This is a genomic window from Flavihumibacter stibioxidans, assembly GCF_014332695.1.
Taxonomy (GTDB): domain Bacteria; phylum Bacteroidota; class Bacteroidia; order Chitinophagales; family Chitinophagaceae; genus Flavihumibacter; species Flavihumibacter stibioxidans.
The window spans coordinates 1-230,686 of sequence record NZ_MBUA01000029.1 but is presented as its reverse complement, the minus strand read 5'-3'; the positions used below and the strand labels follow the sequence as shown (position 1 = coordinate 230,686).

Sequence of the window (230,686 nt, the reverse complement as noted above, 5' to 3'; positions counted from 1 at the left end):
TATATTGGCGACAGCCTCGGTCTGGCACAGCAGGCCGAAAAGACCACTGCCGATATGATTGTTTTTGCCGGCGTTCATTTTATGGCAGAAACCGCCAAAATTTTAAATCCAACCAAAAAAGTATTGTTGCCTGATCTTAAGGCAGGATGTTCCCTGGCTGATTCTGCACCAGCTGATCTTTTCAGCGCTTTTAAAAAGCAGCATCCGGATCATATCGTCATTTCCTATATCAACTGCAGCGCAGAGATCAAGGCACTGAGTGATATCATCTGCACCAGCGGTAATGCGGAAAAGATTATTGAAAGTGTACCGGTGGATCAACCCATCATCTTTGCTCCGGATAAGAATCTGGGTGCGTTCCTGAATAAGAAGACCGGTCGTAACATGGTCCTATGGAATGGGGCCTGCATGGTTCATGAAATTTTCAGCCTGGAGAAGATCACCAGGCTGAAGGTTCGGCACCCCAATGCAAAATTGATTGCACACCCCGAGTGCGAAGACCCATTGTTGCGCATTGCGGACTTCATAGGGAGCACCACACAGCTGCTTAAGTATACCCAGCAGGATAATGCAAATGAGTACATTGTTGCGACGGAAACGGGCATTTTACACCAGATGCAAAAAGCCAGTCCGGAAAAAACTTTCATTCCCGCTCCCCCGGACAACAGTTGCGCCTGTAATGATTGTCCACACATGAAACTCAATACACTGGAAAAGCTTTATCTCTGCATGAAATATGAAAAACCGGAGATACTGATGGACGAGAACCTGAGACTTGCAGCCAAAAAGCCTATTGACAGAATGCTGGAGATCAGCAGGGCTGCAGGACTGGTGGGTTAATGAAGGAATTAACAAATGGTGTGGGTAATTTAAGTTAGCTTCGCCGTTCTTGACATCGCTCCTGCTGGTCCGAAGTATCGGTTCGTTTTGGTTGGTTCGTTTGTAAGGCGGGTAAAGTAACATCCTCAAATGTTAGCCTTACCGTTTTTATCATTTTAATTTTTTTGTATTGAATTTTTCGCAATTAGCGGTAACAGAACCCGTATTGAGGGCTCTTGCCGATGTTGGTTATACTAATCCAACACCCATCCAGGAAAAAGCTATTCCTGTTGTTTTACACAGAAAAGATTTATTGGCTTGTGCCCAGACTGGTACAGGCAAAACAGCGGGATTTGCTATTCCGGTTTTACAGCTTTTGCAGGAGGATCTTGCCAAAGTAAAAAGGTTCAGGGGTATCCAGGTTCTCGTACTGACGCCAACGAGGGAACTGGCGATCCAGGTGGAAGAAAGTTTCCGGGATTATGGTAAGTACCTTGGTTTCAGGAGTCTTTGCATTTTTGGTGGAGTATCCCAGGTTCCCCAGGTACAGGCACTGGAAAAAGGTGTTGATATCCTGATAGCCACTCCCGGAAGATTGCTTGACCTTGTGGGTCAGGGATTACTTTCGTTTAATGATCTGCGTTATTTCATCCTGGATGAAGCGGATCGTATGCTGGACATGGGTTTTGTGCATGATGTAAAGCGGATCCTGAAATTGATTCCTAAAGAAAGACAATCACTGTTTTTCTCTGCCACCATGCCGGATGAGATCCGCCAGCTGGCAGATACAATCCTTAAACATCCTGTCAGCATAGCGGTTACTCCTGTGTCTTCAACAGCTGAGTTGATTCACCAGGAATTGTATTTCGTGGATAAGGATGAAAAGAAATTCCTGCTCCTTGATATGTTGAATAATGGCAGGATAGATACGGTGCTGGTGTTTACCCGGACTAAATACGGCGCGGATAAGGTTGCCAAGTTTCTCCTGAAAGCTGGTATCAGTGCTGCAGCTATTCACGGTGATAAATCACAGGGTGCCAGGCAGCAGGCATTGAACAATTTTAAGGTTGGAAAAATCAGGGTACTGGTGGCTACAGATATTGCTGCACGCGGTATTGATATTGATTCCCTTGCATGGGTGATCAATTTTGAAATTCCCAATGTGGCTGAAACCTATGTGCACAGGATCGGTAGAACGGGACGTGCCGGTGCCGATGGTACCGCGATTTCTTTTTGTGACAGGGAGGAAAGGGCGTACATCCGTGACATTGAAAAATTGATTGGAAAGAAAATTCCTGTCAGCCGTTCTGAAAAGAGCCTGGCATAATTAATAAAATCTAAAGGCTAAGATATTTTAAATATTTAAAATATGTTAGCCTTTTTTTTATCTGCCCATATACACCATTAAGATCTGTACATCACTGGGATTGATGCCGCTGATCCTGCTGGCCTGGCCCAATGTACGGGGTTGAATTCTTTTTAATTTTTCCCTTGCTTCATTACTGATTGCGGCAACTTTTGTATAGTCAAAGCTAGTCGGGATTTCCAGGGTTTCCATCTGGTTCATTCTTTCCACCAGGTCTTTTTCCTTTTCTATATATACGTCGTATTTCAGTTGTACTTCTGCCTGCTCGAGTATTTCTGTGGTGAAGGGTGAAAGTGCTGCTGCGAATCCGGGAATACCAGCGCTCATATCCTTCAGGTTTATATTGGGGCGCAGTAGTATCTGGGCAGCTTTTTGTTTTTGCAGGATAGGCGCTGAATTTTTTGATTCCAGGAATCCATTGGTTGGGCCTGGTTCAAGCGAGAGTTCCTGTAACAGTTTTTTTACTATTTCTGTTCCTTCTTTTTTGGCCAGTACTTTTTCCAGTCTGTCCTGTTTAGCCAGCCCTATCTGATAACTTTTTTCTGTCAGGCGCAGGTCTGCATTATCCTGGCGGAGCAGGGTTCTGAATTCCGCCCTGCTGGTAAACATGCGATAGGGTTCTTCGGTACCCTTGCTGATCAGGTCATCGATCAGTACGCCGATATAGGCATCGCTTCTTTTCAGGATAAAAGGCTCCAACTCTTTTACTTTAAGGTGCGCATTGATACCAGCCATTAAACCCTGGCAGGCTGCTTCCTCATAACCGGTTGTTCCGTTTATTTGTCCCGCAAAAAATAGGTTCTGTATCAATTTAGTTTCCAAAGAATAAGTCAACTGTGTTGGCGGAAAATAATCGTACTCAATGGCATAACCCGGACGGAACATTTTGGCGTTCTCGAACCCGGGTATTGAAACCAGTGCCTTGTATTGAACATCCTCCGGCAGGGAAGTTGAAAATCCGTTAACATAGATCTCCACTGTATTCCATCCTTCGGGTTCTACGAAAATCTGGTGGCGTTCCCTGTCGGCAAAGCGATTGATCTTATCCTCGATACTGGGGCAATAACGGGGACCAACACCTTCGATCCTTCCCGTGTACATAGGACTACGGTCGAATCCTGTTTTCAGTAATTCATGGGTGGCCGAATTGGTATAGGTAATATGGCAACTCCTTTGCTGTTCCGGCCGTATGGTTTCTATACCCATATAACTGAAACCCACAATGGTTTCATCACCGGGTTGCTCTTCCATTTTGGAATAATCCAGGCTTCTTCCGTCTATTCTGGGTGGGGTACCGGTTTTCAGACGATCCGCCTCAAAGCCAAGGGAAACCAGTTGCTCTGTAATACCTGTCGCAGCTTTCTCTGCTACCCTGCCACCACCGAATGTTTTTTCACCAATATGAATGATACCGTTCAGGAAAGTCCCACTTGTAACCACCACCGCCCTGGCACTGATCTCGTGTCCAAGTCCCGTAACAACACCCCTTGCCCTGCCATCCTTAATAATCAAACCCTTTACCATATCCTGGTAAAAATCCACATTGGGAGTTTGTTCCAGCATTTCCCGCCAGGTACTTGCAAAAAGCATGCGATCACTTTGTGCACGCGGACTCCACATGGCAGGTCCCTTTGAAAGGTTCAACATCCGGAATTGGATCATACTTTTATCGGTCACAATGCCAGAATAACCCCCGAGGGCATCAATCTCTCTAACAATCTGTCCCTTTGCTATACCACCCATTGCCGGGTTACAACTCATCTGGGCGATGGTTTGCATATTCATGGTCACCAACAAGACCTTGCTACCCATATTAGCTGCAGCTGCTGCTGCCTCACAACCCGCATGTCCTGCCCCAACCACTATAACATCATAAACTGGAAACATTCAAAAGATTTAGTGTACAAAAGTACAGGTTGTTGGGGAGACTGAATGTTCCACGTGGAACAGATGGTTTTTCTGTAGCCTGGTTTTACATAGCTTAAGTCCAGGAATAAGAACCAGTAAGCAACAGGAGGGTGAGAAAGGAGTCATGTTGAATGAGAGATATTAGAACCACTATTTTCCTCTGGGATGATACCAAAACTGAATATACTTATCCTGCACCTTTTACTGCCAGCACTTAGCTTTTATTCCTTAATAATGAACATGCCGAATAGTCTGTTGGCTCTTATGCTGGAGGTTCAATTTGGAATCCTGAATTTATGGAGCCTATGGGAGAATATGCTTGGATCTTATAGGGACAGGTTTTTGTAAAGGATGGGCTGAGGGGTATTGAGGAATATATCCTTAAGTTGTAGCCAGACAGTATGGCTGTTTTAAGCTATTGTGGTGAGATGATACTGTGCTAATAGGCGGGAAATACTTTTTTCTGCAATCATAATTGGTTCCTACAATAGCCCGGCTGATCTTTCCCTGTTTTACACGCATGCCTATTCCATGCTACCCAGACAACGAATTTCAGGGATCTTTTAACCCTGTGGATTTCCTTTGTTCCACGTGGAACATTAAAAATACATGTCCAGGTATTTGTTCTCCATTTTCCTCATGAGAATCTCCTCTTCCTGTGTTTTATCACCATAACCGCAGAGGTGAAGCGCACCGTGGAAGATCACCCGGTGCAATTCGCGGGTAAAGCTTTCCTCGTGGTTATTGGCATTGTCCCTTACCCGGTCAATACTGATATAGATTTCCCCTGTGGTGGCTTGTCCGGGTTCTGAAAGGTCGAACGTGATGATATCAGTATAATAATCGTGGTTCAGGTAGTTACGGTTGATCTCAAGCAGGTATTCATCGCTGCAGAAGATAAAATTAAGTGAGTCCAGGGCTTTCTTTTCCTTTTTAAAGAGCTGTTGGATAAAGGATTTACACTGGTTCCGGTTCTGGAAGCTGAATCCTTTCAGCAGGTAATGGAACTGAATATTATCGGTAGCTTTGCTCATCATTTCCAAAATTCGTAAAACAATTTCAATGGCGGAGCATAGTTTTGAAGCAGTTATGATGAAACGTTTATCAGATATAGGGGTTGGGCACACGGTTGTGATCAAGAGCTTTGAGAACAATGATATTTTCCTGAAGCTAATGGAAATGGGATGTGTTCCCGGTGAAAAGGTAAGGGTGGAACAGAAAGCCCCGCTTGGTGATCCCATCGCGATATCGGTATCGGGCTATAACCTGAGCCTTAGGCTGGATGAAGCCCGTAATATTTTTGTAGAAGAGGTCTCCTGACCTCTTTTTTTGTGTCTTCAGACAGGTAAGCTAAATTGGCGGCATGAAAATCGGACTCTATTTCGGCTCCTTTAATCCCATTCATACCGGTCACTGTATCATCGCCCACCACATGGCTACGCATACAGACCTTCAGCAGGTGTGGCTGGTGGTTTCGCCTCAAAACCCTTTCAAACCGGCTGCGGCCCTGCTCAACGAGTACCACCGCCTGCACCTGGTGAAGACAGCCATTGAAGGAGTTAGCTGCTTAAAAGCCAGTGATATAGAATTCCACCTCCCCCGCCCTTCCTATACCATCGATACCCTAACCTACCTGGAGGAAAAATTTCCCCAGCACGAGTTTGCCGTGATCATGGGCAGCGATGGACTGCAAAACCTTCATAAATGGAAGAATGCGGACAAACTGGTAACCAGCCATGATTTTTATGTTTATCCCCGCCCGGGTTTTGATATCAGTACCAAACTACCGGCCCGGATCCAGGTGGTAAAAGCACCGATGCTGGACATCTCCGCCACAGAAATCCGGAAACTGGTTCGGGAAGGAAAAGACATTCATTTCCTGGTGCCCGATGGGGTACGCCTTGAAATTGAGAAAAACGGGTATTACCGCTAAGTTTTCATCCACACTTAATCAATTATGTACCGGATTTTCATTGCCCTGGTCCTTGCACTCATCCTTTGCCAGTCCCTGCCTGCCCAGAAAACAGACCGTAAACTGCAAAAACAGGTGGAAGCACTGGTGCAGGGCTTCGGGGGAGTCGCCGGAATTTATATTAAACACCTGCCCTCCGGAAAAACAGCCTCAGTTCAGGCAGATACCCTCTTTCCCACCGCATCCATGGTTAAAATCCCGATTCTCATCGGTATCATGGATAAAGATATCAAAAGGCGAACTGCAATACCACCAGAACCTGTAATACCGCGATTCCCTGCTTTATCCAGGTGAGGATTTACTCGGATCATTCAGGGATTCCGCCAATATCCAACTGGCCAAGGTTATAATGCTGATGATGACCACCAGTGATAATACCGCCAGTTTGTGGCTGCAACTGCTGGCAGGTACAGGAACCAGGATCAACGAGCTGCTGGACAGCCTTGGATTTATCTCCACCCGGGTTAATTCACGCACAGCGGGCAGGCAGGAAAACTGGAAGCTTTACGGCTGGGGACAAACCACACCAAGAGAAATGGTTGCCATCATGGAACGCTTATACCACCGGCGTTTGCTGGGAAAAAGCCAGGATGAACTGATGCTCCGGCTGATGGGTCGCAACTACTGGAATGAAGAAGCTTTGTCACAAATTCCACCTGAAATTTTTGTTGCGTCAAAAAATGGCGCAGTCGATGCTTCCAGAAGTGAAACCATGCTGGTTATGGCTCCCAATGGTCCCTATATAGTATCCGTCATCACTAAAAACCAGAAAGATACCAGCTGGAACAGCGGCAATGAAGGCTGGGTCCTTTCCCGCAAATTATCGCGCCTGCTGTGGAACCATTTTGAACCCCGCTCCACCTGGAAACCGGTTTTGGACCTGAAAGGCAATCCGGAAGAAAAGCGGAATGATTGATATGTAAATATTATATTATGTGTGAGTGGGTAATGATATACCCCGCAAATTCTTATATAATTCCATTGCATAGGAATCTGTCATGCCGGAAATAAAATCGATCACCGACAGCGCTTTATCATATGGACTGCCATCATCCGTACCGAACTGTGCCGGTAACAGTTTCAGCACCTTTTTCTCGCGGTGCGATGGCGACTGGTGCAATACAGCCGGAATAAAGGATTGCAGCAGGGCACTCATCACTTCATATCCGGCCAGCTCAATCTTCACCACAGTTTCATGGTTGTAGATCTTTTTGACCGTCACCTTGTTGATGGCTTCCAAAGCCGCCAGGGATGCAGGTTCAATCCCATCAATTAATGATCGGTTATACATTCCTGTTAGTATTTCGTTCCGGTTGCTGATGAATACTTCCACACAGCTCAGCGCCAGGAAATTGATGCACTTGGCGCGCAGATAGGCCAGTTGTTCGCGGGTATCGCCCTCCAGTTCTTTCAGCGTGGAATGTATCCGTTCCTTGTTTTCCCTTGCAGAACTTCCGAGTAATTCCAGGAACATCCCGATGGCAGTATCGCTGTCAATAATTCCCAGTCGGTGGGCATCCTCCCAGTCAATCACCCGGTAACAGATATCATCTGCCGCTTCCACCAGGAATACAAAGGGATGCCGGTGGTAAACCAGTGGCTCCAGGGATTGTGGCTGCATACCCAATACCTGCGCCACTTCCATAAAACTTTCCTTTTCCGTCTGGAAAAAGCCATATTTCTTGCAGTGAAGCAGCTTCGGATCAGTGGCCAGCGATTCGCAGGGATATTTGGCAATGGAGGCCAGGGTGGTATAGGTTAGCTGGTAACCGCCTTTCTGCCGGTTGGCATAGGGATGGGTCAGGATCCGGAAAGCATTGGCGTTGCCTTCAAAATGGGTGATATCCTGCCATTCGGCCGCCGAAAAATGTTGCTGCAGGGGCTGGCCATCTAACAGGCTGCCACCATTCTGGATAAAATAGGCAGAAATGGCCGCTTCACCCGAATGCCCGAAGGAAGGGTTGCCGATATCGTGCGCCAGGCAGGCTGCTGCCACCACACTGGATAAGTCGGCCGTATAGAAATGCTTTCCCGCCTCATTCAATTCCGTTCCCAATACTTCCACCAGCTTCTCTCCCACCAGTTTTCCCAGGCTGCGTCCCACACTGGCTACCTCCAGCGAATGGGTCAGGCGGTTGTGCACCAGGATCGGTCCGGGTAAGGGAAATACCTGGGTCTTGTCCTGCAGCCTCCTGAAGGCTGCTGAAAAAATCAGGCGATCGAAATCGCGCTCATAAGGCGTGCGCGGCTGGGCAGATATATAACCCTGTCCGAACCTTCCATGTGAAAAGCAATTGTTCCAGTGCATCATGTTGCAAAGTTAGTCCTCCGCATCTTCAAAATAATATCCCCGATCCATTCGCCAAGGGTATTTAATCAATAAGTTTGAAGGAGATTATGAATCACCTTACCTATTCTCCCCCGCTGCATATTTACCGCGCTTCGGCTGGTTCCGGTAAGACCTTTTTACTGGCGTCCGAATACCTCTGCCTTTTATTTGAATCGCCGCAGAAATACCGCGAGATTCTGGCCGTTACCTTTACCAATAAGGCTACGGAGGAAATGAAACACCGCATACTCGGTGAATTGCTTCGACTGGCAAAAGGTGAAAAGACCGATTACGGAGAGATCATTGAAGACAGGTTCCCGGCTCTGAAGGATGGAAACAGGCTGGCCACGCAGGCAGATACCATTTACCGGACTATCCTGCATGACTATGCGAAATTTTCTGTCAGTACCATTGATAGTTTTGTACAGCAGGTCATCCGCTCCTTTGCCTATGAGATAGGACTGGATGCGGGGTATGAACTGCAGCTCAACCAGGATATCGTTAAACAGGAACTGACCGACCGTTTGTTTGAACTGCTCCAGACAAATGATGAACTGCTCGAATGGATCAAGTCCATTGCTTTGGAAAGGATTGAAACCGGACAGAGCTGGGACTTCAGGGATGAACTGCTGAAATTCTCCGGGGAGATCTTCCAGGAAAGGTTTGCGCGCTTTGAGAACAATATGCGCAACCTGGATAATCCAACCACGGCCTTCCAGGTGCTGAAAAAGAAATTGCAGGACCAGGCAGCTGAACTGGAAAAACCAATGCTGGCATGGGCTGAGGAGGCCAATAATATTCTTCAGCAAAGTGGTTTGCAGCAGGATGACTTTTCCCATGGTAAGGGAGGTTTCATTAATTATTTCAATAAAATCCGCGATAAGAATTTTGCTCCGGGAGCACGTGTGCTGGCGGCACTGGATAACCCCGACAAATGGACATCCACCAAAGCCGATGCAGACACCAAATCAAAAGTGAAGGATATTTACCCACGCATCAACGAACTGCTGAATAAATGCGTGGACCTCTACCGCGAAAAAAATACGGAGTACCAGACGGCCCGTGCGGTTTTGCAGAAACTTAATAACCTGAGCCTTCTGCGCATACTCGCGGAACAGCTGGCCGGTTACCGCCGCGATAACAATGTGCTGCTGATTTCCGACACCCAGCAGTTGCTGCGCGAACTGGTGAAAGACAACGATGCACCTTTTATCTATGAAAAGATAGGCAACCGCTACCAGCACTTTCTGCTCGATGAATTTCAGGACACCAGTACTTTTCAGTGGGATAATTTCCGGCCAATGGTTGAACAATCCGTTTCAACCGGACAGTTCAGCCTGGTGGTGGGCGATGTAAAACAGTCTATTTACCGCTGGAGGAATGGTGACTGGCGGCTTCTCCAGCAACAGGTAAAAGCCGATATTGGTACGCATAATGTCAAAGAAGACAGCCTGCAGGAAAACTACCGCAGTCGCGCCAACATCATCCAGTTCAATAATTATCTTTTTCACCGGGCCCCCGAATTGCTGCAGGATCATTTCAACGCAGAGATGGGAACGGTGGAAGATGCCGCCATCCTGGCCAGGCTTCATGGCAACGATTATTTTGATATTATCCGGAAAGCCTATGCAGATGCATCACAACAAATGCCTGCTTCCTGTAAGCCCGGGGGCATCGTAGACTTCCGCTTCTTCCCCAAAGAAGACTCGCAAAAATCATCATCCTGGAAACCAGCAGCCGAAGCCTGGTTGTGCGATCTGATAGACCAGCTGATCTGTGATAAAAAATTCCAGCCCGAACAGATCACCCTGCTGACACGTAATAACAGTGATGCCCGTAAACTGATCAGCCTCCTGCTGCAACACCAGCAGCGTCCGGATGCCCGCACGCGTTATGGTCTGCTTTCCACGGATGCCCTGCTGATCAATGCTTCCCCCGCCATACAGTTGCTGATAGCGGCCCTGCGTTACCTCATCAATGAAAAGGATGAACTGTCGAGGGCGGAACTGGTTCAGGCCAATGCCATCAGGCTCGGACTGGATATCAACAAACCCGACTGGTACCGCAACTCGGCCACCCACGCGCTTTCACAATTGCCTGAAGCCTTCCGCACCAGGAAAAAATACCTCCTTCAAACTGCTTTGTATGAATGCGTGGAAGAACTGATCACTATCTTTTCACTGGATGAGTATATTAACGAGCAGGCATATACGCTGGCATTCCGCGACCTGGTGAACAACTTCAGTTCAAAGGGCAAACCAGATATCCGGGAGTTTCTCCAATGGTGGACGGAAGAAGGCAGCCAGAAAGCCCTGCCCCTTTCCTCCGCCGATAATGCCATCCAGGTAATGACCATCCATAAATCGAAAGGCCTGGCCTTCGATGTGGTGATCATCCCATATGCCGACTGGAAACTGGTGAGTGACAAAGGCATGATCTGGTGCAACTGGGAACCAGATGAATCGGGCATTGAAGTTGTTCCTGTGGAACTGAATAAAAACCTTGCCCATACAGGATTTGCCTATGATTATTTTGAGGAACAGCTGATGAGCCGCATGGATGCATTGAATATGCTGTATGTAGCACTTACCCGTACCCGTCAGGCCATGTACCTGCTCGCACCGCAGCCCGCGGAAAAGAAAGATGCCGATAATGGTATGTCAACCATCGGCGACCTTATTTACCAGGCAGTGAAACAAACTCCGGTTGACTTACCCTCAGGTATAACCGATTTTTCCGCTGTATTCGAATCGGGGGTCCTCCTGGTGGATGGGGCGGTGCAGGGTGGTGAATCCGGAAATAAAAACAAGGACCTGCTTAAGATCAGTACCCAACTGACCAACGCAGCATTACTGAAGGATTTGCGCGAACCGTCCGGGGGTGAACTGATATTACGACTGGCAGAGAACGACCAGCAGAAGGTCGGCCAGCTGGCGCACCTGCTTCTATCAAGGATCAAAAACATAACGGAACTGGACCAGGAACTGGCGAAAATGCAATTGGAAGGACAAATAACCCACCAGCACCTCGAGACAGTGAAAGATAGTGTGAGCAGGGCTTTGCAGCATGAACAACTGTCTGCATGGTTTGGGGCAGACTATAAAGCCGTAAATGAAAAGTCCATCCTGCTTCCCGGTGGTTCGGTCAGAAGACCCGATAAAGTGTTAATGGCAGATGACGAAACCATCCTGCTTGATTTTAAATTCACACAGGAAGCATCCGTTTCGCATGGTAAACAATTGCAACAGTACCAGGACCTGCTGGTACAGATGGGTTACCCCGCTGTGAGGTCATTCGTGTATTACGGATACAATCATTCGCTGGTACCACTGGCACAACTGGCTTCCAAACAAGGGGATTTATTCGGTTAATGATCAACGATATCAAGACATGTTTTTACAAGAAGTAGCAGAGAGCCTGTATAAAAAGTATGGAAATGAGCTGTCTAACCTGGCACTGGTTTTTCCGAATAAAAGGCCTTCGGTATTTTTCCGGCAGCACCTGGGTGCACTGATAACGAAACCGATCTGGAGCCCCGACCTCTTCACCATCCATGAATTTATCCAGTTGTCCGGCAACAGGCTGTCAGCTGACCGCCTCTACCTGTCCTTTCTCCTCTATGAAGCATATAGTGAAGTGATGCTGCAGGGTGGCGAAACCAATATTTCCACCTATGAAAGATTTTATTCACTTGGTGAGATCCTGCTCAACGACTTCACCGAACTGGAATCCAATGCAGTGGCCATTGCTGATGTGTACACCAATATGGCCGACCTGGCAGCCATTGAACAGGGATTCGATTACCTGACCGAAGAGCAGAAGGATTTTCTGACACGATTCTGGAATAACTTTTCTGTGGAAAGACTCAGCCTGCAGAAAGAAAAATTCCTGCAGCTCTGGCAAAAACTTCCGGCCATATTTGAGCGCTTCAGGGTTTTGCTGGAAGACAAAAACCTGACCACCACCGGCATCCTGTACCGTAACCTTGTAAACGACACACAGGACAATGCCGGTTTCATGGATTACTATGATAAAGTGGTGTTCATCGGGTTCAATGCATTGAACCGCGCCGAACTCCAGCTCTTTACACGTTGGAAAGAAAGCGGCAGGGCTATTTTCTATTTCGACACAGACCACCATTATATCGATGACCCATTACAGGAGGCCGGATTGTTCCTGAGAAGAAATATCGCCCTCTTTGGAAATGAACTCGAAACCGGAAATGCCATCAATCGTTCCGATCGCCCCATCCATATTATCTCGGCAGAAGGAAATGCTGCACAGGTAAGGGTTCTGCCCGAATTACTGAAAGATATCCCGGCTGTAATGGAGCACCCCGAAAAAGTAGCGGTATTCCTGGCGGATGAAAACCAGTTGATGCCGGTATTGCATGCCATGCCTTCTGACCTGCCTTATGTGAACATCACCATGGGATATGGCCTGGCACAGTCGCCCGTATTTTCCCTGGTGCAAACCATTGTGAGGGTGCAGGAATCACTTGCCAGGCATGGCGGCAAAAGGATTTATTACCAGCCCCTGCTGCAGTTATTGCAACATCCCTACCTGTATGAAGTCACTGATGCCATCCGCCTGGCGACAGAGATCAATGAGAAAAGCATTGTTTCCATACCCGCTGAAAAATGGGCGTCCATTGAAGAAAAAAGACTGAAGATGATTCTTCGGCCTTTGGAAAAACCAATTGAGCTGATTCAAATGATCCGGCATGTATTGGAACACCAGGCCACCGAATCAACAGAAAGCGTGGTGGGAACCCTGGAAGCCCAGCTGCTTACTGCAACCTATTACCAGTTAAACCGCCTGGAAGACCTGCTCCTCCAATTCGATCATCCGCTCAGCCTCTCTTTTATCGGTGAAATACTGATCAGCGTATTGCGTTCCCTTTCCGTACCCCTGGAAGGTGAACCGCTGAGAGGCTTGCAGGTAATGGGTTTGCTGGAAAGCCGCGGACTTGATTTCGAACATATCATACTGCTTAATGTGAATGAAGGGGTGCTTCCCAAAAAAGCCGTGGCGCCTACTTTTATTCCCGACAGTATCCGGCGTGCCTATGGACTGAGTGTGATGGAAAACCAGGATGCCATCTTTGCTTATGTTTTTTATCGCCTCCTGCAAAAGGCAGAATCGGTGTATTGCCTGTACAACAATACCATCGATGATAAATCAACCGGGGAGCAGAGCCGTTTCCTGACACAACTTGAATATGAAACCGCCATCCCCATCATCAGGAAATCGGTACAGTTACAGGTAAATCCACAGGCTAAACCGGCCATCACCATTGAAAAGGATGAGGCCATCCTGCAAAACCTGCGCGTCTACCTTGGACAACCACTCACCCCCTCCGCCATCAATAACTTTATAGATTGCCGCTTGAAATTTTATTTCCAGCATGTGCAGAAGATCCGCGAGCCCGAATCCTTCCAGGATGAAATCGATGCCAGGATGCTGGGAAATATCCTTCACCGGGCCATTGAATATTTATACCTCTGCGTGGCTGAAACAAAATCGGGTGAGCAGGAAATATTACCAGCTGATATCGACCTGATGGCCGGGAAAACTGAATGGGCAATCGGCCAGGCTTTTGGCCAGGAACTGGCAGGAGACCGCAACCATGAAGTGGAATTCACCGGAACCTATAAGGTGATTGCCGAAGTGATCCGTTTGTATGTGCAGGAGATCCTGAAGCAGGATAAGGCTTACACACCTTTCCGCATAGTATACATGGAAGGCAGGCTGAAGCAGTTTTTCCCGGTTATGGTTGGGGGGGAAGAATGGCGGGTCCTGCTGGGTGGAACCATCGACCGGGTGGACCTGAAAAATGGCGTTTACCGGATCATCGATTACAAGACAGGCCGCGATAAAAAAGATATCCGGTCGGTGGATGCGCTTTTTGACCGGAACAGTTCGGACCGGAACAAGGCGGCACTGCAAACAATCATATATACCTATGTGATGCAACAGCAGGTCGGGATAAATAAACCCGTCAACGCTGGTCTGTATGATGTGCGTAATATGCGCCGTGAAGGTGAAAAATTTGACTGGCGCTTCCGGGAGCAGTCAGCCAATGGTAATGGGGTGGACCATCATCGGATGAATGAGATCATAACCGAAACAGTTGAGCGGCTAAGACCGGTGATCGAAGAAATTTTTGACAGGCGCGTGCCATTTGACCAGACGGATAAAATTGAAAAGTGCGAATATTGCTCCTTCCGGGTCTTGTGCGGGCGCTGAGTTTATTTCCGGCACTGTTCATAATTATTGAATATTTTAGAACATGCTTTTATTCCGGCATATTCCTTTCCTGAGGGCTGTTTTATTACACAGCCTTACTGCTTTTGGCGGACCCCAGGGGCATTTCGGAATGATGCTGAAAACCTTCGTCAGGCAACGAAAAGATGTCTCCCAGGAGGAATTGCTCGACTACAACGCCTTTTGTAATATGCTGCCCGGTGCATCCTCCACGCAGGTGCTGACCTTGATAGGATATAAGCGGGGCGGTCTTCCGCTTGCCGTCATGACCCTGCTCATCTGGATACTTCCTGCTTCATTGCTGATGGGCGCCCTTTCATTCCTGTTGCGTTATTTCAACAACAGGGAAATGCAGCACCAGGTATTCATGTATATCGCCCCTATGACCATCGGTTTTCTCGCATATGCGTCAATGGTAGCATTTAAAATGGCCGTACACAATACCATTACCAGGGTGATCATGGTGGCGAGTGCAGCCCTGAGTTTTACCTTTTTCAAAATTCCCTGGATGATTCCCCTGCTCATCGTAGTAGGCGGTTTTGTGACCAACCTGAGCGACCGACGCATTCCGCAGGGAGAAGAAAAACCAAAGAAGATCAAATGGGCCAATATCTGGCTGTTTGTTTTTATTTTCCTGGCCGCGGGTATCTTATCCGAACAGGCGCGTAAGAACGACTGGGCCAATCGCAGGCCCATCAACCTTTTTGAGAACACCTATCGTTTTGGAAGCATTGTATTTGGAGGTGGACAGGTACTGGTGGCAATGATGTACGAACAGTTTGTGGTTCGTCCCGAATCGGAGAAGGTGATGCAGAAAAACCCTAATGTGGTAAGAATAGACAGGGATGCGTTTTATACCGGGGCGGGTATGGTCAGAGCTATACCGGGACCGGTTTTTTCGATCTCAACTTATATGGGTGGCATCGCCATGAGTGACAGGGGAACGGGTTGGCAGGTGACGGGCTGTATTATAGGGACCGTTGCCATTTTTTTACCCAGTGCCCTGATGGTGCTTTTCTTCTTCCCGGTCTGGAACAACCTGAAAAAATATGCCATTGTTTTCCGTGCTTTGGAAGGGATCAATGCCACAGTGGTAGGGTTCCTCGTGGCTTCGACACTCTACATGCTGAAAGACATCCCACTCACAGAATGGACCGATCATGGTATTATGAACTTTGTGGTCATTGCCGGTACCTGGCTGACCCTTACCTATACAAAAGTTCCTTCACCGCTGATTGTGGTAATCTGCCTTGGGTTGGGAGTCCTGTAGGTTTTAACAGGCCGGCCGGCAGCACAAAAAAATGCCCCTTCTGAAAAGAAGGGGCCACACCCAAAAAACCAACCCCCTTGTTTGAGGGAAGTATGTAGAATCACTTCCCCTCAGCAACCCATTTTTTCAAAATCTCTGCGAAACGCTGCGCATCTGAATTCTCTGGTTGCAAGGCCAGTATTTTTTCAAACCAACCCAGTGCGGTAGTGTAGTCTTTTTTTACGTTGGCTTCATAGGCACCAAGGTAACCATAGGCCTGGATCAGCAGGCTCTTGTTTTTCTCTTTGTCAGCCTCCGCGATCTCCGCAACCTTTTGGTAATCTGCAATGGCCAGCCCCTGCTCCATGGTGGTATCTATCTGGGCACGGCTCCTGGCACGCCAGTAGAAGCCATACACCTGGTCGGGATATTTCGAAGTGTACAACCCAAAAACACTATCGGCTGCCGGGAACTCAGCTGCTGCGTAATGTGCAAGTCCCCAGTTGTAGATATCAAGATTACTGGGATCTTCCTTTGCCTGGTAGATCTTGCCCAGCCAGTAGGCCTCACCACTCCGGTTTTTATTCTTCTTCTGCAACTGTGCAGCCTGCTGCATATATTCCAGCCTGTATTTGGCTACCGTGTCTTTTGCCACCGCCTGTTCCCATGCAAGTATGGCAAGAGAATCCTGGTTCATTTTTGAGAGCAGTTTCGCCTTCAGGTCAAAGTCTTTAGCAACAATATTGCTGTCAACCTCTTTCGCGAAATAAGTGTTCAGGAAATCAAATGCCCTGGTGGAATCACCACTGCCATCATAACTGTAAGCAAGCAGTTTGTAGAGCCTGGGCTTTGCCTTATCCCCTTCCTGTTCAAGGATGGCATTGGCACCACTGATCGCTTCCGGATATTTTCCAGAAGCATATGCCAGGTCGGTTTTCATATACTGGTGTTCAATGGAAGGATCGGTATGGGTGATATAGAGGTCAAGGTATTCCTTCGCTTTGTTTACATCCCTGAAATAGTAGTAATAGTACAATTCATAATAAGCTGCTGCATATTTCGGATCGCTTTCAATGGCCTGGTTGAAATATTTGATGAACATATCGGTATTCTGCTGGGTCATATAAATTTTTCCCAGTTTATAGGCCGCTTCAGCGAATTTTTCATTCAGGATCAGCGCTTCCATATAGGACTTTGCCGCTTCACTGCCCTGTACCAGTTTGCGGTGCGCATCGCCGATTAAGGTAATGGTTTCCGCATCACGTTTTTTCTCTTTGATTTCTGCCAGTACAGCCAGTGCATAGCTGGCATCGCCGCCGGTATTTTCGACCTGTGCCCTGGCAATGGCTTTCAGCACTTCTAAATCTTTCTTTTTAGTTTCTTTCAGTGCTGCTTCGAATTGCGCACGGGCTTCCGTTAATTTGTTTTCAGACAACAGTATACTTCCATAGGCCACCCTGTTTAACGGGTGCGCCGAAACAATACTGCCTTCATTCGGATCCAGCAATGATTTGGCCTTGGCCACATTGTCGGTTTCCAGGTAAACCTCCGTGAGCCAGTAATAGGCTTCCTTCTCTTCATTGTTTTGCTGGATGACCTGCTGCAATACCTGTTCTGCACTCTGCAGCCGGTCATAATAAAGGTGTTGCTTTGCTTCTTCGATGGTCTGTCCCATGGCGGAAGCGGCCATTACGGTTAATCCTGCTGCTAAAAATTTTCTCATCGTTATATAGGTTTTGAATTACACTGCCATCACGGGTATGCGTGAGGCTGAAAATAAAAAGCGTGAAAAAATATTGTTTAACATCCCGGGCAATTCTGTCTCCCTGCCTGGTTGTACTACGATCAGGTCGGCGTTTACTTTTTCCGCGAACTGCAGGGTGGTGCCGGCAATATTATTTCCGGACATCGGGTGGCATTCAATTCGCAAATTGGTGTTGTCGCGCAGGAGCTGGTAAGCTTTGTACAGGTATGGATTTTCGGTTTCACTTTGCTGCACACTCTCTTCCTGCAATGATACCAGGTGGATACTTGCATTATGGTAACGTGCCAGATAGGCGGCGAACATGATTTTACGAAGGGGCAATACATTGGTTATCGGCAATACTATATTCCGGATGTGGTGAATATTTCCAGCAGCAGGAAGATTAAGTACCGGGCACTTGATCTTCCGGGCCAGCCGGTTGATATTGATGCGGTTCAACAACTTGCTCCAGGCAAAACGACGATACTGCATCAGGATTACCATATCAATATCATGTCGCAGGGTAAAATCCCGAACTTCTTTTTCCACCCCACCTTCCGTACAATGACTGTAAAGCAGGCGGCCTTTATCCATCATCGGGATAAACTGGCTTTGCCAGCTCATGAGTTTGTTTGTGGCTTCCGCTTTAAGATCTGATTTTATCGGAATAAAATGTGGTGCATCCACCAATGACGGCCATACCGATGGTTTTACCACATGGAGCAGGTGAACATCACACTTCAATTCATTGGCCAGCGGAATAATATTATTTAATACCAGTCTGCTTGTCTCGGAGAAATCCACCACTACCAGAATTTGTTTCAATAAATGTTCCATGGCTAAGTTTTAATTGGCGTATTGCAACATGTCTGAAAAGGAGGGTTGATTGATTTCCTTGTCCGCTGCAAAACGCAACAGTTCATTGGTGGTGCAGAATGCCACTCCAACGCCTGCCTGTTCCAGGATGCAACGGTCATTTTCTCCATCCGCCACTGCAATGGTGTTTTCAAATGGTATTTCATATCTTTTTGAAAGATGCCGCAATGCATTTGTTTTGCAGAAGGGGTGGCTGCAACTGCTTTCTTCGGTATGGTAGAAATAGGAAGGAATGCGCACTTCACCTGTGGCTTTTCCCTCAAAATATTCAAGCTGGTTCGAGAGTGAAAAATCTGCACCGATCATATTTTTCACATAATTGGTTACCAAGTGATAACTGTCGCTCACAATGCCCACAATATAGCCTCGTTCTTTCAGCGTTTTAACAACGGCACCAATGTCTTCGATCATCGGAATTTCTTCAGCTGTTTCCAGTAGTTCATCCATGCTGATGCCATGCAGTAATAGTGATACCCTTTTGATGAAAGTGGCTGAGTCTTTTTCGTGAAGCCGAAGATTATCAAGCTCCTGCCTGAACCCGAATTTATTGGCGCAGGCTTCAATGAAAGAGCCTTTCAGAATGGTGTGATCCATATCGAACACCACCATCTTGCGCATTTGTGTCACCTGGTCTTCCATCACTGCTTTCATTTCAGTGGAAATAAGATTCACCAGCTCGAGCTCATTAAGGTTCACCAGCTCATTTTTATGGCGCAGGGCTTTGATGATGATGGCGCGAGTCACCTCCCTGCTCATCTTTCCAAGCTCATGCCAGGGCTTACTCTTATTTTCAATATGCCCGATGCAGACTTCCATGATCCGGGCGCGCATCAGAAACATATCGATCAGTATACCAATGTCAACACCGTAATCACCGAAGAATTCAATTCTCTGGAAAAACTTTTTCCTGCCGGCAATCATTCCACTCAGGGGTTGGGAAAAATGCGCCAGTCCGGGGTAAAAGATACCCAGTAAGGGTTTGGCCACCAGCTCTGTAACGCGGCCTGCATTGCGTGAAAATGTCGCTTTCACAAAATCAGCCTCATTGTTGAGCATGGGTTCCGTCAACATTTGGATGGTGCCTGCCGGGTAAGGATCGATGTCTCCGTCCAGAAATACCAGGCAATCATTTTTTGCCGCCTGGATCCCATCCTTCATGGAAATGCCCTTTCCCCTGACTGCACTGCTAACCACTTCTGCGCCTGCACGGGTGGCAACTTTTACGGTATCATCCGCGGACTGGTCATCCACCACAATCACCTGTGATACCATGGGTTGCTCCAGGCAATAGCGAACAACATTGCCAATAGTTCCGGCCTCATTCAACACCGGGATGATTACTGTTACCATATTGACAAAATTTGATTTAATCAAATATGGTATGCACTTATTAAGACCCGATTAAAGGGCAATTAAAACCAAATTAAAAGGCTGGATGGAAGGAGGCAATGATTAGTTGCCGCACGGGACTTACTGTGTTGAACCTGAAGAAGGCAGGGTGATCCGGAACAGGGTGCCCTGCACAGGACCAGACTTTACCTCTATATGTCCCTTGTGCAGGCCGATGATCCTTTTTGCCAGGGCCAGCCCCAGCCCGAATCCTTTCTGGTGTGAGTTTACCGGGCTGCGGTAAAAAGGCTGGAAAATGTGTTCAACCTCTTCCTGTGCAATGACATCCCCCTGGTTTAACACATCTACGATCAATTCATTTTCGGTGAAACGAAGGGCGACCTTGCTGGTATGGTCCGGCGAGTATTTACAGCCATTTTCCACAATATTACTGATGGCGCTGTATAGGAGGTCCGCATTTCCGAAAACCAGGCAGCGGCTTTCATCTTCCGGCAGTTCATCAAAATTCAGTTGCACCTGGTAATCAGGTGAGAGCTTCTGCACCGCGCCGGTTATCTTCAGCAGCACTTCATCAAGTCTGACTTCATGCAGCTCAATGCTGCCCTGGTGGCCTGTTTTGGCGATTTCAAGCAGGCTTTTGGTGAGCTGTCTCATTTGCTGCACATCTTCCTGTATGGACAAAAGTACTTTGCGGTATTCTTCCTCCGACCGGTTTTTATGCAAGGTCACTTCAAGCTGCGAGGAGATGGATGTCAGCGGGGTGCTCAATTCATGCGATGCGTTGGAGATGAAACGACGCTGGATGGTGAAGGATTCCTGGATCCTGTTCAGAAGATCGTTAAATGTGTTGGCCAGCTGGAACAGTTCATCCTGGCCGCTGCCGGCATCGATGCGGTGGGAAAGATTGTGGGATGAAATATTATTTACCTCTTCAATAATGGATGAAATGGGTTTGACCAGTTGTTTTGAAAACAGGTATCCCACCAGCATGGCAAGGGCCATGCCGCCCAGCAGGCTGGTGGCCAGGATCTTTTCCAGTTCATTCATCCACTGGTGACCGTCGGAATCATATGCTGTAATTACAATGATGAAAGGCAGGCGGCTGCCTTTTTCATAATGACCGACAGCATCGCGTCGACCGATTTTAAAGTACAGTTCTTTTTGCCGGATGATCTCATCGATGGTCGCTTCGTCCAGCTGGAAATCATCCGCTTCGCTGGAATTGAATTTGTAGAGCTGTGTTTTGCCAACAGAAAAGATCTGGATTGATTTGTTACTGTAAAATCGGGCATTGCTGGCATCAATGCGTTTCAGTAATGCCTGGCTGGTATCGCCCAGGATATTGAATAATTGTGCTGCATTGTGGGCGCGGCCGGATAAACGCTGTTTGAAAACCGCTTTGCGCTGGATGCTGGAGAGATAATAGACCGAATAGGCGGTCAGCAGCAGCAGCGCTGTTACCAGTACTGTGAATAGCAGTGTTATTTTAGTGCGGATTGTCACATCAGCTGTTTTCTTTCAGCACATAACCCATGCCTACCTGGGTATGGATCAACTTCATGTCATAATCCCGGTCGATCTTCTTGCGAAGAAAATTTACATACACATCAATTACATTGGTGCCGGTATCAAAATCAATATCCCACACATTCAATGCAATATCGGCCCTTGATACCACCCGGTTCTTGTTCCTGATCATATACTCCAGCAGCTGGAATTCCTTTGCGGTCAACTGGATGGGGTTACCGGCCCTTGAAACCTCCTTGCTGTCCAGGTTCATCACCAGGTCGTTCACCCTGAGACTTTTTCCCATCGGCGCCTGGAGCTGCACTCTTTTCAACAAAGCCCTGATTCTTACCACCAGTTCAGCAAAGTCGAATGGCTTTACAATATAATCATCGGCACCCGTTTCGAATCCTTCTATTTTATCCTCCGTACTACTCAGTGCCGTAAGCAGTAATACCGGTACCTGCTGGTTTACCCCACGGATATGTTTGAGCAGTTCATAGCCATTCATTCCGGGCAGGTTGATATCTGCGATCACAAGATCATAGGACTGGTTGTCAAACATCTCCCTGCCGGCATTTCCATCATATGCGAGATCAACCTCGTACTGAAGTTCTTCCAGTCCCTTTTTGAGGGTTTCGGCAATTTTCTTCTCATCTTCTACCAACAGAATACTGATATCATGCATGACACTTATGCGGTGGTTCACCTGTAAAATTAAGCCTAATGGCCGGTTGTAGCGGGCGGGAACTATTAGAAAACGATTAAAAAGGCTTTAATGCTGATTCTTTATAAATGGGAATTCAGTTTCCGTACAAATCGCCCTGGTTGGCGAGGGCTTCCCTGTATTTTTCAAAAATGGCGGTTCTCGAAATAAAACCCATGAATCTTTTTTCCTCATCCAGCACCGGCAGGTACCAACTTTGAGTGATATCCATTTTTTCCATAACCTTTTTCATGGATTCATTTGGCTGTATGGTTGCCGGGGCTTTTTTGACAAGTGTCCCGATAAATATTTTGGTATGGTCACCGGGGTCAAACAGTCGTTTTTTGATATCATTCAATTCGATGATCCCACCAAATCGGTTATCCTTATCTGTTACGACAAAAATATTGCGGTTGGTGCTTTTGATGATGGCCACGAGGTCTGCCAGGGTGTTATCGATCCCGATGCTGTCATATTCCACCTGCAGGAAATCCCGTGCCTGCAGTTGATTGAGGATATTGTCCTCCTTTCTGTGGGTGAAAATTCGGCCTTCTGCGGCGAGCTGTTTAGTTTCCATGGAATAGGGTTCAAAATGCTTCACGATAAAAAAGGAAATGGCCGACACGATCATTAATGGAATGAACAATTCATATCCATTGGTAATCTCTGCGATGAGGAAGATGGCCGTAAGCGGGCTATACATTACACCACTCAGCACACCTGCCATTCCTACCAGGCTGAAATTGCCTTCCGGAAGGCGCAGCCATCCCGATGTGTTGGCAAGCCTTGAGATGAAAAATCCCAGGTAGGCACCTACGAAAAGCGAGGGAGCAAAATTTCCACCATTACCTCCTCCGCCGAGTGTAATCCCCGCAGCCACCGGCTTTAAAAGGATGATCGCTGCCGCGAACAGCAGCAATCCCCACCGGTTGAACCAGTCCCTTGCAATGAAATCCTCCAGGATGCGCTGCGGATCTCCATTGGCAAGAATGGAAATGGTATCATAACCTTCGCCATACAGGGGCGGGAAAAGAAAGAGCAACACTACCAGCAGCAACCCCGCGAAAAGGGCCCTGGTATAGCGATGCGGACTCAGCCGGTGCATTATATGTTCGGTGTTCTTGAACAGCCGGGCATAATAAAGGGAAACAAATCCGGCAGCAAAGCCCAGCAGAATATAAAAGGGAACATTATGGTAATCAAAGGCCTCCCGCAGGCGGAAATTAAACAGGATGGATTCCTTCAAAATTATACGGGAGCAAAGCGCGCCGGTTACAGCAGCGATCATCAGCGGAATAAAATAGGATACAATGGTTTCGGTGAGCAATATTTCAATGGCAAAGATTACTCCGGCAATGGGCGCATTAAAAACGGCGGCTATACCCGCAGCCGCACCGCAGGCAAGCAACAGGCTCCTTTCACGGTATTCCATCCCATGGATGCGGGCTGTATTTGAACCAATAGCTGAACCTGTTGCCACAATAGGCGCTTCCAATCCTGCAGAGCCCCCAAGTCCCACGGTTACAGCACTGGTAAGAATATGTTTGTAACTATCTGATAAAGGGATAAAAGAACTTCTTCCGGCGATGCTCCTGAGCACCATGCCCACCCCTTTTTCCAGTTGGCCATGAAAAAATTTGTGCACCAGAAACACTACCAGCAGCAGACCCAGCGTGGGAAAGAACAGGTAGGTGTATTCTCCCTTTCCAGGCCGGCGGATCCATTCCTGTAAAAAATGCACCAGGGTTTTAAGCAGCACAGCGGCGAGGCCGGCAATTAATCCGGTGATAACCGCGGCATACATCATGAACTGCAGCCTGTTCAGCCGCTGCCTGAAATAAACCAGCACTTCCTGGTATAACTGAACGGGCCTTTTCATGCTTTCTGTTTTAGTTAAAGTGATGCCAGCCTCTCAACTGCCTGTTCGAGTGTTTCGTTCTTCTTGGCAAAACAAAACCTGAGTAATTTCTGGTCTGCCCCATCCTGGTAAAAGGCTGAAACCGGAATGGTGGCCACGCCGGCCTCCCTGGTGAGGCGGATGGCAAAATCACTGTCCCGCTCATCCGAGATTTTTTCATATCCCGCACAGATAAAATAACTTCCGGAAGATGTCCTGAGGCTGAATCCTGTATGACGCATCAGCTCTATAAACCTGTCCCGCTTTTCCTGCAGGAAAACCCCCAGCTGCAGGTATTCCTCCCTGTCCTTCAGGAATTCGGTTATCCCTACCTGTGAGGGTGTGTGACAACTGAAACAGTTGAACTGGTGCACCTTCCTGAATTCCTTCGTCAGTGCGGCCGGCGCAATGCAATAACCGAGTTTCCAACCGGTGCAATGATAAACCTTGCCAAAGGAAAAACATACAAAACTCCTTTCCAGCAGGTCGGGGTAGCGCAGCATGGAATGGTGGACTTTGCCATCGAAAATCAGGTGCTCATATACTTCATCACTGATGATGAATATATCCTGCCGGCTAATGAGTTTCCTGAGTTCCGTAATATCGCTTTCCCCAAGCACGGCTCCGGTGGGATTATGCGGTGAATTGAGGATAATGGCCTTGGTGCGGGGACTAACAGCCGCATGCACTGCCGGCCAGTTGACCGAAAAATCATGGCCGTTCAATGGGACCAGGACCGGTATGGCGCCATTCACTTCAATATTGGGCACATAACTGTCGTAAGCCGGTTCCAGAACAATTACTTCATCACCTGGTGATAGTATGGTGGTTAATGCAGTATAAATCGCATAAGTGCCACCGGGAGTAATGGTGATCTCCGTGTCGGGATGCAGGCTGGCACCGTAAAGGCTTGCGGCCTTTTCTGCAAGGGCCTCGCGAAGGGGCAGCCATCCCGGCATGGGCGCGTACTGGTTAAAATCCTGCTGCATGGCTTTTGTAACCGCCTCAACCAGTTTGCCGTTCATGGGAAAATCAGGAAAACCCTGTCCCAGGTTAACAGCCTTGTATTCGGTTGCCAATCCGCTCATGGTGGTAAATATGGTGGTGCCCACCCTGGGGAGTTTAGATCGTAATATCTGCATGGGGCCAAAGATAGGGCACAAAAAAAATAGAGTCCCGTGAAGGACTCTATGTAAGGACCACCCTAAAACCTGCATGAAGAAGCAGTTTACAACCTGTTGGTCACAGATTGCGGGTTGAAGTTAGTTATAGCCGGCTACCCGCACAGGGTAGCATACAGAGTTTGTGTGGTAAAAACTAATCCTGCAGGACTTTTGTGTTCTCCCGGTAGTCGGAAGGGCTGATACCCACCTGGTGACGGAAAAACTTGGCAAAGTTGGAATTATCCTTGAAATGCAGGTAGTACGCCACTTCAGCCACGGTCATATCAGTGTTTTTCAGGAGCGACTGTGCTTCCAGCACCAGTCTTTCCCTTACCAGTTGTGCTGCGGTTTTTCCAGTCTGTTGTTTCAGCAGGTTGCTCAGGTAGGTGGGATGCAAATGAAGTTCATTGGCCACATATTTCAGTGACAGAGCCCTGTCCATATTGCCCTTGTTCAGCTCGATGAAATAATTGTTCAATGAGTTCAGGAAATTATTCAGCGTGGTATCCCTGTTCGAGTTAACCTGCCCTTCATCAAGGCTGAAGGATGCCTTGCAGTCATAGAGGAAAATATTGAGGTAATGAAACAACATTTTCATTTTCTCAGGGTGGTCACTGCGCAACAGGTAATACATTTTCTCGAGCTGCACTTTCAGGTTGTCATGTGTGGGTCCATCTGCGTTCACCATCGCACCGTTCTCCGTATGGAAAAACCTGAATTCCCGGAAGAGGTATTCGCCCTGGGGGTACTGAAAAATAAATTCGGGTGTAAAGAACATGATATAGCCCGTCCAATCCTTCACATTCTGGTATTGGCGGATATGCCAGGGTGAGGTGAAATAGACCTGTCCGGCACCCACTTCATATTCTTCATTGGAAATGCCCAGCTTGAAATTGCCGCCGGTTACAAGTCCCACCACAAAGGCATTCAATCTGAAAGGATTACCCGAAGCCCCCTGGAGCAGTCCGGGTATTTCCTCAAATTTCAGGATATCAAAATATGGCGAGCTTGGTTCCAGCGCACTTGTGTCCCGAAAGGATTCGATCAGGTTTTCGTAATAAGCGACCTGCTTCTGCATGAGTATAGTTTTTCAATATAAGGTTCAAATGGCAAGTGAAATCGGGCAAGTGAAATCAGGCGGATAAAATAGCGGTTGCTTCGATTTCCACCAGGTAATCCGGCGAAATCAGGGCACTCACCTCCACCATTGTGGTACAGGGCTTAATGCTGGAAAAAAAATCACCATGCGCCCTGCCGTATTCTTCCCAGCGGCTGATGTCGGTGACGAATAACCTGGTTCTTACCACGTCTTTAATGCTGCCGCCGGCCTGCTGCAGCACCCGGGAAATTTTTTCCAGGATATACTTCGTTTGGGCATAGGCATCATCTATACCCACTACTTCATTTTTTTCGTTGATGGCTACGGTTCCGGTAACCTCAATGATATTGCCGACTTTTACCGCGCGACTGTAACCTACAATATCTTCCCAGGGTGCTCCTGATGCATAATTATATCTGGTCATAAAATGAAGTCTTTGGTAATTTTGCAATGTTACTGGTAAAAATAAAATACCCCATGTTAAATTCATGGGGCATTCTTTTAATTTGGATAAACGGTAAGGCCGGATTACAGATATTTCTCACCTTTTTTGCGCTTCACCTCGGCAACATATTCCTTGATTTCCTGTTCCTTGGATTTCTGGCAGATTAATAATACGTCTTTTGTGTCCACCACGATAAAATCATCCAGCCCCTGCAGCAATACCAGCTTGTCATTGGGCACATGCACCATGCATTTGGTTGCATCGATTACCACCACATTGTTCCCGGCTACGGCGTTTTCCAGATAATCCTTGTCAAAGTTTTCATAGGCGCTGTTCCAGGTTCCCAGATCGCTCCATCCGAAAGAGGATGGGATCACGTACACATTATTGGCCTTTTCCATGATGCCGAAGTCAATGGAAATATTAGTGCACTGCGGGTAGATGGCTTCAATGGCTTCCTTCTCACCCGCTGTATTGAACTTCTCCTTTTCTGCAGCGAACACCTCATGCATTTCGGGCAGGAAATGTTCAAATGCCTGGATGATATTCTTTACCTGCCAGACAAAGATGCCCGCGTTCCATAAAAATTCCCCACTTGCCACGAAGGTCTTCGCGAGGTCGAGGTTGGGTTTTTCGGTAAAGGTCTTCACCTTGAACACATTGTCCGTAACTGCATGCTGTTCAAACTGGATATAGCCATACCCGGTATTGGGATGGGTGGGTTTAATGCCCAGTGTAATGAAGGCATTGTGCTTGTTCACGAAGCTGAGTGCTTCGAGGCATACCTTTTTGAATGCGATGGTATCAAGAATAAGGTGGTCCGATGGCGCCACGATCAGGGAAGCCAGCGGGTCCTGCTGCATCAGCTTGAAGGAGATATAGGCAATACAGGGCGCGGTATTTTTGCGGGATGGCTCACCGAGGATGTTGGCAACCGGCAGGTCGGGAAGCTGTTCGGCCACGATGCCGGCGTATTCATCTGATGTGACTACGAAAATATTTTCCTTCGGGATAAAGTCGGCATAGCGCTCGTAGGTCCACTGGATAAGGGTTTTACCCGTATTCAGGATGTCGAGGAACTGTTTCGGGTAATTGGTACGGCTCATTGGCCAGAAGCGGCTTCCGATGCCGCCGGCCATAATAGCCACATAGTGATGTTTATTCATTAGATAAGCCCTTCTTTTATTAAGTCGTGCAAATGCAGCACGCCAAGGTATTGATTATCGGGAGCAATGACCACCAGCTGGGTGATGTCATGTGTACGTAAGAGTTCGAGTGCGTCGATGGCAAGTTCATCCGGTCCGATATGCTTCGGGTTACGGGTCATGATATCGGCGGCCTGTATGGACTGCAGGTTGCTTTCTTTTTCCAGCATACGGCGCAGGTCGCCATCGGTTATTACGCCCAGTACGCGCTGTTGGTCATCCACCACGGCGGTTACCCCCAGCCTGCTGCCGGAAATGGAAATGATGATTTCCTTGAGCCGGGCATCCGGACCAATGGACGGCCGCTGGTTGTGTACGTAGAGGTCCCGCACCCGCAGGTAGAGCCGCTTGCCCAGGTTGCCGCCCGGGTGAAACTTGGCGAAATCCTGCCCGTTGAATCCGCTCAGCTCCATCAGGCAAACAGCAAGGGTATCGCCCATGACCATTTGCGCAGTGGTACTGCTGGTGGGCGCCAGGTTATTGGGACAGGCTTCTTTCGACACCGTGGTGTTCAGGACGATATCCGATTGTTTTGCCAGGAAGGACTGGTCGTTTCCAACCATGCCAATCAGTGTATTGCCGAAATTGCGGATCAGGGGAACCAGGACTTTGATCTCCGGACTTTCACCACTCTTGCTGATGATCATCACTACATCTGAATCCTGTACCATGCCCAGGTCGCCATGGATGGCATCGGCGGCATGCATATAGAGCGCGGGTGTTCCGGTGGAATTGAGGGTGGCTACGATCTTCTGCGCCACGATGGCGCTTTTTCCGATGCCGCTGACCACCAGCCTTCCCTTGCTGTCGTACACTGCCTGCACCGCCTTTACAAAGTCTTCGTTCAGGAAGGCCTGTAATCCGGCTACCGAAGCAGTTTCCAGCTCAATGGTACGCCTGGCGATAGATTGTATTTGATCTGCATTCATATTAGGCGGCACAAAAATAGGAGATTTGACCTAACGCCGGGAGGCTAACCGGAAAAGCTCAAGTTGCAGTTTTATTAACAATTCCCGAAGCTTTTCCCCCTTATTTTTTGGTAATTTCGCGATCCCACTCAAATAAGTAGCGTATCCGCTGCTTCTTTTTTGGTAACTTATGAGCGTTCTGCACTAAGTGAGATTGAAAACAACAGAGCATGGCAACAACATCAAGATCCCGGAAAACCACCGCAGCAAAACCGGAAACTGAAAAGAGCGCTGCACCTAAAAAGGCTAAAACCAAAGTAAAAACTGCCAGTCCGGCCTTAGAAAACGGCTCTTTAACAGAAGCCCTCCAGGAACATTTTGGATTCAATAAGTTCAAGGGACAGCAGGAGAAGATCATCGAAACCCTGATGTCCGGTAAAGATACTTTCGTGATCATGCCCACCGGCGGCGGCAAAAGCCTTTGCTACCAGTTGCCGGCTATGATGCTGCCCGGGGTAGCCATCATCGTATCGCCACTGATCGCCCTGATGAAAAACCAGGTTGACCTGGTTCGCGGCTACAGCAGCAAGGACGATGTGGCGCATTTCCTCAACTCCACGCTCACTAAAAAAGAGATCCGCGAGGTACATGACGACCTGCTGAAAGGAAGCACCAAGATGTTGTACGTGGCGCCGGAAACCCTCACCAAGGCCGAGAACCTCGAATTTTTCAGCGACCTGAATATATCCTTTTTCGCAGTGGATGAAGCCCACTGTATCTCCGAGTGGGGGCATGATTTCCGCCCCGAATACCGCCGCCTGCGCGAAATGATGGACCAGATCAATGAACAGGTTCCCGTGATTGCCCTAACGGCCACGGCTACCCCTAAAGTGCAGAGCGATATCGTGAAGAACCTGGGACTGCGTGATCCGGAGATCTTCATCTCCTCCTTTAACCGCAGCAATCTCTACTACGAGATCCAGCCCAAGATTCGCAAGGACCAGACCATCAAGAGCATTGTAAAATATATTGTTCAGAATAAGGGCAAGAGTGGAATCATTTATACCCTCAACCGCAAGACCACCGAGGAACTGGCCGATGTGCTGGTAGCCAATGGCATCAAGGCGGTGGCCTACCATGCCGGACTCGATTCCAAACTGCGGGCCGAGCGACAGGATAAGTTCCTGAACGAAGATACCCAGGTGATTGTGGCCACCATCGCCTTCGGCATGGGCATCGACAAGCCCGATGTGCGTTTCGTAATCCACTACAATATTCCCAAGAGTATCGAAAACTATTACCAGGAAACCGGCCGCGCGGGTCGCGACGGACTGGAGGGCAACTGTATCCTGTACTATTCGCACAAGGACGTGGCCAAGCTCGAGCACCTGATGCGCGACAAGCCCCTGAGCGAGCGCGAAGTGGGCGCCCAGCTCATCAATGAAACCGTGGCCTACGCCGAAAGCGGGGTATGCCGCAGGAAGATCCTGCTGAGTTATTTTGGTGAGAACTGGACCGTGGAAAACTGCGGCAACTGCGATAACTGCAGGCATCCTAAAGAGCAGGTGGAAGCAAAGGAGAATGCCGTGAAAGTGCTGAAACTGGTAAAGGCCCTGGACGAACGTTTTGCCACCGACTATACGGTGAATATCATCATAGGTCGACTGACCCCGCAGATCCAGATGTACCGCCACAATGGTCTGGACTCTTTTGGCATCGGCAAGGACCAGCCCGACCATTATTGGAGTTCGCTGGTTCGGCAGTTGTTACTGGCGGGATACCTCTCCAAGGATATTGAAGAGTATGGCGTGCTGAAACTCACCAAAGCGGGTGAGGCCTTTATGAAAAAGCCGAAGAGCTTCAAGATCGTAATGAACAACCTGTTTGAGGAAGCCAATGAAGACGACGAGGAAGGCACCGAAACAGGAGGTGGAGCGGCCGCTACGGATGAGAAGCTGTTTGAAATGTTAAAGGAACTCCGCCAGAAAGAGGCGAAGAAAAAAGGCCTGCCGCCTTTTGTGATCTTCCTGGAGACATCCCTGCAGGATATGGCCACTTTGTATCCGACCACGGTTGCGGAGCTGGACAAATGCCAGGGTGTGAGCAAGGGCAAGGCGATGCGGTATGGCAAGCCCTTTGTGGAGCTGATTGCGCGATATGTGGAGGAAAATAATATCGAGAAGCCCGATGAATTTGTGATGAAAAGTGTGGTGAACAAGAGCGGGCTGAAAGTATATATCATCCAGCAGACCGATAAGCGGATTCCGCTGGAGACCATTGCGAAGAACAAGGAACTGCGGCTGGATACCCTGCTGGAGGAGATGGAGACCATCGCCGCCAGCGGCACCAAGCTGAATCTCGATTATGCCATTGATGAAATGCTGGATGAATACGACCAGGAGGAGATCCTTGAGTATTTCAAGGGATGCGAAACCTCTTCATTGCAGGTAGCCCAGGAAGAGATGGCCGACAGCAACTACACCTGGGAGCAGCTCAAGATCATGCGCATCAAGTTCCTCGGTCAATACGGGATGTAACTCATCCTTCACCCGTCGGGTGCTTGACCCCACCCGTCGGGTGCTACCCGACGGGAGTCGGACCCTTCACCCGTCGGGTGCCACCCGACGGGTGAACCAACGCCAAGAAAAAAATGTTGATAAACTTGGGATATTTGTTGAAATCCCCCTATTTTTGCGTCCCGATTGAGAGATAATGGCCGCTGGTCCCGTTAAAAATCAGCCCTCCAGAATCACAGCAATCAGAAAGGTGCGGTAGCTCAGTTGGTAGAGCAAAGGACTGAAAATCCTTGTGTCGCCGGTTCGATTCCGGCCCACACCACAGTTAAAATGAAGCAGTTACGGAGTAAAATCTGTAACTGCTTTTTCTTTGGGACAAAAAGTTTATAATCTTAAATAATGAGCCGAATAATTTAATTATTCGGCTCATTATTTTACTATATTTGAGCCAATTAACCGATCCATTCGGCTCATGACTCCATATAATTGGCAGCAGCCAGACTGGCCCTTGTTTAGCTACTCCCTTCAGGGAGTGGAGGACGCGTTACTCACCTTTTCGGAAAAGGTGGGGCGGGTTTCTGGCATCATTGAGGCATTGCCAGAAGACACGAGGCAAGATGTTATAGTGGATATCATTCTGGCAGAAGCTATTAAAACTTCGGAGATCGAAGGTGAATTTCCAAACCGGAAAGACGTTCTTTCCTCAATCAGAAAGAACCTGGGTCTTCATACAGCTTCAGAGCATATAAAAGATAAATCTGCCCTTGGTCTTGGCGAATTGATGATTGACGTGCGAAATACATTTGAAAAAGCACTGACAGAAGAAAAGCTCTTTGAATGGCATAGAATGCTGATGGGCCAAAGCAAGCGCATAGAAGTGGGTCAATGGCGAACCCACGAAGATCCTATGCAAGTGATCTCGGGTGCCATAGGCAAAGAAAAAATTCATTTTGAAGCGCCGCCTTCATCGCAAGTCCCAACGGAAATGGAAAAATTCATTGATTGGTTTAATGCAACTGCGCCAGGGGGGGCAAATGAAATAAAAAGAGCACCTGTAAGAGCTGCATTGGCGCACCTTTATTTTGAATCTATACACCCATTTGAAGATGGTAATGGAAGAATTGGACGTGCGGTTGCAGAGAAGGCTCTGTCACAAACGATTGGAAGGCCGGTTGTGTTAAGTCTGTCCAGAACTATTGAAGCCCCAAAGGAGCTATATTATAAATCACTTGAGAATGCCCAGCGATCAAATGAGGTCACCCCATGGGTGGAATACTTTGTTTCTGCAACACTGGAAGCCCAGATAGAAGCCGAAACACAAATAGATTTTACGCTTAAGAAAACTCGTTTTTTTGATCGTTTTAAGAGTCAGTTGAACGAGCGGCAGCTAATTGTGATAAAGCGAATGCTTGAAGAAGGGCCAAATGGCTTTGTAGGCGGGATGAATGCCAGGAAGTATATAAGCTTAACCAAAACCTCCAAGGCCACGGCAACAAGGGACATGCAGCATCTGCTGGAAATAAGTGCTTTTGTGCTGGCTGGAAAGGCAGGGGGCCGCAGTACCAGCTACAATGTGAACTTGTAAATGGTAAAGCCATTTGAAAACAATTATTCAAAACTGAAAATCCGTCTCATGTCATCTAAAAACCGCCGTGAATTTTTACAGCAAGGCCTTGCCGCAACCGCTATGCTTTCATTGCCTTCTTTATTGAATGCCCGGCCTGCAGGAACCAATGAAAAAAGGAAAATTGTTTGCGTGGGCGGCCATCCCGATGATCCGGAGAGTGGTTGTGGTGGCACACTTGCCAAACTGGCAAAGGCAGGTCATAGCATTACGATTATATATCTGACTACAGGTGAAGCCGGCATTCCCGGTAAAAGCCATGCCGAAGCCGCTGCCATAAGAAAACAGGAAGCAATCAATGCTTGTAAAATACTAAATGCAAAACCTGTGTTTGCCGGACAGGTAGATGGAAATACGATGGTGAACAATGAATGGTTAAACAAGTTGCAGGCATTGATTAACCATGAATCTCCCGATATTGTTTTTACCCACTGGCCGGTTGATTCACACAAAGACCACCAATGCGCCGGTTTATTGACTATTCAAACATGGGTGCGCGCAGAGAAAAAATTCTTATTGTACTTTTTCGAAGTGTGCACGGGCGAACAGACCATGATCTTTCATCCCACAGATTATGTTGACATCAGTGATACACAGGAACAAAAAAAGAAAGCCATATACTGCCATACCAGCCAGGATCCGCCTGGAATCTACAATTGCGGCCATGCCGATATGGAAATGTTCAGGGGAAGGGAACTGGGCGTAAAAGCGGCAGAAGGATTTGTGAAAATGAACGGGAGTTCGCAGGGAGGCTTCAGCATTTAAAATACAGCGCTTTCACCGGCAGATTTTTAAACGCAAGGCCACGGTTTTCCCTAAGGAGTTCCGCCGCTCCTCTCCCGTACCCCGGCACTCCAACAACTTTATTTCAACTCCCTGATCTTCAGGTTCCTGAAACTTACGCCCCTGGCCCAATCCTGCAAGGCCAGCCGGCCACTGGTCGATTTACCAAAGGCCGGAAACTTGCCCAAACTGCTGGCAGCCACCAGCTCCTTCCACCGCGAACTGTTGATGTCTTCCTCCGCACTAACCACACCATTCAGCCAAAAGGTAATCTTCCCGTTCTGCTGTACGATGCGGCCTTCGTTCCATTCAGTATAGGGCCTGGGACTTGCATTGTTTTTCAGGGGAACCATTCCGTACAGGCATCCAGCCTGGCGAAGGGAATCGTTTTTGTTGTGGTCCGTAACATTGGCATTGTCGAGCAACTGGTATTCCGGTCCGGTGGCCCAGGCTGTCTTGTAAGCAGTATCTTCCTGTACATTGATAAATACCCCGCTGTTGCCGGCCCGGGAAATCTTCCAGTCGAACTTAAAATCAAAATCCGTATAAGATTTATCACTCACCAGGTCACCCCGACTGCCTTCTTCCACTTCCGGATCGCAAACCAGCGCCCCGTCTTTCACCACCCATACCGATGGAACCGCCCCTTCATTGTACACATGCCAGCCTTTGGTGCTTTCCCCATCAAACAGTAATTCCCACCCCTGCTCTTCCTCCGCTTCGGTCAGGGTGTTTGGTCCTGATTTTTTTTCCGCACAGGATATGAGAATCGATGAAACAAATAATGTTACACAAACTAACACCAGATGACGGCTCCTGAGCATGGAGAATTGTTTTTATTAGTTGGTTATTTCAATTTACTTTCCATCCATTCCAGATTGCTTTGCTGGGTCTTCAGCACCATCCGGGGTTCACCCGGTCCGTGTGGCTGGCGGGGTAATACCAGCAGCCTTACAGGCACATTCCTTCTCTTCAATGCATTGTAGAACATAACGGAATTGCTCAGGGGTACCCGCTGGTCGGCTTCGCCATGTTGCAGCAATACCGGGGTTTTTACATGCTGCACATAATGCAACGGTGAATATTTATCATAGAGATCCCAGTTGTTCCAGGGATCACCCTTGAAATAAGATGGCAGCAATCCGGCCACGTCATCCGTAAGGTTCTGGTGTGCGAGGTCCACCACCGGTGCCCCGATGGATGCGGCTTTGAAGCGGTTGGTATGTCCTACAATCCAGCTGCTCATGAATCCGCCATAACTCCAGCCCATCACACCCAGCATATTCTCATCAGTAATGCCCATCTTAATAACGGCATCCACCCCGTTCATCAGGTCAATATAATCCTTGCCTCCCCAGTCGGCCCGGTTGGCCTGGCGGAATGCAGTGCCATAAGCGGTAGATCCCCGAGGGTTGGGGCGCAGCACGGCAAAACCATTTTCACTGAAACTGGCAATGGGATAAATGCCCTGGTTGCCTGCGATACAGGTTTGTGAAAACACGCCGGCCGGACCGCCATGGATGTTCAGGAGCAAGGGAACTTTTTGCCCGGACTGGTAGTTTACCGGATAGGTTAACAGTCCCTCGATTTCCATGCCATCAGCTCCCTTCCATTTGATCAGCTCCGTTTTTCCCAGGGGTTTCCCTGCGTGTGCCGCCTGTATATTGGTCACTTTTACCGGCCTGTAAGCAGCAAGTTCACTGACATAGAGTTCAGGCAGACTGGATGGATTCTGCAACAGAAAAGAAAGATGCGTTTTTCCGGCATTCAGTCCCGGCATACTGATGAAATTCTTTTCGCCCCTGCTCCATTCAGAAATTGATTTACCATCGGTTGATAATACATAGATGGATGACAGGGTACGGTTGGCTTCAGACCATAGAATATTTTTACCATCGGCCGTCCAGCCCAGTATGGAACCATCTTCATTGGGTGTGGATTTTAACCGCTGGGTTTTGCTATCAGCAAATGAATACACCACCGCAAACCTGGATCCCGCCCAGTCGTGCGGGTTTTCGGTGGAATGGTAACAGAGCTGTTTGCCATCCGGACTAAACAGCGGGCTGCTCTCCCCCGCGGGGGTATTGGCAATGATTTTAATATCGCCGGACTGGATATTGATCATGGCAATATCACTGTAGATGATATCATTTACCTTGGTTGTTTTGCCATAACTGTAAGCAATAGCCGAACCGTCCTGGTTCCAGTCAAAGGCAATCACATTGATATTGTCTTTGGTCAGCACTTTCTGAACATATTTGCCGCTGCTGTCTTTCTGGTTCAGCGAAACCATGGCCAGTCGGTTCTGCCTGGGGCTTTCGTCCATGAAATACCAGTCGTCTTTTGCCTTTTTGTTTTTTTCCTCCGCCTCCGTTGCGATATCCGGCGTCAGGTAGGCGATCATCTTTCCATCATTGCTCCAACTGAAGGAGGACACAGAGCCCTTTACATCTGTAATCTTTTCCGCCTCGCCCCCGGCAACCGGCAGAATGTAGAGATTGCTTTTACCATCGCGGGCAGACACAAAAGCGATGGAACGGCTGTCGGGGCTCCACTGTGGGTTATTGCTGCTTTTTTCGTTACGGGTGAGCTGCACAGGGTTGCTGCCATCAATGGAACTCATCCAGACCTGGTTCACATACTCGCTGCGGTCTGCAGCAAGCACGGCCTCCCGGAGGGTATAAACGATTTTTTTCCCATCAGGAGAAACCTCCGCGGAAGAAATGTTTGTTAGCGTCAGCATTTGCCGGGGGCTCCAGTTTTTCTGTGCGCTTAGGAATCCGGGAAGCAAAAGGACCAGCCCGATCAGGATTGATTTCATGGCAGTGTTTTTTAGGTCTTTAAATCTACACATAATCAAGATAAGTTCTGTTTGGTTGAACAGGATCAACCTGCCAGAATTTTCGGGAAGGTAAACAGCTTTGGTTATCTTGGTCTCTATGAAAACATTGCGCCGGTTACTGTTTAGTGGTGTCCTGCTGCCCACCATGCTTTTTGCCCAGGACAAGCTGCCTGTTACTTCCGGGAGTCCGGTTGTATTCGCCCATATAACAGACATACATATCGGGGTGGGAACCGCAGAGGAGGATCTGGAAAGAACCGTGTATGATATCAATACCAATGACACCATAGAATTTGTGATCATCACCGGTGATATAACGGAGTTCGGCAACAAGGGGGAAATAGAACTGGCGAAAAAGATTCTGGACCGGTTAAACAAGCCATGGTACATTGTTCCGGGGAATCACGACACCAAATGGAGTGAAAGCGGCTGTAATGATTTCAACAAAATTTTCGGTGGCGATACTTTCAGTTTTCAGCACAAAGGCACCTGGTTCCTGGGCACCAATTCGGGACCGAATATGCGGATGGGACCCGGGCAGACACCACGCGAAAACATCGTGTGGCTGGAGCAGCAACTGAAAACCATTGGTAAGGATGCACCCATCGTTTACGTGAACCACTATCCGCAGGACCCCGGACTCAACAACTGGTATGTGGTGCTGGATATGTTGCGTGGTTACAATGTAAAACTCTTTATGTGCGGACATGGGCATTCCAACAAGTTGCTGGACATCGAAGGGGTGACAGGAATCATGGGAAGGTCAAACTTACGTGCACGGGATTCCATCGGCGGATACAATATCGTGACCATCGGGAACGGAAAGATCAGCTATCGGGAGAAGAAACCAACCATGGCCTCGCAAGCACCCTGGTATAGCGGCAACTGGGATCCGGCCTCCCGCCCCGCCTGGAATACCGCCGTGACCCGGCCTGATTTCAGGGTCAACGACAGCTTTCCTTCGGTACGGGTGAAATGGATGAACCAGGAATCTGCCGATCTGGGCGGGGGTATGGCGATGGATGGCAAAATGACCTATTATGCCGATGGCGCAGGAACGATCAGTGCAGTGAACAATAAATCAGGCAAAAAACACTGGACGCACAAGGCCAACAGTAAAATATATTCCACCCCGGTGATTCATGGCAAACTGCTCTGGGTTGCCCTGGCCTCCGGAACCATTATAGCCCTGGATAAAAAGACCGGCCTGCCGAAGGATTCCCTCAATACCAACGGCGCCCTGGTGAGTACCCCGGCTATCCACGGTGATACCCTTTTTGTGGCGGGGTCAGATGGCCATAGCAGGGCCTGGCACCTGGGACAACGCAGGCTCATCTGGGATTTTGACAGCGTAAATAATTTTGTAGAGACGAGGCCCCTGGTGAAAGATGGCTTCCTGTATTTCGGTTCCTGGGGCAACGAATTTTATGCGCTTGAAACAGCCACCGGAAAGCTGGCCTGGAAATGGGGCAATGGCAGCAAAAGCCGCATGCTGGCCCCGGCCGCCGTGTGGCCTGAAATCGCCGCCGGCAAACTGTTTATTGTGGCTCCCGACCGTTTTATGACTGCCCTTGATCCTGCAACCGGCCGCGAAATCTGGCGCCACCAGGATAAAACCCATTGGGTGCGCGAATCCATGGGTATCAGTCGCGACAGCAGCCTGGTTTTCGTAAAAACCACGCAGGGAAGGGTTCTGGCCATCGATGCCGCTTCGGAATCCCGCCGGGTCCGTTGGCAGGCACCTGTGGCCGAAGGATTTGAAATTGCACCCACGCCGATCGTTGAATATAATAACGTTGTTTTTGTTCCCTTCCATAGTGGACTGGTTGTGGCCCTGGATAAAAATACCGGTGCCCTGATCTGGAAAAGAAAACTGACCAATTGCCTGGTGACCTCCCTGCTGCCTGCGGGAAAGAATAAACTCCTGGCCTCCACGATGGATGGCCTGGTGGCTATGCTGGAATGGTGAGTGCCTCCTATTTTCCCTTGCCCAGGAAATCAATCAAGGCCACCGTCATCACCTTCACGGCACCGGGTATTGCCAGTTCATAATCCGGCGCAAAACGGGCTGAATGGAGTGATGGCAGTTCCACCTGGCCTTTGTCAGCTTTTGATTTTCGGTCAGGCGACACCGTTCCCGCCCACATGATATAGGAAGGAATGCGGCTTTCCGTCTGCCCGTACACGCCAAAATCCTCGCCAATCATGATGGGTGGCACCATCGCAACAGACCCTTCCCCCAGCGTTTTTGTCAGCGTATTCCGAAGACGGGCTCCCAGCGCCGGGTCATTGTACACAGAAGGGATGGACATATCCAGCAGGTCATACAGGGGCAAACGATCTTCGGGTAAACCGGCTCCGCGGGCCATCTGGTCGCCGATGGTTTTAAGGCGGTCGAGGATCAGTTGCCGGGATGCCTGGCTGAAAGAACGGATGGTAAGTTTCAGCACTACCTGGTCGGGTATGATATTACCCACCGTGCCTCCATTAATGGCCCCAACGGTGATGACTGCACGATCATTGGAAGAGAGGTTACGGCTGACGATCGACTGGATGGCCACCACATACTGAGATGCCAGCAATACCGGGTCAATGGCTTTCTCCGGCGCCGCCCCATGCCCGCCTTTTCCCCGGATGGTAATATTCATCATGTCCACCGCAGCCATGGAATAACCATCGCAGAACCCGGCCTGGCCGGCAGGCAGCTCCGCATGGTCATGAAAGGCAAGCTGTATATCCGGCTTCGGTACCCGTTGGAAGTTCGGCGCTGCAATGACAGCTTTGGCACCCTGGGCGGTTTCCTCGGCCGACTGGGCGAGGAATACCAGTGTGCCCGACCACTGTTTCCGCAGGGTTGCCATCATACTGGCAGTACCCATCCAACTGCTCATGTGGATATCATGCCCACAGGCATGCATAGCCGAAGTGGTGCTGGCAAAGGGAAGTCCTGTTTTCTCCTCCAGCGGTAGCCCGTCCATATCAGTCCTGTATAACAAAACCGGACCTTTTCCATTTTTCAGGATGGCAGCAAAACTGTGCAGTCCCAGCGAATCAACGATCTCAAATCCCATAGCCCGCATTTCCTGTTTCAGGAAACCGGCGGTGTTGATTTCTTTGGTGCTGACCTCGGGGGAAGCATGCAGTTTTTTGTACCAGTTTGTATATTGGGTTTGCTGTCCCGCCAGTTCCTTTTCAACCAGTTGCAGCACCGGCTGTGCAGATACAGTTACCGGCAATAAAATGCCCAGGACATAGAAGGCAAGGGTAATTGCCGGAAGAAAGAGGGAGTTGGGAAGCTTTTGCTTTCGGATCATCTGTCGGAGGTTTTGCGATACTTAAAGTTATGGGTTGCACAATTGCCATACCTGCAATTTGACTGCCATACCCACAAATTGAACTAATTTATCAGGCAAATCTGGTTATGAAAAGATTAATGCTGCTTTTTTCGCTGGCAATCATTGCGCTTGCCTCCTGCCATCCGGGCAGCCATCCCGCTGAAACAAAAGCTACGGTTATTTATAAAAATGCGCGGATCTGGACAGGGGACAGCAGTTTGCCGGAGGCCACCAGCATGGCCATCCGCGACAGCATCATCCTCTATGTGGGTGACAATGCCGATTCCTTAAGTGGTGAACAGACGGAAGTGATCGATGCAGGCGGACAACTCATCGTGCCCGGGTTTATCGACAACCACACCCATTTTCTGAGTGGCGGTTACCAGCTCGCATCGGTGAACCTGAGGAATGCCAAAAGCAGGGAGGAGTTTGTGTCAATTTTAAAAACCTATGCTGGCAGTTTAACAGATGACCGCTGGATCATGGGCGGAGATTGGGATCATGAAGCGATGGGTGGCAGCCTTCCCATCAAAGAATGGGTTGACAGTGTAACCGGCACCCGGCCTCTTTTTGTATCGCGCTACGATGGCCATATGGCATTGGCCAATTCTGAAGCCCTTAAACGCGCGGGCATTGATAAGCATACCAAAAGTCCGGCTGGCGGCGAAATTGTCCGCGATCCCAAAACGGGTGAACCAACAGGCGTGCTGAAAGACGCGGCCATGGACCTCGTATATGCGAAAATTCCTGCGAACAGTGCGGCCCAGCTCAACGAGATGCTGCAACGGGCAACCACACACGCACTTATGAACGGGGTAACGCAGGTACATGATGTAGGAAGTTATGGCGGGTGGACAGACCTTGAAACGTTTACCCGGGCCCGTAAGAACAATACGCTGAATGTTCGGGTGTATTCGATGGTTCCGGTAAGCAGCTGGGCTAAAATGGCAGCTTACGTGAAAGACAGTGGCAGGGGGGATGACCTGCTTCGATGGGGAGCCCTCAAAGGATTCGTGGATGGTTCTTTGGGCAGCACCACCGCCTGGTTTTACCAGCCCTACCTCGACCAGCCCAATACCAGGGGCCTGTTGATTGCAGACACCAGTGAGTTGAGCCAGCAGATCCTGGCAGCTGATTCGGCAGGATTGCAGGTGGCCATCCATGCCATCGGCGACCGGGCAAACGACTGGCTGCTGGATGTTTTTGAAGAAGCGCATAGGCGTAGGGGTAATACCGCCAGCCGTTTCCGGATTGAACACGCGCAACACCTGAGTGCCGCCGCCATCGGGCGTTTCGCTGCACTGAACGTAATCCCTTCCATGCAGCCCTATCACGCCATAGATGACGGCAGGTGGGCGGCGAGGCGACTGGAAGATGATCGCCTGAAGCGCACTTATGCTTTCAAATCATTGCTGGATGCGGGTGCGCGGCTAACCTTCGGATCCGACTGGACGGTAGGACCACTTACCCCACTGGAAGGTATATACGCTGCGGTAACGCGCCAGACCCTGGATGGTGCTGACCCCGACGGCTGGTACCCGGAACAGAAAATTACCGTGGAACAAGCCCTTCGCTGTTATACGGTGAACAATGCCTACGCGGGTTACCAGGAAAACAAAACCGGCAAACTGAAGGCCGGAATGCTGGCAGATTTCGTGGTGCTGTCAGAAGACCTGTTCAACATAGCACCGGAGAAAATCAGGGAGGTGAAAGTAACGCGAACGATCCTGAACGGAAAATTAGTGTACGAAAACGGGAAGCCCGTGCACTGAAAATTTGGTTATTTTGTTCCTTAATAAAAATCCGGCATCATGTTAACAGCCTTATCCTATCACCAGAAGGTGAAAGACCATTTCAGGCAACAATCGAAGACCTGGGATTTTTTCAATGTACCGCAACAGAAAAATGAGCAATTGCAGGAATTCAAAACTGAATTGCTGAAAAATTCCTACAAGTTTGATCCGGCTACAGAGCCAGCCCTGTATGAAAAAATCAATCAGGCAAAGGAAAAACTGGAGCTGCACCATTTACCTGTAACCGTTTACCAGTCGCAGTTTACAGATGAGCTCAATGCCGGCATCGTTTATCTCTACAATGAAGCGCATATTGTTTTCAGCGGTCCCGTATTAAAGTTGCTGGATGAGGATGAGCTGCTGGCTGTGCTGGCGCATGAACTGACACATATCAAACTGTATGGCATGCTCAACGGTGAGCTCGAGGTAGCAGACAGGATCATTACCTCCATTGCCAATAATCACCAGAGCGATCCGGCTTATTATGAAACAGCACGCCTGTTTCGTTTGTACACCGAAGTTTTCTGTGACCGAGGTGCCTGCCAGGTGACCGGCACCATTGATCCGGTCATCACTTCTCTTGTAAAAATTTCTACCGGCCTGGAGAAAGTAAATGCGACCAGTTATCTCAAACAGGCGGATGAGATCTTTTCCAATGAGAAGGAATTAAGGACCGGCGGGCTCTCTCATCCGGAAAATTTTATTCGCGCCAAGGCCATCCAGCTCTGGCAGGAAAAAGGGGAAGCCGCTGAGGAAGACATCATGCGCATGATGGAAGGCTTAAGCCACCTTGACCAGCTGGATATTTTCCGGCAACAGGAACTCTCCGCACTCACCCGTAAGCTGCTGCAATTGTTCCTTAAACCAAAATGGTTTCGCACCGGTTTGGTGAGCAGTCAGGCCCGGCAATATTTTGCTGATTTTTCCTGGGATGAATCTGCGTTGCTCGAGAGCAGCCTGGTGGAGCAACTGATGAAGGAGCATGCAAGCATAAAAGAATATTTCGCTTATGTACTGCTCGATTTCGTGCTGGTGGACCCTGCACTTGAAGAAATCCCTTCAGGATGGGCTTACCAGTTCGCTGAAGAGATCGGCATCCGGCCGGCATTCGATGCCATCATCAAAAAAGAATTGCAACTGAGCGATAAGAAATTTTCACAACAAAGGCAGAAGTCGCTGAATGCTTACTACAAGGTGAAGGAAAATGACAGCGAACAGATCTATCAATAAAAGAACCGGTTATCCAAATGGAATCGCAAAAAATAACATTCCGGGATTTCCTGGAAACAGCTTTTGATAATGGTGTGTATGCTACCGATGATGTGATCGCTTTCGTGATGCCATTGTTCCGCGAGGTACTGGGAATTCATGAAGCATCACTGGTTGCCCCTTTCGAAAAAGAGGATGCATTGTTTATTATCGGCCATCAACTCGATATTGACGAGGGACTTGCACTCAGGCCGTCTGCTGCAAAGGATAAATTAGCCCGTCTATTTGCCGAAAGACAATCGAAACAATTTGAAGTGGTTGGAAAAAGGCGGGTCGAAACGCAGGTGGAGGATGGTTATGTAAAAAGCGAAGAACTGCTGGTGCACCTGAACCCGAATGAACCCCTCTCTTATCCAGCATATATTCCCGGGTATAACTGTTACGAACAGATGCTGGGACACCATGATGAACAAACAGATATATTTTGCCTGGGACTTGTACTGGGCAGTATGGCACTGGGATTGAATCTTTATGACGAACACGACCTGCAACATTTTGCACAGTATCGCAGTAACCCGGTATATTATAACGATCGCATTCATCCGACCATCAGCACCCTGATCACTGAGATGACGGAACTGGACCGCCACAAACGCAACGCGGACCTGTATGATATCATCCATCGCCTGGAACATTACCGCGATTATGATCCGGAAAAACAGACTGACCTCAGCAGTGTAGCCGGCTGGATCAACAAGGACCTGAAAGAAAGAAGTCAGTTCATTTTAAACAAACTGCGCAACCGGCTCTTTGATAACAGTCGCCGCAACCGCCTGCTTTATTACAAGCCCAACATGCGCTTTGTAAACCTCACGGTAAGCAGTGTGCCCATGGTTTTACACTACCAGAGTATAAAGCCTGAACTGTTATTTACCTGGAACAAGGAGATCAGTTCAAAAGTGGCAGGCATGAAAGAGATGGTGCTCAACAAATATCTGAGGTTTGAAGACCATGCCTATCTGCCATCCTCCCTGGACAAGATCAGGGTGGAAAGCCAGCGCGATATGCAGGAATATGGTTTCAGCCAGTTGAAGCTGGTCATCGCTTTCCTGAACTGGCATAACCTGAAGGAAGATAAGTATGAAAGAATCCAGAGTCCGCTGTTGCTGGTACCGGTGGAATTGAAAAAAACAAGGCGCCTGAAAGAAGATCATTATGTGATGCGCGTGCTCGACAATGAAGCCGAGGTTAACCCGGTGCTTGCAAACCAGCTACGCGAATTGTATGGCATTAAACTGCCTGATTTTATCGACCTGGAAGAAATGACCCTCGACAGGTTCTGCCAGTTATTGAAATCCCAGATTGATGCGGCAAACCAAGGCATCCAACTGCAGTTCATTGATAAGCCAAAAATAAAACTGGTGCATAGTGTGGCCAAACAAACGGTCACGAATTTTAAAAGGCGACTGCGTAAAAGCGGAGGGGTTGATAGCTATAAAAATATATCCTACAGCTACCAGCAGGATCAGTATAAACCACTTGGACTGGAGCTTTTCCGGCAGCGAATCGAACACAGGGCAAGCATGCTGGAATACCTGGTGAATGAGGACATCAAACCATCCTCGAATCAACTGACCGGCACCCCACAAAAGGAAAGGCAGTTGTTTGAGATGACAGAAACAGAAAGCAATCCATATAGCTGGGACTTTGACGTTTGCAATATTGTGCTCGGCAATTTCAATTACAAGAAGATGAGCCTGGTGCGCGATTACAACCAGGTCATTGATAATAATATTGAACATTCCGTCTTTGAGGCTTTGTTCAGCAACCAGCCAAAGCAGTTGAAAGAATATTCCTTTAACCTCAACCAGGCGGCCGACTGGCACCATGTGATCACTGCTGATCCTACGCAGACAAAAGCCATCCTGCAAAGCCGTACGGGTGAAAGCTATATCATCCAGGGACCTCCGGGAACGGGCAAGAGCCAGACCATCACCAACCTGGTGGCTGATTTTGTGGCGCGGGGCAGGAATGTTCTGTTCGTATGTGAAAAGCGTGCCGCGCTGGATGTGGTATTTCATCGCCTCAAACAAAATTCACTGGATGAATTGTGTTGTTATATCCACGACAGCCAGGGCGATAAAAGGGAATTCATCCGCAACCTGAAAGCCACATACGAGGATTTTTCCCGCAACAGGATGGACCTGAAAGCCATTGAATCAAAGCGCCGGGAACTGCTGCAAAAAATGGAGCAGCAGCTTGAAGTACTTCAAACATTTCATGAGGGTAATAAATCGGTTCCGGAAGCTGCCGGCATGCAGGTGCGGCAACTGATAGACCGGGTGATTGAACTGAAGCCTCACATCACTCCCTTAAAACCATTACAGCAGGAACTGGTTCCTGGTTACCATGAATGGTTGCAGTTCGGGGAAACGATCGGCCGACTGGGGAAAGCCATGGAAGAAGCAGGACTGGAGGGAACCTATGCGGAACAGTCCATCAGTAAACTAAAGGATTCCGTTTTCACGGCCGAACAGCCCCTGACCCTGCTCGACAGTTTGTTGAACCGCACGAAAAACCTGCTGCAGGAAATCATCACAGTAACCAGCGAATGCAATATTGCCCCTGAACACAGGGAATATCTGTACCAGGTGAAGAACCTTGTACAGGATGCGGTATTGCTGGAGCCGCTTGCCGAACACGATAACCTGGCATTGGTGAACCCGCTGAATGCCGAAGCGAAAGCATTTGAGAAGAAGGTCGGGAATTTCAGGAAACTCAGGAAGGAGAAAGAGCAGGCCGAACAGCAGAATACAAACTGGCGGGATAAATTTTCCGAACAGGATACGCTGAATGCGATACCGATAGCAGAAAAAAATGAAGGGTCCTTTTTCAGTTTCCTGAACGGATCCTGGCGACGCCTGAAAAAGCAATTGCAATCCTCTTATGATTTTGCCGGCCACCAGGTGAAACCCTCTTACAGCAGCATCCTGACGAACCTGAAACAGGAATTTGATCTCATCAAAAACCTGGCGGATACAAAAGAAAAGCTGCAACAGGAATACCGGCTGGATAATATTGAAACAACATCCCTTGCCATAGATGTGCTGCGGAACAAGAAAGGCGACAGGGAAATTGATTACCTGCTGGCGCACCCCGAAGCCAACAGCATCGTAAACCGCCTGTATAAACTGAACAATTCGCTCCACCAGCTGGAGCTGCAGTTACAGCAATGCCTATGCGAACATGACGGACAGCCACTTGCGGCGATTGAAGATGACCTGGAGAATATCGCGATGAATGCAGAAAGCCTGCAGGATCTGCTTCCTGCACTGAGACAATACGCAGCACTTCCTGACAAGGTTAAACTGTTTATGCGCAGCTTACCACTCACGCCGGTGCAGGCAGAAGCTTCCATGGCTCACACCACCCTGCAGCATTTTTACCAGCAGCATAAATCATTTGCGGGTACAGATGTAGCAGCCATTGAACAGGCAGTGGACAACGTGCAGCGGTTGTACAGGCAATTGTTGAAATTGAATGCCGACATGATCCGCGCATCGATCCGGCAGCGTTTTCTGCATCATGTGGAACTCAGCAATACAGCGCCGGGACAGTTAAATGCAGAACAGAAACTATTCAAGAAAAACTATAACGAAGGCCGCAGGATACTGGAGAATGAATTTGGTAAGAGCATGCGGTACAAGAGTATCCATGAACTGAGTGCGAAGGAAAGCGGCATGGTATTAAAAGACCTGAAACCAGTTTGGCTGATGAGTCCGCTTAGTGTGAGCGACAGTCTGCCACTGGACACTTCCTTCTTTGATGTAGTGATTTTTGATGAGGCCAGCCAGATAACCCTGGAAGAGGGTATCCCGGCATTGTACCGTTCTGCCCAGACCATTATTGTGGGCGATGACAAGCAGATGCCACCTACCAATTTCTTTGCGGCAAGGGCAGAAGATCCTGATGACCTGGAAACATTTGATACCGATGATGATGAACTGCTAAGTGCCGATGCTGACAGCCTGCTGGTCCAGGGAACCAGGAAACTTTCGGGCACCATGCTGAGCTGGCATTATCGCAGTCGCTATGAAACCCTGATCAGTTACAGCAATCACGCGTTTTACGATGCAGGCCTGCTCACCATTCCGGATAAGACCATCCATCACAGGGAGAAAGTGCATATCAATGCCGGTTCCCCGGAGGATGCCATCCAGTTTGCTGATTTTCTTTACGACCGTAGCATCAGTTTTCATTTCCAGTTTCACGGTGTGTATGAGAAAAGGAGTAACCAGCAGGAGGCGGAATACATCGCCCAACTGGTGCGGGTTTTGTTGAAACGGAAAGTGAAAGAAAGCATCGGCATTGTGGCTTTCAGCCAGGAACAGCAGCATGTTATTGAAGACGCGCTGACAACTTTGGCGGATACAGACAGGGATTTTGAACAGTTGCTGGAGGAAGCGTATAACCGTACCGAGGATGACCAGTTTGTGGGACTCATCATCAAGAACCTGGAGAATATCCAGGGTGATGAAAGGGATATCATCATCATGAGTGTATGCTACGGATATGATTCCAGGAAAAAGATGCTGATGAATTTTGGTCCCATTAATAAGAAGGGGGGTGAAAAGCGTTTGAACGTGATATTTAGTCGCGCTAAAAAACACATGGCTGTGATCAGCAGTATTCACCATTCGGACATAACCAACGAGTACAATGAAGGCGCGAATTATTTCAGGCGCTTTTTACAATATGCCGAAAATGTAAGCAGTGGTAATATGAAAACGGCCAGGCTCATACTGGATGGCTTGATTGTGAACCGAAATGTTGCGGAGGCCAGGAGCCAGGGAAGTATCGTTGCCCGGCAGATCCGGCAGGAACTTGAGAAACAGGGTTACGAAGTGGCAGAACAGGTGGGACAGTCGGGTTTCAGGTGTTCCCTGGCAGTGCGGGCAGCGCAGGAAGACGAGGAATATACCCTGGGTATATTGGTGGATGATGGCCGCCATTATGAAAATACCAACCTGGTAGAGCAGTATTACCAGCGGCCGGCCATCCTGCAATCATTTGGCTGGCGGTGGATACAGGTTTTTGCCAAGGACTGGCTTGAAAATTCCAGCAGGGAAATGGTACGGATAGAAAAGGTGTTGAAGGAAGAACCGGTACCACTGCAGGAAATGGATGGAAATGATGCGGGCATAGATATCGATTCCTCTGGCGTAAACAGAGCTGCCAATGTTGCTGCTGTTACTGGCTCAGATGATGGTACGGGCCCTGCCGGACCGTTTTCGGCAGGTGAGGATGAAAGGCCTGCAGCCGCAGCAGTAGGCCTCCCGGGATTTGAGGACATCCGCTTTGAACGATACCTTTTTACCGAAGCAGGAAGCAATAAATTCTGGGAAGTAGGCGCCCGTGATAACAAGCTGGTGGTGCGGTATGGAAAAGTTGGCAACAAGGGCCAGACCCTGGTGAAGACCTTTCCCGATCAGTCAAAAGCATTGGTGGAAAAAGAAAAAATGACCAGGGAAAAAACTGCAAAAGGATATGTAAAAGAGAAATAAGCACGAATTATTCAATTCATACATCCATTTGAACCATCCAACCATATCTTCCGGTAATAGTGGTGGGTCATTCCGAAATTAGTACATCCCGGATGACTAAACATTTTGTATGAAGAAGATAATGCTACTGCTGGCGCTGGCTGTTTCGCAATATAGTATTGCGCAGGATAATACGGACAGCACACAGGTCAGGAAATTCACTGTGGCCGAACTACAGCGTGACCTTGATTCGCTGTATGGCATCATCTCGGCCAACCATCCCGATTTATACCGCTTTGCTGACCGCTATGAAACAGGCATGGCATGGGAAGAAGCGAAAGCAACAATTACTCATCCCATGACGCGATGGGAGTTTATTGGCGTGGTTGCCCCACTGGTAAATATGTTCCGTGACGGTCATACCAATTTATCCTTTGATTTCGAAAGCGAGGAGGTAAATGCACTAGTGGCGCGCAAGGGAAGACTTTTCCCATTCAGGGTCAGGGTGCAGATGGGTGAAGTATGGTTACTGGAAAACTGGACGGGGAAACAAACTGAGCTAAAGAACAAGCAACTGGTAAGCATCAATGAGGTGCCGGTCGGAAAATTGCTGGAACAATTGATACCGGTTACCGCCGGTGATTATGATGATAACATTGAAGCCAATCTATCCAGGCTTTTCTCTTTTATGCTCTGGTCTGTTTATGGCTGGGAAGATAGTTTTCAGGTAAGCATTGCCGATAGTAAGGGAAAATTATTTTCTGTTGGCATGGAGGGGCTGCCAATCCAGGATTGGTTTAATATCCAGTTTCCAAAAAAGGACTGGAGCATGCAGGTCTATGAAAAGCAGGGGTTGGCGGTGATTGAATGCCGGAGTTACCGTAATGAAAAGCAGGCGAAGGCTTTTATAGATTCAGCGTTTGCGGAAATTGCAGCGAAAAAGATCCGTCACCTGGCATTTGATATCCGCCGCAATGGCGGTGGCAATTCAGTCATTGGTGATTACTTTCTCTCCTATATCACGAGGAAGCCATATACTGATGTGGTGGGAAAAACCATCAGTGATGGCAGTCTGCTGAACAGGTTTAAACAAGGCTCCTGGGTGAATAATATGCTGGTGCGTTACCGCGAAGAAGGGATTCGGGAGGGTAAATACCTGACCCGGGATTTTTCTGTTCACGAGCCCGATTCAGTCCGTTTCCCCGGGAACCATTTTGACGGTAAATTTTACCTGCTTACCAGTCCGGCTACCTATTCTTCGGCGCATATGACTGCGCTGGCGGTGAAGTGTTACCAGATCGGGACCATCCTGGGTGAACCCACCGGGGAAAGGATCAACCTGACCGGCGAATCCATCGGGTTTGAATTACCTAATACCAAACTTCATGGTTACTGTGCAACTGCGGTCTATAAAGCGGCTTGCGGCAACCCTGATCAGCCTGGCGTGCAGCCGGATATCAGCATACCTTTTGATAGGAAGGCAGCCTCCGTGGGGAAAGACCCGGTGAAGGATTACTTAATGGAAAAGATTGCCAGAAAACCATGAAGAATACCAGTACCTCAAAAGTTGCCATCATCGGCGGAACTACATTTGACCACATCGTTTATCTTCCCTCGCTGCCGGCACCTGTGCCACAAACCATCCACCAGGCGCCATTCCGTGAAGCAGTTGGTTCAACGGGTTCCGGCAAGGCGCTGGCCCTGACGAAACTAGGGGTTCCGAATACCCTGTATTCCGTAGTGGGCGACGATTCCTATGGCAGGCAAATCAGTGAATACCTGCATGCGCAGGGGGTAACAGCCCTGCTTGACAAAGATCCGGCAGGAACGGAAAGGCATATCAATATCATGGACGCAAGCGGTGGGCGCACATCCATTTTCGTTACCCAATCTTCTGAAATCATTGCGCACAATATACCAGCCATAAAGGAACAATTGGGGCAAGCAGATGTGATTGTTCTCAATATCATTGGTTATTGCCGGCACCTGATTCCGATGGTAAGTGAACAGGATAAGCCGGTCTGGACAGACCTGCACGACTATGATGGGACCAATATATACCATCAAGATTTTATCAACGCCGCACAATTCATTCATTTAAGCTCAGACAACCTGCCGGACTATCGCGCCACCATGCAATCCCTGATGGCCAGGGGAAAGGAACTGGTGATATGTACCCACGGTAAAGCTGGTGCCACACTACTTACGAGGCAGGGCGATTGGTACGAACAAGCTGCGTTGGAAGGCCTTCTCATTGAAGACAGCAACGGTGCGGGGGACTGTTTTTTTTCCGGTTTTCTGTATGGTTACCTGAATGGGAAAAGCCACCAGGAATGCCTCCGTTATGGAGCCATCTGTGGTGGCTATGCAGTTACTTCACCTTCACTGGTGTATGAAGGATTGTCGCCGGAGTTATTAACCGGCTAGTTAACCTGTTCGGCTTTATACCCTGCTTCCTGAACTGCTTTGATGATCAGTTCGGGGGTAATGTTTTCAGTGCTGGTTATGGTCAGCAGTTTCTCCGGCACATTGGTGTCTACCTCCCAGTTTTCCGCACCTGCAGTATCATTTAAGAAAGGGGTGGCTTTTGATACACAGCCACTGCATTTGATGTTTGTTTTAAATTTCAGTATTTCCATTTTTTATTGTTATTTAATTTATAAGGATTGATTTTACTGGTGCAATTTGTATCCCATTTTCTCAATGTCTTTTACCACCAACACACAGTGCAGGAAGTCATGCTGTTTTTTTTCAATGATTGTTTTTCCATAACGGTCAACTTAATGATACAAAATTACTTCGCAACAGGGTCCCGCCTGTTATAGATTAAAGAGCGTTGGTTATATAATTTTAAGATAAAGCTCCCGCATCTATTGATATCTCCCCACCCAAAGGATGGCTCTGGCAGAGCAGGATATATCCATTGTTAACATCCTCTTCTTTTAAGGAGTAGTTCTGCTTCATGTGAACCGAACCCGATAATAGTTTTCCGATACAAATGCCACAGGTGCCGGTCTTGCAGGAATATGGAACCGGAATCCTCTCTTTCAGTGCAGCTTCCAGAATTGTGTTGCCCGGATTTACCTCCAGTAAATTTGTTTGTTCATAAAAATGAAATAATACTTCCTGCGGAGTTGAGGGTAAATTAATAGCAGTTGTCCGAAGCGCCGGCGGCTGGAAATATTCCCTCCGGACCCGTGATGGTGGTATTCCCAGTGCAGCAAGGCTCTCCTCTGCCAGCAGGATCAATCCAGCCGGTCCGCATAAAAAATAATCTGCTTTTCTCATGTCTTCCTGTTCATGCATCCGGATCAGTTTCTTCAAGACCAGTGGGGAAATTCTGCTGTCCAGAAAGTATTTACAGCCCGGTATTGTCTCCCTGTTCCGCTTAGAGAAACAATGCCAAATACTCAGCCTCTGTGAATAAACTTGTTCCATGTAGTTGAGGGCTTTCATGAAAATGCTTTCTTCCGGATTTCTGCTGGCATAGATCAGCATGATCTTTGCGTCACTGGTTTTGAGATAGTATTTCAGCATGGAGTACAGCGGCGTAATTCCACTGCCACCGGCAATCAGGACTATCGGTTGCCGGCATTCAGAAGAGGCAAAAAAATGGCCATGCGGACCCTCTGCCCGCCAATCCGAAATTTCTTCCGCATGGCTCACTATATAGTTGCTCATTATGCCATCGGCCACTCTTTTAACTGTTATGGCTGGTTTTTCGTCCTTATCTGGTGCACTGCTTAAAGAATAGGCACGGGTTACAGGTTCGTTATTGATCAGCAACGTGATATTGATGTACTGGCCTGCCAGGTAGTGAATAGGCTGCCTGTTGGTATCAAAAACCACGGTGACAGTATCGGCAGCTTCTTTATAAACAGCTGCAGTTTTCCAATGATAGGATGAAGGCATTTTTATGCTTTGGGTTGTTTAATCCAGATGGCAGCAACCAGTATACCAAGACCACTGATGGCTGCGGCTGCTTTAAAGGCGGACCTGAATCCATGGTTCAATGCGACCAGTTCATTTTCACCTGCGGTCATGCCGGATTTTGTGGTGGCTGCGGCAAGAACCACCATTATTGCCAATCCAATGGCTGAGCCGATCTGGTAGCTGGTATTGGCAATGCCTGAAGCAAGTCCTGTTTCTTCTGCTTTTGCACCGGATATGGCAGCCATGGTGCCGGGAATATAGGCGAGTGACATGCCTAGTGCACCCAGTATGGAGGCCGGCAATACATTTACCAGGAAGCTGCCTTCAGTCGGTACAGTACTGAAGACCAGAAGTGAAACCGATAAAGAGGCCAGTCCTGCCAACAGGTTCTTCTTATACCCGAATTTGCCGATTAGTTTACCGGTTAGGCCAACCATTACGATCATTATGGTCATAGTCATGGGCAGAAGTGCCAGTCCGCTGTTGAATGCATTGAATTGCAGAATCTGCTGCAGATATAGATTCAGGAAAAACCAGAGTGGGATCCAGGCTGCAGCTAATAGTCCCGTCACCATATTGCCTGCGGATAAATTCGGCGCCCTGAAAATTGAAAGCGGCAGTATTGGTGATGCTGCGGTTTTTTGCAGCCGTATGAATGAAATAAATAACAATGCCGACAGCACTAGCAGTCCTATGGTTTTCAGTGATTGCCATCCGGCGGATTCTGCAGACAGGATGGCATATACCAACAGGATGAGTGCACTGGTTGCCAACAGGGCTCCGGTCCAGTTGATGGTTCCGCTTGATTTCCTGCCAGGTAATAAATAGTTCCTGCAAAGCGAAAGCACCAGCAGCCCAATCGGGATATTAATAAGGAAAACCCATCGCCAGTCAAGCCACTCGGTAATTACACCACCCAGGAATACCCCGGCAGAGCCTCCTGCTGCGGCAGAAGCACCCCAGAAACCAAATGCTTTTCCCAACTCTTTGGGATCTGAGAATGTGCCCATCAATAATGTCATTGCTGCAGGAGCAATCAATGCTGAGCCCATCCCTTGTAATGCCCTTGCAGCATTCAGGACTTCCGGTGTCCAGGCAGCACCTGCCAGCAATGAGGCGGCCGATAAAATGCCAAATCCCCACATGAAAATTTTCCTTGCCCCGAAAAGGTCAGACAACCTGCCGCCTAACAGTAACAGGCCACCGAATAAAATGACATATGCATTGAATATCCATTGCAACCCGCTTTGACTGTATCCAAGGTCTGCCTTGATGGCGGGAAGTGCTACTCCTATTATTGAAGTATCCATGATGACCATAAACTGCGCTGTGCATAGTAATGCAAGTGCCATCCACCTCTTTTCATAAAATGATCCTGAATAATTTGTTATTGCATCCATATGATTTGGTTTTTTACGAAACTAATTCCATCTGCTGGGTGCACTCTTACACTTTCGCAGTGAACATGTATATAATTTATTGCAGGGCTAAAGTCCCCGTGGCTTTTTTCATTTGCAATTCCGTCAGGCGGATCTGGTAAATGGCCTGTACCCGGTTCAGCCTGGCCTTTGTCAGTGCGAGCTCTGCATCAGATAATTCAAGCCTGCTTCCCAGTCCATGGGTGTACCTGTCATGCATCATATTGTAGTTGATCTGTGCGGCTTCCACATTCTGATCCTGGATTACAAGTTGACGCCAGGACTCTCCAAGGTTGGCATTTGCAGCGTGAACTTCAGTACCAATCGTGGATTTGAGATCAGCCAGGGTCTTTTCTGATTGCCCGATTGAAATCATGGCCTGGCGATCCTGATATTTTTGCCGGCCCCCATTGTAAATAGGAATGGACAGACGAAGTCCTGCAAAGGATGTTCTGGGAATACGGTAATCCCAGATTTTAAGGTTGTCTGCCTGGCCCTGCAACTGGTATTGAGCTATTGCCCATAATTGCGGTTTGTAATTTGCCCTTGCTGCTTGTTGCTGTTCCCGTTTCTGCTCTACCTGAAGTTCAGCGGCTATTATATCTTTTCGGTTATTCATTGCTGTGAACAATAATGAATCCGGATGTGTAATAACGATATGGTCAATTTGGTTTTCAAGCGTATCATTCAATACAATCTTAATACTGTCATCTATTCCCATGAGTTGCTTCAATTGCAGCTTCAGGACTTCCGTATTATTTTGAAGGGATGAAATTGCTGACACCAGGTTTTGGATCGCGATATAGTTGGCCAGGGTATCTGTTTTCAGACTTTTCCCCTGAAGAAACAATGACCTCGAATCAGCCAGGGCTTTCTCATTTCTTTTCATGCTTTGCCGGAGCAATGCAAGTTGTTCACCGTTCAGCAAAATTGCCAAATAGACCTGCGAGACATTCATAGCGAGCTGCTCTTCCACCTGTTTTGTTTGCTGTCTTCCAATTTCTTCCTGAATCCCGGCATCGAGGATGCTGCTTTTTATTACAGGGTTTAACAATGGATAGGCAGCACTGATCACACCCTCAAAGGAATGCCTGCCGCCATACCTTACATCATTGAGCTTTATATCCTGGTTTTCATTCCTGAGATAAATCACAGGACGTTCAGTATTCAGTGTATATCCACCATACACATTAACCGTTGGTAATAGCAGGCTCTTTTTTTCTCTTACTGTGATGGCAGAACGCTGGTTTTCCATCGCTTGTATTTGTAATTGTCTGTTACCGGTTGCAGCCTGTTGCAGAGCATCTTTCAGGCTGAGTGTTTTTTCCTGGGCCAGTACCTTCATACTGGTCAATATGTTGAGCAGCAGCAGGCTGCCGAGTATGATTTTTTTCATTAAAAATGATTTAGGTTTAAGCGATTTCAGATTCTGGAAGAGGATCTTCTCCTATCACCTGTTTTTTCCTGGCCGACGACAGATAGGTATACACGGCCGGAATAATAAACAGGGTAAGTATGCCCGCGAAGATGAGTCCGCCGGCAATTACAATTCCCAATGATTGCCTGCTGTTATGGGTCATGGCAATGGGAAGTGCTCCAAAGATCATCGCCAGGGAGGTCATCAGGATTGGCCTGAAACGTTGGGTAGCTGCCTGGATGGCCGCTTCAAACCGGTTCATGCCGCTATCTTTCAGCTGATTGGCAAATTCTACGATCAGGATTCCGTTTTTAGTGATGAGCCCCACCAATGTAATGATACCGATCTGGCTGAATACATTCAGGCTTTGACCAAACCAATGCAGGCTTAACAAGGCACCGGTAACTGCCATGGGAACGGTAAGCATAATGATTAATGGATCTCGTAAACTTTCAAATTGTGCAGCCAGGATCATATAGATCAGCAGCAAGGCCAGGATGAGGGTGAAATTGATATTGCCCTGGCTTTCCTGAAAGTCACGTGATTGTCCGGCCAGCGTCGTTTTAAACTGTTCTCCCAATACTTCTTTTTTGATTCGTTCCATTTCCTTTATTCCCTCGGCCAGGCTGATACCCGGTGCCAACCCGGCGGATACAGTGGCTGATGAATATTGGTCATAGCGATAGATTGCGGCCGGACTGATTCCTTCCTCAATAGTAACCAGGTTGTCAATTGAGATCATGCTTCCGTTTGCAGAATGCACATACAACGAACGCAGGTCACTCAGATCGTTGCGTCTGTTTCTTTCCACCTGGCCAATCACTTCGTATTGACGGTCGTTGCGCAGGAAATAACCATAACGTTGTCCCGAAAAGGATAGTTGCAGGGCCCTTGCCACTTCCTGGATGGAAACCCCCATCATCGCTGCTTTTTTCCGGTCGATATTGATCTTTAATTCAGGTTTGTTGATCTTAAGGTCAGCATCCGCGAACATCAGTTTAGGACTCTGCCTGACAGCCATCAGGAATTTTGGCAATACGGAAGCAATACTGTCAAGTGATGGTGTCTGTAATACATATTGAACCGGCATCCCGCCTCCATACCTGGTTCCGATGGTGGGAGGCATATATGGGAATAGGAGTATGTTCCTGAAATTGCCGGATGCCATTCCAAACTGGTTGTATAGATCCTGCACGCTAGCTTTCCTTTCTTTTGGGTCTTTGAGATAGATGGATTGCACTGCGAAATTGGTAGGTGCCGGTGCGGGTATAAATGAAATGGCCACCATGGAATAGGTTTGATATAGACCATCTGTAGAATCATTTACATATTTACCAACCTCAAGCATATTCTGTTTCATCTTGTCGAAAGAAACGCCTTCCGGGGCAATAGCGATCAGGCTCAGGTTGGATCGGTCTTCCACTGGCGCCAGTTCCGAGGGTAGTTTTTTGCCGAGGGTATAAATAAGTCCGGCTGTCAACAACAGGAATACCCATGCGAGCCATCGGCGTTTCATAAAGATGGTCAACCATTGTGTATATCCATTGTTCAGTTTGATGAAAAATGGTTCCGTGTTGCGGTAAAGCCAGTTAGGTTTGTGTTGCTTTTTAAGAAGGAAGGCACTCAGCATGGGCGACAGGGTCAATGCCACAAATGCGGAAACCATAACTGAGCCGGATACCACAATGGCGAATTCTTTGAAGAGTTGGCCACTGATTCCCCCCATGAAAATTATTGGCATCAATACTGCCGCCAGGGTGATGGTGGTTGAAATCACTGCAAAATAGATTTCCTTCGATCCGGCTAAGGCTGCCTGGATCGGCGACATGCCTTCTTCCACCTTTTTGTAAATATTCTCCAGTACTACAATGGCATCATCTACCACAAGCCCTATTGCCAGTACAAGCCCAAGTAGCGTGAGTACATTGATGGAGAACCCGGCGATAAACATGATAAAGAATGCGGATAAAATTGAAACGGGGATAGCCAGCACGGGAATGATGGTGGACCGCCAGTCTCGCAGGAACAGGAAGATGATGATTACGACAAGTCCAAATGCAATGAACAGCGTTTCTTCCACTTCCCTGATGGATTCGCGTACGGGTTTGGTATAATCAAATCCAACAATCAGCCGGTATTCCTTTGGTATTTCTTTTTTCAGTTGCTCCAGACGTTCATAAAACTTATCCACCACTTCAATGGCATTGGCACCACGCTGGACCTGAATAGCTACACCCACACCGGTAACATTGGCTCCACTGGTTTCATTGATAATGGCATTGCGCTCATTCAGTTCACCCAGTTCTGCAAAACCGATATCCTTCAATCGGATAATGGCTGTACCATTTTGGCGGATGATCATATCATTAAAGTCTTCAGCGGATGTAAGCCGGCCGATGGTACGTACACTCAGTTCGTTATTGTTTCCTTCAATCCGGCCCGAAGGCAGATCAATATTTTCGCGGGAAAGTGCTGACCGGATATCTTCAGGCGTGAGCTTATATGCCGCCAGTTTCACGGGATCAAAACGAAGCCGCATGGCATACTTGTGTTCTCCGACGATGGCTACCCGTTGGATTCCCGGTATGGATTGCATCCTGTCCTTGATCACTGTGGAAGCGAGGTGACTTACTTCCTTAATATCCCTTGTATCGCTTTCCACTTCCAGGAAAGCAACCAGGTTGTCGGGAGAGGAGGCTTTTTCAACAATGGGAGGATCAACATCTGCCGGCAACTGGTTCTTTGACTTGGCCACTTTATCCCGCACATCATTCAGGGCATCTTCCAGGTCAATATCGCGGTTGAACTCCACTGACACAACACTTACCTGTTCCCTTGATTCGGAAGAAATGGTTCGTACTCCGTTGGCTTCAGCAATGGATTCTTCCAGGGGTTTGGTGATCCTCGAAGCAATCACATCCGGACTTGCTCCGGGATAAAAGGTTACAATAGAAATAACAGGTGCTTCGGTCATTGGAAATTCACGAACCCCCAGGTACTTCCAACCAACCAATCCGGCAATAACTATAAGCGCGGAAAATACTGCGGCCAATACCGGCTTTTTTATACTAATAGATGGTAAACTCATTTTGGAATATTTTATGGGATCATTTTTTTGAAACGATTGCTACCGGTATACCTTCCGAGGCCCGGAGCAGGTTGGATACCATTACAGTGTCACCATGCTCCAGCCCGGCAGTGATGGTTGCTTCCTTTTCATTTCTATTACCTACGGTAACGGGCCGCATGGTAGCAGTCCCGTTTTTTACAATAAATACCATGTATCCCGAAACGCCGGGAATCAGTGACTCAGTTGGCAGCAAAATGCCACTTTCATTTCCGGAGCTTACAGTGAATAGAATCTTTACAGACATACCTGGCTTAAGTAATCCATTGCCATTTTCTGCAAGGGCAATGAGTTCAATATTGCGGTTGTCCGGATTAACCCCCGCTTCAGTGGCCACGATTTTAGCTGTCCATTCTTCTTTGCCATGATCGGTCTTAAAACGGATGCTGTTCCCCGGGCGTGCAGCGGCCAGGTGCTTCTCGGGAACAGCGAAACTGATTTTTACAGTTGCCTGGTCCTGTAAGGTGACCATTGGCATACCCGGACTCACCAGGGTTCCCGGATGAACTTTAGAAATTCCGATCCGGCCGCTAAACGGGGCCCGTATAAAGGTCTTTGACAGTTCAACCTCAAGGGCCTGCAATCCGGCTTCCATTGACTGAAGTTTGGTACTGGCAATATCGTATTCCTCCTGCCTGACGGTTTCAGTTTGCAGCAATGCATGTAACCTCCTTTCATTGATACTCGCCAGGTTCAGCTCAGCCTGTAGCTGGCGGATCTTTGCCCTGATGTCTGCATCATCCAGCTTATAAAGTAGCTGGCCCTTTTGAACATAACTGCCATCAGTAAACGATACCTCGTTTATTTTTTTGGTCAGCTCGCTCATCACTTCCACTTCGCGTTCCGGCAGGATAGTGCCGGCAATCAGTTCAGACTGGTTGAGTAAATTGGCTTCTGCGATTATTACATCCACCGGCAGATTTGCCGGGATCTGTGTGCTGGTAGTTTTTTCAATTTTTGATGCAGCGTCTGTGCTTCCGCAGGAAAGGAGCAGGCTTGCAGGAATGACTGCTATTAATAACGGCCTGAATTTTCTGATAAAGGTTTGCATGTTGTATTTGTTTTAATGCTGGGAATGATGCACAAAACTAGTCTCGCTTCAGGGCAGGTCTTTTATACAATGGCAGGAGATATGTATAGAATTTTACCGGTACAAAACTGATGCAGTTGACAGTTACTGGTAATGATCAGGTAAACGACTGTAAGAATAAAGGAGTGCTGGCAGTGATGATGGCACGCATTGTTGGCTTGATAGCAAGCATGTCTGACATGAAGTATGATGACCAGTTTTTTCAATATTTCAATCGGCAGTTTAGCTCCCGACAATATTTAATGAGTCGGGAGCAATTTTGCCACTTGATCATAGGAATAAATATCCTTGGGAAGGGTAATTTCTACTTTGTCTGCTTATAACTTGGATATCTTCAGTCTCAGGCTGTTTCCTACCACACTAACGGAACTCATAGCCATGGCCGCACCAGCAATCATTGGATCCAGCAGGAAGCCATTGATGGGGTACAATATTCCTGCTGCCACAGGTATTCCGATCAGGTTGTAAATAAAGGCCCAGAAAAGATTCTGGCGGATTGCTGTCACAGTTTTGCCGGACAGTTTCAATGCTTTTGGAATACTGTTCAGGTCTGAACTGATCAGGGTCATTTTGGCAACATCCATGGCAATATCAGAACCCTTACCCATGGCAATGCTTACATCAGCTTCCGCCAGCGCATGACTGTCATTGATACCATCTCCCACCATGGCAACTACCTTACCCTGCTGTTGTAGTTTTTTAATAAAGTCCGCCTTTCCACCGGGCATCACTTCTGCTTCAAAATACTTTATACCAACCTCTCCTGCAATAGTCGCTGCGGTCTGCCGGTTATCTCCAGTTAACATATATACATCTATACCTGAATGCTGTAATGTCCTTATCGCAGCCGCTGAACCAGGCTTCACTTTATCAGAAATCGAAATAATGGCCACTACACTGCTGTCTTCCGCAAAGGCTACCACCGTATTGGCCTCTAGTTGCAGGAGGCTGATCAACTCCAGCTGTTCGGCTGAAGGAATGATATTTTTTTCCTTGAGCAGCCTGGTATTTCCTATCAGGTAATCATGTCCGTTAGCCCTGGCCGTAATGCCCATTCCGGTAATACTGTGGATGTTTTCAATGACAGTGGGTCTGATCTTTTCTTTTTCCAGGTATTTTACCACTGCTTCTGCCAGCGGATGTTCGGAAGCACTTTCAATGGCCATTAAAATACTTTTCAAGGCCGCAGTATCTATATCATGGCTGAACATTATATTATTTACGGCAGGTTTTCCTTCTGTAATCGTTCCTGTTTTATCCAATACCACAGCGTTTACCTTATGCGCCAGTTCGAGGCTTTCTGCATCCCTGATCAGTATATTGTTCTCTGCGCCCTTGCCGACACCCACCATAATGGCAGTAGGCGTGGCCAGGCCTAACGCACAGGGACAAGCGATGACCAATACTGTAACAGCGGTTAAAAGAGCATGCGTGAAAGCGTTGTCTCCACCCAGCAGCATCCAGCAGACAAAAGTCAGGATGGCAATCCCAATTACCACCGGAACAAATACGCCTGCGATTTTATCCACCAGTTTCTGGACAGGCGCCTTGCTGCCCTGCGCTTCCTGTACCATTTTAATGATCTGGGCCAGTATAGTATCGGCACCCACTTTTTCTGCCCTGAACCGCAGGCTTCCTTTCTGGTTGATGGTGCCGGCAAAGACCTTGTCGCCGGATTGTTTCAATACCGGTATCGGCTCCCCGCTGATCATACTTTCATCCACATAGGACTCACCTGATGTAACCTGGCCATCCACCGGAATTTTTTCCCCTGGTTTCACCAGCAGGACAAAATTGACTTTTACCTGCTGCACCGGCATCTCCACCAGTTGATCATCTTCCAGTACTATGGTTACCGTTTTGGGTTGTAATCCCATCAGTTTCTTAAGTGCAGAAGAGGTATTGGATTTTGCTTTCTCCTCCAGGAGTTTACCAAGAGAAATAAAGGCAATAACAACTGCAGCTGCTTCAAAATAGACATGGGCATGTAATCCCCTTGCGTGCCAGAATTCCGGGAAAATCGTATTAAACGCGCTGAACAGCCATGCCACGCCGGTACTGAGCGCCACCAATGTGTCCATATTGGCCTTCCTGTGACCTGCCTGTTTCCATGCATTGATAAAAAAGCTGCGGCCAAAATAAAACACGACCGGTGTGGCAAGGACCATCATGATCCAATTACCATATGGCAGGTCCATAAAGAACATCCCGATAATTACAATTGGCAGCGAAAGTGCCGCAGACCAGATGGTTCTTTTTTTGACTGCTTCATAATGTTTTTGCCGGGAAGCTTCTCTTACTTCCTCCTGGTTTTCTTTTTCGATGACAAGATCGTAGCCGATAGACCGGATTGTTTCCTGAAAGGCCAGTGGATTAGTGATGGTCGGATCGTAATTTACCCAGGCGCTCTGGTTGGCAAAGTTGACGCCCGCGTCTTCCACCCCCTCGACAGATTTCAACATTGATTCAACACTAACAGCACAGGCTGCACAGGTCATTTCCAGTACAGGAAAACTTTCCCTGGTATATTTTGCCACCCCGGTCTTTTTAACCTTTGTGATTGTTTGTTCCGAAGACATGGTAATGCGTTTATGGATGATTTAATTTTTCTTTTTCCGGGACAAGAAAAAGGATGGATTTAATCCGGTTTGCGATTTGAACTGGCTGGATAAATGTGCCACGCTGCTGAATCCCAACCGGAAAGAAATACCGGAAAGCGTTTCATCGCTGTACATCATCAACTCCCTGGCTTTTTCAACCCTGTATTGAATGATGTATTTTTCCAGGGTTTGATTTTCCAGGGAGGAAAATACAGCGCTGATGGCACCAAAGTCTCTCTGCAATTCCTTCTCCACCAGGTCAGAAAACCTGAACTTATAAGGGAAGTCAAACTGGCCGGAGTAGACAATAGCAACCAGGCCTTTCACGGCAGCCGCTATTTTGAGTTTTTTGTCTTCAACCAGTGAAAAGCCCAGCGGCTCCAGTTGTTCTCTGATGAGTTGCAGGTCAACCTGTTTATCACCCGTATCTACTGTTACTTCACCGAGGTGGATGGCTTTTATTTCAAGGTCGATCGACCGGAATTTTGACCGGATGGTATTGATGCACCGCTGACAGGCCATCCCTTTGATTATGATACGATGTTGAACTTGCATATGGATGTTGGTTTATCCATTGCAAAGTTCAGGACGCCGCTGTTCCCGAATGTTATATTATCAGTAAGATGCTTTATATAATTTCCGCCTATACCTGGTCCAGGGGCTTGCGTTTGTTTTCCTTCAGTTGTTTGAAGTGGGAAGGAGTGAGACCGGTTATTTTTTTGAATTGCTGGGACAGGTGTTGCACACTGCTGTATCCCAGGTTATAGGCTATTTCACTAAGGTTGAGTTCGTCATACATCAACAATTCTTTCGCCCTTTCAATGCGTTGCAGGATAACATATTTTTCAATTGTAATCCCTTCAATTGAGGAGAAGAGGGATGAAAGATAATGATAGTCCATGTTCAGTTTTTCCGACAACAGCACGGAAAGTTTGGTTACCAGTTCAACCTGTTCACTGCCATGGATCAACTGAATGATGGTGCTTTTTATTTTAGTAACGATGGCCGATTTTTTATCATCCACCAGCTCAAAGCCCAAATCTCCCAGGTTCTTTTTCAGTGTCTGCAGTTGATCGGAGGAAGGAACAACCGAAAGCTCCACTTCACCCAATTGGATGTTTTTGTAAGGGAGATGCAATGCCTCCATTTGTTGCCTCACCACCATCAGGCATCGGTCACAAACCATATTTTTTATAAATAGCTGCATTTGATCAATACATAAAGCTAGCTAATTTAGAGCCAAGGTGTCTGACATGTTGTAAGGCGTCTGACGTTTGTGTCCGGTGGATTCAGTAATCCTAAACGTCAGACGCCTTACAACATGTCAGACACATGGAGGCACATACCTATCGAAGATTCTTGATTGCGGCTTCCAGCACTTCATCACGGCCCTGCCGAATGCCGGCGATGCTGCGGCGTACCGTTATGTCCGGCCGGATACCTTTGCCCACAAATTCCTCTCCATTGGGCATCACATCCCGTTTGGTGCACACAAATCCGATGCCGCCTCCGGGCAGATTGTAACCCAATGGCTGGCCCGTACTGCCCCCGGTGGCTTCCCCATATATTTTTCCCCTGCCGGTTCCTTTAAATGCGCCGGTGAAATCTTCCGCCGCCGAATAGGTTGATGGTCCGGTTAATACCGCAACAGGCCGGGTATAGGTTTTGTTTTTATAGGGCTTCCAGTCAGAGCGTTCCAGATTTAATTGAATGGGATTGTCATTCCATGCCCGGTTACTTGGACGGTAGCTGCGCAGTATACTGATGTTGGTTAAAAAGGGTTTATCCACCAGGCAGCCAATAATCTCATGACCATTATTGCTGCTTCCGCCCCCATTCATGCGGAGATCAATGATCAATGCTTTTGTCTGGCTGATTTGGGAAAACAGGCTGTCAAACATTTGAACGGTGCGCTCACTGGCAAAATTATCAATCTGCAGGTAGCCAATATTTCCGTCCAGTATTTTGAAACTAACAGGATTATTGTTCATAGTCCATCTTTGCCTGTGATAGGATTTTGTTAGTGACTGGTTCTTTTCAGTCCTGAATTCGAATTGTACTGCAGAACCTGTTTTTCCTTTTGTCAATTCGTAAGTGTAAATCCTTGCGATACTATCCTGGGCGGTTGAAAAATGCAAAACCGGGCTAATATTTTTCTGAATATATTCCGTCACCGGTATGCCATCGATTTTTTCGAGTATCCATCCTGGTTTGGCGGTATTGTAAGGTGCCTTGTTTTCCAAAATTTCTGTGAGAACCACCTGGTTGTCGATCCATGCAAAGCGAAAGGGTACCACGGCATTGTATTCGAAGAAATAAGCAGGTGGTTCCATCACGCGGGAGTGTCCATCGCGCAGGTGCTGGTTAAACTGCTTAAGTACCCCGTAATATTCCCTGATCTCCCTGGTGGCTAATACTTTTGGAATGAATGACCGGTACATACTGTCCCAGTTTAGCGAGGGAACCAGGTCGAAATTCGCAAAATTGAATTTGGCCTCATACCATACTTTACTGAGTCCCTCCAGCTTTTCTTCCATGGACAGGTCCTTTACCCGCAGGCTTGTATCGAACCGGAAGGTTCCGTAGAGTACATTATTGAATTGGTTGTAGTGAGTCGAATCGAAAATCTGTTGAGAGATGCCGGTATAGCAGGAAAACATCAGTGTTGCGGCAAACAATAGTCTTTTCATATCAATGAATTATATATGTTGGATGAAGGTAGATATCTGTTGATAGAACCAGAGCGGATCTTCCTGGAAGGGAGCATGTCCTCCTTCGTATATAGATCTCCGTGCGTTTGGAAATTTCCAGGACAAATGATGTTTTGGTCCGATTGCCCAATCGCGACTACCAGAAATAATCAGTACAGGAATTTTTATATGGGGTGTGATGACAGTAAAGTCCTGTCTATAATCCGTGATGAAAAGTGCGCGCGAAGCGAAATCCCGGTTCCAGTTACCAATGGAGGCGCTGACCGCGTTGCTGAGCTCAAGGTCATTTTGTGAACGGAACATCATTTTGTAGGAAAGTTGTTTTTTGCCCAGTGCTTCATGAACCTTTGAGAATTGCCCCATCATGTCGTGGATATTTCCAAAGAAGCTGGTGCTGTCCTTAATTCCCAGGATGTCCAGTCCGGCTGCAATCTGGTTTTGTATAGATGTTTCCAGGTGGAGGGTGGCATTCACCAGTATCAGTGCGCTAACACTATTCGGGTAATGGTAAGCGTAAGGAGTGATCATCAGTCCCGCAAAAGAATGACCCATCACCATCCATTGGCTGATGTTCAGGAAAGCCCTCAATTCTTCCATATCCTTTTCGAATCGGGAAAGAGAATAATCCTGGTTGGCGGCAGAACCGGAACGGCCGCTTCCCCGCTGGTCAAAATAAATCATTTTCATTTCCTGCTCCAGTAGGGCGGAAGCAGCCACTGCCTCAAAATATTTGCTGGTAGAACCGGGGCCACCATGCACAAACAGGCAGGGTTTCCCCTTTCCTGCTATCCTCACGAAAAGTTGAACACTATCCGAGGTGCGAAAATAGAAACTGCTGTCCTGCCCCCTGGTTACCAAGGCAAGTATAAATGTAACCATCAGCGCGAATATTTTTTTCATGGTTGGTTATTTTAGGCAAATGGACGACTTATCGGGCCTTGTTTAAAATCTCTCAGGACGAATGCCGGAAATAAGTGGACGAGCCATCCTTTTGGCGAGCCAGACACTTATGGGTATCAGTGCCAGCAGAAAGAGTAAGTAGAGATAAATTCCCGGGATAATGTTGTAACCGGTTTTTGTTTGCATAACACTATTGGTGGTATGATAGACGATGTTCCCTGCCCAATGGATTCCCGCAGTAAGCCAGATATTCCCGGTTTTAACCATCGCAATGGCCAGGAAAACGCCGGTGATAAACAGGTATAACCATACAGTTGGTCCGTCATCAAGGCGATAGATATGGTTCAGCACATAAATTGAGGCGGAAAAAAAGACTATGAAACCCGCTGGTGCAATTCCTTTGAGGTGCCGGTAGAGATAACCTCTCGTCAGGATGTCTTCTGAAAGCGAGGAAAAGAAACTGCCGGAAAAATAGAGAAGAAATTGCGGAACGAAATCCCGGAAAACAGGTATGGATTCAATTCTTTCGAAATCCAGCAGGAGACTGGTGAGAAAATAGAGCGTATACCAACAGGTGCCTGCAAGGAGGCCTGTTCCAAAATTACGGAACGCGGTAAAATTTTTGGTCATGCCCCATGCTGCAAGCCCGGAAAATCCCTGCCATCTTGCAATTAAATACGACAGCAGAAAAAACAATAGCTGAAATCCAAGGAAGCCGAAACTATTGTTCCGGAAAAGTATCATGTATTCCGCTGCATGATAGGCAACGAAGAGAAGAATAAAGCCGGCCCATACCCGGGCATTCGTGTTGGTGCTCATTCCATTTAGGTTGTTGCTTCAAATTGAGCACAAAAGGCAATGAGCTTCAATTCTATTTGGATGAATGCCTGTTTTTGTCAGCCCAATAACCCCAGGCAACCAGCAGCCATTGGGAAAATCCCACATAAGCGATAGGTTTCACATCTGTAGGTGGTGGCCCGAAAATATTCATCAGGTGTATCACCACCAGAAAAACGACCAGAGACCAGAAGGCATATATTCCGGTTTTGTTGGAGGCCCTGGTGGCATTGGTGTAGAGGAATACGCCGGCACCGAACAATAACAATTCAAGCACCAGGGCAAGGTATTTGTATTGCCAGATTCCCAGGCCGGTTTTGTGATCATTGAAGGGTGATATGGGTAGGTCGGGAATATGAACCAGCCAATCAAGTATCCAATGGCTAAGGACCAATAAGGCAATAATCAGTGCGGTTTTAAGGTTTTTTCGAAACAGGAAATGCAGGATCCCGATCAGCGCAGACCAACCAATGACCATCAGCAAACTATGCGAAATGGGGTAATGGGAAAAATTCAGCGGAATGGGATTGGAGCCATCGGTGGATAGCTCCACCGACTCTGTACCTGTCAGCAGCAATGCCGGCCAGAGCAGGTCAAGCCATTGTGCAGCAAAAAACAAAGTACCCAGGGAGGGCCTGTTATCAATTTTTTTTGCTGCAAATGCAGCAGCGAAGTGTCCTATAAACATATTGTATTATTTTCCTAGCCATTCTTTAAAAGGGGTAATCTTATCCAGGCTCACCATTACCTCTTCTTTCATTTCTGGTATGAGGTCAAGCTTGATCCTGCCTTTTGGAAATACATGGATGTTCTGGATAGCCGATAGCCTTACCATCATCTGGCGGTTGATCCTGAAAAACTCTTTCGGGTTCAGCATCATTACCAGTTTATCAAGACTGTAATCTATGGGCATCCGAATATTGTCTGCTGTTACCAGAAAAGTGAGTTTATCGGCACTGAAAAAGTAATTGATTTCATCTGTTTCAAAGGCCTTTAATTTGGAACCGATGGAGACCATAAAACGCTCCTTGTACCCATTTTCCTTCTGGTGTATAGACCTGAGCAACTGATCAATGGATCCTGATTTATTCTGGGCGTGTACCCTTTTGTATTTGTCAATGGCGCGGGCAAGTTCATCATAGTTGACGGGTTTCATCAGGTAGTCCACACTGTTAACTTTGAAGGCCTGGACCATATATTCGTCGTATGCGGTGGTGAAGATCACGGGCAGGTCAAGATTGATCTTTTCAAAAATACTGAAACTCTGGCCGTCTTCGAGATGGATATCCATGAATATGAGGGCTGGATCCGGATTGGTTTTGAACCATTCCACGGATTCGGAAACAGAGGGCAATATGGCCTGTATTTCGATTTCCGGGTCATATTTTTTCAACATGGCCTGAAGGCGGTTTGCAGTAAGTTGCTCGTCTTCAATGATAACGACTTTCATAGTTATGATTGTTTACTTTTCAACAATGGAACACCTACCCTGAAGGCAGTGCTGTCCTCCCATACGACCACCTTATGGTCGGTCAGGTATGATACTCTTTTCTTGATATTATCCAGACCGATGCCTGTAGAATCAACAGTTTCCTCTCTCCTGTTCCTGTTGTTTACAACCAGAATCATTTCTTCAGAAACCATGATCCTGATGACCAGCGGGCGAGCTGCAGACATTTTATTGTGCTTCACAGCATTCTCAACCAGCAGTTGCAGGGTGAATGGTGGAAGCAGCCAGTCCAGCATTTCCGAACCGATTTGTTTTTCCAGAATTATTTTCTTTTCAAAACGTATTTGCAGCAGGTAATAAAAAGCATCCAGGAAATCAAGCTCATCCTTCAGTGTAACAAGGTCTGTATTTTTTTGTTCCAGTATATAGCGATAGGCTTTCGACAATTGGATGATAAAACGTTCTGAAGTTTCCGGACTCAAATGCACAAGAGAAGACAGCACGCTCAGACTGTTGAAAAGGAAGTGGGGGTTCACCTGGCTTTTCAATGCCTGCAGACGAACCTGTGCGTATTCTTTCTGCAATTTTTCGGCCTGTTTTGATTTGTCCAGCATCACCTGGTAAAGGGTCATTGAACTAATGAGGGAGTAGATAAAAAAGCTGCCGGCCATATTAACGGTGATAAACATCCGGTAATCTATCGCTTCGTTTTCAGCGCTCAACTGGTACATATCATCGCGTACCAATAAATGTATGGTATGCAGCACCCAGAAACTTAAAACCATTATTAAAGCCAGTTCCAGCGGATATCGCCACCAGCGTATGATTACAGGCGGCAACCATTGATTGACCAGTGTAATGATTCCATATACCATTGAAGCGATGGTAAATTCTATGGCAAAGGTGAGGAATATGTCGATTGTCAGCGGTAGTAGCTGGACATTATTGTTGATCCAGGCAAAAATAGAGGTGTACAAAATGCTGATCACCATAATCAGTAATACGGCAAATTTGAAAACAGGTAATTTCCCGGTCCTTATATTTCCTTTATCAATCATTTTTTTGAAGAAATGGAATGCTGATTAACTGTTGAAGGGTATTTTCATCCCGTGAGATGGTTATTTTCTTATTCATTTGCCGGTAGTTGTTCAGCAAGCTGTTGAGCTGTTCCTGAAGGTGCATGTTTGGCAGGCTTTTCGGCTGATAACTATGTCTGATCTGCAGGGCTGAATTATTCACGTTGATATTGATCAGCAGTGGTTTTGCTGAGGACATTGTATTGCTGCCGATCAGGTATTCCATTATGATCAACAGTGTGTGTGGCAGTAAATAAAGTCCGTCTTCCTGCTGGTGAAGTTCTTTGATAATCCTTACTTTATTACCATAGCGTTGTTCAACCAGGAAGTAAAAATTTTCCAGGAACTCCAGTTCCTGGGCAAGTCCCACAAATTCCTTTTCCCGCTGGTCGAGCAGGTATCGGTAGGTGCGGGAAAGTTTTTCAATAAATTTTTCCGCCATGTCAGCATCTGCATAAACCAGCGAACTAAGGGCACTCAGGCTGTTAAAAAGGAAATGCGGGTTGAGTTGGTTCTTGAATAATTCGAACTGAGTTTGGGCAAACTCTTTCTGCATTCTCAATAATTCGAGTTGTTTTTGCTGCAGGTTGTAAAACAACCTGAAACCTGTAATCAGTCCATACATTACCACAACCAGGGTCTGCGTGATTACCAGCAGGTTTATCAGTTTATTTTCCAGTGCTTCTGTATCAGCTTCCGGGACTACCACAAGTTTAATAAACAGGAAATGAAAAAATTTATTGATCAGAAGGGAGCCCGATACAATGATAAGCAGCTCATAAACATAACGAGATATAGTGAAATTCCTGTTGAGGTATATCTTGTCAAAAAAGAGTATTGCGTAGTAAACGAAGTACATTACCGAAAGGTTCTGCACCAGGATAAGTATACCCTCGCGTAATAAAGCGGATATGCTGAAGGTTGCAAAAAAGGACCCTGTGTTGACATAGGATACCAGGCAGAGCAACAACAGGAAAAGCATGATGCCTCCCAGGATCAGCCATCCGTGTATATATCGTATAATCGTTACCGATGTGGTCAGTTTCTGCATCCTCCTTGCATTAGTGTTCAGGTACTTTGGGGAAATTTTATACAATTTCCATGGATATTCCCGAATCGCTGAAAGGAAATTGCCGGATGACGAAAATCGACCGATGAATGGCGATGCATCAGGGGCTTTTGCTAACTGTATTTATTTCCGAACTGCCCGGAATTTCACCAATAAGCTGCGCACCGTAACAACCCGCCGGGGTCTGGTAACCTGGTTTAAATTGTTCCGCCAGCACTTTTTTGGCGATCAGCAGACTGCTGTGGGCGGTAAGTGAATACCCATTCATGCAGGACATCCTTGCGGAAATTGTTTCGCCTTTGGGGTTAGACACTTCTCCCCAGACCATACTGCTGCTTCGGTTAAGCATTTCAGTTGATGGACCGGCCGGTTGCCGGTTGATATAGTTTTGTACCATTTTCCTGGCCCAACGGGTTTTCAGCACCGGGTTGAGCAATCCCTGTAATTTCAGTAGTCGGTGTATCCCTGGTTTTATTGCTGTATAAGCAATGATATTCGGGATACCGGTGGTATGGAAAGCGGTTGCTACGTCACCCCAGGGAATGCTCATAACGAAGCGTTTCCCTTTGCCAAAATCAACCCATCGGTGATAGGCGCCCAGCGGGCTGCGGATAATTTTACCCTTACTGCGGATGGCTCCGCCCTCACCCAGGGATTGGGCCATGGTGGTGGCTGTACCGTGTGAAATGGCCCCGCCTATATTGGCAAATGCCAGGGCGAGATGGGTGGCATCCGGCATAAGCGTTTTCAGGTGCTGTGCCATACAATCGGTGGGAACCACATCAAATCCTACTCCGGGCATCAGCATGATCCCCGCAGCCCGGGCTTCTTTTCCAAGCTGCGCGGCCATTTCAAACACCCCGATTTCACCGGTGATGTCGAGATAGTGGACTTTGTTGCGGATACAGGCTTCCATCATCGGGCGGGCAGTAATGGAAAAAGGTCCTGCTGCATGTATCACTACATCAACATCTTTAAGCAGCACATCCATTGTTGCCTGGTCTTCCAGTCCGCCTATCCTGTACGGGAGCGAATAAGATTCGGCAAGGGATCTTATGGCAATGGCATTTCGACCGGCAAGGATTGGTTTAATCCGCTGCTGCACCGAAAGTTCGAGGATTAATTTTCCGGTGTATCCATTGGCGCCATATAATAACAGGGTTCCCGACATAATGGAAAGATACAACCCGCAGGTATTTTTCGTAACTTAATCCTGCTCCGTATAAAAAAACAGTTTATGAAAAAGAAGAACACCAATTGCCTGAAGTATGCTATCTGGATCGATCAGCAAAAAGCGATAATAGCCTGTATGAATGAGGAAGGAGACATTAGCACCGATACGCTGGAATCGGGCATTGAAACGCACGTGCGCTTTGAAGGGGAAACCTCCAGTAAAAGCAGGTTGTTTGGCGCAACGCTGAACAAGGAAAAGCAAGCCCAGAATAAGTTGAACCAGCAGCGGAAAGCCTTTTTGAAAGGGGTGGTAGCGCAACTCAAAAAAGTTGATTCCGTGGTGATCATGGGACCCGCGGATACCAAATATGAACTTCACAAGGAAATGGAAAAGAAAAAAGCGCTGGCTGTGGCCAGGGTTGAAATGAAGTCTGCCGACAAGATGAAACTGCACGAGATTAAGGCGGTATTGAAACCGGAGGGACCGGTGAGGTCAGCGCCCCGTAAGCCTCGCAGTTAAAATGTTTTCAATTTTTTTGATTACCAGGAAACCCTCTTCCGGCAGGCGCAGGTAGCCATAGTCATAACAGCAGTGACATACCTGTCCATCCGCACTGGTAAATGCCTGGGTGAAATATTTGAACTGAAAGCCCATCTGCAGCAGGATGTCTTTTGAGATGCAGGTTTCACTGCCTGCCTGTTGCATTACTGTTGCCAGGATGCGCCGGTTACGGATCAGTGTACGGTTGATATTTCTGACTAGGTTGTATTCGCCCTCCTGGCGCTGATTGTTAAATGCATTGCGGCAATTGTCATCGCAGTATTTTTTATCTGCCCTGCCCCTGATCGGTTGCTCGCACCAAAGGCATTTCCGGTTGTCTGTTTGTCTGGCCATATTTTTTATCACAAAATATTTTCTCTGCCTGGCTTCCGCAACCGTTTTTACACGGTTATTTCCGGTTACAAATGTTTCGCATCCGGCTATTGGATTATGATTGCCGGATATTTGTACTGTTCACCTGGCGCCGGGTGAACACCTAATAAACATTTATCATTCCGGCCTGCAGTTGCCGGCTAAAAAAGAACACCATGAATGAGAGTAAGAACAAAGTGCTGTTGGTAGGATTCCTGGGTGCGGATCCGGAAGTAAAAGAAACGGCCACCGGCCGAAGGGTGGCCAGGTTTTCTGTTGCGACCAATGAAAATTATCAGAACAGCCAGGGGGAGAAAGTAACGGAAACGCAGTGGCACCACCTGGTTGCCTGGGGCCGGCTGGCTGACAAAGCGGAACAGGAACTGCGGAAGGGCAATGAAGTGTCGGTTGAGGGTAAACTCGTTTACCGCAGTTATGTTGACAAGGAAGGCGTTAAAAAATTTGCCACTGAGATCAATGTGCTGGAACTGGTGGTCCTGAACAGCCGTACAAAAACAGAAGCATGAAAAACCGGCAGGCGTGCCGGTAAATCCGGATACGCTGGCATGCCTGCTATTATCATTAGTTTTACGGCAGATTATGCAAACAGATCATTCGAACAGATATTTTGAACTGGCCAGTCGCTATGTTCAGCATACTGGCAGGCATATATTCCTGACAGGTAAGGCTGGTACGGGTAAAACGACTTTTCTTAAATACATCCGGGAACATTGCTCCAAAAAAATGGCGGTGGTTGCGCCTACGGGTGTTGCCGCTATCAATGCGGGCGGTGTTACCGTGCATACTTTTTTCCAGTTGCCGCTGGGTGCATTTGTTCCGACCGGACAGATTCCTGAAAGTGGTGATCAACTGTTTAATAATCGCCAGACACTGCTTCGGAACCTTCGTCTTTCCCAGCCTAAAAGGATTTTGATGCGGGAGCTGGAATTACTGGTGGTGGATGAAGTGAGCATGCTTCGTGCTGATATGCTCGATGCAATGGATGTCGTACTACGCCATGTCAGGAGAAAACCATCCCTGCCATTTGGCGGTGTGCAGGTTTTATTTATTGGTGATCTGTTCCAACTGCCGCCGGTGGTTTCGGACCGCGAATGGAATTTTTTGAAAGAGCATTATAAAAGTCCCTTCTTTTTTGAAGCCCATGTCCTGAAGCAGGCCGCACCGGTTTTCCTGGAGCTGAAAAAGATCTACCGGCAGAATGAAGAAACTTTCATCAACTTGTTGAACAAAGTGCGCAATAACCAGATGGAAGCGGCTGACCTGGAGGCATTGAACCGGCATTACCAACCAGATTTTCAACCTGATAATTCAGCACAATTCATTACCCTGACCACCCATAATTCCAGGGCAGATAATATAAACCAGAAAGCTCTGGAAAGACTGCCTGCACCGGCTTTTCGTTTCCCGGCTGAGATTTCCGGCGACTTTTCCGAAAAGGCATTTCCCGCTGATGAGGAACTGGTTTTGAAAGAGGGCGCGCAGGTTATGTTCATCAAGAACGATAAAGGTGAGGAAAGAAGATATTATAATGGTCGCATTGGCACGGTTCACTCCATTACCGAAGAGGCCATCATGATCAGCTTTGTGGACCAGGAAGAATTGCTGGAACTGGAGAAGGAGACCTGGCGGAATATCAGGTATCAATATAACCGTGCCAAAGATAAAATTGAAGAAGAAGAACTGGGAACCTTCTCGCAGTATCCTATCAGGCTGGCCTGGGCAATTACGATACATAAAAGCCAGGGACTGACCTTTGACAAAGCCATTATTGACGCCGGCGCTGCTTTTGCACCTGGTCAGGTTTATGTTGCCCTTAGCCGGCTGACAAATATGGATGGACTGGTTTTGAAATCCAGGATTGGTTCTGCTGCTATTCAGACGGATCAAAGAGTGCATTTTTTTGCCTCGGATGAAAAACCTTTTGAATTACTGGAAGAAGAACTGGCTTTGGCGGAACAGGATTTTATCGGTACTTCCCTGCTCCAGTCCTTCAACCTTGACCCCCTGATGGAATTAGCCGAACAATGGCTGCTGGAATCGGATAAAAGAAATATCGGGGCTAAGCTGGAGGCCATGGAATGGGCCAGGACTTTCCGCGATAAAGTTGCCGGATTGATTCCAGTTGCGATAAAAACAACCGCTCACCTGGCAGCACAATTACAGCAGGTAGAAAGTAACGGTTATGATTACCTTGATTCAAGAACTGCCGCCGCTGCAAACTATTTTGCAACAGCTATTGAAGGATTTCTTGTTTCATTGCAGGCGCATAAAGAGGAAATGCGGAAGCAACCCAGGGTTACCAAATACCTGCGTGAACTGGCTGAAATAGAGTCCTTTCTTGAGTTGCGGCTTGCTTCAATCCGCAGATCATCCCACCTGACATCTGCAATGGCTTCCGGCGCTGCTGCCTCCCGCCTGCTGGAAATGATTACCGAGAAACCAACTGCAGCCGTGAAGGATATTCCTGCCAGCGAAGGGGATGCACAGTCGGCAAAAGATAAGGAGCCTGGAAAAGATGCAGCAAAAAAGGGTCATCGGACTAAAGGTGAACCACGGGTAAAGGGTGAGTCCCAGAGAACCAGTCTTGAGTTTTACCGGCAGGGGAAATCCATTGAGGCAATTGCATTGGAAAGGAACCTGGCAGTTTCCACCATTATGAGCCATTTGATCCAATTTGTTGGTAACGGCGACCTTGCCCTGATAGACCTTGTTCCTGCCGAAAAAGTGACTGTGATCCGCAAGGCGATTGTTGAAACCGGTTCAGAACAATTGGGCCCTGTGAAGGAATTCCTGGGTGAGGGATATTCCTTTGATGAGATCAGGGCTGTTGTTGCCTACCTGCGATATCACCGCGATTTAAAGGAAAAAGCCGGAGAAGCATCCCTGAGCAGTTCCGCATCATCATAATTTCGGAAATGGCTTTCTGCTATTTTTGGGTATAAATAAACTGTATGCGAAAACTACTGCCGATGGCTTTACTTGCCTTTTCAACGGCTGTTTATGCCCAGGTGCTGCCCTTGCGCGAACAGGCAACTACTATCAATGCCATTCAGGGTGAACGATTTAATCACCTGCTTCCGGCACTGATGGATTCGACAGGCATTGATATGTGGATTTTGATTTCACGCGAATACAACGAAGACCCGGTTTTGAAAACCATGCTCCCTGCCGAATGGATATCTGCCCGCCGGCGTACAATCCTCGTGTTTTATCGCAATAAGGCAAAAAGTCAATTCGACAAGCTGGCCATCGCCCGATACAATGTTGGGGAACATATCAAAGCATCCTGGGACATGCAACGCTTTCCCGATCAGTGGGATGCTTTAACAGACATCATTAGTAGCAGGAATCCGGGAAAGATCGGCATTAATATTTCCAGACACCATGCACATGCGGATGGACTGGACCATACCGATTATATTGCCTTAATGGAGAAGTTACCAAACAGCTTCCGATCCAAAATCGTTTCGGCCGAAGACCTTGCCATTCGTTGGCTGGAAACCCGAACTGCCAGGGAAATGGAATTTTATCCGCAACTGGTGAACATTACCCACAAAATAATTGAAGAAGGCTTTTCAGAGCGCGTTATAACCCCGGGCATCACCACAACCGACGACCTCGTCTGGTGGTTCCGGGAAAAAATCAGGACACTGGGACTGGAAACCTGGTTTCATCCGACTGTTTCTGTTCAGCGGAACGATCAGCAGAATTTTGAACACCTCCGAAGTTTTTCCAACCGTCCGAAAGACGAACTGATCCGTGCCGGCGACCTCTTACACGTGGACATTGGCATCAGTTACCTGCGCTTGAATACCGACATTCAACAACATGCGTATATCCTGAAGCCGGGTGAGCACAGTTTACCACCTTCACTGGCTGCGGCCTTCGGGCGATCCAACAGGCTGCAGGAAATACTTACCAGCCAGTTCAGGCCCGGAAAAACGGGAAACCAGGTGCTGGCCAATGCCCTGAATGAGGCAAAAAAAGAGGGTATCGTCGCTTCCATTTATACCCACCCCCTGGGCTTTCATGGACATGCTGCGGGTCCAACGATCGGCTTGTGGGACCAGCAGGGTGGTGTCCCCGGTGCCGGAGATTACCCTATTCACCTGAATACTGCCTACTCAATCGAATTAAACACCTCTACTGAAATTCCCGAATGGAAAAAGTCTGTGAGAATCATGCTCGAGGAAGACGGTTATTTTGATGCCGATGGCTTCCGGTTCATTAATGGCCGTCAGAAACAGGTTTACCTGGTCCCCAGACAAAATACCATACTGCAGGATTGATGGCACTTTGAATTTTGCCCATTCAGCAGGGACCGTTTTACTCCCCGGAAAAAATATTTGCTTACGCGGTATTATTAATCGTATATTTGCGATAAGGGATAGGTGACAGGTGTCTGACATGTGGTGTCTGACATCTATGATTTCTGAATCCGGTAATCTCACATGTCAGACACCACATGTCAGACACCTAAACCGATGAAAAACAATTAGAGCATGGCGATCAACAAGAAAGACGAATTTTCACCACAGGAACAGGAACTGGCCGCACTTGCCAAAGCAATGTCGCACCCGGCAAGAATCGCCATCCTTAAAGTCCTGGCAGGTAAAAACGAATGTATCTGCGGGGAAATAGTTGATCTGCTACCCCTGGCACAAAGTACTGTTTCACAACACCTGAAGGAATTGAAAGACGCTGGACTCATCAGCGGTTCCATCGACGGCCCACGCAGTTGCTACTGCATCAACTGGGAGGCTTTTGAAGCATTCAATAATGGATTCAACAACCTGCTAAATGACCTCCGGAAACAAAAAGCCAACCAATGTTGCTAATCCAGCAGACAGCCATCAAAACATTATATCAGCAATAAATAAAACAGTTCCAATATGAAAAATGACCTTGAAATTAAGTCAGTGGTGAAGGAAAAATACAGTGCCATCGCAGAGCAGTCTGCAGCACAAAACGCCAGCTCCTGCTGCGGTGCCACCTCCTGTTGCGGAGGTGATGATGTTTACCATATCATGGCAGACGACTATACTCAGCTGGAGGGATACAACCCGGATGCAGACCTGGGTTTAGGTTGCGGCCTGCCTACTGCCTTCGCAAAAATAAAAGAGGGCGATACGGTGATTGACCTTGGCAGCGGCGCCGGCAATGACTGTTTTATTGCCCGTGCCATTACTGGCGATAAAGGAAAAGTGATTGGCATCGACTTCACAGAAAAAATGATTGAAAAAGCCCGCGAAAACGCAGAAAAGCTGGGCTATAATAATGTGGAATTCCGCCAGGGTGATATCGAACAGATGCCGGTTACCGCCAACAAAGCCGACGTGGTGGTGAGCAATTGCGTGCTGAACCTGGTTCCCAACAAACCAGCAGTATTCAAAGAGATTTTCAGGGTGCTGAAACCCGGCGGACACTTTTCCATTTCAGATATCGTCCTGCAGGGCCATCTTCCCGCAAAATGGAGAGAAGTGGCAGAACTCTATGCCGGCTGCATTTCCGGTGCCATCCAGAAAGATGAATACCTTTCCCTGATTGACCAGGCCGGATTTACCCACGTCACACTGCAGAAGGAAAAGGAAATATCCATCCCGGATGATATTCTTTCCCAATACCTTAGTCCCGAAGAAATAGCGGCCTACAAATCCGGAGAGGTGAAAATTGTGAGCATCACTGTTTATGCCGATAAACCGGAATCCATGGACTCCAATTGCTGCGAACCGGGAGCTGGTTGCTGCTGATACCATTGAAGTGGTTTACGAAATTACAACTTGCAGTATAAGAATTATAAAAAACAGTTTATGCCTGCGGACTTTAAAATAAGGCCAGCACTGCCGGAAGATTTTCTTCCGGTTTGTGCATTACTGGAATCTGAAAAACTTCCAACCGCCGACCTGAGAAAGGATATGGCAGAATTTTTTCTGGCTGTGATCGATGGCAAACCTGTGGGATCGATCGGGCTCGATAAATATGGCAGCGACGCACTCCTGAGATCAATGGTTGTAGAGGGATCGCAGCGCAGCAAGGGTATTGCTTCAGCTTTGGTTAGCCAGCTGGAAAGCCATTCCCGCTTCCTGAATGTTTCCACATTATACCTGGTTACGAATACTGCTGAAAATTATTTTTCCCGCAAAGGATTTGTGCCGATCAACCGAAATCAGCTTCCCTCAACAGTGGCTGCATCCGCAGAGTTCAACGGACTTTGCCCGGTAACGGCCACCATCATGCGCAAATCACTCACAATCTAAAGATCAACCCCCTAATTCAAAAGCAATGGGAAAGAAAAAACTATTATTTGTTTGTGTGGAAAATGCCAACCGCAGCCAGATGAGCCAGGCTTTTGCCCGCATGATCGGTGGCGATTCGGTGGAAGCATTTAGTGCCGGCAGTAAACCCAGTGGTGTGGTGAATCCCAAAGCCATCGCTGCTATGAAAGAACTGGGATATGACCTCAGCACCCACGATTCGAAATCATTGAAGGAAGTTGAACAATATGCACCTTTTGATGCTGTGGTTACCATGGGATGCGGGGATACCTGCCCTTGGATGCCTGCAAAAAAATTCATCGATTGGCAGATTCCCGATCCAAAACATATGGAGCCGGAGGAATTTAATAAGGTGCGCGATTTTATTGGCCGGCAGGTGAAAGAACTGATCGAGGGACTTTGATCCCACCGGACTCCTTAATAAACAATTAACCGATGACACTTGTCTTTATTGCAATCTGTCATTATTAAAAAAATCCGATAACGAATGAAAGAGAATAGTATTAGTGAAGAATTACTTGAAAAGGCGTTTGATTACAAAGGATACCGTGACATGCTGGCTGGCCTGATAGAAGATGGTAAAACAACCGGCACCAACCAGGATGACTGGATAGTTGATTATGCCCGCCTCAACCTTCAAAGGATGAACCGGCTTGACAAAACCTGGAAGATATCCGATGACCAGGAGAACAGGATGCTGAATATTGATACGCCACTTACCTGGCTTACCATTACAGAGGGCTGGTGCGGTGACGCAGCCCAGATTATCCCGGTGATCGAAAAACTGGCTGTTTCCAATCCATTGATTGATCATAAGCTTATCCTTCGGGATGAGAACCCGGAATTGATGGACCAGTTTCTTACCAATGGAACACGATCCATACCAAAGACCATTATTTTGGAAACCGAAACCAAAAGAGTGCTGGCGAGCTGGGGACCGCGTCCCAGTGGTGCTGCTGACCTGCTTAAGCAACTTAAGGCCAATCCTGATATTCCCAAGGAAGAAATGTATAACCAGCTTCATGGCTGGTATGCGAAGGATAAGGGCAGGCACACGGCTTCAGAATTTCTGCATATTGTAGAAACGGCCCTTGAAACAGTTAAGATATAACTTAAGGCAATAAAACTCTTCACCCGTTGGACAACACTGCCGCGACGGGTGAAGCTTTTATGACCAGATCTGGTAAGTCAGGAAACTCATCAGGTAAGCGAGGGCTGTCATATACACGAACTGTACAACAGGCCATTTCCAGCTACGGGTTTCCCTTTTTACAATGGCCAGCGTACTCATACATTGCATCGCCAGCACATAGAATACCATCAGTGACAATCCCGTTGCCAAACTATATACTTTACTGCCATCGGCTTTGCGTGCCTGTTGCATTTTCTGCCGCAGTAATAATCCGCTTTCATCATCCGTTTCGCCTACACTGTACAGGGTGGCCATGGTTCCTACAAATACTTCCCGCGCAGCGAAAGAAGTGATCAGGGCAATTCCGATTTTCCAGTCGTACCCCAGTGGTGTGATTACCGGTTCAATGGCCTTTCCCAGAATGCCGGCATAGGAATTAGCCAGCTTGGCTGCACCTTCCTCTTTTTCCAGTTCTTCCAGTCTTTCCGGCTGGCTTGATTTGAGTGCCGCATATTCCGCGGCAACTTTTTCCATTCTTTCACCCGGACCATAACTGCTGAGTGCCCATAACAGGAGACTGATGATCATAATGATTTTACCCGCATCTGTTACAAAAATCCGGGCCTTCTCCACCATGGTAGTGAATATATTATTCCACCTGGGTGCCCGGTACATTGGCAGTTCCAGGATAAAGAAACTTTTCTCCCTGTTCCGGATAAACCATTTCGCAATCCAGGAAACCATCATAGCCATCACAATACCCAGCAGGTACAATCCCATCATTACCAGCCCCTGCAAACTGATCACACCACCCACCAGTTCCTGTGGCACCACCAGGGCAATCAGGATGGTAAATACCGGCAGGCGGGCACTGCAGCTCATCAGGGGCGTCACCAGTATCGTGAGTAAACGCTCTTTGGAGTTTTCAATGTTACGGGCGCTCATAATAGCGGGCACCGCACAGGCAAATGCACTGATCATCGGCATCACGCTCTTTCCGTTTAGTCCCACTTTTCGCATGAGCTTATCTGTAAGGAAGCTGATCCTTGCCATATAGCCGGTATCTTCCAACACCGTGATCAGCCCGAATAATATCATGATCTGCGGAACAAAGACCAGGATTCCGCTGAGGCCCGCCACCAGGCCATTGATAACAAGGTCACTCCACCAGGTGTCCGGTAAAACCGAGCCCAGCCAGGAGCCGATACTGCCAAAAGCCGACTCGATGGCATCCATCGGGTATTGTGCTACCAGGAATACGCTCTGGAACAATAGGAACAAGACCGCCAGCAGGATCAGATAACCCCAGACCCGGTGCAGGAGGAGCTTGTCGATTTTTTCCGTCAGCAGGCTTTTTCTCAGGGGATCGGGCTCCGCTATGGTTTGCTGCATGATCCCTTTGATGCGGGTATACCGCTGCATGATCTCTTCTGCCTGCGTTTTAGTCGGATTGAACTGGTTATCTTTTTCAGTCTGCTCAATATCTTCCTGTAACTGGTCAGGCAGCGCAAAATGCTCGTGATTGATCAGGTAATGAATGGCCTTGTAATCGCTTATCCCGGGAACCAGTTCCTTTACCTGTTTCACTGCACCGGCGGCAAGATCAAGGTTGGGGATGAAATCAAGTACAGGGGCCTTGTATTGTTGACGGGCAACGGCAGCCATCACCTTTTTTAACTGGCTGATGCCTTTGTTCCGGCGCGGGTTAACTGCTACCACCGGAACGCCCAGCTCGCGCTCGAGTCCTTCAATATCAATTTCAATTCCCTTCCTGCGGGCCATATCACACATGGTCAATGCCACCACCACCGGCAGTTTCAGGTCGATGATCTGTGATACAAAAAGCAGGTTTCGTTTCAGGTTGCTGGCATCGGCCAGCAGGATCAACATATCGAGCTGCACATCGGCATCCTGCCCCATTAACACTTTATAGGTCACCCATTCATCTCCTCTTTTGGGGTAAAGGCTGTAGGTTCCCGGAAGGTCAATTATGGTGGAGGAAAGATTATCTCCCAGGTCACAACGCCCGGTCTTTTTATCAACTGTAACGCCCGGAAAGTTGCCTACTTTCTGGTTCAATCCCGTCAAAGAATTGAAAAGAGAACTTTTTCCGCTGTTGGGGTTTCCTACTAATCCTATTTGAATCATGCCGTTGGACATCTGTTAATGGGCAAAAATACCAAGCTTCGCGTGAAAAGGGTTACGAATTCGGGAACAGTGAAATGTATCTTCGTACCATGAACCTGATGCAATGCAGCCTGCTACTGTCGAGTAATTTTTCTGATGACCCTCTTTTCCGGTATGCTTTTCAGGGTACTGATGACCAGCGCCACCGCGCCATGGATGCCTATTTTGCGGCTGCGCTAGAATTTTGCCTCGCAGAAGGGAATATCATCCTGGCGCCGGGAAACACCGGACTGGTTGCCTGGATTCCGGGTACAGCGTTTCCTCCGGCATTTGACCAGAACAGGATCAGCAGCCAGCCGTCCTACGCTATTGCCGGGTGGGAACAGCTAAACCGCCAGCAAATGGCTGCATTTGATGTCATCCGGGAGAATGCGGTAAAATTTGGATTTTGCTACCTGCTGGCAGTCGATTTCTCAGTTCGTCGCAGGGGTTATGCCCGAATGCTGATGGATGCCTGCTTTGACCAGATGGCAGAAGCCGGCCTGGAAGAATGCTGGCTGATCACAGAAAACGAAGCCAACCTTGCCATCCTGGAAAGCATGGGATTTGAAAAGTTCACTACCCTGCACCAGCCCGGCGCTCCCCTGTCTTATATCTGCCGCAAGGCCATATCCCTCCACTAAAGCTTATTTACCATGTACCACCAGCCTGCCATCTTCATAAAAGGGCAGCACGTTGGCGCCATCGGGGGTAAGGCAGTAGCGGATATCTTTTTCGAGTCCAAAACCATTTAATCGATGGTAATGCGACGCATTTTTTTCCCTCATGAACTCATACAGGTCAGTTTTTCCTTTCAGGTACAAGGTTTCTGCCATCTGAGATGAATCGCAGTTGATATGAAAATTTTCCTTTATACGGGAGATGACTGCACCTGCGAACAGTGTGTCTTCGAGATTGAACCGGTCCTTCCAGGCGGCACAACCCAGGATTACGTTCCGGTTTTCCTTTACCAGGAAATCGCAAACCGCACTCAGGTTGGGGAATGATCCGGTAATCACTGTTGGCGCACCGTTGTTCAGGGCCATGTGCAGCAGTTTGGTTCCGTTAGTGGTTGTCAGAACCAGGGTCTTGTCTGCTATGAATTCGCGGGGATATTCAAAAGGAGAATTGCCATAGGTGAGTCCTTCAGCTACTTTTCCATCGCGTTCCCCTGCGGTGATCGCATCCATCTGGTTGCCGAGTTCTATACAGCGGGCAACAGAGTCAACCGGAATGATTGATTTTGCACCATTGTAAAGGGCTGTCGCAATGGTGGAAGTGGCCCTTAATACATCGATGATTACTACAATACTATCACGGACATCATAAAGGTGCAGGAGCGCGGGCGACAGTGAAGTGTGTAAGGTTGGTTTATTATTCATGGGTTGCAAAGATAAGGCGTCTGACGCACGTCTGACATATGTCAGACGCATGTCAGACGCACGTCAGACGCGCGTCAGACGGGTTGGGTACTTAGGTATTTCCGCCATTGTTCCGACTCCGCACATTTTTTCAGCAGGGAGTTGCGCGTTTCCAGCAGGCGTACCAGGTATTTGTTCAGGTAAAAACGGTCTACCAGGCTGCCAATAAAGCCATAAGGCATTTCATAATGCATATAATCTATCATCAGTGTCCCGTTATTCACCGGCTTAAAATAGTGTTCGTGGCGGAGGCTCCTGAAATCGCCGTCAATCATCTCATCCGTAAAACTAACCGGAGCCTTCAGGCTGGTTATCTTCGACTTTAATACCCTTGTTTTGCCCAGGTGCCGGGCTTTCCAGGTAACGGTTTCCTGCAGATTGATCAGTCCCATGGTGGTTCCTGCAACCGCTTCCTCCTTCGTATGCGACATCGATTTCTTATGCAGGTCGATACTTCTGGACAAATCAAATACAACCTCTACAGGTGCATGGATCATTGTGGTCAGGTGAATAGAAGGCATTAATGGTGAATGGGGAATGGTGAATGGTGAATGGGGCAGCGAAAATTGTTCCAATTTAATTTGTAGCAGCCAGTCTTTGCCGGCGCTGCATGATTTCACGCCAGGTGGTGAGAATAATGCCCTTGTCCTTAATATGCTTCCGGACCGCAGCGTCGGTCATGCCAAGCAGGTCACTTTTGCGTCTCGGACCGCTGTCGCTGATGGCAGCAAACACTTCTGTCGGCTGTGTACAGTGCATGATCATCATCGTTAGTCCCGGCTTGCATTCATCAAGTGCGTTGATATATTGCTGGCCGGCATATCGCCGCAACGCCTCATCCGATTTCATGGCCGCAGGCGGGATTTTCCAGCCATAACTTTTATTGTGCAGGTCATCCAGTACCGGCAACCCCGCCTTCCATAACATCTGTCCAATCATGGTGGTCTCATTGTGCCGGGCAGCCAGGGACGGATCTGCAGCAATCAGTTCTGTGTTGTGGCCTCCCGGCATCATCACCGGAATCTTATATTCAATGCCGATCCTGACATATTGCATCAGGAATGCCGGGTCGGCAAAAACTGTCCCCATATGACTGTCGAGATGGGTTGGATCAAACCCCATCTGGCGGGCACGTTCTATTTGTGCCCTGATCTCTTTTCCGACTTCCTCTGCGTTGGAGTTTTTTACCACCGCCTGAACCGAGGCATGCATGCCACCGGTCGACGGGTCAACCAGCCCCGGTGCCGAAGGCTTTCCAACCAGTGGGCCCCATTTGTAATTGTCCCATTCCGAGGTTAAGGTAAGGTGTAAACCCGCATCTATAGCCGGGTTGACTTTCAGCCATTTTACGAACTGTGGCACCCAGGGACAGGGCATCATGACACTTACCGAAGAGGCAACGCCATCCGTTAATGCAATAAAAGCGCCCAGGTTGGAATCATAACTCATCCCCGCATCATCCACATGCAGGATGACAACTTTTGCACCCTTCGGAAATCCCAGCTTTTCGGCATAGGTGGTATCGGATTGGGATTGGGCCCGGGCTCCCAAAACCATCAGGCAGCATAAGCCGGTCAACATCTTTTTCATGGCAGGCAATGATTTATCTAAAAATAAGAAAGATGGCTCACCCGGCCTCAGGCAGGCTGCGTTCTTGCCACCCCGTTGGCCCCGGTTCCTTCCAGGAACAGGGTTTGTGTCGGATAGGCAAATTCAATTCCCTTTAATTCAAAGCTTTCGAAAATTTGTTGCAGCACTGCCTGGTGCGCATTCATGAATGTCAGGTAATCGGGATTATCCACATAGTACACCACTTCAAAATTGATGCTGTAATCACCAAAAGAAGCCAGGTGTGCCCGGTCAAAACTAATATTCGGCTGCGCCCTGATGGCTGCCTCCACCAGGCCGGGAATTTCCTTGAGTAAAGCTGCTGCCGTCTGGTAGGTAACACCGATGGAAAAAACCACCCGCCTCCTTTCCATCCTTTTGAAATTGTGCAGGGCAGCACTGGTTATTTTGGAATTGGAGAGTACGATCTGTTCACCATTGAGACTCCTGATGCGGGTGGTTTTTATCCCGATGAATTCCACTGTTCCGCTTTTTCCGTCGGAATTCACAAAATCACCGATCTCGAATGGTTTGTCAAAGAAGATGACGAAATAGTTAAAGAGATCACCGAGGATGGTTTGAGCGGCCAGCGCTATGGCAATACCACCAATACCAAGGCCTGCAATGATGGTGGCAACATCATAACCCAGGTTATCAAGCAAAGCAACTATGCCGAGAAACCAGATAACCCCCTTCACCAGCATCAGCACCCCCTTCATCTGCCGGATCCTTTCAGGAGATTCATCCCGCTTCTTCATGACACCCTCCATCATCCCTTCCATCAGATGATTGATGATCCGGACAACATAATAAATCGCTATAACTGTGATGGCTACCTGAAGAATACGTTCAATCCTGCTGCTCAGGTTCAGTTGGGTGATAATATTATAATTGACAAAAAAGTAAACCAGCGGGATGATGTATTTCTGCACTGCCAAAAAAGCCATATCGTCGTACTGGTTATCGGTTCCCGCCACCAGTTTTTGCAGTGTCCTGACAGCATATTTCTTTAATAAGCGGATAATAATCCATGCAACCAATATACCGCCGAGTGCCAGGAGATAAGCCAGATAGGTGTTTCCCCAAAGTTCCTGATTCAGATATTCTTTCATGCGGGTGGGTTTTAAAATTAATAAAACTAAGGCAGGCAAATTTTTGGCAGAGAAGTTGCAAAGTTAGTTAAAGTGCCCGTCAACACTGCATTTCATCGATACCGACACAATTAAATAAATATTAAAAAAAGCCGTACAGGTAAGACTGTACGGCTTTTTTTAATCGGTAAAAGAATTTTATTGAAATGGCACTTTAACCACTTTCGCTTTTAGTTTCTTGTCACGAACTGCGATAAAAATTTCGCTGTCGGTATGTGAATGATCAACGGTTACATAACCCAGGCCGATCGCTTTTTGCAAGGAGGGTGCCTGGGTGCCACTGGTAACTTTACCGATCACCTTTCCATCCGCATCCGTGATCGCATAATCATGCCTGGGAATACCTTTGTCCACCATTTCAAAGCCCACCAGTTTTCTTTTTACACCCTCAGCTTTCAGGGCTTCTATAATTGGTCTTGCTGTAAAATCCTTGGTGAATTTCGTAATCCAGCCCAGGCCTGCTTCAAGTGGCGAAGTGGTATCATCTATATCATTTCCGTAAAGGCAATAGCCCATTTCCAGGCGAAGTGTATCCCGCGCTCCCAGCCCGATCGGCTTTATTCCTGATGCTGCACCGGCTTCAAAAATGGCGTCCCAGATTTTATCGGCCGCGCCATCGCTGTCTTCAAAGTACAGCTCAACACCTCCCGCACCGGTATAACCTGTTGCACTTACCAGCACATTGTCAACGCCTGCGAATTTTCCCTTCGTAAAAGTGTAATACTTCAGGTTAAGGATATCCATTTCCGTTAGTGTCTGCAGTATTTTGGTGGCATTGGGCCCCTGGACGGCCAGCAGACAGGTCTTGTCTGAAATATTGTGCATCTCCACATTTTTGGTGTTTCGGGCACTGATCCAGTTCCAGTCCTTTTCGATATTGCTGGCATTTACCACCAGCATATAAACTTTATTTTCTTCAATGCAGTAGACGATCAGGTCATCCACAATGCCGCCCTCCTCATTGGGGAGTGCACTGTATTGTGCTTTACCGTCCGTCAGTTTGGAAGCATCGTTGGTGCAGACACGCTGGATAAGGTCCAGGGCATCCGGCCCTTTCAGGATGAATTCACCCATGTGGCTGACATCAAAAACGCCGGCATTGTTCCGTACCGCGGCATGTTCGTCATTGATGCCACTGTAGGAGATCGGCATATTATACCCGGCAAAAGGAGCCATTTTGGCACCCAGGGCAAGGTGCTTATGGGTAAATGGAGTATTCTTCATATCTGGCAGCTGTTTAGGCCGCAAAAGTAGCGGAAACCAGCTGAATGACAGACGTCATATGAAAATACCATTAAAAATCATCGTATAAGATTCTATAAATCAGTTTGTTGTGTTTTTCGGGTCTTTTATCCGGACCGATCCCGCCTACATTGGGGCTACCTTTGCCGCATGCCATCATTACAAAAAATCAGTATTATTGGCAGTGGAAGCTGGGCTACCGCCCTGGTAAAGATATTTTCTGAAAGCGGCATCCGGGTCATCTGGAACCTGCGTTCAACTGCGCATGTGGACCATGTCCTCGAACATAAAAGCCCCCCGCATTATCTTAGTCACCTTTCGCTCGATCTGAAATATATTGAACCGATCGCCAGTCTTGAAACGGCTATTGGGGCATCGGACCATATCCTCTTTGCCCTGCCTTCCGCTTACCTGGAAGCAACTCTGGCGGGACAGGAAATTGCCCTGCCCCCGGGAAAGAAACTGCTTGTTTCCATAAAGGGTGTGCTTCCTGAAACATCGGAGCTGCCCTCCAGTTACCTGGCCCGTTATTTCCAGGTATCACCCTGCAAAGTAATGGTGGTCGGCGGACCCTGTCATGCAGAGGAAGTGGCCCTGGGACGAAGGACCTACCTGACCATTGCCGGTACCGAAAATGATGAGGTGGATCAGATCCGCCGTGCCATCCGGTCTCCTTACCTGAAAGTGGTGGCAAATAATGACCCGACAGGTGTGGAGCTGGCAGCCATCATGAAAAATGTGGTGGGAATCGCAGCCGGTATTTCAAGGGGGATGAATTTTGGTGATAATTTCCTGGCAGTGATTGTCAGCAATGCCCTCCGGGAAATTGAGCAGTTGCTTCATAGCCTGAACCCGATTCCACGGGATCTGAAAGATTCTGCTTATTATGGCGACCTGCTGGTAACCGCTTATTCCGGTTTCAGCCGCAATAATGTTTTCGGACAACTGATTGGCCGTGGATATTCGGTGGTCATGGCACAATCGCGTATGCAAATGGTAGCAGAAGGCTATCCTGCAGCAAAAGGACTTTTCCGGCTGGCCGATTCAGCCGGACTGAAATTGCCGGTGCTTTCGGCTGTTTACCGGATTCTTTACCGGCATTCATCCCCAGTCAATGAAATGAGACTGCTTGAACAATATTTAAGATAAAAGAGCAATTATGTTATTATTAGCAACGGACCTGGACGGAACATTTTTAGGTGGAAAGAGTGCAGATAAACAACAGTTATACAGAGTGATCAGGGAAAACCCTTCCATCCGGCTGGTATTTGTAACAGGACGCGGACTTGAAACCGTTATACCCTTACTGAATGATCCTGTTATTCCCAATCCCGATTATATTATTTGCGATGTGGGGGCTACAGTGGTAAATGGCCGCACCCTTGAGCCGGTGCAGCCACTTCAGGCCGAGATTGAAAACCGCTGGCCGGGAGCGCTCCTGGTGGGAAACCGCCTGAAAGATATCCCAGGTTTGCGAAGGCAGGAAGTTCCCATGACCCGGAGAAGCTCTTATTTCTTTGATGAGGAAACGGATATGGATCTGCTGAACGAGACGGCAACCGAACTTGGTTGCGATGTACTAGTGTCGGCCGGCAGGTTTGTGGATGTATTACCTCCGGGAATCAATAAGGGCTTTTCCCTGAAACAGTTGGTTAATCTGCTGAATATTCCAGAAGACCATATCCTGGTGGCGGGCGATACCCTGAATGACCTGTCGCTTTACAAAACAGGTTATAAAGGGGTGGTGGTCGGCGAAGCGGAATCCGCCCTCGTGGAAGCTACTGCCGGTGATAGTCTGATTTATCAGGCCAGGCGTGCCGGTTGCGGCGGTATCCTGGAAGCCTTCAAGGCTTTCGGATCCTTTAACCAGTATGATCCGGCAACCGAAGAAAACCAGGTACTGCCCGCCACCGGCGAAAGACAGTTATTGATGGTGTATCATCGGCTGCCCTACGAAATCCGTGAAGTCAATGGCATTCGCGAACACATCACACCCCGGAGTCCAAACGGAATCATTCCCTCCCTGATGGGATTTTTCAGCCAGGGTCGCTCCGGCACCTGGATTGCCTGGGAGGAAGTGGACAAGCCTGGTAAATCCCTTCGCAACATTTATATTGATGAGAAGCAATACCCTCACCTGCTGGCGGGCCGCATAGGCCTTACTAAAAAAGAAGTTGAACTGTTCTATAAAGTATTTTCAAAAGAAGCTTTCTGGCCTACGATTTTTTCCTTTGTGGATAAAGCCAGTTTCAACCACGATCATTGGGATCACTATGTTCGTATTAACAGGATTTTCGCTGAGAAGACTGCTGCAGAGGCCGATTTGGGCGCCAATGTATGGATCCATGATTACAATCTCTGGATGGTGCCCGGGATTTTAAGGCAGTTGAGGCCCGATCTGAATATTGCTTTTTTTCACCATACCAGTTTTCCACCCGCCGACATTTTCAACATCATCCCCTGGCGGGGCGATATCATTGGCAGCCTGTTACAGTGCGATTACATCGGTTTCCACATCCCTCGTTATGCGGAAAATTTTGTAGATGTGGTTAAGAGCATTTTACCGGCAACAGTATTGGAAGAGCAAAACTGCACGGAAAGATTCCTGAGTTACAGTTGTCCGCTTGGTGTGGAAAAGATGCCGAGACTAATTGAAGCAGGCTCCAGGCAGGTGCGGCTCGGAGCACATCCCATAGGAGTTCACACGGCCTATATTAAAGAATTGTATGAAAAAGAAACCACCACAGAACTGGTAAAGAAATTGCGTAACCAGCTGGGTAAGGATAAAAAGATCGTGCTGAGTGTAGAGCGGCTGGATTACGTAAAAGGCCCGCTTGAAAAAATCTATGCCTTCCAGGAATTCCTGGAGCAATATCCTGAATTTCACGGCAAGGTGGAATTGATAAATATCTGCACTCCACCTGCCAAGGGGATGAAGATTTACGACAAAGTTCAGCAGGAACTTGAGCAGGCCATAGGGAAAATAAATGGCAGGTATTCGACTATCGGCTGGACGCCCATCCATTTTTTCTTCCGGTCATTTCCTTTTGAAGAGCTGGTGGCTTACTATGCGGTATCCGATATCGCCTGGATCACACCTTTGAGAGATGGACTGAACCTGGTTGCCAAGGAATTTGTTGCAGTACAGGGACTTAAAGAGCAGCACAAAGGGGTCCTGGTAATCTCAGAATTCGCAGGTGTATCTGTAGAGATGGGCTATGCGCTCCGAACCAACCCTTATGATAAAAAATCACTCAGGGAAGTGCTGCTGCAGGCTTTGCTGATGGAAGAGCAAGAGCGCGACATGCGAATGGGAAGGCTTTTCGATTCCGTACAATATTATGATATTGCTCAATGGAGCGAAAGCTTCATGCAGGAAATGGAGGCCATCACACCATTACAATTCCATTCTTAATGGAGTAAAGGACAAGCCCAACCCGGGTGCATACCCCAAGTTTGTTGAACAGGGTGTCGCGGTAACCGTCTGCAGTTCGATGACTGATACCCATTTCCATGGCAATCTCCCGGTATGTCATTTCGGAGCATACCAGTTTCAGGAATTCGATTTCTTTATCTGACAGGCGGGGAATCAGATTTGGCGCGGCATCAATGGTCTGCGAATAGTCCTTGTTCAGGCGGTGGGCCATTTTAGGCGACAGAATCTCGTTCATGTAAATGCCATTATCACGGATTTCCACCAGTGCCCTGTAAAACTGGTCCGGATGACTGTCCTTGATCATGAAGCCCCTGGCACCAAGTTTCAGCATGCGGATGAAGGCATAATCCGTGTCAAGCATGCTGAGGACCAGAATTTTTACCTGCGGTAGGTTTTCCCTGATCCAGGCGGCTGTTTCGTAACCATTCATCACCGTCATATTTATATCCAGCAGCACAATGTCGGGTGGCTCATGGGTTTGCATTTTTTCAATGAAATCGCGGCCGTTGACAGCCTGGAGGGTCACTTCGAAACCATTAAACTCATTGATGATATTTGCCAACCCACTTCGCAGCAGGTTATGATCATCAATCATGGCTATTTTCTGCATGGCTGAATTTGTATTCATTCAAAGGAAGTTGCGGCTTGTTGTGTTACGCTGTATCAATTTAAAGCAATTTCAGACTTCCTCTTGATTGAGTCTTCACTTGCCGGAAAATCAGTTCTGCTTCCCGGGTAATCTTACAATAAAAAAATCCCCGGGCAGACGTCCGGGGATTGTTCCAACTTCAACCCCGCCTTCCCTCCGACAGGAGGCGGCGGCAGGGTTGATCAGCAGCTTATCTGAGCAAGGTACCCAGCACCAGGAGAGGGGATGCATCGATCTCGCTTACCTGGCGGATACTGTTCAGGGAAGAAAATTTTTCCATCAGACCAGGCTCATTGTCATCTTCCGATTTTGAGATCCGGGTTTCGGCCTTCACCACGATGGTGTCTTTTTTATTTTCTGGTCCTTTATATTCATATTCAGGGTTCTTGTCTTTGAGCTCGCCTTCACCTTCAATGATCACACCCTTTTCATCGATCTTGAATTTGAATTTTCCCTCTTTGAGTTCTTTTTCAGTCATGCCACCGGTTCTTTGAAGTCCTTCGCGGGTCATGATATATTCCACGTTGCTCTCATAGTGATAAGAATCATCCCAGTTATTGTCCCAGCTAACATTGAAGCCTCTTCTGCGGTTGGTATTCACATTAAACCACTCGTAGTCGTCCAGGCTGCGGTCGAGTTCTATCTTCTTGCCTACCGGCACTTCCACTACCACCAGTACCTGCTGGTTACGGAATTTTTCATCTGTCGTGATGGCAAATCCCTTCGGCAATTCCAGGATGCTGTCTTTCTGAACCATGGAGAACCTGATTTTCTCTGCCAGCTCCTTTGCCTTTGTATTGGTATTGCTGCGGCTGAAACGGATGGTGTACACATGGAAGGATGAGTCCTTGCTTTTCACCACATTCACCCTGACGGTTTTCAACATCAGGCTGTCGCGGCTGATACCATAGAAAGGAGCGTCCTCATCCCATTCGATTCCGAAGAAATCATCACCATAGTAACGTATATTGTTGCCTACTGATTCTATAAAGAGCTTGTCTTTCGCGGGCTGGATCAGATTGACCTGATCTTCCACCCCTGCACGGTTTTTAAAGTTGCGTGCAACGGAACCGGCGAGGAAGATAAAGCTGAACAATCCGATGATCCAGAGGCTGGAGAAAGTGTAGCCCAGGTAATTGTTGGTGCTTTTCACTCCCATGATGCGGCGAACTACCCAGGTAATCAGTGCAATGGCGGGAACGCCCATGAACAGGAAGAGACTTGACCAGGCCAGCGCATTCTGCCAGAAACCTTCCAGGAAAAATTCTTTCAGGGGATAGATAGCCATGCCGCTGAACAGGATTCCCATTAGGGCTGCAAAGAGCGACAGAGCAATAATAGCCGCGATGAACAGGAAGAATGCCTTGAACAGGATACCGATGGCATTACCCAGTCCGGATCCCGCACGACGGGCTACCGGAGCTGCTTCTGAAGCAAAACTACGGGCACGCTCGCCGGCCTCTGAAGTGAATTGTTTTCCCTGGCTGGTGAATTGTTGTGCGGTTTCCTTTACTTCAGCACCCCAGCTCTGAGCGCGACTTTTAAAATGTTCCAGGTCGCCCTGTACGGTATCGCGGATTGAATTCAGGTCGATTTTTTCACCTTTCATTTCCAGTTTTTCAGCGGCTGTGGATGCATATGGTACTGCGATCCATAGTACCAGGTACACTACAAAGAGGGTACTGCCCAGGCCGCCCGATATGATGCGGGGCCCCATCATGAAATCCCAATCCCAGAAGAAAGCATTGAATCCGCTGCCCAGGATACCCAGGATAAGTGGTAGGGCGAAGATCAGTCGGGGAATCCAGGGGGCGATGTTAAAATACACGGCCAGTCCGCCAGCCACACCGGCTATCACCTTATCGTCGGGATTGCGGTAGAGGCGCTTGGTAACATTGGAACTGAGCGACTGCGATGGAACGATGATCCACAGCAGTATATAGATCCAGAAGAGCGCTCCGAAAAGCAATACAAAGATGATCCGCATGATTACCGGGTCAATGCCCAGGTAATTGGCTATACCACTACAAACACCGCCGATAATTTTGTCATCGGCATTTCGGTAAAGCCGGCCACGGGCTGCTGCCTTGCCTGCCCCGGTATAGGACGTTGAACCTGAGAAAGCAGTTTGGCTTTCTTTGGCGCCTGCACCGGAGGCGTTGCCTGTATTAAAGGCAGCTTCGGCTTCGGCAGCTTCGAAATCTTCAGGACGGCCCATGCTGGCAATGATGGCGTTCACATCATCATCGGTGATACAGATAGCGCCTTTTTTCAGGCGGTCAGAAAACAGTTCAGCGATCCGGCCTTCGATATCATTAATGATTTCATCGCGGCCTTCTTCGTTGGCGAAGTATCGGCGCAGGCTCTCGGTATATTGCTTCAACAGGTCGAAAGCGGTTTCCTCAATGGGAATCACCCTGCCCTGGAAGTTTATATTGATGACCTTTTTCATAATTGATAAGTATTAGCTGGTTGAAGTATTAGTTGGAGGTTGGGTTTTCAGGGACAGTTGGCAGTGATTCGGATTTACTGGTGAGGGCTTTTACCCCGTTGGCCAATTCGTTCCAGGTGGCTTCCAGTTCCTGGTAGAAAGCTTCTCCTTTTTCAGTGAGGGAGAAATACTTCCTGGGAGGTCCCGAATTGCTTTCTACCCATCGGTAGGTGAGCATGTCTGCATTCTTGAGGCGGGTAAGCAGTGGATAAAGGGTGCCTTCCAGTATTTGCAGGTTGGCCGCCCTCATTTCGTCCACGATATCACTCGGATAGGCTTCGCCCCGGCGGATAATGGAGAGGATACAGAATTCCAGTATCCCCTTCCGCATCTGGCTTTGTGTGTTTTCTATATTCATGGCGCTTTTTGGTTTTTTGGGCTGGTGGCTTGTCAGCGGCGGTGGATAAGGTTTAATGTTTCATCCGTGTCAGGATAAGGTTCAATTTGGATAAGGTTCGTTTCCGCCGTTGCGCTGGACTTGCCACCAGCCTCGTTCTATTCCTTTGACAACACAAATATAGAAAAGGTTTCAGTACTATGCAAAATAAAGTACCGGATTAAGGAAGGTAATTCTCATAAAAAGATAATGGGCGATGGATGAAATGCTGTCTGGATAAGGCTTTAAGGTGTCGGACGTCATTATTATAATTATTTCTCATTGTGATGGACGGCAAATTTCCCGGATAAATGGCGAAAGATAATTGTCGTTTCACCCGTCGGGTGCCACCCGACGGGTGCAATGACCACCCGACGGGTGAAATATTCGCAGTGACATGCCAAAAAAAGGGCTCCGGAATCCCGGAGCCCCACCTCAAACCTTTAGGTCCAATTAAACTATTCGGGTATTCCTGTATTCGTTGCAGGTTTTGCGTAATTAAATTCCCTTCTGTCCAGCTTGCGCTGGCGCGGGTAAACCTCATCTGCCGTATTGCCATCATAGAGGCGGCCGTTCTTCATTACATATTGCACGGAGTTGGAGTTCCGGATGTTTTCCAGTGGGTTTTTGTCCAGGATCACCAGGTCGGCCAGTTTGCCCGCCTCAATACTTCCAAGGTTCTGGTCCAGCCCCAAAGTCTTAGCACCCAGTATGGTGGCTGTTTTCAGGGCATCATGGTTTTTCATGCCCCCGCTTTGCATGGCCCAGAGTTCCCAATGGTAGCCCAATCCCTGGAATTCACCATGGCTGCCAATACCTGCCAGTGCACCGCCTTCCACCAGGGACTTCATGTTTTTGGCATGTTTCGGGAAGACATGTTCCTCCGGCATAAACCATCCCTGAACCCGGCGGGTCTTCCCGGCCAGTTCTTCATAGGGCATGAAATGCTGCATTTTCTTTTCGTGATACGGGTTCTCCGTCTGAAAGTAATAGTTCTCCGCAAAAGGTCCGCCATAGGACACCAGTAAGGTGGGTGTTACTGCCATCTGGGCTTTCGCAATGGTGCCGGTAACATCTTTGAAAAGGGGGTATACCGGGATGGCATGCTCATGACCGGGGTAACCATCCAACAAATTGGTCATGTTCAACTTATAATTAAGACCACCTTCCGTAGTAGGATGCAATCCCTGGTTTTTCGCCGCCATAATGATCCACTGGCGTTGCTGGCGATTACCCGTCAGGTACATTTTGATGTATTTGGTATGATAATACTTACTGTACTGTTGCAAAATGCTCTCTGCCTGCGCGGAGTCTTTTACGTTATATGACCAGAATCCGACCCCTGGTCCGGTTGAATAGACCCTGGGACCTATCATTGAACCGGCATCCACCATATCCGAATAAGTCAGCACATCGGTTGTACTGGTCTGGGGATCCATGGTAGTGGTTACCCCATAAGCCAGGTTGGCCGCGTAGATCCAGACCTGGTTTTTATGCATGCTCCAGTTAGGCCACATATGTGAATGGGTGTCCACAAATCCGGGCAGGATGGTTTTCCCTTTGCAATCTATCTCCCTGGTGCCTGCCGGAACCGCGATCGACCCCGCCGCACCTACCGCTTTTATCCGGTTGTTTACCACTAACAGGTCCCCGGCTTCTATCACCTCATCTCCCTTCATGGAAATGATCCTTGCGTTTCGAAAAACAATCGCACCCGTTGGCATATCCCGTTCATAATAGATTTTGATAGCTGTTTCAAGGGGTTTATATACCGCATCTTCCTTCGGTTTTTCAGTCCCGCCGGCTTTTGCTTTAGCCGGATTGCCATCCGCCCCTGTGCTGTCAGCGGGTTTTTTGTCCAGGCTATCTGTTTTCGCAACCATATTTTTCAGCGAGTCCGCCGTCTTTTTCGCCTCCGCTTTTTTTGCCGCTTTCACACTGTCTTCAAAGCTGATTGCTTTGTCGATATCATACATAAAATGTGCGTTACCCAGTGTCCAGTGCACTTTTTTACCATCACTTTCCCAGGACGGGAATTCGCCGCCCAGGGTGGTCAGTTTCCTTGCCGGGAAGCTGGCATTGGCTGCATCGGCCACATTGATATTGACGGTTTTCCCGGTCTGGGGAATCGTCACCAGGTACAGCTCGTTGTTGATCTGGGCAAATGCCTGGTTACCTGTGGGGGCCATTCGGATATTGGCCGCATTGGATGGCATCTGCATTTCCATAGCCTCCGCTGCCGCTTCCGAAAGGATGCATTTATCCACCATGGGCATCCCGTTCTGGAAATTGCTCATCCCGTAGGTGGTTATACCGCTGATTTTGGCATGAATCTTTTCATCGCTTCCATCCCACTGGATACTCAATAATTGTCCTCCCTGGTTCAGGTAAATTCGGTTATCCCCCTTCACAAAATGCGGGTTATACCGCCCCAGGCATTTGTCAATCACGGTGATTTCGCCTCCCGATGCCGGGATCCAGCATAGTTCTTCCTCCGCGTTGTTATAGAAGGGGCTGATGGATTGCTTATACACTTCAGCATTGCTGCGCTGGAAAATAATCCGGTCGCCGGCAGGTGTAAAATTGGCAAACTGGTAGAGCCCCGGTGTTTTGGTCAGTTGTTGTACTCCTGTTTTGGCGTTGAGCACGGCTTTGAAGAGATGGCCTCCTTCGGGTGTCCAGGTGCTAAAGACCAGGCTGTTGCCATCTGGTGACCATACCGGCATCGCCTCCGTGAAATTATGATTCGTTACCCGCCTTGGATGGCCATTCGGGTAATCCATTATGTATAACCGATTGAGGGCGGTAAAGGCAAGCTTTTTACCATCCGGGGAGGGAACCAGGTTCCTGACCTGGGTGGTCAGCGCATGGGATGTATCTTTTATGGGAAACTGGAAGTCAAGCTGGGCGCCGAGTTCCACTTCGGTGTCTACAGAAAATGGGATGTCTGTTATGGCCGTTCCGTCCAGTGGTATCCTCCTGATTTTCCCACCGAAAGAAGCAATCAGTGCTTTATTGTCCGGCGTAAATGTCATTCCGGGTAGTACGCCCATGGTGGCAATGGATTCCTGTTCATCGCGCTGAACAGGGAATGCCAGCCATTTTTCTTCTCCTGTCTGCAGGTTTTTCAATACCAGTCCGGTTTTGTCTTCAAACCGGCTTCCGTAAACAAGCCATTTGCCGTCTTTTGAAAGAACAGGTGTGAAAGCCGAGCCATATCTTGAGGTCAGGGTTCGCGTTTTGGCTGTAGTCCGGTCGTAAATGCCCAACTGGTACTGAGGCATTGGTGCATTGTAGGTCCATGCCCCATTCCTCTGGGAGTAATAGATATAGCGGCCATCGTGACTGACGGCGGGATCGATGGTTTTTAGTGTTGGCGGGGCCTCAATCAGTTGTACCCCTCCGCCTCCTTTCTGGTGGATCATATGAAGCTGTACATTCATCTTTCCCTTCGCATAGACTACGTATTCCCCATCGGGGGTCCAGGCTGCACTGGGAATATTCATGTTGGCATCCTTTGTCAGCTGCGAGGTATCCTGCTTTTCAGTATCGATCAGCCATAGGTTTTCCGAACCGCTCCGGTCAGAGGTAAAGAGGATTTTTTTACCATCCGGACTATACCTCGGATGGGTGTCGAAAGCCATACCAGATGTGACAGCCGTCGCTTTTCCGCCGGTTGCCGGAATGGTATAGAGGTCACCCAGCAGGTCGAAAACGATGGTTTTGCCATCGGGACTGATATCCAGCGACATCCAGGTGCCTTCGGTAGTATTCAGTTTTATTTTTCGTGCCGGTTTAAGCGGCAGGTTTTTGAACCGCATATACTGATTGGTATCCTTTCGGATAGTATCGGTAACGGGGTGGAAGGGATAACCGGCATCTATCCCTGCCGCTTCAGCAGGTGTATAGTGGCCTATAAGCAGGGAAATGGTTATGAGGCCGCCAAAAGCTGCCTGAATACGGGGTTGCATATTGTAAGGAGGTTTATAGCCAGAATTTAAGCATTAAACCGTTCACCTTCAATACCCCACATCAAATTTGGGGTATCTGGGTAGTTTTTGCCCCCTTACCTCTCTTTTCACTTCTTCAGTCCAATCTCCCGCAGGCGCTCATCCAGGTATTCACCTGCAGTGGCATCAGGATAGGCCTTTGGATGGCCCGGGTCAATGCAGCTTTCCAGGCAGGCCAGGCTCATCTGGCTTTTAGGATGAAGGAAAAAAGGAATGGAGAACCGGCTGGTATGCCAGAATTCCCGCGGCGGGTTTACCACACGGTGAGTGGTGGACCGGAGGCGGTTGTTCGTCAGTCGCTGTAACATATCCCCCACATTCACTACAATCTGCTCAGGAAGGGAAGTGACCCCCACCCAGTCGCCCTGTTTGGTCAGGATCTGCAGACCGTCGGCGCTGGCACCCACCAGCAATGTTATCAGGTTGATGTCCTCATGCTGTTCTGCCCGGATGGCTGATTTTGGTTCCTGGGTAATGGGTGGGTAATGGATGGCCCGAAGAATGGAATTGCCATTATGGATCGGTTCATCGAAATAATGTTCATCCAGTCCGAGGTAAAGGGCAATGGCCTGGAGCAGGGATTTTCCGGATTTTTCGAACGCCCTGTAGGCCTTGTTGAAAGTATCCGTAAAGCCCGGCACCTCATCTATCTGCACGTTATCGGGATACTCATCTTTGGATGCATCGCCATCTTCCACCGTTTGTCCGTGTTGGTAAAATTCTTTCAGGTCTGGTGCATCCGAGCCTTTTGCGTGCTCACGGCCAAAAGAAGTATATCCCCGCTGGCCTGCCAGTTCCGGTATTTCATATTGCTTCTTTTTCTCTGTCGGAAGGGAGAAAAACTGCTGCACCTGCCGGTATATATCCGAAATCAGGTCATCGGGAATGCCATGGTTCTTAACGGCAACAAATCCTGTCTCTTCGTATGCTTTGCCGAGTTGTTCAACAAATTGTTGCTTCAATTGCGGATCACCGCTTAAAAAATCTGCGAGGTTTACTACCGGTATGGCCATGGCAATCGTTTATCGGTGAGAAATACATTTATTTTGGGAGGTGAAAATAATTAAAAGACTGAAAACAGGCGGACAACTATTACTTGGAACCATATTGTTAATAGGGTGTTCTCACAGGGTACATGAATTTTCCTTCCAGCCCCGAAATGCTATGGCTGAACCTGATTATGGCAGCCTCGACAACTGGGCAGCCCATCCGCTAAAAATAGATCCCTCTGATGAAGTGCCATCGCCACTCCGTGATGGCTATATAAAGGACACATCGGTGGATGTTTTTTTTGTTCATCCCACCACCTATACCACTAAACGGGCAAAAGAATGGAATGCCAGTCTGGATGATGAGGACCTGAACAGGAAGACGGACAGGTCAACCATCCAGTTACAGGCATCCGTTTTCAATGAATACAACGTGTATGCCCCGAGATACCGCCAGGCGCATATTCAGAGTTATTTTTCCACCGATACAATAACTGCAAAGCAGGCAATCGAATTTGCATATGGGGATGTAAGGGCTGCGTTCAGTTATTATCTGAAGCACCTGAACAATGGAAGGCCGGTAATCATCGCTTCGCACAGTCAGGGTACAACCCATTGCAAGTTGCTGTTGAAGGAATTTTTTGAGGGCCAACAACTGGAGGAAAAACTGGTTGCCGCCTATCTCATAGGCATGCCGCTGGAACCGGGGTACTTCAGGGATCTGCAGCCATGCAGCGACTCTTTGCAAACAGGTTGTTATATGGGATGGCGTACATTCAGAAAGGGATTCGAACCCGATTATCAACCCGGTATGCGGCAATCAATTGTAACAAACCCGCTCACCTGGACCAACGATACCGTATATGCGCCGGTAACCCTGCACAAGGGAGCCGTGCTAAGGAAATTCAACAAATTGTTTCCAGCCGTCAATGATGCGATGGTACACAAGGACCTTTTATGGGTGAGCCGGCCTAAATTTCCGGGAAGCCGGTTGTACCGGTCAAGGAACTATCATATCGGGGACATCAACCTGTTTTATGTGAACATCAGGGAGAACCTGCAGCAACGGGTGGAGCAATACAGGCGAATCCATCAACCCTAAACAGGCGAATGAATCCTAAAATTAATTTTGATAATAAATGGCTTCAATGGTCGCTCTTCCTGCTGGCGGTGGCAGTTAAGGCAACATTATTGAGAACCTATCTGACGATTGACGGAGACAGGGGATTACAATTTGTTGCCGCCATTCAGATGGCGAAAAACTACGGTTATACTATACCGGTAGTAGAGCTGTCTGATATCAACCTGGTGCTGCACAAAGTATTACTGGAGTGGCCCCCCTTGTACAGCAGCCTGATCGCCGGCTTGCTGAAACTCGGTTTGGGATATGTTGCTGCCGCTGCGGCAGTAGATACTGCGGGGGCCTTTCTCTACCTGCTCGGGATCTGGTGGCTGGCCAGGTTTATCGGATTCAGCGCCGGGGTCCGGATGCTGATTATCTGGTTTAAGGCTACTGAAATTTATGAGGGACTGTACAGTTCTCCCCCAACAGATTTTCTTTCCACAGCAGGGATACTGATGGCTGTTTACTTCTTCCTGAAGTGGATTGACAATGAAAAATGGAAGTATATCCTGTTGACAGGAATCTGTTTTTCTGTAGCTTTCCTGTTAAGGTATGTGTATGTTACCACCCTGTTTGTACTGCCGCTTTTATTGATCTGGAATGGTTGGAAGAAAGCAAAACCGAAGTACTTCAGGGCAGGTGTATTGCTTGCAGTTATTGTAGGTGCCAGCCTGGTGGGATACCTGGGTTTTAATAAGATCCAGACCGGTCACTTTACATATCTCGAAGAGTGGAGCAAGGGATTTTTTCCAGGCAAAGTGTTGAATCCTGTACCATTGTTCTGGCAGGCTATTACGCATGTAACCTTTATCTGCATGCAGTTCTCCCTGATATTCGGCACCCATTTCAGTCTTTTCCATAATTTCCTGAAGCTTACATCGGTCCTCATTCTTCTCTTCATGCTGGTAAACTGGATGAAAAATGCCAGGCCATGGCGACTGGTCATTCCGGCCGACAGGTACCAGCAACTGTTGCTATCCTCTGCTTTGCTGATGATACCCTATGTTGGAATACTTCTGTACCTAAGTGTAAGGGTGGAATTTTTTCATGAAGATGCGGGTTGGTCATATCTTGTGGAAGACCGCTATTATTTATACCTGCTCACCATTATCCTGTTGGTGATCTGCCGGCAATTATTCCAGGTTCGCTGGAAGAATAACTCCTTGCAGGGTTTGCTGAAGCGCCTGCTGTTGGTGGCATTGGTGTTCCAATCCGCCCATACTTTTTATGTGATAGCCAGGAGGGCACCACTGATTGTTACCGCAGATCCGACCTATCCGCAGGGAGCAGGCTGGCCATACCTCGACAGATTTACTGCTACGGCCAAAAGGATGGGCAATGAGGTGGTGATTTTTTCCAACAATTACGGGTTCTCTTTTTATGCCCTTCAGAACGATGTTCAGGTTTACCGCCATACCCGCAAACTCAGGGCAGATACAAAGATCAAATTAAGGAAACCAACCACGGTTATCCTGGAATTGAATAAGGCAGGCATTAAGGAAATGGTTCCCTTCCTTGACCGATACCAGTTTCAGCCAAGGCAGGTGTTTAATAATTATATTTTTTTTGTCGCCCATTTAAAACCTTCGGCAGAATGAATAATTATTTTATAGTGATACCTTGTTATAATGAATCTGCCATGCTGGGCAAGGTGATTGATGGACTCATTGATGCCGGTTACCCAAATATAATCGTGGTGGATGATGGATCTGAAGAATCACTGTCGGGTATTTGCGCCGCCAGGCATTGCCACTACCTGAGGCATGCTGTGAACCTTGGGCAGGGGGCGGCCCTGCAAACAGGAATCGAATACGCCATTATCCAAAATGCTGATGTGATTATTACTTTTGATGCGGATGGACAGCACGATCCTGCTGATATCGAAAAAATGGCCACACTAATCAGCCAGGGTAAAGCTGATATCGTATTGGGTTCCAGGTTTACCGGGTCAACACAGGGGCTTTCATTTACGAGAAAAATGGTTATCAAAACAGCCTGCTTTATCCAATTCCTTCTGTCTGGGTTTTGGATGACGGATGCCCATAACGGGATAAGGGCAATCAGCCGGGAAGCGGCAAAAAAAATTCACCTCACGGAGAACAGAATGGCCCATGCCACGGAGATCATTCTGGAAATCAGGCGGCACAAGCTGCGCTGGGTGGAAGTTCCCGTTCATATTGTATATTCAGAATACAGCCGTAATAAAGGACAGAAAACGGTGAACGGCATCCGTATTTTATTTGATGTAGTTTTACACAAACTCTTTAGATGAGTGGCATTCAACTTCTTCTGATCGCAGGTGTTTCGCTGATCACGGTTTATTTTATCCAGCGAATGAAGGCGGCTGTTTTCAGCGTGTTGCTGATGGCATTGCTTTGCCTTACTGCCATATTTTTTATCCTGCAGCCGGAGCTGACCAGCAGGATAGCCAATTACTTTGGCGTAGGACGCGGGGCAGATCTTGTTTTCTATATTTTCATTCTCCTCTTCTGGTTTATCCTGCTTAAACTGTATGCCAGAATCCGAAAACTGGAAGCAACCGTAACCGAACTTGCCAGGAAGATTTCCATCAATTCCGCTCTTAATGAAACACGAGGTAATGACTGAAACGGAAAACAAAACCGGAGTCAGGTCGCTGAGTATTGTAATGCCTTGCCTGAATGAAGCGGTTACGCTTGAAACCTGTATCAGCAGGGCAAAAAAATTCCTGTCAACACTTGAGATTCCGTCAGAGATTATTATTGCTGACAATGGCAGCACGGATGGATCAATTGAAATGGCCATCAATGCTGGTGTGAAATGCCTGAAAGTGCAGGAAAAGGGATATGGGGCTGCCCTGCATTACGGTATAATGGCTGCTTCCGGGTCCCATATCATTTTTGGCGATTCTGATGACAGTTATCATTTTGATGAGTGCCGGCCTTTTTATGAAAAGCTGAACCAGGGCGCCGACCTTGTGGTTGGCAACAGGTTCCGGGGTGGTGTTGAAAAAAATGCCATGCCTTTCCTGCACCGTTACCTGGGAACACCGGTCATATCATTTATGGGAAGAACAGCATTTGAAGTTCCCTTTACGGATTTTAACTGCGGGCTCAGGGCCATTAGTAAATCGGCCTACCTGGAGCTGGGAATGCAGGCGAGGGGTATGGATTTTATTACCGAAATGCTTGCCAAGGCCGGGCACAAGAAAATGACAATAGAAGAAGTGCCGGTAAGATTGTATAAAGACGGGCGAAACCGCCCCCCGCACCTTAAAACCTGGCAGGATGGATGGCGCCAGTTCAGGCAGATCATCATGTTGTCGCCCAAATGGCCGCTGCTTTTTCCGGCACTGTTTTTTTTGATCCTTGGCCTGGTAATTTTTTCCGCCTTGCTGTTTTCCAGAATCAGGATCGCTTCGGTTAATCTTGATATTCATACCTTCTTTTTCGGGTCGGTGTTTTTCCTGCTGGGTTTGCAGTTATTCCTTTTCTATCTGCTGATGCGGTTTTATGGTTTCAGGATGGAGTATCATTCGCTAACCGGTTTCGAGGCACGTATTTTCAGGACATTCAGGTTTGAGAAAGGCCTTCTGCTGGGAGCCCTGGTATTTTTAGCCGGATTGTTGCTTTCTTCCCTTGCAGTGCTTCAATGGGCCAATGCCGATTTCGGGGACCTGAACCCCATGCGTACATTTCGCCTGGTTATTCCCGGTGGCATGGGAATAATGGCCGGGGCACAGATCATAGTGTTTTCATTCCTGCTTCATGCACTGGTTACGTTTAAAGTTAAATTCGAAAATCATCCCCCTCAATGGCTCAAGTGAACAGTTGGAAATCCACGGGAAGGGAAGCCCCGGCGTTTTCAGTTTTTAACAGCATGGTTGCCTGTTACAGTGTGGCGGGACTGCTCATGTTTTATCTGGTATGCTGTCATATCAATCCCGATGGCATAGCTTACCTGACCATTGCCAAGAACTACGCCAACGGCAACTGGCACGCAGCCATCAATGCCTATTGGTCCCCGCTCCTGTCATGGATACTATCACCATTTAGTTTCATTCCGGTTGAACTGCTGTTTTTTTATTATGCGCTCAACTTTTTCCTGGGACTGGCGGGATTGTTTGTATTCCGGCAACTGATGCGGCAGCTGGAATTTGGTAAGCCCGTACAAGTGCTGCTGATTCCTGTATTTACCGGCTTTATGCTGCTCTTTGCCTTCAGGTTCATGACCCCCGACCTGATGGTGGTGGTATTATTGTTGATGTTCCTGCGCTTCTGGCTGAAAACTGATGCACTCGATCGTCCCCTCATCACATCACTTTGGCTGTTGGTTCTGTATTTTGCCAAGCCCTACAATTTTATTTTCGGAGCAGGCTTGCTGGCATACGATCTCCTGGCGCGGTTCCGGCAAAAAAAAGGTTCTAAGGCGTTTCAGAATTTCCTGCTCATTTTCGTTTATTTCTTACTGTTAGCATCACCCTGGCTGATTGCGATTCACTGGAAATACGGTGAATGGATGCTGTCAGGGGCCGGCGGGTTCAACCACGGCGCGGCACTGGTAAATCTTGGCTTCCTGGGATTGGATATCCCTGGTATGGAGTCGATCAAAGACAGTTATGCCTTCATGTTCCGGTTTGGTGTACAGCCGCATGAATATTCCGTATTTGCCTGGGAGGATCCGGTGCTGATGGCAGATTACAATGATTATAATATCCTGGGATCTGTTGACAATTTCCTGCTTCAGTTGAGGGTCATCTGGGTGAATTTCCGTTACCTGCTAAGTTTCAAGGATGTGCTGCTTAGTATTTCATTTGCGGGACTGCTGCTTGCAGGTCTGAAAGCAATCCTGTATGGTAAAAAACAGTTCAGGAATGGCGGGTGGGCGGCGATCAGGCTGAATGATATCCCATACAGGTTGTTCTTTTTCGGTTCCCTTTACCTGCTTGGCTATATGCTTCTTTTCCTGGAGAACCGTTATCTCTGGATCAACCTGATTGTCGGGCTGATCGCAGCAGGTTTATTGATAGAAGATTATTTCGGACAGGCCCAGGCCCGGGCAAGCGGAAAGTCTACTCTGAAATGGTGGTTTATGATCGGATTGGTGTTGGGTGCGGTTTCTTTTTATACATTTCTTTTCAGAACCTTTTCTGTGATGCTGGAAAAAATGGAACCTGCCGGTTATAAGGAATATGCCCTTGGCAGGGAAATCAAGTCCCTTGTTAAACAGGAAAACCGGATAGCCGCGCATTGGCCTTATGTACGCGAATACAGCCTGTTCAGTTCCTGGTTTACTACCTATTTCGCCGGAGGCAAACATTTTAATTGTTTGCCTGATGATGAGGACGCAGCCAATAACCTGATCAATAAACACCGCATTAATATTGTCTTTGTGCCGGAGGGCAAGCCATTGCCCGGCAACCTGGTTGTAAGCAAGTGGGTAAAACTGGATGATGCTATTCCTGAGATGGATGTTTACCTGAGGCCGCAATAAGATAACCGGCCTGCTTCACGGTTTCCATGTCATCTGCAAGGCAATAGGCCGGAACCGCATTGATCAGCATTTCATCCATCAAATCAACAATATTCTTGTAGGAAGCCGACTGGTCGGGATGAATGATGATGTTAAAATCTTTTTTCTTTCCGGTCAATGCAAGCGCTGCCTGCTTTTCCCTGATGAGGTCGCCGACTCCGTGGTTTAGCTGGTAACCGGTTATGCCCAGCGCCTGGTCTTGTTTGGCCTGCTCCAGGCTGCCATGAAAATATAAGACACTGTCATTTCCGGTAGGGATCAGCGTTAGTGTGGCGCTCTCTCCAACATTTGTTGGCGAACCATCTGCGGGCAGGTTAAGCCTCATGGCTGTCTGTTCCTCCATGGTGGTGGTGAATATGAAAAAGGTGATCAGCAAAAAGCCCAGGTCAACCATGGGAGTGAGGTCCACCCTTGTCGATAATTTTTTTGATCGGGTAATACCTTTCCTGCCGCCACCCGGGGTGGAACTTGTTTGGAGTTCTGCCATAAAATTAATTTGACAATAGGATGTGTGCCGCTGCCAAATTCCATAAAAAAACGCCGGAGTTTTTTCCGGCGGGGTGGGGATGGCGTCAGACGTTTGAGGCGTCTGACGTTTAGGATTAATGAATTCATAAATCTCAAACGTCAGACGCCTTACCACAAACGTCAAACATCTCAAGCGTCAGACGCCTCTTAAAACTCTGCAGTCTTTGGCGCGCGCGGGAAAGCGATTACATCCCTGATATTGCTCATACCGGTAACAAAAAGTACCATGCGTTCAAAGCCAAGTCCAAAGCCGGCATGCGGAACCGTACCAAAACGGCGGGTATCCAGGTACCACCAAAGTTCTTCGGCGGGAATATTCATCTCTTTCATACGGGCTTCAAGCACTTCCATCCTTTCTTCCCGCTGCGATCCGCCTACGATCTCACCAATGCCCGGCGCAAGGATATCCATGGCGGCAACGGTTTTGCCATCCTCATTCATGCGCATGTAAAACGCCTTGAATTCCTTGGGATAGTTGGTAACGATAACCGGCTTTTTGAAATGTTTTTCCACCAGGTAGCGTTCATGCTCACTCTGCATATCCACGCCCCACTTCACCTCGTACTGGAATTTCTTTTTCTTGTATGCAGGCGATTGCAGGAGTATGTCGATAGCTTCTGTGTAGGTAATGCGTTCGAAATTGTTATTCAGCACAAATTCCAGTTTCTCTATCAGCCCCATATCGCTGCGTTTATCGGCCGGAAGTTGTTTTTCTTCCTCAGCCAGGCGGGCTGCAAGAAATTCGAGGTCTTCGCGGTTATGCTCCATCGCAAACCGGATGATGTATTTGATGAACTCTTCAGCCAGGTTCATGTTGTCTTCCAGATCGCAGAATGCCATTTCCGGTTCAATCATCCAGAACTCAGCCAGGTGACGGGTTGTGTTGGAATTCTCGGCACGGAAGGTGGGACCGAAGGTATAGATCTCACCAAATGCTGTTGCAGCCAGTTCGCCTTCAAGCTGGCCACTTACCGTCAGGTTGGTGGTTCTTCCGAAAAAGTCTTCTTTAAAATTGATGCTGCCATCCTCGTTGCGGGGAGGGTTATCAAAAGGCAGGGTGGTTACGCGGAACATCTCACCGGCACCTTCAGCATCGCTGGCAGTGATGATCGGGGTATGCATGTATAGAAATCCCTTCTCGTGAAAGAATTTATGGATGGCAAATGCCAGTGAATGCCTCACGCGGAATACCGAACCGAATGTGTTGGTGCGAAAACGCAGGTGGGCCTTTTCACGCAGGAACTCCAGGCTGTGCTTCTTGGGCTGGAGCGGATATTTTTCAGGATCGCTGTCGCCCAGGATTTCCAGGGTTGCTGCCTTAATCTCCAGCTTCTGGCCCTTGCCCTGGGAGGCAATGACAGTGCCGGTAACTTTTAACGAAGAGCTCGTGGTAATCCTTTTGAGAAAATCATCCTCGTATTTGCCAAGTTCAACCACCACCTGCAGGTTGGTATTGGTGGAACCATCGTTCAGCGCAATAAACTGGTTATTCCGGAAGGTACGTACCCATCCCATTACTGTTACTTCCTGCTGGGCCGGTTCCCAGGTCAGCAATTCTTTGATCTTTACTCGCTTGTTGAACATAGCCAATATTTAAGGACGGCAAAGATAAGCTGATTCTGTAAGGGTCAGGGCCTGCCAGTCAGATTTTCCGTCCGCCTGTATGGCGGAATTGCAGGAACAACCATGTATTGAACAGTCCTCTTCTGCAGGTAATTACTCAGGGTTTCTGCTGGAAACATGCTGCTGAAGCCCCCGGTTAATTAAAAAAAAACCACCAATTTTTTTAAAATCTGGTCATTTTAGCCTAAAATTGCATTTGGAATCTAGCTGATTAGTTCTCCCCCAGCTCACCAACTCATCAGTTTTAGTCCACCCAACCAATCATCAATTCGATTTTTTTCAAGAAGTAAGGCTGATTGAAATCTCACAAAACGCACAAGTCCTAGTATGTATGACATTTTGCAACTGAACGACATGCTCGTTCCTGAGTTGCTCGATATTGCTGAGCAACTGAAAATTCCCAATGCAAAAAAACTTGACAAGCAGGAGCTGATTTACAAGATCCTTGACAGGCAGGCAGTGATTGCCAGTGAAGGAAAAGGAACAGAGCTGACTGACAAAGGAAAGCGCAGGCGTATCGTTAAAGCAACCACCTCCAACATTTCAGAAGAAGCAGTGGTGGAATCTGACGAGGAAGAAAAACCACGTAAACCCGAACCGAGGAAGCAGGTGACTAAAAAGGAGGAAGCTCCCCGTAAGGAAGAAGTAAGTCAGAAGGCAGAACCCGCCCGCAAGGAAGAAAAACCTGTTATAAAACGCGGCCGCAAAAAAACTGAAGACCAGCAGGCAGAAGCCCAGCTTCCAATGCTGAAGGATGACCAGGATCAACTGGTTGCCGCTGAAGCGGAAGCCGAAGTGGGCGAACTTATCAAGCAGGTTGCAGAACCAGCACCGGTAATCACTCCGGCTGAGCCCTCTGCACCAAGGCAACAGCACCAGCCTCACCAGCAAAAGCGGGAACGCGACTTTTTCAATATTGAATTTGACGGCGTAATTCCGGCAGAGGGTGTTTTGGAAATGATGCCTGATGGTTATGGATTCCTCCGCAGCAGTGATTACAACTACCTCTCCTCCCCTGATGATGTGTATGTTTCGCCATCACAGATAAAATTATTCGGACTCAAAACAGGTGATACTGTAAACGGATCTGTCCGCCCGCCAAAAGAAGGTGAAAAATATTTCGCCCTTCTGAAGGTTGAAACCATCAATGGCCGCACGCCGGAAGAGGTTCGCGACAGGGTGCCATTTGACTACCTGACCCCGCTTTTCCCATTTGAGAAGCTGAACCTGTTTACCGAGCCCAACGGCTACAGTACCCGGATGATCGACCTGTTCACGCCAATAGGCAAGGGACAGCGTGGATTAATCGTTGCACAGCCAAAAACCGGTAAAACGGTATTGCTGAAAGAAGTGGCCAATGCCATTTCCGCCAACCACCCCGAGTGCTACCTGATGGTGGTGCTGATCGATGAACGCCCCGAGGAAGTAACCGATATGGAACGCAGTGTAAAGGCTGAAGTAATTGCTTCCACATTTGACGAGCCTGCTGAAAAGCATGTGAAGGTTTCCACCATCGCCCTGCAAAAGGCCAAACGCCTGGTGGAGTGTGGTCATGATGTGGTGATCCTGCTGGATTCCATCACCCGACTGGCACGTGCCCATAACACAGTAGCGCCTTCTTCCGGTAAAGTCCTTAGTGGTGGTGTGGAAGCTAATGCCATGCAGAAACCCAAGCAGTTTTTTGGTGCAGCCCGTAAGATTGAAAATGGCGGTTCATTGACCATTCTGGCTACAGCCCTGATCGATACTGGTTCAAAAATGGACGAGGTGATCTTTGAAGAATTCAAGGGAACCGGTAACATGGAATTGCAGCTTGACCGTCGCCTGGCCAACCGCCGTGTTTATCCGGCTATTGACCTGGTATCTTCTTCTACGAGGAGGGATGACCTGCTGCTGGACAGGGATGTGCTACAGAGGATGAACCTCCTGCGTTTATACCTGAACGATATGAACACCGAGGAAGCTATGTCTGAATTGCTGAAACGCATGCGTGGAACCAAGAGTAATGAAGAGTTCCTTGCAAGCATGAATAGATAAATTTTGTTCGAAATACCAATAAAACCGGCCCTTTACGGGCCTGTTTTATTAATGTCCGGGCTGCTCCCGGCCAAAACCGATCGTTTGAATTATGGCTGTTAAGCCCATTGTACTGGAGAAATTCCTGGAACTCTCTGTTGATCATCCGGTCCTTGATGTCAGGAGCCCGGCCGAATATGCGCATGCCCATATCCCCGGCGCGTATTCATTGCCGCTATTCAATGATGAGGAAAGAAAAGTTGTAGGCACAGCCTATAAGCAGGAAAGCCGTGAACAGGCCATCAAGATCGGGCTCGATTATTTCGGACCGAAAATGCGCCGGATGGTCGAAGTAGCGGAGGGTATTCTTTCCCAGCAGGGTAAATCGGCTTCAACACCCAATCCCCAAACTTCAAATATACTGTTGGTTCACTGCTGGCGGGGTGGCATGCGCTCCGCAGGGGTTGCATGGCTGCTCGACCTGTACGGCTTTGAAGTGTACACACTGGTGGGCGGCTATAAAAGTTTCCGCCACTTCGTCGTGGAAACATTTACCAGGCAATGGTCAATGAAAGTGCTTGGAGGTTATACCGGAAGCGGAAAGACCGCCATTCTTGAAAAAATCGAGCGCTTAGGCGACTCCGTTATAGACCTTGAAAAACTGGCATTCCATAAGGGTTCGGCATTTGGTCACCTCGGGCAGCCTGAGCAGCCATCGCAGGAAATGTTTGAAAACAAACTCGCCATTGAACTCAATAATCTGTCCGGCAAGGGTGGAGGCGAAAATAGCGCTATCCCGCAACCTTTCTGGGTTGAAGACGAGAGCTGGCGGATCGGCAATATACTGGTGCCCCAGCCATTCTATAAGCAGATGCGCTCGGCACCCTGTTATTTTCTCGATATACCTTTCAGCGAAAGGCTTCAATACATTGTGAAAGACTATGGGAAGGCCGACCGCGAAAACCTGATCAGCGCTGTACTACGCATTCAGAAAAGACTGGGCGGACTGGAAACCAAAACTGCCATCAACTGCCTGGTGGAGAATGACATTGAAGGTGCTTTCTCCATTCTGTTGAAATATTACGACAAGTGGTACCTGAAGGGGCTCTACAGCCGCGAGCCGGGTTGCCCGCCTGTCGTAAATGTACCCGCCAATTCGGTTGATCCTGTACGTAATTCGCAGCTTTTGTTGAACACAATGAATTAATAAACTATGTCTGATAATAAATATCCGCTTACCCAATATTCCCATGGAGCCGGCTGCGGCTGTAAGATTTCCCCGCAGGCACTGGAGCAGATCCTGCATTCTGAACAACCCGCCATCGCAAACGAAAAGCTGCTGGTGGGAAACCAGTCAAAGGATGATGCGGCTGTATATGACCTGGGGAATGATAATGCCCTGATTTCTACCACCGATTTTTTCATGCCCATTGTGGACGATGCCTATGATTTCGGCAGGATCGCTTCTGCAAATGCCATCAGTGATGTATATGCGATGGGCGGCAGGCCGATCCTGGCCATTGCCATCCTTGGCTGGCCGATAGAAAAACTTCCTGCCGGGCTGGCGAGCCAGGTGCTTGAAGGAGCCCGGGCTACCTGTGCACTGGCCGGGATCCCACTGGCCGGAGGGCACAGCATTGATTCGCCTGAACCCTTGTTTGGACTCGCAGTAAACGGACTGGTCCATAAAAGCCAGCTTAAACAAAATAACACGGCACGCAGGGGAGACCTTTTACTCATGACCAAATCCCTCGGTACAGGAGTGCTTTCCACTGCCCAAAAAAGAAGTGTACTGGAACCTGCTCATTATGATGGCCTGCTGAAACAGCTTGTTCAATTGAATAATGTGGGCGAGAAGCTTGCCGCTATTGAGGGCGTACACGCTATGACAGATATTACCGGCTTCGGCCTCCTGGGCCACCTGATTGAAATGGCGGAAGGAAGCGGACTTGGAGCCCAGATTCAATATGAAAAAATCCCGGTGCTTGACGGGGTGAGGGAATACCTCTCCAGGCGCATCGTTCCCGATGCTACTTACAGGAACTGGAACAGTTACAGCAACAAGGTCGGTTTCGAAAAAGGTGTGAACGTGATGGAGGCCTTCAGCCTGCTTCCGGATCCACAAACCAACGGCGGCCTGCTGATCGCAGTTGATCCCGGTGCACTTGCAAAAGTGCAGGAAATCCTGCGCGAATCAGAACTTGAAAATTTTATCGAACCCATTGGTGAAATAACAGAACCCGGCGATAAAATTATCATGGTAAAATAATCACATTTATGTGTGGTTGTCCATCAGGCAATACTGAGCTAGCTTGTCCCGATGGAAATCAGGTATGTAAATAAAGACTTCAGGAACTCACTTTATTGTTATCTATCCCTGTCGCTGTTTTTCATTCTGGCCTGGTGGTATGGAGTCGTCCTGGAAAAGAAAGGATTTGATGTCAGGCAGGTTGAAATAGATGGAGTGCTGCTGTATATAGCGGGAATATTCCTCATCATGTTGCAGCAGAAGATAAAAATTCCGGACCTGCTGAACCGGAAGATCGGTGCGGACCACAGGGCTTTATATCCATTCGCATTGGGAATTCTTTTCGGCCTGACGGATCTGCTGGTTTTTAAAATCGTCCTGCACCCGCAACCCTATGACACCCTTCCGCCATTTTTGCAACCCTTCCCCTATTCTGTTTTGCTCTACATCCAGGGTGCGATCTATACCGAAATATTGTACCGCCTGCTACCCTTCACCATCCTCCTGCTGGTGCTCGAATTTTTTCACCCGTCGGGTGCCACCCGACGGGTGGGATTCTGGATCATTGCCATCCTGACTTCCCTCCTGGAGCCGGTAATGCAATTGCCGGATGGTGCTATATGGCTGAAGGCTTATAGTTTTTTAAGCGGCTTTGCCTTTAATCTGCTACAGGCATGGTTTTTAAGAAAGGCGGGATTCCTGGCCGCACTGAATGTGAGGCTGGGTCATTACCTGGTCTGGCACGTACTGCTCGGGGTATATGTAGAGTATTTTGAATTGCGGTGATTCAGAAAAGACAGGCCCTTCTTTAACCCGTTACCTGAACCGGTTCAGGATTTTAAAAGTGCATCGATCCGTGCAGCCAGCTGATGGTCTTTTTCAGTGACAATATCTCCGGCATCGTGGGTGTTCAGCCAGATTTCCACCTGGTTCCAAACGTTGCTCCACCGGGGATGGTGGTTCATTTTTTCAGCCACCATGGCCACACGCGTCATAAAGGCGAATGCCTCTGAAAAATCCGCGAATTCGAACTTCCTGTACAATGCCTTGTTGGTTTCCTGCCACATGGTTCAGCATTTTAAATTAAAATATCAGGTGTTCCTTGTTTTTGATTTTCTCATTGGTCAGTTCCACCACCAGTTGTACCCCGCCGATCGCACGTATGGATTGCTGTATGTCTCCTATCGCAGAGGAGGAAACCTCATCACCCTTTATCATCCATAAAAAATCAAGGTGCCGGAATTCCGGCAACAGGTATTCGCCATCATGCTGGTTCTTATACAGGTAATGCGAGAGAAACTGTCCGGGTTCATGGTATTCATACACAGGGAAATAATAATTCCTGTTCTTTTTTGTCAGTTGTATCTCAATATCATTATTTATCCTGAAACGAAAACGGAACCGCTGGTTTAACTGCCAGCAAAACTGGTAGTCACGTATTGGTGCCACAATCCCCAGCAGGTGTGCGTCTTCGAAAAAGCCATCGGCCATGTCGGAGACATCCAGCTTAAATTTCATCGTGGATAATTTACGAATTAAAATTCAATATCAGCAGACATCTCTGTTTCCCCTCTCTTGAATTTCACCGTTGTTTTATCCCCCTTTTTAAACTTGCCAAGGGCCTGCATATACTGTTCCACGGAAGCAGTAGGGAAATCACCTAACTGCAGGACAATATCACCTGCCTGCAGGCCTGCTTTTTTAGCCGGACGCCCATCGCTTACACCATCCACCTTTACCCCATTTCCACTGAAACTGTAATCCGGCATGATTCCCATACTTACACTGAAGCGTGCGGATGTACTGGTTTGTTGTTCCCGGGTTTTGGTGAATACAGGTTTTGCTTCGGCCGGTGTATTTTTAATCACATTCCGGATCAGTTGAACGATGCGGTATTGTCCTTCGTAATTGATCTTTTCCGAATCATCACCAGGCTTGTGGTAGTCTGTATGAAGTCCGGTAAAAAAGAAAAGCACCGGAATGTCTTTGCGATAGAATGAGGAGTGATCGCTCGGACCCGTACCACTGCTGTCGAATTTAATCTTGAAATAACGGCTGTCACTGATGGAACTGAATGTACCAGACCAGACCGGTGATGTTCCGTACCCACCAATCGTGAGCGAATGGCTGCTGTCGTTTAACCTTCCCACCATATCCATATTGATCATATAACTCACATTGCCCATCGGAAGGGTTGCGTTTTCCGTATAATATTTCGATCCGAATAATCCGAGCTCTTCCGCTGAAAATGCGATGAACAGGTAATTGCTTTTTTTGCTCCTGTCTTTTTTCATCATTCGGGCCAGCTCAATCAGTGCCGCTGTTCCGCTGGCATTGTCATCGGCCCCGTTGTGAATGGCAGGGCTGCCGTTCCTGATCATCGAATTGCCATCTTCACCATAACCCAGGTGGTCGTAGTGGGCGCCAAGAATTATCGTGTAGGGAGCACCGTTATCAATGTATCCGATCACATTATGCCCGGTCCTTTCCATTTTTGTAAAACCTGTTTTCAGCTTGATCTCCAGCATATCGGTTTCATCGTGCAGGTATTTGTCGGACTCGTCCTTGTTGATGAATAATACGGGAATCGGCAATTCCTCTCCTCTTTGCTTCGGGTTGTACACCTGCGTCGGATCATTGTAAAGGATGAGTGCTGTGGCCCCTTTTGAAGCGGCATCCTTCGCCTTTACCAGGATATTATTTTCGGCATCGAAATGCGGGTTTTCCCTGTTGGCTTCCTTTTCAGCGCCCAGGTCCAGGAACCATGGAACACCGGCTTCCTTCAATGCAATGGAGGGAAGTGCTTCCAGCATTTTTTCCGGTGAAATGGCATAGGGAAAGAAATGATCTTTCGGGATCTCTGTTCCATTGATGAAGAGATAGCTTCCCTGGCGGTAATCCTTTCCATCATAGATCGGGAAGGACTGCAGCCAGCTTCCTCCATCGCCCTTCGGCTCGAGTCCAATGCTTTCCAGTTGCGTGCTGATATAGGTCCTGGCCAATGCTTCACCTGCTGTGCCTGCGCGGCGACCTTCCAGTTTGTCATCTGCAAGGTAACTGACATGCCCTTTCAGGTTACTGATAACCAGTTTATCGGCTTTTTTTAGTTTCTGGGACATTGCCGGCAGCGTACTGATAAGGCCGGCTGCAAATAAAACTCTCAAGATCAGGTTCATAGCGATTAAAGCTTTAATAGGCAAAGGTATCATAGCGATTGCTAATACCATGCCGTAATAACAATAATTAATATGGTAATCTGCTTCTCTTTCCGTTACTTTTGCAGATTGGCCTGTTCGCAATGGAGGCATCATCAAAAAGAATAGAATGGCGTTACCGCACCTTATCAAATATGTGTATACCAATGGAACCGATGAAGTGATCCGGAGAGGAAAGAAGATACATGCCATCGGTTATGTTGAAATGGTGGAATACGATGAATTAATGGGTTCTGTAACATTCCGCGTGAAGGATGACAGTTATGCAACTTATTACAAGGTGCTTGTCCAGAAGTTTTCAGACCCCAAAGCATTATCGGTTCGTTGCAGCTGCCCCTATAATCTTGGCGATATCTGCCGCCATGAAGCTGCCGCTTTGATCCAGTTACAGGAACTGCTGGACCGCAACCTGTTGCGGGCTGAGGAAGTGGAGTACGACCAGCGGCACACGGTCCTGAAAATGAAGAGTATCGACCTGAAAACCATCAAACTGCTGAGTGGCCAGGAAAACTATAACGAGGCAGAGCAATATCTCCGGACCAATAAGGCCAATATTGAATCTGCCGCCGACGAAGTGGTGAAAGCCACGGTGGACCTGGATGGAAAACAATACAAGGTGGTACTGAGGAAAAATGAGGAGCGGAATTTCGATACCAGTTGCGATTATGTAGACACCAAGCATCCGATCTGCCTGCCAAAAGTGATCGTATTCCTCCAGTTACTGAACGCTTACGGCCCCAATTATTTCGATTCGATCCGCAACTGGGACAAGGAAAAAAATAAACTCCTGGAGGCATACGGATACAGCCTGAATGACAACCTCAAAGGAAAATTCGAGTTTGCCTATAAAGAAGGGAAACCATACCTGAGGGTGCTGGATGCCTCCATTAAGAGGATCAACCCCATGCAGGTAAACAGGCCAAAACCCCAGGAAGTGGTGGTGGCTACAGAAGAATTAGACCTCGCGGCGGGTGAAAAGGAACCCGGCACAGCCCAGCGTTTAGGGATCGTATTTAACCTGCACCAGAAATCTTATCCGGGGTTTATACTGGAAGCTGTGCAGGGAGAAACGGAAGAAGAGCAGAAGCGGTTCCTCGGAAAGGTGGAAAAAACCGATCTCTCCAAGTATGTGAATATTGAAGCATTTCCTGAATCGGACAGGCACCTGATACCCGCCCTGCGGCGCATGCAGGATAGCGAACTGACGAAATACCTGAACAGGAACTCCCCTTTCAGCGGTATCTGGGAGAATATCGTACACCATGAAAACGAAGACCTCCCGGCCGAAACCAAACACCTGGTGGTGGAGTACATGCTGCCGAAACTGCGGAAAATGATGAACGAAGTGGCCGATAGTCCCTTCGTCTTTATGCTGCCCCCCGGCAAGGCGTTCAAGACAGACAACCTGCATCCCATTGGGATCATCACGGATCCGCTCGTGCCTTATTTCAAGGTTCAGCCCAGGGGAAAACAATATGAAATCAGTTGCTGGGTGAAGATTAATGGCGCCGAGTTAAAGCTGACCGAGAACCAGCTCAGCAGCAACCTCCTCTTCTTTCACCACGATCACATGTATTGCTGGCGCAATGAGGAAGATGTAAACCGTGTGGAAACTTTCATGCCTAAAGGCTCCATTACGATAACGAAGGCCACCTGGCCCATGCAGCTCCGCCAACTGGTGTTGCCGCTGGCAAAACATTACCACGTTGAATTTGATCCTTCCCTGATTTCCTCCTATAAGGACGGCGAGCCGGAAAGAAAACTGATGCTCCAGGAAAAAGGCGATTACCTGGTGTTCCAACCGATATTTTCCTATAAAGGGTATGAGACCAGGCCAGGTGATAAGGATGAGATCATTGTACCAGATGGCGAAAAGGTCATGATCGTGCACCGCAATAAGGAAGTGGAAAACCAGTTCCTGCAAAAGATGGAAGCCCTGCATTCCAACTTTATCAGGCCCGACGGTTCCCAGAACCTGGTACTGAAAGGGGCCGATGTACTCCGCAACAACTGGTTTTTCCTGTTCGTGGATGCCATGAACGACATGAAAGTTCCGGTTTATGGTTTCGAGGCATTAAAGAATTTCAGGTTCAATACGGCCAAACCGCAGACCAGGATCCAGATCAGCAGCAATACCGACTGGTTTGATGCCAAAGTGGACATTGTTTTCGGCGACCAGAAAGTAACGGTTGCGGAGGTGAAACGCGCACTGGCCAACAAACAGCAGTTCGTGCAGCTGGATGACGGGTCATTGGGTATCCTGCCCGAAGAGTGGATCAAAAGGTATTCGCTGCTGTTCCGTATCGGTGAAGGCAAAGCGCAGAACCTGCGGTTGTCGAAGTACCATATGAGTGTGATTGATGAGTTGTACAACGAGCGCAACGAAGAAGAATTGTTTGTACAACTGGAGGAGAAATACGACCGGCTCAGAGGATTCAAAAGCATCCGTGAAGTGGATCCGCCGGCCCACCTGCAGCCGATCCTGCGTCCTTACCAGGCATTTGGTTTTCAGTGGCTCAACTACCTGAGTGAAGTGAACTGGGGAGGCATACTGGCAGATGATATGGGTTTGGGTAAAACCGTTCAGGCCCTGAGTTTCCTGCAGCATTACAAGGACAGTCACGATAACCTGAGGGCACTGGTTGTTTGTCCCACCACCCTGATGTTCAACTGGGAGAATGAGATCCGCAAGTTTACCCCTTCACTGAGTTATCACATACATCATGGCGGGGAGCGCACCAGGAACAAGGGGCTGCTGGAGGAAAAGAATGTGATTATCACCACCTACGGTACACTGAGGAGCGATATCAAGATGATGGTGGATGTTGAATTTGACTGTGTGGTGCTGGATGAATCGCAGGCCATTAAAAACCCCGCCAGTAAGGTAACCAAAGCGGCATCCCTGCTTCGTGCGAAACATCGGTTGTGCATGAGCGGTACCCCTTTGCAGAACAATACATTCGATATTTATGCCCAGATGAACTTCCTGAATCCCGGAATGCTGGGAAGTATGGAGTTCTTCCGTCAGGAATTTGCCATTCCGATTGATAAGTTCGGCGAGCAGGAAAGAAAGGATCACCTTAGAAAGATTCTGTTCCCCTTTATTTTAAGGCGTACCAAGGAGCAGGTTGCCAAGGACCTTCCCGAAAAAACCGAGACCATCCTCTGGTGCGAAATGGAGGATGAGCAGCGGAAAATTTATGATGCCTACCGCAATGATTTCCGCGACAAGATCCTGGGCACCATTGAGAGCCAGGGCATGAACAAATCGCAGCTCACCATTCTGCAGGGACTGATGAAATTGCGCCAGATCTGCGACTCCCCGGCTATCCTTAATGAGCAGGATAAATTTGAGAACCATTCCATCAAGCTGGAGGAACTGGGCCGGGAGATCACCGAAAATATCAGTAACCATAAAGCGCTGGTGTTCAGCCAGTTTTTAGGAATGCTGGCATTGATCAGGGAAAAACTGAAAGAACTGGAAGTTGATTTTGAATATTTTGACGGCAGCACATCAGCAGTGGACCGGGAAAAAGCCATCCAGCGATTCCAGCATGATGAGAAGTGCAGGATTTTCCTCATCTCCCTGAAGGCGGGGGGCGTGGGTCTGAACCTGACAGCGGCTGATTACGTATATATCGTGGATCCCTGGTGGAACCCGGCTGTGGAGCAACAGGCAATCGACCGGACGCACCGGATAGGGCAGACCAAGAATATTTTTGCCTACCGGATGATCTGTAAGGACACTATTGAAGACAAGATTTTGCAGTTACAGGAGAGAAAGCGGGTGCTTGCGCGTGACCTGATCGCCGACGACGAAGGATTTGTGAAGAACCTGACCAGGGAGGATGTTGAATACCTGTTCAGTTAAGGCATCAATAAAATGCCTCACCGGGGGTGAGGCAGGGCGCGTACATAATATTGTGGTTTCAGCGGTAAGCGCCGGATATATGGTTGGGTTAGTCGAAACAAAATTCAGAGGCGAACACTTTTCCGGGCATAACCAGGCCTGTGTTCAATGGGCGATTCGCCCCGGAGCAGGACCAGCAGGAGGGATTTGATAAAACGGGAAATGTTCAATCCGGAACGGTAGTTGTCTTTGTTTATTTTGATGGCATGGGTACTGAAGTACATGTCTTTCCTTTCCATGGATCCTGATTTTAGGTGGTTTATTACAATAAAAACGAATATACTCCTGATTTATTGCAGTATTATCAGATCAAAGCTTGCCGCAGGGCATTGATTTCTTAAATTAGCGGGCTTCTACAAAAATTATGGCAAAAAGTTTATTCAACAGGGGAGGAAACGGTGCGGTAGAAATGTCATTTGTTGACCACCTCGAGGCACTCCGCTGGCATATCATGCGATCATTGGTCGCTATCCTGGTCGGTGCAATTGTGGTATTCATTTACATGGATTTTTTCTTTGGCCAGGTGGTTATGGGCCCCGCCAATAAAGATTTTATCACCTACCGCGCACTTTGCTCCTTCAGTCACATGATTGGCATGGGAGATGCATTGTGCCTGGCCGATATCAACCTTAAGCTGATTAGTACCGAGATGAGCAGCCAGTTCATGATGAGTTTTACCATTGCTTTTGTGGGCGGACTGGTGATCGCTTTCCCCTATGTATTCTGGGAGTTCTGGCGTTTTGTAAAACCTGCCCTGACTGATAAGGAAATCAGAAAGACCGGCGGAATGATTTTCTGGGTATCCCTGCTGTTTTTCAGCGGGGTGGCTTTCGGTTACTTCCTGCTGGCACCCTATACAGTGAATTTCTTTGCTGCCTATACCCTCAGTCCCATGATCCAGAATACCTTCACGATCAGTGACTATATTGATAATATCGTCTCCCTGGTACTGGGTACCGGTCTGGTTTTCCAGCTCCCGCTGGTAGTGTATTTCCTGGCCAAGATTGGATTGGTAACAGCTGAGTTTTTGCGGACCTACCGTAAATTTGCAGTGGTGGTCATCCTGGTAATTGCGGCCGTGATCACCCCGCCGGATGTGCTGAGCCAGCTTATCGTTACAATCCCTTTGTGGCTGCTTTATGAGATAAGTATCAGCATCGCTGCCCGTGTGAACAGGGAAGATCCGATGATAGACAAGAAACCGGCTGAGTGGAGTTAGGTGAACAAAGTCCAGACCTCAAACCTCAAAAAATAAGATATGTCCACATTCTCGAAATCCTTACCCGTCGCCATCGGCTGTGATCATGCCGGGTATGAATACAAGGAAGCGATCAAGGCCCATCTGCAGAAACTGGGCTGGCAGGTGAAAGATTTTGGAACTGATGGACCGGGTTCCGTGGACTATCCTGATTTTGCCCATCCGACTTCTTCCTTTGTAGAATCCGGGGAAGCTGCATTTGGTGTGCTGATTTGCGGCAGTGCCAATGGAGTGGCCATTACAGCCAACAAACACCAGGGTGTGAGGGCCGGATTGTGCTGGGATAATGAGGTCGCCAAACTCGTGCGCATGCACAACAATGCCAATATCATTTGCCTCCCCGCCCGTTTTGTTGCACTTCCCTATGCCCTGCAGATGGTTGACACTTTTATGGAAACCGCGTTTGAGGGTGGCCGTCATGCCAACAGGGTAGGAAAGATATCCTGCAGTTAATAACCGTTCCTGTATTTAAGTTGGTATAACGGGCAGGTTCCTTAATTTGCCCTATCAACTTATACAGATCATGAGAAAACTTTTCTTACTGCTGGGATTGATCCCGGCAACCATGTCGCTGGCACAGAAAAAGCCCAGCCAGAAAAAAATCGCGGAAACCATTACGGAAACGGATCTCCGCAATCACCTCTACATCATTGCAGGGGAAGAGATGGAAGGCCGGGAAACTGCCAGTGAAGGCCAGCGTAAAGCTGCTGCCTACATCGAAAATCATTTTAAAACCATTGGCTTGCTGCCAGGGAACAATGGCAGTTACCAGCAAAGCTTTCCGGTGTACCGTGACTCACTTTTAGGCAGCAGTCTTCAGGTAAACGGCCGCAGTTTTGAACTAAACAAAGATTTTCAGCCAGTTCTTCGCGGTACCAGGTCCGGCACCCATTACTTTTCAGAAGTCGTATTTGTTGGATATGGTATCGCTGACGACCGCCATGATGATTACAAGGATGTGGATGTGAGGGGGAAGGCTGTGTTGCTGCTGGAAGGCGCTCCCAAAGGGTTTACCAGCGAGAAGAAAGGCTTTGAATCACCCGCCTCACTGAATAATAAATTCCAGCAGGCCTCCAAAAAAGGCGCGGCTGCCGTATTGGTGGTAGGCAATGATTTTCCACGGAAACCTATGGTGACGCTGGGAAATATGTATGTAAACCTTTTTGCACCCGAACACTCCCCGGGTTTTTATTCGGTTTCAAGGGATGTAGCTGCTTCCATTCTGGGAGGCGACTGGCAGCCTGTTTCCGAAGCAGCGAAGTCTGCCCTGGTTACGGCAAAAACCTACCAGGCCAACACCCTGTTGGATCTGAAAAAAGAAATTATTTTCCTCGAAAGCACCAATGTGATGGGATATGTGGAAGGTTCTGATAAAAAGGACGAATGGCTGGTAGTAACTGCCCATTATGACCATCTGGGAAAGCGCAATGGCGTTATCTGGTATGGTGCGGATGATGATGGTTCCGGAACTGTAGGCGTGCTTGAAATGGCGGAGGCTTTCGCGAAAGCCAAGGCAGCCGGCGCAGGTCCCCGTCGTAATATCCTGTTCATGACCGTTAGCGGTGAAGAAAAAGGACTTTGGGGTTCCCGTTATTACAGCGAACATCCAACCATTCCCATTGAGAAGACCACGGCCAACCTCAATATTGATATGATTGGCCGGGTTGATACAGAGCGCGGATCGGCTGACACCCTGAATTATATTTATGTGGTTGGTGATGACAAACTGAGTACTGAATTGAAGCCCCTGAGCGAGGGAGTGAATAAGAAATTTACCAGGATGTCGCTCGACTATAAATTCAATGACCCCAACGATAAGAACCGTATTTATTTCAGGAGCGACCATTACAATTTCGCACGCAAGGGTATTCCCGTGATCTTTTATTATGACGGCATGCTGCAGGCTGACTACCACAAGCCTACTGATACCCCTGACAAGATCTATTACACCCTGATGAAAAAGCGTGCGCAACTGATTTTCCATACTGCCTGGGAAATGGCCAACCGCGACCAGATGATGAAGCGTGACCTGGAATTGCCTACCATGTCCAGGTAAAATATCTTCCGGTCGAATTAAACCTTTTTCTGAGGTGAGGGTCTATGAATGTATAAATCACTTATACCACCTAAGAAACATTCAACATGAAGACTAACAACAACATTAAACTCTGTGTCATGGCCGCCCTGGTGCTGGCCTCTGTAATGGTATCTGAGTCTGTGTCTGCTCAAACGAAGGTCAGGAAACGTGACCGCATTGAAGATGTGCACGATCGCCGTGAAAACCGCCGCGACCGCCGCGAGGACAAGGTTGACCGGAAGGAAGATGTAAGGGACCGTCGCGAGGATGTGCGTGACCGCCGCGAAGATAAAAGGGATGCCATGCATGATGGTGGCAGGCTCGACCGGATGGAAGATGTGCGCGACCGTAGGGAAGACGTAAGAGACAGCAGGGAAGATGTACGTGACCGTCGGGAGGACAAGCGTGATCGTAAAGAAGATCGTCGCGACCGCAGGGAAAATCGCCGTGACAGAAGGAATTAAAATTTTAGTGGTGTCTGATTTTAGGATGGTGTCTGACGTTAGTGTCCGGTGGATTCAGTAATCCTAAACGTCAGACACCTTTCCGGATCGTAGGTGTCTGACGTTAGTGTCCGGTGAATTCGTTGATCCCAAACGTCAGATTCTGTGTTAAACACCAAGTTTTGATATCAATTTATATTTTTGTGCTTTAGGCGGCTTAAGCCAGCCTGTTTAGTGGAGCAGTCTCTTGATGACTGCTCCCTAATTTTTTATAGTGTTTCCTGTGGCAAAGGACTGTTGTGCAAATAAGACTTGTCATAGGTGCTGTTATGCTTAAAAAGCACGTAGGTCATTTCCAGTAGTTTCCTTTGCACTGCCACCACCGCTTTCATTTTGATGCCATGTTTGCCCACCAGGCGTGTAAAGATTGCCTTGAACCGCTCATCGGTGCGGATGGCAGCCAGGGCAGGCAGGTGCATGGCTTTGCGTAAATAACTGTTTCCTTTCTTGGATATCGTTGGCTTGCTCCTGATGGAGGTTCCCGATTGCTTTTCCCGTACATCCAGACCCGCATAACTGGTCAGCTGTCGCTTGTTGCGGATGAGCTCAAAGCCATTGGTTTCTCCCAGGATGGTCGCTGCCGTCAATAACCCGATACCAGGCAGGCTGCTCATCAGTCTAACCTGCCGATAAATCTCTTCATCCCGCTTTACCAGGGCCATTAACTCAGTGGTGATCTCCTTTACCTGCTTGTCCAGTAAGGCTATTTTCTGGTTGATCCGCTTCACACTGGAAGCAAGGGGTTCAAAGCCCGCCAGCTCAGCATGCAACTGGTTTTTGGCTACCGTACGGTCGGCGATCACCTGGTCCCGCTCGCGCGTCAGGTGCCGGATCCTGCGGTACAGACTATGGGGAGGTTTCCAGCTATCCAGCTTTCTCTCCAATCCAAATCGGGTCAGTGTTTCCGAAGCCGTCTTATCAGTAACGGTCTTTACTTCCAGCGTCCGGAAAAAATTACTGATTTTATTGGGAACAACCACGCTCACCTCCAGCCCCTTCCCGGCTAAAAAATGCGCCAGCTGTTCGTGGTAAACACCCGTGGCTTCCATTACAAAACGCAGACCAATACCCGGTTCCGTGCGACTGCTTACCCAGTCCACTAACCCCTCAAAACCACTGGCACTATTGGAAAAGGTCTTATGCGCATAAATGTCCACCAAAAACGCCTCATCCATACGCCCTAAAGCCACCACCAGTTCATTTTGGGCCACATCAATGCCCACTGCCTGTCTGAGTAAAAGTTTCATACCAATTCAATTTTTAAATGATATAAAGTGAAAATCTCTCTTCGTTTTGTCTCCTGCATGGATATTCTGGCTATGCCGCATTGAAGCATGCCTTACATTCTGTTCAAACTCAAAGAGATAAAAGAGGGAGGCTTTTTCTGACGTACAACATGCCTGCCTGGCTGTTTAGACACCTATTCGCTCTCACCCCTTTTCACATGTATAATTCAAAACTATTGGTATATTAATTCAAAGAACTACTCCTTCTTACAAACATAGGAGACACCTTTCCAAACGTCAGACACCTTTCCAACCGTCAGACACCTTGCCACTCCTTACCACCCCAGTATATAAGCGAAGATCAAAGGAGCTACAATAGTAGCATCACTTTCCACGATGAACTTCGGGGTGTCAATACCGAGTTTGCCCCAGGTGATCTTTTCATTCGGAACGGCGCCGGAATATGATCCGTAAGAAGTAGTTGAATCACTGATCTGGCAGAAATAACTCCAGAAAGGCACATCATGCCATTCGAGATCCTGGTACATCATTGGTACCACACAGATCGGAAAATCACCGGCAATACCGCCACCGATCTGGAAGAATCCCACCCCTTTACCACCACTGTTCTTGCGGTACCAGTCAGATAGCCAAACCATATATTCAATACCACTTTTCATGGTGGTGGCCTTCACTTCGTTCTTGATAACATAGGAAGCAAAGATGTTACCCAGGGTGCTGTCTTCCCAGCCGCCCACAATAATCGGAAGGTTCCTCTCAGCAGCCGCAATCATCCAGCTGTCTTTAGTATCAATTTCATATCCATCTTTCATCACTTCGCTGTTCAGCAGCTTGTAAAGGAATTCATGCGGGAAATATCTTTCACCGGCAGCATCGGCATCTTTCCAGAGTTTCGCAATGTGGTGCTGGATTTTGCGGAATGCTTCTTCCTCGGGGATACAGGTATCCGTTACTCGGTTGAGGCCTTTTTCAAGCAGATCCCACTCTTCCTGTGGGGTAAGGTCCCGGTAATTGGGTATCCTCTTATAGTGAGTATGCGCAACCAGGTTCATTACATCTTCTTCAAGGTTGGCACCGGTACAGGAAATTATATCCACTTTGCCCTGGCGGATTATTTCTGCCAATGATACTCCCAGCTCGGCCGTACTCATGGCACCGGCCAGTGTTACCATCATTTTACCACCTTCCAGCAGGTGTTTTTCATACCCTTTTGCAGCATCTACCAATGCCGCGGCGTTGAAGTGGCGGTAATGGTGTTGAATGAACTGCGATACAGGTCCTTTGCTCATGATTGTTAGGTTTTATGGGGGCAAAGGTATAAATAAAAAAAGTCCCGCCTTACGGGGCGGGACTTTACTTTTCCAACAAAACCTCAGAGAAAAACCTGCTTATTTTTTTGTTTTGGAATAAACAGTCCAATTAGTGCTGTTCTCGCTTTTTAAAACGAGCTGGTGGCTGCCGTTTTCCAGTGTGATATAGTAACTTGTTTCAGAGTCTTTTGCCATTTCAAACAAGCTGCTGATCCAGTAATCAGAATAATCTTCTTTTACCTGTGTCATCAGTTGGATCGGAAGCTGTGTGGTTAAAATATTGCGGTAAACTCCTACCAGCTGACCTTCTTCGTTAAGGAAGGCAAACATTACCTGGCCGTTCATTTTGAACTGTGCCTTGTAAAGATCATTGACTCTTGACCAGCTGGTCTGCTCAGCGGCGGAAAATTCCTTTTTAAAACTGGTCTCAACGCGTTTGCTAACGTCGTTTTTGTTGTTGTTGCTGTTGGCGAAAGTGGTAGTTAAGGTCAGTGCCAATACCACAAATGCTGTGATATGCTTTTTCATTGTATAAGGTTTAATAGAGTGATGCTTGTTTGACGCGTTGCGTCAGAACAGGGTTACAATTTGTTTTTAATTTTTTTGAATACGCTCAGACTGCCAGCCGGACTAGCTGAAACGATCAGCGAAGATTTTTCACCATGAAGCGTTACATGATAAGTGGTGCTTCCATTGGAAATGTGCTCAATCACATTTCTTACCACATGCTCAGGATAAGTTTCACGGATTGATTTGGTAACCATAATGGGCAGGTTGTCCTTACTTACATAACGGGCTGTGGCAACCAGTGCTCCGGCCTCATCATAAAAGGCACTCAGCTCAGTATCACGGTACTGGAAAGTTGCCTGGTAAAGTCCGGCATCATCAATAGATTTCCACTGAACATTTTTTGCTTCACCGAATTCTGTACGGAATGATTCCAGTACTTTTCCTTTTACAGGATCTACACTTGCGAAACTTGCCATGCTTACAAAAGCAGTTGCGGCGATTAAGAGAATCTTTTTCATAACTAACATTTAAAGGTTTAATGATTAATGTGCGTTTGATAGTTTGACGATGTAAAAGTATTTTGGTTACACACACCTTCCGGCAAATAGTGACTGATGGCTCCGATCTTTAAAAAAACCTTGCTGTCAGGATTAATTTGGCTTTTACGGGTCTTGCAAAATCCGCTGAAAGCAGCGCCCAGACTGATATTGCGAAAATTTGTTAAATAAATAGTAAATAGTGGTTAATCCATGGTTAAATTAGAGAAGTGGAATTAACAAATCTGGAAAAATGAATTTCCTCGCTCATGCATATCTCTCTTTCCGCCAGCCTGAGCTATTGGTTGGCAACCTGATCAGCGATTTTGTGAAGGGGAAATCAAAGTACGGATACCCGGAAGCTATCCTGCGTGGCATTGATCTTCACAGGGCCATTGACCAGTTTACAGATACCCATCCGGTGAATGCGTATGCAAAAAAAGTATTTAAGCCGGCCGTTGGACTGTATGCCTCCGCTTTTGTGGATGTAGTGTATGACCATTTCCTGGCCACAGACCAGCTGGCGTTCCCGGCAGATTCCCTGGCCGTTTTCAGTCAGTGGGTCTATCAGACAGCCGGGGAACACAGTGAGCATTTTCCTGAGAAATTCGCCGGTACGTATCCTTATATGAAGGAACAGGACTGGCTTACCAATTACCAGCACCGATGGGGTATTGAGAAAAGTATGGGCGGACTGGTCCGCAGGGCGAAATACCTGGAAGATGCTTCCGAAGCTTTTGCTGCATTCGAAGCACAGTATGAACTCCTGGAAAAATGCTATCACCGCTTTTTCCCGGAACTATTGTTATTTGTCAATAATTACTACCGGAAGCAACTGACTAGCCCGGGAACAACTGACTAGCCCGGGAACACCTTAAAACGTTCGTGTGCTGCCCTTTCCAGCATTTCCCGGTCGTCAGGATGGGCAATATCGATCAGGGACTTGGCCCTCTGCCTGAGGTTCTGCCCGTACAAATAAGCCACACCATATTCCGTTACCACATAATGCATGTGTCCGCGGGTGGTAACCACACCGGCCCCCGGCTTTAGGTAGGGTACAATCCGGGATACCCCTTTCGCCGTGCGCGATGGAAGCGCGATGAATGGTTTACCGCCTTCGCTTAATGCGGCACCCCGCATGAAGTCCATCTGCCCGCCAATACCCGAATACTGGTAAGTTCCGATTGAGTCGGCACATACCTGTCCGGTAATATCAATCTCAACGGCGCTGTTAATGGCGATCATTTTCGGGTTGCGGCGGATCACAGCCGTATCGTTTACATAATCAATGTCGAGGAAAGCAAAAGCAGGGTTATCGTTTACATAATCATAAAGACGCCTGGTTCCCAGGGCAAACCCGATTACAGACTTGTTCGGGTGAATTCTTTTGTATTTATTGTTGATGATGTCTTTTTCCACCAGGTCAATTATGCCGTCACTGCACATTTCGGTATGGATTCCAAGATCCTTGTGATTGCCAAGGCTCTTCAGCACTGCATCAGGGATTGCCCCTATTCCCATCTGCAGGGTGCTGCGGTCATCGATCAGTTCAGCGATGTACTGCCCGATCCTCATTTCATCGGCACCAACCTTCTCACCAAAAACTGCTTCATGCAATGGGTCCTCGCAATATACCATTGAGTCAAACCTGTTTACGTGTATCATCCCGTCCCCATGGGTGCGGGGAACATTGGGGTTCACCTGCGCAATTACGTGTTTGGCTGTATTTACAGCGGAACGTGCAATGTCAACCGATACACCCATGGAACAATAGCCGTGCTGGTCGGGCACCGAAACATGTACTATGGCCACGTCGATCGGCAGGATATTCTGTTTGAACAATTCAGGAATTTCACTCAGGAAAACCGGCACATAATCAGCCCTGCCTTCGCGCACCGCATCCCGGATACTGGCAGATACAAAAAGGGAATTAATATGAAAATGGCCGGCGTATTCAGGCTTGTCAACCACCATATCGCCATAAACACTGATGTTCACCAATTCAACATCGCGTAGCCTGTCCTTTTGCTTGGCCAGCTCATGCATCATATGAGACGGCGTTTGTGCGCTGCCGTGAACAAATACCCTGTTGCCCGACTGAATAATGGATAAGGCCTCTTCGGCGCTGACGTACTGAATTGGTGGACGCATTTGATAAATTTTAGCAAAAATAAAAGATGAGCTAATGTATATTGTTGAGTTATATCATCCTAATTAATGAGCATCGTTATCCCGCCTGCTTTATTTTTGACCTTTATTAAGCACGTGAAACCATGAAAAAATTAGTTCTTATTGCATTCTTTGGTATTTGCAGCCTGGTAGGATCGGCACAGGTGCGTTTTCCCCAGGTAGACAAATCTCCCATGGATATGAGTTATTACCCTGCCAACTATCCGATCCTTAAAATCCAGGACAAGGTAAAAGAACCCCTGATGGCCAGGGTTGTTTACAGCCGCCCCCTCAAAAACGGGAGACGTGTGTTTGGAGAATTGGTTGAATACGGCAGTATTTGGCGACTGGGTGCCAACGAAGCCACCGAAATAGAATTATTCCGCGATGCCAAAATTGGTAATAGCCGGGTGAAAAAAGGCCGGTACTCTTTATTTGCCATCCCCAGCCAGGATAAATGGACCATTATCCTGAATAAGGACACTGATGTATGGGGTGCCTTTTTGTACGATGCTAAAAAAGATGTTGCCCGAACGGATGTGGCCGTTTCCCGAAATACCGAACCGCTGGAAGCATTCAGCATGTTTTTTGAAAGTAATAACGGGAACATTTACCTGATGATCGGGTGGGACCAGGAAACGGTGCGGCTGCCGATCAGCTTTTTCTGATATTTACATCATGTGTGGTATAGCCGGGATTATTATGAACAGGGCCGGGGCAGACCCGGCTCTTCAGGATTATGATATACGAGTCATGACCGGCAGCCTCTCGCACCGCGGACCCGATGGCGAAGGCTTTTGGAACGACCCTGCCGGACAGGTCTGGTTTGGCCACCGCCGCCTGGCGATTATTGACACCACCGCCGCCGCAGCACAGCCAATGCACTATATGGACCGGTTTACCATTATATATAATGGTGAATTATATAATTTTAAAGAGCTCCGCCAGGAATTGGCGGAGCTTGGTTTTTTATTCCTGACAAATTCTGATACTGAGGTCATCCTGGCAGCGTTCTCCCATTTTAAGGAAGAATGCCTTTCAAAGTTTGATGGGATGTTTGCCTTTGCCATCTGGGATAACCTGGATAAGCGGCTCTTTCTGGCACGGGACCGTTTCGGCGAAAAACCCCTGTTTTTTTATGAGAACCCTGATGGCAGGTTTCTTTTTGCCTCTGAAATGAAAGCACTCTGGGCAACGGGGGCCCCCAGGCAAATGGAAGAGGGCCAGATGCTATTATACCTGGCTACGGGTACCACGGGATTTCCGTTGGAGGCCTCCCGGACCATTTATAAGGGGATATTTCAACTTCCTCCGGCAAGTTATGCCTGGTTGATGCCCTCCCGCGAGGGATTTCCCGGCCTGGCTGCCACCCGATATTGGGATATCGATACCCGGCAAACTATTGAACCGGGAGAGGATGAGGCGGCTAGACAACTGAAAGAATTATTGGAGCAATCCGTGAAAACCCGCCTGCGGGCTGATGTTGCCTCGGGAACCTCGCTGAGCGGAGGGGTCGACAGCGGCACCATTGCCGCCATTGCCAGCCGCTATAAAGGCACCGGCTGGAACAGTTTTTCCGCATTTTTCCCGGGTTTTGAAAAAGACGAAACAACAGCCGTGCAGGAATTGGCCGGCCGGCTTGGTATCAAAAACCATGGGGTGTTTACCAGTGCCGATGATCTGAATGATTGTTTTGACCGACTTATTTACCACCAGGAACAACCCATTGTGTCCGCCAGTGTGCTGGTACAGTTCAAAGTGTTTGAGCGTGCCAGGCAGGAAGGTGTTGCTGTATTGCTCGATGGCCAGGGCGCCGATGAGGTCTTTGGGGGATACCATCACTATATTCACTGGTTCCTTCAGGAACAATGGCGGGCCGGACAATGGCGTAACCAAAGCAGGGAGCTCCATCTGTTCCGGCAACATGGATATGAGCAGGATTGGGGCTTGCGAAATTACCTGGCAGCACTTTACCCTCAGCTGGCTCAATCTCAACTGTTGAACCGGCAAATCAGACAGCTCGCTGCCCAACCCTTTGTGGATCGCGGCTTCGCTGAGGCCCATCTCCCCGCCGATGATCTATTTAAACCTCTGGTTACCTCCCTGAACGATATATTATATTTTGACCTTACCATGGGAAAGTTGCCGGAACTCCTGCGATATGCCGACCGGAACAGCATGGCCCATGGCTGTGAAGTCCGCCTCCCCTTCCTGCAGCATGATCTTGTCCGGTTTGTTTTCTCCCTGCCGTCTACCTATAAAATGCGCGATGGCTTTACCAAGTGGATCCTCAGAAAAACCATGGGCACCGAATTACCCGGTGGTAATTGCTGGCAAACGAAAAAAATCGCCTACGAACCACCACAGGCCGAGTGGATCCGGAATCCCAAAATTGGTGAAAGGATCATGGAATCCAGAAAAGTCCTGGTTCAAAAGGGAATACTGAATAAGAATGTCCTGTCCCAGCCTTTGCAGGCCGGCGGGGCCAATGACCAAAAGAACGCGGATTGGCGGTTTTGGGTGCTGGCATCTTTGACATGAGATATTGCACTTTGAAAATTTAGCGCAACTTTGTTCACCTAACCATTAGAAAACCCACTTTATGAAGCTTGCTACAAAGTTCATCCATGCCGGAATGGAGCCCGACCCTTCCACCGGAGCCATAATGACCCCTATTTACCAAACCTCCACTTACGTGCAGGAAGCCCCCGGCGTAAACAAGGGCTACGAATACGCCCGGTCACAGAACCCTACCCGTTTTGCACTCGAGCAAGCCCTTGCCCAGATTGAAAATGGACGGTATGGCCTGGCTTTCAGCAGTGGCGTAGCCGCTACGGATGCGGTGTTGAAATTGCTGGTCCCCGGCGATGAAGTGATTGCCGGTAATGATATGTATGGCGGCACCTACCGTCTTTTCACCAAAGTGTTTGAAAAATTCGGCATCCGTTTCCTGTTCATTGACCTGGCTGACCTGGATGCGGTGCAGGCGGCTGTTTCCGCCAAAACCAAACTGATCTGGCTGGAAACGCCCACCAATCCCCTGATGAATATCGGTGATATCGCGGCCATTTCGGCCATTGCTAAAACTGCCAATGCCCTGCTTTGTGTCGATAATACATTCGCCTCTCCTTATCTGCAGAACCCGCTCGACCTGGGTGCCGATATCGTGATGCATTCCTCCACCAAGTACCTGGGCGGCCACAGCGATGTGATCCAGGGTGCACTCATCATGAACAATACGGGCCTGCGGGACCAGTTATATTTTATCCAGAAAAGCTGTGGTGCGGTACCCGGACCAATGGATTGTTTCCTGGTGCTGCGAGGTATCAAAACCCTGCACCTTCGTATGCAGCGTCATTGCGAAAACGGCGCGAAAATCGCCCACTGGCTTCGCAACCACCCCAAAGTGGGAAAGGTTTTCTGGTGCGGTTTCGAAGACCACCCGGGATACGCAGTGGCCAGGAAACAAATGCGGAACTTCGGCGGCATGATGAGCTTTGAACTTAAAGACGATTCCTTGGAGGCTGCCAAAAAAGTACTGTCATCCACCCATTTGTTCTCCCTTGCTGAAAGCCTGGGAGGTGTGGAGTCCCTGATCAACCACCCTGCATCCATGACCCATGCTTCAATCCCCCGTGAGGAAAGGATCAAAAACGGCCTGTCTGATTCCCTGATCCGTTTGAGTGTGGGTGTGGAAGACGCGGATGATCTCATAGAGGACCTGGCAATGGCAATCGGGTGAAAAAAGACCTTGTTGAATTCCTGAACCGGAAAGTCGCCGAATATGACCAGCCGGCGTTTATTCCTGAGGATCCGGTTTGTATTCCACACCAGTTCAGCAAACCGGCCGATATCGAGATCGCCGGTTTGTTTGCTGCCGTGTTTGCCTGGGGAAACCGGACCACCATCATCAACAAGAGCCGTGAGCTGATGGCCCTGATGGGTAATGCCCCACATGATTTCGTATTGAACCACAGTGAATCAGACCTGCGGGCATTACTGGGTTTTAAACACCGGACCTTCAATGCCACCGACCTGTTGTATTTTATCGATTTCCTGCAGCGGCATTACCGCCGGTTTGATTCCCTGGAACCTGCCTTTACGCGGGGACTGGGTGAGCGCGATCGGGATACCACCGGGGTGTTGAACGGTTTTTACAGCTATTTTTTTGAGGGGGAGGAGGTACCGGAACGCACCCGCAAACATATTGCCGCACCATTTAAAAATTCCACCTGCAAACGGCTGAGCATGTACCTGCGCTGGATGGTGCGCCAGGATCCCAATGGGGTGGATTTTGGACTCTGGAAAGGAATCCGTCCTGCACAATTGGTGATTCCCATTGATCTGCATGTGGCCAGGGTTGCCCGCCGCTTCGGCATGTTGGAGCGGGAGGCCATCGACTGGCAGGCTGCTCTCGAACTCACCCGCACCTTACGCCGGCTGGATCCTGCCGATCCCGTTAAATATGATTTTGCCCTCTTCGCCCTCGGGGTGGTGGAGAAATACTAATTTCAGTTTTCACCCGTCGGGTGCCACCCGTCGGGTGAAAACAGGGAAAATCACCTTTATGAGCACAGACGCTGAAGACAAAGCCTTGCTGGATGCGGTTCGCAGCGAAGTGACCGATCTCACCCGTCGGGTGGCACCCGACGGGTGGGGCGAGTTGCGCGAAGACCTGGCGGACTGGGTGAACGGGCTGATCGTTCATGATTTCCAGGAACTGGTGCGCATTTTATACCGCATTGATGTCAACGAAAACAAGCTGAAATTCCTGTTGAAGGAAAAGGTCGGAGAAGATGCCGCACAGATCATTGCCGACCTGATCATTGAGCGGCAGTTGCAGAAAATTAAAACCCGGCAGCTGTTTAAGCAACCGCCGCCGGAGGATGAGGAGGAAAAATGGTAGGTCAGGCCTTTACTTTGGCCTTGAATTTCTCTATAGCCTGACGGGAAAACTCACTCAGAATCAACCGGCCACTGATGGCGGCTCTTTCGGTCAGTAACTGGTCCCAATGTTCGGTTCCCTGCCAGAAAACTTTTTTCATTTCCATCATTGCATCAGGGGAGGAAGCTGCCAGGGTATTGGTTAGGCGTTCAATTGATTCATCCATTCCTTCCAGGTTCTGATGGAGCTCGGCATAGAGCCCCTTTCTTCTGGCCCAGTCGGCATTGCGCCACATGGTTGCATCAATGGCCAGCTGGGAAAAGGCAGAAACACCGATCTTCCGTTCAACTGCCGGACCCACTACGAAGGGACCGATACCTACAGCCAGTTCGCTCAGTTTTATTTCGGCGCCTTCCACAGCAATGGCATAATCCACCGCAGCAGCTATACCCACTCCTCCGCCCACACATTTGCCATGGATCCGGCCGATGACCATTACCGGAACCTTACGGATCGCATTGACCACCTGGGCAAAGCCATTGAAAAAGGCCAGCCCTTCTTCAGCGGTACGGATATTACTCAGTTCATCAAAAGAAGCGCCGGAGCAAAACACCTTATCCCCGCCTGAGCGGAGCAGGATTACTTTTACTTCCGGGTTATGACCGGCAGAGTGGATTTCCATGGCCAGTTCGTGCAGCAATTTTCCAGGCATCGAATTGCTCTGCGGATGATAAAACTCAATGGTGGCAATGCCTTTTCTGGTCTCGGTCTGGACGTAACCGCCCTTTACTTCATACATCATATGATAAAAATATTGATGGGATATTAAAGTTAAACATCCTTTGAATCTGATGGGTCAACTGATTTTTTCCTGACCATGGTAAGGATGGTGGCAACGGCGACCTGATCTCCGGTTTCATCGCTCACTTCCACCAGCCATTTAACGATGCCCCTGGGCAAATCAGTATCCAACTTTTGTTCCTGCTCAATTTTTTCTTTACAGGTGAACTTCACACGAATGGTATTACCCGCGTAAACCGGTTTCATAAAACGCAGTTCATCCAGCCCGTAATTCAGTAGTACCGGGCCTTTGGCACTGCCATCCACAAATAATCCGGCTGCCGCACTAAGAATAAAATATCCGTGTGCCACCGGTTTTTCGAAAAGGGTACCCTCCAGGGATGTATGGTCCGTATGTGCATAGAAATGATCCCAGCTCAGGTTGGCGAAATTCGAGATATCGCTTTCCGTAATGGTGCGCCGCCCCGTCAGCAATTGATCTCCCACCACTATTTCTTCAAAATATTTCCGGAAGGGATGCACGACATCTTCTTTACCGGTTGCACCCGGCTGGTAGACGTTGGAGATTGCAGTGATCATGTCGGGAGAACCCTGTACAGCCAGTCTTTGCATGTAATGCTTCACGCCGCGGAGTCCGCCCATTTCTTCCCCGCCACCTGCACGTCCCGGCCCGCCATGGACCAGCAACGGCAGCGGTGAACCATGACCGGTAGACTCCTTTGCGCATTGTTGGTTCAGTACCAGGATGCGGCCATGCCAGGGTCCTGCACCCAGTACATAATTACGTGCAATGGCTGGATTGGAGGTTACCACAGAGCTCACCAGGCTGCCTTTGCCGAGGCGCGAAAGTTCAATGGCTTCTTCAGCGGACTTATAGGGCATGATGGTACTAACCGGTCCGAAGGCTTCCACTTCGTGGGGGGCAAGGTTTTCAAATGGCCGCTCGTTTACCAGCAGCAATGGGCTGATGAATGAGCCTTTAACGGGATCGGCATCCAGCAGCTGCACGCTGTTGAGCGATCCGTACACCAGTTGTGAACCGGCCAGCAGTTTATCCACCTGTTCCAGCACTTCCTGTTTCTGGGTGGCTCCGGCCAGCGCCCCCATCCTCACTTTTTCATTGAGCGGGTTGCCGATGATGGTTTGCTCCAGGCTGGTGGCTACCGCTTTCCACACCGCTTCCAGTTTACTATCGGGGACGAATATGCGTCGGATGGCAGTACATTTTTGTCCTGCCTTTGCGGTCATCTCTTTCCTGATCTCTTTAATGAACACTTCCCAGTCGGCACTGCCGGGCTCCACATCCTCTCCCAGGACAATACAGTTGAGTGAATCTGCTTCCATGTTAAAAGGAACGCTTTCGCGAAGGATAGCGGGATGTGATTTCAGCTTGAGTCCGGTATAGGCGGAGCCGGTGAAGGTCACCACATCCTGTGATTGTACATGGTCGAGCAGATCACCTGCGCTGCCGCAGATGAGTTGCAGGGCGCCCTCCGGCAAGATACCGGATGCAATGATCTTCTTCACCACGGCTTCGGTGAGATAGGAGGTTACGGTGGCGGGTTTCACGATAGCGGGCATACCGGCCAGCCAGTTCACTGCTACTTTCTCCAGCATGCCCCACACCGGAAAATTAAAGGCATTTATATGGATGGCCACTCCTTCTTTGGGTACGAGCAGATGGGTGGCCATGAAGCTGTGCTGCTTGCTGAGATTATGTGATTCGCCATCCACGCAATAGGTTTCATTCGGAAAACGGCGGCGCAGGGAGGCGTAGGAGAAAAGATTTCCGATACCTCCTTCCAGATCTATCCAGCTATCGGCTTTTGTGGCGCCGGTTTGGTAGCTGATCCGGTAAAATTCGGGCAGGTGTTGCTGCAGGTGGGTAGCCAGGGCCCGGAGCATACGACCTCTTTCATGGAAGGTCATTTTACGCAGGGCGGGATTACCGACTTTCCGGGCATAATCTGCCATGGCGCTGAAATCAAGCCCTTTGGAAGAAGCGGCGGCAATGGGATCGCCTGTAACGGCATTAAAAAGTGTTTGGCCCTCTCCGTCACCTGTGATCCAACTACCAGTTACATAGTTTTCCAGTTTATTCATAGCAAGCGTTTATTGCTGCAAATTAGCAGAAATTGACCTTCTTCTATGGTGCCTGATTGATAAAACCAGTGCATATTTGCAGAAGTAAAAACATCCATTTTATGAAACGTTTATTCATTCTTGCGTCCGGACTTGCTCTGATGGCTGCCTGTAACAGTTCTACTGATCATTCTGAGCATCGCAAGGATGGCTTCTCGGAAACCCCAAAAACCCCGGAAGACAGCCTGTTTCAACTGGTGATGGATGGTCACGATGTGGGTATGGCCAAAATGGGCAAAATCAGGGAAGCCCAGAAGAAAGCACAACAGGCCCTGGACAGCCTGAACAAGTTGTCGGGCTCGGAGTCAAAAGCCCGGTTCCAGCAAGCGTTAATGGATATACAGGAAGACCTCAATTATGCTGAGTACAGCATGAATACCTGGATGGAAGAATTTAATCCGGATTCTGCGAAAGATAATATTGAGTCGCGTCTGGCTTATCTCAAAGCCGAGCAGGATAAAGTGGATAAGGTAAAAAACGCTATTCTTGAAAGCCTGCGCGTTGCGGATTCTGTATTGAAGAAATAAGCTGGCAAAAAACAAATGTTGTCTGACGAAAGTTGTCTGACGTTTAAGATCTCCGAATCCGTTGACCTCAAACGTCAGACAACATCTGTGGTGAAAGTTGTCTGACGTTTGAGGCCTCCGAATCCATTGACCCTAAACGTCAGACAACTCCTCTGACGAATATTGTCTGATGTGTAGGATTACTGAATTCAGCAGACGCAAACGTCAGACAACATACTTCTGTTACACTATTTTGCCTGGTAAACTATTAGTGTTCGCAAAGACAACAGAATGATGGAATGCAGATCTCACCGCAGCCAGTGTTTTTGCCGGACTTATAAAAAGCTTTAGCGAAGCGGTTAACGGAAAACCACTTGTTTACAATCAGTTTGTAGTAAGTGGGCTTGTTCCCATTGGTTCCCACATCAAATTTCAGGATGTTGGGTGTTTCAAAACCGCAGGTGTTTTTAATGCTGGGGTCCGGTTTGTAAGAAGGTGTAAAGCTTGTCCAGTTTTCACCGTCAAAACTATAAGCAGCACCTACAATGTGGTCCATTGTGGCATTACGCTCAGCACTTCTTACGCAGGCTTCGAGTTGGATGCCCCAATGGCTCAGGTCCTGTGCGGTACCATTCTTGCCGTTGCCCGGATTTTTGTTGGTCACTTTCCAGATCCAGGCATAGTTGCCATCACCAACGCCTTTGATTTCCAGTTCAACCAGGTAAGGGCTGGTACAGGAAGGGTGGGGAGGGATAATCCCGTTAATCACTTCTTCCGGAATGGTCAGGAATTGTTTGTTTGGGTCAACACTGGTGGTGGTAAGGTTGGTGTTGTCTTGTTTTTGACAGGCACCGAAAATAACTACAAAAGCAGCAAAGATGCTGATCCGCATTAGAATTGATCTCATTGTACAGATTTTTAAAAAATTAAATAAATGGGATACTGTATTCAGTGCGGCTCTTCGAAGAAAGGGTGGATTCTGACGTAAAACTAGAAAGAATCCTGAGTTATAAAAGAGTTAGGCAGATTTTTTCGACAAACGGAATTGTTTCAGGTGGTGAATGGCGTGTTTGTGCAGCAATTGTACCTGACCGGTATAGTCCAGCGGGCCAAAAAAAGGATTGATAATTTCTTTGGAAGGGTCTTCTTTAAAAACTTCTGTAAAAGTATTTAATGCGCGCTGCAATTCGCTGACAGCGGTGTTCATATCCGGTAAACGGGTTGCAGGCGGCGTCTCACTCACCAGGGGGTTCTTGATATTCTCCTGAAATGGCGCATCGCTAAACAGGAAATCGCGCATTTTCGGTAGGCTTTCTGCAGGTGTTAATAATGGCGCAGGAATCTTACCTGCTGCTAGCAGGATGGCATCGATAAAATGCTCAACCATTTGCTGGCCATTCATAGAACCCCATTCGCCCTTTGCATTAGCAGGCAGGTTTTGGAGTAAGGAAGGAAATTCCTCCAGCAAAAAGTTGAGTTTGATATTATTCATATGAATAATTGTGGTGAAAGTTGTCTGACGTTTGAGGCCTCCGGATCCATTGACCCTAAACGTCAGACAACTTCCACAACGGATGTTGTCTGACGTTTAGGATTACTGAATTCAGCGGACGCAAACGTCAGACAACACTGCCCAAATATCGACTCCTTATTTCCTTTTTTCAATCTCCGAACAAAGCGAATCAAAGATGTTATCCACGGTGCCTTCACCTTTTATGGAAACGACCTTGTCGAATAACCTGTAATGGTCGGCAACTGCAGAGGTCTTTTTGTGGTATTCTGCAATCCTCGCCTTGATGATTTCTTCATTCACATCATCACTGCGACCGCTGGTCAAACCCCGGTTCAGCAGCCTTTTCACCAACTCCTCCTCGGTTACTTCCAGTGCCAGGACAACATTGATGGACTCATCGCGTTGGGCAAGCAGGGCATCGAGTGCCTCACTCTGGGCCTTGGTACGCGGAAAACCATCGAACAGGAACCCGTTTGCATCCGGATTGGCATCCAGCGAAGAGCGGATCATTCCAATCACGACTTCATCAGGAACCAGTTCGCCCCTGTCCATCAGTGACTTTGCTTCCAGTCCAAGTTTGGTCTGGTTGGCAATCTCACTTCTTAACAAATCCCCCGTTGACAGGTGTTTTAGACCATAACGGGCTATCAGTCTTTCAGATTGGGTGCCCTTGCCACTTCCGGGAGGGCCGAATAGAATTAAATTGAACATGTTTGCTTAAAATCCTAATGAGGTTCAAATTTAAGGCTTGTGGCTTAAAAATACTCGATAATTTGGGCAGGATGTTTGAATATTATTCAATAAACAGTCTGCTGAGGGCTGTTAATATTACCAGTTCTGCCATCCGGCTAAACCAGTCTGGCGTAGGTTTGTTATAATATTATGCGAACCATGAAAGTCCAATTAGTATTAATCAGCTGCCTGGTATTTTTCCAGCAATGCAGTTTTTCACAACCCGGTCCAAAGAAGGAACAGCAGGGGGTGCCAAAAACATCATCCAACACCACCAATACAACAAATAATATGGATAGCTCCAAACAAAACCCTGTCTACTCGCGCAGTTCCAGTGAAAAGGTAAACCTGAGCGAAGAGGAATGGAAGAAGATACTGCCACAGGAAGTATATTATATTGCCAGGCAAAAAGGGACCGAAAGGCCCTGGACCAGCAGGTTCGAAGATTTTAAGGAGATCGGAACCTATTATTGTGCTGCCTGTGGCAATCCCCTTTTCAAAAGCGACACCAAATTCGACAGCGGTTGCGGCTGGCCCAGCTTTTATGAACCAATTTCAAAAGGCAGCATTATTTATTCGCCGGACAATACCCATGGTATGAAGAGAACCGAAGTGATGTGCGGCCGGTGCAAATCCCACCTGGGCCACGTATTCGAAGATGGTCCACCGCCGACAGGCCTGCGCTATTGTATCAACGGGGTGGTCCTGGACTTCGACAAAAAGAAGGAAAAGTAGCCTGGTTGCCGGAAAGAGTCCATTCACCGACAGAAATGTTTCATTGGGCGAACAAATTCTTTGCAGGCAAAAAGAGTTTGCATCTTTGATTCAGCAACGAAGGAACAAAGAATTTGACCCCTAAACCTCTTTTAATATTATTTGTCTCGGTTGTTAATTTGGACATTACTAGATCTGGAAAATCTAAACTACAAAAAAAGCCCCCGTTCAACCGGGGGCTTTTTATATGGTTAAACGTCTGACGTTTATTTCACTTCATCCAATTCAACCTTCACGGTTACTTCCACATCCTTACCCACAACCAGACCACCGGTTTCAGTAGCGCGGTCCCATTTCAGGTTGTAATCAAAACGGTTGATCGTTGTGGTTGCCTTGAAACCTGCCTTGCGACCCCTTGATCCGGCCAGGATGCCGCCATAGGTAACGTCAAAGCTCACCGGCTTTGTAATGTCGCGGATGGTCAGGTTACCATTCAGCTTGTATTTGTTTCCCCCAACAGATTGCATGGAAGTGCTTTCAAACTTCATGGTCGGGAATTTTTCCGCATTGAAGAAGTCGTCACTTTTCAGGTGACCATCGCGCCGCTCGTTATCAGTATTGATAGAGTTTACGTCTACGGTAAAAGAAATTTTGGCATCACTGAAATCAGGTTTGGAGTGCTCCACTGTTCCATCCCACATTTTAAAAGTACCCTCTGCCTCGGAAACAACCATGTGAGTAACGGAGAACCGCACACTGGAATGCGACTTGTCCAGTTTCCATTTGGTTTGTGCAGAGGCAGTCATTCCCACAAATAATGCGGTTGTAGCAAGCAGTAGTTTCCATCTTTTCATACTCATGGTTTTTTTATTGTTTGAACACTAAGATAAGCCATTCATCAAAATTGCCATCGGTTATAATATGATTATCATTTAATTTTCAGGATACAAAATTCCTTACATGACACTCATGAGAAAAACACTGCTGGCGGGATTGCTGCTGGCGGGATCTTCCATTGTTGCCCAGGCGCAACAGGTTAAGCTCGACCAGTTCAAGAACTGGAAACCGCGAAATATCGGCCCGGCCGGTATGAGCGGCCGTATCACCACCATTGATGCGGTGGTTGACAATCCCGATATCATTTACATCGGCGCCGCTTCCGGCGGGGTCTGGAAAACCGAAAATGGCGGACACGAATGGAAGTCGGTCTTCGATGACCAGCCCATCCTGAATATTGGGTCCATTGCCATCCAGCAAAGTAATCCCAATATCGTTTGGGCGGGAACCGGTGAGGGCAACCCCCGCAACTCCATCAATATCGGGGAGGGCATCTATAAAACCATTGATGCCGGCAAGACCTGGCAGAAGATGGGGCTCGAAAAGACCCGCAATATTCACCGGGTGATCATAGATCCGGTGAACCCTAACACCGTTTATGCGGGGGCTATCGGCAATCCTTATGCGTTTCACCCCGACCGCGGCGTGTTCAAAACCACCGATGGCGGACAGAGTTGGAGCAAGATCCTTTACACCAACGACAGTTCCGGAGTGGGTGATATGATTATGGACCCATCGAACCCGAACAAACTCTTTGCCGCCATGTGGCAGCATTACCGCACTCCCTGGAGCTTCCAGAGCGGGGGAAAGGGCAGCGGCCTTTATATGACCATCGATGGTGGTAAGGCCTGGAAAAAGCTGGGTAAGGAAAATGGCCTGCCTGAAGGTGATTACGGCCGGATAGGCCTGACGATTTCGCGCAGCAACCCCAATGTGGTTTATGCCCTGGTGGAAGCAACCAAAAATGGTCTCTACAAAAGCGTGGATGGCGGCTACAACTGGACCCTTGTAAACAGCAACCCGACCTGGGTTACCAACCGCCCCTTCTATTTTCAGGAAATTGCGGTGGATCCCCTGAACGAAAACCGCGTTTGGCTCATTTACCAGATGATTGCTGTCAGCGAGGACGGTGGAAAGGACTTTAAAGTGGTAATCCCTTACAATGGCATCCACCCCGATCACCATGCGTTCTGGATCCATCCCCGCAACAACAAATTTATTATTGACGGAAATGATGGGGGCATTGGAATCACCCGCGACCTGGGCAAGACCTGGGTCTTTGATGAGAAATTGCCGGTAGGGCAGTTCTACCATATCAACGCAGATAATGAGATGCCCTATAATGTAATGGGCGGCATGCAGGACAATGGCTCCTGGCGCGGTCCGGCCTATACCTGGATGAATGGCGGCATCAAGAATTATTATTGGGAAAGTCTTTGGGGTGGTGATGGTTTTGACGTAATGCCTGACCCCGATGATGCCAACTGGGTATATGCCATGAGCCAGCAGGGGAATGTGGGCCGTTACAATGTAAAAACCGGCGAGCGCTGGTTTGTAAAGCCTGCTAACCCTAACCTGCAAACGCAGTTGCGTTTCAACTGGAATGCAGCCATAGCACAGGATCCTTTCGATAATAACACAATCTATTTTGGCAGCCAGTACCTGCATAAGAGCACCAATAAGGGTATCAGTTGGGAAGCCATTTCAGGCGACCTGAGCACCAATGATTCCGTAAAAATTGACCAGAATAAAAACGGAGGACTCAGTCTGGATATCACCGGCGCCGAGAACTACTGTACCATCCTGACCATTGCGCCTTCTGCCAAAGAAAAGGGAGTGATCTGGGTGGGAACCGACGATGGCAACGTGCAGCTCACCCGGGATGGCGGTAAAACCTGGACAAATTTCCGGGGTAAGATCCCGGGTATGCCAGCAGGCGCATGGGTTCCGCAGATCCAGGCATCCAGGTACAACGCAGCCGAGGCCATGGTGGTAGTGAACGATTACCGTCGCGGAGATTTCAGGCCTTATATCTTCCGTACCACCGATTACGGTAAAACCTGGAGCCGTATGGCCGATGAGAAGAAACTGGTTGGTTATGCGCTTTGTGTATTGCAGGACCCCGTTCAGCCAAACCTGGTGTTTGCAGGAACAGAACAGGGCCTTTGGGTGAGCCTGGACAATGGTGCCAGCTTCCAGCAATGGAAAAATGGTTATCCTTCTGTATCCACCTATGACCTGACAATCCAGGAGCGCGAAGCTGACCTGGCTATCGCCACTTTCGGCCGTTCACTCTGGATCCTGGATGATATCAGGCCATTGCGTGCATTGGCTGCAAATAAGGGGATGGCACCTAAAAAGGCGCTGACTGTATTTGAAGCGCCGAAAGCCTACCAGGCGCAGTATCGCAACGCTCCCGGTTATGAATGGAGTACCTGGGGTATCTGGGATGCGGACAACAGGCAGCGTGGTGCAGCAATTACCTACCAGGTCGACCCGCTCCAACTCGATACAGCGGCCCGTAAAAAAGCAGACTCTGTTACAGTTAGAATCTACGATGTCAATAATGTGCTGATCCGCAACCTTAAGTGGAAGGCCGATTCGGGCTATAACCGCAATTACTGGGGGATGGAAGAAAAAGGCTTCAGGCGTCCCGGCTCTCCCAAACTTCGTCCGAATGCACCCGAACCAGGGGGAGAGAGGGTATTGCCCGGCACTTACAAAGTGGTACTTACACTGGCGGGAGTAAGCGACAGCACAATGGTGAGTGTGAACGATGATCCAAGGCTGGGTAACAGGAACGACGTTTTACTGGCGCAAAAGCAGCTGCGTGACCGTTTGCGCACCAGCAGCGATAAACTGGTGGAAGGTATGGACCGTCTTACAGAGGCTGAGGAGCTTACCAAGAAGATGGATGCCCAGTTAAAGGACCTTACAGGCAAGGATGCTGACACCCTTCGCAAGATGGGCAAGCTGGTACAGGACGATATCAAGAAATTGCGGGAATTCATCAATGGTAAAACCATCGAACGCCAGGGATATGGCAGGCCCCAACAGCCACCAACACCAATGACTACCCTGCAGCAGGCTAATATGTATATCAGTGCAAAGCCGGTAAAACCAGGGACGCAGGAAGAGAAACTGGTAGCGGACGCTGAATTCAAAATCGGCGAAGCAGTAACAAAAATCAACCAGTTCTTCGACAGCCGCTGGAAGGACTACCGCAAACTGGTGGAAACAAATCCGCTGAAACTTTTTAAGGAGTACAATCCGATAAAATAGTGTTTGATAATTGAGGTTTGATAGTTGAAGTTGGGCCCGGGTCTCAGCTTCAATTATCAAACCTCAATTTTCTAATTATTGTTAGTCTTCCTTCGACCATACTTCATAAATAGGATCTCCCTTGGAGCTCTTACCGCGGTGATGCCAGTCTTTCCCTTCTACTTTTCCATCGAATGACAGTTGCATTCCAATACGGGAACTGTCGCGTGAAAAGAATTCAATGGTCTCGGTATAACGGCCATCTTTAAACGTATAGGTACCACCACCGGTTCCAAAAAAATCACCGGTCTGGGTATTGATGGCAGCCCATTGGAAACGGGTTCCTGTCAGGATTTTAATGGTCTTCCTCGCGCTGGGGGGTATGCTGTTCATTGTTCCTTTTTGGTCGCGACCGGTTATCCGCCAGGTTGCATTCAGATCACCTCCGCCGTTATCCACCTGCTTCCATTTTTTATCCTGGCCGCTCCAGTTGGTTAGCATATGTCCGGATTCAATTTTTACGGGATAGCTATAAGTTTTTCCCACCATTGATTTGTCGGTGGTGCTGAATTCTGTTTTGGTGTTTACTGAGCCATTTGCTTCAGTCCAGGTGCCACCCTGCGTTTGAATGAATTTTTTCTCCGGAATATTGTACACCGAATAGGAATAATGTTGGCTGGTGAAGAGCAGCAGGTGAGTGATGTTGTCCTGCTCCATCATCCAGGCGCCCAGGATGTTGGTTTTGTTTTGTGACAGAATTTTGTTGCTGAAGGCAAGTGAAAGAATCAAAAAAAGTGATTTGGCAAACAATGTTTTCATGACATTCTTTTTTTGAATGTACGAAGAAACCGAAGATGCCGCAGCCGTACTGGTCTATTTCTTACGGCCGCCGGCGAGGGTAAAAAATAGTCCGGCTGCTATCACAGCCACGCCGGCATAAACCGGAAAGTTGATGTCCTTTTTTTCTTTCCTGTTGATCTCCAGCGGTCCCAGATCAACTACATTTTTTTCCCGGGTAAAACTGATTCCCTTGAGCAGCAGCATGGCGATACCGCCGACTATTAATATGATTCCTATTATTTTCATGGTATTCTTTTTAAGGTATGCAATTTTTAGTAAACAGCCACATAAAATAACCGTGCCAGGTAATAATTATTTTCGGCGCAGGGCCATTAAATAAATGGTCAGATTGGCGGAGGAATGTAACTTTATAGAAGTGACAAAGCAGATTGATTTTTTGTGCCACAAAACCAAAAAATTATGACCATTGAAATGCATACTCCTCATGGGGGACTACAGGAAGCAATAGTGCTCAGGGCTAAACAGGGGTTGATCCGCTTGTCACATCAATACAAAGGAGTAACCCGCATTGAATGCACGATGCGGGAAGATCCGGCTATCAGTCCGGTTGATAATAAGGTATGTGAAATACGGGTCATGGCTTTCGGTGAAAATCTTTTTACCCATTCGCGGACGGATGATTATGCCAGTTCCGCAAATGAAGCCATAGAACATATAAGCCAGCAGGTTGCCCTGCTGGCTTCGAAAGAAAATGAGCTGCCGGATAATATTACTACTACGGTGAGGGTTTGAGGCGTCTGATGTTTGAGGCGTATGACGTTTAGGATCAATGAATTCACCGGACGCAAACGTCAGACGCCTTTCCCATCAAACGTCAACCGCCTCCCCCTAAAACGGAAGATCATCATCGTGCACCGGGTCAATCGGACCGTTGAATTCAGGGGCTGGCGCGCCGCCGGCATTAGCGCCTGAAACCACTTTCCATGCTTTCACATCAGTATACCACCTGCCATTGTATTCGCGGCTTTCCACATCAAAAGATACCTGTACCGAATCACCAATCCGGAACTGGCTCATGTCAATTTTATCGCCCCAGACAGCGATACATATTTTTTTCGGATAGGCATCGGCTGTTTCAAGAATGAATTCCTGCTTTTTCCAGGTTCCGTTTTTACCCTGTCCGGTCTGCACTCCCAGCAGCTGGATAATTTTTCCACTCGTATCCATGTTTCTTTTTGGGCAAAGAAAGGGAAAAACTTTAGTGTGTAAAAGTCAATGTCTCCGTATAAGTGCTTCCGGCATCTGAATAGCTGAAACTGACTTTAAGGGTGGAGCTGGTAAGCTCAATCAGGGTGAAATCCTCTCCAAGCAGGCTCAGCACGGTTTCGTTATTGCTCCATTGCCAGGTGAACGGGTAAGAGGCTGGATCACTCGGGTCACATTTGGTGGCTCCCTCCGATATAATGCCCGATCCATTTGTGGAAAAACTAGTAAGGTCATCCTTGTCGCAGGCATCGTAGGTGGCAAATACATCGGAATCATCTGACTGGCCATCACCATCCAGGTCCTGTGCCGGATTCACCGTATGGGCAGACATTTTCCAGGCTCCGCTGGTGAGTAACTCGGTTTTTGTCTTCGCCGGTTCATCATCATCCTTGTTACAGGAACTGCCAGTAATGATCAATGTGGCCAGTGGTAATACTAGCAACCGGAGAATCTTTCTACTTTTCATATAAATAGGTTTTAGGTATATGTAGAAATTACTGAATAAACCCCGGATTTCGTACATTCAGAGGAATAATAACATATATGAACCGGGAGCAGGTCCTTCATCAATTATTGCAGGGGGTTTATGATAATACCACCATTCCCCTGTATGATTATGTGGCCGGCAACTGGCCGGGCAATGAGGAGGTTTTTGCTGCTGCCAAATCACTCGGCGACCAGTTGGTCGAAGAAAAACTTGTACATTATTCTGATCCGCATCGGACCATGCTGAGCATAACCAATTTTGGCAGGTTCTGGATTGTAAAAGGCGGCTACCAGGAATTCCTCCGGGGAAACGAGCACAAAATCAAGGAACATCACCATGAACACCTGCCGGAACAATCACAGGAGCATGACCTGAAAGAGGAACTTCGATTGGCCAGGTTGCGCTTTACCCGTTACCGGATTGTTACCTATTGGTGGAGTTTTGGCATTTCACTTCTCAGTTTTGCCCTCTCCCTTCTGAGTATTTACCTGGTCCTTTCCAGGTAAGTGCCTGATACGGTTAGTTTTCCTTCATACCCTTGATGATCACATTCCCCGATTTGGCTTCAAGGCAGGGATAATTAAATGCATTGAATGCCTTTTTGGGCGTATTGATAACCTTATAAAAATCGTCAATAAAATCAAGGGTTTTCTTTCGGTACTGCTCAGATAATCCTGGGCTTTGCCTGTACAGGGATTCGATCTCCTGCCGCTTTTCATTGAACAGGCGGATAGCCGGTTGCAGTAGGGCCAGGGAGTCCAGGCAATATCCCCGGTATCGCCGCACCCGCACCGATGGCAGGTCTAGGTTTTCCGGTGGCATTGCGTAGGGGGCATTTACCATTCCGCTCATATCAAAATCGTATGGAATCGGAATTACGGGAAAGTCAACTGCAGGGGCAACCAGTTCAATATTGTGCTGGAATTGTATGCCCCAGTCGGTATTGGCCGCAAAGAACTGAAAAACAGCCATGAGGTGAAAATCAGAAGGGGCCAGGTATTCCGCCCTGAGTCCGTTCTGGTCGATGGCAATCAGGCCATTCCTGGCAGCGGCCTGTTCCGGGGGCTCCAATAACATTCCGGTGAGGGTATTCCGGACGGAGCCGGTGGCGCTGTCAACCAAAACCACCCTGGTGAGTCTTGCGCGCAGGCTGAGAGGGGTGAGCAATTGATATACCCGGTACAGCAGGTATTCCCGCATCACCAGCTCCTCACCCCTGCAGGGCAATACCAGCTTGAGCTTGTTTTGTCCGGCCATGATGGTCCCCTTTTTCTTTGCTTCCTTATCAAGGTTCAACAAGATGGGGGGATTGATACAGACGTTTTTCTGTTTCCGGAAATTGCCCCTGACACGGGCCCTGGCGGGCAGGGAGATAGCTTGTCCGGAGCTGTCGCGCAACCCGATGGCCACAGGGTGATACTGCGGGTCTTCTCCCCTGTCTTTCCAGAGTTTATCAATATATGCGCTGAGTACCAGTTCAATAGGCTCTTCAGATTGAAATAAGGGTTTTACCTCCTTCGCTTGTGAAGTGTTGTCAGGCGAAAGCCCGGCCAGGGTCCTGGAACCCGAAGGCAGGATTTGCAGAACAAGGAAGACCAGAATGGTAATCGGTCGCAAGGGATTATCGTTACTTTAAGAAAGTTACGAAAAAGGCAGACGCCAAATTTTACTAACTTTGCGCCTCAATTCTTTCCATGAGCGACGCTATCAAACACGAATGCGGTTTAGCATTCATTCGTTTACGCAAGCCATTTTCTTATTACCAGCAGCAGTATGGGTCAGTTATGTATGGGCTGAACAAGCTCTACCTGCTGATGGAAAAACAGCATAACCGAGGCCAGGACGGAGCCGGTATTGCATCGGTAAAACTCAATGTGGAACCGGGTTATCCCTTCCTGCACCGCATGCGCAGTATTGAAACCAGGGCCATCGCAGACCTGTTCAGCCAGGTAGGGGAGGAAATAGCGGATCTGGAGAAATACCAGCCCGATATCCGGAATCACCCCGGTCTCCTGAAAGGACATGTTCGTTTCCTGGGAGAACTGCTTCTGGGGCACCTGCGTTATGGAACCCAGGGGAAGAACAATGTTGAATTCTGTCATCCATTTATAAAGCGGCATACGATCCAGTCGCGCAACCTTGCATTGGCAGGGAATTTCAACCTGGTTAATACGGAAGAGTTATTCGGACTCGTCAACATCGATCCGGGAGTATTCCAGCGCCAGAGTGACCTCGCCGCTATGATGGAAGTGGTCCACCATTTCCTGGTAATGGAAGATGAACTGACGCCCGGAAATCCTGATTTGGCAACAGTTCTGCGGAAATCAGCAAAACTGTTTGATGGCGGTTACCATATCGGCGGACTTGTTGGAAATGGCGACAGTTTTGTGATGCGTGATGCACATGGCATCAGGCCCTCTTATTATTATATTTCTGATGACGTGATAGTGGCCGCATCCGAAAGGGCTGCCATCCGTACCAGTTTTAACGTGGGTGAAAACGAAGTGAAGGAATTGATGCCCGGACAGGCACTTATTGTGAAGTCTGATGGCAGCTATGCTGTTGAGCAGATACTGGAGCCACAGGAACGCAGGGCCTGCAGCTTTGAAAGGATCTATTTTTCCAGGGGCAACGATGAGAAGATATACCGCGAGCGCAGCCAGCTCGGTTATAACCTGCGCGACAGGGTACTGAAATCCATTGATTACAATCTCAAGAATACCATCTTCTCCTTCATTCCAAATACCGCGGAAGTTGCCTTTTATGGCATGGTTAAGGGCATGGAGGATTATATGAACCAGATCAAGATCCAGCGTATTCTCTCCTGGGGCAATGACTTCGATGAGGAGAAACTGACGGAGATGATCAACCGGAAGATCAGGATGGAGAAGATCGCCATCAAGGATGTGAAGATGCGCACTTTCATTACGGAAGATTCCAGCCGGAACGAAATGGTTCAGCACGTGTACGACATCACCTACGGAACAGTTGTTCCCGGGCAGGACACGCTGGTGGTGATTGACGATTCGATTGTTCGGGGTACTACCCTGAAAGAAAGTATTGTGCGGATGCTGGCCAGGCTGAAACCGAAGAAAATCATCGTGGTATCCTCCGCTCCTCAGATCAGGTACCCTGATTGCTACGGCATTGACATGAGCAAACTGGGCGATTTCATTGCTTTCAGGGCAGCTATTGCGCTGATTAAGGAAAGGGGGATGGACGACCTGTTGAGTCGCCTTCAGGCAGAATGCAGGGAGTTGGCGCGGATGGGACAGCTGCACACCAAAAACCTGGTGAAGGAGATATACCATCCCTTCAGTGCAGAGGAAATTGCCGCCAAGGTGGCAGAACTGATAACCCCTTCTGATATCGATTTCGAGGTAGAAGTGATATTCCAGACCATTGAATCATTGCACTCGGCCTGTCCGACCAATACGGGCGACTGGTATTTCACCGGTAACTACCCTACACCCGGAGGGAACAGGGTGGTAAACCAGGCTTTCCTGAACTATATGGAAGGGAAAAACGAAAGAGGATATTGATTCCAGTCAACAGTTTCGGGCTTTGGCATTAAAATGCAGTCCAAAGGCTCGTTTGGCAATGTTTTTGATGCAAAATAGCGACCGACCGTTTTTAATTTCAACCTATGAGAGACCAATTAAACAGGCCTGTTTAAATTATCTCGCTTCGTACCCCTTGCAAAACGGTTAATGAATCACAAAGCCCGCTAACTTTATGGCATGAAAACCTTATATGTTGTAAGGCATGCCAAGAGCAGCTGGGGTGACTTAACCTTAAATGATTTTGATCGACCTTTGAATGATCGTGGGCAGCGCAATGCGCCGGAAATGGCGCAGCGCCTGCTTAAAAAAAAGTATCAGATTGATGCTTTTGTCACCTCTACTGCAAAGAGGGCTTTACAGACTGCCAGCCATTTCATCAAAACCTACGGACGTCCGGCGGAGGAGCTGATTCTTCGCGAACAGTTGTACCACGGTGCGGCCCATACATATTTTGAAGTGGTCTCTGCTCTGGATGACCAGTATGATTCTGTTGCCCTCTTCGGCCACAACCCGGGTATCTCAGCCTTCGTGAATCAACTGACTGAAACCCGTATTGACGATATGCCCACCTGTGGCATTTTTGCTGTCCGCATAGATGCTGAATTCTGGAAAGATTTTGCCACCGCTGAAAAGAAATTCCTGTTTTTCGATGCTCCAAAGCTTTAATGCGTCTGACGCGCGTCTGACATACGTCTGACGTACGTCAGACGCGCGTCAGACGGGTTGCCTTTTTCTCCCCACCAGCCAGACCCCGGTGAAGATGAGCAGGGCCGCGGCAATCTTTATAATGGTGAGTTTTTCCCCCAGGAAAATGACTGCAATAAAAGTGGCGAAAACCGGCTGGGTGTAGATGTAGGTGCCGGTGATGCCCGCACCCAGTTTACTGATACCGTAGAGGTTGAACAGGTAGGCAAAAAAGGTTGCTCCCAGCACGATCAGGGTCAGTGCCAACCATTCCCTGGCAGCGAACAGATCCCATTGAACCTGCTGCAGTTCATTCCAGCCAAAGAAAAACATAAAGGGCAGTCCCAATGTAAACACCCAGCGCAATACATGGGTGGGACGGTATTCCTGCATCAGCGGTTTTACCAGTGCAAAGTAGAAAGCATAGGAAATGGCGTTGATGATGATCAGGATATTACCCAGCCAGATATTGGTGGCTTTACCGGATGGGTCCTTTCCGGTTACCAATAAAATGGCACCGCCAATTCCCAGGCCCAGGCCAAAAACCTTCCAGGTCGTAATTGCCTCCTTATCGAGCCAGGCTGCCACAAAACTGATGAAAATGGGGGTAACCAGTATCAGCAAAGCCGCATGGATACTTAGTGTCAACGAGAGTCCCTTGATGAACAGCAACTGGTTGATGACCACCCCGGTCAGTGCGCAAAGCAGGAAACGGGGGATATGTTCTTTCCGGATACCTGCTTTGGAGGGATAAATTACCAGCAGCAGCCAGAAGAGTATCACGCTGATGCCTACCCGTACCAGGTTCAGTCCGAATGCAGGGATAAACCCCCTGGTGATGTGCTGGACCGCACTGAAATTGATGCCGAAAAAAAGATTCGCAGCCAGCACGGCCAGGTGGGGTTGAAGATCGCGCTTCAAATTTTTTGCGCAAAGATAGGGGGGAAAGAGAAGGCAGATGGGTATTCTCAGGTATGCAGGATGTCAGACAGGTTAAGCCGGTCCTGGCGGATGGCGGTTATCTTACCCTGGGAAGACAACCATCCGGCCAGGTATTCCTGCTCGGTTTGTCCGGGTGTGGGAACCATAAAACACCTCTTTCCAAGGGGCAGAAGGTCCATGATGGTGCTGTAGCCGCTGCGGCAAAGGATGCTTTGGGCATTGGCCACTTCCTGTGAAAGCTTATCCGCCGGTAAATGATTGTAAATGGTTGCATTGGGTATTTCCGGCAATTTTAAAAAGCCTCCGCCACTATCTGGCAGGCCTCTGACCAGAACCATGGATTGTCCCGGATTTGCGTTCCACTGGCGGATGACTTCTTTTTCAAGCAGGGTGCGTTGCGGCTCGGGACCAGAGAGCAGTACCAGGAGCCGGGTCTCTCCGTTGGGTACACGATTGCTCAGGCGGCTGAGCGGACCGAGATATTTTACGGGAATGCCCGGCATGGTGGAAGGATGGGAAAGTTCACCGGCAAGGCCCTGCCCCGATTCGAAATCAGGAACCCAGCATTCCGTGAACCGGTTGATCCATTGATACAGGGAGCGTTGCACCAGCCTGTCGGCCCAGGCACCAAACGGGGTTTTTACCATCAGCTGGTGTGTAACCAGGAATGAAGGAATGGCCGGATGGCTCAGTCCATACCGGTTGTCACTGATGACGGCCTCGATTCTTTCGGTGTCGACAACATCCTTTAACCAGGCCGCTTCCCGGCGGATAATACGAACGATCCGGGGTATTGAAAGCACCAAACCGGCTATGGTTGCGGCTCGGTTTTTGTGATATTTTATATGGTAAGGAGGTGGTGAAAGGAACCTGATCCCGGGAAAAGCTTCCGTAATGATTGCCTTTTGTGGACCTTCAGCGGCAACTAAAACTTTGGCATCCAGGTTATTAAGCAGGTGACTGATTAGTGGGATACATCTTGTTGCATGACCTAATCCCCAGTCAAGAGGAGCTACCAGTATCTGGGTGCCGGGTGAAAATATTTTAGGAAAATTTGAAAATTGGCTCAATCCTAAATACTTTTTTTACTGAAAATAAGTTTAAATTGAAAATCTAAAGTATGAAGAAGACGCTGATATACGTCGTTCTGGTAATAATGATTAGTAGTGTTGCCGCAAGCTGCAGTGGCAGCAGGCTCAGTAACAAAGGCTGCGGATGCAACATGAATAAAGGCTATGTTGGTTATTAAAATCTGATGAAATGAAAGCACCAAACAGGGATTTGTTGGTTCTTGTAAAACACGCCCGTAACAATGAGGAGGCGATGGAAAAAGAGCTGGCTCAATTAAACAAGCTCTTGATCAGTGTTGAGACACAGGATACTTTTGCCACTGTATATGAGGCGATAGACTGTAATAAGTTTCGTGTTTACAACGACCCCTGGAAGATAATGAAACTGATCTCTTCGGGAGAACCTGCTTTCGTTTTTCTCAATAACAAGAATTAATCACGGCAAGTGAATAAATAAAAGCCACCCATAATAGGTGGCTTTTTACGTACACTCAAACTAGTGCAGTTTGCTGAGCGCTTTTTCAAGGCTATCCAGCATACCTTTTATGTCTTCTTTTTTACAGGTTCCCACACTCAGGCGATACCATGGCGAAGTATTGGCAGCGCCAAATGCATAAAATGGTACCACCGCCAGCCTTGCTTCGTTGAGCAGGTAGCTGGTAACATCCGCCTGATTTTCCAGCAGTTTTCCTTCGGCAGTTGTTTTTCCTGCCAGGTCGATCCTGATTGTCAGGTAGATGGCCGCCTGCGGAGTGATGGCATCCACCTTATAGCCGGCTGACTTCAGGGCGATCAATCCCTCATAAATACTGCGCAACCTGGTCTCCACTTCTGATTTGAAATGCGACAGGTATTGCTGGATGGCTTCCTTCTGTTGCAGGAATTTTGCCAGCGCTTTCTGTTCTGCCATGGGTGCCCAGGCCCCAACGTGTGTAAGGATTGCCTTCATTTTACTGATGAGGATTGCAGGACCGAAACTCCATCCCACCCTAACCCCGGTAGCGGCGAATACCTTGCTGATGGCATCAATGAAAACAGTGTATTGGCGCATTTCCGGCCTCAGGGAAACAGGGTTATAATGTTGTATGCCACCATAAGTGAGGTGCCAGTACATCTGGTCGTACATCACAATCAGTTTCTTATCCCCTTCTGCGCGGGATGCGTTTTCTGCCAGCACCAGGTCGCAGATCTTTTCCAGTTCTTCTTTGGTGAAAACCGTACCGGTCGGATTCTGGGGCGAACAAAGTGCCAGGAGGGAGGCGCCTTTCAGGTGGGGTGCCAGGTCTTCCGCACGGGGCATGAAATTGGTATCAGGACCTGCTTCCACCACCACATGTTCTCCTTCTACAAAATGGGTATAGTGGTTGTTGTTCCAGGAAGGTACGGCGTATACCACTTTCTCCCCGGGGTCTACCACTGCGCGGAACAAGGCATAGATCAGTGGCCGGCCGCCTGCAGCAATCTGGAATTCTTCGGGTTTGTAATCGAGTCCCTCCCATTCCCTGGTAAAAGCGGCGATCTCGTTTCGAAGATCAAGGTTTCCTTCGGCGATGGGGTAGTTGGTGAAATGCTGGCGGTAGGCTTCAACGATCTCGTTTTCAAGTTCCTTTGGGATCGGGAACACTGCCGGGTCGAAATCTCCCACGGTAAAATTGTAGATCTGTTCCCCCTGCCGGATCTTTTCGCGGATCTCACCACCCAGTTTCACGATTTCGGAGCCGATGAGGGTTTCAGACAATTGACTTAGTTTCATAGCAAGTTTTTAGCGGGGCAAAGGTACGGAATGCCTCCCGCAACCATTTCCCTTTCTACCGGTTTAAATCGTATGCGAACCATCAAACAGCTTCGCCGGGTATTGCCGCCGATATTGTTTAAACTGGAAGGCCGGCGGGTAAGTGAGCGGGGCAAACTGATGAAGAGATCCGGAAGGTGCATAATGAATTCGGCGTGAGCGTATTTGGGTAGAAGCCTCTGATCTGAGGTGCTTATATTTGCGCCCTCTATGATGAAACCGGATCAAAAGACAGCCTTATTTCTTAAACCTGTCCGGCTGCGGCAGCGCTGGTCGCCCCTGGAAGCATTCCATATCACAAAGGGGCCGCGGGGGGTGGATTATGCCCGCGAACAGCTGGAGCCGGCGGTTGTGGAAAAATATTTCGGGTTTTTGCCTTCCGTGGCACGGCAGGCCCTGGTGGCATTGGGTGATGAAGCCCTGAAACAATCCATTGCAGAGCTGACCCGCACGCATGCCAGACAAAAAGCCGGCACTTCCCTAACCGCATATATAGATCGTTCCTTCATCCGGCAGGTTCACCAGTTTTTTTGCCAGTTATTGCCCCATACCGCTGAGTTGCGGTGGTATCACCAGACCGTGAACCCCACGACAGGTAATCACCTGACTGGAGGATGTGTACTGGTTGATCTTGTTCCGACTGTTTCGTTTAAGGTTTGCCGTGAGGAAGACGGAGCTTTGTCGTTACAGGTGTTTATTCGGTTAGGCGATACAGTGAGGCCACTGGCAGATTTCCATCGCGAATATTTTTTCCTTCAGCTGGAGCGCGAATATTTTTTGCTGACGATGCCCGATTACCTGACCCTTCAATGGTTGTCGGCCAATGACCCTTCTGCATATGCACATGATGCGCCGGGTTTTTCAGAGCATGTGCTGAAACGACTCGAATCGGAACGGTATGAAATCGAAATGGGCTCCCTGCTGAACAGGCAGGTAGTGGAGGTTGATCCGGTAAATGCCATTTACCTCAGCGAGATCAGCGGCAGTTTCCTGATGCTTACGCCGCGCTGGAACTACGATGGATTCTGGGTGGAAGGTCCCTGGCAGCACAGCGAGGAGTTTACCCGTAACGGTGAAGTATATGTGGTGAAGCGAAACCGCGAAAAGGAGCAGGTCTTTCACGACCAGCTGCAATCACTGCACCCGAATTTTTCCAGGCAGTTAAACGGGGTGTTCAACCTGCCTTTCGCGGAAGCGAAGAAAAAGCATTGGTTCCTTAAAGTGTACCATCGGCTGCTGGAAGAAAATGTGGAGTTACTGGGCATGGAGATGCTGCGTCATTTCAGGTATTCGCCATTTGCGCCTGAAACGGAGGTTCGGCTGATCAGGACCGTTGGCAGCAACCTGCACCTTCACATGAACCTTCGCTTTGGAAAGGAAGATGTGCCCTTGTTTGAACTGCAGAAATTATTGCTGGCTGGTGTTAAGAGCCTGCTGCTGAAGGATCACTCCATTGCGGTGCTGACGGAGGAATGGCTGGCACAGTACAGTGCCATCATCAAGCATGGCAGGATAGTTAAAAATGAAGTGGTGGTGCCGCAGTGGATTTTGCTGGGACTGGAAAGGGTGCGCGGTGATGGGCGGCCGGCTGGGGAGGAAATGGTTTCGGGCAGTTCGGTTGGGGATATGGTGGGTGAATCGGTAAAGGGAACGGGTAATGGGTCTGTTGGGGCGATGGGTAATGGATCTCCTGCCGGAGTGGGTAATGGTTCTGGTTACGGTTCGGATTTTGGGGCTGATGCGGCGAGACGGGCAATTGATTCGGCCTGGTGGAAGCGCTGGCAGCAATGGCAGCAAAGCGAAGAGGCCCTGGTGCCGGTGCCTTCGATCGTGAAAGCCCATCTCAGGCCCTACCAGCAAAAAGGGTTTGAGTGGATCTGCCTGCTGTCCGAGATTGGTGCGGGCGCCTGCCTGGCCGATGATATGGGTCTCGGTAAAACCCTGCAGACCATCTGTTTTATAGCGCACAGGCTGGGTGCTCCGGGTGCGGACCTCCCTTCGGAGACCCTTCACCCGTCGGGTGCCACCCGACGGGTGAAATCGCCGGCACTCATTGTTTGTCCCGCCAGCCTGATGCATAACTGGCGCCTGGAACTGGAGAAATTCGCTCCTTCGCTGAAGTCGTATGTATATCATGGCAATACCAGGAATATGCAGGCTTTTGCTGACTCGGGTTCTGCTGTGTTGATTACCAGCTATGGCACCCTGCGATCCGATTTTGACCAGTTACAGGTAGTGCATTGGGATACAGCCGTACTGGATGAAAGCCATACGATCAAGAACCCTTCTGCCCAGGTAACAAGGGCGGTTTACCAGTTGCAGGCAGGCGCGAAGATCGCCCTGAGTGGTACGCCCGTGATGAACAACACTTTTGACCTATATGCACAGTTGCAGTTCCTGGTACCTGGTTTGTTTGGGGGCGCGGAATTTTTCAGGAAGGAATATGCCAATCCGATTGACCGGGAGCACAGTGAGGAAAAGATCAAAGCGCTGCAGCAGTTGACCGCGCCCTTTGTACTTCGTCGCACCAAACAGCAGGTGGCAACAGATCTGCCGCCTAAAACCGAACAGGTACTCTGGTGTGAAATGGGGCCGGAGCAGAAGGCATTGTATGAGGAGACAAGGGGGCAGATCCGGGACAGCCTGTTCCTGAACATCAGGAATGAGGGGTTAGGGAAAAGCAAGCTATCCATCCTGCAGGGAATGCAGAAGTTGCGGCAGATCTGTGCTGCACCGCAATTGCTGAAAGATGGTGGCGATTCGGGAGATGGTTTGGCCGGGATGGCCTCCAGTCGGGCGGGTATGTCCTCCGTTAAGGCAGAAGTGCTGCTGGAAGAATTACAATATAACCTGCGAACCAATAAGGTGCTGGTCTTTTCCCAGTTCAAAGGGATGTTGCGTTTGTTGGGCGATGCCTGCCAGCGGGCGGGACTCTCCTATTACCATTTTGACGGTGAAACGCCCCCGGCCCGGAGAAGTGAGCTGGTGGCGCAATTCCAGGAGCCGGGTAATGAAGTGAATATTTTTCTGATCAGCCTGAAGGCAGGAAATACCGGTCTGACCCTCACAGCGGCCGATTATGTGTTCCTGGTGGATCCCTGGTGGAATACTGCGGTGCAGCAGCAAGCCATTGACCGGGCTTACCGGATCGGGCAAACGAAAAACGTATTTGCCTACCAGATGATCTGCAAGGACAGTATTGAAGAGAAGATTGTGGAGCTGCAGCAACGGAAACGATCCCTGTCCGATGCCCTCATAACCGAGGACGAAGGGTTTATCAAACAACTCAGCGAGGACGACCTGCGGTATCTGTTCTCCTGATGATACCTGTTCACCCGTCGGGTGCCACCCGACGGGTGCTACCCGACGGGTGAAATTTTGTAGGCGGTTTCGTGTTTGACTTCGGTCATGATGAAACTGCTTTGGACCGTACCGATATCGGCCAGCTTGGCAAGTTTGTTTACGATGAAGTCCTGGTAAGCGTTCATGTCGGCCACCGCAATTTTCAGCAGGTAATCGTATAAGCCGGTCATGTGGTAACATTCCATCACTTCTTCGAAGCGGACAATTGATTTTTCAAAATCCAGCAGTTTTTGACGGGCATGCTGTTTCAATTGAACGTTGGTAAAGGCAACCAGTTTGCGCCCGAGTTTATTGCGGTCCACATGGGCATGGTAACCGGTTATAAAACCCTCGGCTTCCAGCCGCTTCACCCTTTCATAAATGGGGGTGATGGTTTTCCCCAGCTTGTCGGCCAGCTCCTTATTGGTCAGCCGGGCATCATGTTGCAATAATTCCAGGATCATTGCATCGGTTTTATCGGGATGCATAGCAGTTAAATTTTCTATTAAATTAGGTTTAAATAGCAATAATTTCTAATTATATACCTGTCATCCAGTAAAAAGAGATTTGTTTTCTGGTGTGACAAATGTCATTGCCTGAGGTTCGCACTTGCCGGATATTGTATTCAAATTCTTGCATATGATACCCGAAAAGATTGCACCGGAAACAGCCATGATGGGGTTTGGCTATTTTCCAGAATGGAGTGAAGGCGCGGTGAAATGCCCGATGTTCCAGACATCCACCTTTGTATTTCCGTCTGCCGAAGCCGGCAAGTCATATTTTGAAAAGGCACTGGGCCGGCCGGGACATGAGAATGAACCCATGGGGCTGATTTACAGCCGTATCAATAATCCGGGTATCGAGATCCTGGAGAATCGTCTTCGTTTGTGGGATGAAGCGGAAGCTGCTGCCGTATTTTCTAGTGGCATGAGCGCCATCTCCACCACCCTGCTGGCCTTCCTGCGGCCTGGTGATGTTTTACTCTACAGCAACCCGCTCTATGGCGGCACCCACAAGTTTGTGCACCAGATTTTACCCGCATTCGGTGTGGAAGTGATCGGTTTCAGGCCACATATGGAGCGGGATGAGATTATAGACATGTTGCAGGCCAGCGGACATGCTGCCAGGCTGCGCATGGTTTATGTGGAAACGCCCGCCAATCCTACCAATGACCTGATCGATATCCGCATGGCAGCTGATATTGCCAGGCAATTTTCAACTGCCGAAAAGCAGGTATTGACCGTGGTAGACAATACCTATATGGGTCCTATCTGGCAACATCCCCTGCAACTGGGGGCAGATATTGTTTTGTACAGCGCCACCAAATACCTGGGCGGACACAGTGACCTGATCGCGGGATCTGCAGCGGGTAATACCTCTTTAATGACCGCGGTAAAACGCATGCGTACGGTGATGGGAACCAATTCTGATCCGCATACTGCCTGGTTGCTGTTGCGCAGCCTGGAGACCCTTCGCCTGCGTATGAATGCCGCTGAAGCCAATGCCAGAGTGATTGCAGACTGGCTGGTTCAGCATCCCGAAGTGATAAAAGTGATATACCTGGGCCACCTTGATGAGTCTCACGGAGATCAGTACTCGATCTTTAAACGGCAGTGCAAGGGCAACGGAGCCATGATCAGTTTTATTATAAAAGGGGGAGAAAAAGGAGCATTTCGATTCCTGAACCACCTGCACCATATCAAACTGGCGGTGAGCCTCGGTGGAACCGAAAGTCTTGCTGAGCATCCGGGCACTATGACGCATGCAGATGTGCCTGATGAGGAGAAACTGGCCCTGGGAATTGTACCTGGCCTGGTGCGCCTGAGCGTGGGCGTTGAAAGGGTGGAGGACCTGATTGCCGACCTGGAGCAGGCGCTGGAGGTGGTGAATAGTGAATGGTCAATGGTGAAGGAGGAAAAGAGGTGAATAGTGAATGGGTGAATAGTGAATGGGAGTCCTCGAAGGGACTCCCATTATTTTATGCGTATAATTCTGCGAATCTGGCTTAGCTGCCAATTGTGCCATCATGTACCGTATGATCCCAATCGGCTACGAGTAAGGCTTCAATATTTTCCTTTTTCCTGTTGCGGCTGATGCGGGCCAGGAACTTATCGGCCAGGTAGTAGATAACCGGTACGACGATCAGGGTCAGGAACATAGAGCTGATCAATCCGCCGATGATCACCCAGGCCAGTCCGTTCTTAAAGCTTGCACCTGCACTGGCAGCGAGCGCCAGGGGCAACATACCGATCACCATCGCGATGGTCGTCATCAGGATCGGACGCAAACGTGCATTGTTGGCCAGGATCAGGGCATCGCGGGTACTGTGCCCCTCCGCCTTGGACTGGTTGATAAAGTCAACCAGGATGATCGCGTTCTTGGCCACCAGTCCGATCAGCATAATGATACCCAGGATGGTAAAGATATTCAGGGAATTATTGGTCAACGCCAGCGCCAGCAGGGCACCGATGATGGACAATGGAATCGAGAACATCACTACTAACGGATATACATAGTTGTCGTACAGCGCCACCATGATCAGGTAAACCATCACAATGGAGATCAGCAGTGCCACTCCCAGTGTGCTGAAGGCATTTCCCTGGTTTTCGATATCACCACCCCAGATATAGCTGACACCCTGGGGGCGCGGTAACTGGTCAATCCGGGCAGTGATCTCCTGGGAAACCGTACCAACAGATTTGCCGATTACCTGTCCCTGTACGGATACAGAACTGTTTTTGTCGCGGCGTTCGAGACGGCTGGGACCGGATTTTTCACTGATGGTTGCAAACTGGTAGAGTTTTACCTGTTGCCCACGGCTATTGATGAACGTTAGTTCAGCAACGTCGGCCAGGTTCTTCCGGTCGAAATCATCAAATCCCACCCGGATATCATATTCGTATGCCCCCTTACGGTATTTAGCGTCATCGTTTCCGGAAAATGCTGTCTGCATGGTCATGCCCACCTGGTCCATGGTCAAGCCCAGTGCAGCCATCTTGTCACGATCCACCGAAACGTTGATCTCGGGATTTCCTTCCTCTACGGAAAGCTTCACTTCCTTGGTGCCCGCAGTTGCTTTTACCACCTGCTCGATGGATTTGGCATAGGCCATCACACTGTCATAATCGGCGCCCACAGCCACAATTTCCAGCGGAGCGCGTTCAGCCGTTCCCAGGATACTGATCGGGATGGTTTTCACCTTAACACCCGGGATCACTTTTTCCAGCTCCAGTTTTGTTTTGGCTGCATACACATCGGAAGCATCCTTACGCTGGTTCAGGGGAACGAGTTTCACAGTGATCTCAGCCTTATAAGCCGTGGCGTTACTGGCCCCGAATCCATCCTCACTGCTCTGTCCCACGGTGGTGATCAGGGAAGTGATCTCCGGATTTTTCCGCAGGTACTCTTCTGCTTTTTGGGTGGCGAAATTGGATTGTTCAACAGAAGCATCCTTGGGTGATTCAATCTGTACAATGAATTCACCACGGTCGCCCTTGGAAATGAATTCACCGCCGATATATCCTTTGCCCACCAGCATAAAAGATGAAACCAGCAGGACCATCACCACTCCCAATGTAATGGCTTTGTGGTCCAGTGCCCAATTCAGGATACCGGTGATCCACTGTGTGAAGCGGTCCATCAGCTTTTCAAAACCGATCACGAAACGGCCGAAAAATGTTTTGCCTGTAATATGTTCCAGCTTCCCGAAACGTGATGCCAGCCAGGGTACCAGGGTAAAGGATGCCAGCAGGCTGAGCAAGGTAGAGATCATTACCACTACCGCGAATTCGCGCAGGATATTTGATACCAGTTCATTGGTCAGTGAAATCGGAAGGAATACCACTACAATTACCAGGGTAATGGAAGTAACGGTGAAGCCGATTTCCTTTACTCCTTCAAAAGCGGCACGCACACGGTTCTTACCCATTTCCATGTGTCGCTGGATGTTTTCCAGGACCACGATCGCATCATCCACCAGGATACCCACCACCAGGGAGAGTCCCATCAGGGACATGAGGTTCAGGGAGAATCCCATTAGTTTCATGCCTATAAATGTGGCGATCAGGGATGCCGGGATGGTTACCATAACGATCAGCGCGTTCCTGATGCTGTGCAGGAAGAGCAACATCACCGCTGCCACCAGTATAACGGCCAGGAACAGGTCATGAATAACGGCATCGGCCGCTTCCAGTGTGAACAGTGTGGTATCGTTGGCCACATTGATCTTCAGTTCGCCGGAGGCATATTCCTTTTCCAGTTTTTCCAGGCTGCTTCTGACTTCCCTGCTCACGTTAACGGCATTGGCGTCCGTTTGTTTCTGGATCATCATGATCACCGCTGACTGCTGGTCAACACGGGCCAGACGGGTGGATTCCTTTACGGATTCCTGTACATCCGCCACGTCCTTCAGGCGGATCGGTGCGCCGGCCGAACTGGTGCTTATGACAGCCTCACGGAGAGCATCAACCGAAGTGAATTTTCCCGCCAGTCGGATCAGCACCTGGTTGTTCTCGCTCTTCACCTTTCCCGTGGGAAAATCAAGGTTGGATTGCTGGATAGCCTGCCTCACCTGTAATACAGAGAGATTATAGGCTGCCAGTTTTTCGGCATTGATATCAACCCTGATCTCCCTTTCGGTTCCCCCTATCAGTGAGATCTGTGCCACGCCGTTGATGCGTGACAGTCCGGGTGCAATCTTATTGTCCAGCAGGTCGTACAATTCCTTGCCATCCATCTTTGCAGTGGCGGAAAGGGTCATGATGGGCAGGTCATCCAGGGAGAACTTGTTCAGGGAAGGAGTTTTCACATCATCCGGTAATTCACTCAGGATGCTGTTGACTTTACGCTGTGCGTCCTGCATGGATATATCCACGTCGGCATCGTTGTTCAGTTCCACTGTAACCAGGCTGAGGCCTTCCACAGAACGTGCTGTGAGCTTTTTGATCTTTTCCATAGATGCCACCGCATCTTCTACCTTTTTGGTTACGGTGTTCTCTACCTCGCCGGGAGAGGCACCCGGGTAAACGGTGGCGATGGTTACGATGGGTGGTGAGAACTTGGGAAGTAATTCGTAATTGAGACTTTTATAACTAAGCCATCCCAGCAGTGTCAGCACTGTAAACAGCACCACCACCACGGTTGGTCGTTTAATCGATATTTCTGTGATCTTCATATAATCCTCCTCTTATTGAATGGTGATGGCAGATCCGTTCTGCAGGTTGATTTGTCCGCTGGTAATAACTGCATCGCCGGGCCTGATCCCTTCCAGGATCTCCACTTTCTCACCCAGGATGCGACCGGCTTTCACTATGCGCATTTCAGCTTTTCCATTAACCGCCACATATACTTCATTGCTGCCAACACTTCCTACAAAAGCAGTACGTGGTACCAGCAGGGCTTCCCTGTTTTCCGAGAACCTGAATTTGGCGCGACCATACATGCCGCCGCGAATGGCGTTCCCGCCGATATTGTTCAGTTCCAGCTCTACCGGGAAGTTCAGTGAAGCATCACCCATGGGCGCGATGTAACTAACGGTGGCGTACAGCTGCTTCTCAGGGAAAACATCAGAGTGCACCGGAACCTTGTCTTTCAGCTTCAGCTTCACCACCTGGTATTCGGGTACGTTTATGCGGAGCTTCAGTCTGGAGATATCCACAATCTGGAAAATTTTGGTGGCGGGCTGCACATAAGCTCCTTTTTCAGTATACTTCGTTTGTATGATACCGTTAATAGGGGCTTTCATGTATGAATCGCGCAGCTTGCGGGACTGAATATTCACCTGGGTGGCAGCTTGTTTTGCCTGCAGGCGAAGGTCCTGTAACTGCTGGAAGGTGATGCCGCCGTTCTGGTAAGCGCTGTCATAACGGGCCAGGTCTGATTCCAGTTTTGCCTTTGTGTTGGAACTGAGCAGCACCTCGTTGTTGAGTTGTTCATTGTCAAGAACCGCCAGGAGCTGTCCCTGGTGTACAGTTGCGCCGATATCCACTTTCAGTTCGGCGATCCGGCCGCTCACTTCGGAGGCGAAATCCAGTACCTTGTTGGGCTGGAATACACCATTGGCTTCAAAGTCGATAACCAATGGGGCCATTTTTGCCGTATCGGTACTAACCAACACAGATGGATTGGTTTGCTGCACGAGGTCGGTCTTGGCCTTATTGGCCGCTTTATTTTTATTCAGCTGTTGGAAGATCAGGAATAGTCCGCCCAAAATGGCAACGGCCCAGATGATTGCTTTAAAGACTTTATTCTTCATATACGTAATGATTTATTGTTGAGTTAATGATTGCAGATTTCCGTTTGATTTGAGCATTTCAACCTGGGCCAGTTTGAACTGGAGCAGGGCTTCCGCGTGGTTATTGCGGGCTTGTGTAAGCGAGGTTTCCGCGTTCAGCAGGTCGGTCAGTGGTGAAAGTCCCAGTTTGTAATTGCTTTGGGTGGTTTCATAAATATCCCGTGCGAGGATGATATTCTTTTCCTGCTGCCTGATGGTGCTGATGCTGTTGGCAATCTGCATTTTCGCGTTGCGCTGGTTGAGTGTTAGTTGTGATTTTTTCTGCGAAAGGTCTTCCTGCAATTGTTTGATCTGGATATTACTTTGTGCAATTCTTGCCTGGCGGGCGTTTCCGTCGAAGATCGGAACGCTGAGGCGGAGTCCGACGGCAGCTACATCATACCAGGTGGAGGTTCCGGAAGTTTTGAGCAGATCGAATTTATTACTGATGCCATTATAGCTGTAGTTCCCGAACAGCGATAGCTTGGGATAATACTCAGCCTTGTAGGCTTTCTTCTGCAGGTGCAGCAGTTCTTCCTGTTTTTTAAGGAGTTTGAAATCGTTCAGTTGCATGATCTCATTGGATTCCTGTTGCAATACGGTATTCATCTCTTCCTGGATATTGGCGAGGGATGGGGTACTGAATTGCAGGGGATCATCCATCTGCATACCCATAAAATACCTGAGCTGGTTCTCTGACTGGTAGATTGCGTTGTTGAGCAGGTTGGCCATGCTTTCGAGGTTGGCCAGGTTCACACGGAGACGGTCAACGTCGATACGCCGGGCTAATCCCGCTTTGAACTGTGTTTCAGTAGTGGTCAGGATTTTCCTGGTACTGATCATATTGGAATCGACTATTTCCCTCTTGACGCGGTTCACCTGCAACTGGTAAAAAGCGCTGGCTACGGACTGGATTACCTGGTCTTCTGTCAGGCGGGTCTGCAGCCGGTAATATTCCTCACTCTTCCTGGCTGCCTGCAAGCCGGTGAAAACAGACTGGTTGAAGAGCTCCTGTTTTACCTCGCCGGTGATACCAATGTTGTGGGTGGTGCCCATTTCAATGGTGGAGATGGTGCCGGGTTGTCCGGTCAGTTCTCCCGGAAGCACAATCACGGGCTTGATAAAGTTGTTGGAGTAATTACCGTTTAGGTTCACCTGCGGTAATGCCTGGGCCTTAATCTCACGAGTCTTCTGGATGCCGGCTTCTTCGCTGAGTGTGGCCTTGCGCAGGGTCTGGTTGTGTTCCAGCGCCAGTCTGATGACGGCGGAAAGGGATAGGGAATCGGGATTTACCGTGGTGACGGTTGTTACAGCAGTAGCGCCTTCCGGCTGGCTGTCCTGCGCCATGGTTGCACTACCAAGGAGGAGTGCAACCAGCAGGCCGTTGATGGTCAATTTGTGTTTCATATAAATACCTGGTTTAGATCCGCTCCGGGATCAATTTGTAGGGTTGTTTTATTGTTTTCGCTTTCTTCGGTTATACGATTCAGTAAGGTTTCCAGCCTGGGTACGGACGACCGGTCTACAATTCCATACAGGAACAGGTAGTATCCCTGGCGGAATACTTCGTCCTTGGAATAATCGGTAACCAGTTGCTGGCAATACCGGTAATCGTTGTAGAAATGTTGCTGCCAGAGTGTGACTAGCAGAGCGGGATGGATATTGCCGCGGTACACCCCTTCTGCTATTCCCTTTTCCAGGTTGGTGCGCAACAGTTCCAGCACAAGCTGGCCGATGTTTATGTGGAACCTGTTCCATTGCTCCGGGAAATGTTTTTGCAGATCGGAGAAAAACTGCGGGGACCATTTCTTGAATGTGCTCGTAAGTGTACTGACATACCCGGTGATCTGCTCCAGCGTGTCGCCGGTCTCATCCCGGACCGCCAATAGTTGCTGCCGGAGTTCAGTAGACATTTCAGCTTCTACTCTTTCGATCAGTTCCATCCTGGAGGGGAAGAACCGGTACAGGGTCTTTTTCGATATACCCAGGTGGCCGGCCAGGTCCTCCATGCGAAGCTGCTGGATCCCTAACCGGGAGAACATCTTGCAACTGGTGGCTAATATTGTTTGTTCCATGACCGTTCGACTAATTTGATTTAAAAGTCAAAATTACTAGACCTTTCGACTAAAATGGAATAATGGTCGAATTATTTTGTTAAGGATTTGTAAAAAGACAATTGAAAATGGTGGCAGCGAATCAATGGAGGAGCAAAAAATATTGAATAAGTAATTGTAAATAAGTATATTATGATTGAAAACCAATTACACAAACTGAAAGCTGAAAGTTTCCGGCAGCCTTGTTCCGGTGCAATGGTTAGATTTGTATTCTATTTTGTTCAAATAAATTCGACTGAATATGTCAGTTAGTCAAGCAGAACGTGATCCGGTCATCATAGCAGAGATCCTGGCTGAAAGCCGGGAATTGTTCAAGCGCTATGGTTTCAAGAAGACAACCATGGAGGATATTGCCCGCATGGTTGGGAAGTCGAAGAGCGCGCTGTATTATTATTTCAAAACCAAGGACGAGATTTTTGATGCCATCCTGCTCGAAGAAATCCGCAAGCAGCACTCCATTATTTCTGCTGCCGTACAGGAGGCCGGAACAGCGGCTGAAAAGTTCCGGGTTTTTGTCAGGGGTATGCTGGCAAACGTGAAGGAAAGGGTGGAGGATTACAGTATGTTCCGGGCGGAATTGTTCGAAAATGCCCGGCGCCTGCTTGAAATTTCCGAGGAGAAGGAGCGTAGTGTGGAGCATTTACTGAAAGATATCCTGCTGCACGGAATCCGCACGGGAGAGGTGAAAGGGATGCAGTCTGTGGAAATGGACGTATGGGCCAATATGGTGAAATGGTCGCTCAAGCAGGTGGGACAGCAACTTTTCCTGGGCGAGAAGCATGATTATTTTTTGGGCCAGCTTGATTTTCTGGCTGACAGCCTGTTTTATGGCATCGCGACTAACAAGTCCTGATATCCTTGTTTTCAGCCTGTCCGCCGGCGGAGCAGGCAGTGATTATTAGTGACCTTACTCACATAATAGCCATCAGATAATACCGTACTTTGTAAAAAATAATTGAGATGGCTACCATTAAACTTACAACTGAAAAGTTCAAGGAAGAGGTTTTTAACTATGAAGGTGCTACGGAGTGGTCTTACAAGGGCAGCCTGCCTGCTATTGTAGATTTCTATGCCGACTGGTGTGGTCCCTGTAAGATGGTGGCTCCTATCCTCGAAGAATTGTCCAAAGAATACGAAGGCAAACTATTGATCTATAAAGTAGATACTGATAAAGAGCAGGAGCTTTCTGCAGTATTCGGCATCCAGAGTATTCCGACCCTGCTGTTCATTCCGGCTAATGGCCAGCCTATGATGCAGCCGGGTGCTCTTCCCAAGAGTGCTTTCAAGCAGGTGATCAACGAGCACCTGCTGCCGAAGGAAACCGAAGCATAATTTTCCTTCACCCGTCGGGTGCCACCCGACGGGTGAAATTTTTTTGCCCTTCAGGGTCAGTCAATCCAACCCATTATCACTTCATCGATGAACCGGTTCTCAGAAGGGAACCAGGTATAATTTCTGAGAACCCCCTCCTTTTTGAATCCCACCCGCTCGTAGAGCCGGATGGCTTTATGGTTAAATGTTGCCGTACTCAGTTCGATTCGCCTGCATCCCCGCTCTTTCGCAAGCGAGATGATTTCCCGCAGCATCGTCTCTCCATGTCCCCTACCGGAAGCATCGGGGTGGATGGCCACTCCGCCCAGGTAGATCATGTGTGCATTCCGGTGGTATTGAGGCACGAGCTTACACATTCCAATGGCTGTTTCACCCTGCTGGTAAACATATAGCAAGCCTTTTTGCCTCAGGTCCTCAAAAATCGGCTGGAAGGCTTCCTCATCCATCGGCTCATAGAGGAGGTAGGGGTTGATGGCCGGATGCATATAGAGGCCGAAAATAAAGTCAAAATCGTCTTTGGTGGCAGGTCTTAGCATGGGTTAAAATTCGTCAACTTTCGGGAAACCGGCGTTTCACCCGTCGGGTGCCACCCGACGGGTGAGTTTCAACTACCCAATGACTGTGCCAGGCGTTCAAGGTCTGAATGGGTGTGGTGCGCGGAGATCACAATCCGGTTCAGCACTTTGGCGGAGCTGGGGTATTTGAAATGCGTAATGACGATATCCTTTTGTAACAGGGATTCGTGGATGGTTTCTTTATGCGGATAAATTACCGGGTAGGATGTATTGAAATCCAGGTCGTCAAAACCGGAGATCAGGCCACCCAGGTATGCCAGGTTTTCCATCAGTTTAGTGCGCTGCCCCAAAAAAAGTGGCCGGGCATCAAAAAGGGTTTGCACGAATGCAGGGTTCATGCCGGCCCCTGACACAAAGCAGTCAGCTTCCTGTATCTTTTCTATGAATTCCCGGTCTGAGGCGATCATACCTCCTGATAGCGCATAGGCTTTACCGAGAGAGGCAACCTGGATTTTGCGATATACATTGGGTAAATGCAATCCACCCATAATGCCTCCGCCGTTTTCACCCAATATGCCCAGGGAGTGTGATTCATCGATCACCAGGGTGATGCGTTTGGCGGGAGATATTTTCCCGATGTCATCAAGCCCCACAGGTTGCACCTGGAAAGAAGGCACGGCATCAGTTAGCAGCGTGATATCTTCCTGCTCATCATTCAATAATGCCGGGTGCAAATCGCCTTCCCGGTAAAAGGGTTCACTTCCGACTGCATGAATGGCCGGATGGTGTCCGGGAAAATGAAAAAAGCGGTTGCTGGATGCCGTTAGAGTGTCGATGGCCAGTTTGCCTGCCAGCATCCCCGAAGACACCGTTACAGCTGCCTCTGTTCGGGCAAGTTGTGACAGGTATTGTTCGCCTTCCCCGTAGGCTTTCAATTGTACATTGGCATTCCGGGAGCTCCCATAAGCGGTGCCCCAGCGGCGGATATTGTGGATGAGCAGGTCCTGGAAGGTTAGATGTGATGGCAGCCCGAGATAGGCGGTACCCCCGAAGTATAAGCGCTCTTTTCCCTCCAGTAAAAGGGTACGGCCTGGGATCTCTGCAACTTGTATCATGCCCAAATATATATTTTATGGGTGTATCAGGGTCGGCTTTCCCGATGAATGGTATACTCCAGTACACCGCCCTGCAGGAGGGCCTTGTGTGTAATGCTGGTGACGGGAATCTTCCTGCCATTCCATCTGATTTGCCGGATGCCCGCTGCGCCCGGGGCAGTGGTTTCCTTTACTTTAATGAACAGGGTCTTGCCATTGGGTAATTGCATGGTGGCAGATTCAACCAGTGGGAAGCCGAATACATATTCGCCCGAAGACGGGTTCATGGGATACATGCCAAGCGTTGTCCAAACCAGCCAGGCGCTCATCTGGCCGCAGTCGTCGTTGCCGCTGATACCATCCGGACCGGGATTGTACATGCTGTCGACAACCAGTTTGATTTTTTCCGCTGCTTTCTCCGGGTAACCCAGAGCGGTGTACATGTAAATGATGTGGTGTGATGGCTCGTTTCCATGGGCATACTGACCGATCAGTCCGCTGATATCATCTGAAGTATTATCGCCATGCAGTTCAGAAGGTGAATTAAAAAGCGAATCCAGTTTATCGGCCAGTTGCTTCCGGCCGCCGTAGAGCCGTGCCAGGCCTTGCACATCCTGCGGAACAAAGAAGCTGTGTTGCCAGGCAGTGCCCTCGATATATTGTCCCTTGTCTCCATGTTCTGAAAGTAAGGGATCAAAGGGTTCGATGAATCTTCCCGCACTGTCCTTCGCCCGCATGAAACCGGTTTGGGCATCGAAGAGATTTTTATAACTGTTGGCTCGTTTCATGAAATATTCATAATCTCCGTGCTTCCCCAGTTTTTTCGCCACCTGGGCAATGCACCAATCGTCAAAAGCGTACTCAAGGGTGATCGTAACACTCCAGCCATGTTTGTCCTGGGGCAGGTAACCAAAACGGATATAGTCCGGCGTGCCTCTTTGTTGCTGGTGGGCGCTTTTATACATGGCTTCGTATGCCAGCGCTGCGTCAATTCCTGGTATCCCTTTCAGAATCGCATCTGCTATTATCGGTATGGCGTGGTAGCCGGTCATGGTATTGGTTTCCCAGGTACTGAGGTCCCAGACCGGCAGCAGTCCATTGTCCCGGTAAAACGATAACATACTGTTGACCAGGTCGGGAAGTCTTTCTGCCTGGGTGAAAGTGAACAGCGGGTTCAGGGCCCTGAATGTATCCCACAGGGAGAAGGCTGTATATTTTTTCCCCCTCGGTTGCTGCAAAACACGGCCATCGCTGTTCCGGTAACGGCCATCCCTGTCCGAAAACTGGGTGGGTGCCATGCAGGTGCGATACAGGGCGGTGTAGAAACTGCCGGCGAATTCGCGGTCAGCAGTATTGATCCTGATTTTTGAAAGTTCTTTTTCCCAGCTGTTGTCGGCGGCAGTGAGGGTGGCATCAAAAGAGTGAGGGGAAGCTGAGAGCTCTGTCAGTGCGGCTTCGGTGCTGACAGTAGAAAGCGCCACCCTTAATTCCACCGGCTTGCCTGCGGTATTAAACTGCAGGAGGGATTTGACTTTTTCACCCGTGGCCATTCCATTGTTCAGACCACTCGCCTGGATGAAACGATGGGCTTTCACGGGTGTTGAGAAGCGGGCGGCAAAATACACCTGTTGTCCTTTGGCCCAACCGGTGGAATAACGGTAACCAATAAGTGTACTGTCATTCAGGAGCTGGAGCCCGGCCTCGGTAACATTGTCCCAGTTGATCTGGAATCCCATATCAAAACGCAGCCATCCTTCTGCTCCCGGGAAATTGTACCGATGGTAACCCACCCGGTCTGATGCGGTCAGTGAAGTGTGGACGCCATTACCCAGGGTTAATTCATAGAAGCCGGGGCTCGCTTTTTCATTCTTATGGCTGAAGGGTATTTTAATCTTTTCTGCTGCAGCACTGCTTGTGTCTGTAAGCGGTAGTACGGAGATATCACACCAGTCGCCAATGCCGGTACCGCTGAGGTGGGTATGGCTGAATCCGGCGATGGTTGAAGAACTGTAATGGTAACCTGAACACCAGTCCCATCCCTGGTCCCCGTTATCCGGACTAAGTTGTACCATTCCGAATGGAACCGTGGCACCGGGAAAAACATGCCCATGTCCACCCGTACCCAGGAAGGGATCAACCAATGATGTCAATCGGACCGGCCGTTCATTTTGCTGTGCCATCAGCGGTGAATAATTACAGAGGGCAAGGCTTGCCAGGACCAGCAAACGGGAGGCTGTCATATCATTTTATTTTATGATTAAGGCAGGTATCTGATTCTTGTTGTAAAACCTGGTGCCAAAAATAAGTGAGAACATAAAAGCCGGCATGAAAATGTGCCGGCTGTACAGAAAACATCCTCACTGTTATTGCAGTACTTTTTTCCCCAGCAGGTCTTTGCTGATGAGCTTGCCATATTCATGCGCCAGTGATTCTGCGGATGCAGGGTCAAAGGACTGTGTTTGTGCCGAATACAGTAATGACATGTCGGAAAGATCATACAGGTTTGTTTCCCAGAAATATTTGGTGTCCTCTGCATAATATCCGGGTGTGTACACACGGTCATAAATGGTACGGTAATAACCCCAGAAGCGGTTGTAATAGATCATATAGGGCGTGTAATAGATACGGCCCGGTACATAGTAGCGTTCTTTTTCCTTATCGAGCAATACTACGGTGAGCACTGCTTCCACGCCATCTTTTTTCAGTTGCTCCAGTAATGCCTTTTCATTATCACCGTCAAAAGCTTTAGGTCCGTAGACCGCATAGGCTGAAACGGCATTTATGCCACTGGAATGAAGATCGCCGGTGATATGTTCTTCCATCTTTTGTCTCAAATCACGCTCTGGTCCACCGATCAATGCTGCCACCATTACTTTACTGAATTTTTGGGACTGTTTTCCTGCGGGTGTCCAGGAGTTGGTAATACGTGAACTGGAGCAGGACAGGGCCAGCAAGCCTGACAATATCAATACCAGTCCAGGTGTCATTCTGTTTTTCATCTTGATCAATTTTAATTGTACAGGGCCAGGTGGGTACAGAAAACAAAGCCCCTCATTTCTGAAGGGCTTGTAAATTCCAACCGACCATAAATTATTTAACATCAATGTGTTTTCCCAAACTGGCTTTTTTAGCCTCTTCTTTTTTCGGCAGAACCAGTTTCAGGATACCGTTTTCATAGCTGGCATCGATCCTGTCCATTATCACTTCTTCGGGTAATGTGAAACTCCTGCTGAAACTGCTGTAGTTGTATTCTTTACGGGAATAACGCGTATCTTTTTCTTCTTTAGATTCTTCTTTTTCGCAGCTCACTGTCAGCAGATTGCCATCAATGTCGACATTGAAATCCTTTTTATCCATTCCGGGTACGGCCAAAGAAACCATGTAGTTGTCCTTGTTATCAGTAATATTCACGGCGGGAGTCTTCATCATTTTTCCCCAGATATTACCACCATCAAACCATTCGTTCCAGGGTTTGAAAAAATCATCAAAAACTGAAGGGACAGTTTCAGCACTACGTAACATTGGTTTCGTTGCCATAAAAACCTCCTTTTGTTTATTTGTTATTGGATTAATTTCTTGCTGCTAAGTTCGTTTGATTAATCCTTTAAATCAATGATGCATATCAACCTGCACAATAACTTTCCTCAGCTAATCAATGCTTACACACCGAAAGGGTAGGTTTCGGGGATCTGGTGGCCATCGGGACTGATATGCAGGGGGTACAGGGCATTGGTCTGGTTGATAAAGAGGAAGGCGTCGTAGCGCAGGGGCAGCAGGGTGGGAACATAATTGCTGTAGGGTTCATAGGCCGGCCGGTACACCACCCCGATGGCGCGGTGATCAAAATGGTTTTCGATGAAAGTATCCTGCCGCAGGTCTTCGGTCAGGATCAGTTTATCGGAGGGGCCGCTGCGGTGGAGGAGGTCCTCCCAGCTGTCTTTTCGTGCCTCCGGCATATCCATCTTCTGCATGGGCGCGCCCCAGTTTCGACCTGCAATTACCTGGCCTTTGTAGGAACCGAATCCCACCAGTACCACACCCTCTTCACCATGGTCGAGTCGTGCCAGTTCCCCCAGGTTCAGCATACCGTCGGCGCTCATATCAGTGGCCCTTGCATCTCCGATATGGGTATTATGGGCCCATACAATCAGTTTTGAATCCGGGCCGTGAAATTCAAGCAGGCGATTGAGGGTTTCAGCCATGTGACGGTCGCGGATATTCCAGGAATGTGGACCACCTTCCACCATGGCCCGGTAATATTGTTCGGCATGAACGGTAACCAGGGCATTCTGCTCTGCATTAAATACATTTTCCGGATCCGAATTATAGGAAGGCATTTTCTGGCGGATGGTTTTGAGGAGTTCCACCACTTCTGTCTGGCAGAGTTCGGGAACCATTTGGGCGGCACGGGCATAACTGCGTCCTTCTTCCTGGCGATAAGGTTCAAAGCAATGGAGGGCCTCTTCGGCGGCGGTCAGCGCCAGTGGATCGGTTTTGCGAAGGTAGTCCAGGATGGCTTCCATGGATTCCCAGAGGCTGTACACATCCAGTCCATAAAATCCGGCTTTTTTATGGGCTGGCTGCGGGCGGTTGAATTCATAAAGCCATTCGATCAGTGCCACCATTTCCCAGTTGGCCCACATCCAGGTAGGCCAGCGGTTGAAGGAGCGCAGGAGGTCAATGGCATTGGTACCCGACTTCTCATATTGTTTGATATACCGGTTAATGCGGTAACAATCGGGCCAGTCGCCTTCTACTGCGATGATTTTAAAGCCCTTTTCGCGGATGAGTTGCTGGGTGATGCGGGCGCGCCAGGCATAATATTCATGCGTACCATGCGAGGCTTCCCCGAGCATAACGATCCTTGCGTTGCCGATGCGTTTCATCAGTGGCTCGAGGTCGCTGGTATGTTCGAGGGGCCAGGACCATTGTTTGATGGCGGCGATGGCTTCGGATTCAATCACCCCGGGGTGGGAAACCGTATGCTTTTTCATGGCAGAAAAATTGATACAAGTAACAACTTTAAAAGTTGACAGCTGGTGAGTGGTATCAATAGCGGCCGTGATTTATATCATTCATATTTGGATAAAGCCTGCCGGCCGCCAAACTCCGGCATTGCAAGATGGAGCTCAGGTATAACAGCAACACCCGTTACCACCAAAGTGATAACGGGTGTTGCTGTTATGTCAAACTGTTTTCAGGCGTGAAGACCCCGGGGATTAATCCCGGTACACCCTGATATAATCTACTTCCAGGCTGGCATTCTCCAGGGCCGGATCCACCGCCCCGGCAAAATTTCCGCCTATGGCCAGGTTGATCAGCAGGAAAAAATCATGATTAAAAGGAACAGAGGCCGAATTGTTTAATGAATGGATCAGTTGGTCATCCACATAGATTCGGATAACATCCGGTTTCCAGTCCAGGGAATATTTGTGAAAGGCAGTGGTGGCATTTTGGATTACCCGTGTATTGCCATCCGCATTGCCACCCGACCTCCCCGGATAGTGGAAAGTGCCGTAGATATTGTTGAGGTCCCTGCCCAGGTGTTCCATAATATCAATCTCTCCGCAGGCTGGCCAGCCCACTGCATCAATATTGGCCCCCAGCATCCAGATAGCCGGCCAGGTTCCTACCCCTGTTGGTAATTTAGCACTTGCCTCCACCCGGCCATATTTGAATTCAAACTTACCCTTGCTCTTCAATCGTGTTGAGGTAAAATTGCTGCCGCTGAAATTCTCTTTCCGGGCGGTGATCTTCAGTACACCGTTCTGCACGCTCACATTCTCTGACCGGTTGGTATAGTATTGCAACTCGTTATTTCCCCAGCCGTTGGCGCCGTTTCCAATATCATACACCCATTTCGCCGGGTCAGGTGCGCCATTATTATCAAATTCATCGGACCAAATAAGGCCGCTGCCACTCGGTGTTACCGACACCGTTACCTGTGTTGATTTGGTAATGCTTTGTCCCGCTTCATTACTGGCTTTTACGGTTACCACATAGGTGTTGGTGCCCGGCTTGCTGTACTGGTAGGTTAATTTACCGTCTGGGGCAGTAGCTGTTTCCCCATTGCCCAGTTCATAAAAATAACTGGTGGTGTTATTGGCTTTTGCCTCGAAACTAACCGATCCGCTTCCATCCGCACTCACGGTGCTGGAGATGGTCAACTGACCGGGTGCGGTATCCGTGCCGCCGTTGTCGTTCGATTTGGAGCATCCTGCTGCAATCAACAGGTACATTCCTGCAATTATGATATTCATATTTCTATACATTGTTTAAGGTTTTACTTTAAGTTTCTGATACCAGGCGTTTCCATCCACGCCAATGGTGCGGAGGTGCATTGAGGTGGCTGTTATGGAAAGGATTTCGTAGGTATTACTTCCGGTGGCAAAATTCACCACGCCATCGCCGGGTACGGTGAACTGGATCTGCGTGGAGATATCCTGCGTTGACCCACTTGCGGCATCGGAAAATATCAGTGCCTTGCTGCCGGCAGTGGGCAGGGCATAACATTCTTCCGGCCCGCTAAACCCGTAGTAACCCACAGAAGCGCCCTGGATAAAACTGGCTCCTTTGTTGTCGAGTACCATGGTCACCCGGTTATTGGCATCCCGGCTAAAGGTGATCTCATCATCGTACAGACATCCCACAGAGGCTTTTTCATCGGGCGCCGCCTGGTACCAGATGGGGTCAAAGGCTGCAGCGGGACCAACACCGATGTGCCCGGCCACATCATTGGCGGTGATCCAGGTTTTGCTGCCAGTTCCGGTGAGCGCTTCCAGGATGGCCGTTGGAATCTCAAATATGACGTTTACGGCGATTTTTTTACTGATGGTACTTACCACCCCGGCCGTTCCGATGGCATTCACCGTAACCACATATTCATTGGTTCCCGGGATCCCATACCGATAGCGAATCTTCCCTCCCGGAACCATTTTGGAGGTGCCGTCACCAAAATCAACCTTGTATGTAATGGCGTGGCTGGCACTGGCATCGATGTTCACATAACCTGAACCATTTCCATCCGGATTGTTGGTGTCTGTTCCTTCCACGCTGACCGTCAGTTCCAGTTCGGCCGGAGCTTTTATTTCACCGAAGGAATAATCGGTTTTTTCGCAGGATGTGATCCCCGATACCAGGGCGAACAGCCACAGTAGCTGAATTATATTTTTTCGCATGATCATGTCATTTAGTTTAATGTGATGTCGTCAAAGTAGAAGGTGAAATTGGCGGAACCATCTCCCGGTGTGCCCAGGTCAAAAATCAAAACGATCCGGTTGTACACATTGGCGGTGTTGATGGCAGCGTAATCAAAACTCAGTTCTTCCCACTCGTTGGCTTTGGTAGTGGCTACTTCCTTTTCAAAGTTGAGGGCTCCATTATCCTTGTTCTCCACTTTCAACAGCAGCTTTGCACCGGCACGTGGTGAGTACACTTTTACTTTAAAGGTTTTCTTTACTGAAAAATCTATGGGTGCATCCAGGGTGATAAAACTTCCGCCCCAGGGCTGCCCGGCATTCTTGACCATCTTACCCACTTTCGAAGAGGTGTTGATGCCCCCGGAAAATGGATTGTCTATAACCGTCGACTGTCCGCCATCAAAATCAACAAATGCATAGGTCAGCGTAGGCGACTGGAAGTCCAGGGGTAATACCAGCGAAGCGCTTCCACCTCCTGCCATCTGTACATCGTCCCAATAGAATTGTTTGCCACTTCCTGCATTGCCGAAGTCAAAAAAGATGGAAGCCTTGTCATAGGTTTTGGCAAGGTCGAGTGCCGGTGTGCCGGAAGTATGGTTGGCGAAATCAAACACCAGCGTTTCCCATGCATTGGCCACCGTGGTGCTGGCAAGGGTTTCCACGGAGATATTACCGTTGGTATGGTCTTCGATTTTCAGCAGTACCGGTATGCCTGCGGCCGGACTATACACGCGCACCGACATTTTTGTGGCGGTGGCAGACAGGGGAATGGCGGAGGCAAATCCAGTGGGGGTGCCAATGGTGACACCTGCCCAGGTCTCGGCTCCATTGGGCTTGGTGGTGATCTTTACCTTGTTGGCCGCATTCACCGGGTCGGCACCGTCAACGGTGTTGTTTCCACCGAAATCGGTAACGGTATAGTTAACAGAAGGATCGTCAAAACTAACCGGTAAACTGATCGGCAAATTGGTTCCCGGCATACTGTTCGCCTGCCTTATATCATCAAAGTAGAAAGTAAAATTCTCTGAACCATCCCCAACGGTTCCCAGTTCAAAAATCAGTACGATCTTCTGGTAACTGTTGGCCGTATTGATGGCGCTGTAGTCAAAAGCAAGATCCTCCCAGCTATTGGCTACGGTGGTGCTGACTTCCTTTTCGAAGTTGATGCCGCCATCGGAAATATTCTCCACTTTCAACAGCACTTTGGCACCAACACGGGGAGAGTATACTTTCATCCGGAATACTTTGTTGGCACTGAAATCAATCGGCTGCCCCAGGGCGATCACACTGCCACCCCATGGCTGTCCTGCGTTCTTCACCATCCTTCCCACCCGCGGAGAGGTATTCAGTCCACCTGCTTTCGGATTGTCTATGACTGTTACCAGTCCGCCATCAAAATTGATGAAGTCAAAAGTCTGGTTGGCTGCTTCAAAATCCAACGGCAGCAACAGTGGATTCAGAATGGTAACGGTTTTCGTCAGCTCTGATGTAGCGGATCCACCGCTGAGTGCCACCACCCGGATGGTATAGGTTCCTGTTTTCGCATAGGTATAACTGAGGGTATTACCTTCCAGTACCGATTGCGGGTCCTCATTGACTGTTTCCCCGAAATACACCCGGAACAAGGTTTCGAAATCGGCCTTCGCGGTCAGGTTCACCTGGAAGGGATTACTGGGATCAATCGCTACGGTAAAGTCGAGGTTCTCGGGTTGACGAAATGACACCGTCAGCGCTTGCGTGGCTTCGCTGGTGAGCCCGTTCACGCCAATTCCCAGCACCCGCACATTGTAGTTGCCTTCGGCATAGATATGGTCAACGGATTTTCCGGGAAGCACTTTTTGCGGACTGGTGTTGCCGTCACCAAAATGTACCAGGAAATAAGCGATGCCCTTTCCGTTGGGATAGATGCTCACCTTACCCGAATTATCCTGGGTAATGTTGAACATGGCCGACAACTGATCCGGCGCCGCCACATTCTCTGCAAATGCTATCTCATCGAATGACTCTTTTTTACAGCCGGATAGTAGCACCAGCAGTAAAAGCAGACTATATAGATTAAATCGTATCATGTTTCAATGGTTTTGAATGGAAGATTAATACCCCGGGTTTTGTTCCAACTCAGAGATGTCCACTTCCTCCTGCGGAATCGGGAACAAATCATTTTTACCTGCTACAAACCCTTCTATTTCCTGTGCCGCACGTCCGGTGCGTACCAGGTCAAAAAAGCGGTCGCCTTCCATGGCCAGTTCCAGCCGACGCTCTTTCCAGATGGCTTCCGTCAGGGCAGTACCGGTGGCATTGATGTCATGCGCCAGGTCGCCGAATGCCCGCCTGCGCACGCGATTCAGGTATTCCTGTGCTTTGGCGGTATTCGGACTGGCTTTGCGGTTATTGGCCTCCGCCGCCATCAGCAGCACATCGGCAAATCGGATGGTGCGGAAATTATTCAGGTAGTTCAATTCAATTTGTCCGGATGTTTCGCCTTTGCGGGGATGGTACTTGTGGTTGTACAATCCCGTGTTCTTATAGGGTGCTACCAGGTAGGTGATGTTAAACTGCGGATTCGCATTCTTATATGCCTCAATATCCAGGATGGTGGCGGCTTTTCGGCTGTCGCCCGCTTCAAATGCATTGGCCAGGTCTTCTGTCGGCAGGTTAACACTCCATCCCTGTGAGTATGGACTGCCACCTGTCAGGTTCCTGATGCCACAGTGTTGTACGGCGAAATTTCCCTGTCCGCGACCCGGATTGCTCCAGTCATAAAAGGGATTGTTATTGGTGTACTGGATTTCAAATACAGACTCAACACCGTTTTCGCCGCTGGACAAAAAGATGGATTCAAAGTCCTCCACCAGCTGAAAGGGACCATTGACTACATTTTCCAGCATGGTGGCGGCTTCCTCAAATTTTCCCTGGTACAACAGCACTTTTCCCAGCAGGGCCTGTGCCGCATATTTGGTGATCCGCCCCTGCTCCGCCTGTGTATTGGGGAGAACCGCAATGGCGTTGGTGAGGTCCAGTTCTATCTGCGCATACACATCCGCTTTAGGAGTACGCCCCAGGGTTTTACTATCACCTACGCCTAAACGCTTTTCTGTAAATAAAGGCACGTCACCGAAATAGCGCACCAGTTCGAAATAGTAATAGGCGCGCAGGAAATATGCCTGTCCGTATACCTGGTCTTTTGCGCTAAAATCCAGCTTGCTTTTATTCTCTTCGAGGTAGTTGGCGCGATTGATGCCTTCATAACATACTTTCCAGATTTCAGTGAGATAACTGTTGATGGGAATAGTACGATAGTCGTCAATCTGCTGCAATCCCAGCACATCGGTGGCATTTTCTCCCCCGGAAACCGAGTTGTCTGAGGCAATATCGCCAATCATGGGCGAGGCATAGAGCCACTGCAGGGGCGAATACACACCCACCAGCATTTTCTGGTAATCCTCGGCATTCTTGAAATAATCGTCCGCAGTAATCTGGTAATCTTCCCTTGGACTGTAATCAACAAATTTGGAACAGGAAGGCAGGCTGAGTGATAATGCCATACCCACTATGATATATATACGATGTTTCATCATTTTCATATTTTATCGTTAGAATTTCAGGTCAAGTCCGGCTGACCAGGTTCTTGCCTGTGGATAGATACCGCGGTCTATACCACTATCGAAAATGCCGCCCGAGATCTCCGGATCATATCCCGAATACCGGGTGAAAGTGAAGGCATTCTTCACCTGGGCATAGATGCGCAGGCGGTTGATTTTGGCCTTCTTCAGGAAATCCGCAGGTATGGTATAGCCCAGTTGCAGGTCCTTGATTTTGATGAAGGAGCCATCCTCCACATACCGGTCTGAGGCGCGGGTATTGTTGTTGCCATCTACAAAAGCATAGCGCGGATAACGGGCATCATTAGTGGAACCTTCGCCGGTCCAGCGACCCAGCACACCGCGGTATTTATTGGTCATGGCCAGGTTTCTTTCATATGCGCGGTAGATATCATTGCCTACCGAAGCATATACGAAAGTGGCAAAATCAAAGCCCCTGAACTCCAGGTTCAGTCCCCAGCCCATGGTGAACTCTGGGAAGGGATCGCCGATTTGTGTACGGTCATTGGCATCCACCCTGCCATCTTTGTTGAGGTCTGCAAAGCGAATATCACCGGGTTGCGCTCCGGGTTGTGCGGAACTCGCGTCAATCTCATCCTGGTTCTGGAACAGTCCGTTGGTCTGGTATCCATAGAAATAACCGGGTGTAAATCCTTTCTCAAAGCGGGTGATGCTTTGTCCCGGTATGCCATAAAATCCTCCCTGGATCAGGCCGTTATTGGTTTCGGTTACTTCGTTTTTTGCAGTGGTGAAATTCACATAGGTATTCAGGCGGAACTGCTTTCCGAGGGTTTCACCGTAACTAAGTGTCAGGTCCACCCCACTCGTACGGGTGGTTCCGATATTGGCGGTTGGCAAGGCAGCCGTTCCGAGGTAAAGGGAGAGGGTGGGTGTAAAAAGCAGACCGCTGATATTTTTCTGGTAGTAATCGGCACTCAGCGAAAGTTTGTTCTTCCAGATGGCGATATCAAAGCCGTAGTTCTGCTGAACCTGTTTTTCCCATCCCAGCGCATCGTTGCGGAAGGAAGAGATAGTTGCGCCGATGGAAGTTGGGTTGTTGCCAAAGGTATAACCCGCATTTTGTCCCAGGCCATAACTATAAATGCTGTTGGAAATACGCTGGAATTGCGGACTCACGTTCTCATTGCCCGTAGCGCCATAACTACCGCGAATCTTCAGGTTACTGATGAGGTTGGAGTTAAAGAAGGCCTCGTTGCTCACTATCCAGCCCAGGGAACCGGCATAGAAATTCGCGAATTTGTTATCGGGACCGAAGGCATAGGAACCATCGCGGCGGAAGGTGAAGCTGGCCAGGTAACGATTGTCGTAATCGTAGTTCATGCGACCGAAATAGGAAAGGTTTATTCGCTCATACTGAAAGGAACCAACATCCAGTCCGGATGCCGGAGCGGTTCCGGTGGCAGAAGAAATATCCGCAAACTCCCAGGAATTGAATGGCACATCCTGGCGGGAACCGAGGATGGCATTGCCGGTGGTTTTGGCAACCGACATACCCGCCACCAGGTCGAACTGGTGAACATCGTCCAGGTCAAACCGGTAGTTGGCGAAATTTTCCCAGGTATAATTGTAATAAGTGGTTTTGTTTTCATTCACCACATTGTGTGCGCCCGGCTTCGTGGAACCATCGGCGTTAAGGGTGGAATTGATATGGCCCGCACCGTAGTAGGCAAGCGGTGTAAAACTCTTGCCGGTTACATTTGTTAAAGTGTATCCGTAACGGGAAGTAAAGGTCAGGTTTTTCAGCAGGGTGTACTGCAATTCCAGTTTACCGTAGAGCTTGTTGGTATTGGAATTATTGTAGGTATCTGCCAGTTGGGTCAGGGGGTTGATGATCTCCGACAGGATATATGGACTGGTGGAATACAGTCCATAGGTATTCGGCTGGTTATTGTACACCGGAACCGTGGGATCGAAGTTGAGTGCATTGGAAATTACCCCGTTGATGGCGTTTTCCGCGATGCCGGAACCCCGCAGGTTCACGAAGCTGGTGTTGGCAGTGAAGCGCAATTTATTGGTGATATTGTATTGGAGGTTGGAGGTGCCGGTAATACGGCGGAAAAAGGATTTATCGCCGCCGCCCACGATACCATCCTGGTTCAGGAAGGAGCCCGAGAGGAAATAGGTCATTTTCTCGGAACCGCCCCTTGCCGTAAGGGAATGCGATTGCAGGGGGGCATTTTTAAAAATCTGGTCCTGCCAGTCGGTACCCTTACCCAGCACCGACAGGTCCGGAAAGACCAGGTCTCCCCCGGAAGCTACCGACCCCTCATTGATGATGGCCGCGTATTCGGTGGCATTCAATACCCCGATTTTGCTGAATACTTCCTGGATGCCGTAGTTGCCGCCGTAGGAAATTTCCGTTTTCTGGTTGCGTTTGCCCGATTTGGTGGTCACCAGTATTACCCCGTTGCCGCCCTTAACCCCATATATGGAGGTGGTGGCAGCATCTTTCAGGATATTGACTGATTCAATATCGGCCGAGTTGATGGAGTTCAGGTCGTCGAGGGTCTGGATGGCGCCATCCACTACCACAATGGGATCTGTTCCCGTATAGGAGGGAATACCCCGCACCAGCACCGTGGGTTTGGCGCCAGGCGATCCCGGGGAGATCACTGTAACCCCGGCTGCCCGCCCCTGGATGGCGTCTTCTGCCCGCACGGGCCGCAATTTTTCGATGTCCTTTTCTTTGATGGTGGACACCGCACCGGATATTTTGGTCACTTTCTGCGTGCCATATCCTACCACCACCACTTCATCCATTTCGCGACCCGAAGCCTGCAGGGTTATGTTTAGCACTGTACCGGTAATGGCTACTTCCTTCGGCTCGAAATTGAGGGATGAGATTTGCAGGATGGTGGCGGAAGCCGGAACGTTTAACTGGAAGTTTCCATCCTCGCCGGTGGAAGTGCCCAGCGTAGTGCCTTTAACCAGGATGGAAGCATTGGGAACCGGGTTCCCCTTTTCGTCAGTAATTCGCCCACTGACCTGTCTGCCCTGGCTCATGGCCAGAAGGGAGGCGAACAGCAGGACATACAACATGGTAAGCCGTAGCGTCGTTTTTTTCATAAACAAGCGTTTGATTAAATGAATTCTCCGGGTGGTACCCGGCAAGGCATAAAACTAAAAACAGGTTCGTGCAGTTAAAAGAAACTGCCTACAACACGGCTACATCTTGTTTAATTAAATGGTTGATTTTCAATAAACATCAACTACATCATTACTACATCAGGCAGATTTTATTAAGTTTATCCCATGAAATGGGGAGTGCTGGCCATATTGCTTGCCTGGGTTCATACCGGATGGACGCAAAACACCATCGGCCTGCCCCGGATTATCAACTATACCCAGGAGCAATTATTGGGCGGGAACCAAACCTGGGATATCCGGCAGGATAGTACCGGCCGAATGTTTTTTGCCAATAATGAAGGCTTGCTGAGTTTTGACGGTAATTACTGGAAAGTCTTTCCGCTGCCGAATAAAACCATCCTGAGATCAATTAACCTGGATGACCGGGGACGGATCTATGCCGGCGGACAGGGGGAAATCGGCTATTTTGAGCCGGATGCCACCGGCAACCTGCGCTACCATTCCCTGCTGTCTTATTTACCCGCCAACCAGCGGGTGTTTGCGGATATCTGGGACATAGAAATCCTGGGACCGGCTGTTTTCTTCCGGGCATTTGACCGGATCATGGAATGGAACAACGGCCAGATGCAGGTGTATCCGCCCCGTTCGGAATGGGTCAGCCTGAAAAAAACGGGCAATCGCCTGCTGGCCCAGGACGCACAGAATGGACTGATGGAATGGCGGCAGCAGCAATGGCAGCCCCTGAAGCGGTCGGAGATTTTAATAGGAAAAACGCTCAATGGCCTGGTTCAGACGGGCCGCGACAGCATTTTGCTGCTCACCTTACGCGATGGGGCTTTTTTACTGTCGGGCGACAGCCTGCAAGCGTATGCCGCCATCCCGCCCGGATTTTTTGCCTCCGACCTGATCGCGGCCACGGCCCTGAACGAAGAGGAGTTTGTGGTGGCAACCAGTTCGCATGGTTGTGTGGTCCTCAACGCAAAGGGTCAGGTGATACAGCAAATCAGCCGCAAGGAGGGATTGCAGAACAACAATAGTATCACGGTTTTCCTGGATCGTGACCGGAACCTCTGGGCCGGACTCGTCAGCGGAATCAGTTTTATCGCCTACAATTCGGCCATCAAATACATCCATCCCAATACCGAAAATGAACTGGCCGGCTTTGGTGCCCGCATTTTTGGCAACCGTCTCTACCTGGCAAGTCCCGATGGCGTGTACCAGGTGCCATTGGATCCCGGGTTGCCGGACCTGAGTTTTTCCCGCGGCGAATTTTCGTTGATCCGCAACAGTGGGGGACAGGTCTGGCGCATTGATGAAGTGAACCAGCAATTGTTGATGGCACACAATTACGGCACCTACCTGCTGGACGCCGATAAAGCGGTGCAACTGGCACCCGAGCCCGCCTGGTTATTTGTACCCCTTTCTCCGGTGCAGCCTGCAGAGGAGATCCTGGTAGGGAATTATACCGGCCTGAAGAAATTGCGTTACCAGAACGGGCAGTTTTCCAATGCGGGCAACCTGAAGGGATTGTATGAATCGCTTCGTTTTCTGACCATTGATCACGAGAACCGGATCTGGGCTTCACACCCTTACCGGGGTATTTACCAGATTATTCTGGGTGCAGACGGACAATCTTATGAAGCCCGCCTGTACACGGAAAAGGACGGGTTGCCATCATCCCTGGGTAACCATGTTTTCAAGGTGCGCAACCGGGTCATATTCGCCACCGAAAAAGGAGCCTATGAATTTGATGCGGCCAGTGGGCGATTTGTGCCTTCTTCCTTCCTGCAGCCTGCCCTCGGAAATATTGAGCTTCGGTACCTGCAGGAAGACGGGGCGGGTAATATCTGGTTTGTGAGTGGCAAGAAACTGGGTATCGTGGAGTGGAACCGGGGTGATAGCGCAAAACCGGGCATCACCTATTTTCCGGAACTGACCGGGCATATATTATCGGGATTTGAACAGGTATATCCGTACAACGCGAACAATGTATTCATTGCTTCCGAAAAGGGACTCATACACATGAATCCCGGGAAATATCGGAAAAACCGGTTATCCCTTACCGTTAGTCTCGGCGGAATACGCGCAATGGGCGGGAAAGACAGTATAGTTTACGGCGGCTATGGGCAGCCGGTTGCGTCAAGCCTGCCCAGTTCTTTCAATGCCTTTCATTTTGAATTCAGTTCGCCCGCATACGGGTTGGCAGGAATTATCGAGTACAGCTACCAGTTAGTAGGCTTTGACAATAACTGGAGCAACTGGTCCACAAAAACGGAAAAAGACTATACCAACCTGACCCATGGCCAGTATACGTTCAGGGTGAAAGCCCGGAATAACCTGGGACAGGAATCGACTCCTGTAAGTTATTCGTTCACTGTATTGCCCCCCTGGTATCTAAGCGTATATGCTTACCTGTTATACCTCGCACTGCTTGGATGCGGAATATACCTGCTGGTGCGCTGGCAGCGGCATAAATTGTTGCAGCAAAGATTAAAGTATGAAGAAAAACAGCGACAACTGGAAATATTGCATCAGCTGGAAATAGAACAGAGTGAAAAAGCGATCATCCAGTTACACAACGAAAAGCTGGCGGCTGAAGTGAGATACAAGAACAAGGAACTGGCTGACACCTCCCTTCACCTGGTGGAGCGCACCGATGCGCTGGCCAAAGTGAAGGAAGAGTTGCAGAAACTGTATAAGAGCAGTGATGGCAACATGGGTCTGAAGAAAGCCTTGCAGATGGTCAGCGATATGGAGAAGAACCATGAAAGCTGGGATCGGTTTGCCGCACGATTTGACGAGATCAACAATGATTTTCTGAAAAAAATCAGGGAGCGATACCCGGTTCTCACCAGCAACGATCTGAAGCTTTGCGCCTACCTGCAGTTGAACATGTCTTCCAAGGAGATTGCGCAACTGTTGAATATTTCCCTGCGGGGAGTGGAAATCGGCCGGTACCGCCTGCGCAAGAAATTGCAGCTTCCTACCGAAAAATCCATCACCGATTTTCTGAATGAGATTTCCCAGGTGGAATGAGGATGCGGTGGCGGGCTGGGTCTTTCGTCAAACCTTATTAAAAACCGTAACTTAACACACCAAAAGTTAAGGCCATGCGATTTTTACTGCTTGCTGCATTTCTTGCTGCTCAATTATTTACGTCCGCCCAGGCTCCCGTGGGTATTTTCGAACACCATACCGATATCGGACAACCGAAAATAAAGGGCGATGCCACTTACCATGCGGGGGACCAATCTTATCACCTGGAAGCAGGTGGTTACAATATCTGGTTCGGCCGCGATGAATTTCATTATGCGTATAAGAAGATCAAGGGCGATTTTATCCTGACAGGCAATTTTGCCTTCGAAGGTTCCGGTGTGGATCCCCACCGCAAGACCGGCTGGATGGTTCGGGCTGCGACCACAGACGATGCGGCCCATATGACCGCTACGGTTCATGGCGATGGAATGGTGGCGCTGCAATGGCGCCGTATGAAGGGCGCTCATATGCGCGATCCGCAGGACGAATTGTTTACAAGAAAATCCGGCACCCGGATCATTCAACTGGAAAGACTGGGTGGTGTTTTTATTATGCGGGTCGCACATCCCGGTGAACCCCTGCAGGAAGTGGGCAGAACCGATGCCATCGATATGCCCGATGAAGTGCTGGCCGGGATCTTCCTCAGCAGTCACAACGCCGATGTGAAAGAGCAGGCCACGGCCTGGAATGTACGCATCGAGAAAACAGTAACAGATTCGTATAATGGTTATCGTGATGGTGTATTGGGCAGCCGCCTGGAGATCATGAATGTTTTCGACGGCAAAAGACGCATCGTGCACGAGGATAAGGGCCGCTTCGAAGCGCCCAACTGGACCAAAGACAATAAACTGCTGTTCAACCAGGATGGCGGCATTTATACGATACCGTTAGCAGGCGGGCAACCGGTTCAACTCAATACGGGTGTGGCTAACCGCAATAACAACGACCATGTGATTTCGATGGATGGAAAATGGCTGGCAATCTCTTCGCACCGCGATGGCCTGCCGGGTGGTGGCAGCACCATTTATTACCTGCCTGTCACCGGCGGCGAACCGAAGCTGGTAACGGATAGTACACCTTCCTACCTGCATGGGTGGAGTCCCAATGGGAAAGAACTCGTGTACACGGCGCAGCGATTGAGCCGCCAGAAGGCTTATAATATTTATCGTATATCCATTGCCGGTGGAAAGGAAACCCAGCTGACTTTCCTGGAAAAGGGACTGGCAGACGGACCTGAATATTCACCTGACGGGAAGTGGATTTATTACAACAGCACAGAAAGCGGCACCATGCAGATCTGGCGCATGAAACCCGATGGAAGCGGCAGGGAGCAGCTCACTTTTGATGAATACAACAACTGGTTTGCGCATCCTTCCCCTGATAATAAATGGATCGTGTTCCTGTCTTTTCCGAATACAGTGGATCCGGGTGATCATCCTTTTTACAAACGGGTAATGCTGCGACTGATGCCCGTTGGCGGTGGCGCTCCGCGGGTAATCGCTTACCTCTATGGCGGACAGGGAACCATCAATACCCCCAGCTGGAGTCCCGACAGCAAACAGATCGCGTTTGTAAGCAATTCGAAGGAACTGGAGTGACGAAAGATGTCTGACGTTTGCGTCCTGTGAATTCAGTAATACTAAACGTCAGACATCTTTCGTCAGACATCTTCCCTCAGACACCCTCGACCCCTTACGCTGCCTTTTCTTTCAACTGTGCAGACTGCGGAACAGCCTCAGCCTTTAAAGGCTCCCTGCCCTTCCGGTATTTGGCCAGGTTGATCAGCAGCACACTGACGAGAATTATGGCCAGTCCCGTGATCTGCAGGGCGGTCATCTTTTCACCCGCGAAAATTACCCCGAGCAATACGGCAACCACAGGATTCACGTAGGCATAGGTGCTCACCTGGGTAACCGGACGCACTTTTAACAGCCATACATAAGCGCTGTACCCTGCGAGGGAACCCATCGTGATCAGGTAAACCACCGACCACCAGGCACCGCTGCTGACGGCAGACCATTCAAACCCCTTCCACTCGCCCGTTGCCACAGAACCGAAGGAGAATGCCACACCGGCAAACAACATCTGCCAGGCGGAACTAACGGTGGCGGATCCGCGCGACTTGTACTTGTTGTAAATGGAGCCCCCAGCCCAGCTGATGGAGCCAATGATCAGGATGATGAGTCCGCTTAATGTGGCTGCCCCCAGTGTGCCATTCATTACCGCAGCAGCCTGTTCCCAGAATAACAGAATCACGCCGATAAAACCGATGGAAAGTCCGGCCAGGGTACCCGGACTATTAAGGTTCTCTTTCCACTTGGGAAAATCAATCAGGATAAACCATAGCGGTGCGGCTGATATAAACACTGCCACCAGTGAACTGGGCAGGGTTTTCTCGGCCCAGATCACAGCGCCATTGCCGACAAACAACAGGAGCAGTCCGGTAATGGCGGCTATTCTAAGCTGCTGCCGGTCAAAGATCCTTTCCTGCTGGTAAATACACCATCCCAGCAGAAGCAGTCCCGCAATGATAAAGCGGATCGCCCCCATGACCAGGGCAGGAATCTCGTGTACCGCTATCTGGATGAATAAATAGGTTGAACCCCAGACCAGGTAGAGCGTGGTAAAAGCGATCGCTACGAGGGCCGGGGTTGGTTTGGTGTTGCTTGCTGGCATGAATCAGGTTTTTGGTATCACTAAATCGGGTTGCTCTTTGACGGTTTCGAGTACGATGGTGGTTTTGGTGGAAGCAATGTTGGGGATCTTCTGCATTTTGGAGCGCATCAGGCTCATGAGGGAAGAGGCATCGGTGGTGCGGACCTTCACCAGGTAACAGTCTTCGCCGGCAATATGGTGCACCTCCTGCACTTCGGGGATGGCGGCCAACTGGGCTGCGGTATCGGAGCAGCAGGTGAATCCCTCCGAGGAACGAAGAAAAATAAAGGCCAGTAGTTTTTGCTGGATAGCCGCCGGGTTGATGGCCGTGGTATAGCGGCGGATCACGTCCTTCTGCTCCAGTTTTTTCACCCTTTCCAGGATGGCGGAGGGGGCCATGGACAGCTCCCGGGCCAGGTCGGCATTGGAAATGCGGGCATTGGCCTGCATTTTCTCCAGGATAGCCAGATCAATATTGTCCAGGTTGAATTCCATTCTGATGTTTATGCGGCAATTTACAAAATCGACAGAATAAAATTCTGCTTATGCAATAAAATTTAGAAGAAAGGCTGGTGCTTGACAAGTTTATTGCCGGCTGCAATGGATGCTGATCCCTTTGGGCGGGCGTCTTCCAGAAAACAGTTTTTCCTGCCTTAAATTTGGTGCCAAAGGAAAAAGTATGCCTGATTATATTGTGGTGAAGGATGGTTCCCCTACAGATGCACGTTACCAGTTGCCTCCTTCCCTGGAAGAGGAGTATGATGAGATCCTGGAGGATATCTATTTTGGTCGGCCGGTGGTGCATAAGTTAAAGGAGTTCATGCTGGACCATCCCGCCTACCCGCAGGCAGGTAATATGCTGGCGGCTGTGTATCTCTCTTCCGGTAAATTGCCACAGGCCTGGGAGGTGAATGAAAAATTACTGGATCGCTTCCCTGATTATCCTTCCGCCGTTTTGTTTAAGGCTAAATTCTTGTTGGATGCGGATCGCCTGGAAGAACTCGAAGCCTTCGTGGATCTTCAAAAGGATTTCGGGGAACAGTTTCCCGGCCGGCACAGGGTGGAGTTTTCCGAACTGGCAGAATATGAATCAGTGGCCATCGAGTGGCTGCTGGCCAATGCAGAAAACAGCCTGGCTTTTTCCCGAATCAACACCATTCTTAGGATGATGGAAGATTTCAAGACAGAATTGCCTTTTTGCGACAGAATATTCGATGCTATCGATGCTTTCCTGCCCGAGGAGGAAATGCTTCCGGAATCCAGGGTCATATTGGAAAACCTTGCCCGCTGTCAGTTAGGCCTTCCCCTCAGGCCACCATTCCATCATCCGGAAATCAACCTTCTCTACCAGCAACTGGAGGAAAAAGATATTCCTGCTTTGATGGCATTGCTTAACCTGCCCCGCAAGACCTTGCTGATTGACCTGCGGGCAGCTATTCGGGATGGAATACGGAATTTCCAGTTTTTCCACCATTATTACGAGAACGAGGAAATTGATCTGGTGATACTAGGTTTCCTGCTGCTGGCCGCACTCAGGGAACCCGGGGATCTGAAGGAGTGGCTGCAGTTTCTGGACAGTGAGGAGGAATTGGTAGATGGATGGCTGGGCGACTGGCTGGGACAATTAATGTTTGTGGTGGGATGGCAGTTGGGGCGGGATGACCTGCCGCAGATGGCAGCTGCATTGCGACGCTCTTACAGATTCGACTGGGCTTCACCGAACCTGGTGAATTCGCTTTTGCTGGTGATCCTGCATGAGCCGGATAAAGAAAAGGAAGTGCTGGATATCTGGGAGGATACTTTGCATTGGATCATCCGCGACAATGCGAAAGGGGCAGATATTAGTCCTTATCTCGCCGACACTATCCTTGAATATGCCTGTGCTCTGGACATGGAACGGTTCAGGCCCCTGCTCGACCAGGCCTATGCCCGGGGGGATATTGATAAAGACTTCTATGGCAGCAAGGAAGTCTTTCTGCGCGATACGCGGGACAGATCGGAATTGATGCAGGGATTTGAATTCACTACTTCAGTACAGTCATTGGAACAGTGGCTGCAGCACATTATCAAGGGGTTTAATTAAGAAACTGTCAATTGACATTTAATGGTCACCGATAGACATCGGAAGCTACTTGCAGCTGCCGTCTTTGGTCGGTCAGGGATACAGTAAGTACTGCAGCCGCATTTTCTTATACTCTGATAGTCCCGGCTCCCAGCTTGCCCGGATCTCGTCTGCGGTTTTGCCTTCTTTGATCTGCTGCTGGAAGAGATCAGTTCCCGCCAGTTTATTGATATCGCCCATCTGCTTGCTGTAGCTGCGGTCGAAGAATTTTTCCTTGATCGGATAGGCCTTATAGAGTTCGATCATCCATTGCAGATTGATGCGGCCCGAGCGGCGCATCTCGTTTATATCATAGTTCAGCAGGTTGAGCCCGTAGCAGGCTTCGTCCATATGAAGTGGCGTTTCTGCCATTCCCGCTATACTCCTGGGTGTGAAACTATAGTCATATTGTCCCTTTAGGGCAGGTGCACCGAGTACTGCGAAGGGTGTGTAGGTGCCGCGTCCCTGGCTGATGATGGTTCCTTCAAAGAGGCAGAGGGCGGGATAAAGCATCACACTCTGCTGCGTGTTGAGGTTGGGGGATGGTGCTACCGGTAAGGTATAGGGCATATCGTGCCGGTAATTTGCCAGCGGAATGATTTTCAGGTTGCATTGCAGGTTATTGGCCATCCATTTCTGGCCGTTGATCATCTGTGCGAATTCGCCGATGGTCATGCCATGGGTAATCGGTATCGGGAACTGGCCGATGCCCGATTTGAATCGCATGTCCAGGATCGGGCCATCCACCAGGTAACCATTGGGGTTAGGGCGGTCGAGGATCATCAGTTCCTTCTTGTTTTCGGCGCAGGACTCCATGATATCGCGCATCACATTGATATAGGTATAGAAACGACAACCCACATCCTGCACATCAAAGATCATGATATCCACATCTGCCAGGTCGGCTGCGGATGGTTTCCGTTTGGGTCCGTATAGCGAGATGATAGGTATGCCCGTGGCCGAATCTGTTTCGTCCTGCACCTTGGCACCGGCGCTGGCTTTGCCGCGGAAGCCATGCTCGGGACCGAACACTTTCACAATGTTGATGCCCCGGTTCATCAGGCTGTCCACCAGGTGTTTCTTTCCGATGACCGTGGTCGGATTAGCAAGTATGCCCACCCGTTTACCCTGCAGATAGGGCAGATATTTTTCTGTTTGCTCGGCGCCGGTGAGGACGCGGCCGGCATTGTCCGCCTTGTTGTCCGCAACGGCTTTTCCGGCCGGTGAACAGGCGTCTATCAAAATACATCCGGCAAGCAGGATGGCTGGCAGCACAATCAATCCGCGAAGTTTTTTCATCCTGGCAAGATACGGTGAAACTCCCTTCACCCGTCGGGTGGCACCCGACGGGTGAATCCGGCGCAAGGCCATTCCATCGCCACCATCCACTGGCAGAACTATAACATTTTCAAACAGATATGTTTCGATGATACCCTCACCCGTCGGGTGCCACCCGACGGGTGAGGAAAGTCCTGACGGGTGAGGGAGGAAAGGGCAATCGATGCCGGTGCTATTCCATGATCAGTTCAACCGTATGTATGGCGCCATCATCCATTAACGGAATGAAATTCCCGTCCATAATTTTGTTGTCGAGTAGTAATGCCGGCGTTTCGGATGGTTCAGCTACCCTGCGGTACCGAATGGAATAACTGCTGCTGCCGTAAGGATAGCTGATTTCAACAGCAGGCCATACATCGGGTATGCATGGGCGAAAGATCAATCTATCCCCTACCAGCTCCAATCCCAACAGGTATTCAAGGATAAACTGGTACATCCAGCCAGCAGAACCGGTATACCAGGTCCAGCCACCTCTTCCGGCATGCGGTTCCCTGCCATAAATATCCGCAGCCACCACATATGGCTCTACCTTATAAGATTGGATTTCCGGCTCGGATTGTCCATGGATAACCGGATTGATCATGGAAAACAATTCCCACACTCTTTCCTTATCGCCCAGTTTTGCAAATGCCATCATTGTCCAGATGGCCGCATGTGTATACTGCCCGCCGTTTTCCCGCACCCCCGGTACATATCCCTTGATATACCCCGGGTTAAGGCTGGATGTATCAAAAGGAGGATCAAGCAATTGTATTATTCCTGCTTTCCTGTTTACCAGATGTTGGTTGACAGATTCCATTGCCGTAACGATCTTATCGCTTTCACCTGCCCCGGAGAGCACTGCCCAGCTCTGGGAAATGGAATCAATGCTGCATTCTTCATTTTGTGAGGATCCCAAGGGAGTGCCATCATCAAAATAGGCGCGACGGTACCACTGGCCATCCCAGGCATTTTCGTTTAAGGCAATCTTCAGCGCGGCAGCTTTTTCAATACAGAGGGCTTCAAAGGCTGTATCATTCATCATAACTGCCAGTTCGCGGAACTGCGTGAGTACGGTATACAGAAAGAAGCCCAGCCAAACACTTTCACCCTTTCCATGGATACCCACCTGGTCCATGCCATCATTCCAGTCGCCGGATCCCATCAGGGGCAAACCGTTTTCACCCAGGCGCAATCCGTGTTGTATAGCCCTTACACAGTGGTTATAAATGGTGTCTGAAAATCCCGATTGAATGGGCATATCATAATAGGACTCCTCTTCAATATTCAAAAAACGCCCTTCGAGGAAGTTCACTTTTTCCAGCAGTATGGTTCTGTCGCCGGTAGCTTTAACATAACGGGCACTTACAAATGGCAGCCAGAGGTAGTCGTCTGAGCATCGGGTCCTTACACCCCTGCCTTCCGGCGGATGCCACCAGTGTTGTACGTCGCCCTCGGCAAATTGCCTGGATGCCGCCAATAAGATCTGCTGACGGGTGATCTGGGGTTTTGTCGGGATCAATGCCAAAACATCCTGTAGCTGGTCGCGGAAGCCATAGGCCCCACCAGACTGGTAGAATCCGCTCCTGGCCCAGATCCTGCAGGCGAGGGTTTGGTAAATGAGCCAACCGTTGGCCAACAGGTTCAATGCCGTGTCGGGAGTATTTATCCTGATGGCGCCAAGGGTGGCTGTCCAGAAATCCTTTACTTCATTCAGCGACTGGTCAGCGGCCTGGGGTCCCCTGAATTTTTGCAGCAGGCGGATGGCATCTGCTTCACCTGCACCTGATCCCAACCTGAAAATAATTTCACGATCCTGTCCGTCGTAGAGATTAAAGGGCACCTGGATTGCGGCACAGGGATCCAGGGTGGCGCCGGTTTTGCCGGATAGCTTCACCCTTCGCATGCTTTCAGGTGATTGCAGGCTGCCATTTCTTCCAATGAATTCACCGCGGTCACAGGTAATACTGATGCTTGTTTCATCGGTATCAAAAAATGAAACCCTTTCCCCAAATACTGAATTGTAGCGGTTCCTGGCCAGGATGGCACCAGTTTCCGGATCAATGTCGGTGGTGATATGCATCATGTTTTTTGGCCTCAGGTCACCCAATACCAGCTCCATGAATCCGGTTGCGGATAATTTCCGGAAGGCTCCGGACCTGTTACTGATTTTTAGCACGATGAATTTTACCGGTTCTTCCAGGTCAACATAAATACTCATTTCGGAGTGAATGCCATCATTCCGGCATTCAAAAACACTATAGCCGAATCCGTGGCGGGTTAAATAAGTGGCATTGCTCTCTGCAGGCCAGGGTGCCGGACTCCAGAACTGACCGGTTTCTTCATCACGCAGGTAAAATGCTTCTCCCGATGTGTCACTTACGGGATCATTGTCCCATGGTGTTATCCGGTATTCATGGGCGTTAACCGCCCAGGTATAGGCTCCTCCACTTTCAGAAATGACTGTACCAAAATTCGGATTGGCGAGCACATTTACCCAGGGGGCAGGCGTACTTTTGGCGGCATTACGTAGTATCAGGTATTCTTTCCCGTCTGACCGGAATCCGCCTGAACCGTTGTGGAACAGGCAGTCTTCCGGCAGTTCAATGGGATTTTCCCTCATGGGTTTGTAAGGTTTAGCCGGCGTCAGTAAAAGCGGCTGTATTTTTCCCAAAACCCTTCGGTTGATTTGTTCAGCAAGGCTCCCTTTCGTGTCGCTTATCACAATCCTGGCTACTGTCTGCAGAAGTATCCTGTCTTCCGCGGGTATCTGGTCTGCCGCCTTCACAAAAATACCGCCTGGTTTATCAGACAGGTAGGAACCTCCTGAAGCTGTTATCAGTCCCAATATCTGGTCATGCAGGGCCTGCCGGTAACTTCCATGGTCCTCATTCCAGATCACGAGGTCCACGGCCAATCCCTTTAATCGCCAGAAAGCGTGTGCCTGTACCAGTTGCTTCACCAGCGCAATATTTTCGAGGGAATTAATGTGCAGCAATAAAATGGGAAGGTCACCCGAAATAGAATAACTCCAGAGTCCGGGCTGGCCGCGGCGATTGTTTTTGATGATAGTGGAATCGCCCCGCAGGGCTGGGTTTGAAAAGACAATGGACCCCGCAATTTTGTTGAATAAAAGCGCGTCTGCTTCGTTTGCGTTGATCTGTCGTAACAACACCTGGCTATGGGTCCAGGACAGTTCAAATGCCCTGTTCTTGAGGTGCCTGTCCCGGTATTTTGCCAGCAGTTCCATGCAAGCCGGACGGGTTTCGCCGATGCCGAATACCAGGTCCACTTCAGCGGTTTGGTTGGGTTTGATTATGATCCGGTGACGGATCGCTACCACGGGATCCAGCACCGAACCCGCAGAGTCTGACAGCTGCTGGTTGCCCTGCATGGCCTTTGGATTGGACAAATGCTGGTTCCTGCCGATGAATTTCATCCGGTCGGTTTCAAAAGATACGGCGATTGATTCAGTACCCTGTACCGTCATCAGGTGAAACATCCAGGGTGGCATTTCATGGATGGAGCGGGGTCGCCGGGTACAAACGATGGCAGGATACCGGGCCAGGATCTCGGTCTGGACAAAAAGATTGCTGAAGGCTGGATGAGCCGCATCGGCGGCGGCCGGCGCCAGTACCACTTCTGCATAACTGGTCAATTCGAGGGTTTTATTACCCGTGCTTTTATTGGTGATGCGGATCCTGCGAATTTCAACATCATCTTCAGGTGATACGACAATATCTGTTTTGGTTTCAAATCCGTCATCGCGCCGGCGAAATTCTGCATGCCCCTGCGTGAAAACGGCATTGAATGATTTGGGTTCCGCTTTCACCGGCTGGTAGGTATTCGACCATACCAATCCCGATTCAATATCCCTGATATAACAGAATACACCCCGGTTGTCGCAGGTTCCATCCTCCCGCCAACGGGTAACCGAAATATCCTTCCAGCGGCTGTAGCCTCCTCCCGAATTGGTAACCATCACCTGGTATTTGCTGTTCGACATGAGGTGTATTTCGGGAACCGGAGTATTAGGGGTATTGATGACCCGCATTTCATGTTCCACCGGCTGCACGGGCGTTTCTGTCAGGTCAGCAGTATGTGCGTAGAATATGGTGGCCCTCGGTATGCGTTCCTGCAATAACAACAGTGTGGCCTGGAACTGTGGTTCAGCTGTAAACCTTTGCTGCATGGGCTTATTAAGCAGGAGATAAGCGAGCGAAAGCAGACTCATGCCAGAATGATGCGCCATAAAGGAACGGATCACCACATGCGACTGGCCCCTGGGAATCCTGCTGCCGGTATAATCAATGGCTTCAAAGAATCCATACCTTCCCAGGAAACCGTCTTCCGTTAATCTGACCAGGTTTTCACAGGAGTCCTCGGGTTCCACCATCAGGGCCATTACAGAAGCATACGGCGCTATCACCCTGTCATCTCCCAGGCCTCTTTTTAATCCCAGTCCGGGAACACCGAATGCCTTGTACTGGTAATTCATATTTACATCCACCATATTATACCCCGATTCAGAAATGCCCCAGGGCAGATCCCTCGATTTACCATATTCAATCTGCCTTTCCACCGCAGACTTCATGGTCTGGTCCAGCAGGGTATTGTCATAGGTAGGCATTACCAGCAGGGGCATCAGGTATTCAAACATGGAGCCGCTCCAGGAGAGCAATACGGGATCAAAGCCCGGATTGGTCAGCAGCCTGCCCATGGCAAACCAGCTTTCCTGGGGTAATTTGCCCTGCGAGATAGCCACAAATGTTGCCAGCCTTGCCTCGGATGCCAGCAGGTCGTAATAGGCCTGGTCGCGCCGGTTCTCCTCCACATTGAAACCTATGCTCAGTAAATGTTTTGATTTGTCATACAGGAAATCATAGTCCATGTCGGCCAGTTGCTCGCAGGCCACCTGCATTCTTTCGATCATAACCATTCTTTCATTAACCCGGTCACTGCCAGTTTTCAGGCAGGTTTGCAGTTTCTTCAGCCATTGGAAATCTTCACCGGCGAGTTCCGGGGTTTCATATAACCGGATGACGGGGTCATATTCCATATCCGCATTGGCCAGTTCCTGCAGGCATTTCATCGTTTCCAGTTCCTCTAATTCCGGGAACGAAGCCGGTATGGCCGGCAGGATCAGCCAGGGTGCAATGAATACCAGGTCATCGGTGGCGGACTTGATTTGCCTGTTCAGTGAGTCTATCCACCAACTGGCATCATCAGGTATCTCCGAATTGATTTCCTCGTTTAGTAACTCCATGCATGCCGCCAGGTTGTATAGAGAGGTCTTGATGGTTCTGAGGCAAGGTGATTTCTTTGCAGCGGCAGCAGCCAGCTCGGTACCGAACTTTTGAAGAGCATGGAAGGATTGGTCTCCCAGGTCTTCCAGCAGAACAAGGTAGGTGATCCGGATGCCTTCGAAAACAAGAGGGGAAACAATATGGCCCCTGGGTAACTGAAGTAATCCCTGTTTCAGGGTAACGAGATGGCCGGCCAGGTTCCCGCTGTCTACGGAGGAAATATAACGCGGATAAAGGGGATGCAGGGTGATGGTGTCATACCAGTTGAACAGGTGCCCCCTGTATTTTTCCAGGCGCTGCATGCTTTCCAGTGTATTATTGGTTCGGTTGATCAGTTCTCCGGCCGGAATGAATCCGAAATCAAAGGCACACAGGTTTGATAAAAGCGAGAGACCAATATTGGTGGGGGATGTCCGGTGGGCAACCACACCAATCGGGTGCTCCTGGAAATTATCAGGGGGAAGCCAGTTCTCACCTGCATTTACAAATTGTTCAAAATATCCCCAGGTTCTCCTGGCAAGCTTTTTAAGAAATACCTGCTTTTCTTCACTCAATGATACTTTTTTGGGTTCCAGCGGAAGGCTGATCTTCCAGGCCAGGGCCGGCGACACCAACCAGAGTATCAACACGGGGGCTGCTACCAGCAGTGTAAGGGGATTGTACCATGCCAGGCTCAGGGTGCCTGCAATCGCCACCAGGGGCGAACTCCACATGGCAAGATAGGTTCCGGGCAGGGAGGCATTTGAGGGCAGATGGTCTGATCCCGAAGGAGTCCATTCCAGCAGGTGTTTTTTTGACACCCACATTCTCCAGAGGGAACGGGTGATGGCATCAAGGGTGTACCAGGCTTCAAAAGGCAGTGCGCTCAGGGAGAACACCTGTAATAAAAAACCGGAGTTGGCTTTACGGAATGATTCCTTGAAATGTTCATACCGGCTGATTTCTTCCGGCTGGTGGAGTAACTCCCAGCCCACCTGTAGCGTATCCGGCAGGAACCTCAGCACGATCAATGCCGCCGTCCAAACCATGCCATTGGGAAGCAAAAGCCATCCGACCAAAAACAGGATGAGAAAGGCGGGAGAAACCAGGCTGCGCCGCAGGTTATCGAAAATTTTCCAGATCGACAGAATGGATAAGCGGTTTCTTTCAACTTGGTTTTCGGTGACCGGAACATAAGGGAATATCCAGGAAAGTATCTGCCAGTCGCCCCTGATCCAGCGATGCCTGCGTTTGACATCGGCCATATAGGAATTGGGGTAGGCTTCATACAGCTGGACATCACTGAGCAGACCGGACCGGATATGGCAGCCTTCCAGCAGGTCATGGCTAAGTATCCTGTTTTCGGGGAAACGATGGGCCAGGGTTCTTTCAAAAGTTTCTACCTGGTAAATTCCTTTGCCTATAAAGGAACCCTCCCGGAACAGGTCCTGGTAAACATCCGAGCTTACCCGGGTATATGGATCCAGTCCCGCGTCCATGGCGTGTAAGCGGGAATAGAAAGAACTGTTTTTACCTGGCATGCTTACAGCCACCCTGGGCTGCAGTATCCCATATCCTTCGATGATCCTTGCTTTGCGGATACTGTATATGGGTTCATTCAGGGGGTGTGCAATGGTTGCCACCATTTTCCAAACGGTTTCCCTGGGTAGCTGGGTATCGGTATCCAGGGTGATGACGTATTTAACATTGGTGAGCACACCCAGGTGGCCAACGATCAGTGAAAAACTGTCTGTTTTTCCAAGCCTGATCAGCTCATTGAGCGCCCCGAGTTTACCCCTTTTGCGTTCATAACCCATCCAGCAGTTTTCCCCGGCATTCCAGGTACGGGGACGGTGCAGGAGGAAAAAAATGTCGCTTTTTTCGCGACTGTATTTGTTGTTCAGGCTTTCTATCCCATTGGCTGCCAGCTGCAGCAAATTTTCGTCTTCAGGTTCCTGCTGCTGTGGCGCGTCGGTAAAATCAGTGAGCAATGCAAAGTGCAGGTTTTCGTCAATGTTGGCCAGGTAACGGATTTCAAGTCCCTCCAGCAGTGAATCAATACCCGCAGCATTCGTGAGCATGGTGGGAACTATTACCAGGGTTCGCGATTCCGCCGGAATTCCCTTTACAAAATTCATGCGGGGCAGGGCTTTCGGCTTAACCAGCAGGGTGGATACCCAGTTGACGAATAATACGGCGAACTGGCTGGTCGCAAAAAGGCTGAATAATGTAACCGGGACCAATAACCAGTAGTTCATTGCCGGATACCAGGCAAGGTAGGTAAAGCCGGATGTGAGCAGTGCCGAAACTATGAAAAGTGAAATGGTATAGAAACTGACCGGATGCCGTGCTACATATTCATTCAGGCTTTCCGAAATACCGGGCTTCATCCCTACCTTCTTTTTCAGCTCAGCCACACCCTTGTCAATCAGGTAGTAGCCGATATGGGATAGCTTTTTGGGTTTATGCGGATCTGTAGTATTGGCCCTGGTTAGCTCCAGTGCTGCCAAGGCGATCTCATATTCTGAAAAGGGGCTTTTTTTGGCGATGTTTTCGACCACATGCCGGTATTCGTCGCGCGTATTAAAGTCCATTTCTGAGTAGGTGCCTTCGGGGTCTTCCCTTAGAACCTGGTCAACCGTGCTGAGTGTTTCAACAAATTCCTGCCAGTTGGTGGTACTCAGGAAGCGGAGGCTGTTGATACTGTTACTCATGGAAACCTGGCAGGAAGCCTGGTTCTGGTTTTCGATATGTATCAGCTCGTTACTGGTAAAACCGTGTTCTGACAACTCCTGTTCCAGCCAGGTGAGTGGCAGGGCCAGGTTGGGTCCCTTACCTTGCAATCTTCGGGTGAATTCAGCCACGAAGGCACTGTTCAACGGCGGCTTGGACCTTGCCATATCTGCAATCTGCAGGATCAGGTTACGCGGATTTTTTTCGGCTGTGGCCATCATTTCCTCCACCCAGTAATCGGCCAGGTTCTGGTCGATTTTATCCATTGCCACATGGGTCGAAACCCGGCGCAGGTTTTCAATCAGCGCCAGCCGCAACATAATGGGAATGGCCCAGAGTTCTCCCAGTTTCAGTTTGGTTACAGACTGATAAGCGGCTACAAACCGGATCAGGCTTTTAAGATCTATGCGGCCGTCGCTGTGCGAGATGATTTCCAGCGCAATATCATAAACCCTGGGAAGTCCCGCTGATGGGCCATTGGACAGGCGAGGCAGGCTTTGGCTGTATCCTTTGGGCAGGTGCTTTTTCCCGATAACGATCTGTTCTTCGATCAGGTAAAAGTTATCGAGCAACCATTCTCCGGCGGGAGTAATAAATCGTTTGGACTTTAAGGTATCGCTCAGGAGGTTCCTGACTTCCAGCAGGATCTTTTCATTTTCGGCCAGTCTTTTCAGCAACTGGTCCGGGGCCTTCCCTGCTGCCAGGCGGTGAGAAGCAGCCACAATGCCACCCTGCTTTTCCATCTGGTCGGAATTGAACAACTCAGACCGCAGGGGAGCATCCGGTGAATAGTATTTAATAGAATCACCTGAAATGAAGTACTGCCTCATCCTGACCAGGAGGTCATAAACCGTATTCGTAGACACCTTCATAAAGAGCGGTTAATTTTATCAGAAAATACGGACTGGCGGAGCTGAGCCGGAAAATTGACAGGAACGGAAAAACAAAAGGCTGGATACCCAAATGTACCGAAATCGGAAGGGAAACCAGTATTTGATATTGGGCAAACAAAAAGCCGGTTTCCCCCTTCACCCGTCGGGTGGCACCCGACGGGTGAAGGGGGAAACCGGCTTTTTAATCCGTCTATCAGTAATTATATACCGTCCTGATCTTGTATAAAAACTGTCCGGTTAAATAGGATTTATAACTCTTTACTACTTCCATCGGGTAACCGTCAGCGTCATACTTATACACGAAATCATAGGCCACGGCAATGGGATAGGACCCATGGTATGTTTTCACTTCGACGGTTGCATTGTGACGGGAGTGCTCCGGCATTAATAAATCCGGACGGTTCAGGTGGATATAAGGGTTGATATTGAAATCATACTGGTAGGAACCGAGCTCACTGTTGTGGTTTGAAGTCGTGGCGGCATCGGTCAAATTGTTTCCACCAACAAAACTCATGGTATAGTTAGTGGTTATATTGCTGTTGCTGTATTCGTACCGGGTATTCACTTCATAATTGCCGGTGATACCTGTATTCCCCGGCTTTGAGCTGTATCCAACCCTGGCGGTTGTACGTACACCGCTCTCCAGCACGGTCATTTCAGACACCCTGCCTTCATTGCCATAAACAAATGCGCTTTCCCTGATCAGTTCATTGTTGGTATTGTAACGTTTAATTTTAGCAGGTTTCCGGAAGCCATTGTACTCAAACTTTTCCGTCATATCGATATAGGTTGTATTGTCAGCTCTTTTAAGGTAATGAACCACCTGCGACAGTCTTCCATCATTTTCATATTCATAAACCGCACGGGTTTCGGGTTTGGAAGTCCCGTTTTCCAGTTTATAAGTCAGTTCGGAACGTAGCTTTTTTGCTGCCCTGCTGCCGCCAAGTGAGTATACAGTGCCTTCCTGCACATCGGCAGGCCTGAGTGTGATCTCGTCAGAAGTTCCCCATTTGATCACCTTGAGGTTGTATCTGGATGCGGATTTCAGGAGGGATAATTCATTCCTGCCCGGCACAAAATAACCCATTTGCATACTAGCCTGTCCGGCTGAATCCCAGGTAGTGAGCTGGTAGGAAACCGGAATGCTGTCATAAACTATATCCCCAATCTTAATCAGGGGCTGTACCAGAATCTTCAGGTATTTTTGGGCGGGGGTTTCCTCCACCGTTTCAAATGTGCCGGCCGGATATCCAAATGCTTCCGGCTTATCACCTGGGGCAATACGCGCTACTTCCAGTGCCTGTTCCCCTGCTGACTGCTTCAATATGGGTAGTGCATGCGCAAGTGGATTCTTTACCAGCGAAGCTTTGGCAGAGTTGGCCATCGGGATGATGAACCTTACTTTTCCTGAACTGTCAGTAATAAGGAAGCTTGAGATCCTGTAATTGTCCTGTTTCAGCGATAGCAATTCTGAGCGGTATTTACCATCATAAGTTAAGGCCAGTTTCTTGCTGGTCCAGACCGGACGCTGCAGACTGTCCACTACATTTACTACAGCTGATAAACCACTGATAACAGCCTGTTCTCCCGGGAGGCCTGCCACCATAAAACGGAACTCGCCATTAACTGGCGAAGGAATCGGATTGCCGCCGTTACCACCATTGCCGGGTTGTACCACATCATCCTTGCTGCAACCAACAAGAAAGAGTACGAACAATGCTAAAATGGAGAGCCTGGAATAAATTAAACTTTTCATATAAACTTTTTTAGGATTTAGTTTCTGCTACAGATACCTCCGAAAGAGATGAAAGGGTTGGGTAGGAAATTGTACTTAACAAACATTTCACATTCCGGGCATATTAATAATCAATTGCAAACCTAGACCCCGGTGGCATGCCGGAGCTTACATTTTGGTGTGAGCCTTTAATAAAATTTGCATTTCTTTCACCCGTCGGCCATTTCTTTCACCCGTCGGGTGCCACCCGACGGGTGGATCGGGGTGTTCAGCAATACCGGCTGCAATACCCGACGGTAATACTGGGACATTTTCAAGCATTTATGACAAGATGCTCCCCCCTCACCCGTCGGGTGGCACCCGACGGGTGAGGGGGGAGCGCGGCCAATCCGGACGAAAAATATTTTGCTGGCTGAACAGTGTTCAATATTTTTGACGTGTAAACTTAAAGCATGACCATCGCCGCCAGGAAACTAAGGGAAAAGGAAAAGATGCGGGAGCTGATTCTCGACGCAGCCCGGACAATTTTCCTGGAAAAGGGCTATTTCGAAGCCAGTATCCGCAATATCGCGGAGAAGATAGAATACAGTCCGGGTACCATTTATACCTATTTCAAGGACAAGGATGATATCTTCCATGCATTGCACGAGGAGGGATTCCGGCGGATGCTGGATAAGATGCAGCCCCTGCAGCATGTGGCTGATCCCTTCGAGCGACTGAAGGCGCTGGGACTGGTTTATCTCGAATTTGCCCGCAACAACAAGGATTTCTATGACCTCATGTTTATCATGCAGGCACCCATCAAGCACGAGGAAGAAGATGAAGAATGGCATATGGGCCACCAGACCATGAATTTCCTCAAAGTCATCCTGGCACAATGCCAGGAAAGAGGAAGGTTTAAGGGGCAGGATATCAATTACCTCTCCTTCACCATCTGGTCCACGGTACATGGAATGAGTGCCCTATACTGCCGCGAACGTTGCAAAGCCTACCACAATGAAAACCTGGAACCGATTGACCTGATGGACAACGGGTATAAAATATTAATCAGCATGCTGGAGAAATTGTGATTTTTTTTGCCACAATACTGAACAGTGTTCAATAAATATACATTGATTATTAAACCATTATTATGAAGCTTGAAAAGTTCATAATGGCGGGATGGCTGCTGCTTGGATGGCAGTCGCTGGCCGCCGCCAACGATATCCCGCCACAATACCTGGAGGAAGCGCTCCGCAACAATCTGGTATTAAAAGAGAAGACCATTTCACTGGAGAAAAGCCTGCTTGCATTAAAGACGGCCCGCTCGCTTTTCCTGCCCACTACCCGCTTCGAGGCACAGTACCTGTTGTCGAAAGGGGGCCGCACGATTGATATCCCGGTGGGCGACCTGATGAATCCGGTATATAAAACCCTCAACGAGTTGACGGGCAGCAATAACTTTCCCACCATCAGTAATGTGTCGGAGCAATTCAACCCGAATAATTTCTACGACCTGCGGATCAGGACCAGCATGCCCCTGTACAACCCGGAGCTGAAAATCAACAGGGCTATCCAGGAAAAGCAGGTGGCCCTGCAGCACAATGAGATCGACATCTATAAAAGGGAACTGGTCCGCGATGTCAAAACTGCTTATTTCAATTACCTGGCGGCATCGAAGGCGATTGTTATATATGACAATGCATTGCTGGTTGTACGTGAGAACCTTCGGGTAAACCAGTCCATGCTCGCCAACGGAAAGGGTTTGCCGGCTTATGTGTCGCGTGCGGAAAGTGAACTGATGCAGGTGGAGAACCAGTTACGAAGTGCTTCCAACGACCGGCAGAACGCGAAAGCCTATTTCAATTTCCTGCTGAATAAACCACTGACTGATACCATTGCGATAACCGAACCCGATATCAACCAGGCCCTATTACAGTTACCATCAACCGAAATCAATGATGTCAGTCGCCGCGAGGAACTGAAAAAACTGTCCATAGCACGTGATATCAACCAGCAGGTGCTCAAAATGAACCAATCGTTCCGCGTACCCAGGCTTAATGCATTCCTCGACCTCGCCGCGCAGGGATTTGATTTTGAACTGAAGCGCAAATCCTTTTTTTACCTGGGGGGATTGCAATTGAATTTCCCCATTTTCACCGGTAAACGCAACCTGTACACAATCGAACAAACCAGGCTGGATGGACGCTCCCTGCAACTGACTACCGACCAGGCCCAGCAGCAATTGCAGCTTGCTGCATTCGTGAGCCGCAATGCCATCAACACCGCAAACAGCAGTTACCGCACCGCCCTCAGGCAGGAGTCTTCCGCAAGGCAATACTTCAAGCTGATCGACCGAGGTTATAAAGAAGGGGTCAATAATTTCATCGAATTCCTGGATGCCCGTACACAGCTTACCAACGCCCAACTGCAGGTAACCATCAACACATATAAAGTATTCGCAGCAATGGCTGATTACGAGCGCCAGTCCGCATCCTATTCCTTTCAATAAATAAACCAACTCATATGAATAAGTTACTGATGCTTCTCGGAATGACTGTCCTGTTGCAATCATGCGGCAGTAAGCCGGAAGAGAAAACCTCAGATTTAGGCAAAGGGGTGATACCAGTCAAACTGGTTCCAATAAACCGCGACTCGGGACAAACGACCATTTCAGTTTCGGGATTATTGTCCACAGAAAATGAAGCACGCCTTTCCTTCAAGATCGGAGGAGTTATTGAAAGTATTACCGTGAAGGAGGGCGACCGGGTGCGGAAGGGACAGCTACTGGCCACTCTGAAATCCACCGAGATCTCCGCACAGGTGCAACAAGTGCAACTGGCAGTGGAAAAAGCAGAGCGGGATTACCAGCGGGCGTCCAATCTCTACAAGGACAGTGTGGCCACCCTGGAGCAGTTACAGAATGCAAAAACCGGGATGGAGATCGCGCGCCAGAATTTGCAGCAGGCCAGTTTCAACCAGCAATATTCGAAGATATATGCGCCGGCAGATGGCTTCATTGTTCGTAAGCTGGCCAACGTGGGTGAGCTGACGGGACCAGGCAACCCGGTGCTTTTTATGAACGCTTCTTCCGGCAGCAGTAAATGGATTCTGAAAGCCGGATTGTCTGACCAGGACTGGGCGGCCGTTGCAACAGGGAATAAGGCCTCAGTACAATTTGATGCCTACCCCGGACAAACATTTCCCGCAGTGATCAGTAAAAAAGCCCTGGCGGCAGACCCTGTAAGTGGTTCCTTCCAGGTTGAAATGCAGGTGGATTTCGGAACGCAGCAACCTGCCGTGGGCATGTTTGGAACAGCATCCATTACACCTTTACAAATGGCTGCGGGTTTCCGAATACCCTATGAAGCCTTGCTGGAGGCCAATGGCAAGACGGGTTTCGTATTTGTGAGCGATGACAGCAAAACAGTAAAGAAAGTAGAAGTAACCATCGCTTCTTTTGACGACCAACAGGCATATATAAGCGCCGGACTGGAAGGACATGCATTTGTGGTCAGTTCCGGAAGCCCATACCTGGCTGACGGGTCCGCCATATCAGTTCAAAAATAATTCTCCTGCCAGCCAAACTCATTCCTATGCGTATCACTGCATTTTTTGTAAAACATTACCAGTTCACGCTGGTTGTATTCCTGATGGTAGTGGTGGTGAGCCTAACCACCATGCTAAACATGCCCCGGGCGGAGGATCCTGAGATCAGTCCACCCCAATACCCAATTGTTGTCCTATATCCCGGTACCAGTCCCAAAGACATGGAAGAACTGGTGGTAAAACCCATCGAGAAAAAAGTAAGCGAACTGGAAAACCTAAAACGGGTGCTTACCAAAATCGATGATGGTGTGGCGCTGATCATGGTGGAATACAAGTATAACGTGGATGTAGAAACGAAATACCAGGAACTGGTTCGCGAGATCAATGCCCTGCGGCCGGAACTGCCTGCCGACCTATACAGCATCGAGGTGAAAAAGGTTACACCAACAGATGTAAGTGTATTGCAACTGGCACTGGTATCAGAGAACGCCTCCGATGAGCGGATGAAATTTTATGCTGAACTGCTCAAGGAGGACCTGGAAAAAATCAAAAGCCTGAAGAAGGTTTCTTACTGGGGCGTGCCGGACCAGGTTGTTCGGGTGGACCTCAGGCTGGATAAGATCGCGCAAATGAAGATCCCGGTTAATTATGTGATCGGCAGTATCCAGAGCGAGGCCGCCAATATACCGGCAGGCAATATCCGTGCGGGAACCAAGACCTTCAACGTGAAGACCAGCGGCAAGTATAAGAGCCTGGAAGAAATTCAGCACACCATTGTTTTCTCCGCCAATGGCAAGATTGTTTACCTGAAAGATGTGGCAGATGTGCAGTTCCATTATAAGGAAGAAAAACATCTTACAAGGCTCAACGGGCATCGTGCTGCGCTGGTTACGGCGGCACAAAAAAGCGGAGAGAATATCGGCAAAACGCAGGAGGCTTACCTGCCGGTGATTGAAGCATTTGAGAAAAAACTGCCTGCCAATATTGAGCTGGTTCGCCATTTCGACCAGGCGGATAATGTGAACAGGCGGTTGGGCGGACTGGGTATTGATTTCCTGATCGCGATCGGTCTGGTGCTGATCACCCTTGTACCCCTGGGATGGCGGGCTTCCGCAGTGGTCATGGTCGCCATCCCCCTGTCGCTGGGCATTGGTATCGTGATGCTCAATGCCATGGGATTTTCCCTGAACCAGTTGAGTATTGTGGGACTGGTAGTAGCGCTGGGACTGCTGGTGGACGACAGTATTGTGGTGGTGGAAAATATCGAACGCTGGTTACGTGGGGGGCATAGCAAACAGTTCGCAGTGATCGAAGCAACCAAACAAATCGGCCTGGCAGTGCTGGGGTGTACCGCTACACTCATCATCGCCTTTCTGCCACTGGTTTTCATGCCGGAAGCCTCAGGTGAATTCATTCGTGGGTTACCCATGGCCGTTATATTCTCGGTATTTGCATCGATGTTGGTGTCCCTGACCATCGTTCCCTTTATGGCGAGTAAGGTTTTCAAAACAGATCACAACCCCGAGGGAAATATCTTCCTGCGCGGATTGAAAAAACTCATCAGCGGCAGTTATTCCAAACTGCTGGAGCGTGCACTGAAGCGGCCCTGGCTCACCCTGTTCATTGCTTTTCTGCTCTTTGGCGGATCACTGGCAATCATTAAAGTGATGGGATTCAGTTTGTTTCCCGCATCGGAGAAGCCTCAGTTCCTGGTGAATGTGAACATGCCCCTGCAGAGTAATCTCGAGGCAACCGATCGCATGGCCCGGTTGGTGGAAGGGGAGTTGAAGAAGGAGCCTTTGATCCGGTATTACACCACCAACGTAGGCAAGGGAAATCCGCGCATATACTACAACGAGATACCTGAAAATGAGAAGCCCGACCATGCACAGTTTTATGTGCAGTTGCAGGACGGTACCAATCCAGCAAAAAAAATCGAACTCATTGAAAAACTCAGAGCCCGTTTCCTGTCTGTGGCAGGTGCCAGGATCGAGGTAAAGGATTTTGAGCAGGGACCGCAGATAGACGCGCCGGTATCCATCCGGATCAAAGGCGATAATCTAGACACCCTGCGGGCTTTGGCTGGCAGGGGTGAAGCCCTGTTGAAATCCATTCCCGGCGCCATTTACGTGAAGAATGAAGTGGATGTCTTAAAATCGGATATAAGGCTGCGGATCAATACGGAGAAGTCGCGGGCCCTGGGCATCCAGACCGCGGATATTGACCGTACCGTGAGACTTGCAATTTCGGGTATAGATGTGGGTAAGTACACCGATGAAAACGGCGATGAATTTGATATCATGGTGAATGCGCCGCGCGATAAATATGCTACCCTGCAGCAATTCAATGCCATCTTTGTGAACAATGCCATGGGTGTGCCGGTGCCTTTGAGCCAGATCGCCCAACTGGAATTTGAAACGAGTCCCACCACTATCCGGCATCTCGACAAAAAACGATTTGTTTTGCTCAACGCTTTTACGGAGAAGGGTGTGCTGGCGCAGAATATCACCAAAGCCTTCCTGGAAAAGACTGCTGCGTTGAAAATGCCGGCGGGATATGAGCTTGAACTGGCAGGTGAAGAGCAGAGTAAGAATGAAGCTTTCGGCGGCAGCTTTCTGACCGTGATCATTGCCACCGTGTTCCTGTTTATCATGGTCCTGATCCTTGAGTTCAAGACCTTCAAGAGTACTCTGATTGTATTGTCGGTGATCCCGCTGGGCATCATCGGCGGGGTGCTGATGTTATGGGCAACCGGCAATCCCATGTCCTTTGTAGCCATTGTTGGTTTCATTGGGTTGGCGGGAATAGAGGTAAAGAATTCGATCCTGCTGGTGGATTTCACCAACCAGCTGCGAGCTGAGGGTATGGAGCTAGACCAGGCCATCCGTGAAGCCGGTGAGTTGCGCTTTCTGCCGATTGTGCTCACCAGTCTGACCGCCATCGGTGGCCTGATGCCCATTGCGCTCAGCAGCAATCCGCTGATCTCGCCGCTGGCGCTGGTGCTGATCGGCGGACTGATTTCATCCACCCTGCTGTCGCGTATTGTAACGCCTGTGGTGTATAAGTTGATTCCCCCGCGGGTTTAAAGTTTGGGAAAGTTGTCTGACGTTTGGGTCCCGGGAAAGTTGTCTGACGTTTAGCATTACTTAATACCGTGGACGCAAACGTCAGACAACTCCCTCCCCCTACTGCTTCACAAAAGACAGCACCACAACCGGTAACGGATCACCCAACACCACCAGGTATTTACCCGCCGGCAGTCCGCCCACGGGAACCAAACCGGTCCCCGACAGAATCTTAAACCGATGGTAAACCTTGCCCGACATATCGGTCAGCAATCCCTCATACACCCGCCCGTTATGGTTGCGGATAACCGGACCGTTAGTATGCACAAGGGTAGGATAGAGGCTCAGTCCCCTTTCATCAAACCGCAGCGTAACGATTTTGCTGAAATGGTACCTGCCATTCCGTTCGAGAATGCGCAAACGGTAATGGGTAACCGGAATATAGGGGGAAGGATCGTGCAGTGCATAATTCGCGTCGGAACCAATATTTCTGGCGGGAACCTGTCCGGCTGTCATCCAGTTCAACCCATCGCTGCTCTTTTCCACGAAATAGGTATCCGCATCTTCGTTGCCGGTAACCTTCCAGTTAAGGTCTGCGCCGCCGGAAACCTTTTTCCCGGTGAATCCCAGCAAGGAAACCGGCAGGGAAACGGAATGAACCCCCAACGCGAAACTCCCAAATCCTGTAACCGCCGCACTGCTGATGCTGCCATCGGCCAGCGTGCCCGCAAACGTAGTTGGCAGGATGGTCCAGATGGACGGGTCCTTTCGCACCACCCGCAGGTAGTCAATACTCAAAGCGCTGCCGTAGTCGTCGGCTTCGTTCACGGGTAAATGGATGTCCACTGTATTGGAGGGGGCCTGGATAGTGTACCAGTTATTGCTCACATCGATCAATCCCGTTTCATAACTGGTACCATTAACCGCTTTGTTATTGTTGCCGTTGAAAACTACAGTCACCGGGTTGGCGCTTGCCTGGATATTGTTAACCAGCAAACGTTTCAGCCTGGTTCCGTTTCCGATCGGAAACTCAAAGTCAGTTCGGTTCACCACGCTGCTCCAGCCGTTGATATGACGGCCATCTGTGGCGCCGCTGACACTCACCCCGCTGCCATCAAAGAATACCGCTGACCCGGCATCGGGTGCCGTAATTCCCCCTGCCAGAAAAGCCAGGCTACCGGTGACGTATAGTTGTTGGGAGAGAAAAATCCCCGCAGTGTTGTTGATATCAATATCGGTGACCCTGAAGGGGGCTGTGCCTCCGATGGTTTGTACCGCCGTTCCCCCCAGGATGGTTTTGGATCCGGTGAAGGCCGTCATCAACGCATCGTTGCTGATATTACCTTTTACCGTCAGCAGTCCCAGGTTGCTGAAACTGCCGGTAGAAGTATTAACGAGATCACCTTCCACAAAGAGCGAAGCCCCGGGCTGGATAAACAGGCTGCCGTTATTATACAACTGCGCCTCACCGTTAGCTGCTCCTGCCAGCAGGAACAGCGAGCCCAAAAATCCACGTTTAAAGCTGCGTTTCATTATTGTCTGCCTGGTATATAGTGGTCAATATCTGCATTGATCCTTATCAGGTATCCCACGCTGCCGGCGGCTGGTGTGGCCGTGCCGCTGGTTCCCGGAATCGTTCCCCCGCCATTGCCGCCATTGCCGCCGCAGGCGCCGCCGCCACCGCCGGAGTTAATGGTAGTATTAGGGAATACCGCCGCCGCATTGCTGCCTGCAGCCCCACCATTTACATTCACGGTACCTGCACTAATGGTTCCGTTGGTGATCATCACCACGATGCCACCGCCACCGCCACCTCCGCCACCTTCTCCAAAGCCGCCATTTCCATTAAAACCATTGGCACCATTGCCGCCGGTTGCCAGTATATTACCGCTGTTGGTGATATTTCCTTTGGCTGCCAGTATCACTACGCCACCTGCGCCGCCACCTGATCCGTTGATTCCAATACCAGCGGTTTGGGGGTTTACACCATTCCGACCTCGCAGATCCAGTAACCCACCCGAGCCGATGGTGATATTCCCTTTGGCATAGATGGTGAGTCCACCCCCGCCTGTGCCACCTTCACCCAGCACGGGCAATTTCCCGGAGCCGCCGGATTGCAGGGGTGCTTTTACGAGCGACGCGGCCTGGAAGAAATACAAACCGGTACCTCCCGAATATAGGTCGGCTGCCGCATTGGAAACACCCGGATGGGGCATGGTGTTATTAGGGGGAACCTGAACGGCAATGATACCATTGATGGTAACATTACCGCTGGCCTTTAATACCATACCGCTGGGGATGAACAGCGTACCGGCAATGGTAATATTATTGAAGTTCAGGTTGGCGCCACCGGGCAATGAAGCATCGGAACCATTCGCCATCAGGCTGCGCACCATCCCGGTGCCCACAAACAGGTCACCTGCCGATCCGTCGCCACAAATGCTCGGGGCGTAGTTCGTCCAGGTCAGTACGCCGCTGCCATTGTTCACCAGCACCTGTCCGTTGGCACCCTGCACCCCCGGAAAAGCCATCGGCACATTGTTGATGCGTATCAGGTTACCGTTTTCGTCTACCCGGAACTGTGAGTTGGCGCCCACGGAGAATTTGGCTTCGGGAGTATTGGTGCCTATACCCACATTCTGGCTATGGACCATACCGCCCGCCAGTGCCAGCGTTACAAACAGAAAGAACTTTTTCATCTAAGGTTGAATTATACAGGATGGTTACACGAAGAAGTGGCGAAAATATTTAATATGGTCAAACGCGCCCATTAAATATTTTCTTGATAAGTATAGGTGTCTGACATGTGGTGTCTGACATGTGTGATTACTACCCTCAAAATCACAGATGTCAGACACCACATGTCAGACACCTGAAAAATCCACCTGAAAAATCCACTACCTTCATTGCCCGAAATGCCAGCCCCCGCCCCCGATAAAAGCTCCAGGACCATACTCCCCTGGATAGCCGCCATCGCTTTTTTCATGCAGGCGCTGGACAGCACCATCCTGAATACCGCCCTGCCTTCCATCGCGGCGGATCTCGGTTACTCACCCCTTTCCATGCAGTCGGTCGTCGTTTCCTACACCATCACCCTGGCCCTCTTCATACCCCTGAGCGGCTGGCTTTCAGATCGCTTCGGCACCAGTAATGTCTTCCGCGTGGCAGTGGCCCTATTCGTGCTGGGATCCCTGGCCTGCGCCCTCTCGCGCGACTTGTCGCAACTGATCCTCTCACGCATCCTGCAGGGTCTCGGTGGCTCCATGATGGTGCCCGTGGCCCGCCTCGCCATCCTCTACTCTTACCCGAAAAAGCTGCTGATGCGGGTCATGAATTTCGTGGTCATCCCCGGTTTGGTGGGACCCCTGATCGGCCCCACCCTCGGTGGCTGGCTGGTGGAACTGGCTTCCTGGCACTGGATCTTCCTGATCAATATCCCCATCGGGATCTTTGGTATCTGGATGGCCACCAGCGGCATGCCCAATATTAAAAAGCCCGTTGGCGGTTTCGACACCCTGGGATTTATCCTCTTCAGCGGTGCCCTGAGCCTGCTGACGTTCTGCCTCGAATCCGGCAGCAGCGGCGCCCTCGGGGCGGGGTATATCGCGCTGTTTTTTGCCATCGCACTGCTGTTAATACTCCTTTATATCTACCATGCCCGGGGGGATGGCAACCCGCTGATCAACCTGAACCTGTTTAAGATCAGGACCCTGCGGGTGGCACTGGCGGGTAACCTGGCCACGAGGCTGGGCATTGGCGGATTTCCCCTCCTGCTGCCCCTGATGCTGCAGGTGGGATTTGGTTATCCCGCTTCCACGGCCGGCATGATCCTGATACCCATGGCCGCGGCCAACCTGCTTACCAAGCCCATCGTGGTGCCGGTGATCAAGAGGTTCGGCCATAAAAACACCCTCATCGCCAACACCCTGGTACTGGCGGTCATCATGGCCCTTTTTGCACTGATCAGTGCCCAGACCCCCCTGGTCTGGATGGTGCTGCTTTTGCTGGTGTACGGCACCATCAGCTCGCTGCAGTTTACCTCCATGAACACCATTGCCATGGCCGACCTCGATGAAAGCAATTCAAGCGCCGCCAACAGCGTCATCGCCGTGAACCAACAGCTCTCCTTCAGTTTCGGGGTATCTTTTACGGGCTTCCTGCTGCTCAACCTCTCGAAGCTGGAACCGGCAGGCAGCGGCACAGTGAATACTTTTAAATACACTTTTCTGATACTGGCGGGAATTACAGCCCTCTCGGCACTTGTCTTCGCGAAGCTGAAGCCGGCCGATGGCGCCAAACTCTCGGGACACCGGGGGTGATGGTTTTTGCCGGAATGGTTTGGGGAATGAGGGAACACGCCTTCTAAATGGGCAATGAATTTTTATGAAATTGATCAGCAAATGACCTGGAAATATATTCCACTTCCGAAAAGCTATTGGCGCAGTTGCGGGAAATGGATTTACCGTTTAATCGCAGGTACTCTATGATTTGCCTAAGATTTGGGCAGTAACAATGGTTGATTCAGGCATGGTAGTTATAAAAACAATTTTAACCTTTTTTAATCCCATTCGCAATAGATAATTCGTATCATAGCCTCGCAATTACGCACAATCTTTAAATACAATTCTTATGGGAAAGTTTATCCTTTCAAAACGCAGCAACGGAGAATTTCAGTTTAACCTGAATGCAGAAAACGGGCAGACCATTCTTAGCAGTGAAGGTTATTCGTCTAAAGCCGCCTGTGAAAATGGAATCGAATCCGTTCGCAAGAATTCACCAGATGAGAGCAAATACGATCGTAAGACATCTGCCAACGGTAAATTTTATTTTACGCTAAAGGCTACCAACGGACAAATTATTGGAACCAGTCAGATGTATGAGTCGGTGAGCAATCGTGACAATGGAATCGCTTCTGTTAAATCTAATGCCCCGGATGCAACGATGGAGGATCAGTCGGCTTAATGGAATGCCAGACTAATATAGATTGCAGCAGTTCCCTTTTTTTGATTTTGCCATCCCTGCCATCGGTGATGGCCTTCAGCGTTCACTGCCCAGCCATATCCTAATGGCACTATATGCTGATTTTTCTTAGCCATGGATGCACTGGCGGGCCCGCTCTTTTTCCTGTTCTATAAAATTGGGGAAGGCCTGCGGAAAGTCATCCGAACCTTCAACTTGTGGCCGGGACAGGCCGATAAAAATTCTAATCTCGATTCTCCGTACCAGTGCCTTTGATCCCAGCCATAAACCTTAAAATACAGGTTACTTTGATATTATCGCGGTGGATGAGGTCCGGCCCACAATCCGCATCTTCCAGTATGAAGGCTTTTTCCTAACCGCTTATCCTCGCCACATAATCGTATCTCTCGAATTACTTGCTTTTAAACTTCAATAGCCTGGGCCGTGCTGTCGATTTCTTTAAAACATAAATCGGCATCGCTCACTATTGAGTTTTACTCACCGGTATTCTTAACTTTGATTTAATATAGCTTTGCCTGGCAGCATAAACCAGAATCTGGCTCCCTTTCCAATTTCACTTTCCACTCCGATTTTTCCACCCTGGGCTTCAATAAAATCTTTGGAGATCGCCAGTCCAAGACCCGTACCTTTAGATTTGGAACCAGGTACCTGAAAATAGCGTTCGAAGATACGGTTCAGGTATTCTTTTGATATGCCCGGACCATTATCCTGAACCGAAAAAGTTATGTTGTCATCCTTATAGTCAACGTCAATTGTAACAATGCTGTTTTCCGGGGAATACTTAATTGCATTTGTGAGAAAATTATTAAGTACCCAGGTTGTCTTCTCTGCATCCACTTCAACGTAAGGCAGGGAGGAGCCTGGTTTTACCTCCACCTGAATATTCTTTTCTTTTGCTGCCGATGTAACAGTATTTATTGCTCCATCGATAATGACTGATGCTGGTATTTTCTGCCAGTTCAGTTGTATACGTCCGGCTTCCACTTGCGCCATGTTTAGCAGTTCACTTAATATTTTTAGAATGCGTTGATTGTCCTGTTTTATGTGTTGAACCAGTTCTGCCTGTTCCTTATTGAGGCTGCCAGTATGCTGATTTTCCAAAAGCTTCAAACTAAAATCAGATGATGCCAGCGGTGTCTTGAGTTCGTGCGAGATGGTTGCAATAAAGTTTGTTTTAGCTACATCCAGTTCCTTAAACGATGTTACATTCTTCATGACAATTACCCTGCTCTTTGTTTCTTCTTGATCGACTTCAATTATTTCGCTTATAAAGTAGTTCTCCTTGTTATCCAGCACTACTTTGAAAGGGACTTTGTTTTCGTTGCTGATCAGAAATCTGAAGAGATCATTTTTACTATTTATCTCTTCCGCCTTCTTTCCTACTATGTCTCTGGCTTTAACACCCAATAATTGCAAAGCCTGGGCGTTGGCGAATAATATGGTACCTGCTTTGTCTATTCCAATACTGGCATCTTTAAGACTATTGATCACTGCTTCAGCGCGACTCTTTTCAAACATCAGCTTCTTCAGGTTGCTGCTTTCAAAATATTCTAACCGCTCTGCCATTTCATTAAAAGCCTCTGCCATACTTCCAAATTCATCTTGTCGGTTTAAGTGTATGCGATGTTTGTAATTCTTTTTGGAAATTTCTTTGATTGCTACCGTAAACGCTTTAACGGGATTGGTTATAACAGCCGGAAAGTTGACTATAAATGTAAACGCGATGATAAAAATAATTCCTGCAAGGCCTATAATATAGTTAAAAGCGCTGGTTGCAGCAGTTTCAGCCTTCCTGCTTTTTTCATTAATGGCACCCATATTCAGTGAAATGATTTCCTGAATATTGAATCTCATTTGACTGACCAGTGAATCTGCTCTTCCGGTTGTTTTTAGTTTTTCGAAATCAGCTCTTAGCTTGTTTGTCAACTCTTTCTCACCCGGCTCAGTTATATTCTCCTCCTGAAGCCGAAGCAGGCTGTCAAATGGTACGGTTCCATTCAGTTGAATCAGTCCCGGGGCGTCCAATTGTTGCTGCATTGCATGTGCATAAGAGAGGCTTTCATAATTATCCTGCAATACTGCTTTGGCCTGGTCTTTTAGCTGAACGATATAATATACGCCAACCCCCCCGGTCAGCAGCAGCAGTACGAAGAGAAATAAGGTACCCAGCCATATTTTGTTTTTAACACTGATTGCCATCAGGATAATATTACTAAATCAATTTCGTTTTTCGATAGTGTTTTTAATAGCTGATTGAACAGACTGGTATTTAGAATGAGCCTGAAAATATTTAAATGTGGCTTACCAAGGCAAACTGTAGTGATTCCCTTCTCTTGAACTACTTCCAAAATGGCTGACGTTACATTGTCTGTCTTTTTTTGTATCACTTCGGCGCCTAGTTCTGTTGCGTTCTTAAAATTATTTATTAGGAGTCTTTGTTTTTCCAGCGTTATCTTTTCTGTTGCTTCTTTTTTTGTCTGGACATATAATACAAACCAATTACTGTTATAATACGATGCAAGTCTGGCTGTTTTGCGAATGATGCGCTGTGCGATTTCGGAGTTGCTTGAAATGCATGCAAGAAACCGCTCATGCCGGAAGGGATTGGTTTTGTATTCAATGGAGTAGTCTACCCTTCTTTCTACCTGTCCTGCTACTTCCTTTAATGCCAGTTCCCTTAATTGCAGGATTTTTTCCGGCTGAAAGAAATGGGCAAGAGCTTGCTGAATTTTTGTGTGGTCGTAAATTTTCCCCTCTTTTAACCTGTTGATTAATTCCTCTGCAGTCAGATCAATATTTACTACTTCCTCTGCCAATTGCAATATTCTGTCCGGAACCCTTTCTTTTACTTCAACTCCTGTAATGTGTTTAACATCTTCATTGATGCTCTCTATATGTTGAATATTTACGGCAGTAATCACGTCAATTCCCGCATCCAGAACATCCAGAACATCCTGCCAGCGCTTTTCATTCTTACTTCCGGGAATGTTGGTATGGGCCAGTTCGTCGATTATGACAATTTTTGGATGGTGGAGCACAATTGCCTGCACATCCAGTTCTTCCAGTTTTTTTCCTTTGTAGAATACTTCTCTTCTTGGGATTGCAGGCAGGCCTTCCATCAGGGCTACAGTTTCTTCTCTGGCATGTGTTTCAACGTAGGCGACTTTTACGTTGACGCCAGCCTTTACCAGGCGATGTGCTTCCTCCAGCATCCGGTAGGTTTTGCCTACACCAGCACTCATGCCAATGTAAATTTTCAGCTTTCCCCCGTCTTCCGTTTTATTCATATTAAAATGACATTGTCAGTGAAGTTGTAAAATGTGAGTTGTTATTCACCAGTGATCCATTTCGATTGAAAATGGCATCCCTGTTGTTCAGACTTCGGAATTCAGCGCGCCACAAAAAGTAGTTGTTTATTTTTCTGTCAATATTTATGGACCCCCCCTTGGAACGAAATCCGTCAGGGGTTCCAGTGCCGATTATTACTCCATTTTCATCACGATAGTATTCCCCTCTCAATGCAATTTCCCAGTTTCTGTTAGGTGCATATCTTACTACAATGTTAGGGGTAAACCATTTATGGATCCTGCTGCTGGCTTTTCCGGCCTGTTCCATTCCAATATCAAATGCCAGTGTAATCCCGAACTTTTCATTTGGTTGCAATATGCAATACAGGTTATTAAAGTACCTCCATCTTCGAACGCTGTCCGGAAAATCATTTCCTACAAAACTGCTCCAGTTAATTGTTGTTGCCGAATTGGGTGAGTAACGCACCTGCCATCCAAACGCCGGTGTGCTGTTACCGTCAACCCTGCGTATTCGCTGCCAGCCGTTTAATAGCATACCGCTAATAAGCCATTTTTCATTTTTGGACGTATAACCCAGTTTAATACCGGCTTCATAGTAGGGCGAGTTTTCGGCCATTAAACTCCTGGTTAGTGTCCAGTTATCTTTGGTGATAGCGCTTTCATAACCTATATGTGAAGGAAATATTCCAACATCGAGCCAGAGCTCCCTTTTATTTGCCAGCTTTATACCAGCATTTGCCTGGAATATATGCTTCAGCAGCCCTTGTTCTGTGGTGTAATTGTATTCTGTATAGGTTCCAGCCTGCATAGCGATATTACCCCTATATCGATCATCCTGGTAAGTAGCCTGAACCATTGCGAGGTTCACATTTATTTCATTGTGTCTTTTATGGTTGTAGAGGAAAGCAACTTTTTCGTGGTTCGAAGGCTGGTTGAAATCGTAGGAATAATATATGTCTGCAAATACAGACCATTTTAGTTTATTATTCATTGAATCGGTGTCTTGTGCGAGTACCGAAGTTGTCATGCCTATTGCCAGAATTGAAATAATCAACGCTTTCATTGTTGTTTGTTTATTTCGTCCAGTGCAATGTTGAGCTTCAGTACGTTTATCTTGTATGTGCCCAGGAAACCCATGAATGGTTTTTCAGTATGTTGACTTATTAATTGCATGATTACTGCTTCATTCAGTCCTCTTCTGGCAGCAATTCTTTTTGCCTGTAAATATGCTGCTTCTGGAGATATATGCGGGTCCAGTCCGCTGGCTGAGGCTGTTACCAGTTCAGAGGGGATCTTATCCAGGCTTACGCCGGCATGATGCGCCTGAAATGTATCAACCCTCGCCTGGACTTCTGATAAGTAGTCGGGATTGGAGGGCCCAATGTTACTGCCACCACTGCCTGCCGCATTGTAACTTACTGCTGACGGGCGCCCCCAGAAGTAGTGATCCTTGTCAAATCGCTGACCCACTTTGTCATATCCTGCTATCTTTCCATTTACAATAATTGTTTCGCCTTTTCCCCTGTTGGTAGCAGCTTGTGCGATGCCCCATATTGCACCGGTGTATGCCACCACAAGAAGCAGAATGGAGAAGAAAGTTAATTTTATTGCCGGAAGAATATGTTGTTTCATTTTTTTAGTTTTAATACCAGTTGGATACGATTAAGTCAATCAGTTTGATCCCGATAAAGGGTACAATTACACCGCCCAGGCCATAAATCAATAGATTTCTTCGTAACAGTGCGCTGGCGCCAATGGGTCTGTAGGTAACACCCCTGAGTGCCAGTGGTATGAGCAATGGAATAATTACAGCATTAAAGATTACAGCAGAAAGTATGGCACTTTCCGAGCTGTGCAATCGCATTATATTGAGTCCTTGCAGTGCAGGAATGGAAGTGATAAACAAGGCCGGTACAATTGCAAAGTATTTGGCCACATCATTGGCAATGGAGAAGGTGGTAAGTGTTCCCCTTGTCATTAGGAGCTGCTTTCCAATTTCCACCACTTCAATTAATTTGGTAGGGTCATTGTCCAGATCAACCATATTTCCGGCTTCTTTTGCTGCCTGTGTACCGCTGTTCATGGTCACACCTACATCGGCCTGTGCCAATGCCGGGGCATCATTGGTGCCATCTCCCATCATAGCTACCATCTTACCCCTGGCTTGTTCAGCACGAATGTAATTCATCTTGTCTTCCGGCTTTGCCTCGGCAATGAAGTCATCAACCCCGGATCTGGATGCGATGTATTGGGCAGTAAGCGGATTGTCACCAGTTACCATTACAGTTTTTACACCCATTTTTCGCAAGCGATCAAAGCGCTCCTCAATGCCTGGTTTGATAATGTCCTGCAGTTCAATGACGCCCTTGGCTTCACCATCCTTTGAAACAACTAGTGGTGTTCCTCCTTTCTTCGAAATGAGTTGAACGCGCTCGAAAATCCTTGCAGATACTTTGTTTCCCTGATTTCCTACAATCTCGTTAATTGCATCAAAAGCCCCTTTCCTGATTTGCCCCCCGTCAGGCAGGTTCACCCCGCTGCTTCTTGTTTCTGCTGTGAATGCTATGAATTCCATTCCTGCCATTTTTGACTTGCTAATCCCTTTGTCGGCTCCCAGTTCAACAATGGATTTGCCTTCCGGCGTACCATCGGCAAGCGATCCTAATACTGCCATTTCTATGAATTCAGTTTCACTCGTATTGGCGCCAGGCCAAAAATTGGTGGCTTTTCTGTTTCCTATGGTAATTGTGCCGGTCTTATCAAGTAAAAGTATATCGATATCTCCGGCTGTTTCAACAGCTTTACCACTTTTGGCGATTACGTTTGCTCGCAATGCCCTGTCCATTCCGGCAATACCGATAGCGCTTAATAATCCTCCAATGGTGGTGGGTATCAGGCATACAAATAGTGAAATGTAAGCGGCAATGGTGATGGGTGTATTGGCATAGTCAGCAAAGGGCTTTAAAGTAACGGTGACAATGATAAAAACCAACGTGAAGCCGGCAAGCAATATGGTTAAGGCAATTTCATTGGGAGTTTTTTGCCGGGAAGCTCCTTCCACCAAGGCAATCATTTTATCCAGAAAACTTTCACCTGGCTGGGTAGTTACTTTTACCACTATGCTGTCTGATAACACTTTGGTACCGCCGGTAACAGAAGATTTATCGCCACCAGCTTCCCGGATTACCGGCGCACTTTCACCGGTAATGGCACTTTCATCTATTGTGGCAATTCCCTGGATGATTTCACCATCCATCGGAATGATATCCCCCGTTTCACATATAAACAGGTCGCCTTTCAGCAACTGGGATGATGGAACGATCTCTGGTACCTGTTGAAATGAATCCTTTTCCGAGTCCAGTTTTTTGGTGGGTGTTTCCTCTCTCGTTCTGCGTAAACTGTTTGCCTGGGCTTTTCCCCTTGCTTCTGCCAGTGCTTCGGCAAAGTTGGCAAAGAGTACCGTGAAAAGCAATACCATAAACACTATCAGGTTGTATATAAAACTGCCCTGGGAAGCATCTGAAACAATGATTACCCTTATGGTTACTATCAGCATCACTATTGTACCCAGTTCAACGGTGAACATTACCGGGTTGCGAAACATGATGACCGGATTGAGTTTTACAAATGCCTGCCTGGTGGCCTGACCTAACAGCCCAGGATCAAACAGTTTTGTTTCTTTTTTATGTTTTGACATGCTTACTGTTTTATTGAATCAAAAAATGTTCGGCAAGGGGACCTAGTGCCAGTGCCGGAAAGAAGCTTAAAGCAGCCACAAGTACTATTATCACAAAAGTTATTAGTCCAAAACTTGCTGTATCTGTTCTGAGTGTTCCGGCCGTTTCAGGTATGTACTTTTTCTTTGCCAGGATGCCTGCTATTGCTACTGGCCCTATCAATGGCAGATAACGCGAAAGGATCAGCACTATTCCCGTGCTGATGTTCCACCAGGGTGTATTGTCTCCCAATCCTTCAAAACCGCTTCCATTATTGGCCGCTGCGGAGGTATATTCATACAGCATCTCACTGAAACCATGGTATCCCGGATTGTTCAACCAGCCTGCGTTAGCGGCCGGATTTACAGCGTACAAATAACTGGCGATTGCTGTGCCCGACAGTATGAGCAAGGGATGGATCAGCGCGATGATCATGGCAATCTTAATTTCCTTTGCTTCCACTTTTTTACCCAGGAATTCCGGCGTTCTACCCACCATTAGTCCGCTTATGAATACGGCAAGGATGATGAAGATGTAGAAATTGAGAAAACCTGCGCCTACACCTCCAAAGAACGAATTGATCATCATGCCCAACATGGCCAGCATGCCACTTAATGGTGTGAGACTGTCGTGCATGGTGTTTACGGATCCATTGGAGGTAATGGTGGTGCTGATTGTCCAAAAGGCTGATGCGGCAGATCCAAATCGGACTTCTTTCCCTTCCATATTTCCCATGGGCTGGTGAATGCCCATGGCTGATAATGCCGGATTGCCATTCATTTCCTGGTAAAGTGCCGGGATCAACAACAATAGAAACCCTGTCGTCATCACCCCAAATATTGTCCAGGACAGCTTTTTCCGATTCAGGTAATGCCCCAGGGCAAATACCATGGAAACAGGCAGGAGAAGGATGAGAATATTTTCCACCATATTAGTGAGGTAGGTTGGGTTTTCAAAGGGATGCGCTGAATTCACACCGAAAAATCCCCCGCCGTTTGTTCCCACTTGTTTGATGGCAATCATTGCAGCAGCCGGACCTCTTGCAAGGCTGGCGCTGTCACCCTGGAGGGTAGTAAAATGTTGTACCCCTTCGAAAGTCATGGGTGTTCCGCTGAATAGAAGGATAACCGCACTAATGAAACTGACCGGCAGTAGTATCCTCGTACAACTTTTAAGGAAGTAGGTATAAAAATTGCCCAGTTTGTCCGTGCTTCTTTGGCGCATGGCATTGAATACAACCGCTGCTGCCGCCATCCCTGTGGCAGCTGTTACAAATTGTAAAAACATGATAACGGCTATTTGGGAGAAATAACTTAATGCCGTTTCACCGCTGTAGTGTTGCAGGTTACAGTTCACCAGGAATGAAATGGCTGTGTTGAAAGCCAGGTCTGGTGACATGGAGGGTATTTTATCCGGATTGAGTGGCAGCCATGCCTGATTCATCAGGATAAAGATGGCAAGGAAAAACCATACAATGTTGATGGTGAGCAGCGCTTTAAGATTTTGCTGCCAGGTCATTTCCCTGTTTGGATCAATTCCGCTGTAGGTAAAAAACAGTCGTTCCAACGAACTAAAAACCCGATCCAGCAGGGTGCGCTCGCCGAGGTATACTTTGGCAATGTATTTCCCCAGGGGAATGGCCAGTGCCATCACCAGCAGGATCATCATCACAATGCCCAATATTTCTATTTTCATAATAGGGTGCTTTAAAATTTTTCCGGTTTTAGTAATACATAACAGATGTATACAAACACCGAAATGGCCAGGTAGAATAATGCGGTCATGGTTTAAATATTTTCAAAAAAATCAATGGACAGATAGAAAAGCCAGAAGCAAAAAAAGGTTGCAACAATGAGCACAACTGTGACCATGGGAATGATTTTACTTTGTTGAAATTCGGTTGGGTTCTAGTATTTCTCTCAGGTTAGAATATTCCATTTATAATATGCCAGCCATGAAAGCGCCATCAGCAGAAGCCATACCAGCAATACCAACAAGAAGTCTTTAAGCTTTGGTGCCGTACCTCTGTACTCCTTCTTTCTTATAGTTTTATTATTGTTCATGGCTGTATATTTTCCTTTAACATGCCAAACAGGATGCCGTAATGGGAGCAGGGTATTGTAACATTCCCTGGAATGCTTGCGGGGAAACGATCCTGATGATTTAGCCTTTGGTATGGCTGGTGGAGTAGAATAAAAAAAACCCTTTCAAAATGAAAGGGTTTTTTCCAATATGGAAGAGTTTCTTATTTGGATATTCCATATTCCTCCATCTTTCGATATAATGTGGTCAGTCCGATATTCAGCAGCCTGGCTGTTTCGGTTTTATTCCCTTTGGTGTAATTCAGTACGGACTGAATATGCTTTTTTTCCACCAATGACAGATCAAATGCATTTTCTGAAGCCAGTATATGGTGTTGAATATCATATGGGAGGGCGTTGGTGCTAAGCTGCTCCGTATTTTCTAATATAACTGCCCGTTCAATGACGTTTCTCAATTCCCGGATATTCCCTTTCCAGGTATGTGCTTCCAGCAGTTTTATGGCATCTTTGGATATGCTCTTTATTTTTTTGTTTGTCTTGGCAGAAAACAGGCGGACGTAATAATCCGCCAACAGTGTAATGTCTTCCTTCCGTTCCCGCAATGGTGGCAACTCGATGGTAAATACGTTAAGCCGGTAAAACAGGTCCTCCCTGAATTCAGCTTTAGAAACCTGCTCCTGGAGATTTCGATTGGTTGCTGCAATGATCCGAACATTGACCTTTGTTGATTTTGTATCCCCCACTTTTATAAACTCACCGTTTTCCAGTACACGAAGCAATTTGCTTTGAAGATCCAGTGGCATTTCTCCGATTTCATCCAAAAAAAGGGTGCCTCCATTTGCCTCTTCCATCAATCCTTTTTTATCCTTAATTGCTCCTGTGAAGGCGCCGGCTTTATGTCCGAACAATTCACTTTCCAGCAGGTTTTTTGTAAATGTGCTGCAATTCAGTGCAATAAAAGATTTCCTGCATCTCGCGCCGGCATTATGGATGGACTGGGCAAATACTTCCTTTCCGGTTCCGGTTTCACCTAGTAACAGAACTGTGGTATCGGTAGCGGCTACTTTACGCGCAAGGGCAATAGCAGCCTGAATTGGTTTTGATTGGCCTAAAATGCTGTCGAAGCTATATTTCTTACCTACAAGGCTTTCAAGCTGCTGTACCCTTTTTTGCAACGCAACCTTTTCCATTGCATTGGCAAGTAAAGGAATAAGTTTATTATTATCATCCCCTTTTGTTATGTAGTCAAAGGCCCCGTTTTTCATCGCCTGGATGCCATCAGGTATATTTCCATATGCCGTTAGCAAAATAATTTCTGCAAAACTGTGATTTTGTTTTATCTCGGAAACGAAGTCAACACCATTGCCATCAGGTAATTTTACGTCGCATAAAATAACATCTGGTTCATCATTACTTAAGGCTATTCTGGCGGCCTTAAGATTTCCTGTTTCGGTGATGATATATCCTTCAAGTTTTAGCAACCTGCCTAAAAGACTGCGTAGCTTTTCCTCATCATCTATGATTAAAACTTTACCCTTCATTTATAAATACTTATGCTCTTTAATCAAGTTTTACCAGAATCCGGCAACTGATCGGATTCAAAGTACGGATAAAATTTCTGGGTGCTCAAAAGAACCCATTGGCATCAATTGGGCGCCACCTGATTACAGCCGGGTCAATATGGCGGGGCTGTGATAGTGTGCCAGCAGCAGCCTGCATCGGTTGTTGACACTTCAGAACAATCATCAGGAAGTGAAAAATGTTCAAAAGGAAATTGAGAAGGACTGTCAGGGTGCACCCACTACTCTCCAGCCCCACTAATATACGTCTCCACAAAATCCCTTAACTGCTGCAGTACGCTTTACCACAAATGCGTGGGAAGTATTTGAGACTATACCCATCAAACGGCTGTAAAATTTTCCTCCGCACCAGGGGATTGCAAATAGGTTGCAATCAACTTTTGCACTTTTGTTTCCGCTTCTGAAACCACATACCATTAACCATTACCTTATCATATGCAGCTACCCGTAAACACCGAACTCCTTCGCCAGCGTCGCCAGAAATTGGAAAGTGCAGGCCATGCGCTCCGTAGGAAATTCATCGGCATCAACCAGGTGATCGATGGCGTACTCCACGCCATCAGCACCTGGTACTGCTTCCCGCACTTGCAGGAACGTTGCCTGGTGATCAACCTCTGGGGCATGACCGGCACCGGAAAGACTTCGCTGGTGCAGGAGTTGGTGCGGGAGCTGGACCTGGAAGAGCGTTACAACCATTTTGACATGCGGCGCGGAAATGACCCCCACCGCAAGCTGGAAAATGCCGTGCTCGAGGCCCTGGATGTATTATCGGAACAGGCTTTCGTGATGGCCTTCGATGAATTCCAGCATGCCCGCACGGTTGATGAAGGGGGATTTGAAATTGCCCAGCCGACGGGTAACCTGGTCTGGCAACTGATTGGCAACCCGGTTTTCCAGCCTGTTGAAAGCAGCTACGGCCAGGAGGACCTGAAAAACATCATCTCCGAACTGGAATGGCTGATCGCCCACGGGCTGGAAGCGGAAAAAGGAATCGTAACCAAAGAAATCGACCTGTTTCGCGAATACTGCAAGTACAGCCGGTTCTTCCGGACGGAATCAAAGGATGAGTCCGCCCCACCGCTCTGCCTGGTGCCAAAGGATCTTATCAACGATCTCTGGGAATTTTGCAAGCCCGCTTTCCCCACCCAGTGGGAACTGAAATGTGCGTTGTCGGAATTCAACGCCCCCGAAACCCTTGGTTTCCTGAAACAGCGCCTGCTGGAAATGGGGAAGGGAACGCAGATTCATTCCAAAGCCGGACTCGTTTTTATCATCGGCAACCTCGATGAAGCCTATTCCTACAGCCGCAGCCTGTCCTTCGGCGATGACCCCGATTTCCATTATTCCAATACCTCAGATATCCCCGTGATCCGCGCCAAAAGGGCATTGCAGAAAAGATTCCGTCCCGAACAGATCGCGCGGCTGGGTAATAATTTCTTCCTCTATCCCGCGCTTAACCGTATGGGTTATGGGCGCCTGATCCGCCAGGAACTGGAACGGGTGGCTGCCCGTTTCAATGAACTAACTATGGTGCCTATACGCTTTCATACTTCCGTTAACCGCATGTTGCTGGCGGAAGCCGTGCAGCCCTCCCTCGGCACCCGCCCGGTCTTTACTTCCATCCAGCGGTGGATCGAAAGTTGCCTGGGTATCTGGGTGATGGGCCTGGCGGAAAACGAAGCCGCCACCGCCGTGGAAGTGAAATTCATCGCGGGACAACTAAGGGCGGGGTATCTCAACGCCGGTGGCCGGCGCCTCCACCAGGTGGTTCACCGCCTGGAGGGATTACAGCAGGTAAAACTGAAAGTTCCGCAAGATGACCAGCAGGCCTCGGTGGCCGTGCATGAATCGGGTCATGCAGTATTGTGCATTGTGCTGAAGGCGCAGGTGCCCAATGTAATCCATAGCTGGCTGCCCAACGACGAGGAACTCGGTTTCGTTCGCCTGCGAAAGCAAAACCGCGAAGTGATTACCCGCACCCAACAGCTCAACGAACTGGCCATCATTCTGGGCGGATACGCGGCGGAACAGGTTTTTTTCGGTGCAGATGAACTGTCCGTCGGCTCGGCTGACGACCTTCAACGGGCCACCGCCCTCGCGGCTTCCATGGTGAAACGCCTGGGCATGGGTAGCAAGCCTTATTATGTAGACCTGACGACCAACCAAGATGCCCTCTCGGTGCAGGACGCGGCGGATTTCGACCAGGAAATACGCCACCTGCTCGACGGTGCTTTGGATTTCGCGCGGGAAATACTAAAGGAACACAAGGACCTGCTGACCGCCTTATCGCGCGAGTTGGCGGACAAGCCGCGGCTCACGCAGACAGACACCCGAAAAATCCTGGACCGCTTCCCGCATGCGCTGGCCGCCATGGAAGAAATCGGGGACAGGATGAGTCACCGCGAAATCGTGATGGGCGTGCCCGAAACGATGCGGTGGCTGAGGGAGAAGTACGATGTAATTGACGCGTCTGACGTGCGTCTGACGTACGTCAGACGCACGTCAGACGGTATAAAATAAAAACATGCAACCTACCGAGATTACCCAATTTGACCATGCGCTGGAGTGTTTCCAGCAGATGGACCTGGTGCTGCTGGACCTGGTACTGGATGAACTCCGTACCTGCCAGGATATGCCCCGCCGGAAATTCATGCAAATGCTGGGAACGGCCTTCCGCACTTTCCGCGAAAAGGGGAATACCTGGAAATTCCACTGAAGCTGACCACCTTATTCCGTGTCTGATTGACCACTATTAGTCAGGTACAAATTTCGAATCAATTCTCTTATGGCAGCGATTTTGTCTGCATTGATTTCTGTGATCAATTATTGACGGAAAATAGTGATTATGCAGAGCGGAATTTCCAGTTTAGTGGCACAATTCATAACAATTAACAATTAACAATTACTAGTACTATTTAGTTATGAAACAATTGATAATAGGTCTAAAGATAGTATTGGTTATAGCTTTAATTTTTAACCTTCTTGTTTGGTTTGCTGCTCAAGCCAGTTCACACAATATCCCTATGAGTACAAATGTAGTACTTGGTTTCAGGGTATTTGTTTCATTTTTTTTATTACTATTAGCAATTTATCGGGGGCGAAAAATCAGAAAGCAATAAATATTTAGCTGCACATAATTGGAAATTCCAAGGAAGCTGACCCACTTTATTCCAGGTCTGAATGACCACTAATAGTCAGGTACAAATTTCGAATCAATTCTATTATAGCAGCAATTTGTCTGCATTGGTTTCTATGGTCAATTATTGACGGAAAATAGTGATTATGCAGAGCGGAATTTCCAAATAGAGCGGATTGAAAAGCTTCAAGCCTTGGCCGTGACACTGTGCCTGAGAAAAATTGCACCGTTTGATCAGCAGCCCACCAAATAATAGCAAAGCTCTGGATATGGTATAGGAGCCGCCCCCTGCAATTACAGCCGCTTTACTTTTCCCAGGGGTTTATCATTTTCAACCCGTTGATATTTTTAAAATCGCTGGTATTGCGGGTAATCAAGATCAAATCATACACAAGAGCTGTAGCGGCGATAACAGCATCAGGGAGTTTAGTTTTATATTTTTTTCGGATGTCAATACTGGTATCTACAAGCGTACTTGTCAAATCCAGCACGGTTGCATCATTCATAAAACCGGCCAGCAATTGGTAATGTTCATCAGGTGCATTGAAGCCCAGCACTTCAATTTTGGTGATTACCGATACATTAGGCACAGCGTCAATAACGCCGTTCATAAAATCCATAGCAGGGGAGGGTAATTTTTTCCCCAGGTAATCAATGACGGCATTAGTATCAATCAGATACTGCGGTTGTTCCATTCGTTGCGGCTTTTGGTTACATAGTCTTGCAATTGGTCTGCAATATCAGAAGGCAGTTTGCCGCCATATTTTTCCGAAAGTTTTTGTGTTGGCTGTATACTTTTTTTCAGCACTTTAATGATATGTAAATCTTCCAGGTCTTCCAGGAGTCTGTAAGCTTTATTATTATTTATTTGTATCAGTACTGTTTCCATGTTGAACTATTTTAAAATTGCCTGCATTTTATTTTGCAAGGAATGCATCAGGGAAATTGTAAACACATTCTTTGCATGTAAAATATTGCTTTTTTCAGTTAAAAAAGCATCAAATGTTTATGTTTGTTTTCTTCGGTAATACTTGTTGTTAAAGGAGTTCGATAAATTCTAATCGATTCTATTGTGTTAACCGTGTTTCTGCATTTGGTTCTATGGGCAATTATTGACCAAAAACTGTGACAATCTAGAACGGAATTTCCGGGCCAGCTCACCGGTGGTTCGGTCATGACGGACCCTACCGCCAAAAGCATGACATCTCTCCAGAACTGGCTGAATGCCGCCGCCAACAGCAGGAACCAGATAACGCAAACCGTGTATGACCAGGCCTATCCGGCCATTACGGATTCCCTGAACCAATCGAACCTGAGGAACAGGGTAAGTTATACCCAGGTCATCAACCAGGCATTGGATACCTATCCGGCCACGGCCACCTACTACAGCTACGATGTGCAGGGCAATGTGGATACCTTATTGCAGGATTTTGGCAGCCAATATGGCATCGGCAATGCCATGAACCGCGAGGGCAGCCGGTTCAAGAAGGTGGTATATGATTTTGACCTGGTCAGCGGCAAAGTCAACCAGGTGAGCTACCAGCCCGGCAAACCCGATGCCTACTACCATCGCTATCAATACGATGCGGAAAACCGCGGGAGGCCTTGTACCAGTATTATGCCCATGGCCCCCTGGCCCGAACCACGCTTGGTAAGTTAAATGTACAGGGACTGGATTATATCTACACCCTGCAGGGCTGGCTCAAGGGCGTCAACCCGGCAATGGGCGGCAGCCTTACTAACGGCACGGATACCACAGAGCCCAGGCCCATCGCCCAGGATGTATTCGGCTTCAGCCTGCACTATTACAAAAACGATTACAAAGCGATCTGGTTTACTCCGCAGTCCAGCTCCGTACTGGGTGCACTGACCACGAATGCCAAACCATTATACAATGGAAACATTGCGGCCATGGCGGTTAATATTCCCCAACTGGGTAATACCAAGGTGTACAACTATAAGTACGACCAGTTGAACCGCCTGGTTTCACTGGATATGTACAATGGCCTGAACCCCTCCGCCGGCAGCTTCACCCCGGCCGGCACCACCGAATACCGGGAGCGGATCAGCTATGACCCCAATGG

180 protein-coding genes and 1 tRNA gene (1 of these 181 cut by a window edge) are annotated in these 230,686 nt (G+C 48.6%); 77 read left to right on the top strand and 104 right to left on the bottom strand.

Annotation, left to right across the window (positions count from 1 at the left end; all coding sequences use genetic code 11):
• Together nadA and BC349_RS17845 are read left to right on the top strand one after the other, a co-directional pair.
• Positions 1-840 carry the 3' portion of a quinolinate synthase NadA gene (gene nadA, locus BC349_RS17850; RefSeq protein ID WP_187258145.1) on the top strand. The gene continues 177 nt to the left of window position 1, outside the view, so only the last 840 of its 1,017 coding nucleotides appear in the window; its start codon lies beyond the left edge, outside the window; it ends in the stop codon at positions 838-840.
• A gap of 169 nt (positions 841-1,009) precedes the next feature.
• Positions 1,010-2,146: a DEAD/DEAH box helicase gene (locus tag BC349_RS17845; protein WP_187258144.1), complete on the top strand. Its 1,137-nt coding sequence runs from the start codon at positions 1,010-1,012 to the stop codon at positions 2,144-2,146.
• 57 nt (positions 2,147-2,203) lie between these two features.
• Here BC349_RS17845 and mnmG read toward each other — a convergent pair whose 3' ends face one another.
• Positions 2,204-4,072 (bottom strand): tRNA uridine-5-carboxymethylaminomethyl(34) synthesis enzyme MnmG, encoded by a 1,869-nt coding sequence (mnmG, locus tag BC349_RS17840; protein ID WP_187258143.1) that lies wholly within the window; start codon positions 4,070-4,072, stop codon positions 2,204-2,206.
• A gap of 620 nt (positions 4,073-4,692) precedes the next feature.
• Positions 4,693-5,130: an rRNA maturation RNase YbeY gene (gene ybeY, locus BC349_RS17835; RefSeq protein ID WP_246457044.1), complete on the bottom strand. Its 438-nt coding sequence runs from the start codon at positions 5,128-5,130 to the stop codon at positions 4,693-4,695.
• Between the two features lie 25 nt (positions 5,131-5,155).
• On the opposite strand from ybeY, the gene BC349_RS17830 reads away from it, so the two are divergent.
• The 4 genes from BC349_RS17830 to BC349_RS20050 are packed head-to-tail and all read left to right on the top strand — an operon-like array spanning position 5,156 to position 6,981.
• Positions 5,156-5,413, top strand: a complete 258-nt coding sequence (locus BC349_RS17830; RefSeq protein WP_246457042.1) for a FeoA family protein — start codon at positions 5,156-5,158, stop codon at positions 5,411-5,413.
• A gap of 43 nt (positions 5,414-5,456) precedes the next feature.
• Positions 5,457-6,026, top strand: coding sequence for a nicotinate (nicotinamide) nucleotide adenylyltransferase (gene nadD / locus BC349_RS17825; protein WP_187258142.1), 570 nt, complete (start codon positions 5,457-5,459; stop codon positions 6,024-6,026).
• A gap of 24 nt (positions 6,027-6,050) precedes the next feature.
• A complete protein-coding gene (locus tag BC349_RS20055; protein WP_246457040.1) occupies positions 6,051-6,359 on the top strand; it encodes a serine hydrolase in 309 nt (102 codons plus the stop codon).
• Positions 6,343-6,981 (top strand): serine hydrolase, encoded by a 639-nt coding sequence (locus BC349_RS20050; protein WP_343063790.1) that lies wholly within the window; start codon positions 6,343-6,345, stop codon positions 6,979-6,981. The genes BC349_RS20055 and BC349_RS20050 overlap by 17 nt, the downstream gene beginning before the upstream one ends.
• A 15-nt stretch (positions 6,982-6,996) precedes the next feature.
• On the opposite strand, the gene dgt is transcribed toward BC349_RS20050, so the two are convergent.
• Positions 6,997-8,376 (bottom strand): dGTP triphosphohydrolase, encoded by a 1,380-nt coding sequence (gene dgt, locus BC349_RS17815; RefSeq protein WP_246457036.1) that lies wholly within the window; start codon positions 8,374-8,376, stop codon positions 6,997-6,999.
• A 74-nt stretch (positions 8,377-8,450) separates the two neighbouring features.
• On the opposite strand from dgt, the gene BC349_RS17810 reads away from it, so the two are divergent.
• From BC349_RS17810 to BC349_RS17800, 3 genes are read left to right on the top strand one after another with little or no spacing between them, the layout of a single operon-like run.
• Positions 8,451-11,765, top strand: coding sequence for a UvrD-helicase domain-containing protein (locus BC349_RS17810; RefSeq protein ID WP_187258141.1), 3,315 nt, complete (start codon positions 8,451-8,453; stop codon positions 11,763-11,765).
• Positions 11,766-11,784: 19 nt separating this feature from the next.
• Positions 11,785-14,643 (top strand): PD-(D/E)XK nuclease family protein, encoded by a 2,859-nt coding sequence (locus tag BC349_RS17805; protein WP_187258140.1) that lies wholly within the window; start codon positions 11,785-11,787, stop codon positions 14,641-14,643.
• Positions 14,644-14,686: 43 nt separating this feature from the next.
• Positions 14,687-15,931 carry a chromate transporter gene (locus tag BC349_RS17800; RefSeq protein WP_187258139.1) on the top strand — a complete coding sequence of 415 codons (1,245 nt, stop codon included), beginning with the start codon at positions 14,687-14,689 and terminating at the stop codon, positions 15,929-15,931.
• A 100-nt stretch (positions 15,932-16,031) separates the two neighbouring features.
• Here BC349_RS17800 and BC349_RS17795 read toward each other — a convergent pair whose 3' ends face one another.
• From BC349_RS17795 to BC349_RS17745, 11 genes are all read right to left on the bottom strand, one after another.
• Positions 16,032-17,633 carry a tetratricopeptide repeat protein gene (locus BC349_RS17795; RefSeq protein ID WP_187258138.1) on the bottom strand — a complete coding sequence of 534 codons (1,602 nt, stop codon included), beginning with the start codon at positions 17,631-17,633 and terminating at the stop codon, positions 16,032-16,034.
• A gap of 18 nt (positions 17,634-17,651) precedes the next feature.
• Positions 17,652-18,491, bottom strand: a complete 840-nt coding sequence (locus tag BC349_RS17790) for a universal stress protein (protein WP_187258137.1) — start codon at positions 18,489-18,491, stop codon at positions 17,652-17,654.
• Between the two features lie 9 nt (positions 18,492-18,500).
• Complete coding sequence (locus BC349_RS17785) at positions 18,501-19,880, bottom strand: HAD-IB family phosphatase (protein ID WP_187258136.1); 1,380 nt, start codon at positions 19,878-19,880, stop codon at positions 18,501-18,503.
• Positions 19,881-20,000: 120 nt separating this feature from the next.
• Positions 20,001-21,383: an ATP-binding protein gene (locus BC349_RS20200; RefSeq protein ID WP_187258135.1), complete on the bottom strand. Its 1,383-nt coding sequence runs from the start codon at positions 21,381-21,383 to the stop codon at positions 20,001-20,003.
• A 1-nt stretch (position 21,384) separates the two neighbouring features.
• Positions 21,385-22,095: a response regulator transcription factor gene (locus BC349_RS17775; protein WP_343063784.1), complete on the bottom strand. Its 711-nt coding sequence runs from the start codon at positions 22,093-22,095 to the stop codon at positions 21,385-21,387.
• A 94-nt stretch (positions 22,096-22,189) separates the two neighbouring features.
• On the bottom strand, positions 22,190-23,971 hold the full coding sequence (locus tag BC349_RS17770) for a chloride channel protein (protein WP_187258134.1): 1,782 nt from the start codon (positions 23,969-23,971) through the stop codon (positions 22,190-22,192).
• A gap of 14 nt (positions 23,972-23,985) precedes the next feature.
• Positions 23,986-25,131, bottom strand: a complete 1,146-nt coding sequence (locus BC349_RS17765) for a methionine aminotransferase (RefSeq protein WP_187258133.1) — start codon at positions 25,129-25,131, stop codon at positions 23,986-23,988.
• Positions 25,132-25,306: 175 nt separating this feature from the next.
• Entirely contained in the window at positions 25,307-26,230 is a 924-nt protein-coding gene (locus tag BC349_RS17760) for a helix-turn-helix domain-containing protein (protein ID WP_187258132.1), read from the bottom strand.
• 55 nt (positions 26,231-26,285) lie between these two features.
• A complete protein-coding gene (locus BC349_RS17755) occupies positions 26,286-26,675 on the bottom strand; it encodes a RidA family protein (RefSeq protein ID WP_187258131.1) in 390 nt (129 codons plus the stop codon).
• Positions 26,676-26,779: 104 nt separating this feature from the next.
• The gene (locus tag BC349_RS17750) at positions 26,780-27,862 is read right to left on the bottom strand and encodes a mannose-1-phosphate guanylyltransferase (RefSeq protein ID WP_187258130.1); all 1,083 of its coding nucleotides are present in this window, start codon (positions 27,860-27,862) and stop codon (positions 26,780-26,782) included.
• Positions 27,862-28,830, bottom strand: coding sequence for a KpsF/GutQ family sugar-phosphate isomerase (locus BC349_RS17745; RefSeq protein ID WP_187258129.1), 969 nt, complete (start codon positions 28,828-28,830; stop codon positions 27,862-27,864). The genes BC349_RS17750 and BC349_RS17745 overlap by 1 nt, the downstream gene beginning before the upstream one ends.
• Before the next feature lie 209 nt (positions 28,831-29,039).
• Between BC349_RS17745 and recQ the strand changes: the two genes are divergently transcribed.
• The 4 genes from recQ (at position 29,040) to BC349_RS17725 (ending at position 33,714) form a co-directional block, all read left to right on the top strand.
• Positions 29,040-31,346: a DNA helicase RecQ gene (gene recQ, locus BC349_RS17740; RefSeq protein ID WP_187258128.1), complete on the top strand. Its 2,307-nt coding sequence runs from the start codon at positions 29,040-29,042 to the stop codon at positions 31,344-31,346.
• A gap of 228 nt (positions 31,347-31,574) precedes the next feature.
• Positions 31,575-31,647 (top strand) — tRNA-Phe (locus BC349_RS17735).
• Between the two features lie 150 nt (positions 31,648-31,797).
• Positions 31,798-32,910: a Fic family protein gene (locus tag BC349_RS17730; RefSeq protein ID WP_187258127.1), complete on the top strand. Its 1,113-nt coding sequence runs from the start codon at positions 31,798-31,800 to the stop codon at positions 32,908-32,910.
• A gap of 48 nt (positions 32,911-32,958) precedes the next feature.
• Positions 32,959-33,714, top strand: coding sequence for a PIG-L deacetylase family protein (locus BC349_RS17725; protein WP_187258126.1), 756 nt, complete (start codon positions 32,959-32,961; stop codon positions 33,712-33,714).
• 98 nt (positions 33,715-33,812) lie between these two features.
• Here BC349_RS17725 and BC349_RS17720 read toward each other — a convergent pair whose 3' ends face one another.
• Together BC349_RS17720 and BC349_RS17715 are read right to left on the bottom strand one after the other, a co-directional pair.
• Entirely contained in the window at positions 33,813-34,556 is a 744-nt protein-coding gene (locus BC349_RS17720; RefSeq protein WP_222840222.1) for a 3-keto-disaccharide hydrolase, read from the bottom strand.
• Between the two features lie 23 nt (positions 34,557-34,579).
• Positions 34,580-36,553, bottom strand: coding sequence for a S9 family peptidase (locus BC349_RS17715; protein WP_187258125.1), 1,974 nt, complete (start codon positions 36,551-36,553; stop codon positions 34,580-34,582).
• A 118-nt stretch (positions 36,554-36,671) separates the two neighbouring features.
• Here BC349_RS17715 and BC349_RS17710 point away from each other — a divergent pair, with 118 nt between their 5' ends.
• Positions 36,672-38,543, top strand: coding sequence for an outer membrane protein assembly factor BamB family protein (locus BC349_RS17710; protein WP_187258124.1), 1,872 nt, complete (start codon positions 36,672-36,674; stop codon positions 38,541-38,543).
• Between the two features lie 7 nt (positions 38,544-38,550).
• Here BC349_RS17710 and BC349_RS17705 read toward each other — a convergent pair whose 3' ends face one another.
• Positions 38,551-39,888, bottom strand: a complete 1,338-nt coding sequence (locus BC349_RS17705) for a M20 metallopeptidase family protein (RefSeq protein ID WP_187258123.1) — start codon at positions 39,886-39,888, stop codon at positions 38,551-38,553.
• Positions 39,889-39,995: 107 nt separating this feature from the next.
• Here BC349_RS17705 and BC349_RS17700 point away from each other — a divergent pair, with 107 nt between their 5' ends.
• The 5 genes from BC349_RS17700 to BC349_RS17680 all read left to right on the top strand — a co-directional run bounded on the left by BC349_RS17700 (position 39,996) and on the right by BC349_RS17680 (position 50,881).
• Positions 39,996-41,681 carry an amidohydrolase gene (locus tag BC349_RS17700; RefSeq protein ID WP_187258122.1) on the top strand — a complete coding sequence of 562 codons (1,686 nt, stop codon included), beginning with the start codon at positions 39,996-39,998 and terminating at the stop codon, positions 41,679-41,681.
• A 39-nt stretch (positions 41,682-41,720) separates the two neighbouring features.
• Complete coding sequence (locus tag BC349_RS17695; RefSeq protein WP_187258121.1) at positions 41,721-42,932, top strand: M48 family metalloprotease; 1,212 nt, start codon at positions 41,721-41,723, stop codon at positions 42,930-42,932.
• A gap of 17 nt (positions 42,933-42,949) precedes the next feature.
• Positions 42,950-48,475, top strand: coding sequence for an AAA domain-containing protein (locus tag BC349_RS17690; RefSeq protein WP_187258120.1), 5,526 nt, complete (start codon positions 42,950-42,952; stop codon positions 48,473-48,475).
• A 109-nt stretch (positions 48,476-48,584) separates the two neighbouring features.
• A complete protein-coding gene (locus tag BC349_RS17685) occupies positions 48,585-50,000 on the top strand; it encodes a S41 family peptidase (RefSeq protein WP_187258119.1) in 1,416 nt (471 codons plus the stop codon).
• A complete protein-coding gene (locus BC349_RS17680) occupies positions 49,997-50,881 on the top strand; it encodes a carbohydrate kinase family protein (protein ID WP_187258118.1) in 885 nt (294 codons plus the stop codon). The genes BC349_RS17685 and BC349_RS17680 overlap by 4 nt, the downstream gene beginning before the upstream one ends.
• Here BC349_RS17680 and BC349_RS17675 read toward each other — a convergent pair.
• From BC349_RS17675 to BC349_RS17595, 17 genes are all read right to left on the bottom strand, one after another.
• Entirely contained in the window at positions 50,878-51,093 is a 216-nt protein-coding gene (locus BC349_RS17675) for a heavy-metal-associated domain-containing protein (RefSeq protein ID WP_187258117.1), read from the bottom strand. The two genes, BC349_RS17680 and BC349_RS17675, sit on opposite strands and share 4 nt — an antisense overlap.
• 211 nt (positions 51,094-51,304) lie before the next feature.
• Positions 51,305-52,366, bottom strand: coding sequence for a flavin reductase family protein (locus tag BC349_RS17670; RefSeq protein WP_187258116.1), 1,062 nt, complete (start codon positions 52,364-52,366; stop codon positions 51,305-51,307).
• A 2-nt stretch (positions 52,367-52,368) separates the two neighbouring features.
• Positions 52,369-53,787: an MFS transporter gene (locus BC349_RS17665; protein WP_187258115.1), complete on the bottom strand. Its 1,419-nt coding sequence runs from the start codon at positions 53,785-53,787 to the stop codon at positions 52,369-52,371.
• 76 nt (positions 53,788-53,863) lie between these two features.
• Complete coding sequence (locus BC349_RS17660) at positions 53,864-55,201, bottom strand: TolC family protein (protein WP_187258114.1); 1,338 nt, start codon at positions 55,199-55,201, stop codon at positions 53,864-53,866.
• A 16-nt stretch (positions 55,202-55,217) separates the two neighbouring features.
• The gene (locus BC349_RS17655; protein WP_187258113.1) at positions 55,218-58,310 is read right to left on the bottom strand and encodes an efflux RND transporter permease subunit; all 3,093 of its coding nucleotides are present in this window, start codon (positions 58,308-58,310) and stop codon (positions 55,218-55,220) included.
• Between the two features lie 19 nt (positions 58,311-58,329).
• Positions 58,330-59,400 carry an efflux RND transporter periplasmic adaptor subunit gene (locus BC349_RS17650; protein ID WP_187258112.1) on the bottom strand — a complete coding sequence of 357 codons (1,071 nt, stop codon included), beginning with the start codon at positions 59,398-59,400 and terminating at the stop codon, positions 58,330-58,332.
• A 356-nt stretch (positions 59,401-59,756) separates the two neighbouring features.
• Positions 59,757-62,018, bottom strand: a complete 2,262-nt coding sequence (locus tag BC349_RS17645) for a heavy metal translocating P-type ATPase (RefSeq protein WP_222840221.1) — start codon at positions 62,016-62,018, stop codon at positions 59,757-59,759.
• 21 nt (positions 62,019-62,039) lie between these two features.
• Entirely contained in the window at positions 62,040-62,594 is a 555-nt protein-coding gene (locus BC349_RS17640) for an AraC family transcriptional regulator (protein ID WP_187258111.1), read from the bottom strand.
• A gap of 88 nt (positions 62,595-62,682) precedes the next feature.
• The gene (locus tag BC349_RS17635; protein ID WP_187258110.1) at positions 62,683-63,246 is read right to left on the bottom strand and encodes a helix-turn-helix domain-containing protein; all 564 of its coding nucleotides are present in this window, start codon (positions 63,244-63,246) and stop codon (positions 62,683-62,685) included.
• A 139-nt stretch (positions 63,247-63,385) separates the two neighbouring features.
• Positions 63,386-64,729, bottom strand: coding sequence for a S41 family peptidase (locus tag BC349_RS17630; RefSeq protein ID WP_187258109.1), 1,344 nt, complete (start codon positions 64,727-64,729; stop codon positions 63,386-63,388).
• Positions 64,730-64,738: 9 nt separating this feature from the next.
• Positions 64,739-65,650, bottom strand: a complete 912-nt coding sequence (locus tag BC349_RS17625; protein WP_187258108.1) for an alpha/beta fold hydrolase — start codon at positions 65,648-65,650, stop codon at positions 64,739-64,741.
• A gap of 42 nt (positions 65,651-65,692) precedes the next feature.
• Positions 65,693-66,469, bottom strand: a complete 777-nt coding sequence (locus BC349_RS17620) for a CPBP family intramembrane glutamic endopeptidase (protein WP_187258107.1) — start codon at positions 66,467-66,469, stop codon at positions 65,693-65,695.
• A gap of 52 nt (positions 66,470-66,521) precedes the next feature.
• The gene (locus tag BC349_RS17615) at positions 66,522-67,175 is read right to left on the bottom strand and encodes a metal-dependent hydrolase (RefSeq protein ID WP_187258106.1); all 654 of its coding nucleotides are present in this window, start codon (positions 67,173-67,175) and stop codon (positions 66,522-66,524) included.
• 6 nt (positions 67,176-67,181) lie between these two features.
• On the bottom strand, positions 67,182-67,937 hold the full coding sequence (locus tag BC349_RS17610; RefSeq protein WP_187258105.1) for a LytR/AlgR family response regulator transcription factor: 756 nt from the start codon (positions 67,935-67,937) through the stop codon (positions 67,182-67,184).
• 2 nt (positions 67,938-67,939) lie between these two features.
• A complete protein-coding gene (locus BC349_RS17605; RefSeq protein ID WP_187258104.1) occupies positions 67,940-68,995 on the bottom strand; it encodes a sensor histidine kinase in 1,056 nt (351 codons plus the stop codon).
• Entirely contained in the window at positions 68,988-70,064 is a 1,077-nt protein-coding gene (locus BC349_RS17600; RefSeq protein ID WP_187258103.1) for a sensor histidine kinase, read from the bottom strand. The genes BC349_RS17605 and BC349_RS17600 overlap by 8 nt, the downstream gene beginning before the upstream one ends.
• 118 nt (positions 70,065-70,182) lie before the next feature.
• Complete coding sequence (locus BC349_RS17595; RefSeq protein ID WP_187258102.1) at positions 70,183-71,253, bottom strand: saccharopine dehydrogenase family protein; 1,071 nt, start codon at positions 71,251-71,253, stop codon at positions 70,183-70,185.
• Positions 71,254-71,319: 66 nt separating this feature from the next.
• On the opposite strand from BC349_RS17595, the gene BC349_RS17590 reads away from it, so the two are divergent.
• The gene (locus tag BC349_RS17590; RefSeq protein WP_187258101.1) at positions 71,320-71,775 is read left to right on the top strand and encodes a hypothetical protein; all 456 of its coding nucleotides are present in this window, start codon (positions 71,320-71,322) and stop codon (positions 71,773-71,775) included.
• Here the strand turns inward: BC349_RS17590 and BC349_RS17585 are convergent.
• Complete coding sequence (locus BC349_RS17585) at positions 71,749-72,150, bottom strand: hypothetical protein (protein ID WP_187258100.1); 402 nt, start codon at positions 72,148-72,150, stop codon at positions 71,749-71,751. The two genes, BC349_RS17590 and BC349_RS17585, sit on opposite strands and share 27 nt — an antisense overlap.
• A 194-nt stretch (positions 72,151-72,344) precedes the next feature.
• Between BC349_RS17585 and BC349_RS17580 the strand changes: the two genes are divergently transcribed.
• The 8 genes from BC349_RS17580 (at position 72,345) to BC349_RS17545 (ending at position 79,575) form a co-directional block, all read left to right on the top strand.
• Complete coding sequence (locus tag BC349_RS17580) at positions 72,345-72,695, top strand: single-stranded DNA-binding protein (protein WP_187258099.1); 351 nt, start codon at positions 72,345-72,347, stop codon at positions 72,693-72,695.
• 73 nt (positions 72,696-72,768) lie between these two features.
• Positions 72,769-75,096: a helix-turn-helix domain-containing protein gene (locus BC349_RS17575; protein WP_187258098.1), complete on the top strand. Its 2,328-nt coding sequence runs from the start codon at positions 72,769-72,771 to the stop codon at positions 75,094-75,096.
• 44 nt (positions 75,097-75,140) lie between these two features.
• Positions 75,141-76,478, top strand: coding sequence for a M24 family metallopeptidase (locus tag BC349_RS17570; protein ID WP_222840220.1), 1,338 nt, complete (start codon positions 75,141-75,143; stop codon positions 76,476-76,478).
• A gap of 213 nt (positions 76,479-76,691) precedes the next feature.
• A complete protein-coding gene (locus BC349_RS17565) occupies positions 76,692-77,027 on the top strand; it encodes an ArsR/SmtB family transcription factor (protein WP_187258097.1) in 336 nt (111 codons plus the stop codon).
• Between the two features lie 54 nt (positions 77,028-77,081).
• Positions 77,082-77,939, top strand: coding sequence for an arsenite methyltransferase (locus tag BC349_RS17560; protein WP_187258096.1), 858 nt, complete (start codon positions 77,082-77,084; stop codon positions 77,937-77,939).
• A gap of 60 nt (positions 77,940-77,999) precedes the next feature.
• Positions 78,000-78,446: an arsenic resistance N-acetyltransferase ArsN2 gene (gene arsN2 / locus BC349_RS17555; RefSeq protein ID WP_187258095.1), complete on the top strand. Its 447-nt coding sequence runs from the start codon at positions 78,000-78,002 to the stop codon at positions 78,444-78,446.
• A 25-nt stretch (positions 78,447-78,471) separates the two neighbouring features.
• Positions 78,472-78,867: an arsenate reductase ArsC gene (locus BC349_RS17550; RefSeq protein ID WP_187258094.1), complete on the top strand. Its 396-nt coding sequence runs from the start codon at positions 78,472-78,474 to the stop codon at positions 78,865-78,867.
• Between the two features lie 84 nt (positions 78,868-78,951).
• Entirely contained in the window at positions 78,952-79,575 is a 624-nt protein-coding gene (locus BC349_RS17545; RefSeq protein ID WP_187258093.1) for a thioredoxin family protein, read from the top strand.
• Positions 79,576-79,632: 57 nt separating this feature from the next.
• Here BC349_RS17545 and feoB read toward each other — a convergent pair whose 3' ends face one another.
• Entirely contained in the window at positions 79,633-81,744 is a 2,112-nt protein-coding gene (gene feoB, locus BC349_RS17540) for a ferrous iron transport protein B (RefSeq protein ID WP_246457033.1), read from the bottom strand.
• An 89-nt stretch (positions 81,745-81,833) separates the two neighbouring features.
• On the opposite strand from feoB, the gene BC349_RS17535 reads away from it, so the two are divergent.
• The gene (locus BC349_RS17535; RefSeq protein ID WP_187258091.1) at positions 81,834-82,406 is read left to right on the top strand and encodes a GNAT family N-acetyltransferase; all 573 of its coding nucleotides are present in this window, start codon (positions 81,834-81,836) and stop codon (positions 82,404-82,406) included.
• A gap of 3 nt (positions 82,407-82,409) precedes the next feature.
• Here the strand turns inward: BC349_RS17535 and BC349_RS17530 are convergent, their stop codons facing one another.
• The 5 genes from BC349_RS17530 to gcvT form a co-directional block, all read right to left on the bottom strand.
• Positions 82,410-83,144, bottom strand: a complete 735-nt coding sequence (locus tag BC349_RS17530) for a 2-phosphosulfolactate phosphatase (protein ID WP_187258090.1) — start codon at positions 83,142-83,144, stop codon at positions 82,410-82,412.
• Positions 83,145-83,218: 74 nt separating this feature from the next.
• Complete coding sequence (locus BC349_RS17525) at positions 83,219-83,704, bottom strand: SRPBCC family protein (protein ID WP_187258089.1); 486 nt, start codon at positions 83,702-83,704, stop codon at positions 83,219-83,221.
• A gap of 55 nt (positions 83,705-83,759) precedes the next feature.
• Positions 83,760-84,773 (bottom strand): polysaccharide deacetylase family protein, encoded by a 1,014-nt coding sequence (locus BC349_RS17520; protein ID WP_187258088.1) that lies wholly within the window; start codon positions 84,771-84,773, stop codon positions 83,760-83,762.
• A gap of 47 nt (positions 84,774-84,820) precedes the next feature.
• Positions 84,821-85,903: a mechanosensitive ion channel family protein gene (locus tag BC349_RS17515; RefSeq protein WP_187258087.1), complete on the bottom strand. Its 1,083-nt coding sequence runs from the start codon at positions 85,901-85,903 to the stop codon at positions 84,821-84,823.
• A gap of 177 nt (positions 85,904-86,080) precedes the next feature.
• Positions 86,081-87,166 carry a glycine cleavage system aminomethyltransferase GcvT gene (gene gcvT, locus BC349_RS17510; RefSeq protein WP_187258086.1) on the bottom strand — a complete coding sequence of 362 codons (1,086 nt, stop codon included), beginning with the start codon at positions 87,164-87,166 and terminating at the stop codon, positions 86,081-86,083.
• 168 nt (positions 87,167-87,334) lie between these two features.
• On the opposite strand from gcvT, the gene BC349_RS17505 reads away from it, so the two are divergent.
• Both BC349_RS17505 and ggpS read left to right on the top strand, forming a co-directional pair.
• Positions 87,335-88,333 (top strand): NAD(P)H-dependent glycerol-3-phosphate dehydrogenase, encoded by a 999-nt coding sequence (locus BC349_RS17505; RefSeq protein WP_187258085.1) that lies wholly within the window; start codon positions 87,335-87,337, stop codon positions 88,331-88,333.
• Positions 88,334-88,343: 10 nt separating this feature from the next.
• Entirely contained in the window at positions 88,344-90,599 is a 2,256-nt protein-coding gene (gene ggpS / locus BC349_RS17500; protein ID WP_187258084.1) for a glucosylglycerol-phosphate synthase, read from the top strand.
• Here the strand turns inward: ggpS and BC349_RS17495 are convergent.
• From BC349_RS17495 to BC349_RS17475, 5 genes are all read right to left on the bottom strand, one after another.
• Entirely contained in the window at positions 90,574-91,248 is a 675-nt protein-coding gene (locus BC349_RS17495; RefSeq protein ID WP_187258083.1) for a response regulator transcription factor, read from the bottom strand. The genes ggpS and BC349_RS17495 overlap by 26 nt on opposite strands.
• Positions 91,249-91,459: 211 nt before the next feature.
• The gene (locus BC349_RS17490; protein ID WP_187258082.1) at positions 91,460-93,721 is read right to left on the bottom strand and encodes a PspC domain-containing protein; all 2,262 of its coding nucleotides are present in this window, start codon (positions 93,719-93,721) and stop codon (positions 91,460-91,462) included.
• Between the two features lie 28 nt (positions 93,722-93,749).
• Positions 93,750-94,118: a PadR family transcriptional regulator gene (locus tag BC349_RS17485; RefSeq protein WP_187258081.1), complete on the bottom strand. Its 369-nt coding sequence runs from the start codon at positions 94,116-94,118 to the stop codon at positions 93,750-93,752.
• 476 nt (positions 94,119-94,594) lie between these two features.
• Positions 94,595-98,107: an amidohydrolase family protein gene (locus tag BC349_RS17480; protein WP_187258080.1), complete on the bottom strand. Its 3,513-nt coding sequence runs from the start codon at positions 98,105-98,107 to the stop codon at positions 94,595-94,597.
• Between the two features lie 107 nt (positions 98,108-98,214).
• Positions 98,215-99,159 (bottom strand): isopenicillin N synthase family dioxygenase, encoded by a 945-nt coding sequence (locus BC349_RS17475; RefSeq protein WP_187258079.1) that lies wholly within the window; start codon positions 99,157-99,159, stop codon positions 98,215-98,217.
• A gap of 151 nt (positions 99,160-99,310) precedes the next feature.
• Here BC349_RS17475 and BC349_RS17470 point away from each other — a divergent pair, with 151 nt between their 5' ends.
• From BC349_RS17470 to BC349_RS17445, 6 genes are read left to right on the top strand one after another with little or no spacing between them, the layout of a single operon-like run.
• Entirely contained in the window at positions 99,311-100,237 is a 927-nt protein-coding gene (locus tag BC349_RS17470) for a DUF3089 domain-containing protein (RefSeq protein WP_187258078.1), read from the top strand.
• Between the two features lie 8 nt (positions 100,238-100,245).
• Positions 100,246-101,856, top strand: coding sequence for a glycosyltransferase family 39 protein (locus BC349_RS17465; RefSeq protein WP_187258077.1), 1,611 nt, complete (start codon positions 100,246-100,248; stop codon positions 101,854-101,856).
• Positions 101,853-102,530 (top strand): glycosyltransferase family 2 protein, encoded by a 678-nt coding sequence (locus tag BC349_RS17460; RefSeq protein ID WP_187258076.1) that lies wholly within the window; start codon positions 101,853-101,855, stop codon positions 102,528-102,530. The genes BC349_RS17465 and BC349_RS17460 overlap by 4 nt, the downstream gene beginning before the upstream one ends.
• Positions 102,527-102,865 carry a DUF2304 domain-containing protein gene (locus BC349_RS17455; protein ID WP_187258075.1) on the top strand — a complete coding sequence of 113 codons (339 nt, stop codon included), beginning with the start codon at positions 102,527-102,529 and terminating at the stop codon, positions 102,863-102,865. The genes BC349_RS17460 and BC349_RS17455 overlap by 4 nt, the downstream gene beginning before the upstream one ends.
• Entirely contained in the window at positions 102,843-104,063 is a 1,221-nt protein-coding gene (locus BC349_RS17450) for a glycosyltransferase family 2 protein (RefSeq protein ID WP_187258074.1), read from the top strand. The genes BC349_RS17455 and BC349_RS17450 overlap by 23 nt, the downstream gene beginning before the upstream one ends.
• Entirely contained in the window at positions 104,051-105,730 is a 1,680-nt protein-coding gene (locus tag BC349_RS17445) for a hypothetical protein (RefSeq protein ID WP_187258073.1), read from the top strand. The genes BC349_RS17450 and BC349_RS17445 overlap by 13 nt, the downstream gene beginning before the upstream one ends.
• On the opposite strand, the gene BC349_RS17440 is transcribed toward BC349_RS17445, so the two are convergent.
• Positions 105,693-106,256 carry an ExbD/TolR family protein gene (locus tag BC349_RS17440; RefSeq protein WP_187258072.1) on the bottom strand — a complete coding sequence of 188 codons (564 nt, stop codon included), beginning with the start codon at positions 106,254-106,256 and terminating at the stop codon, positions 105,693-105,695. The two genes, BC349_RS17445 and BC349_RS17440, sit on opposite strands and share 38 nt — an antisense overlap.
• A 188-nt stretch (positions 106,257-106,444) precedes the next feature.
• Positions 106,445-107,881 carry an asparagine--tRNA ligase gene (asnS, locus tag BC349_RS17435; RefSeq protein ID WP_187258071.1) on the bottom strand — a complete coding sequence of 479 codons (1,437 nt, stop codon included), beginning with the start codon at positions 107,879-107,881 and terminating at the stop codon, positions 106,445-106,447.
• A gap of 366 nt (positions 107,882-108,247) precedes the next feature.
• Between asnS and rho the strand changes: the two genes are divergently transcribed.
• The 4 genes from rho to BC349_RS17415 all read left to right on the top strand — a co-directional run bounded on the left by rho (position 108,248) and on the right by BC349_RS17415 (position 112,970).
• On the top strand, positions 108,248-109,957 hold the full coding sequence (rho, locus tag BC349_RS17430; RefSeq protein WP_187258070.1) for a transcription termination factor Rho: 1,710 nt from the start codon (positions 108,248-108,250) through the stop codon (positions 109,955-109,957).
• Between the two features lie 91 nt (positions 109,958-110,048).
• Positions 110,049-111,143 (top strand): tRNA 2-selenouridine(34) synthase MnmH, encoded by a 1,095-nt coding sequence (gene mnmH / locus BC349_RS17425; protein ID WP_187258069.1) that lies wholly within the window; start codon positions 110,049-110,051, stop codon positions 111,141-111,143.
• Positions 111,144-111,149: 6 nt separating this feature from the next.
• Entirely contained in the window at positions 111,150-112,205 is a 1,056-nt protein-coding gene (gene selD, locus BC349_RS17420) for a selenide, water dikinase SelD (RefSeq protein ID WP_187258068.1), read from the top strand.
• 51 nt (positions 112,206-112,256) lie between these two features.
• Positions 112,257-112,970 carry a hypothetical protein gene (locus tag BC349_RS17415; RefSeq protein ID WP_187258067.1) on the top strand — a complete coding sequence of 238 codons (714 nt, stop codon included), beginning with the start codon at positions 112,257-112,259 and terminating at the stop codon, positions 112,968-112,970.
• 44 nt (positions 112,971-113,014) lie between these two features.
• On the opposite strand, the gene BC349_RS17410 is transcribed toward BC349_RS17415, so the two are convergent.
• From BC349_RS17410 to BC349_RS17400, 3 genes are read right to left on the bottom strand one after another with little or no spacing between them, the layout of a single operon-like run.
• Positions 113,015-113,251 carry a 4a-hydroxytetrahydrobiopterin dehydratase gene (locus BC349_RS17410; protein ID WP_187258066.1) on the bottom strand — a complete coding sequence of 79 codons (237 nt, stop codon included), beginning with the start codon at positions 113,249-113,251 and terminating at the stop codon, positions 113,015-113,017.
• 16 nt (positions 113,252-113,267) lie between these two features.
• Positions 113,268-113,702, bottom strand: coding sequence for an IPExxxVDY family protein (locus BC349_RS17405; protein ID WP_187258065.1), 435 nt, complete (start codon positions 113,700-113,702; stop codon positions 113,268-113,270).
• Positions 113,703-113,719: 17 nt separating this feature from the next.
• Positions 113,720-115,360 carry a M20/M25/M40 family metallo-hydrolase gene (locus BC349_RS17400; RefSeq protein ID WP_187258064.1) on the bottom strand — a complete coding sequence of 547 codons (1,641 nt, stop codon included), beginning with the start codon at positions 115,358-115,360 and terminating at the stop codon, positions 113,720-113,722.
• 148 nt (positions 115,361-115,508) lie between these two features.
• Between BC349_RS17400 and BC349_RS17395 the strand changes: the two genes are divergently transcribed.
• Positions 115,509-119,270, top strand: a complete 3,762-nt coding sequence (locus BC349_RS17395) for a DEAD/DEAH box helicase (protein WP_187258063.1) — start codon at positions 115,509-115,511, stop codon at positions 119,268-119,270.
• Between the two features lie 104 nt (positions 119,271-119,374).
• Here BC349_RS17395 and BC349_RS17390 read toward each other — a convergent pair whose 3' ends face one another.
• The gene (locus BC349_RS17390) at positions 119,375-119,548 is read right to left on the bottom strand and encodes a hypothetical protein (protein WP_187258062.1); all 174 of its coding nucleotides are present in this window, start codon (positions 119,546-119,548) and stop codon (positions 119,375-119,377) included.
• 125 nt (positions 119,549-119,673) lie between these two features.
• On the opposite strand from BC349_RS17390, the gene tatC reads away from it, so the two are divergent.
• From tatC to BC349_RS17370, 4 genes are all read left to right on the top strand, one after another.
• Entirely contained in the window at positions 119,674-120,528 is an 855-nt protein-coding gene (gene tatC, locus BC349_RS17385) for a twin-arginine translocase subunit TatC (protein WP_187258061.1), read from the top strand.
• A 39-nt stretch (positions 120,529-120,567) separates the two neighbouring features.
• Positions 120,568-121,020: a ribose 5-phosphate isomerase B gene (rpiB, locus tag BC349_RS17380; protein WP_187258060.1), complete on the top strand. Its 453-nt coding sequence runs from the start codon at positions 120,568-120,570 to the stop codon at positions 121,018-121,020.
• A 70-nt stretch (positions 121,021-121,090) separates the two neighbouring features.
• Complete coding sequence (locus BC349_RS17375) at positions 121,091-122,623, top strand: M28 family peptidase (RefSeq protein WP_187258059.1); 1,533 nt, start codon at positions 121,091-121,093, stop codon at positions 122,621-122,623.
• A gap of 86 nt (positions 122,624-122,709) precedes the next feature.
• On the top strand, positions 122,710-123,108 hold the full coding sequence (locus BC349_RS17370) for a hypothetical protein (RefSeq protein ID WP_187258058.1): 399 nt from the start codon (positions 122,710-122,712) through the stop codon (positions 123,106-123,108).
• A gap of 248 nt (positions 123,109-123,356) precedes the next feature.
• Here BC349_RS17370 and BC349_RS17365 read toward each other — a convergent pair whose 3' ends face one another.
• The 4 genes from BC349_RS17365 to BC349_RS17350 all read right to left on the bottom strand — a co-directional run bounded on the left by BC349_RS17365 (position 123,357) and on the right by BC349_RS17350 (position 126,732).
• The gene (locus tag BC349_RS17365; RefSeq protein WP_187258057.1) at positions 123,357-124,394 is read right to left on the bottom strand and encodes an IS110 family RNA-guided transposase; all 1,038 of its coding nucleotides are present in this window, start codon (positions 124,392-124,394) and stop codon (positions 123,357-123,359) included.
• Between the two features lie 314 nt (positions 124,395-124,708).
• Positions 124,709-125,683 carry a deoxyhypusine synthase family protein gene (locus tag BC349_RS17360; RefSeq protein ID WP_187258056.1) on the bottom strand — a complete coding sequence of 325 codons (975 nt, stop codon included), beginning with the start codon at positions 125,681-125,683 and terminating at the stop codon, positions 124,709-124,711.
• A 99-nt stretch (positions 125,684-125,782) separates the two neighbouring features.
• On the bottom strand, positions 125,783-126,232 hold the full coding sequence (locus BC349_RS17355) for a hypothetical protein (RefSeq protein WP_187258055.1): 450 nt from the start codon (positions 126,230-126,232) through the stop codon (positions 125,783-125,785).
• 53 nt (positions 126,233-126,285) lie between these two features.
• Positions 126,286-126,732, bottom strand: coding sequence for a hypothetical protein (locus BC349_RS17350; protein ID WP_187258054.1), 447 nt, complete (start codon positions 126,730-126,732; stop codon positions 126,286-126,288).
• A 271-nt stretch (positions 126,733-127,003) separates the two neighbouring features.
• On the opposite strand from BC349_RS17350, the gene BC349_RS17345 reads away from it, so the two are divergent.
• Positions 127,004-127,612 (top strand): acyl carrier protein phosphodiesterase, encoded by a 609-nt coding sequence (locus BC349_RS17345; RefSeq protein WP_187258053.1) that lies wholly within the window; start codon positions 127,004-127,006, stop codon positions 127,610-127,612.
• On the opposite strand, the gene BC349_RS17340 is transcribed toward BC349_RS17345, so the two are convergent.
• On the bottom strand, positions 127,609-128,901 hold the full coding sequence (locus tag BC349_RS17340; RefSeq protein ID WP_187258052.1) for an acetyl-CoA hydrolase/transferase family protein: 1,293 nt from the start codon (positions 128,899-128,901) through the stop codon (positions 127,609-127,611). The two genes, BC349_RS17345 and BC349_RS17340, sit on opposite strands and share 4 nt — an antisense overlap.
• 122 nt (positions 128,902-129,023) lie before the next feature.
• Here BC349_RS17340 and BC349_RS17335 point away from each other — a divergent pair, with 122 nt between their 5' ends.
• The 5 genes from BC349_RS17335 (at position 129,024) to BC349_RS17315 (ending at position 133,825) form a co-directional block, all read left to right on the top strand.
• Positions 129,024-129,587, top strand: a complete 564-nt coding sequence (locus BC349_RS17335; RefSeq protein WP_187258051.1) for a DUF2911 domain-containing protein — start codon at positions 129,024-129,026, stop codon at positions 129,585-129,587.
• Positions 129,588-129,597: 10 nt separating this feature from the next.
• Positions 129,598-131,460: an asparagine synthase (glutamine-hydrolyzing) gene (gene asnB / locus BC349_RS17330; RefSeq protein ID WP_187258050.1), complete on the top strand. Its 1,863-nt coding sequence runs from the start codon at positions 129,598-129,600 to the stop codon at positions 131,458-131,460.
• 61 nt (positions 131,461-131,521) lie between these two features.
• A complete protein-coding gene (locus tag BC349_RS17325) occupies positions 131,522-132,661 on the top strand; it encodes a cystathionine gamma-synthase (protein WP_187258049.1) in 1,140 nt (379 codons plus the stop codon).
• Positions 132,658-133,428: a TIGR02757 family protein gene (locus tag BC349_RS17320; RefSeq protein ID WP_187258048.1), complete on the top strand. Its 771-nt coding sequence runs from the start codon at positions 132,658-132,660 to the stop codon at positions 133,426-133,428. The genes BC349_RS17325 and BC349_RS17320 overlap by 4 nt, the downstream gene beginning before the upstream one ends.
• 58 nt (positions 133,429-133,486) lie before the next feature.
• Positions 133,487-133,825 carry a hypothetical protein gene (locus BC349_RS17315; protein ID WP_187258047.1) on the top strand — a complete coding sequence of 113 codons (339 nt, stop codon included), beginning with the start codon at positions 133,487-133,489 and terminating at the stop codon, positions 133,823-133,825.
• Between the two features lies 1 nt (position 133,826).
• Here the strand turns inward: BC349_RS17315 and BC349_RS17310 are convergent, their stop codons facing one another.
• Together BC349_RS17310 and paaZ are read right to left on the bottom strand one after the other, a co-directional pair.
• The gene (locus BC349_RS17310; RefSeq protein WP_187258046.1) at positions 133,827-134,606 is read right to left on the bottom strand and encodes an enoyl-CoA hydratase/isomerase family protein; all 780 of its coding nucleotides are present in this window, start codon (positions 134,604-134,606) and stop codon (positions 133,827-133,829) included.
• A 29-nt stretch (positions 134,607-134,635) separates the two neighbouring features.
• The gene (paaZ, locus tag BC349_RS17305) at positions 134,636-136,708 is read right to left on the bottom strand and encodes a phenylacetic acid degradation bifunctional protein PaaZ (RefSeq protein ID WP_187258045.1); all 2,073 of its coding nucleotides are present in this window, start codon (positions 136,706-136,708) and stop codon (positions 134,636-134,638) included.
• Between the two features lie 101 nt (positions 136,709-136,809).
• Here paaZ and BC349_RS17300 point away from each other — a divergent pair, with 101 nt between their 5' ends.
• Entirely contained in the window at positions 136,810-137,274 is a 465-nt protein-coding gene (locus BC349_RS17300; protein WP_187258044.1) for a hypothetical protein, read from the top strand.
• A gap of 247 nt (positions 137,275-137,521) precedes the next feature.
• On the opposite strand, the gene BC349_RS17295 is transcribed toward BC349_RS17300, so the two are convergent.
• The 3 genes from BC349_RS17295 to BC349_RS17285 all read right to left on the bottom strand — a co-directional run bounded on the left by BC349_RS17295 (position 137,522) and on the right by BC349_RS17285 (position 139,477).
• Positions 137,522-138,160: a hypothetical protein gene (locus BC349_RS17295; protein ID WP_187258043.1), complete on the bottom strand. Its 639-nt coding sequence runs from the start codon at positions 138,158-138,160 to the stop codon at positions 137,522-137,524.
• A 111-nt stretch (positions 138,161-138,271) separates the two neighbouring features.
• Entirely contained in the window at positions 138,272-138,745 is a 474-nt protein-coding gene (locus tag BC349_RS17290; RefSeq protein ID WP_187258042.1) for a hypothetical protein, read from the bottom strand.
• 156 nt (positions 138,746-138,901) lie between these two features.
• A complete protein-coding gene (locus BC349_RS17285) occupies positions 138,902-139,477 on the bottom strand; it encodes an adenylate kinase (RefSeq protein ID WP_187258041.1) in 576 nt (191 codons plus the stop codon).
• Positions 139,478-139,657: 180 nt separating this feature from the next.
• On the opposite strand from BC349_RS17285, the gene msrB reads away from it, so the two are divergent.
• Positions 139,658-140,233, top strand: a complete 576-nt coding sequence (gene msrB / locus BC349_RS17280; protein WP_246457031.1) for a peptide-methionine (R)-S-oxide reductase MsrB — start codon at positions 139,658-139,660, stop codon at positions 140,231-140,233.
• A gap of 245 nt (positions 140,234-140,478) precedes the next feature.
• Here msrB and BC349_RS17275 read toward each other — a convergent pair whose 3' ends face one another.
• Positions 140,479-141,066: a YceI family protein gene (locus BC349_RS17275; protein WP_187258039.1), complete on the bottom strand. Its 588-nt coding sequence runs from the start codon at positions 141,064-141,066 to the stop codon at positions 140,479-140,481.
• A gap of 106 nt (positions 141,067-141,172) precedes the next feature.
• Here BC349_RS17275 and BC349_RS17270 point away from each other — a divergent pair, with 106 nt between their 5' ends.
• Positions 141,173-144,331, top strand: a complete 3,159-nt coding sequence (locus BC349_RS17270) for a WD40/YVTN/BNR-like repeat-containing protein (protein ID WP_222840218.1) — start codon at positions 141,173-141,175, stop codon at positions 144,329-144,331.
• 81 nt (positions 144,332-144,412) lie between these two features.
• Here the strand turns inward: BC349_RS17270 and BC349_RS17265 are convergent, their stop codons facing one another.
• Together BC349_RS17265 and BC349_RS17260 are read right to left on the bottom strand one after the other, a co-directional pair.
• On the bottom strand, positions 144,413-145,129 hold the full coding sequence (locus BC349_RS17265) for a membrane or secreted protein (protein WP_187258038.1): 717 nt from the start codon (positions 145,127-145,129) through the stop codon (positions 144,413-144,415).
• 54 nt (positions 145,130-145,183) lie between these two features.
• On the bottom strand, positions 145,184-145,396 hold the full coding sequence (locus tag BC349_RS17260) for a hypothetical protein (RefSeq protein ID WP_187258037.1): 213 nt from the start codon (positions 145,394-145,396) through the stop codon (positions 145,184-145,186).
• Between the two features lie 174 nt (positions 145,397-145,570).
• On the opposite strand from BC349_RS17260, the gene BC349_RS17255 reads away from it, so the two are divergent.
• Positions 145,571-145,903, top strand: a complete 333-nt coding sequence (locus BC349_RS17255) for a hypothetical protein (protein WP_187258036.1) — start codon at positions 145,571-145,573, stop codon at positions 145,901-145,903.
• 96 nt (positions 145,904-145,999) lie between these two features.
• Here the strand turns inward: BC349_RS17255 and BC349_RS17250 are convergent, their stop codons facing one another.
• Both BC349_RS17250 and BC349_RS17245 read right to left on the bottom strand, forming a co-directional pair.
• Positions 146,000-146,338, bottom strand: a complete 339-nt coding sequence (locus tag BC349_RS17250) for a DUF3127 domain-containing protein (RefSeq protein WP_187258035.1) — start codon at positions 146,336-146,338, stop codon at positions 146,000-146,002.
• Positions 146,339-146,369: 31 nt separating this feature from the next.
• The gene (locus BC349_RS17245; protein ID WP_187258034.1) at positions 146,370-146,843 is read right to left on the bottom strand and encodes a hypothetical protein; all 474 of its coding nucleotides are present in this window, start codon (positions 146,841-146,843) and stop codon (positions 146,370-146,372) included.
• A 77-nt stretch (positions 146,844-146,920) separates the two neighbouring features.
• Here BC349_RS17245 and BC349_RS17240 point away from each other — a divergent pair, with 77 nt between their 5' ends.
• A complete protein-coding gene (locus BC349_RS17240; RefSeq protein ID WP_187258033.1) occupies positions 146,921-147,370 on the top strand; it encodes a hypothetical protein in 450 nt (149 codons plus the stop codon).
• 13 nt (positions 147,371-147,383) lie between these two features.
• Here the strand turns inward: BC349_RS17240 and BC349_RS17235 are convergent, their stop codons facing one another.
• Complete coding sequence (locus tag BC349_RS17235; RefSeq protein WP_187258032.1) at positions 147,384-148,481, bottom strand: hypothetical protein; 1,098 nt, start codon at positions 148,479-148,481, stop codon at positions 147,384-147,386.
• Between the two features lie 77 nt (positions 148,482-148,558).
• Between BC349_RS17235 and BC349_RS17230 the strand changes: the two genes are divergently transcribed.
• Positions 148,559-150,406 (top strand): amidophosphoribosyltransferase, encoded by a 1,848-nt coding sequence (locus BC349_RS17230; protein ID WP_187258031.1) that lies wholly within the window; start codon positions 148,559-148,561, stop codon positions 150,404-150,406.
• A gap of 198 nt (positions 150,407-150,604) precedes the next feature.
• Entirely contained in the window at positions 150,605-151,093 is a 489-nt protein-coding gene (locus BC349_RS17225; RefSeq protein ID WP_187258030.1) for a SixA phosphatase family protein, read from the top strand.
• 48 nt (positions 151,094-151,141) lie between these two features.
• Here the strand turns inward: BC349_RS17225 and BC349_RS17220 are convergent, their stop codons facing one another.
• Positions 151,142-152,032 carry a DMT family transporter gene (locus tag BC349_RS17220; RefSeq protein ID WP_187258029.1) on the bottom strand — a complete coding sequence of 297 codons (891 nt, stop codon included), beginning with the start codon at positions 152,030-152,032 and terminating at the stop codon, positions 151,142-151,144.
• A gap of 47 nt (positions 152,033-152,079) precedes the next feature.
• Positions 152,080-153,123, bottom strand: coding sequence for a glycosyltransferase (locus BC349_RS17215; RefSeq protein ID WP_187258028.1), 1,044 nt, complete (start codon positions 153,121-153,123; stop codon positions 152,080-152,082).
• A 190-nt stretch (positions 153,124-153,313) separates the two neighbouring features.
• Here BC349_RS17215 and BC349_RS17210 point away from each other — a divergent pair, with 190 nt between their 5' ends.
• Complete coding sequence (locus tag BC349_RS17210) at positions 153,314-153,559, top strand: hypothetical protein (protein WP_187258027.1); 246 nt, start codon at positions 153,314-153,316, stop codon at positions 153,557-153,559.
• Positions 153,560-153,619: 60 nt separating this feature from the next.
• Here BC349_RS17210 and BC349_RS17205 read toward each other — a convergent pair whose 3' ends face one another.
• Entirely contained in the window at positions 153,620-154,876 is a 1,257-nt protein-coding gene (locus BC349_RS17205) for a pyridoxal phosphate-dependent aminotransferase (protein WP_187258026.1), read from the bottom strand.
• 249 nt (positions 154,877-155,125) lie between these two features.
• On the opposite strand from BC349_RS17205, the gene BC349_RS17200 reads away from it, so the two are divergent.
• Positions 155,126-158,236, top strand: a complete 3,111-nt coding sequence (locus BC349_RS17200; protein ID WP_246457029.1) for a DEAD/DEAH box helicase — start codon at positions 155,126-155,128, stop codon at positions 158,234-158,236.
• Positions 158,237-158,274: 38 nt separating this feature from the next.
• Here BC349_RS17200 and BC349_RS17195 read toward each other — a convergent pair whose 3' ends face one another.
• The gene (locus BC349_RS17195; RefSeq protein ID WP_187258025.1) at positions 158,275-158,745 is read right to left on the bottom strand and encodes an Lrp/AsnC family transcriptional regulator; all 471 of its coding nucleotides are present in this window, start codon (positions 158,743-158,745) and stop codon (positions 158,275-158,277) included.
• A 151-nt stretch (positions 158,746-158,896) separates the two neighbouring features.
• Here BC349_RS17195 and BC349_RS17190 point away from each other — a divergent pair, with 151 nt between their 5' ends.
• Entirely contained in the window at positions 158,897-160,183 is a 1,287-nt protein-coding gene (locus BC349_RS17190) for a cystathionine gamma-synthase family protein (RefSeq protein ID WP_187258024.1), read from the top strand.
• A gap of 79 nt (positions 160,184-160,262) precedes the next feature.
• On the opposite strand, the gene BC349_RS17185 is transcribed toward BC349_RS17190, so the two are convergent.
• From BC349_RS17185 to BC349_RS17170, 4 genes are read right to left on the bottom strand one after another with little or no spacing between them, the layout of a single operon-like run.
• Positions 160,263-163,430 (bottom strand): efflux RND transporter permease subunit, encoded by a 3,168-nt coding sequence (locus BC349_RS17185; protein ID WP_187258023.1) that lies wholly within the window; start codon positions 163,428-163,430, stop codon positions 160,263-160,265.
• A gap of 12 nt (positions 163,431-163,442) precedes the next feature.
• On the bottom strand, positions 163,443-164,510 hold the full coding sequence (locus BC349_RS17180; RefSeq protein ID WP_187258022.1) for an efflux RND transporter periplasmic adaptor subunit: 1,068 nt from the start codon (positions 164,508-164,510) through the stop codon (positions 163,443-163,445).
• Between the two features lie 12 nt (positions 164,511-164,522).
• Positions 164,523-165,935, bottom strand: a complete 1,413-nt coding sequence (locus BC349_RS17175) for a TolC family protein (RefSeq protein ID WP_187258021.1) — start codon at positions 165,933-165,935, stop codon at positions 164,523-164,525.
• Entirely contained in the window at positions 165,932-166,603 is a 672-nt protein-coding gene (locus BC349_RS17170) for a TetR/AcrR family transcriptional regulator (RefSeq protein ID WP_187258020.1), read from the bottom strand. Before BC349_RS17170 ends, BC349_RS17175 begins: the two co-directional genes overlap by 4 nt.
• Before the next feature lie 280 nt (positions 166,604-166,883).
• Here BC349_RS17170 and BC349_RS17165 point away from each other — a divergent pair, with 280 nt between their 5' ends.
• Together BC349_RS17165 and trxA are read left to right on the top strand one after the other, a co-directional pair.
• Entirely contained in the window at positions 166,884-167,495 is a 612-nt protein-coding gene (locus BC349_RS17165) for a TetR/AcrR family transcriptional regulator (protein WP_187258019.1), read from the top strand.
• Positions 167,496-167,602: 107 nt separating this feature from the next.
• Positions 167,603-167,974 carry a thioredoxin gene (gene trxA, locus BC349_RS17160; RefSeq protein WP_187258018.1) on the top strand — a complete coding sequence of 124 codons (372 nt, stop codon included), beginning with the start codon at positions 167,603-167,605 and terminating at the stop codon, positions 167,972-167,974.
• 56 nt (positions 167,975-168,030) lie between these two features.
• Here the strand turns inward: trxA and BC349_RS17155 are convergent, their stop codons facing one another.
• From BC349_RS17155 to BC349_RS17105, 11 genes are all read right to left on the bottom strand, one after another.
• The gene (locus BC349_RS17155) at positions 168,031-168,510 is read right to left on the bottom strand and encodes a GNAT family N-acetyltransferase (protein ID WP_187258017.1); all 480 of its coding nucleotides are present in this window, start codon (positions 168,508-168,510) and stop codon (positions 168,031-168,033) included.
• Positions 168,511-168,578: 68 nt separating this feature from the next.
• A complete protein-coding gene (locus BC349_RS17150; RefSeq protein WP_222840217.1) occupies positions 168,579-169,604 on the bottom strand; it encodes an aminotransferase class I/II-fold pyridoxal phosphate-dependent enzyme in 1,026 nt (341 codons plus the stop codon).
• Positions 169,605-169,630: 26 nt separating this feature from the next.
• Positions 169,631-171,823 (bottom strand): GH92 family glycosyl hydrolase, encoded by a 2,193-nt coding sequence (locus tag BC349_RS17145; RefSeq protein WP_187258016.1) that lies wholly within the window; start codon positions 171,821-171,823, stop codon positions 169,631-169,633.
• 123 nt (positions 171,824-171,946) lie between these two features.
• Positions 171,947-172,582 carry a hypothetical protein gene (locus BC349_RS17140; RefSeq protein ID WP_187258015.1) on the bottom strand — a complete coding sequence of 212 codons (636 nt, stop codon included), beginning with the start codon at positions 172,580-172,582 and terminating at the stop codon, positions 171,947-171,949.
• Positions 172,583-172,673: 91 nt separating this feature from the next.
• Complete coding sequence (locus tag BC349_RS17135) at positions 172,674-173,120, bottom strand: Hsp20/alpha crystallin family protein (protein ID WP_187258014.1); 447 nt, start codon at positions 173,118-173,120, stop codon at positions 172,674-172,676.
• A 122-nt stretch (positions 173,121-173,242) separates the two neighbouring features.
• A complete protein-coding gene (locus BC349_RS17130; RefSeq protein ID WP_187258013.1) occupies positions 173,243-174,577 on the bottom strand; it encodes an erythromycin esterase family protein in 1,335 nt (444 codons plus the stop codon).
• A 225-nt stretch (positions 174,578-174,802) separates the two neighbouring features.
• Positions 174,803-175,843, bottom strand: coding sequence for a family 16 glycosylhydrolase (locus BC349_RS17125; RefSeq protein ID WP_222840216.1), 1,041 nt, complete (start codon positions 175,841-175,843; stop codon positions 174,803-174,805).
• A 15-nt stretch (positions 175,844-175,858) separates the two neighbouring features.
• Entirely contained in the window at positions 175,859-176,761 is a 903-nt protein-coding gene (locus BC349_RS17120) for a PKD domain-containing protein (protein ID WP_187258011.1), read from the bottom strand.
• An 11-nt stretch (positions 176,762-176,772) separates the two neighbouring features.
• Entirely contained in the window at positions 176,773-178,851 is a 2,079-nt protein-coding gene (locus BC349_RS17115) for a hypothetical protein (protein ID WP_187258010.1), read from the bottom strand.
• Positions 178,852-178,875: 24 nt separating this feature from the next.
• Positions 178,876-180,360, bottom strand: coding sequence for a RagB/SusD family nutrient uptake outer membrane protein (locus tag BC349_RS17110; protein WP_222840215.1), 1,485 nt, complete (start codon positions 180,358-180,360; stop codon positions 178,876-178,878).
• A 15-nt stretch (positions 180,361-180,375) separates the two neighbouring features.
• Positions 180,376-183,471 carry a SusC/RagA family TonB-linked outer membrane protein gene (locus BC349_RS17105; protein WP_187258009.1) on the bottom strand — a complete coding sequence of 1,032 codons (3,096 nt, stop codon included), beginning with the start codon at positions 183,469-183,471 and terminating at the stop codon, positions 180,376-180,378.
• A gap of 186 nt (positions 183,472-183,657) precedes the next feature.
• On the opposite strand from BC349_RS17105, the gene BC349_RS17100 reads away from it, so the two are divergent.
• Positions 183,658-186,528, top strand: a complete 2,871-nt coding sequence (locus BC349_RS17100; protein ID WP_187258008.1) for a triple tyrosine motif-containing protein — start codon at positions 183,658-183,660, stop codon at positions 186,526-186,528.
• A gap of 74 nt (positions 186,529-186,602) precedes the next feature.
• Entirely contained in the window at positions 186,603-188,126 is a 1,524-nt protein-coding gene (locus BC349_RS17095) for a TolB family protein (protein WP_187258007.1), read from the top strand.
• A 94-nt stretch (positions 188,127-188,220) separates the two neighbouring features.
• On the opposite strand, the gene BC349_RS17090 is transcribed toward BC349_RS17095, so the two are convergent.
• Together BC349_RS17090 and BC349_RS17085 are read right to left on the bottom strand one after the other, a co-directional pair.
• Positions 188,221-189,204, bottom strand: coding sequence for an EamA family transporter (locus tag BC349_RS17090; protein ID WP_187258006.1), 984 nt, complete (start codon positions 189,202-189,204; stop codon positions 188,221-188,223).
• A 3-nt stretch (positions 189,205-189,207) separates the two neighbouring features.
• A complete protein-coding gene (locus tag BC349_RS17085; protein WP_187258005.1) occupies positions 189,208-189,678 on the bottom strand; it encodes an Lrp/AsnC family transcriptional regulator in 471 nt (156 codons plus the stop codon).
• Between the two features lie 184 nt (positions 189,679-189,862).
• On the opposite strand from BC349_RS17085, the gene BC349_RS17080 reads away from it, so the two are divergent.
• On the top strand, positions 189,863-191,266 hold the full coding sequence (locus tag BC349_RS17080) for a tetratricopeptide repeat protein (protein ID WP_187258004.1): 1,404 nt from the start codon (positions 189,863-189,865) through the stop codon (positions 191,264-191,266).
• Positions 191,267-191,338: 72 nt separating this feature from the next.
• Here BC349_RS17080 and BC349_RS17075 read toward each other — a convergent pair whose 3' ends face one another.
• From BC349_RS17075 to BC349_RS17065, 3 genes are all read right to left on the bottom strand, one after another.
• Positions 191,339-192,583, bottom strand: a complete 1,245-nt coding sequence (locus BC349_RS17075) for an exo-beta-N-acetylmuramidase NamZ family protein (protein WP_187258003.1) — start codon at positions 192,581-192,583, stop codon at positions 191,339-191,341.
• 211 nt (positions 192,584-192,794) lie between these two features.
• Positions 192,795-201,491: a glycoside hydrolase family 94 protein gene (locus BC349_RS17070; protein WP_187258002.1), complete on the bottom strand. Its 8,697-nt coding sequence runs from the start codon at positions 201,489-201,491 to the stop codon at positions 192,795-192,797.
• Positions 201,492-201,705: 214 nt separating this feature from the next.
• Complete coding sequence (locus BC349_RS17065) at positions 201,706-203,268, bottom strand: hypothetical protein (RefSeq protein WP_187258001.1); 1,563 nt, start codon at positions 203,266-203,268, stop codon at positions 201,706-201,708.
• Between the two features lie 431 nt (positions 203,269-203,699).
• On the opposite strand from BC349_RS17065, the gene BC349_RS17060 reads away from it, so the two are divergent.
• From BC349_RS17060 to BC349_RS17045, 4 genes are all read left to right on the top strand, one after another.
• The gene (locus BC349_RS17060) at positions 203,700-204,317 is read left to right on the top strand and encodes a TetR/AcrR family transcriptional regulator (protein WP_187258000.1); all 618 of its coding nucleotides are present in this window, start codon (positions 203,700-203,702) and stop codon (positions 204,315-204,317) included.
• A gap of 62 nt (positions 204,318-204,379) precedes the next feature.
• Positions 204,380-205,738 (top strand): TolC family protein, encoded by a 1,359-nt coding sequence (locus BC349_RS17055; protein ID WP_187257999.1) that lies wholly within the window; start codon positions 204,380-204,382, stop codon positions 205,736-205,738.
• Positions 205,739-205,752: 14 nt separating this feature from the next.
• On the top strand, positions 205,753-206,796 hold the full coding sequence (locus tag BC349_RS17050) for an efflux RND transporter periplasmic adaptor subunit (RefSeq protein WP_187257998.1): 1,044 nt from the start codon (positions 205,753-205,755) through the stop codon (positions 206,794-206,796).
• Positions 206,797-206,822: 26 nt separating this feature from the next.
• Complete coding sequence (locus BC349_RS17045) at positions 206,823-209,861, top strand: efflux RND transporter permease subunit (RefSeq protein WP_187257997.1); 3,039 nt, start codon at positions 206,823-206,825, stop codon at positions 209,859-209,861.
• A 99-nt stretch (positions 209,862-209,960) separates the two neighbouring features.
• Here BC349_RS17045 and BC349_RS17040 read toward each other — a convergent pair whose 3' ends face one another.
• Both BC349_RS17040 and BC349_RS17035 read right to left on the bottom strand, forming a co-directional pair.
• A complete protein-coding gene (locus BC349_RS17040; protein WP_187257996.1) occupies positions 209,961-211,373 on the bottom strand; it encodes a hypothetical protein in 1,413 nt (470 codons plus the stop codon).
• Positions 211,373-212,539, bottom strand: a complete 1,167-nt coding sequence (locus BC349_RS17035; RefSeq protein ID WP_187257995.1) for a hypothetical protein — start codon at positions 212,537-212,539, stop codon at positions 211,373-211,375. Before BC349_RS17035 ends, BC349_RS17040 begins: the two co-directional genes overlap by 1 nt.
• A gap of 216 nt (positions 212,540-212,755) precedes the next feature.
• Here BC349_RS17035 and BC349_RS17030 point away from each other — a divergent pair, with 216 nt between their 5' ends.
• Together BC349_RS17030 and BC349_RS17025 are read left to right on the top strand one after the other, a co-directional pair.
• On the top strand, positions 212,756-214,159 hold the full coding sequence (locus tag BC349_RS17030; RefSeq protein WP_187257994.1) for a DHA2 family efflux MFS transporter permease subunit: 1,404 nt from the start codon (positions 212,756-212,758) through the stop codon (positions 214,157-214,159).
• Between the two features lie 310 nt (positions 214,160-214,469).
• Complete coding sequence (locus tag BC349_RS17025; RefSeq protein ID WP_187257993.1) at positions 214,470-214,802, top strand: YegP family protein; 333 nt, start codon at positions 214,470-214,472, stop codon at positions 214,800-214,802.
• Positions 214,803-215,309: 507 nt separating this feature from the next.
• Here the strand turns inward: BC349_RS17025 and BC349_RS17020 are convergent.
• From BC349_RS17020 to BC349_RS16985, 8 genes are all read right to left on the bottom strand, one after another.
• Entirely contained in the window at positions 215,310-216,857 is a 1,548-nt protein-coding gene (locus BC349_RS17020; RefSeq protein WP_246457027.1) for a sensor histidine kinase, read from the bottom strand.
• 161 nt (positions 216,858-217,018) lie between these two features.
• Positions 217,019-218,107: a sensor protein KdpD gene (locus tag BC349_RS17015; protein ID WP_187257991.1), complete on the bottom strand. Its 1,089-nt coding sequence runs from the start codon at positions 218,105-218,107 to the stop codon at positions 217,019-217,021.
• 1 nt (position 218,108) lies between these two features.
• Entirely contained in the window at positions 218,109-219,191 is a 1,083-nt protein-coding gene (locus BC349_RS17010) for a porin (RefSeq protein WP_187257990.1), read from the bottom strand.
• On the bottom strand, positions 219,188-219,760 hold the full coding sequence (locus BC349_RS17005; RefSeq protein ID WP_187257989.1) for a K(+)-transporting ATPase subunit C: 573 nt from the start codon (positions 219,758-219,760) through the stop codon (positions 219,188-219,190). The genes BC349_RS17010 and BC349_RS17005 overlap by 4 nt, the downstream gene beginning before the upstream one ends.
• Before the next feature lie 10 nt (positions 219,761-219,770).
• Complete coding sequence (gene kdpB, locus BC349_RS17000) at positions 219,771-221,825, bottom strand: potassium-transporting ATPase subunit KdpB (protein WP_187257988.1); 2,055 nt, start codon at positions 221,823-221,825, stop codon at positions 219,771-219,773.
• Positions 221,826-221,835: 10 nt separating this feature from the next.
• Positions 221,836-223,539 (bottom strand): potassium-transporting ATPase subunit KdpA, encoded by a 1,704-nt coding sequence (kdpA, locus tag BC349_RS16995; RefSeq protein WP_187257987.1) that lies wholly within the window; start codon positions 223,537-223,539, stop codon positions 221,836-221,838.
• Between the two features lie 11 nt (positions 223,540-223,550).
• On the bottom strand, positions 223,551-223,628 hold the full coding sequence (locus BC349_RS20245) for a potassium-transporting ATPase subunit F (RefSeq protein ID WP_187258194.1): 78 nt from the start codon (positions 223,626-223,628) through the stop codon (positions 223,551-223,553).
• Between the two features lie 461 nt (positions 223,629-224,089).
• A complete protein-coding gene (locus BC349_RS16985) occupies positions 224,090-225,427 on the bottom strand; it encodes a sigma-54-dependent transcriptional regulator (protein WP_187257986.1) in 1,338 nt (445 codons plus the stop codon).
• 474 nt (positions 225,428-225,901) lie between these two features.
• Here BC349_RS16985 and BC349_RS16980 point away from each other — a divergent pair, with 474 nt between their 5' ends.
• Both BC349_RS16980 and BC349_RS16975 read left to right on the top strand, forming a co-directional pair.
• Positions 225,902-227,986: a hypothetical protein gene (locus tag BC349_RS16980; RefSeq protein WP_187257985.1), complete on the top strand. Its 2,085-nt coding sequence runs from the start codon at positions 225,902-225,904 to the stop codon at positions 227,984-227,986.
• 4 nt (positions 227,987-227,990) lie between these two features.
• Complete coding sequence (locus BC349_RS16975) at positions 227,991-228,182, top strand: hypothetical protein (protein ID WP_187257984.1); 192 nt, start codon at positions 227,991-227,993, stop codon at positions 228,180-228,182.
• A gap of 725 nt (positions 228,183-228,907) precedes the next feature.
• Here BC349_RS16975 and BC349_RS16970 read toward each other — a convergent pair.
• Together BC349_RS16970 and BC349_RS16965 are read right to left on the bottom strand one after the other, a co-directional pair.
• On the bottom strand, positions 228,908-229,297 hold the full coding sequence (locus BC349_RS16970; RefSeq protein WP_187257983.1) for a type II toxin-antitoxin system VapC family toxin: 390 nt from the start codon (positions 229,295-229,297) through the stop codon (positions 228,908-228,910).
• Positions 229,276-229,491: a hypothetical protein gene (locus BC349_RS16965; protein ID WP_187257982.1), complete on the bottom strand. Its 216-nt coding sequence runs from the start codon at positions 229,489-229,491 to the stop codon at positions 229,276-229,278. The genes BC349_RS16970 and BC349_RS16965 overlap by 22 nt, the downstream gene beginning before the upstream one ends.
• 309 nt (positions 229,492-229,800) lie before the next feature.
• On the opposite strand from BC349_RS16965, the gene BC349_RS16960 reads away from it, so the two are divergent.
• The gene (locus BC349_RS16960) at positions 229,801-230,262 is read left to right on the top strand and encodes a hypothetical protein (protein WP_187257981.1); all 462 of its coding nucleotides are present in this window, start codon (positions 229,801-229,803) and stop codon (positions 230,260-230,262) included.
• Positions 230,208-230,686: hypothetical protein (locus BC349_RS16955; RefSeq protein ID WP_222840214.1), on the top strand; the 479-nt coding region annotated here is incomplete at its 3' end. The genes BC349_RS16960 and BC349_RS16955, both read left to right, overlap by 55 nt.

Bases quoted from the DNA above. Each gene is read 5' to 3' on its own strand.
- mnmG (WP_187258143.1), bottom strand. From the start codon at position 4,072: ATGTTTCCAGTTTATGATGTTATAGTGGTTGGGGCAGGACATGCGGGT.
- ybeY (WP_246457044.1), bottom strand. From the start codon at position 5,130: ATGATGAGCAAAGCTACCGATAATATTCAGTTCCATTACCTGCTGAAA.
- BC349_RS17830 (WP_246457042.1), top strand. From the start codon at position 5,156: ATGGCGGAGCATAGTTTTGAAGCAGTTATGATGAAACGTTTATCAGAT.
- nadD (WP_187258142.1), top strand. From the start codon at position 5,457: ATGAAAATCGGACTCTATTTCGGCTCCTTTAATCCCATTCATACCGGT.
- BC349_RS20055 (WP_246457040.1), top strand. From the start codon at position 6,051: ATGTACCGGATTTTCATTGCCCTGGTCCTTGCACTCATCCTTTGCCAG.
- dgt (WP_246457036.1), bottom strand. From the start codon at position 8,376: ATGATGCACTGGAACAATTGCTTTTCACATGGAAGGTTCGGACAGGGT.
- BC349_RS17805 (WP_187258140.1), top strand. From the start codon at position 11,785: ATGTTTTTACAAGAAGTAGCAGAGAGCCTGTATAAAAAGTATGGAAAT.
- BC349_RS17800 (WP_187258139.1), top strand. From the start codon at position 14,687: ATGCTTTTATTCCGGCATATTCCTTTCCTGAGGGCTGTTTTATTACAC.
- BC349_RS17795 (WP_187258138.1), bottom strand. From the start codon at position 17,633: ATGAGAAAATTTTTAGCAGCAGGATTAACCGTAATGGCCGCTTCCGCC.
- BC349_RS17790 (WP_187258137.1), bottom strand. From the start codon at position 18,491: ATGGAACATTTATTGAAACAAATTCTGGTAGTGGTGGATTTCTCCGAG.
- BC349_RS17785 (WP_187258136.1), bottom strand. From the start codon at position 19,880: ATGGTAACAGTAATCATCCCGGTGTTGAATGAGGCCGGAACTATTGGC.
- BC349_RS17770 (WP_187258134.1), bottom strand. From the start codon at position 23,971: ATGAAAAGGCCCGTTCAGTTATACCAGGAAGTGCTGGTTTATTTCAGG.
- BC349_RS17765 (WP_187258133.1), bottom strand. From the start codon at position 25,131: ATGCAGATATTACGATCTAAACTCCCCAGGGTGGGCACCACCATATTT.
- BC349_RS17760 (WP_187258132.1), bottom strand. From the start codon at position 26,230: ATGCAGAAGCAGGTCGCTTATTACGAAAACCTGATCGAATCCTTTCGG.
- BC349_RS17755 (WP_187258131.1), bottom strand. From the start codon at position 26,675: ATGACCAGATATAATTATGCATCAGGAGCACCCTGGGAAGATATTGTA.
- BC349_RS17750 (WP_187258130.1), bottom strand. From the start codon at position 27,862: ATGAATAAACATCACTATGTGGCTATTATGGCCGGCGGCATCGGAAGC.
- BC349_RS17745 (WP_187258129.1), bottom strand. From the start codon at position 28,830: ATGAATGCAGATCAAATACAATCTATCGCCAGGCGTACCATTGAGCTG.
- recQ (WP_187258128.1), top strand. From the start codon at position 29,040: ATGGCAACAACATCAAGATCCCGGAAAACCACCGCAGCAAAACCGGAA.
- BC349_RS17730 (WP_187258127.1), top strand. From the start codon at position 31,798: ATGACTCCATATAATTGGCAGCAGCCAGACTGGCCCTTGTTTAGCTAC.
- BC349_RS17725 (WP_187258126.1), top strand. From the start codon at position 32,959: ATGTCATCTAAAAACCGCCGTGAATTTTTACAGCAAGGCCTTGCCGCA.
- BC349_RS17720 (WP_222840222.1), bottom strand. From the start codon at position 34,556: ATGCTCAGGAGCCGTCATCTGGTGTTAGTTTGTGTAACATTATTTGTT.
- BC349_RS17715 (WP_187258125.1), bottom strand. From the start codon at position 36,553: ATGAAATCAATCCTGATCGGGCTGGTCCTTTTGCTTCCCGGATTCCTA.
- BC349_RS17710 (WP_187258124.1), top strand. From the start codon at position 36,672: ATGAAAACATTGCGCCGGTTACTGTTTAGTGGTGTCCTGCTGCCCACC.
- BC349_RS17705 (WP_187258123.1), bottom strand. From the start codon at position 39,888: ATGATCCGAAAGCAAAAGCTTCCCAACTCCCTCTTTCTTCCGGCAATT.
- BC349_RS17700 (WP_187258122.1), top strand. From the start codon at position 39,996: ATGAAAAGATTAATGCTGCTTTTTTCGCTGGCAATCATTGCGCTTGCC.
- BC349_RS17695 (WP_187258121.1), top strand. From the start codon at position 41,721: ATGTTAACAGCCTTATCCTATCACCAGAAGGTGAAAGACCATTTCAGG.
- BC349_RS17690 (WP_187258120.1), top strand. From the start codon at position 42,950: ATGGAATCGCAAAAAATAACATTCCGGGATTTCCTGGAAACAGCTTTT.
- BC349_RS17685 (WP_187258119.1), top strand. From the start codon at position 48,585: ATGAAGAAGATAATGCTACTGCTGGCGCTGGCTGTTTCGCAATATAGT.
- BC349_RS17680 (WP_187258118.1), top strand. From the start codon at position 49,997: ATGAAGAATACCAGTACCTCAAAAGTTGCCATCATCGGCGGAACTACA.
- BC349_RS17675 (WP_187258117.1), bottom strand. From the start codon at position 51,093: ATGGAAATACTGAAATTTAAAACAAACATCAAATGCAGTGGCTGTGTA.
- BC349_RS17670 (WP_187258116.1), bottom strand. From the start codon at position 52,366: ATGCCTTCATCCTATCATTGGAAAACTGCAGCTGTTTATAAAGAAGCT.
- BC349_RS17665 (WP_187258115.1), bottom strand. From the start codon at position 53,787: ATGGATGCAATAACAAATTATTCAGGATCATTTTATGAAAAGAGGTGG.
- BC349_RS17660 (WP_187258114.1), bottom strand. From the start codon at position 55,201: ATGAAAAAAATCATACTCGGCAGCCTGCTGCTGCTCAACATATTGACC.
- BC349_RS17655 (WP_187258113.1), bottom strand. From the start codon at position 58,310: ATGAGTTTACCATCTATTAGTATAAAAAAGCCGGTATTGGCCGCAGTA.
- BC349_RS17650 (WP_187258112.1), bottom strand. From the start codon at position 59,400: ATGCAAACCTTTATCAGAAAATTCAGGCCGTTATTAATAGCAGTCATT.
- BC349_RS17645 (WP_222840221.1), bottom strand. From the start codon at position 62,018: ATGTCTTCGGAACAAACAATCACAAAGGTTAAAAAGACCGGGGTGGCA.
- BC349_RS17640 (WP_187258111.1), bottom strand. From the start codon at position 62,594: ATGCAAGTTCAACATCGTATCATAATCAAAGGGATGGCCTGTCAGCGG.
- BC349_RS17635 (WP_187258110.1), bottom strand. From the start codon at position 63,246: ATGCAGCTATTTATAAAAAATATGGTTTGTGACCGATGCCTGATGGTG.
- BC349_RS17630 (WP_187258109.1), bottom strand. From the start codon at position 64,729: ATGAAAAGACTATTGTTTGCCGCAACACTGATGTTTTCCTGCTATACC.
- BC349_RS17625 (WP_187258108.1), bottom strand. From the start codon at position 65,650: ATGAAAAAAATATTCGCGCTGATGGTTACATTTATACTTGCCTTGGTA.
- BC349_RS17620 (WP_187258107.1), bottom strand. From the start codon at position 66,469: ATGAGCACCAACACGAATGCCCGGGTATGGGCCGGCTTTATTCTTCTC.
- BC349_RS17615 (WP_187258106.1), bottom strand. From the start codon at position 67,175: ATGTTTATAGGACACTTCGCTGCTGCATTTGCAGCAAAAAAAATTGAT.
- BC349_RS17610 (WP_187258105.1), bottom strand. From the start codon at position 67,937: ATGAAAGTCGTTATCATTGAAGACGAGCAACTTACTGCAAACCGCCTT.
- BC349_RS17605 (WP_187258104.1), bottom strand. From the start codon at position 68,995: ATGATTGATAAAGGAAATATAAGGACCGGGAAATTACCTGTTTTCAAA.
- BC349_RS17600 (WP_187258103.1), bottom strand. From the start codon at position 70,064: ATGCAGAAACTGACCACATCGGTAACGATTATACGATATATACACGGA.
- BC349_RS17595 (WP_187258102.1), bottom strand. From the start codon at position 71,253: ATGTCGGGAACCCTGTTATTATATGGCGCCAATGGATACACCGGAAAA.
- BC349_RS17590 (WP_187258101.1), top strand. From the start codon at position 71,320: ATGAAAAAGAAGAACACCAATTGCCTGAAGTATGCTATCTGGATCGAT.
- BC349_RS17585 (WP_187258100.1), bottom strand. From the start codon at position 72,150: ATGGCCAGACAAACAGACAACCGGAAATGCCTTTGGTGCGAGCAACCG.
- BC349_RS17580 (WP_187258099.1), top strand. From the start codon at position 72,345: ATGAATGAGAGTAAGAACAAAGTGCTGTTGGTAGGATTCCTGGGTGCG.
- BC349_RS17575 (WP_187258098.1), top strand. From the start codon at position 72,769: ATGCAAACAGATCATTCGAACAGATATTTTGAACTGGCCAGTCGCTAT.
- BC349_RS17570 (WP_222840220.1), top strand. From the start codon at position 75,141: ATGCGAAAACTACTGCCGATGGCTTTACTTGCCTTTTCAACGGCTGTT.
- BC349_RS17565 (WP_187258097.1), top strand. From the start codon at position 76,692: ATGGCGATCAACAAGAAAGACGAATTTTCACCACAGGAACAGGAACTG.
- BC349_RS17560 (WP_187258096.1), top strand. From the start codon at position 77,082: ATGAAAAATGACCTTGAAATTAAGTCAGTGGTGAAGGAAAAATACAGT.
- arsN2 (WP_187258095.1), top strand. From the start codon at position 78,000: ATGCCTGCGGACTTTAAAATAAGGCCAGCACTGCCGGAAGATTTTCTT.
- BC349_RS17550 (WP_187258094.1), top strand. From the start codon at position 78,472: ATGGGAAAGAAAAAACTATTATTTGTTTGTGTGGAAAATGCCAACCGC.
- BC349_RS17545 (WP_187258093.1), top strand. From the start codon at position 78,952: ATGAAAGAGAATAGTATTAGTGAAGAATTACTTGAAAAGGCGTTTGAT.
- feoB (WP_246457033.1), bottom strand. From the start codon at position 81,744: ATGATTCAAATAGGATTAGTAGGAAACCCCAACAGCGGAAAAAGTTCT.
- BC349_RS17535 (WP_187258091.1), top strand. From the start codon at position 81,834: ATGAACCTGATGCAATGCAGCCTGCTACTGTCGAGTAATTTTTCTGAT.
- BC349_RS17530 (WP_187258090.1), bottom strand. From the start codon at position 83,144: ATGAATAATAAACCAACCTTACACACTTCACTGTCGCCCGCGCTCCTG.
- BC349_RS17525 (WP_187258089.1), bottom strand. From the start codon at position 83,704: ATGCCTTCTATTCACCTGACCACAATGATCCATGCACCTGTAGAGGTT.
- BC349_RS17520 (WP_187258088.1), bottom strand. From the start codon at position 84,773: ATGAAAAAGATGTTGACCGGCTTATGCTGCCTGATGGTTTTGGGAGCC.
- BC349_RS17515 (WP_187258087.1), bottom strand. From the start codon at position 85,903: ATGAAAGAATATCTGAATCAGGAACTTTGGGGAAACACCTATCTGGCT.
- gcvT (WP_187258086.1), bottom strand. From the start codon at position 87,166: ATGAAGAATACTCCATTTACCCATAAGCACCTTGCCCTGGGTGCCAAA.
- BC349_RS17505 (WP_187258085.1), top strand. From the start codon at position 87,335: ATGCCATCATTACAAAAAATCAGTATTATTGGCAGTGGAAGCTGGGCT.
- ggpS (WP_187258084.1), top strand. From the start codon at position 88,344: ATGTTATTATTAGCAACGGACCTGGACGGAACATTTTTAGGTGGAAAG.
- BC349_RS17495 (WP_187258083.1), bottom strand. From the start codon at position 91,248: ATGAATACAAATTCAGCCATGCAGAAAATAGCCATGATTGATGATCAT.
- BC349_RS17490 (WP_187258082.1), bottom strand. From the start codon at position 93,721: ATGAAAAAGGTCATCAATATAAACTTCCAGGGCAGGGTGATTCCCATT.
- BC349_RS17485 (WP_187258081.1), bottom strand. From the start codon at position 94,118: ATGAATATAGAAAACACACAAAGCCAGATGCGGAAGGGGATACTGGAA.
- BC349_RS17480 (WP_187258080.1), bottom strand. From the start codon at position 98,107: ATGCAACCCCGTATTCAGGCAGCTTTTGGCGGCCTCATAACCATTTCC.
- BC349_RS17475 (WP_187258079.1), bottom strand. From the start codon at position 99,159: ATGGCCATACCGGTAGTAAACCTCGCAGATTTTTTAAGCGGTGATCCG.
- BC349_RS17470 (WP_187258078.1), top strand. From the start codon at position 99,311: ATGGCTGAACCTGATTATGGCAGCCTCGACAACTGGGCAGCCCATCCG.
- BC349_RS17465 (WP_187258077.1), top strand. From the start codon at position 100,246: ATGAATCCTAAAATTAATTTTGATAATAAATGGCTTCAATGGTCGCTC.
- BC349_RS17460 (WP_187258076.1), top strand. From the start codon at position 101,853: ATGAATAATTATTTTATAGTGATACCTTGTTATAATGAATCTGCCATG.
- BC349_RS17455 (WP_187258075.1), top strand. From the start codon at position 102,527: ATGAGTGGCATTCAACTTCTTCTGATCGCAGGTGTTTCGCTGATCACG.
- BC349_RS17450 (WP_187258074.1), top strand. From the start codon at position 102,843: ATGAAACACGAGGTAATGACTGAAACGGAAAACAAAACCGGAGTCAGG.
- BC349_RS17445 (WP_187258073.1), top strand. From the start codon at position 104,051: ATGGCTCAAGTGAACAGTTGGAAATCCACGGGAAGGGAAGCCCCGGCG.
- BC349_RS17440 (WP_187258072.1), bottom strand. From the start codon at position 106,256: ATGGCAGAACTCCAAACAAGTTCCACCCCGGGTGGCGGCAGGAAAGGT.
- asnS (WP_187258071.1), bottom strand. From the start codon at position 107,881: ATGTTCAACAAGCGAGTAAAGATCAAAGAATTGCTGACCTGGGAACCG.
- rho (WP_187258070.1), top strand. From the start codon at position 108,248: ATGTATGACATTTTGCAACTGAACGACATGCTCGTTCCTGAGTTGCTC.
- mnmH (WP_187258069.1), top strand. From the start codon at position 110,049: ATGGCTGTTAAGCCCATTGTACTGGAGAAATTCCTGGAACTCTCTGTT.
- selD (WP_187258068.1), top strand. From the start codon at position 111,150: ATGTCTGATAATAAATATCCGCTTACCCAATATTCCCATGGAGCCGGC.
- BC349_RS17415 (WP_187258067.1), top strand. From the start codon at position 112,257: ATGGAAATCAGGTATGTAAATAAAGACTTCAGGAACTCACTTTATTGT.
- BC349_RS17410 (WP_187258066.1), bottom strand. From the start codon at position 113,251: ATGTGGCAGGAAACCAACAAGGCATTGTACAGGAAGTTCGAATTCGCG.
- BC349_RS17405 (WP_187258065.1), bottom strand. From the start codon at position 113,702: ATGAAATTTAAGCTGGATGTCTCCGACATGGCCGATGGCTTTTTCGAA.
- BC349_RS17400 (WP_187258064.1), bottom strand. From the start codon at position 115,360: ATGAACCTGATCTTGAGAGTTTTATTTGCAGCCGGCCTTATCAGTACG.
- BC349_RS17395 (WP_187258063.1), top strand. From the start codon at position 115,509: ATGGCGTTACCGCACCTTATCAAATATGTGTATACCAATGGAACCGAT.
- BC349_RS17390 (WP_187258062.1), bottom strand. From the start codon at position 119,548: ATGGAAAGGAAAGACATGTACTTCAGTACCCATGCCATCAAAATAAAC.
- tatC (WP_187258061.1), top strand. From the start codon at position 119,674: ATGGCAAAAAGTTTATTCAACAGGGGAGGAAACGGTGCGGTAGAAATG.
- rpiB (WP_187258060.1), top strand. From the start codon at position 120,568: ATGTCCACATTCTCGAAATCCTTACCCGTCGCCATCGGCTGTGATCAT.
- BC349_RS17375 (WP_187258059.1), top strand. From the start codon at position 121,091: ATGAGAAAACTTTTCTTACTGCTGGGATTGATCCCGGCAACCATGTCG.
- BC349_RS17370 (WP_187258058.1), top strand. From the start codon at position 122,710: ATGAAGACTAACAACAACATTAAACTCTGTGTCATGGCCGCCCTGGTG.
- BC349_RS17365 (WP_187258057.1), bottom strand. From the start codon at position 124,394: ATGAAACTTTTACTCAGACAGGCAGTGGGCATTGATGTGGCCCAAAAT.
- BC349_RS17360 (WP_187258056.1), bottom strand. From the start codon at position 125,683: ATGAGCAAAGGACCTGTATCGCAGTTCATTCAACACCATTACCGCCAC.
- BC349_RS17355 (WP_187258055.1), bottom strand. From the start codon at position 126,232: ATGAAAAAGCATATCACAGCATTTGTGGTATTGGCACTGACCTTAACT.
- BC349_RS17350 (WP_187258054.1), bottom strand. From the start codon at position 126,732: ATGAAAAAGATTCTCTTAATCGCCGCAACTGCTTTTGTAAGCATGGCA.
- BC349_RS17345 (WP_187258053.1), top strand. From the start codon at position 127,004: ATGAATTTCCTCGCTCATGCATATCTCTCTTTCCGCCAGCCTGAGCTA.
- BC349_RS17340 (WP_187258052.1), bottom strand. From the start codon at position 128,901: ATGCGTCCACCAATTCAGTACGTCAGCGCCGAAGAGGCCTTATCCATT.
- BC349_RS17335 (WP_187258051.1), top strand. From the start codon at position 129,024: ATGAAAAAATTAGTTCTTATTGCATTCTTTGGTATTTGCAGCCTGGTA.
- asnB (WP_187258050.1), top strand. From the start codon at position 129,598: ATGTGTGGTATAGCCGGGATTATTATGAACAGGGCCGGGGCAGACCCG.
- BC349_RS17325 (WP_187258049.1), top strand. From the start codon at position 131,522: ATGAAGCTTGCTACAAAGTTCATCCATGCCGGAATGGAGCCCGACCCT.
- BC349_RS17315 (WP_187258047.1), top strand. From the start codon at position 133,487: ATGAGCACAGACGCTGAAGACAAAGCCTTGCTGGATGCGGTTCGCAGC.
- BC349_RS17310 (WP_187258046.1), bottom strand. From the start codon at position 134,606: ATGATGTATGAAGTAAAGGGCGGTTACGTCCAGACCGAGACCAGAAAA.
- paaZ (WP_187258045.1), bottom strand. From the start codon at position 136,708: ATGAATAAACTGGAAAACTATGTAACTGGTAGTTGGATCACAGGTGAC.
- BC349_RS17300 (WP_187258044.1), top strand. From the start codon at position 136,810: ATGAAACGTTTATTCATTCTTGCGTCCGGACTTGCTCTGATGGCTGCC.
- BC349_RS17295 (WP_187258043.1), bottom strand. From the start codon at position 138,160: ATGAGATCAATTCTAATGCGGATCAGCATCTTTGCTGCTTTTGTAGTT.
- BC349_RS17290 (WP_187258042.1), bottom strand. From the start codon at position 138,745: ATGAATAATATCAAACTCAACTTTTTGCTGGAGGAATTTCCTTCCTTA.
- BC349_RS17285 (WP_187258041.1), bottom strand. From the start codon at position 139,477: ATGTTCAATTTAATTCTATTCGGCCCTCCCGGAAGTGGCAAGGGCACC.
- msrB (WP_246457031.1), top strand. From the start codon at position 139,658: ATGAAAGTCCAATTAGTATTAATCAGCTGCCTGGTATTTTTCCAGCAA.
- BC349_RS17275 (WP_187258039.1), bottom strand. From the start codon at position 141,066: ATGAAAAGATGGAAACTACTGCTTGCTACAACCGCATTATTTGTGGGA.
- BC349_RS17270 (WP_222840218.1), top strand. From the start codon at position 141,173: ATGACACTCATGAGAAAAACACTGCTGGCGGGATTGCTGCTGGCGGGA.
- BC349_RS17265 (WP_187258038.1), bottom strand. From the start codon at position 145,129: ATGAAAACATTGTTTGCCAAATCACTTTTTTTGATTCTTTCACTTGCC.
- BC349_RS17260 (WP_187258037.1), bottom strand. From the start codon at position 145,396: ATGAAAATAATAGGAATCATATTAATAGTCGGCGGTATCGCCATGCTG.
- BC349_RS17255 (WP_187258036.1), top strand. From the start codon at position 145,571: ATGACCATTGAAATGCATACTCCTCATGGGGGACTACAGGAAGCAATA.
- BC349_RS17250 (WP_187258035.1), bottom strand. From the start codon at position 146,338: ATGGATACGAGTGGAAAAATTATCCAGCTGCTGGGAGTGCAGACCGGA.
- BC349_RS17245 (WP_187258034.1), bottom strand. From the start codon at position 146,843: ATGAAAAGTAGAAAGATTCTCCGGTTGCTAGTATTACCACTGGCCACA.
- BC349_RS17240 (WP_187258033.1), top strand. From the start codon at position 146,921: ATGAACCGGGAGCAGGTCCTTCATCAATTATTGCAGGGGGTTTATGAT.
- BC349_RS17230 (WP_187258031.1), top strand. From the start codon at position 148,559: ATGAGCGACGCTATCAAACACGAATGCGGTTTAGCATTCATTCGTTTA.
- BC349_RS17225 (WP_187258030.1), top strand. From the start codon at position 150,605: ATGAAAACCTTATATGTTGTAAGGCATGCCAAGAGCAGCTGGGGTGAC.
- BC349_RS17210 (WP_187258027.1), top strand. From the start codon at position 153,314: ATGAAAGCACCAAACAGGGATTTGTTGGTTCTTGTAAAACACGCCCGT.
- BC349_RS17205 (WP_187258026.1), bottom strand. From the start codon at position 154,876: ATGAAACTAAGTCAATTGTCTGAAACCCTCATCGGCTCCGAAATCGTG.
- BC349_RS17200 (WP_246457029.1), top strand. From the start codon at position 155,126: ATGATGAAACCGGATCAAAAGACAGCCTTATTTCTTAAACCTGTCCGG.
- BC349_RS17195 (WP_187258025.1), bottom strand. From the start codon at position 158,745: ATGCATCCCGATAAAACCGATGCAATGATCCTGGAATTATTGCAACAT.
- BC349_RS17190 (WP_187258024.1), top strand. From the start codon at position 158,897: ATGATACCCGAAAAGATTGCACCGGAAACAGCCATGATGGGGTTTGGC.
- BC349_RS17185 (WP_187258023.1), bottom strand. From the start codon at position 163,430: ATGAAGATCACAGAAATATCGATTAAACGACCAACCGTGGTGGTGGTG.
- BC349_RS17180 (WP_187258022.1), bottom strand. From the start codon at position 164,510: ATGAAGAATAAAGTCTTTAAAGCAATCATCTGGGCCGTTGCCATTTTG.
- BC349_RS17175 (WP_187258021.1), bottom strand. From the start codon at position 165,935: ATGAAACACAAATTGACCATCAACGGCCTGCTGGTTGCACTCCTCCTT.
- BC349_RS17170 (WP_187258020.1), bottom strand. From the start codon at position 166,603: ATGGAACAAACAATATTAGCCACCAGTTGCAAGATGTTCTCCCGGTTA.
- BC349_RS17165 (WP_187258019.1), top strand. From the start codon at position 166,884: ATGTCAGTTAGTCAAGCAGAACGTGATCCGGTCATCATAGCAGAGATC.
- trxA (WP_187258018.1), top strand. From the start codon at position 167,603: ATGGCTACCATTAAACTTACAACTGAAAAGTTCAAGGAAGAGGTTTTT.
- BC349_RS17155 (WP_187258017.1), bottom strand. From the start codon at position 168,510: ATGCTAAGACCTGCCACCAAAGACGATTTTGACTTTATTTTCGGCCTC.
- BC349_RS17150 (WP_222840217.1), bottom strand. From the start codon at position 169,604: ATGATACAAGTTGCAGAGATCCCAGGCCGTACCCTTTTACTGGAGGGA.
- BC349_RS17145 (WP_187258016.1), bottom strand. From the start codon at position 171,823: ATGACAGCCTCCCGTTTGCTGGTCCTGGCAAGCCTTGCCCTCTGTAAT.
- BC349_RS17140 (WP_187258015.1), bottom strand. From the start codon at position 172,582: ATGAAAAACAGAATGACACCTGGACTGGTATTGATATTGTCAGGCTTG.
- BC349_RS17135 (WP_187258014.1), bottom strand. From the start codon at position 173,120: ATGGCAACGAAACCAATGTTACGTAGTGCTGAAACTGTCCCTTCAGTT.
- BC349_RS17130 (WP_187258013.1), bottom strand. From the start codon at position 174,577: ATGAAAAAGCATACGGTTTCCCACCCCGGGGTGATTGAATCCGAAGCC.
- BC349_RS17125 (WP_222840216.1), bottom strand. From the start codon at position 175,843: ATGAATATCATAATTGCAGGAATGTACCTGTTGATTGCAGCAGGATGC.
- BC349_RS17120 (WP_187258011.1), bottom strand. From the start codon at position 176,761: ATGCGAAAAAATATAATTCAGCTACTGTGGCTGTTCGCCCTGGTATCG.
- BC349_RS17115 (WP_187258010.1), bottom strand. From the start codon at position 178,851: ATGATACGATTTAATCTATATAGTCTGCTTTTACTGCTGGTGCTACTA.
- BC349_RS17110 (WP_222840215.1), bottom strand. From the start codon at position 180,360: ATGATGAAACATCGTATATATATCATAGTGGGTATGGCATTATCACTC.
- BC349_RS17105 (WP_187258009.1), bottom strand. From the start codon at position 183,471: ATGAAAAAAACGACGCTACGGCTTACCATGTTGTATGTCCTGCTGTTC.
- BC349_RS17100 (WP_187258008.1), top strand. From the start codon at position 183,658: ATGAAATGGGGAGTGCTGGCCATATTGCTTGCCTGGGTTCATACCGGA.
- BC349_RS17095 (WP_187258007.1), top strand. From the start codon at position 186,603: ATGCGATTTTTACTGCTTGCTGCATTTCTTGCTGCTCAATTATTTACG.
- BC349_RS17090 (WP_187258006.1), bottom strand. From the start codon at position 189,204: ATGCCAGCAAGCAACACCAAACCAACCCCGGCCCTCGTAGCGATCGCT.
- BC349_RS17085 (WP_187258005.1), bottom strand. From the start codon at position 189,678: ATGGAATTCAACCTGGACAATATTGATCTGGCTATCCTGGAGAAAATG.
- BC349_RS17080 (WP_187258004.1), top strand. From the start codon at position 189,863: ATGCCTGATTATATTGTGGTGAAGGATGGTTCCCCTACAGATGCACGT.
- BC349_RS17075 (WP_187258003.1), bottom strand. From the start codon at position 192,583: ATGAAAAAACTTCGCGGATTGATTGTGCTGCCAGCCATCCTGCTTGCC.
- BC349_RS17070 (WP_187258002.1), bottom strand. From the start codon at position 201,491: ATGAAGGTGTCTACGAATACGGTTTATGACCTCCTGGTCAGGATGAGG.
- BC349_RS17065 (WP_187258001.1), bottom strand. From the start codon at position 203,268: ATGAAAAGTTTAATTTATTCCAGGCTCTCCATTTTAGCATTGTTCGTA.
- BC349_RS17060 (WP_187258000.1), top strand. From the start codon at position 203,700: ATGACCATCGCCGCCAGGAAACTAAGGGAAAAGGAAAAGATGCGGGAG.
- BC349_RS17055 (WP_187257999.1), top strand. From the start codon at position 204,380: ATGAAGCTTGAAAAGTTCATAATGGCGGGATGGCTGCTGCTTGGATGG.
- BC349_RS17050 (WP_187257998.1), top strand. From the start codon at position 205,753: ATGAATAAGTTACTGATGCTTCTCGGAATGACTGTCCTGTTGCAATCA.
- BC349_RS17045 (WP_187257997.1), top strand. From the start codon at position 206,823: ATGCGTATCACTGCATTTTTTGTAAAACATTACCAGTTCACGCTGGTT.
- BC349_RS17040 (WP_187257996.1), bottom strand. From the start codon at position 211,373: ATGAAACGCAGCTTTAAACGTGGATTTTTGGGCTCGCTGTTCCTGCTG.
- BC349_RS17035 (WP_187257995.1), bottom strand. From the start codon at position 212,539: ATGAAAAAGTTCTTTCTGTTTGTAACGCTGGCACTGGCGGGCGGTATG.
- BC349_RS17030 (WP_187257994.1), top strand. From the start codon at position 212,756: ATGCCAGCCCCCGCCCCCGATAAAAGCTCCAGGACCATACTCCCCTGG.
- BC349_RS17025 (WP_187257993.1), top strand. From the start codon at position 214,470: ATGGGAAAGTTTATCCTTTCAAAACGCAGCAACGGAGAATTTCAGTTT.
- BC349_RS17020 (WP_246457027.1), bottom strand. From the start codon at position 216,857: ATGCAGCAACAATTGGACGCCCCGGGACTGATTCAACTGAATGGAACC.
- BC349_RS17015 (WP_187257991.1), bottom strand. From the start codon at position 218,107: ATGAATAAAACGGAAGACGGGGGAAAGCTGAAAATTTACATTGGCATG.
- BC349_RS17010 (WP_187257990.1), bottom strand. From the start codon at position 219,191: ATGAAAGCGTTGATTATTTCAATTCTGGCAATAGGCATGACAACTTCG.
- BC349_RS17005 (WP_187257989.1), bottom strand. From the start codon at position 219,760: ATGAAACAACATATTCTTCCGGCAATAAAATTAACTTTCTTCTCCATT.
- kdpB (WP_187257988.1), bottom strand. From the start codon at position 221,825: ATGTCAAAACATAAAAAAGAAACAAAACTGTTTGATCCTGGGCTGTTA.
- kdpA (WP_187257987.1), bottom strand. From the start codon at position 223,539: ATGAAAATAGAAATATTGGGCATTGTGATGATGATCCTGCTGGTGATG.
- BC349_RS20245 (WP_187258194.1), bottom strand. From the start codon at position 223,628: ATGACCGCATTATTCTACCTGGCCATTTCGGTGTTTGTATACATCTGT.
- BC349_RS16985 (WP_187257986.1), bottom strand. From the start codon at position 225,427: ATGAAGGGTAAAGTTTTAATCATAGATGATGAGGAAAAGCTACGCAGT.
- BC349_RS16980 (WP_187257985.1), top strand. From the start codon at position 225,902: ATGCAGCTACCCGTAAACACCGAACTCCTTCGCCAGCGTCGCCAGAAA.
- BC349_RS16975 (WP_187257984.1), top strand. From the start codon at position 227,991: ATGCAACCTACCGAGATTACCCAATTTGACCATGCGCTGGAGTGTTTC.
- BC349_RS16970 (WP_187257983.1), bottom strand. From the start codon at position 229,297: ATGGAACAACCGCAGTATCTGATTGATACTAATGCCGTCATTGATTAC.
- BC349_RS16965 (WP_187257982.1), bottom strand. From the start codon at position 229,491: ATGGAAACAGTACTGATACAAATAAATAATAATAAAGCTTACAGACTC.
- BC349_RS16960 (WP_187257981.1), top strand. From the start codon at position 229,801: ATGACATCTCTCCAGAACTGGCTGAATGCCGCCGCCAACAGCAGGAAC.